The following is a 230,686-nucleotide window of genomic DNA, read 5'->3' as shown; positions in this document are numbered from 1 at the left end:
TTGGTTTGAGCGATATGTCACGGCGCTCATGACGCATACGGTTACCACGAATCAGTAACATTAGATCTGGCTCTTCATCTAAAAATGGCTGCTCTAATGCCAACGCTTCCGATTGGGTTGGTAACGCATTATCACCCGCTAGTGCTGCTGTAATGGCTACTTCACCCTGTTCGAGTTTTGACTGCATCTCAGATAAATTACTCGCATCAATAGGCAACGTGCCTGTCGACGTTTGCGCGATATCACCATCCAAAAACTTGTCAAATACGTGCAACTCTAAACGTGCCGAAACGATACGGTTAAAAATCCATGAGCGAGCCGCAGACAAATACATGCTACGTTTATTCTGGTTACGAGTTCTGACGTTTTCTCTTCCCCAGCGACGCGCTTCCTCAAGATTGTTACCATCGTTACCAAACCGCTGGCTACCAAAGTAGTTTGGTACACCGAATTGTTTCACTTTCTCAAGACGTTGCTCAACATCTTCGATATCGGTCACTTCAGACAAAGTGATAACGAACTCATTTCCTATTAAGTCACCAGGGCGCAGCTTTTTGTGGTGGCGAGTGGTTGTTAAGATTTCAATACTCGGATATTTCGCTAAAAATGCAGAGAAATCTGGCGTTTCACCTTTCGGTAAATGCACGCTCAGCCATTGCTCAGTGACTGCGTGACGGTCTTTGAGACCAGCCCAACTGACGTCTTTGGATTTCACTCCGCAAGCTTTAGCAAGCTCATTAGCTACAAAGCTGGTGTTCTCTCCAGTTTTACGAATGCGCACCATTAAGTGCTCGCCTTCCCCGCTAAAGGCAAAACCTAAATCTTCGCGAACCTGAAAGTGTTTAGGCTGCGCTTTAATTTTGGCAGAAGCAACTGGCTTACCAGTAAGATAAGCCAGTGAAGATAAAATATCTGACATGATGTTTTTCCACTGTTACACAGCATTAAGGAGCAAGTTATTTGATTATTGCTTAAAGAGAAGCACCACCGCTTCTGTTGCAATACCTTCTTTGCGTCCAGTAAAACCAAGACGCTCTGTTGTCGTTGCTTTGACGTTGATGTTGCCGATATCGGTTTCTAGATCTTGCGCAATCGCCGCGCACATGGCATTAATGTGGGGCGCCATCTTAGGTGCTTGCGCCATGATGGTGACATCCGCATTACCAAGGCGGTAACCTTGCGCTTTAACTCGACGATAAACGTCTTTTAATAATTCACGGCTATTCGCGCCTTTCCATTTATCATCAGTATCGGGAAAGTGACGACCAATATCCCCAGCTGCAATAGCTCCTAAAAGTGCATCAGTTAGCGCATGCAATGCAACGTCGCCATCCGAATGCGCAACCAAACCTTGTTCGTAAGGGATAGCAACACCACCGATTATAACCGGGCCTTCACCACCAAATTTATGTACGTCAAAACCGTGACCAATTCGAATCATTTTTTATCCTTTGTTTTTTCGCCGCGCTCACGGCTTAGATAAAACTCGGCTAGCGCAAGATCTTCTGCTTGAGTGATTTTTATATTGTTCGCATGCCCCTGAACTAAGGCTGGAGTTTCTCCTAACCACTCTAAAGCCGATGCTTCATCGGTGATGGCAATCCCCTGCTCTAACGCCTCAGTCAATGCTTGAGTTAGTTGCTGCGTTTTGAACATTTGTGGCGTCAGTGCATGCCACAACGCTTCTCGTTCTACCGTGTGGTCGATATCTTGCGACGAGTTCGCACGCTTCATCGTATCTCTTACTGGCGAAGCGAGAATACCACCTACAGGATGTATTAGGCAGACCTCCATCAAACGATCAATATCAGTTAAAGCGATGCAAGGCCTTGCAGCATCGTGAACCAGCACCCACTTGCTCTTAAGGCATGTGCTTACATAGTTTAGCCCCGAAAGCACGGAATCGGCTCTTTCTTTACCGCCAGAAACTCGGATCACGTCAGGGTGACTTGCAATCGCTAACTCTGGAAAATAGGGGTCACCTTCGGTAATTGACACCACAATTTTTGCAATTCTAGGATGTGCGAGTAATTTTTCTACGGTATGTTCCAACACCGCTTTTCCATCAATTAACAAGTATTGCTTAGGACGATCGGCCTTCATACGGCTGCCGACACCTGCGGCAGGCACAATCACGACATGAGATGAGTTCATATCCAACATTTTAATGGTTTTCCTCACCTATAATGCGGTAAAAAGTCTCGCCATCTTTAATTAGCCCAAGTTCGTGACGCGCACGTTCTTCAATTGCATCAAGACCTTGTCTTAAGTCATCAATCTCAGCGAACATTTCTTTATTGCGCGCTTGTAGCTTGCTGTTCACTTGCTGCTGAACTTCAATTTCATCTTTTACTGTGTAGTAGTCAGACACTCCGTTCTTACCAAACCATAGAGTGTATTGAAGCAAGCCAAACAGTAGCGTAAGGGCTATAACAAAAATTCGCATATCGCTGCTAACATTCTGTACCGGAAGGAGTTAGATAAGGTGACATATATAGCATAAATGCGTGATTGCCTCTAGGGGAGAAGGGGAGACTCACGCACTCCTCACAGGAAATAAGCATGAAAATAAAGAAAGGCACCAAGCTATAGGTCTCCCATAAACAAAAACGCCCCGCGAATGCGAGGCGTTTTATCAAGCTATAAATCTAAGCAGTTAATTCAGTTAAGAATTAAGCTTGACCTTTTACTTCTTTAAGACCGTTGAAAGGAGCGCGCTCACCTAGAGCTTCCTCGATACGGATAAGTTGGTTGTACTTAGCAACACGGTCAGAACGGCTCATAGAACCCGTTTTGATTTGGCCTGCTGCAGTACCTACCGCTAGATCAGCGATCGTTGCATCTTCAGTTTCGCCACTGCGGTGTGAGATTACTGCTGTGTAACCTGCATCTTTAGCCATCTTGATTGCTGCTAGAGTCTCAGTTAGAGAACCGATTTGGTTGAACTTGATAAGGATAGAGTTAGCTACGCCTTTTTCAATACCTTCAGCAAGGATCTTAGTGTTTGTAACGAATAGGTCGTCACCAACTAGTTGAAGCTTATCGCCTAGAAGTTCAGTTTGGTGTTTGAAACCATCCCAATCTGACTCATCAAGACCATCTTCGATAGATACGATCGGGTATTGGTTCGCAAGATCTTGTAGGTAGAAGTTGAACTCTTCAGAAGTGAAGACTTTACCTTCGCCTTTCATGTTGTAGTTGCCAGCTTCTTTGTCGTAGAACTCAGATGCCGCACAGTCCATCGCTAGCGTTACGTCTTTACCTAATACGTAACCAGCCGCTTCTACTGCTTCTTGGATTGCAGCTAGGGCCGCAGCGTTAGACTCAAGGTTAGGAGCGAAACCACCTTCATCACCAACTGCCGTGCTTAGGCCTTTTGCTTTAAGAACTTTAGCTAGGTTGTGGAATACTTCAGCACCGATACGTAGACCTTCTTTAAGCGTCTTAGCACCAACTGGTTGGATCATGAACTCTTGGATGTCAACGTTGTTGTCTGCGTGCTCACCACCGTTGATGATATTCATCATTGGTAGAGGCATAGAGAACTGGCCTGGAGTGCCGTTAAGTTCAGCAACGTGCTCGTATAGAGGCATGCCTTTCGCAGCCGCAGCCGCTTTAGCGTTTGCTAGAGAAACCGCTAGGATAGCGTTAGCACCGAATTTAGATTTGTTTTCAGTACCGTCGAGTTCAATCATTACTGCGTCGATGGCAGCTTGGTCTTTCGCGTCTTTACCAACTAGAGCTTCAGCGATTGGGCCATTTACAGCTTCAACAGCTTTAAGAACACCTTTACCTAGGAAACGTGTTTTGTCACCGTCACGCAGCTCAAGAGCTTCGCGAGAACCTGTAGATGCGCCAGATGGTGCTGCCGCCATACCTACGAAACCGCCTTCTAGGTGTACTTCAGCTTCTACAGTAGGGTTACCACGTGAGTCGATGATTTCACGACCTAGAACTTTAACGATCTTAGACATTAATGTTTCCTCTCGTTTCAAATATAAATGTCAATTTTAAAGGGCAGCAGCACAACCTTCGCCGCCACCCGTATCCTTTTACTTCTCGAATTCGCCGCGTGCGTTTTGGCCCGCAGCTTTAACGAAACCGGCAAACAATGGGTGACCATCACGAGGCGTCGATGTGAATTCGGGATGGAACTGAGCCGCTACAAACCATGGGTGGTCTGGGTTCTCAATCATTTCCACTAATTTCTTGTCCGCAGACAGGCCAGACACTTTCAGACCTGCTTTCTCGATTTTCGGACGAAGAACGTTGTTCACTTCGTAACGATGACGGTGACGTTCGTGGATCGTCGCACTACCATATAGTTCACGAGCTTTCGTGCCCTTTTCTAGGTGACACAGCTGTGACCCAAGACGCATCGTCCCTCCAAGGTCGGACTTTTCAGTGCGCTCTTCTACGCTACCCGTCTCGTCTACCCACTCTGTGATCAAACCTACCACAGGGTACTTGGTTTCTTTGTTAAATTCGGTTGAATGTGCACCTTCCATACCCGCGACGTTGCGCGCGTATTCAATCAGGGCTACTTGCATACCCAAACAAATTCCTAGATAAGGCACTTTGTTTTCACGTGCGTATTGTGCTGCACGGATTTTACCTTCGATACCGCGATCGCCAAAGCCACCTGGAACTAGAATTGCGTCTAAGCCATCTAGAAGCTCAACGCCTTTTGTTTCAATATCTTGTGAATCTACATACTTAATTGTGACGCTCAGACGGTTTTTCAAGCCAGCGTGTTTAAGCGCTTCATTTACAGACTTATATGCATCTGGTAACTCAGTGTACTTACCCACCATCCCAATGGTGACTTCACCTATTGGGTTCGCTTCTTCGTAGATGACCTGTTCCCATTCAGCAAGGTTGGCTTCTGGTGCCGTAATACCAAAGCGTGTGCAAACGAGATCATCAAGCCCCTGAGACTTAATTAATTGCGGGATCTTGTAGATTGAATCCACGTCCTTCATTGAGATAACCGCTTTTTCTGAAACGTTACAGAATAGTGCGATTTTTTTACGTTCGTTGGCAGGGATAACACGATCGCTTCGGCAAACTAGGATATCTGGTTGAATACCAATAGATAGCAATTCTTTTACCGAGTGTTGCGTCGGTTTTGTTTTCACTTCGCCCGCAGCGGCTAGGTAAGGAACGAGAGTTAGGTGCATGAACATGGCACGCTCACGGCCAAGCTCTACGGCTAGCTGGCGAATCGCTTCCATGAACGGCAGTGATTCGATATCACCAACGGTGCCACCGACTTCGACGATGGCCACATCATGGCCTTCAGAGCCAGCAATGACACGGTCTTTGATCGCGTTAGTAATATGAGGAATAACCTGAATCGTTGCACCTAGGTAGTCACCGCGACGTTCTTTACGAAGAACATCGGCATAAACACGACCTGCTGTGAAGTTGTTACGCTTGGTCATTTTGGTGCGAATGAAACGTTCATAGTGACCAAGGTCAAGGTCTGTCTCTGCACCATCTTCCGTTACAAACACTTCACCGTGCTGAGTCGGGCTCATTGTGCCTGGATCAACGTTGATGTAAGGGTCAAGCTTCATCATCGTCACTTTAAGACCACGAGCTTCAAGAATAGCTGCAAGAGATGCTGCCGCAATACCTTTACCTAGAGAGGATACAACCCCGCCAGTAACAAAAATGTAATTTGTCGTCATGTTTAACCTGAAATTGGTTGAATGAGGGAAATGGAGTGCTTCTGGACGGGAGATAAATATACCAGAAGCTCCTTACCGCCACAACGTGAAATCTATCACACTGTGATTTTTTATTTTTTGCTTCAAATCAAAGTGAACAAAGAGAAACCAAAGTGCGCTTAAGTGTTCTAGTCAAACTTGTCTAATAATAACCGCCCCTAGGTGTTTTATTTCTCCCCTACTCTTCCTGCTTTACTTCGTCCCAAAAATGGTCAAGTTCAGATAACGAACAATCTGGAAGCGTTCTATTAGACTGTGCAACCTTGGCTTCAACCTGCTTGAAACGCCTAACAAATTTTAGGTTTGCTTTCCCCAATGCGACTTCTGGATCTTTATCAAGGTGGCGGGCTAAATTTACTGTCGCAAATAATAAATCGCCCAACTCTAACTCAACCTTTTCTTCATCAGGTTGAACTTGAAGCGCTTCTTCCATGACTTCTTCTATTTCCTCTTGAACCTTTGCCACCACAGGCCCAAGAGAATCCCAATCAAAGCCCACTTTCGCACATTTTTTCTGTATTTTTGTAGCACGAGAAAGTGCCGGCAAAGAGTTTGGTATTGAGTCTAGGATACTTTCTTCCGCTTTGCCTACCTGCGCTTTTTCTTTTGCTTTTTCGGCTTCCCAGTTGGCGTTAATTTCCTCGTCCGATTCAAACTCAACACCTGAAAAAACATGCGGATGGCGACGAGTCAACTTTTCGTTCACGGTTTCAACCACATCAGTGAGTTCAAACAGTTCCTGCTCTTTCGCCATCTGGCTGTAAAAAATCACCTGAAACAATAAGTCGCCAAGCTCTTCTTTGAGGTTTGCCCAGTCTCGGTTTTGGATCGCATCCACCACTTCGTAAGTTTCTTCGATGGTGTGCGGAACGATGGTGTCAAAGGTTTGGTTTAAGTCCCAAGGGCAACCGCTTTCTGGGTCACGCAACTTCGCCATAATTTGTTCTAATTGTTCAATTGGATGACTCATTTTCTGTTCCTTTAAACCTTTCTATCTAAAGAAAAAGGTGAGTAGTCAAAACCACTCACCTTCTACATTATATTTTCTCAGCAGCTTTCACTAAGGAATTGTTACTTTGACAGGCAACAAGTTTTCGCGACTCCTGAGCATAGCTCTCCTGCTTGAGCAAGCATTCCGGAAACAAGTGAAACCAGAGCAGTTAGAAAGCCTAATGCGATGTATGCGTAACTCTCTAAATAGTTGAAGCTGTAGCTAGGCGACAAACAAACGAGACTCCTGAGCATGGTTTACCATGTGATGGAGCGAGTGCGTGCAGTCAACAACGCTACAACGATAACTATGACGAGAGTTTTAGCCGAGGCGTTTCACAGTCACCACATCCTTGATCTGCTCAACACGCTTCGATACCCGAGACAGCACCTCAATATTGGTCATCTCTAGGTCAAAATCCATGACGGCAAGCTGACGACGATAATCGACACGATTTTTCATACTGGTGACTTTTATTTTTTCGTTGGCAAATAGTGTGGTGATGTCTTTCAGTAGACCGCTACGCTCCATCGCTTCGACCCGTACGGTGAGGATGTATGAACCGACGAAGCCACTCCCCCAGACGGTATCGATAATACGCTCTGGCGCGTGGTGACGAAGTTCTTCTAACTGCTCACAATCACTGCGGTGAACGGAGATACCGCGACCTTGGGTGATGTAACCACAGATGTTGTCACCTGGGATGGGCTGACAACAGCGCGCGAGGTGGGTCATCAGGTTATCGACCCCTTCAACGACGACGGCATCTTTCTTCGGGCGGCTTTGTGCTGGCGCTCTGTGTCCGGCTTCTTGCAGTTTCTCTAGCGCTTGTTGGTCTTCTTCTTCTGCGGTCGGTTTATTAACCAAAGCATTGATATGGTTAATGATCTGGTTGATGCGTAAATCACCACTTCCCACTCCGACATAGAGCTCATCGGGTGTTTTAATGTTAAAACGCTTAAGTGCGTAATGCTCAGCATCTTTTAGCTTTGCGCCAATTTTCGCCAGTTCTTGCTCAAGAATCTCACGGCCAGCCTCAAGGTTTTTTTCACGGCTTTGCTTGCGGAACCAAGCATTAATTTTCGCGCGTGCACGCCCTGAATGAACGAAGCCCAAGGATGGATTTAACCAGTCACGTGAAGGGTTGGGTTCTTTTGAGGTTATGATCTCAACTTGATCGCCCATGTGAAGCTTATGAGTGAACGGGACAATTCGCCCACCCACTTTGGCGCCAATACAACGATGCCCCACTTCGGAGTGAATATGGTACGCAAAATCGAGTGGCGTTGCGCCCATTGGTAAGTCAACCACGTCACCGCGCGGCGTAAACGCGTAAACGCGGTCATCAAACACTTGACTGCGTAGCTCATCCAGCATTTCGCCGGAGTCGGACATTTCTTCTTGCCAATCAAGCAGTTTACGCAGCCAGGTGATTTTTTCATCGTAACCACTACGGCTGCTTGCCCCCTCTTTATATTTCCAGTGCGCGGCTACACCGAGCTCGGACTCTTCATGCATTTGCTTAGTACGAATCTGGATCTCAATGGTTTTACCTTCAGGCCCTAGAATGACGGTGTGGATCGATTGGTACCCGTTTGGCTTGGGGTTGGCGACATAATCGTCGAACTCACTCGGTAAATGCTTGTATTTGGTATGAACCACCCCTAACGCGGCGTAACAGTCTTGCAGTTTATCAGCGATGATACGGACCGCTCGTACATCAAACAGCTCGTCGAACGCCAAGCTTTTCTTCTGCATTTTGCGCCAAATGCTGTAGATGTGTTTAGGACGGCCGCTGACTTCTGCATTGATGCCTGAGGTTTCCATCTCGTGAGTCAGATCTTCAATAAAGTCTTTGATGTACTGTTCACGAACAATACGACGCTCTGACAGCTGTTTGGCAATTTTTTTGTAGGTCTCTGGTTGCTGATAACGGAAAGCGTAATCTTCAATTTCCCACTTCAGCTGACCAATACCAAGACGGTTGGCCAGAGGCGCGTAAATGTTGGCACACTCTTTTGCGGCAGCACGTCGAACCTCGTCCGGTGCCTTTTTAACTTCAATCAGGTTGCAAATTCGTTCCGCTAGCTTGATAACCACGCAGCGGAAGTCATCAACCATCGCAAGCAACATGCGACGCACGTTGTCGACTTGAGACGATGCTGCGCTGCCTTCCATGTTGACGTTAAGCTGGCCAATCGCAGCCATTTCTTCAACGCCATCGATTAATTTCATGGTTTCTTTGCTGTATTTTTCTTCCAGAATTTCTCTGTTAAAAGCACGACTTGAAACCAAAGGAAACAGCTGCGCAGCCACTAAAGTCGCTTTATCCATGGACAAGGTGACCAGTATTTCGATCATTTCTCGCCCACGCCACAACAACAACTCCGCTTGATCGTGATCAGCCAACATCGTTTGGCAATCTCGATACACTTCGATTAAGCGTGAAGCTGTGTTCTTCTCTTGCCCTAGGCTAGCCACCCAACGTTCGAGTTCAAACTGTTCATTTTGGTTTAAATGCGCGCTTCTTACCGCAACCATCTCATCATCCTAATTATTATATTCGTGTGGTTTGACTAACACCGTCCAGGTTAGTTCTTTGCCTGCGTTTTAAACACTGGCTTTATGACCACCCACCACAAATAAGGGGCCAACGTCCTAGGAATTAGGACTTTTCAAACAGTGCCATCGATTCTAGATGGCTGGTATGAGGGAACATGTCCAACATGCCTAGTTTGGTTAATTTGTAGCCTTGCGCTATCAGGCTCTGGCTGTCCCTAGCAAGGGTAGCAGGATTACAAGAAACATAAACTACACGCCGCGCGCCAAGCTCCGAAACTTGATCGATGATCCCACTCGCACCCGCACGTGCTGGGTCTAACAGAACTTTATCAAACTGCTCCATCGCCCACGTTTGACCTTCAAAACCTTGCTCAAGGTTAGCGTGATAAAACTGCGCGTTATTGATGTGGTTCAAGGATGCATTGTTTACGGCTTTTTCGACCATCTCTGCTACCCCTTCAACACCGACAACATGCTTAACTAATTTTGCCATTGGTAAACTGAAGTTACCTAACCCGCAAAATAAATCTAACACCCGATCGTTTTGTTTCGGGTCTAACCACTCAACCGCTTGTTTGACCATTTGTTGGTTCACCGCTTGATTAACTTGAATGAAGTTATTCGGTGAAAACGGGATCTTTACCCCCGTTTCTTGATAAAAAGGCGCCTCACCTTCAACGAGGTCGAGTTGATCTGTTGCTGGCATCAAGTACAGCGACGCGTGATGACGTTCGGCTAACTCGATTAAGGCACCAGTTTCATCTTTCGTTAGTTTGCCCAAATGGCGTAGCGTGATACAGGGACCATTATCACCAAGCACTAACTCTATATGACCAAGTTGCTCTGGTTTGTTGAATGCTTTCAGCACCAAGTAAAGCTCAGGCAATAGCACATTTAACTCAGGCGCCAATACCGGACAATCGGTCACTTGCGCGATTTGTTTACTTTGCTTTTGACGAAAGCCAAAGTGCAACTGTCGTGTTTTCTTGTCGACAAATAAACTCACTCGTGCACGTCGACGATAAGCATACGAGTCACCTAATATCGGCGTATCTAATTCAATCTCACGGCCAGCGAATTTTCGCATTAGCTGACGCAACGTTTGTTGTTTGTGCGTCAATTGTTGATCATAATCTAGGTGCTGCAAGTCACATCCCCCACACTTATGATAATGCGGACAGAAAGGTTCGACGCGTACGTCACTAGGCTTAAGGATTTTGATCAGTTGACCACGAGCAAATTTACTTTTTTCTTCCACTAATTGCGTGACGACTTCTTCACCCGGCAAGGCGCCATCAATAAATAGCGGCTTATTCTTCAGATAAGCAATACCTGACCCGTGGTGATCTAAACGTTCCACTTGTACCGCTTGATGACGAGTATTGAGTTGGGTTTTCTTTTTAGGTTGGAAGATACGTGCCATGCTCTGTGCCTGATTTATGTCTAATTGCCCTACGGCTTCACTATTCTTGATTGCAGCCGTTGTGTGATTCGAGTGACTTGATTATGCTTACCGTTTATTCGGTGACGTCACTTCTTTGCTCAAGGCTTTATCGTGCACTTGAGAAATAATGCGTTATTTTCCCATATCCCGACTCCGATGTAATTAGATAACATGACCAGATATGGCTTACGAGCACGTGTAATTACGCTGACTCTCGCTCCCACTCTCATCATTGGCTTATTACTGAGCGGTTTTTTCTCGTTTAACCGCTACCAAGACCTTGAGAAACAAGTTATCACCACAGGTAATAGCATCATTGAACCGCTTGCGATTGCCAGTGAAACTCATCTGCTTTCAGAAAGCCGTGAAACCGTGCGTCGCTTGATCAGCTACGCACATCGTAAAAACTCCAAACTGGTACGCAGTATTGCAGTGTTTGACGAATATCATGAACTCTTTGTTACTTCTAATTTCCATCCTAATTTTGAAACCTTAATGTTTCCTAAAGGGAAACCGATCCCACAATTGGGCAATTCGGAAATCTATGACAACTCACTGATATTACGCGTACCTATCTTATCCGAAGGCCACTATTTATCTGAGCTATCAAGTAAGAGTCAAGGCACAAAAGCGATTGGTTATATCGCAGTTGAGTTAGATCTCTCGTCCTTGAGACTGCAACAATACCAAGAGATCTTCTCGGCATTTTTAGTTCTGATACTCGGTCTTGGCCTTGCGAGTGTGTTTGCTTCACGTTTAATGCACGATGTAACCCAGCCGATCACCCATATGAAGAATGTGGTTGACCGCATTCGTCGTGGTCACTTGGACGTGCGTATCGAAGGCAAGATGCATGGTGAATTAGACCAATTGAAAAACGGCATTAACGCGATGGCTGTTTCGCTATCGGAGTACCACGTAGAGATGCAGCACAGTATAGACCAAGCGACTTCGGACTTGCGTGAAACACTTGAACAACTTGAAATCCAGAACGTGGAGCTGGACATTGCCAAGAAGCGAGCCCAAGAAGCCGCCCGTGTGAAATCCGAGTTCTTGGCGAACATGTCTCACGAGCTGCGCACTCCGCTCAACGGCGTGATTGGTTTTACCCGCCAAATGCTCAAAACTCAGCTCTCGAATAGCCAAACTGATTATCTTCAGACGATTGAGAAGTCGGCGAATAACCTGCTTAACATCATCAATGACATTCTCGATTTCTCGAAATTGGAGGCCGGTAAACTCGCTCTAGAAAACATTCCGTTTGATTTCCGTGAAAGTTTGGAAGAAGTCATCAACCTGCAAGCCACCAGTGCTCATGAGAAAGGGCTGGAAATCACCCTAAAAGTGGATCCAAAGATCCCGCCGGGTCTTGTGGGCGATCCACTACGTATCCAACAGGTGCTGACGAATTTAATCGGTAACTCGATTAAATTTACTGAGCGAGGCAACATTGATATGAGTGTTGAAATGCGTTCTCAGTCTGGTGATTCCGTTGAGCTACAATTTATGGTTCGCGATACCGGCATCGGCATTTCAGAACGTCAGCAAGCACAGTTATTCCAAGCATTTAGCCAAGCGGATGCCAGCATTTCTCGTCGCTATGGCGGCACAGGCTTAGGCCTGGTAATTACCCAAAAATTAGTCAGCCAAATGGGGGGGGAGATCAGCCTAACCAGCCGTCTGCACCAAGGTTCAACTTTCTGGTTTACCCTGCGACTCAACTCAACAGAAATGCCGATGAGTGATCTGATTGAAGCCGACTTACTCATGGGTAAACAGCTGCTACTGATTGAACCGAATATGCAAGCAGCGACAGTCACTCAAAAAATTCTCAGTCAAGAAGGTATTTTAGTCACCTACCGCTCTTCGCTACCTGAAAATGATGAGCAATACGATTACATCTTGCTGAATTTAGCGGCCAACCAAACTTATGATGAACAAGTTGTGACCCCTTGGATAGAGCAAGCTAAGCGTATGGCTCCAAGTATCATTATGGGCATACCGAGCACTGAGCTAGCACTCGCCGATCAAATCATGACCGCTCATCAGGTTCAGTGTCTGACCAAACCATTGTCTCGACGTAAGTTACTTCAAAGCTTAATCAGTGAGCATGTCGAATCACCTCCAAAATTGCTTGCTCCAATCAGCCCCACAGAAAGTGAGCGTTTACCTCTTTCTGTGTTAGCGGTCGATGATAACCCAGCAAACTTGAAGCTTATCTCGGCCCTGCTTCGTGAACGAGTAGACACCGTAACGGCATGCAGCAATGGCCAGCAAGCCGTTAATCTCGCCACAGAGAAGAAGTACGATTTAATCTTCATGGATATTCAAATGCCCCAGATGGATGGTGTGACCGCTTGTAAGCACATTAAGCTACTGGAACTGAATAAAGATACGCCAGTTATCGCGGTAACCGCCCACGCCATGGCAGGAGAAAGAGGTCGCCTCCTCTCTGCTGGAATGGATGACTATCTCACCAAACCAATTGAAGAACATGTGCTGCAACAGGTTTTGGTTCACTGGAACCCAAATGCTTGTACAGAAAGCGTGGATAAAGTAGCTCCGTCTTATGTCGATGAGCAAGAAAACCAGTCTTCTCAGGTTCAACAGGATATGATCATCGATTGGCCAGCCGCTTTAAAGCAAAGTGCCAATAAAGAAGACTTAGCCAAAGACATGTTAAAAATGTTGATCGATTTTATTCCCGAGGTAGAGGAAATCGTCGATCAAACACTAGAACAAGAAGACATCTCTCGTGACGACCTGATCCATGTCATTCATAAACTACATGGCAGCAGCTCCTATTGCGGCGTGCCAAGGCTCAAGTCACTCTGCGCGACTCTTGAACAGGCCCTACGCTCAGGAGTCAGTATTGAAGAGGTCGAGCCGGAAATGTTCGAACTACAAGATGAAATGATTAAAGTCACGACCACTGCAAAGTTATACCTCGAGCAATAATTCGATTTCGATACAAAAAAAGCCAGTGCATTTGCTCTGGCTTTTTCGTATTTGATTTGAGTGTATTATCACTAGGATTCTAAAATCACGGTTGCTACTGCATAGTGGCGTTCATCGGAAATGGATAGATGAATATGATTTACCCCCAGCGAATCCGCCATCTGCTTTGCGACTCCAGACAACGAGAGTACAGGTTTACCAAAGTCATCATTAGAGATTGTAAAATCGTGGAACGTAATACCTTTAGCTATCCCCGTCCCTAATGCTTTGGAGGCTGCCTCTTTCACCGCAAAACGCTTGGCTAGATAGCGTCCTTTTTGCTTTTGTTGGGCAAATTTGTTGAGCTCCCCTTCTGACAGAATACGTAAAGCAAATGATTCACCACTGCGATTCAGTGCCTTTTCGATACGCTCAATTTCCGCAATGTCGGTACCTAAGCCTATAATCGCCATTACATTCGCCCAGTTATTAACGCACCGCGATCATTAGCGCTTTCATGTCAGCAACGGCCTTTTCCAAGCCATCAAACACAGCACGACCAATAATTGAATGACCAATGTTCAACTCGTAAATCTCTGGCAGCGCAGCGATTGGCGCCACGTTGTGGTAAGTCAGGCCATGCCCAGCATTCACAATAATTCCAAGGTCATGGGCATAGCTTGCACCAGCTGAGATTTTCTTTAACTCTGCTTGCTGTTCATCTTCGGTGCTTGCATCCGCGTATTGGCCTGTGTGAAGTTCAATAAATGGCGCGCCACATCTTTTCGCCGCTTCAATCTGCTGACGGTCAGCATCAATAAACAACGACACTTTGATGCCCGCGTCTGTTAGCTGTTGGGTTGCGGCTTTGATTTTTTCTAGTTGACCAACGACATCGAGTCCGCCTTCTGTGGTCAATTCTTCACGTTTCTCCGGTACTAAACAAACGAACTCAGGCTTAATCTGTAGTGCAATTTCAACCATTTCATCCGTGACGGCCATCTCTAAATTCATGCGCGTTTGAATGGTTTCACGCAGAATACGTACATCACGATCCAAAATATGACGACGGTCTTCTCGCAAGTGAATCGTGATACCGTCCGCACCTGCTCGCTCGGCAATGTCTGCAGCATGGACAGGGTCTGGGTATTTTGTACCACGTGCATTACGTAGAGTGGCAATATGATCGATATTGACGCCTAAATAAATTGAGCTCATTTTCCGTTACTCCGTGCTCTGGGGGTCTGAATGAACAATTCACGACTTTTTAAAGGTTTACCGCCAAGATACGGCTTTAAGGCTATACGTGTAAAGCGTTTTGCGGCTTTTAGCTGCTCTTTAGTGACAAACCGACGCTCACTGATAGCAATCAGTTCATTGCCTGCAAATGTCAGGTTATCGCGCCTCACAGAGGCAATGAACCCTTTTTGTTCCCGGTAGCGATAAGTCATTGCTGGATCGACAGGTTCTCCGGTCCCTGCACAATGCAAAAAATCGACGCCATACCCCATCGAAGACAATAAGGCTAATTCAAACCGACGCAGAGCAGGCTCTGGATTCTCGTTGTGGGCCAATTCCGTCAATACATGCAAATAATCATGAAACATCGCAGGCATTGGTACCTCAGCCATTAAAACACGACCGATCAACTCATTAACGTACATCGCAGAGTAAAGGTTTATTCCTATGAGTGGTAACCCCAGGCTAATGGGCTCTGCTTGTCGTAAGGTTTTCATCGAACCTTTACCTGACCATTTGAGCAGCAAAGGCGTAAAGGGCTGCAATGCGCCTTTTAAATTTGAACGCTTACTGCGTGCGCCTTTAGCCATCAACGTAATACGTCCATATTCCTCACTGAATACATCAAGAATTAAACTCGATTCGCTATAAGAACGCCGATGCAATACAAAACAACGCTGTAACCCTTCTGCAGATAAATTGCTCATCTAAGTCAATGTGCCTAAAAAGTGTTAAATAAAAAATAAGGAGCCAAGCGGCTCCTTATTTTAATCGATATTAATTTTTTATCGATATTGAAACGAAGTCTCTTCGCCGCAAGTTTATAGATCGTCGATGTAACCCAGTGAGCGCAGTGCACGTTCGTCATCAGCCCAACCAGATTTCACTTTGACCCACGTTTCTAGATAAACCTTCCGCCCAAACAGCTCTTCCATGTCTAAGCGGGCTTCGCGACCAATGGTTTTAATCTTCTCACCACCTTTACCAATCACCATTTTCTTCTGACCATTACGTTCAACAAGAATCAAGGCATTGATATGGAAACCGTCCGTTTCCGGGTTATAGTCAAAACGCTCAATTTCAACGGTCACGGAATATGGCAACTCCTCACCGGTGAAACGCATTAGCTTTTCACGAACAATTTCCGATGCCATAAAACGCTGTGAACGATCCGTCACATACTCTTCAGGAAAATGGTGCGTGGCTTTCGGCAAGTGAGCGCGTACATGTTTACGCAGAACATCGATGTTCTTACCTTGTGTTGCCGAGATTGGCACCACATCAACGAAGTCCATCCTCTTTGACAGCTCCATCATGTGTAGCATCACGTCATTACGATCTTTTACGTTATCAACCTTATTCACGCAAAGTACCACTGGGAAATTCGACTTTTGAAGTTTGGTCAAGACCATCTCATCGTCGTTGGTCCAGTGCGTCCCATCTACCAAGAAGAGCACTAAGTTGACATCGCTCAACGAGGAGTTCGCCGCACGATTCATCAACCGGTTGATCGCTCGTTTTTCTTCAATATGAAGACCCGGCGTATCCACGTAGATCGCTTGGTAATCACCATCCGTGTCCACACCCATGATGCGGTGACGTGTCGTTTGTGGCTTACGTGAAGTAATCGAGATTTTCTGACCTAAGATTTTGTTCAGAAGCGTTGATTTACCCACGTTAGGACGACCAACAATGGCGATGAAGCCACAATGTTGGTTCTCTGGAGTGCTTTGCTCACCGTGTGATGCAAAAAATGTATCAATATCGAATTCGTTATCAGCCATTAGTTAATTGCTCAAGTGCTGTTTCTGCCGCCGCCTGCTCTGCCTTGCGACGACTAGTGCCTTTACCGATTACAGGTTTATCCACACCTGCAATTTCACACTCAACCGTGAACTCTTGGTTGTGCGCTTCACCTTTAATATTAGTCACTGTGTAAACAGGCAACGGTTTTCTTGTGCCTTGCAGGAACTCTTGTAGGCGAGTTTTGGGGTCTTTTTGTGATACGCCAGGTTGAATGGCTTCAAGACGCGAATTGTACCAACTCAGTACAATATCACGTACTTTTTCAAGATCACTATCAAGGTAAATCGCACCAATAATGGCTTCTACCGCATCGGCTAGAATAGAGTCTCGGCGGAAACCGCCACTCTTCAATTCACCTGGACCTAATTTTAAATAATCTCCTAGATCGAATTCACGACCCAGTTCCGCCAATGTATGTCCGCGAACCAAAGTAGCACGCATACGGCTCATATCGCCTTCGTTCACTTTTGGAAAACGATGGTATAGTTCATCAGCGATGACAAAACTTAAAATTGAATCGCCCAGAAACTCAAGACGTTCATTATGCTTACTATTGGCGCTGCGGTGAGTCAGCGCCAAATTGATAAGCTCGGCATCTCTAAATGGGTAGCCGAGCTGTCGCTCTAGTTTATCAATTGGAGAATTCATACTCTCTCGATATAGATATAAATGGTTAGTGAATGCCACCGATGCGGTTAAAACGCACACCAGTTGGGATCCATGAAGGTAAAACGCTATCTGCGCCACGCTCAAACTCGAAGCTGATCCAAATGGCCACAGCTTTGCCGACTAGATTTGCTTCAGGAACAAAGCCCCAATATCGGCTATCAGCACTGTTATCACGGTTATCACCCATCACAAAGTACTGACCTTGTGGTACAACCCATTCTGTAGTACCGCGACGTGGAAAGTATTGTTCCACCCGGTTGCGAATAAGAGGGTTGACCAAAATATTATGTTCAACGTTACCCAACTTTTCATCCAGTTGGATCATTGGGATCCCGTTTGAAATAAACTGACTCTCTTCAACATTACTCAATTTCACTGGCTTACAAGTAGACTCACCCTTGCTTTGAATACACACCTGCTTATCACTTGAGTAACGTACGATATCACCAGGTAGACCAACGACCCGCTTGATATAGTCAATACTTGGTTGTGGCGGGTATTTAAATACCACGATATCGCCACGTTCTGGCTTACCAGTTTCGACCAATTGCGTGCGCCATACTGGATCTTTTAAACCGTATGCGTATTTCTCAACCAAAATGAAATCACCAACTAATAAGGTTGGCATCATTGAGCCTGACGGAATTTGAAAAGGTTCGTAGATAAAGGAGCGTAATACCAAAACAAAGGCAATTACCGGAAAAATAGACACGCTATTTTCAACCCACCAAGGCTGGCGCTCTACTTGTTGTAACGTCACCGCATCTAAGCCGTTTGTCGTCTGTGCTTGGATCTCAGCCAGTTTTGCTTGACGCTTCTTGGCAAACAACAGTTTTTCCAACAGCCAAACAACCCCGGTTACCAAGGTTACGATAACTAGAATCAGTGAGAATGTATTCGCCATTAAATTCCCTTATCTAAAAATACGAAAGTGAAAGAGCCTAAACCCTTTCACTTATTTTAATATCTAACGTCTTAAGACCAACAAGTGTGAGACAAAGTTCAACTCTAGTCTTTTCCTACGTGAAGGATGGCTAGGAACGCTTCTTGCGGTAACTCAACGTTACCGATTTGTTTCATGCGCTTCTTACCTTCTTTCTGTTTCTTCAGAAGTTTTTTCTTACGGCTTACGTCACCACCATAACATTTCGCGATTACGTTTTTACGTAGCTGTTTCACAGTAGAACGCGCAATGATGTGGTTACCAATAGCAGCCTGAATTGCGATATCAAACATCTGACGAGGAATAAATTCTTTCATCTTCTCCACCAGCTGTCGACCACGAGTCTGCGCCTGATCTTTATGAGTGATCATGGCAAGTGCATCGACTTTGTCACCATTTAGCAATACGTCGACACGTACCATATCCGACATATCAAAGCGCTGGAAGTTGTAATCCAGAGATGCATAACCACGCGAAGTAGACTTTAGACGGTCGAAGAAATCGAGTACAACTTCTGCCATTGGAATATCATAAGTGACTGCAACTTGGTTACCGTGGTAAACCATATCAACCTGAGAACCGCGCTTCTCAACACACAGTGTAATTACGTTACCTAGGTAGTCTGATGGCACAAGAATATTACAACGTGCGATAGGTTCACGGATCTCTTCGATGTCATTGATTGCAGGTAATTTTGCTGGGCTATCAACGTACAGCATTTCACCGTCAGTCTTTTTAACTTCGTATACTACCGTTGGCGCCGTTGTAATTAGGTCGAGGTCGTATTCACGCTCTAAACGCTCTTGGATGATTTCCATGTGCAACATACCAAGGAAACCACAACGAAAACCAAAACCGAGCGCGGCAGAGTTTTCTGGCTCGTAGAACAATGATGCATCGTTCAGGCTTAGCTTACCTAACGCATCACGGAAGTTTTCATAGTCATCAGATGATACAGGGAATAGACCGGCGTATACCTGTGGTTTTACTTTCTTAAAGCCAGGTAAAGGAGTCTCGCACCCATTTTTAGCCAGAGTCAGGGTATCACCTACTGGTGCGCCAAGGATGTCTTTAATACCACAAACCACCCAACCTACTTCGCCAGTACGAAGAATTTCGGTGTCCACCCGTTTTGGTGTAAAAATACCTAAACGGTCGACCCCCCAAACTTGGCCAGTGCTCATGACCTTGATCTTGTCGTTCTTCTTCAACTGGCCATTTTTAATCCGAACCAAAGAGACAACACCAAGATAGTTATCGAACCATGAGTCAATGATCAACGCTTGTAACGGCGCATCAGGATCACCTTCTGGCGCTGGAATCGCTGATACGATATTTTCTAACACGTCGTCGACACCCAAACCGGTTTTTGCAGAACATCGGGTGGCGTCCATCGCATCGATACCAACGATTTCTTCAATTTCTTCTGCTACGCGATCAGGGTCTGCGGCAGGCAAGTCGATTTTGTTCAGGATTGGAATAACTTCCAAATCCATTTCGATCGCGGTGTAACAGTTAGCCAGTGTCTGTGCTTCTACACCTTGACCTGCATCCACTACTAGTAATGCGCCTTCACAAGCAGCGAGAGAACGTGATACTTCATACGCAAAGTCAACGTGTCCCGGAGTATCGATGAAGTTCAGCTGATACGTTTCACCATCTTTAGCGGTGTAGTTTAGCGTCACACTCTGAGATTTGATGGTGATACCACGCTCACGTTCAAGATCCATTGAATCCAGAACCTGTGCGGCCATTTCACGTTCGGTTAATCCGCCACAAACTTGGATTAGACGGTCTGATAGGGTCGACTTACCATGGTCGATGTGGGCGATAATCGAAAAGTTACGAATGTGCTTCATAGATTTAGGGTGACTAACTCTTTACAAATGGGAACAGTAAGAAATGCCATCATCTGACGGCATTTCAATCAAGTTGGCAGATTCTACCGAATTTCGTTAACGGGCGCACGTCATTTAAGGAACATCCCCAAATAACCTTGAGATACGAGGGCAAAGCGCTTACTGGATTGGCTCCCCAAGCACCCGAACGAGTGTGACTTGGCGCTTTGATTCGTCTTCTAGTGGAGCAGAAACGCGTTTTGCGATCCACATTCCACCAACGGCGAATAATATCGAGGTTACGATGATGATACCTTCACCACCAGTAGTCAGTGGCTCAAATAGAAAGTGACCAAACATGGCTCCAACAATTAACCCCAACAGTGGCAATAAATAAACCGCCATTGCTGACTTAATCAGGCTTGCTTCAGGAAAGCCAATTTCTACCACTTGACCAATTTTCACCGATTTTTCAGTACGTAATTGCCAAGACAGGCTTTTATTGCCAATGGCTTTAGTAACCAAACCAGTTCCACAGTTTTTCTGTGAAGAACAGCTGCTACAGCTGGTTTGCTGTTCGCAGCTTAAATCAATTTCGTATTGTTTACCATGACGATGAACGTCTGTCACGGTAGCCAACGCGGTCATCATTGTCGTTTACTCTTTGTTACATTAAATGTGACTGACTGAGCAATACGCTGCGCAGTGGTCGGTGGAATATCGCCTACCACGGAAATCTCGTATTGACCGCTGACAAAACTGTGCAGTGTTCTTCTTCCTTGACGCACCAATTGACCTTTTAATGAGTGCTCGTCTTTGTTTGCTACATAAACAGAGAAACTGAACAAGCCATCGGAATACAGTTGACTCTCAACCATTTGATTGGTGACTGCCATGCGGTAACGGTTAAGTTCATTTGGCTCAAACCCTTCAGGGATCCAACCCACTTGCCAGTTACTGGTCCCAATATCGCCTTTTGGCATGGTGAGTACAGCCGGCAATTGAACATCTTGTAAACCACTCATCAGCTGTGCAATTTTGGGATTTACAGTGTAGGAAATGGCGCGGTATTGCTCCAACATTTCACCATCACGGTCAACAAGATCAGCACGTAATGGTAGCTTACTTTTCTCATCAATCCATAATATGTAGGAATAACGTAAGCCATCTTTCGGCACGATACGCAACACTTGTGTTGCCACACCAACTTCACGAGCTCGACCGACTTTTACGTAATCATAATACAGGTTTAGCTCGTCGATATTGGCATTGAGCATTGGTATGGTCGGAGCGACCATTTTACCTGACTCGATAGTAAATGGTTCTAACCCTGTTTCAATATAGCTCACTTCTGTGCCGCGACGAATCACTTCGCGCACAGGGCCACTTAAATAAACAAGATGAGCATATTGATCGTCACCATGCATCGCATGACGATACAGCAACGGCTCAATGCTATTCTTTTTGATAAGGATATAAGAGAGTTCGTAACTTAAATTCTTACTCGCCTCGCTCATTTGATGCAATAAAGCCTCCGCTGGCTTATCATCAGCAAAGGCTTGAAAAGGCATCATACTGAACAGAGCGCAAGCGCTGATCAGAAATTTTTTCATTCAATATCCGGACTCAGACTTGCATCTTGTTGAGATGCATCGCTGTTAATTCTTAATTGCAATTCGTAGTCTCTCAGCATAGCATGAACACGTTTACGTTGCTCTTGCATATTTGCTTCCCCTACAGAACGCTCTACAGACTCACGAGTTAAACTTACCGGCTCTGCGCTGCCAGCAAACGGAACGGTCTGCAACACTGGCAATTGGTCGGTTTGAGGCGACATCGAATCGCTACCACCATACTGCTGTACACCTAAAATAACGACGAGTGATACACATGCAGCAACCGCGACTTGTCCAAACTGTGACAACCAATCTGGCAACTGACGCTTTGCTTTTTTCGGTTCTGGTTGAGACTCTTCTAGCGTGTTTACGATTGAGGTTACGTTTGCACGGTGCGAATCAAGCGCACAGTGTGCAGGTTCATCTTCTAACGCTAACGCCACGCTTTCAGCAATATTCCAATCAGGTTTTGCTGGCGCTTCGCCTCGCATCACATCACCAATTAGGTGATAATTCTGCCAAGCATTACGGCTCTCTTGGTCTTGCTCTAACTCTTGAATTAAAGCCTTATCGACCAATTCTCCATCCATGAGAGCTGAAAGTTTTTCTTTGTCAGCCATTGTTTTCACCATAGTTATTACTGGTACTAGCGCTACAAAAGAGGTTTAATTTTCTTTTCTACCGCTTCACGAGCACGGAAGATACGCGATCGTACCGTTCCTACTGGGCAATCCATTACTTCAGCAATTTCTTCATAACTCAAGCCATCAAACTCTCGTAATGTCATTGCAGTTTTTAAATCTTCAGGTAAGGCTTCGATTGCACTGAACACTACCCGTTGCAATTCTTTGGACAACGTTAAGTTCTCAGGGTTCGATATTTCTTTAAGTGCACCACCTGTTTCATAAAATTCAGCTTCTTCAGCATCAATATCAGTCGCTGGAGGTCTTCTCCCCTGAGCTACGATATGATTTTTCGCAGTATTCACTGCGATGCGATACAGCCACGTATAAAACGCACTTTCCCCACGAAAAGTAGGAATAGCTCGGTAAGCTTTGATAAACGCTTCTTGTGCTACATCTGGTACATCGCCAGGATTACTAACGTATCTGGAAATAAGATTACATACCTTGTTCTGGTACTTCGTTACCAGCAGGTTAAATGCTTGCTTATCGCCATTCTGAACTCGCTCAATCAATACTTGGTCGGTCAGCTGCTCGTTCATTCGAGCGGATACTCCTATTTGTTATGCCCCTAATCTTCTCAGACATGGGTACTAATTATGCAATAACGTAGTATTGACACCACTGCTTACTTGAGCACTCTTTGTGACTCCGCCGTGAATAAGAAAGTTCCGTGGGTTCTCTCGTTTTTTGTCATTGTTATTTCACAGTGTGATGTCTATAACCAAATGACCAAGATTATCTGACTTCAGGTCTAAGCTTGACAAGCGAGCATCTTGGAAGGAAATGGGTATAATGTACAATCTCTGTCCCAGATTGTGCTGGGTCGAGCATGGAAAAGCAACGAGATTTGTTCAAATAACCTAATCAGAAAGAGTGACTTGACTTGTACCTTGCAGTCATAGGGGTACAGAAACGATTACTTTTCACTTGCATGACTAAGGGCTACCTAAACATCGCGTTGCAAACAACTCTCGGGATGCATATGCATGTCCTCATGTATAACAATAAGAGTGGCTGGAGCCTCCAAAATAATGTTGATGCAAATACGTCTCCCAACTGATAGCACGTAGCGATGGATATCGCGTTAATGGAATGCACATGGTGTGCAAATAATACACAAGGTGATCTGGTTACCTTAGCTTGGGATTATAAAAGTTATATGAACACAAATCGTGAACATGAATGTGATGTGTTAATCGTAGGAAGTGGCGCTGCAGGCCTGTCGTTGGCTTTGCGTGTTGCTAACCATTGTAAGGTAATGGTTCTCAGCAAAGGACCACGCAGCGAAGGAGCCACGTATTACGCTCAAGGCGGTATCGCTGCAGTATTTGATGAATCCGATACCATTGATTCACACGTTGAAGATACACAAATCGCGGGGGATGGTATCTGTGATGAAGATACCGTGAGGTTCATTGCCGAGCATTCGAAAGAGTGTGTGCAATGGCTCATTGATGGTGGTGTGCCATTTGACCGTGAAGAGGATGACTCTGACGAAGAGCCGCGCTATCACTTAACTCGTGAAGGTGGGCACAGTCGTCGACGTATTCTTCATGCGGCAGACGCCACTGGAATGGCAATGCAAACCTCTTTGCAAGACAACGCTCATAACCATCCAAACATTCATGTTCTTGAGCGTCATAACGCACTAGACCTTATCACCGGAGATAAAATTGGTGGTGATAAAAATAAAGTGATAGGTGCCTACATTTGGAACCGTAATGAGGAACACGTAGAAGCTGTACGCGCTAAATTCGTGGTTCTTGCAACCGGTGGGTCATCTAAGGTTTATCAATATACCTCCAACCCCGACGTCTCTTCGGGTGACGGCATTGCAATCGCATGGCGTGCTGGCTGTCGCGTGGCGAATATGGAATTCAACCAATTCCATCCTACGTGTTTATATCACCCTGAAGCGCGTAACTTCCTCCTGACCGAAGCCTTACGTGGCGAAGGCGCTTACTTACGTCGCCCTGATGGTTCTCGCTTTATGCCCGATTTCGACGCGCGCAAAGAACTGGCCCCCCGTGACGTTGTGGCTCGCGCCATCGACTATGAAATGAAGCGTTTAGGTGCTGACTGTATGTACCTCGATATCAGCCACAAGCCTGCGGACTTTATCACCAAGCACTTCCCAACCATTTACTCTCGCTTGATGGACTTGGGCATTGATATGACCAAAGAACCGATTCCAATCGTTCCAGCCGCGCACTATACCTGTGGCGGTGTAATGGTAGACAGAAATGGCAGTACTGACCTAAAAAACCTGTATGCCATTGGTGAAGTTAGCTACACCGGTTTACATGGTGCAAACCGTATGGCTTCTAACTCACTGCTCGAATGTGTGGTTTATGCTTGGTCTGCGGCGGAAGATATTCTGAAACACCATACCAATGTTGACCTCCCTCCACGCGTACCTTGCTGGGATGAAAGCCAAGTCAGCAATAGTGATGAAGAAGTGATTATTCAGCATAACTGGCACGAGCTACGCTTATTCATGTGGGACTACATGGGTATTGTGCGCACCGATAAACGGTTGGAGCGAGCATTACGTCGCATCCAGCTGCTGCAACAAGAAACGCATGAGTACTACAGCAACTTCCGCGTATCGAACAACCTGCTAGAGCTGCGTAACCTCTTACAAGTGGCAGAACTGATGGTTCGCTGTGCGATGCAGCGCAAAGAGAGTCGTGGTTTGCACTATACACTCGATTATCCAAATCAACTGGAAAACAGCGGGCCAACCATCTTGGTTCCAGCTAAACAGCTTTAATTCTACAAAGTAAACTATTACATCAACAGGGAGCATTGGCTCCCTGTTTCATTTCCCACTGGCGTAAGACCAAATATAGCTGGCGATAGTGTTGGTCTGCACAGCAGTCACGCCAAATCGTGACGCTACGGCCAGACTGCAATCGAAATGTTATCTTGAATGGCAATGTCGATGTATCGATTCGTAGTAACTGATCCTTTTCAGACTCAAGAGCCGCCGAGCATTCACTATACTCAAGGGCGTCAAACCTAACCGAGCCATCACAATGCACATACCAATCCCCCTGGCTTGTAGGTTTAACAAAGCCTTGGTTCAATAGTGCCTTAACAATCAGTAATAACAAATAAGTCGATAATACGAGCGGGATGCTAGAGAAGGTAACGGCCCCAGTCATTATAAACAGAAGAAGCAAATTAATGACTCGGGCAGTAAAAGAGGGGTAAGCGGTAAAATTAACGAACTTTACTGAGATTGTGGGCGACAATTTTATCAACCATAGCCGCATGACCTAAGTTTTCGCTACGACCATGTCCCATCACCCAAGTAAACAGATCAGGATCATCGCATTCAAGCAAAGAAACAAAGTCACGCTGTTCTTGCTCACTCAGAGCATCAAAGCACTCTTCAAAAAACGGCATAATTACTACGTCAAGCTCAAGCATGCCTCGACGACACGCCCATTTAATACGCGCCTTTTCTTCCGGAGTGTACATTCACTATTCCTTCATAGATGTCTTATTGTTAAAGCGGAGTGTAACAAGGGATGTGCTACGTCACTAGTGTGCGGGTCACAATACGGTGGTGAAAGCCGACAAATGTTGATTCGTAAATCGCCCCCCTAGTATCTCAAGGTTATTTGGGTATAACATAGCGGAAAAATATCTTCAAAAGGCATTGTAATTATGGAATGGCAAACTCGTTTTTCAGCATTACCTCTCTCAACTCAAGATGCAGTTCCAGAGCTGTCCATCTCACTACTGGATAATTTAGGTATGATCACCATCACTGGTGATGATAAAAATTCCTACTTACAAGGTCAGGTTACCTGCGATGTCGCCAGTCTTGAAAAAGACCAGTCCACACTCGGTGCGCACTGTGATGCAAAAGGTAAGGTATGGAGTGTGTTCCGACTTTTCCATCATCACGATGGTTACAGCATGGTCCAGCCAAAATCGGCGATTGATGTAGAACTTAGCGAAATAAAAAAATACGCCATTTTTTCTAAAGTGACGATCGCAGCTTCTGATGACGTTATCTTAGGTGTAGCTGGCGTCAAAGCCGACGAGCTTATCTCGACCATGAGCAATACGACTGGCAGCGTTCGCCCTGTTGAAGGCGGCACCGCGGTACAAGTCTCACAAAACCGCTGGTTACTGATATTAAGTGCGCCAGCTGCGCAACCAGTCGTTGAAAATACAGACGCTGTCCTGACGACAAATGAGCTTTGGAATCGTTTCGACATTGAGGCCGGGCTACCATTTGTGTCTGCGTCTGCACAGAACACTCATATTCCACAAGCGCTCAACATGCAAGCTTTAGGAGGCATTAGCTTCACAAAGGGCTGCTACACAGGACAAGAAACGGTAGCACGCGCAAAATATCGCGGTACAAATAAACGCGCGATGTACATCGTAAAAGGTACAACTTCAGCTCCGTTCATGGATGAGCCAATTGAACTCGAACGCAGCGTTGGTGAAAACTGGCGTTCAGTGGGAACTTTACTAAACCACTACCAATTCAGTGACAATCACGCGATTGGTCTGATCGTACTGCCCAATAATCTCGATGAAGACACTCGTCTTCGTTTGGTTGCTCAACCAGAGTGTGAGTGGACAATCGAATCACTGCCTTACAGCCTTGATGATGAGTAATACAATCAATACTCCTTTGATGCAATTTCTTACGGACCAACACATTCCGTTTCGTCTGTTATCGCATCAAAGGCCTGCAACAACTATTGAAGATGCCGCGCAACAACGCGACATTCGCCCTTCTCAAATGGTGAAAGCGATCTTGCTACGAGACATGGGTAATCAATATGCACTCGCCTGTGCGCCTGGTGATCGTAGCGTCGATCCCAAAAAAGTGCGCTCGTTACTGCAATGTCGCCGGATGACTTGCGTTGATCAAGCCGACGTTGAGGCCATCACGGGTTACAAAGTTGGCACTGTCACCCCGTTATTGCTTAAACGCCACATGCCGATCGTGTTCGATCCTAGCTTACTAGAAGAACAGAACGTTACGATCAGCAGTGGCGATCGAATGGCTGGACTGGCGCTTTCTATCCAAGATCTTATCCAATTGTGTCAGCCGACCGTCGCTGAGATCTGTCGTTAATCGTCTAAAAATAATGTAATGCTACGCAGTGTTTCCATCACTGCGTGATCCTTCTCATATCAACGGCAATGGATCTTGGGTATTTTTAATCATTTTTTAAACATAAATAGTCACAAGAATAAAAACCTTATATGCTGATCTCGTTGGTTGAGTTTTAAACAAGCACTTGGCCAATATAAAGTGAATCCGCTGGCTGAATAGCAGCCGTCATAGAGTCAGTTGTTCACTTTTGTGTAATGCATCTGTGACTATTTGCCCGCTGAAGCGGGCTTTTTTTTTACGCGGAACTTTTTCTTCTCACTTTTCTCTAAAGTTAGGACAAGTTGAGATTATATAGAACAGAGATTAAAGGAGTCCCCAACGCTAACAGTCACCATTAGCAAACCTCATTTTCGTTCTATTCTTAACTCTGTAACAAAACTATTGTTTAATGTTTCATATCAAAAAGGAGTGCAACGTTATTTAAATTCCTTTATAGGTGACTTTTGGGGTAATCCTCACGCTATTTAAGAGACGACACTGTCAAACTGTCTAAGACAACACAAATCTCTAAAGCAACCCCTTACACCTGCATTTAATACTATTGCTGTCACAATAATTTTTACGTCAAAAACGTAAAATACCTAAGCTAGGTTAGAGAAAAGGAAAGTAAATATGAGACTGTTTAAGCGCTATACACCAAGTATGATAGCTAAACATATAAGCCGTCTTTTTAAAGGAAGAATTTATATTTACGGGGTCGGTAGATTCGAGTTTGATAACGGTAAGCTGATACTGCCAGAGAAAGCAGAGCAACGCCATTTCCGAGCGGTGAAAGAGATCAACCAAGAAATAATGAAACTCCGATGCGCATATGCTTAGCAACACACCGACGATAAAAGAAAGGCTGGATTAACCAGCCTTTTGTGTTTCTGAAGCTCGCCTTTAAGCTCACTGACGCGCAAGTTCTGGTAGATGCCCTTTTAAACCAAGCGCGCGCTTCATGATCTCATCTTTTGCTCCCGGCAGTTGACCCGCTAAACTCAAGCCAATGCCACGAACCAGCTTCTTAGCTGGGTTCTCGCCAGAGAATAGGTCTCGGAATCCTTGCATTGCAGCAATCATCTTTGCTGCTTCCGCTTTGCGCCAACGCTCATAACCTCTTAGGTTGCGTTTGCTGCCAATATCTTGGCCTTGCTTCCATAATGCTAGCACCTCTTGAGCGAGGCTGGCCGCATCTAATAAACCTAAATTCACCCCCTGACCCGCTAGCGGATGAATGGTATGGGCCGCATCACCAACCAATGCGACTCGCTCCACAACAAAATCTCGCGCATAACGCATTTTTAGAGGAAACGCGGCGCGCTCACTCGCCACTTCACATAGACCAAGTCGTGCATCAAATTCACTCGTCAATGCTTTGTTGAAATCATGTTCACTCATTGCCAATAGCTGCTCTGCACGATTTGGATCAGTGGACCAAACAATAGAGCACATATCCGGTTGCGACATTGGCAAAAATGCCAATGGCCCTTGAGGCGTAAAAATCTGTCGTGCAATGCTGTTGTGTGGCGCCGTAGTTGTAACATTCGCGACCAGAGCATGATGCCCATAATCCCAATGCGTTAACGGAATATCCATTTGATGACGAAGCCACGAGTTTGCTCCATCGGCTCCGACCACTAACTTAGCTGTCATGGCTTGACCATTGTCGAGCGTCAGCCAACTTTCTTGTTCACCCACCGCTAATGTCGCGCAACGTGCTGGCATAAACATAGTGACATTATCGAGTTTTTGGACTTGTTCGAGTAGCGCGAGTTGAATCACTCGATTCTCAACAATATGTCCTAAATCAGGTTGTGCCATGCTTTGTGCATCAAACTCAATACTAGCGAAGCTATCTTGCTCCCACACTTCCATACCGTAGTAAGGCGAAGCGCGGCGTTGCTCTATGCCCTGCCAAACGCCAAGCTTACGTAAGATCGTCTCGCTAGAACGGCTCAACGCAGACACACGCACATCAGGTAACTCTTTCAACGACTCATCTGGCACCTTGCCTTCAATTACGGCGATACGCAGATCACTGTCCTTGAATGCGGCAGCAAGTGCCAACCCAACCATCCCTCCGCCGATGATGGCGATATCTACACTTTGCATCATTGCTTTTTATTACCTAATTCAGTGCGGCCGTTCATCGTTTTACCAAACCAAGCGTATGGCGTAGTAGCGGCTGCTTAAAAATAGAAAGGTTATCCATCGCTGCTAAGGCCGTATTTCGCCCAATTCGCATCGCAGGTAAATCATTTGAAAAAATATGCACTAAGGCACTGGTTAGCCAAATCGTTTCGCTTCGATCTGCCTCTCTACGCTGACTAAAGCGCATCAAGCCTTGATAAAGACCAACGTCATCACTTTGCTGCACAATTTCTTCTGCTAGCGAGACAACGTCGCGAATACCAAGGTTAAAACCTTGCCCAGCTATCGGGTGCAGCGTTTGCGCCGCGTTCCCAACAATCGCAAAACGATGAGAAATATTTTGCTTTCGGTGGCGAAGAAGCAATGGGTAACTCGCACGGCGTCCCACTTTTTTCATCGCGCCCAAACGCCACCCAAAATCTTGTTGTAAACGTTGGAGAAATGCTTGGTCAGATAACTCGAGTACCGCTTGTGCCTCATCAGGGTGCAGACACCAAACTAAGGACATTCGGTTATTACTCATTGGTAATAAAGCCACAGGACCATTTTCAGTAAAGCGTTCAAAAGCACGACCTTGATGAGGTTCTTGAGCCACAATATTGGCAATCACTGCCACTTGTTCAAAATCTTGCTCAGAGAGTTCTAAACCAATTTTCTGACAGCAGGTTGAAACAGCACCATCGGCTGCCACCAGCAGTTTTGCTTCAAGCTGCCCACCGCTTTTCAACGTAATATGGGTACAGTCTTGCTCGCGCTCGATATCAGTAACAGAGTCAGGACAAAACAGTTTGATTGATTCGCTGCCGTCTAATATTTCTTGATATACGCGCCCAACATCGGCTAATTCTACAACATATCCTAGCGCTTCAACCCCAACCTCTTGCTTGGTAATCTCCGCCATCCCAGCATGAGAACGGTCAGAAACGTGGATATGCTCAATGGGTGTGACAAACGGCTCTATTGAGGTCCAGAGCTGTAGTTGACGCAACAGATTGACGGTACCGAAAGACAATGCGATTGAACGAGAGTCAAAACCAGGGTGCATATCTGACTGAGCTTTAAAAGGCTCAACGACGGCAATGCGGAGCTTTCCCTGAGACAAATGGTCAATCGCCAATGCCAACGTTGCCCCTGCCATAGCGCCACCAGCAATGACTACATCATATTGCTTCATGCTAACCTCTGAACCATCAATGATTAGTGAATAATAGGTTTGCTTTCGCTACTTTCAGGACGAACACCAAACTCAGCATGAACCGTTAATACACAAGCTTTGATATGCTCGAGCACTTGCTCTAGCAATTGTGCTTGTTCACCAAGGTCATCATTTTCATCGATGCCTAATTTTGAAATTTCCTCTAGGTCTGACAATGCTTCTTTCACATCATCCGATGCTTTGTTGAGCGCCACACCAGCTAAACCCAAACCAGAGATAAAATGATTGACAAAATCAGACACACTATCAGCCAATGTAAACAAACCTTCTTCGCCCGGCTCATCTGGTAATAGTAAAGACAGCTCCATCGATGAACCAGTCAGTTCATTGACCGTTACTTTAAACACGCTCTGAGCAAAGGCAAGCGATGTAGAAGGCCAGCCCATGCCATCATTGGTATAGTCAAATAAAATAGGTTGCCAGGTTTGATCATTGATCGCCAGTCCACCACTTAGCATCCCGACAAGTAAACCATGCAACTCAGCAGGCGTTACCGCCAAACTTGCAGATCGTAGTTCGGCAGCAATCGATTGATATTCAGGAAGGGTGATCTCACTCATAACTTGGCTCATTTTTGCGTAATAATGTATCGATATATCCTACCATCAAGACTTGTCGTCTGAAACGGCTATCAAATTCAATTTTGGACAGCATTTGTTCAAATTGTCCAATTCCTGTGTGATCACTTCATCATTTTTCTTTCTGTGATGGGAAATGCTTGAATCTTAATAGCGGTTTTCCTATAGTTTCCCCCTCGGTAGTTGTACGAAGCAACACCTTAGATAGCGCGAATATAGAGTTTATTCATCATGAGCAATCAAGCGATCGACGTTGAAATACTAGGCAAAGTTACACGAGTGAATTGCCCTACTGGGCAAGAAGATTCTCTTGTTGCATCAGCAAAAGATCTTGATCGCCGATTGAAAGAGTTGAGCGAACGTACTAAGGTAACCAATGAAGTCCAGCTGTTAACGTTTGCTGCATTGAATATTTGTTATGAGTTGAACAACAAATCATACGAATCGAAAGGTCAACAGCAAGAAGTAACTGAGCGAATGGAAAAGCTCACTGCATCTTTAGAAGATGCACTAAGCAAAGTTACGCAAGGACAGCAGTAAATACAAAATTTACCCTGGGGTGTGCGTCAGCAGGATTTAAGTCCCTGAGCCGATAAGCAATACCTAAGGGTTAGTATTTGATAACTATTGAGCAAGCTCGGCATGCACCGAGAAGCCTGCGGTTGTCTTTGCTGATCCGCCTTGAACCAGCTGGTTCAAGGGCCACAATCCTCAACGGCACCCTGGGGTATTCTCTTTATGTCAACACTCTCTCGTCAAGACTTCCGCAAACTGATTCGTGAAAAACGCAACGCATTGTGTAGTGATACGCAGTTTCAAGCGGGGCTTGACCTTTTCACCCAATTCTCCCAACTTCCTGAAATCCAGCATGCACAGCATATTGCCATTTATCTTTCTGCCGATGGTGAACTCGATACCAAGCCGCTCATTGAGTGGTTATGGCAACAGGAAAAATCGGTTTATCTCCCTGTCATCCATCCGTTTTCAAAAGGTCAGTTGCTGTTTCTTCAATACGTAGATGATGACCAACTGGTCTACAACAAATACGGTCTCTTAGAACCCCAGCTGGATATCCGCCATCTCAAACCCGTTCGTCAACTTGATTTAATCTGCACACCTTTGGTCGGATTCGACAGCATCGGACACCGCTTAGGTATGGGTGGCGGCTATTACGACCGCACCCTTTCTCGCTGGTTTAACACTGGTAAAGGTGCAAAACCGATTGGAATTGCACATGACTGCCAACATGTTGAGCGCTTACCGATTGAAAGCTGGGACATCCCACTGCCTAAGATCGTGACTCCAAGCCGAATCTGGCAATGGGAAAACCAATAGTTACCCGCTATAATCACGCCGCAAACGTTAACGAACATCTATTCAGGAGATTGGCATGACTCAAGATGAAATGAAAAAGGCAGCTGGTTGGGCAGCACTTAAATATGTTGAGAAAGACAGCATTGTCGGTGTTGGTACTGGTTCTACCGTGAATCACTTCATCGATGCACTCGGCACTATCAAAGACGATATTAAAGGTGCAGTGTCTAGCTCTGTGGCTTCAACTGAGCGTCTCAAAGAGCTAGGGATTGAAGTATACGAGTGTAACGACGTAATAAAGCTGGATGTATATGTTGATGGCGCGGACGAAATCAACTCAGCACGAGAAATGATCAAAGGTGGTGGCGCAGCGCTGACTCGTGAAAAAATTGTCGCAGCAATCTCTGACAAATTCATATGTATTATTGACGGTACCAAAGCTGTTGATGTATTGGGTCAGTTCCCATTGCCAGTAGAAGTAATTCCAATGGCACGCTCCTACGTTGCGCGCGAGCTGGTCAAGCTTGGTGGTGATCCGGCTTACCGTGAAGGCGTTGTTACTGACAACGGCAACATCATTTTAGATGTGCACAATATGCAGATTACCAACCCGAAGCAAATGGAAGACAAGATCAACGGCATCGCTGGCGTAGTCACGGTTGGCCTATTTGCTCACCGCGGCGCTGATGTGGTGATCACTGGTACACCAGAAGGTGCAAAAATTGAAGAATAAATAACGACCGAGAATCGACCTACCTGATTCACTTTTCTGTTATTTCATTACATTCGGTGCTGCAAGGCACCGTTTTTAATTCCTTTCTCTAAGAAATTATCTCTTATTCCGTAATTTTCTTACCCAAAACAATTTTTTTTTGTTACTTTATTGAACAGAAGACGCACAAGGAAACGTTTGTCCTCCTACAAAACGATGAATTATCCCCTTTTTAATGGTTTTGACCAATGTGCGCCACATTAGCCCACCTTTCCATTTTAAGGACGAGAAAAATGGCCAAAGTTTCACTGGAAAAAGAAAAGATTAAGATCCTCTTATTAGAGGGACTCCACCCTTCTTCAGTTGAAGTTCTTCAAGCAGCTGGTTATACCAACATTGAATACCATAAAGGTTCCCTTCCGGAAGAAGAATTGATTGAAGCGGTAAAAGACGTACACTTCATCGGCATTCGCTCCCGCACGAACCTTTCCGAAGAGGTGATCAATGCGGCAAACAAACTGGTTGCGATTGGCTGTTTTTGTATCGGCACCAACCAAGTAAATCTAGATGCGGCGGCAAACCGTGGTATTCCGGTGTTTAACGCACCATTTTCAAACACACGAAGCGTTGCTGAACTGGTACTTGGTCAGATCCTTCTACTACTTCGCGGTATTCCAGAGAAGAATGCATTAGCACACCGTGGGATCTGGAAAAAGAGCGCCAACAACTCTTACGAAGCGCGTGGTAAGCGCCTTGGTATTATCGGCTACGGCCACATTGGTACGCAGTTAGGTATTATTGCCGAAAACTTAGGTATGCGCGTTTACTACTACGACATCGAGAACAAGCTGTCACTTGGTAACGCGACGCAAGTGCATACCATGAGTGAGCTACTGAACAAATGTGATGTTGTTTCCCTGCACGTCCCTGAAACGCCAGAAACGAAAAACATGATGAGTGAAGAAGAGTTTGCTCGCATGAAGCCAGGTTCAATCTTTATTAATGCAGCACGCGGCACTGTCGTGGATATTCCAGCGCTTTGTCATAGCTTAGAAGCAGGTCATATTGCGGGCGCTGCGATTGATGTATTTCCTACCGAGCCAAAGACCAACGCAGACCCATTCGAATCACCACTGCAGAAGTTTGATAACGTTATTTTAACCCCACACGTGGGTGGCTCTACGCAAGAAGCACAAGAAAACATTGGGATTGAAGTTGCAGGAAAACTGGCGAAGTACTCTGACAACGGCTCAACCCTTTCAAGCGTAAACTTCCCAGAGGTGTCACTGCCAGAGCACGGTGGTGAATGCTCTCGCTTGCTTCACATCCATAAAAACCGTCCTGGTATTCTTACTCAGATCAACACCATCTTCGCAGAAGACGGCATTAACATTGCCGCGCAGTACCTTCAAACGGCCGCTGAAATCGGCTACGTGGTGATCGATGTTGAAACAGAGCGCTCAGAAGAAGCGCTAGCGAAACTGAAAAGTATTGAAGGCACTATCCGTGCTCGTATCCTTCACTAATTTGTGAAGCAGAAATGACAAAGGCAGGGAATTCCCTGCCTTTTCTTTTGAATTAAGACCTTATTTCAATTTATAAATCACATCCACTCGGTCACGAATCACCATAGTTGAGTCTTGGTAACTATTCGCACCTTGCTCGCTATCCATGGCCATTGAGCGCATTAAAACTGGCTTTACCTGCATCTGTGTGTAGTTGATTTGCCATACTCCATCGAGCTTTCTCTCAAACCCTGAAGCTAATGACGCCGCTTTTTCTTTCGCGTCATTAATTGCCGCCATGCGTGCTTTCTTTTGATACTCAGATTGATTACTTACCTTCAACTGAATATTATCAACCTGATTAATCCCCGACTCGAGAGCCATATCTAGGTATTGATTCAAATCCGCTAACTCCGTTACGGTCACATTGATGCTTCGTGATGCACGATAGCCAACCAATTCAGCTTTGCCTGATTTAGGGTAGTGATATTGAGGCGCAAGGTACAAATTAGAGCTGGTAACGTTATCTTTCGATAACCCTACATCTGATAAATATGTCAGAAACACTTCAACGGTTTTATCAACAGATTGCTTCGCCTGTTCAGCGGTCATAGTCGTATCCACAACCTTTACAGAGAAAGTAGCCATATCAGGCGTCGCGATAACCTCGCCATAACCTGTTGTCGTCACATGAGCAAACTCAGACACATTGGCCAAGACTGAAGCACTGGTAAAGCTGAGTGCAGAGGCCAACAAAATTGAATACAGTTTCATTTGGTAAATCCATCCATACAAAAATAGAGTAATCCCCCCTCTAGCACTACCAATATTACCCATGCTGAGTGGCATATGATTTTATCATAGAACTTTGAGGCGATTATCCAAGCACTTAGGGTCACTCCTAACACAACTTTGACTCTGTAACTCTGATGTAATTTCTATACAAAAAACGAGGTACAGCTACCTCGTTTTCTATTCTCTATTAACCTGATTAAGCTTCGGTTTTGTTCAGATGTACATCCATTTGTGGGAATGGAATTTCGATGCCGTTCTCATCCAATGCTTCTTTAATACCTTGCATTGCATCAAAGTACACTCCCCAGTAATCCGCCGTTTTAACCCAAGGGCGCACTACGAAATTTACTGAAGAATCAGCTAGTGTTAGAACACCTATCGTCATATCAGGATCTTTCAAGATACGTGGATCTTTTTCTAATGTTTCTCGAAGAACTTTTTTGGTTAGCTTAAGATCGGCTTTGTACGACACACCAATCACTAAATCTACACGTCGTGTTGCATGACGAGAATAGTTTGTAATCGCACCACCAATGACGGACGAGTTAGGTATTATAACCATCTTGTTGTCTGGTGTTTTTAGAACGGTTTGGAAGATTTGAATCGCTTCGACACTACCCGCTACGCCGCCGACTTCAACGTAGTCACCCGACTTGAAGGGACGAAAAGCCACAATCAGGACGCCAGCAGCAAAGTTCGATAATGAACCTTGCAGAGCAAGACCAACCGCAAGACCAGCCGCACCAATAACAGCAACCACAGAAGCAGTTTGAACCCCTAGGCGGCCAAGAGCTGCAATAAGTACAATCACAAATAGTAAATAACGAACAAGACCGTGAATAAATTCAACGACTGCCTTATCCATGCTTTTCTTTTCTAATACTTTGGTAACACTGCCCGCCACTGCTTTCACGATAATATTACCGATAAATAGAATGAGCAGCGCAGAAATAATATTCACACCGTACTGAACAAGTAGATCTGAATTGTTGTTAAGCCAAGTCTCAGCTTGAGTTAGCCCGTTAGTTAAAGTGGTATCGATACCCATCGATTCACCTGCCATAATTCTTATCCTCAAAAATAAAAATATATACCCAATTGCCGTTAAATTATTCCCGATGACTTCAAGATGCAAAGTTCAGAGCAGCTAAAACCACGCCTATCGATTAAACCAACATCACTGAGCCAAGTTTCCTGAGATTATCGAGAAATATAAGCCATGTGTTTTATAGACTTTTATCCACAACAATGTCCCTATTGCTCTACTGAGTGTCAGACTTTCCACGGTATCTCAACGCTGAAGCTTTCAAAATCATCACTTCACAAATGATATTCAAAAACAAAGCGTTAACAGAATTTTCTGACAACAGCTTGTTACAGGTTACGCAATACGCTCTCATTTCGCCACTTCTATTGTTGAGATTGATAAATGTGAACGTAAAAACATTAGGGATGGTATAAATCATTAACACGTACACTTTAATGCATACTTATCTTCACTACTATGAGGAAAATATAAATCATAGACATAAAAAAACCCGCTTCAGTGAGCGGGTTTCAAATAACTTAATCAGTATCGATTATAGTACGTCAACGGCGTTAAGGTCAGCAAAGGCTTGCTCTAAACGAGCAACCATTGAAGTTTGACCAGCACGTAACCATGCACGTGGATCGTAGTACTTCTTGTTTGGTGCGTCTACACCATTTGGGTTACCGATTTGACCTTGTAGGTAATCGTGGTTTTCAGCTTCAAATTTACGGATGCCGTCCCAAGTTGCCCACTGTGTATCAGTATCGATGTTCATTTTGATAACACCGTAACCGATAGATTCACGGATTTCTTCTAAAGAAGAACCAGAACCACCGTGGAATACGAAGTTTAGAGAGTTCGCTGGCAGGCCAAATTTCTCAGAAACGTGCACTTGAGAATCACGTAGAATCGTTGGTGTTAGTACTACGTTACCTGGCTTGTAAACACCGTGTACGTTACCGAAAGATGCTGCGATAGTGAAACGCGGGCTGATTGCGATTAGTTTTTCATATGCGTAAGCAACGTCTTCAGGAGAAGTGTATAGATCAGATGCATCCATATCAGTGTTATCAACACCATCTTCTTCACCACCAGTACAACCAAGTTCAATCTCTAGAGTCATGTTCATTTTAGCCATGCGCTCTAGGTACTTAGCAGAAATTTCGATGTTCTCTTCTAGAGATTCTTCGGAAAGGTCGATCATGTGAGAAGAGAATAGAGGTTTACCAGTTTGTGCAAAGTACTCTTCACCGGCGTCTAGTAGACCATCGATCCAAGGAAGCAGTTTCTTAGCAGCGTGGTCAGTGTGTAGGATTACTGGTACACCGTAAGCTTCAGCTACAGCATGAACATATTTAGCACCGGCAACCGCACCAAGAACCTGCGCTTCTTGACCTTCAAGTTTTAGGCCTTTGCCAGCAAAGAAAGCCGCACCACCGTTAGAGAACTGAACGATAACTGGCGCTTTAACATTTGCAGCTGCTTCAAGTACTGCATTTACGGAGTCAGTACCAATACAGTTTACTGCTGGAAGTGCAAAGCTGTTTTCTTTTGCAACTTCAAATACTTTCTGAACGTCATCGCCAGAGATAACACCTGGTTTTACGAAGTCGAAGATCTTAGACATGGATGTAATCCTATTTATCTGTCGTTTTTAAACAAAACTTGTTAAGTTGAAAATCTTGCAAACGTTTGCTCACAACTAAGGCTATTCTATCAGAGTTCCTCACACGTTGCAGCAAACGAGAAAGCGGGAGAACCACTCCCCCGCTTTGCTTTAATTATTTACCGCGTGCTTCTAACATTTCTACTGCAGGAAGCGCTTTGCCTTCTACAAACTCAAGGAAAGCACCACCGCCAGTTGAGATGTAAGATACATCAGCTTTGATACCGAACTTGTCGATAGCCGCCAGCGTGTCACCACCACCAGCGACAGAGAAGCCTTCAGAAGCTGCGATAGCTTCTGAGATACCTTTAGTGCCAGCTTCGAAGTTCTTAAACTCGAATACGCCAACTGGGCCGTTCCATAAAATAGTCTTCGCGTTTTTCAGGATTTCAGCTAACTCAGCTGTCGAATTTGGGCCAAGGTCGAAGATCATATCGTCATCTTGTACTTCAGAAACGTGCTTGATTTCAGCTTCTGCGTTCTCATCAAATGCTTTTGCACAGGCAACGTCAGTGGCTACAGGAATAGCACACTCATCCATTAGCTTTTTAGCTGTCTCTACCAGATCCGCTTCGTATAAAGACTTACCTACGTTGTGGCCAGCAGCAGCGATGAATGTGTTCGCAATACCACCACCAACAACAAGTTGGTCAGCAATTTTAGATAACGACTCAAGAACCGTTAGCTTAGTAGAAACTTTTGAACCACCTACGATAGCAACCATTGGACGAGCTGGCTTATCCATTGCTTTCCCTAGTGCTTCTAATTCATTCGCCAGTAGAGGGCCAGCACAAGCGATAGGTGCGTGCATACCAACACCATGAGTAGATGCTTGAGCACGGTGAGCCGTACCGAATGCGTCCATAACGAATACATCACATAGTGCAGCGTATTTCTTAGATAGTTCTTCGTCGTTTTTCTTCTCGCCTTTGTTGAAGCGAACGTTTTCTAGAACAACAAGTTCACCAGCGTTTAGCTCTAGGCCATCTAGGTAGTCTTTTGCTAGCTTAACGTCACAATCTAGTGCGTCATTTAGGTAGTTAACCACTGGTTGTAGAGAGAACTCTTCAGCGTATTCACCTTCAGTTGGGCGACCTAGGTGAGAGGTAACCATCACTTTGGCACCAGCTTCTAGGCAATGCTTAATGGTAGGAAGAGATGCGATGATACGTGCATCGGAAGTTACTTTACCGTCTTTTACTGGCACGTTTAGGTCAGCACGGATAAATACACGTTTACCTGCAAGATCCAGGTCAGTCATCTTGATTACAGACATGATGTGTCCTCTCAAATATTTAATAATTAAAGTTTTTGAAAACTCGGCAACCCTGCCAAGCCTGTTAATTCTTCAAACTGGTTATTGATATGGAGATACGACAGATTTATTTCAAGACTTAAAATAAAAATCCCCATCACTTCTTCATCCTTAACATTCCGTTTGCGAAGAAGCTTGCATTGCTAAAGCGGTATCCAGCATCCGGTTAGCAAAGCCCCATTCGTTATCGCACCAAACCAGCATTTTTACTAATTGGCCATTACTCACTCTAGTCTGAGTTCCATCCACAATTGCACTATGGGGGTCGTGGTTAAAGTCAATGGAAACGAGTGGCGATTCAGTATAGTCAACTATATTACGTAATGTACACTGAGATGCATTAACAATGGTTTGATTTACGTCATTAACTTTCACATTTGTACTAATTGTGACGCTTAAATCCATTGCAGTGACATTAACTGTCGGTACTCGAACGGAAATTGCTTCAAATTTGTTGGAAAATTTCGGGAATATTCTTTCAATCCCTTTATGCAACTTAGTATCAACAGGAATAATAGATTGGCTTGCGGCGCGAGTTCGACGTAAATCGTTGTGGTACGCATCAATGACTTGCTGGTCATTCATGGATGAATGGATTGTCGTAATGGTACCAGATTCAATGCCGAAAGCGTCATCCAGAACTTTGATGATAGGTACAATACAGTTAGTCGTACAAGAGCCATTAGAAACTATACGGTGCTCATCTTTGAGGGTTTCATGATTGACACCATAGATGATGGTGTTATCGACATCATTGCCTCCAGGGTGTGAAAAGAGGACTTTCTTCGCTCCGGCATCGATATGCGCCAAACCGTCTGCTTTAGAACCATATACACCTGTACAATCTAAGACGATATCAACGTCCAAATCGCGCCATGGAAGCAGTTCTATCTCGGCAAGATGAAGAATACGGATGGCGTCATATTCGCCGCGGTCATGATGAACATGCAAGTGTTCTTGGTCGTGGGAGATTTTCTTGCCAAAGCGACCATGACTGGTGTCATATTGCAGTAGGTGCGCCATCGCTTCTGGTTGCGCTAACTCGTTAACCGCCACAACTTTTATCTGCTGTTGCTTTCCACTTTCATACACGGCTCGCAGAACATTACGACCTATACGCCCAAATCCATTGATCGCAACCTTTAGCATCTATCCTTCGCCCTACCAAAAATTTCGTGTCACAAATACTACCTGAACAGGCAGAGAAACGCACCTGCTGAATCACAGTCAAGCAGGATTAAAAAAGGCCATCGCAATGATGGCCTTTCTAACTTTAGCATCTAACAGTCGCCCTTTACGTTCGACTGTTGAGACAATCTAGCAGTTACGCTAGCAATTCTTTTGCTGTGTTCACTACGTTTTCAGTCGTGAAGCCAAACATCTCGAATAGCTGACCAGCAGGTGCAGATTCACCGAATGTCGTCATGCCGATGATGCGGCCGTCGAAACCAACGTACTTGTACCAGAAGTCTGCGATGCCCGCTTCGATAGCGATACGAGCTGTTACGTCTGATGGCAGTACGGCTTCACGGTAAGCAGCGTCTTGCTTGTCGAATGCATCTGTTGATGGCATTGAAACCACGCGTGTTTTCTTACCTTCAGCAGTGAGCTGTGCTGCTGCTTCTACTGCTAGTTCAACTTCAGAGCCTGTTGCGATAAGGATAAGCTCTGGCTTGCCTTCACAATCTTTTAGGATGTAAGCACCTTTCGCGATGTTCGCTACTTGTTCTGCTGTACGCTCTTGTTGCGCTAGGTTCTGACGCGAGAAGATAAGTGCAGTTGGTGCATTTTTACGTTCAATCGCTAGTTTCCAAGCGACTGCTGATTCAACTTGGTCACATGGACGCCATGTGCTCATGTTTGGCGTTAGACGTAGCGATGCCATTTGCTCAACGGGTTGGTGAGTTGGGCCATCTTCGCCAAGACCGATAGAGTCATGCGTGTAAACTTGGATGTTCTGAATCTTCATCAACGCAGCCATACGCATGGCGTTACGTGCGTACTCCATGAACATTAGGAATGTCGCGCCGTAAGGAACGAAACCACCGTGTAGCGCAATACCATTAATGACCGCGGTCATACCGAATTCACGTACACCGTAGTGGATGTAGTTACCCGAAAAATCATCCGCTTCTAGAGACTTAGAACCAGACCAAATTGTCAGGTTAGACGGCGCTAGGTCAGCAGAGCCGCCCATGAATTCAGGAAGCATTTGACCAAACGCTTCTAGTGCATTTTGCGATGCTTTACGTGATGCAATGTTCGCTGGGTTTGCTTGAAGATCAGCAATGATTTGGTTGGCTTTTTCTTCCCATTCCGCTGGAAGTTCGCCGTTTAGACGACGTTTAAGCTCTGCTGCTTCTGCAGGGTAAGCTGCTGCGTATGCTGCGAACTTTTCATTCCAAGCCGCTTCTTTCGCTGCACCTGCTTCTTTTGCATCCCACTCCGCGTAAACATCTGCAGGGATTTCAAATGGACCGTACTCCCAACCTAGGTATTCGCGAGCCGCTTGAATCTCATCGTGACCTAATGGTGCACCGTGACAGTCGTGTGAACCAGATTTGTTAGGAGAACCGAAACCGATAATTGTTTTAGTACAGATAAGCGTCGGACGAGGGTCCGCTTTCGCCGCTTCAATCGCTGCGTTGATGGCTTCACAGTCATGGCCATCTACGCCAGGAATAACGTGCCAGCCGTACGCTTCAAAACGCTTAGGTGTGTCGTCAGAGAACCAGCCTTCCACGTGACCGTCGATAGAAATGCCGTTGTCATCCCAAAACGCAATCAGTTTGCCTAGACCCAGTGTACCAGCAAGAGAGCATGCTTCGTGCGAGATGCCTTCCATCAGACAACCGTCACCCAAGAACACGTAAGTGAAGTGGTCAACGATGTCGTGACCTTCTTTGTTGAACTGTGCTGCAAGCGCTTTTTCAGCAATCGCCATACCGACTGCGTTTGTAACGCCTTGACCTAGAGGACCTGTTGTTGTCTCAATACCTGGTGCGTAGCCGTACTCTGGGTGACCTGGCGTTTTAGAGTGCAATTGACGGAAGTTTTTCAGATCGTCAATAGACAACTCGTAACCGCTTAAGTGCAGTAGAGAATAAATCAGCATTGAGCCATGACCGTTAGACAGTACGAAACGGTCGCGATCTGCCCACTCTGGGTTTGATGGGTTGTGGTTTAGGTGAGAGCGCCAAAGAACTTCAGCGATATCAGCCATACCCATTGGTGCGCCAGGATGGCCTGAGTTAGCTTGTTGAACACCATCCATGCTTAGAGCACGAATTGCATTGGCAAGATGTTTACGAGACGACATGTCTGCTCCTGAGTACATTAAGCGAAACGAAAAATAGAACATAATTCTCTCAAAGCCAGGTAGGGTGTGCAAACGTTTTCCACCCTAAAACCTCACAAATATTGCACCTTTCACTGCAAACCCATCGAAGTTCTTAAAATTATCAATAAATGACGCAAACGTTTGGTTATAACAAAAACCAAAAAAGAACTTGTAATTCGAGCAATCAAATTTAGAATAGACGTCTAGATGTAGATACACCTACAAAAAACAGTATTAATTTGCGCTGGAGAGTTTATCATTCCCCAGTTTTAAACCAGATATAGTGGAGCTAACATGGCTAAGCACCTGTTTACTTCTGAGTCAGTATCAGAAGGTCATCCAGATAAAATTGCAGACCAGATTTCTGATGCGGTTCTTGACGCAATTCTAAAGCAAGACCCGAAAGCTCGTGTTGCATGTGAGACTTACGTTAAAACCGGCATGGTCATGGTGGGCGGTGAAATCACGACTTCTGCATGGGTAGACATCGAAGAACTAACTCGTGAAACGGTCAGTGAAATTGGCTACGTACACTCAGACATGGGGTTTGATGCAAACTCTTGTGCGGTATTAAACACCATCGGTAAACAGTCGCCAGATATCAACCAAGGTGTTGATAAAGCAGACCCTAAAGAACAAGGTGCAGGCGACCAAGGCATCATGTTTGGTTACGCTTGTAACGAAACCGAAGTGCTCATGCCAGCGCCAATTACTTACTCTCACCGCCTTGTTCAAAAACAAGCTGAAGTTCGTAAAAATGGCACCCTTCCTTGGCTACGTCCAGATGCAAAATCTCAGGTTACGTTCCAATATGACCAAGGCAATATCGTTGGTATCGACGCGGTCGTTCTTTCGACTCAACACTGTGATTCAATCTCAACTTCAGACCTGCGTGAAGCAGTAATGGAAGAGATCATTAAGCCAGTGCTACCTTCAGAATGGATTAATAAAGAAACTAACTTCTTTATCAACCCTACAGGTCGATTCGTCATTGGTGGCCCAATGGGTGACTGTGGTCTAACTGGTCGTAAGATCATCGTAGATACCTACGGCGGCGCAGCTCGTCACGGTGGTGGTGCCTTCTCTGGTAAAGATCCATCAAAAGTTGACCGCTCTGCTGCATATGCAGCACGTTATGTAGCGAAAAACATCGTCGCCGCTGGCATGGCTGACCGTTGTGAAATTCAGCTGTCTTACGCCATCGGTGTTGCTGATCCAACCTCTATCATGGTGGAAACGTTCGGTACTGAGAAAGTATCACACGACATCATCATTGAAGCGGTTCGTCAGTTCTTCGACCTGCGTCCATACGGTTTGCAAGAAATGCTTAACCTTCTGCAACCAATCTACAAGAAGACAGCAGCGTACGGTCACTTCGGCCGTGAAGAGTTCCCGTGGGAAGCAACCGATAAAGCCGCTCTTCTACGCGATTTCGCTGGTATCAAGTAATCGAGCCAAGCTAAAATCAATCAAGCCCTCGCCTCTGGCGGGGGCTTTTTATTTTCAGCAACTTTTATCCAGCCATTTCGACTCATACCGCCCTGCCTCATGAAGTAGTCGTATTTCTCACTCACTTTTATACCGAATAAATTTTCAGCAATTATTTGTAAATTATCCCATCTCCACCAATAGTTAAAATATTGTTAATTCCAATTTAAATAGAGACGTCGGGTGCTGGCGACTGTGGCAGCAACACTTAAGAAAGACACGAGTCAGGCATCTTTATGGCCGATACCAAACTAAGCCAATGCTCAGATGTAAGCTTGAAAAAGTCGCTTCAAGTTTGACTGAACAAAAAAACCGCTGTCAGTTGGTATAAGCGGATAATGTGAGAATAAATCAAGGAGGAGTTATGCCTCGAACTGCTAATCAACCTGACTTCCGTAGCAAGCGAAAGGAAGTGCCAGACAACGAATACGCTAAGACAATCCCGTGTAATACGGTTAGCCTTTCCGCACCTTTCCATTGGCTTGCGTTAGGTTTGCATGATTTTGTCCGACTGCCTCTCATCAGTGCATTTTATGGCATCTGCTTTATGGCCGCCGCTATCGGTATTGTTTTGCTGGTGCAATGGCAAGGCACCCACCTTGTCGTCATGCCGAGTTTAATCGTCTACATGTTAATTGGCCCGTTTTTAGCGCTCGGTTTATATGATGCCAGTTGGGAAAGAGAGCGTGGGCATAAAGCCAGCTTGTTTCATTCGATGAAAGCCATAGGGCGTAACTCTTCCTCTCAGTGGGCATTCGCTGTGCTGCTGGCAGTATGTATGATTTTCTGGATGCGTATCGCCGCGCTCCTACATGCGCTTTACCCGTCCGTTCAAGGCGCGCCACTCACTGAGTTTCTGCCATTTTTAGTCATAGGTTCATTGGTCGGTTTCATATTAGCTTGCGTCGTTTTCAGCATCTCAGCGTTTTCGATTCCGCTCATGATGGAACGTCGCGTGGATGTGATGACAGCCGTATTCACCAGCTTTAACGCGGTAAAATCCAATATCCCTGCGATGATAGTGTGGGCGGCGGTCATTTGTGGCGGTATTTTAATCGGCTTTGCCACGTACGGAATTGGCATGCTGTTTACGATGCCTATTTTAGGCTACGGTACTTGGCACGCTTACCGTGCGATCATTAAGAAAAAACACACGCCTTAAAAAACAGATGCTATGATTCGGCCCTCGCTCTCGCGGGGGCTTTTTTATATCACTATAGATAAAGTGGAGGACGTGTGGTTTTTGAACTAAGCTACAAAGCAAAACAAGTGATGGCACACTGCATTGCTAAGGCAGAACAGGCTTTCCAGCGTTCATTTCCGCTTCCAACACTCACATTCAATGTTCGTGGTAAAGCCGCCGGAAAAGCGTACCTGCAACGGAACGAAATTCGCCTAAATCCCGTTTTATTTCGAGAAAATACGCAAGCGTTCTTGGATGAAGTTATCCCGCATGAAGTTGCCCACCTAATTACTTATCAGGTTTATGGCCGAGTTAGACCACATGGCAAAGAATGGCAAGGTGTGATGGAAGCCGTATTTAACGTTCCTGCCAAGACCACTCACCGCTTTGAAGTTACCTCGGTTCAAGGTAAAACCTTCGAATACCGCTGCGACTGCGCGGCTTACCCATTATCCATTCGCCGCCACAACAAAGTGCAGCGTAAGCAAGCAACCTACTCCTGCCAAAAATGCCGCCAATCTCTTAACTTTACTGGCGTACAACTCTCGTAACTATCCCTCCAAACTGCTATCTCGATGCCATTTCTGATGGCGCATCATCGTATTGTTAACATACTCATTATTAAAGCCAGTATCTGAGTGATAGAATAAATAAAGCCATACTTTTTAAAGACTTTAATCATGAAATATCTATTCTCTTTGTTACTCTTTGCGCTTTCTTGCTCGGCCATGGCTGCGCCCCCGAGTTCCTTCTACGCCGCCAAACGTGAGGCGGTAAAAATTTATCAAGATCATCCAACCAGCTTCTACTGCGGTTGCAACATCCAATGGCAAGGAAGAAAAGGTGCCCCTGACCTCGACTCTTGCGGTTACCAAGTCCGTAAACAAGAAAAACGCGCAGCGCGAATCGAGTGGGAGCACGTGGTGCCTGCGTGGCAATTCGGCCACCAGCGTCAATGCTGGCAGGAGGGCGGGCGCAGAAACTGCAAGAAAAAAGACAAAACCTTCCGCTTAATGGAGGCAGATCTACATAACCTGACGCCTACTATTGGTGAAGTAAACGGTGACCGCTCAAACTACAACTTCAGTCAATGGAATGGGGTGAATGGCGTGAGTTATGGCCGCTGTGAGATGCAAGTGAACTTCAAACAACGCAAAGTAATGCCACCAGATCGCGCTCGTGGCTCGATCGCTCGTACCTATCTTTATATGAGCAAAGAATACGGTTTTACGTTGTCTAAACAACAAACTCAGCTAATGAATGCTTGGAACAAAACATACCCTGCCGGTAAATGGGAATGTGAGCGTGATAAGCGCATCGCGAAAGTACAAGGCAATCACAACCCATTTGTTCAAGAAGCCTGTCGCGCACTGTAGTCCCCACTAGCTTGAAGCGTTTCAATAACTGATATTGAAACGCTTCTTGCCCCTTGTTTTTTCGATAGAAAGCATCCATGTTAGAATTTAAGTTTATTCTCTTGCTGGAAATCCCATGCGTATCCCTCGAATTTATCATCCAGAAACGATTCACCAACTTGGCTCACTGGCTTTAAGCGAAGACGCAGCATCCCATATCGGCCGCGTTTTACGGATGAAAGAAGGCCAAGAAATTCTACTCTTTGACGGTAGCGGCGCAGAGTTTTCAGCGATGATCAGTGAAATCAGTAAAAAGAATGTGTTAGTTAACGTGACTGAACGTATAGAGCACTGTATTGAATCCCCATTGGATCTGCACCTTGGCCAAGTGATTTCGCGTGGCGATAAGATGGAATTCACCATCCAAAAGTCGGTTGAACTCGGGGTAAATACCATCACCCCTCTGATTTCAGAACGCTGCGGTGTAAAACTCGATCAAAAACGTTTTGAAAAAAAACTGGCCCAATGGCAGAAAATCGCCATCAGTGCCTGCGAGCAATGTGGTCGTAACATCGTTCCTGACATTCGTCCTATTATGAACTTGGAACAATGGTGCCAAGAAGAGCACGATGGGCTAAAGCTCAATTTGCATCCTCGTGCAAAATACTCGATCAACACCTTGCCAACGCCCGTCGAAAAAGTGCGCCTGTTGATCGGCCCAGAAGGCGGCTTATCGTCAGAAGAGATCGACATGACTCGCGAACACCAATTTGAAGAGACGCTACTCGGCCCTCGCGTTCTGCGTACCGAAACCGCGGCTCTGACAGCAATTACAGCCTTACAAGTTCGTTTCGGCGATCTGGGTTAAACGGAGAAAATAATGATCAAACTCGGTATTGTAATGGACCCAATCTCGTCCATTAACATCAAGAAAGATTCTAGCTTTGCCATGATGCTTGAAGCGCAACGACGCGGCTACGAAATCCACTACATGGAAATGAACGATCTACACCTCGATCAAGGTGTCGCGATAGCGGATACCAAAGTGGTTGAACTAAAAGAAGATCCACAGGGCTGGTACCAATTCAAGTCAGAGCAAACAATCCAATTGTCCGAGCTCGATGTTGTTCTCATGCGTAAAGACCCTCCGTTCGATACCGAGTACATCTACGCAACGTACATTCTTGAACGTGCAGAAACGCAAGGCACGTTGATCGTCAATAAACCGCAAAGTCTGCGTGACTGTAACGAAAAGCTGTTCACCGCTTGGTTCCCTGAGCTTACGCCAACGACGATCGTGACACGTAAAGCGGAAAAGATGAAAGAGTTCCGTGAAAAGCACGGTGATGTGATCCTAAAACCACTTGATGGTATGGGCGGCGCTTCTATCTTCCGCGTCAAAGAGAATGATCCAAACGTATCGGTGATCATCGAGACACTAACAAACCACGGCCAAAACTACGCCATGGCGCAAACGTTCGTACCGGACATCAGCAACGGTGACAAACGTATCCTTGTGGTCGATGGTGAGCCAATGCCTTACTGTTTAGCGCGTATTCCTGCGAAAGGTGAAACACGTGGTAATCTTGCGGCAGGTGGCACAGGTGAAGCTCGACCTTTGAGCGAAACTGATATCAAAATTGCCCAAACCGTAGCACCCATACTAAAAGAAAAAGGCCTCATCTTTGTTGGTCTTGACGTCATTGGTGACAAACTCACTGAAATCAACGTGACCAGCCCAACCTGTATTCGTGAGATTGAATCGGCCTTTGATATCTCAATCACCGGGAAGCTCATGGACGCGATTGAGCGCCGAGTGAAAGGTGAATAATTCAAACTGCATTACAGTTAATAAAGAGCGTAGAACTTAAAAATAAGCAACCTAATGCATTTAAACGATAAGGTGAATTGTCCCTTTTGCTTAAGTGCATGTACGAGTGTTAAGGGGCAGTATGAGTATGAACCTCACAAATCATTTTTTAGTTGCCATGCCTGGAATGAAAGATCCGTACTTCCACAACAGCGTGATCTACGTTTGTGAACACAACGAAGAAGGCGCTATGGGACTGATGATCAATGCGCCCGTCGATATCACGGTTGGTAAAATGCTCCAGCAGGTGGAAATGCAGCTCGTTCATCCGCGTCTATTTGAAACAAGCCTTGATAGGCCTGTCTATAATGGTGGCCCTATCTCGGAAGACCGCGGCTTCATTCTCCACAAGCCAAAAGATGACTACGACTCCAGTATCCAAATGACGGATGAGCTCGCTGTGACCACTTCACGCGATATTCTCTCTGTTTTAGGAACCGAAGCGGAACCGAGTGACTACTTAGTCGCGCTTGGTTATTCTGGCTGGAGCGCTGGTCAATTAGAGAGTGAGTTAGTCGAAAACTCTTGGCTCACCATTGAAGCGACACCAGAAATTATCTTCGATACTCCTATCAATGAGCGTTGGAAAAAAGCGGTCGAAAAGCTGGGTATCGACTCTAGTCACCTTTCGGCTGATTCTGGGCACGCTTAACCAACATTCGTACAGTTACCTAAAATAGAGACACCTTATGTCACGCACAATTATGGCTTTTGATTTCGGAACCAAAAGCATTGGCAGCGCAATTGGCCAAGAAATTACTGGCACCGCGTCTCCACTGAAAGCCTTTAAGGCTAACGATGGTATTCCTAACTGGGACGACATCGAGAAACAAATTAAAGAGTGGCAGCCCGACTTACTGGTGGTCGGCTTACCAACGGATCTGAATGGTAAAGATCTTGAAACGATTACGCCTCGTGCAAGAAAGTTCGCGAAGCGCTTACAAGGCCGCTATGGTTTAGCGGTAGAACTTCATGATGAGCGTTTATCAACAACCGAAGCTCGTGCAGACTTGTTTGGGATGGGTGGGTACAAAGCGTTATCGAAAGGTAATATTGACTGTCAATCTGCCGTGGTTATTCTTGAAAGTTGGTTTGAAAACCTTTGGCGTGAATAAATCACACCAAACCGAATAAAAATAAAAAGGTTGGCATTGACCAACCTTTTCACTACCCAGCAAAAATACCAATCCTACGCTTTAATCCCGTTATAAGCGGCAAATAGTATCTCTACTCCATATCAATCTTAACGTTAGCCAGACTGCCCGTTGAAAACGACTCACCGCGCTGGGTTTTTAGCATCAAACGCAGATCATTGGCAGAATCCGCACTGTGCAACGCATCATCTTCACTGATCTTACCTTGCATTACTAACTTGTAGAGCGACTGATCAAACGTCAACATACCAAATTCGTTTGAACGCACCATGGTTGATTTCAGCTCATGCAACTCTCCTCGGCGGATCAAATCAGAAACTCGCGGACTGTTTAACAGGATCTCAAAGACTCCATGACGACCTTTTCCATTCTTATCTCGGATCAATTGCTGGCCAACCACACCTTTTAAGTTCATGGAAAGATCAAACAATAATTGCTCTTTTTGATCTTTCGGTACCAAATGAAGGATACGCTCTAACGCTTGGTTCGCGTTGTTCGCGTGCAGCGTTGCCATACATAAGTGGCCAGTTTCGGCAAACGTCATGGCGTATTCCATCGTCTCACGACTGCGGATCTCACCAATTAAAATCATGTCTGGTGCCTGACGCAGCGAGTTTTTAAGCGCGACTTCATAGCTTTGCGTATCTAGCCCGACTTCTCGCTGAGTCACGATACAGCGCTTATGCTCATGCACGAATTCGATTGGGTCTTCGACCGTCAAAATGTGCCCCGTCTTGTTGCTATTCCGATAACCCGTCATCGCCGCCATCGTGGTCGATTTACCAGAACCAGTCGCCCCCACCACCAGCACTAATCCTCGCTTTGCGATTGCGAGATCTTGCAGAACCAGTGGTAACTTTAATTGTTCAAAAGTCGGAATATTCGTTTCAATACGACGAATGACCGCGCCCGGCAATTCGCGCTGGAAAAAAGCACTCACTCGGAAACGGCCACAATCTCTCACGATGGCAAAGTTAGACTCGTGACTTTTACGAAACTCTTGACGTCGCTCGGGCTCCATTGCGCTATCGAGTAATTTCGCCACATCATTTTCGGTGAGCTTGTCACCTTGCGGACACAACTCACCATCCACGCGGAATAAGATTGGTGCCCCAACCGTGATATAAAGATCCGACGCTTTCAACGCCAACATGCCTTCCAGAAATTTATTTAGATCCATCTTTGATGCTCACCATACATATTACGAGAATTGCTGCACGTCTAACCCGATTTTGTTGTCGACTTCTTCGCGCTCCACCATACCTTGCGCCATCAACTGACGCGCGTTTTGTTCCATGGTTTGCATGCCGTGCGCCGCACCAGTTTGGATGATGGAATACATCTGCGCGACCTTATCTTCACGAATCAAGTTACGAATTGCCGGTGTTGCCATCATGATTTCATGACAGGCGATACGGCCACCGCCATTACGTTTGAGTAGCTTCTGGGCGATAACCGAACGCAAAGATTCAGAAAGCATCGAACGCACCATATCTTTGTCGCTTCCAGGGAAGACGTCGATGATACGGTCGATGGTTTTCGCCGCTGAACTGGTATGCAACGTACCAAATACCAGATGCCCTGTTTCTGCTGCAGTTAACGCCAAACTGATGGTTTCTTTATCACGTAGCTCACCGACCAAAATTACGTCTGGGTCTTCACGTAGTGCACTTCGCAGCGCGTTTTGGAAGCTATACGTGTCACGGTGTACTTCACGTTGGTTGATCAAACACTTGTTATTGCCATGCACAAATTCGATTGGATCTTCAATTGTGAGAATATGTTTATTGTGATTGCGGTTAATGTAGTCAACAATAGCAGCCAAAGTGGTCGATTTACCTGAACCTGTTGGGCCTGTAACAAGGACTAAGCCTTTTTCTGCGCTGGCAATTTTGCGAAAAATTTCTGGCGCTTCAAGCTCATCAAGTGTGGGAATGCGGCTTGGGATGGTACGAAATACCGCAGCGCAACCACGAGATTGGTTAAACGCGTTGACACGAAAACGGCCAACATTAGGCAACTCAAAAGAGAAGTCGACTTCGAGTTTTTCTTCGAACTCACTGCGCTGGGCATCGTTCATGATTTCAAAAACCAGACGATGCACTTCTTGGTGTGTAAACGCGGGAATGCCCAGTTTTCTCACATCACCATCAACACGAACCATTGGTGGTACACCTGCAGAAAGATGTAGATCCGAGGCATTATGTTTTACACTAAAATCCAGTAACTCAGTGATATCCATTTAAAATCCTTAAGTCTAAAGTACAGCGATGAGTAGTATTCAACAAAATATTGAACAGATCACCTCTCAAATCCGTCACGACGAACAAAAATGTGGTCGTTCTCCAGAATCAGTGCAACTTCTAGCGGTCAGCAAAACTAAACCGGTCGAGGCAATTCTCGAAGCCTACCAAGCTGGTCAAACCGCTTTTGGGGAAAACTACGTCCAAGAAGGCGTCAGTAAAGTTCAGCACTTTGCCGAGCATTATCCAGATAATCACATCGAATGGCACTTCATTGGCCCAATTCAATCCAATAAATCACGACTTGTTGCTGAACATTTCGATTGGGTTCACACCATTGATCGACCTAAAATCGCTCAACGTTTGAATGACCAACGCCCGAGCAAGCTAAACCCACTGCAAGTACTGATTCAAGTCAATACCAGCGGTGAAGCATCGAAGTCAGGTATCACCGAAGCAGAAGTATTCGAGTTGGCGGAGTTGATTTCTCGCCTGCCCAACCTCACGTTAAGAGGGTTGATGTCGATCCCTGCCAACCTGTCGGACTACGACTCACAACGTCAGGAGTTTCGTAAGTTGGCAACCTTGAAACACACACTCGAAGCACAATTCCCAGAAATCGATACATTATCAATGGGAATGAGTGGTGACATGACGGCTGCCATCGATGCAGGCAGTACGATGGTTCGCATCGGCACTGCTATTTTTGGCGCACGTGACTACAGCAAAAAATGACTCGTCATAAATACCCAAGAGCAAATCACTCGATCATCTTACCGCCTAAATAGGAGCAGTAAGGATAAAGCGGCGCCATTATACACCTGAGCGCACAATGAATTGTAATATATCATGATGGAAATCAGACAAATGGAACATAAAAAAATCGCCTTCATCGGTGCTGGTAACATGGTGAGAGCCATTGTTTCTGGCTTGGTTGCTAACGGATACCCAGCGAAAAACATTACCGCTACCGCGCCTTCAGAGGCTCGTCGTTTGCCGCTTGAACAAGATTTTGGCATCCGTACCACCAGCGATAATATCCACGCTGCGACCGAGGCGGATGTAGTGGTATTGTCGGTGAAACCACAAATGATGGCAGAGGTGTGTAAACCGTTACAATCCATCGATTTTACTAACAAACTGGTGATTTCTATCGCCGCGGGCATCAACAGTTCACGTCTCGATGACATGTTAGCAACTACGTTAAACTTGGTTCGCGTGATGCCAAACACACCATCACAACTTGGGCTAGGCATGAGTGGCTTATTTGCGCCACAGCATGTGACCGAGCAAGATAAAGCGTTTGCAGCAGAACTCATGCAAGCGGTTGGTAAAGTTTGCTGGGTCGAACACGAGTCTGGTATCAATAATGTGATTGCAGCAGCAGGTAGTGCTCCGGCATACTTCTTCTTGTTTATGGAAGCGATGCAAACTGAAGCGATTGCACAAGGATTTGACAAGGACACCGCTCGTCTATTGGTGCAGCAAGCGGCGTTAGGCGCAGCAAGTATGGTCGTAAACAACCCAGAGACCGAGCTTTCTACACTGCGTGAGAATGTGACGTCGAAAGGTGGAACAACGGCAGAAGCACTGCGTACGTTCAACCAACATCAACTTTCCGATACTGTCGCGAAAGCCATGCAAGCCGCAGTAACTCGAGCGGAAGAAATGGAAAAACAATTTTAATTACTTGGATGAACCCCATTTAAACATCATCCACTACTTGTAAGGGTACCTTATGAATTCAATGAGTTTTCTCATCTCAACCCTATTTGACCTGTATATCATGGTCGTCATTTTGCGTATTTGGTTGCAAGCTGCACGTGCAGATTTTTACAACCCGTTTTCGCAATTCATTGTCAAAGCGACACAACCTGTAGTTGGCCCGCTGCGTCGTTTCATCCCTTCCGTGGGGAACATCGATCTAGCGACGGTCTTATTTGCTTACTTGCTCTGCGTACTGAAGTTTGTCGCGCTTATCCTTATCGCCTCAAGTGGTTCTGTTTCTTTCAGTGCTGAGTTCTTACTCTTAGGGTTATTGTCACTCGTCAAAGCAGCTGGTGGCCTCTTATTCTGGGTACTACTGATTCGCGCTATTTTAAGCTGGGTTAGCCAAGGCCGTAGCCCGATTGAGTATGTCTTCCATCAATTAACAGAGCCAATGTGTGCACCGATTCGCCGTGTCATTCCTGCGCTTGGTGGTCTTGACCTTAGTGTTCTGGTTCTATTTATTGGCCTGCAGTTCGCTAACTTCTTGATGGGTGACCTTATTGGTCCGATTTGGTATCAACTGTAATGTCAACCGCAGCGTGGCAAGATGGCGAGGACATTGTCCTAAAGCTCTATATTCAACCAAAAGCAAGCCGTGATCAAATCGTCGGCTTGCACGGTGAAGAGCTCAAAATCGCCATTACCGCGCCCCCGACCGATGGCAAAGCCAACGCGCACTTAACCAAGTTCTTAGCAAAACAATTCAAGATGGCTAAAAGCTCGGTTCACATCGAAAAGGGGGAACTGGGACGGCACAAGCAAATTCGGATAGAATCCCCCTCCCAGATACCGACTGACATTAAAGCCATCTTATGATGGCTTTTTATTTACAATTTTGTACCACACTTAATACTAACAATCGTAACCGTTGAACTTTCCCACCGAAAAAACGGTCAATGATTTAGACCAATCACAGTTGAGATAAAACTATCGCTTTGAGGAAGTAACAATGAACAAATGGATTACCGCATTACTGATCAGTTTGCTGTCACTACCAAGCTTCGCCGACCAGTTTAAAAATATGAAAGACATCGAAGTTCACTACGTCGCGTTCAATTCAACATTTTTAACGCCTAAAGTGGCGCGCAGCTATGACATTAAACGTAACCACTACGTCGCGGTGGTAAACATTAGCGTATTAGACAGAGCCTCACTGGGCAAACCAGCATTAGAGGCGAAGATCGGCGGTCAAGCGAAAAACTTAATAGGCCAAACACAAAAGCTTACCTTCCGTGAAGTGAAAGAAGGCGACGCGATTTACTACCTCGCAGAGCTGCCCATTACTCATGAAGAAACGTTCACCTTCGATATTGATGTAAAATCGGGAGACAAAGGCTCTGGTAAACTTACATTCACTCAGAAATTTTATGTTGAAGAGTGATTGGGTTGTGATGTTCTAAATGCTTTCGGATACCAGCAGACCAAAAACCAATAAGTAAAAATCCAGAGGAGAACGGTCTGTTCCCCTCTATCACAATGGAAAGAGATCCCCCATGAAAAAAATTGTGCTAGCAACAGGCAACCAAGGCAAAGTACGTGAAATGGCAGGCTTACTGTCTGACTTCGGTTTTGAAGTATTAGCGCAAAGTGCATTCAACGTATCTGAAGCAGCAGAAACCGGTACTACGTTTATTGAAAACGCCATCATCAAAGCACGTCACGCCGCGCAAGAAACCGGTTTGCCAGCCATCGCGGATGATTCTGGTCTGGAAGTCGACTTCCTAAAAGGCGCGCCGGGTATTTATTCGGCCCGTTACGCGGGTGAGGATGCATCAGATCACGAGAATCTAGAAAAGCTATTAAAGGTGATGGAAGGGGTACCAGAGCTTGAGCGAACGGCGCGTTTTCATTGCGTGCTGGTATTGATGCGTCATGCCGATGACCCAACGCCTATCGTCTGCCATGGTAAATGGGAAGGTCGGATTTTGCCTGAAGCACAGGGTGATAATGGCTTTGGTTACGACCCAATTTTCTTTGTACCAGAAGAAAACTGTGCATCAGCAGAACTGGAACCCGCGCGCAAAAAGCAGCTATCACACCGTGGTAAAGCACTTAAGTCGCTCTTCGCACAACTATCTGAGCAAGCCGCTCAGTAATATAAAACGAGTCTAAACATGTTAACGCCCCCAGCACTGAGCTTGTATGTACATATCCCGTGGTGTGTACAAAAGTGCCCCTACTGTGACTTTAATTCACACGCGCTAAAAACAGACATTCCGGAAGCAGAATACATTAGTGCTCTGCTTGAAGATTTAGACAGTGATATTGCAAAGTACTGTTTAAGTGATACTCCGCGTCCGCTGCACTCGATTTTTATTGGTGGTGGTACGCCGAGTTTAATTTCAGCCCAAGGTATCGAGCGTCTGCTAAAAGGCATCGAAGCACGTATTCCGTTTAAGCCTGAAATCGAAATTACCATGGAAGCCAATCCAGGCACGATCGAAGCAGAGCGTTTTGTCGGTTATCGTAAAGCGGGCGTCACGAGAATTTCTATCGGCGTGCAAAGTTTTGAGCAGCAGAAACTGGAGCGCCTAGGGCGAATCCATGGCCAAGACGAAGCCGTTAATGCCGCTAAGTTGGCTCATCAAATTGGTTTGAACAGTTTCAACCTAGATTTAATGCATGGCCTACCCGATCAAAGTACTGAACAAGCTCTGGTTGATTTGGACAAAGCGATTGAGTTAGCACCGCCGCACCTTTCGTGGTACCAACTGACGATAGAGCCAAATACCATGTTCTACTACAAACCACCGACGCTACCAGACGACGATGATTTGTGGGATATATTTGAGCTTGGGCACCAAAAACTGACGGCGGCTGGTTATGTGCAATATGAGATTTCTGGCTACAGCAAACCGGGGTATCAATGTCAGCATAACCTTAATTACTGGCGTTTTGGGGATTACCTGGGGATCGGTTGTGGCTCGCACGGCAAGCTTAGTTTTGTTGACGGACGCATCATCCGCACAACGAAAGTGAAGCATCCTAGGGGGTATTTAGCGGCGTATCAAAACATGGTAAAGCCGTATTTACATACGGAGCACGTGGTGGCAGATGAAGACCGTCCGTTCGAGTTCTTTATGAACCGCTTCCGCTTAATGGAAGCATGCCCAAAACAAGATTACGTCAATACCACGGGCTTGCCTTTGAGCACCATTCAAGGAAACATTGATTGGGCGTTAGAAATGGACTATTTAAGTGAAACCGACACGCATTGGCAAATTACTGAGAAAGGTAAACTCTTCCTCAATGATTTACTCGAAGCCTTTATGGTCGAAGAAGACGAATAACACCACCAACAAATGCATAAAAGAATGCCTCTCAAGCAAGAGAGGCATTCTTTCGGCGACAATCAAACTCGCCCTCTAAAAAATCGAGCGTCCGATACGTTCCGAAAGCAGCTCTAACGCTTTCGTTCCAGCCAGCGAATTACCCGAAGCGTCTAACTCTGGCGACCATACAGCAATCGTCATCTCACCTGGAACCACGGTGATAATACCGCCCCCCACACCAGACTTACCAGGCATACCAACGCGATAAGCAAACTCTCCGGCCCCATCATACAGACCACAGGTTGCCAATAGTGCATTAAGTTGCTTTGCCTGAGTCGCAGAAACCACAGGTTTGCTGGTTTGTACCGAGGTGCCTTTGTTCGCCAAGTAACTGAACGTTTTGGCCAAGTCGACACAACTCATTTTCAGCGCACAAGCGTGGAAGTAGTTTTGCAGTACAGGAATGACGTCATTCTCAAAGTTACCAAATGATCGCATTAGGTAAGCAATCGCAGCATTACGGTCACCATGCATCATTTCTGACGCAGCAACCACCTTGTCATACACTATGTGTGTGTCACCGGAGAGTTGGCGTACAAACTCCAGCAAACGCTGACGAGGCGCAGAAAGACGACTTTGTAATAGATCCGCCACCACTATCGCCCCCGCATTAATGAACGGGTTGCGAGGAATCCCCTGCTCCATTTCCAACTGAATTAACGAGTTAAACGCCTGCCCTGATGGCTCTTTACCCACACGCGCCCAAATTTCTTCCTGCTTATACAAGCACATCGCAAGCGTTAGACTTAATGCTTTTGAAATAGACTGAATAGAGAAAGATTCATCGGCATCCCCCGCCTTAATCACCTCGCCTTCATTGGTGTATACCGCAATACCTAACTTGTTATTGGGTACTTTTGCCAGAGCCGGAATGTAATCGGCCACTTTGCCTTGGCCGATTAAAGGGCGTACTTCCGCCAAAATATCGACCAAAATTTCCGCTGTAGGTTTCATTCTCTGCCTTCTTTTTACAAGCGAGCGCTTTAAACTCAGAGGTAAAAAAAGCCAACATCTCGTTGGCTTTCCATAGGATTGATTAGATTGCAGTCAATGATGGTGTCACTAGCATAATAATATTGCGCTTGATAGATTGAACAACCCAGTGAAGATAAACGATGTCTGAAACGTAGGAAAACAACGCCCTTGCGCTTCAAACCTTACGGCAACGTCTTCTATCTCAGTCTGAACGCGTTGAAAGACACACAATTGAGCTTTACTTCTTCAAACCACTTTCCATGCAGGCAGTGCTTCTTGTAAAAGCTCTAACGAACTACGATTGAGTTAGCTATTTTTTGCTACCGAGTTACACGCCATAAGACCAACCAGACACCATCACACTCACGCCCTGTTAAGCAAAAGTCGCTTTTCACTCCGAGCAGACGATAATCATTGCGTTATCAAAGTCAATTCGGTTATCTCCCAGATTGGCTAATATCACATGTCATGGTACATCCTATGAGCTTCTCTACTTACGCAATACGCTTATATTTGATATCCCACACACCATGCCCAAGACGGTGACCACGAGCTTCAAATTTGGTTAATGGACGCTCGTCAGGACGAGGAACGAAATCACCATCTTTCGCAATGTTTTCAAAACCAGGCGCTTGGTTCATGACTTCAATCATGTGCTCTGCGTAGTTTTCCCAGTCGGTCGCCATGTGGAAAACACCTTCATTCAGTATCAACTTTTCACGGACCATTTCAGCAAAATCTAACTGAACGATACGACGCTTATGGTGACGTTTCTTATGCCATGGGTCAGGAAAAAATAGCTGTACGGTTGCTAGACTGTTATTGGGTACCATGTGTTCAAACACCTCCACGGCATCATGACACATGACGCGTAGATTCGTCACACCAGCTTCACGTGCGTCCGAAAGACATGCACCAACACCTGGGCTATGAACTTCAATACCGATAAAGTTCTTCTCTGGTGCGTTCTTTGCCATTTCAACCAAGGAAGCCCCCATACCAAAGCCAATTTCAAGTACGACAGGGTTGTCATTCCCAAACACCTCGTTCCAATTAAGAAATTCCGCTTTGTAATCGATACCCATGGTCGGCCAGCACTCATTCATCGCGCTCTCTTGACCTTTAGTTAGGCGGCCTTCGCGACGAACGAAACTGCGGATTTTACGGATCAGCTTGCCGTCTTCGTTGTATTCGTTAGTGGTTACTTCACTCATTGACTTTGCCTGCACATTGATTAATCAAAGCGGGGATTATCCAAAGAATTTACTTAGGTGCAAGTATTTGTTGAACTCTGGGGCGATGCCAGCGCAACAGCGACAACACATTCCTTTATATCCCCACACTTTATCCGTTGTACTTCTTGCCCATTATGTGGTGCAATTTTGCACCTAACCAATAATAGAATACAGAGCAAGTCGTGACACCTTTCGCCAATGCCATTTTAAAATGGTATGACGCATATGGGAGAAAAGAGCTTCCATGGCAACAAAACAAGACCGCTTACAGTGTCTGGCTGTCTGAAATCATGCTTCAGCAAACTCAAGTCACTACGGTTATTCCATATTATCAGCGTTTCTTGGAGCGTTTTCCAACCGTGGTCGATCTTGCCTGTGCAGAACAAGATGAAGTTCTGCACCTTTGGACTGGCTTAGGTTATTACGCCCGTGCTCGTAACCTTCATAAAGCCGCGAAACAGGTCGCCTTAAAATACAATGGTGAGTTTCCTCTTGATATAGAGCAGATGAACGACTTACCAGGGATCGGGCGCTCTACCGCTGCTGCCATTTTATCGTCTGTGCATAAACAGCCACATGCGATTCTCGATGGCAATGTAAAGCGCACCCTTTCTCGCTGCTTTGCCGTTGAAGGATGGCCAGGGCAGAAAAAGGTTGAAAATCAGCTATGGAAAATAGCGGAAACGCACACCCCCCAAGCGGACGTTGATAAGTATAACCAAGCAATGATGGATATGGGGGCGATGGTCTGCACTCGCAGCAAACCCAAATGTAGCCTGTGTCCCGTTGCTGACCTATGCGTGGCCAAAAAACAAGACAATGTGCTCGACTACCCGGGTAAAAAGCCGAAGAAAGACAAGCCTGTGAAGCAAACGCGTTTCGTGATGCTTCATCACCGTAATGAACATGGTCACGAAGTGTGGCTAGAACAAAGACCACAAACTGGCATTTGGGGTGGGTTATTTTGCTTCCCACAAACCGAACATGCGGATGTCGAAAGTGATATTGAGCTGCTATTGGAACAAAGAGACATCCAAACCAGCGACATCAAAAAACAACAAACACTGATTACATTTCGTCATACATTTAGCCATTATCACCTCGATATCACGCCGATTTTGATTGATTTATCAAACCAGCCCAGCATGATAATGGAAGGTAATAAAGGTCTTTGGTATAACTTATCTAAACCTGAAGAAATCGGTTTAGCAGCGCCAGTCAAGCAATTGCTGGAAGCGCTGCCTTACGAACTTCGTTAATTGAATACAAGGAGTCATTATGAGCCGCACTGTGTTTTGTGCTCGACTAAAGAAAGAAGCCGAAGGGCTAGACTTTCAACTTTACCCTGGTGAACTAGGTAAACGCATTTTCGACAATATTTCGAAAGAGGCGTGGGCTCAGTGGCAACACAAACAAACCATGTTGATCAATGAAAAGAAACTCAACATGATGGATCCTGAACACCGAAAACTGATCGAAACAGAAATGGTGAACTTCTTATTTGAAGGAAAAGACGTTCATATCGAAGGTTACACACCACCAAGCGAATAAATAGCTTGAGTTAAAGCAATGACACCATAACCCGCTTGTGGTGTCATTTTTCTATTAGCCTCAATTAGCCTGATACCTGATACTTATGAAAAAAATTGTCTTTATTGCTGCCGCACTTTTAATGGCAGGCTGTAGTCGTGAGTTCGTCGAAAAAATCTATCACATCGATTATGAGCCGACGAACCGTTTCGCCAACCACTTAGCGGAACTCCCAGGACAATTTGCAAAAGATACCGCAGCGTTGGATGCGTTGATCAGTAGCTTCTCTGGCAATATCAAAAAACGCTGGGGTAAAAAAGAAGTAAAGTACGCAGGCAAAAGCAATTACGTCAAATACATCGATAACTACCTAAGTCGTGCAGAGGTCGACTTTCGCAAAGGCGTGATCACCATCGAGACCGTCTCTCCAACCGAGCCTCAAAAACACCTCAAAGATGCAATCATCACCACTTTATTAACGCCTGACGACCCCGCCCACGTGGATCTCTTTTCATCTAAAGGGATAACATTAGAGGGCCAACCTTTTTTATATAACCAAGTTGTCGATCAAGACAACAAACCAATTCAGTGGTCTTGGCGTGCACGTCGATTCGCCGATTATCTCATCGCAAATAAAATTCAAACCAAAGACGTCGACTTTAAAAAAGCGCACTATGTCGAAATTCCTATGGTAGAAGACCACTTCTCGCAACGTAGCTATCAATATGCTGATATCGTACGCCGAGCCTCTAAGAAATATGACATTGCTGAAGACTTGATTTACGCCATCATCAAAACTGAGAGCAGTTTTAACCCATACGCGGTGAGCTGGGCCAATGCTTACGGTTTAATGCAAATCGTACCTAAAACTGCGGGTCGCGATGTCTTCAAGCTCGTTAAGAAGCGTTCAGGTCAACCAAGTCCAGAGTATCTATTTAACCCTGAGAATAATATTGATACTGGTACTGCGTATTTCTATATTTTAAAAAATCGTTATTTGAGAGATGTTCGTCATCCAACCTCGCTCGAGTATAGTATGATTTCTGCTTACAATGGTGGCACTGGTGGCGTACTAAATACCTTCCATCGCAGAGATCGCAAACGCGCGATGCAAGACTTAAATTCGTTGCAACCTAACCAAGTTTATTGGGCATTAACCAAAAAACATCCGAATAGTGAAGCGCGTCGCTACCTCGAAAAAGTGACAAATTTCAAAAAGGAATTTAGCTCAGCGCAAACTTTATAGTGAGAGTTGAATAAAAAGCGTTCGAACAGCCACTTTTTTGAAATTATTTAAAAAAAGTGGTTGACGCAAAGCGGTAAAATCCGTTTAATAGCGCTCCGTTGCCCGGATAGCTCAGTCGGTAGAGCAGAGGATTGAAAATCCTCGTGTCGGTGGTTCGATTCCGCCTCCGGGCACCACAAATTGATTTGTTGGTGTTTTAATAAAACCTTACAACACAGACAAAAGCATAAAGAATATAGTGTGCCGACTTAGCTCAGTAGGTAGAGCAACTGACTTGTAATCAGTAGGTCACCAGTTCGATTCCGGTAGTCGGCACCATTCTTTTGCCTCGATAGCTCAGTCGGTAGAGCAGAGGATTGAAAATCCTCGTGTCGGTGGTTCGATTCCGCCTCGAGGCACCATATTTGGTGCACTTGCTTAATTAGCAAGACACAAACAGAATAGTTCCTCCTTAGCTCAGTTGGTAGAGCGACGGACTGTTAATCCGCAGGTCACTGGTTCGAGCCCAGTAGGAGGAGCCAACTTTAGAATTTCATGTTTATGGGATTCAAATTAGCAGAGTTTACCTCTTCTAGAGAAAGAATAAAGCGTGCCGACTTAGCTCAGTAGGTAGAGCAACTGACTTGTAATCAGTAGGTCACCAGTTCGACTCCGGTAGTCGGCACCATTCTTTTGCCTCGATAGCTCAGTCGGTAGAGCAGAGGATTGAAAATCCTCGTGTCGGTGGTTCGATTCCGCCTCGAGGCACCATTATTTGGTGCATTTGCTTAATTTTAAATAATTGGTAAGACACAAACAGAATAATTCCTCCTTAGCTCAGTTGGTAGAGCGACGGACTGTTAATCCGCAGGTCACTGGTTCGAGTCCAGTAGGAGGAGCCAACTTTAAAAGCCGCATCAATAGATGCGGCTTTTTCATTTCTATCCTACTCTGTATATTCCCTCTCGCTAACTGAAAAAAGTGCTAAACCTTTTAGTAACCAAACGGAGAGACTGGGTTAATAAGCTCTCAATAAAGCATTAGTTTAAAGTCAATTCTCAATATAATGCACGTTTTCAAGCATGCTTTTTTTATTTTAAACTCATATTTCCCTTTTCAACTCGTCATTTTTCATCAAAGAAAGCTTGCTGGGCGGTGTCTTTGTGTCAAAAATGCATAAAAACAGCCCACTCCGAGTACATTTTCATCAAACGATATCTAATTTTAATTTTATGGTTGACCTAATAAGCAAAAAACCGTTTAATACACCTCGTTGCCCGGATAGCTCAGTCGGTAGAGCAGAGGATTGAAAATCCTCGTGTCGGTGGTTCGATTCCGCCTCCGGGCACCACTATTTAAATTGTTGGTGCTTCGCACGAACAATGTATAAAGAACATTAGTGTGCCGACTTAGCTCAGTAGGTAGAGCAACTGACTTGTAATCAGTAGGTCACCAGTTCGACTCCGGTAGTCGGCACCATTTATTCCTTTACTAGACAATTCCTCCTTAGCTCAGTTGGTAGAGCGACGGACTGTTAATCCGCAGGTCACTGGTTCGAGCCCAGTAGGAGGAGCCATTTTCAGTTAGTAAGTCGATTGCTTATTAACGAAAATGTGCCGACTTAGCTCAGTAGGTAGAGCAACTGACTTGTAATCAGTAGGTCACCAGTTCGATTCCGGTAGTCGGCACCACTTATTAAAAATTTGTTCCTCCTTAGCTCAGTTGGTAGAGCGACGGACTGTTAATCCGCAGGTCACTGGTTCGAGCCCAGTAGGAGGAGCCATATTAAAAAAGCCGCATTACTTGATGCGGCTTTTTTTTTATCTGAAAGAAACTCCATCTTTCATTCATACCTAAGAAAAAACTAGCTTTTGTAATCAATCTTAGTCGGGAGGGAGTCGAGATTACCTTAAGCCACCTAGACAGACGTACTTAGTCTCTAAATATTCATCAAGTCCTTGCTTGCCACCTTCCCGTCCAACACCAGACTCTTTAACACCACCGAACGGCGCGACTTCAGTCGAAATAATCCCTTCGTTAATTCCAACCATCCCATATTCCAGCCCTTCGCTGAAGCTAATAATGCGCTTCAAGTTATTCGTGTAGAAATAACAAGCCAAACCATATTCTGTTTCATTTGCCATTGTGAGAACTTGTTGATCATCTTCGAAGGTGATGATCGGCAATACAGGCCCGAATAACTCTTGTTGCACAATTGCCATTCTCTGCTCGACATTATCCAGAATTACAGGCTCCATAAAGCGGCCTGAACGCTTTTGTGGGTGGTTAACGACCTTAGCGCCTTCTTGTACCGACTCGTCGATCACGGCTTCTAGACGGTGCTTAGATGCCATAGTAATAATAGGTCCAAGTGTAGAGTTAGGCTTTAATCCATCACCAACGATCAAGTCAGGCAATTTCGCTAGGATTTTTTCAACAAATAGGTCTTTCACACTTTCATGGACATAAAGTCGATTCGTACAAACACATGTTTGTCCTGAGTTACGAAATTTAGAAGCAATAAGACCTTCCGCTGCAGCCTCCAAGTCAGCGTCATCAAACACAATAAAAGGCGCGTTACCACCCAGCTCCATAGAAACAGCTTTAACGGTGTCACTCGCCTGCTTCATCAAAATTTTTCCAACACGTGTCGACCCCGTAAAGGATATCTTTTTAATTCTAGGATCTGTACTTAATATTTGCCCAAACTCCGCTGCCTGTTCTGATAAAACGAGAGGAAGAAGTGATTTAGGAACCCCCGCCTGATAAGCCAACTCAACAACGGCAATGGCAGTTAAAGGGGTAAGTGCTGAAGGTTTGATCAACATGCCACAACCAGCCGCCAATGCCGGTGCCGCTTTTCTCGTAATCATAGCGATAGGAAAGTTCCACGGCGTAATCGCCGCACAAACCCCCACAGGCTGCTTAAGCGTAGATAGCCGCCTATCTATTGAGGGGGCTGGAATAACCTCTCCATAGGCTCTTTTAGCTTCTTCAGAGAACCACTCAACAAAAGAAGCCCCGTACATTACCTCACCTCGACTCTCGGTTAAGGTTTTGCCCTGCTCTAGGGTAATAATAGTCGCAATATCCTCTGCATTTTCAATCAGTAGCTGATACCATCTTTTCAAACGACAAGAACGTTCTTTCGCACTCAGCTTGGCCCAAACGACTTGCTCACTGACACACATGCTAATTAGGCCGTTCAACTCCTCAAGCGTGCTGGGCTTTAATCGAATTAACTCTTGTTCAGTTGCAGGGTTGATGACCACAATTCCCTCTTCCGAAGACCATTGCTTAAACACAGATGTTAAGGTTTCATTTTTTATTTGTTGTATCATCAAACTCACTCCTACGAGAACTCCCGTTAGGTTAATCTCTACAATCAAGATCAGCAAAGTAAAAACTTTTTAGTATCTCCTATTGTATCAAGTCACATTGACAGTGTAGTAAAACCAATCACAGTAAGTAAGTCAGAAAAAATAAAACAGGGCGAACACTGTTCACAATGCAAACTTATCGATAAGTCGTTGTTATAAATCAAAATTATAACGAGGCTATCGAGTGTTGTAACAAGCTAGAATGGTCAGTTAATTCATTAGGATTGGCATAAAGTCTTGGGTTTTAATAATAATCAAGCTGTAAAAATCACCTCTTACCGTGTATGAAAGAGAAAATTATTTGGACTAAAACCGAGGGACTTAAGTTAAAAAGTGGAGTAGTTGCTGGGCTGACATTCCAGAGAGACTCTTTGAACAACGATACCAGTCATTCAGCATATACGAAAAGACCTCAGCTTTTTTTACTGAGGTCTGGAGGACATGGTATGACACTTAGGTTAGCGCGGACTCATTCCCTAAAAAGAAAAGTAGAACCGTATAAACGACAAAAGCCTAGTCGATTGACTAGGCTTTCTAATAAGTATCTGGCGATGTCCTACTCTCACATGGGGAAGCCCCACACTACCATCGGCGCTATTTCGTTTCACTTCTGAGTTCGGCATGGAAGTCAGGTGGGTCCAAAATGCTATGGTCGCCAAATTAAATTTTATCTTTTGCTTTAAGCTCTTATGAAAGAGCATAAAAAGATTGTAAGTGGTGCTGATACCCAGAATCGAACTGGGGACCTCATCCTTACCAAGGATGCGCTCTACCGCCTGAGCTATATCAGCATCAAAATATCTGTTCGGACTAAAAGAGCCCGTTTTTAAACGGGCTCTTTTACCTGTTGTTTTCACCTATAAAGGTAAAAACTAAATTTAAAGCCTGGCGATGTCCTACTCTCACATGGGGAAACCCCACACTACCATCGGCGCTATTTCGTTTCACTTCTGAGTTCGGCATGGAAGTCAGGTGGGTCCAAAACGCTATGGTCGCCAAGCAAATTCTTTTTAACTACCGCCAACGCAGTAATTAATAATCTGGAAAGCTGTTTCAGTTCTTAACACAATCAAGTTTTCTTGTATTGAGTCCATCAAAACCCCTTGGGTGTTGTATGGTTAAGCCTCACGGGCAATTAGTACAGGTTAGCTCAATGCCTCGCAGCACTTACACACCCTGCCTATCAACGTCGTAGTCTACGACAACCCTTTAGGATACTTAAAGTATCAGGGAGAACTCATCTCAAGGCTCGCTTCCCGCTTAGATGCTTTCAGCGGTTATCGATCCCGAACTTAGCTACCGGGCAATGCGTCTGGCGACACAACCCGAACACCAGAGGTTCGTCCACTCCGGTCCTCTCGTACTAGGAGCAGCCCCTTTCAATTCTCCAACGCCCACGGCAGATAGGGACCGAACTGTCTCACGACGTTCTAAACCCAGCTCGCGTACCACTTTAAATGGCGAACAGCCATACCCTTGGGACCGACTTCAGCCCCAGGATGTGATGAGCCGACATCGAGGTGCCAAACACCGCCGTCGATATGAACTCTTGGGCGGTATCAGCCTGTTATCCCCGGAGTACCTTTTATCCGTTGAGCGATGGCCCTTCCATTCAGAACCACCGGATCACTATGACCTGCTTTCGCACCTGCTCGAATTGTCATTCTCGCAGTCAAGCGGGCTTATGCCATTGCACTAACCACACGATGTCCAACCGTGTTTAGCCCACCTTCGTGCTCCTCCGTTACGCTTTGGGAGGAGACCGCCCCAGTCAAACTACCCACCAGGCACTGTCCTCACCCCCGATGAGGGGGCTAAGTTAGAACATCAACACTACAAGGGTGGTATTTCAAGGTTGCCTCCACACATACTGGCGTACGTGCTTCAAAGGCTCCCACCTATCCTACACATGTAGGGTCAATGTTCAGTGCCAAGCTGTAGTAAAGGTTCACGGGGTCTTTCCGTCTAGCCGCGGGTACACTGCATCTTCACAGCGATTTCAATTTCACTGAGTCTCGGGTGGAGACAGCGTGGCCATCATTACGCCATTCGTGCAGGTCGGAACTTACCCGACAAGGAATTTCGCTACCTTAGGACCGTTATAGTTACGGCCGCCGTTTACCGGGGCTTCGATCAAGAGCGTCGACCGAAGTCTAACCCCATCAATTAACCTTCCGGCACCGGGCAGGCGTCACACCGTATACGTCATCTTACGATTTTGCACAGTGCTGTGTTTTTAATAAACAGTTGCAGCCACCTGGTATCTGCGACTCCTAGTAGCTCCATCCGCAAGGGACTTCACCGCCAAGAGCGTACCTTCTCCCGAAGTTACGGTACCATTTTGCCTAGTTCCTTCACCCGAGTTCTCTCAAGCGCCTTGGTATTCTCTACCCGACCACCTGTGTCGGTTTGGGGTACGATTCCATCAAATCTGAAGCTTAGAGGCTTTTCCTGGAAGCATGGCATCAATGACTTCACATCCGTAGATGCTCGACGTCGTGTCTCAGCCTTAAAAAGAGCCGGATTTACCTAACTCTTCAGCCTACGCACTTGAACCTGGACAACCGTCGCCAGGCCCACCTAGCCTTCTCCGTCCCCCCATCGCAATTTGATTGAGTACGGGAATATTAACCCGTTTCCCATCGACTACGCCTTTCGGCCTCGCCTTAGGGGTCGACTCACCCTGCCCCGATTAACGTTGGACAGGAACCCTTGGTCTTCCGGCGTGGAGGTTTTTCACCCCCATTATCGTTACTCATGTCAGCATTCGCACTTCTGATACGTCCAGCGTGCCTTACGACACACCTTCAACCGCTTACAGAACGCTCCCCTACCCAATACTCAAAGAGTATTGCCGCAGCTTCGGTTTACTACTTAGCCCCGTTACATCTTCCGCGCAGGCCGACTCGACCAGTGAGCTATTACGCTTTCTTTAAATGATGGCTGCTTCTAAGCCAACATCCTGGCTGTCTGAGCCTTCCCACATCGTTTCCCACTTAGTAGTAATTTGGGACCTTAGCTGGCGGTCTGGGTTGTTTCCCTCTCCACGACGGACGTTAGCACCCGCCGTGTGTCTCCCGGATAGTACTTACTGGTATTCGGAGTTTGCAAAGGGTTGGTAAGTCGGGATGACCCCCTAGCCTTAACAGTGCTCTACCCCCAGTAGTATTCGTCCGAGGCGCTACCTAAATAGCTTTCGGGGAGAACCAGCTATCTCCAGGTTTGATTGGCCTTTCACCCCTAGCCACAAGTCATCCGCTAATTTTTCAACATTAGTCGGTTCGGTCCTCCAATTGATGTTACTCAATCTTCAACCTGCCCATGGCTAGATCACCTGGTTTCGGGTCTATATCCAGAGACTAAGTCGCGCAGTTAACACTCGCTTTCGCTACGGCTCCCCTAGATGGTTAACCTTGCCACTGAATATAAGTCGCTGACCCATTATACAAAAGGTACGCAGTCACACCACGAAGGTGCTCCTACTGCTTGTACGTACACGGTTTCAGGTTCTATTTCACTCCCCTCACAGGGGTTCTTTTCGCCTTTCCCTCACGGTACTGGTTCACTATCGGTCAGTCAGTAGTATTTAGCCTTGGAGGATGGTCCCCCCATATTCAGACAGGATATCACGTGTCCCGCCCTACTCGATTTCACTGCATATGCGTCGTCAGTTACGGGGCTATCACCCTGTATCGCCAAGCTTTCCAGCTTGTTCACCTGACGCCTATAAAGCTTAAGGGCTAGTCCAATTTCGCTCGCCGCTACTTTCGGAATCTCGGTTGATTTCTTTTCCTCGGGGTACTTAGATGTTTCAGTTCCCCCGGTTCGCCTCGCTACGCTATGTATTCACGCAGCGATACTTACTTATGTAAGTGGGTTTCCCCATTCGGAAATCCCAGACTCAAGTGGCTTTTACTGCCTAATCTGGGCTTATCGCAAGTTAATACGTCCTTCATCGCCTCTGACTGCCAAGGCATCCACCGTGTACGCTTAGTCACTTAACCATACAACCCGAAGGAGTTTCGAGTTGATGTTCAAATCACCAAAGTTGTCTCTCATTATTTGAATGAGCGAGAGACATTTCGATTTTGCCGGACTCAATTTCGAATAATCACTGCAATAGTGATATTCCCAAGAACACTTGAATGTGTTGTTTTGGTGTTTATCTTTACGATAAACATTGAGAACTTTATTTGATAACAACGTTGTTGTTATCAGTCAGCTTTCCAAATTGTTAAAGAGCAATTATAGCTCGAAGCTTTCGCTTCTAAACCATCAATCTGTGTGAACACTCATCGCAATAATCTTTCGTATAAGGAGGTGATCCAGCGCCAGGTTCCCCTAGCGCTACCTTGTTACGACTTCACCCCAGTCATGAACCACAAAGTGGTAAGCGTCCCCCCGAAGGTTAAACTACCTACTTCTTTTGCAGCCCACTCCCATGGTGTGACGGGCGGTGTGTACAAGGCCCGGGAACGTATTCACCGTGGCATTCTGATCCACGATTACTAGCGATTCCGACTTCATGGAGTCGAGTTGCAGACTCCAATCCGGACTACGACGCACTTTTTGGGATTCGCTCACCATCGCTGGCTCGCCGCCCTCTGTATGCGCCATTGTAGCACGTGTGTAGCCCTACTCGTAAGGGCCATGATGACTTGACGTCGTCCCCACCTTCCTCCGGTTTATCACCGGCAGTCTCCCTGGAGTTCCCGACATTACTCGCTGGCAAACAAGGATAAGGGTTGCGCTCGTTGCGGGACTTAACCCAACATTTCACAACACGAGCTGACGACAGCCATGCAGCACCTGTCTCAGAGCTCCCGAAGGCACACCAGAATCTCTTCCGGCTTCTCTGGATGTCAAGAGTAGGTAAGGTTCTTCGCGTTGCATCGAATTAAACCACATGCTCCACCGCTTGTGCGGGCCCCCGTCAATTCATTTGAGTTTTAATCTTGCGACCGTACTCCCCAGGCGGTCTACTTAACGCGTTAGCTCCGAAAGCCACGGCTCAAGGCCACAACCTCCAAGTAGACATCGTTTACGGCGTGGACTACCAGGGTATCTAATCCTGTTTGCTCCCCACGCTTTCGCATCTGAGTGTCAGTATCTGTCCAGGGGGCCGCCTTCGCCACTGGTATTCCTTCAGATCTCTACGCATTTCACCGCTACACCTGAAATTCTACCCCCCTCTACAGTACTCTAGTCTGCCAGTTTCAAATGCTATTCCGAGGTTGAGCCCCGGGCTTTCACATCTGACTTAACAAACCACCTGCATGCGCTTTACGCCCAGTAATTCCGATTAACGCTCGCACCCTCCGTATTACCGCGGCTGCTGGCACGGAGTTAGCCGGTGCTTCTTCTGTCGCTAACGTCAAAGAATACCGCTATTTACGATATCCCCTTCCTCACGACTGAAAGTACTTTACAACCCGAAGGCCTTCTTCATACACGCGGCATGGCTGCATCAGGCTTGCGCCCATTGTGCAATATTCCCCACTGCTGCCTCCCGTAGGAGTCTGGACCGTGTCTCAGTTCCAGTGTGGCTGATCATCCTCTCAGACCAGCTAGGGATCGTCGCCTTGGTGAGCTCTTACCTCACCAACTAGCTAATCCCACCTAGGCATATCCCGACGCGAGAGGCCCGAAGGTCCCCCTCTTTGGCCCGTAGGCATTATGCGGTATTAGCCATCGTTTCCAATGGTTATCCCCCACATCAGGGCAATTTCCTAGGCATTACTCACCCGTCCGCCGCTCGACGCCCAACAAATCACCCGAAGGCTCAATGTTGTCGTTTCCGCTCGACTTGCATGTGTTAGGCCTGCCGCCAGCGTTCAATCTGAGCCATGATCAAACTCTTCAATTTAAGATTTTGTCGGCTCAACGAATACTGACTTCAAAACTACAAACGTAATTTTAAAGCTATTATCGTTCCAACAGAACGATAATGAATTGACTGTGCCAAGATTAAACAAGTTAATCTCGATTGGTCACTCAGTTCATTGAAACCGTATTTGAAGCCTAAGCTTCTAATTTGATTATCATCAACGAGTGCCCACACAGATTGATAGGTCTATATTGTTAAAGAGCTTGCTTTTCGAGAAGCGTTTCTCTCAAAGCGGAGGTGAATTCTAGCGATATAACTGAAAGTGTCAAACACTTTTTCAACTAATTTTTTCGTAGAAGGTTTCGACCTTTCCGACCCTGTTGAAGCCTTATCGCATCTGCCGTGTCGGTGGATGCGCATTATAGGGAGAAGTATTTCTTTAGCAAGACTAAAATGCATTTTTTCTAAAAAAACATGCTGACTGAGCACTTTCCACGCACCTTTAAAATTACCCAGAGTGAATGCTCAGGTTCTCTACAACTTATTCACAAAATACTGTGGATAACAACTTATAGCTATCGAAGTAATATGAAATGCGTGACCGAGAATTTAGGTACTCTTTAATTTTCTCAGATCGCCTCGACGGATAAATCGCATTGACTATTTTTATCTCCTTTAATGCAAGGTCAATAATTAGCGCCTGTGTCTTAGCACCGCAGGGTCATAAACCAACACGTATGGATATCATCACAGGGAAGCGTTCACTGAAATCACCAAGCCAGCCATATTATGGACAACTGCGCCACTGTTCCCAGTGGAAACACTTCCGTGAACTTAATCATGATATTAAGTTTTTCTTCCTTTATATAAGTGTTGGGCGTTTTTCTATAAAGCGATCAAACTCTTTTTCACACTGCCATCACGTTTCGGCGATACGCACTTGGTTCTATTCGTGTCAGCTTCTTTTCTTGCCATCGCTTTTGCGGCTCATGACCTAACAACGCTTCGCTCGGGAGGTTGCTGCCAATGGTTATCTGAAAATGGTCTATAACCTAAACATTGCAGACGGCTGTATTATCATGGCGCTGAACTCGACTTCAACTTATTGAGTTATTAGTGACGACTTCAGGTTTACGAGCTTTTTGGTTAGACCAGTACCCGGCGATAAGTGAGCCTGATATATTGTGCCAAACCGAGAATATTGTGCCAGCAATAGCCGAGGCAGGAGAAAAGAACTTCATCGCAAGTGCCGTTGCCAAACCTGAGTTTTGTAACCCCACTTCAAATGCAATTGTCCGACAAGTCGACTCATTAAAACCAAGTATACGGCAACAGTAATAGCCAGCGGTCAGCCCGAGACCATTATGTAATATCACCGCCAGCGCAACTAAAGGCCCTACGGTATTTAGGTTATCAGCGTTTAACGCCACGACAATAGCGATAATTAGCACAATGGCAACCATTGACACTAACGGCAAAATTGCATGAACTTTAGCTACGGCTTTAGGAATAAATGTATTGATGATGACACCAATCGAGACAGGAATTAATACAATCTTAACTAAACTCATCAACATGCCAGAGACAGGAACATCCACACTTTGACCAACAAGCCCCTCTACAAGTAATGGGGTTAGTAGTACTCCTAGCAAGGTAGATATCGCCGTCATCGAAATGGACAGTGCAACGTTACCTTTGGCAAGAAATACCATGACATTAGATGATGTCCCACCAGCCACACTGCCAACAAGAACCATTCCTACTGTAAGTTCCGTGCTAAACCCTAAAATGAAGCTAATGAATAAAGCTGCAAGAGGCATAATTAAAAACTGTAAGAATACCCCAACACCCACTGCTTTTTTATGCTTGAGGACATTAAGGAAGTCACTTGGTGATAAGCTGATCCCCATGGCAAGCATAATGACCGTAAGGAGCGGAACTATGTGAGGTTTTAACTCCACAAAGAAGCTTGGTAAAAAGTAAGCGGTTAACGCGAATACAACAGCCCACACTGGGAATAACTGAGTTAATCTCCCTATCATTTAGATGATCCTTATCTTGTCATTTAAAAATAGCGCCGGACGAGACTTTGTTTTTCAGTACAAAGCTATCGACGTAATAATTCGGGTAATGATTACAAATCATCTTTCCATATATCCCATTTATAAAAAAGACAACAACTCAAATACAGTGTAATACTTCACCTTTAAACTCAAATGCTTAACATTAAACTACAGCGAAAGCCGCTAACAGAAGAAATCATAAAGAACACCATCAAAACTAGTGCATAACACCATCAAACGTCGCTGATAAAAAGAAAGGTCGGCATAAGAAGCCGACCTCTGGATGTAATACTAATTAAAAAGGTTTGTAAGGCAAAAACTTACCATCTAGCGTGACAACTGCTCGCGCCCCACCATCTGGGTCTTCCACTTTTTTAATATCCATTTTGAAGTTTATTGCACTGATGATCCCGTCGCCAAACTGTTCATGTACCAATGCTTTGAGTGTTGTACCGTACACCTGCAACATCTCGTAAAAGCGATAGATAGTAGGGTCTGACGGCAGATTATTTTCAACACAGCCTCGCAAAGGGATCATTTGTAGTAACGCTATCGCTTTCTCATCGAGCCCAAGCTTAGCACCAACCTTTTCAGCACAATCTTTTGGTAATGGTTGCTGCCCGAGCAAAGCAGCAGTAACAAAGACATCGCTTAGACCTGTGCCTTCGGCGATCTGCTCAAAAGATAGGCCTTTCTTCGCTTTCGCTTCAATAATGGTTTCAGTCAACTCACGACGAGCTGTATTTTCAACTTGTGACTGGATCATTGTTGTTTTCCTCATGTTGGTTATTAAATGACATCGATACAAAAAACTAGGTTGGAAATGCACAAACTTCAGTGTTGTCTCGCAAGGGGATAAACGTGTCAGTGCTACCATTGAAAGTCTCTATTTCTCCAGACTCAATATCGTAAACCCAACCGTGCAGAGCTAAGCGCCTCTCTTTTAAAGCCAAGCGAACCGCAGGATGGGTTTTGATATTTTCAATCTGAGCGAGCACGTTTTCTCGGATCATTGCTTCCGTGCTAGCACGCTCGTTGTTGTATTTCGTTGCTTTATGAACAATACGAGCTGAATCAGCATTTCGCAGCCAGTCATTCACCGCTGGCATGTGCTCCATACATTGACAGGTTGCAATGGCTTTCATAGCGCCACAATCTGAATGACCACATATCACTATATCCGAGACCTGCAAAGCGGCTACTGCGTACTCTATTGATGCAGAAACACCACCGGGCTCTCGTCCGTATGACGGCACAATGTTCCCGGCGTTGCGGATAACAAACAATCCACCAGGCTCACTCTGAGTCACTAGCTCAGGCACAAACCGGCTGTCAGAGCATGAAATAAACAATGTGCTCGGATTTTGCTTCATAGCCAGATTTTTAAATAACTTTGTACGCTGGGGGTACGCTTCATTCTGGAATTTAATAAAGCCTTCAATAATATTTTTCAAAAACAACTACCTCTGTCGTTGTGTTGAAGAAAATCTTATTACCTTATTGTAATAAGGTAAAAGACCAGTTTATTATCAAAGCCATAACCAAAACTTATGGAAAGAATATGATCTTAAGACATATTAAATACTTCCTTGCAGTTGCAGAGCACGGCAGCTTTACACAGGCCTCAGCCTCGATGTACGTCTCACAACCAGCGTTATCGCAACAAATCAAGCAATTGGAAGAAAATTTAGGGGTCGTACTGTTTGATCGCTCAGGTCGAAAGATCAGATTGACGGATGCCGGCGAAGTGTACGCACGTTATGCTCGTCGTTCATTGCAGGATTTAGAGGAGGGGCTCAGGGCAATTCACGACGTCGCCGATCTAAGTCGAGGTAACCTACGTATAGCGATAACGCCCACTTTCTCAACTTACTTCATCGGACCTTTGATAAAAGCATTTCACAAACGGTACCCTCATATAACCCTGAGTGTGGATGAAGTTTCTCAGGAGAAAATGGAAGAAAAGTTACTTGAAGATGTGGGGATTGCATTTGAAACGGTACAATCTTCTGGTATCGATTCTCAGCCATTACTTGTCGAAACTCTGGCATTAGTGGCCGCTCTGGATAATCCGCTGGCCAAAAAAAACACCATTAACTTAAAGTCTCTCAATGATCAGTCGCTGGTACTTCTCAATCGTGACTTTGCTACTCGTGTGCATTTAGACCAATATTTCCGCGAACACCAATTACATCCTCAGGTACAGATGGAAGCTAACTCGCTAAGTGCCGTGATCGAGATAGTACGGCATACACAACTTTCAACTCTGCTCCCCGCTAGTATCGCGGAGAATTATCAAGAGTTAAAAGCGATCCCCATAGCGCCCTCATTTCTTCAACGAACGGTGGTATTGCTACAGCGAAAAGGGGTTTATCAAACAGCAGCCACCCAAGCGCTGATTCAATTAGCCCATCAACAAATAAAAATGGATGCTTCCCTCTCTAACTCGCTTTATCACACGTAGAAACATTCATTACCATCACTAACCGCTATCTCACGATAAGCTGCTGAGCCTGTCCTCTTGGCATACTGCTCTACAAATTTGCTAAAACCGGAGGTTGTTGGCTTTACTAGGATTCCGTTGCGCACAGAATCGTCATGCGATGAAGCATATATGAACCATAGGAGAAATTTGAAGGCGGATAAAGGGAGGCAATTTTGGGAAGAAAAAAGGCGATAGCAGGAAAGCAACTTTGAGGTAAGCACCTGAAAAGTCGAATATTTTCAAAAGCCTAAAACGACGAAAGGCCGCTATAAAAGCGACCTTTCTATGTATGGTACCGGTGGGCGGACTTGAACCGCCACGCCCGAAGGCAACGGATTTTGAATTCCTCTTAAGCTCTTGTAATTAATTGCATTTAAGAGGATTTCTTTGGATATCAAGGACCATGAAATAGGATTTCATTAGATCTTTTTAGCATATATTGAGCACAGAAGAAGCTCAAAGTACTAAACCTACAAAAAAGCCCCCCGACCCTCTCTTGTTAATTCATCGCTCAACAATGCTCTGAGTAACAGTATCAAAGCGATAATTGACAATATCTCCTGTAATCAGCATTTGGATAGCTTGTTTGATACAAGGTAATGGAGCAATAAACCATTCTCTTGGAGTATGAGCAATTCCTTTATGATCAGCCACTTTCACATCTAGACACGAATTGCCAAAGAAGGTATGTAGCAACCCTTCAAACTTATTTGCTTTCATGTTGTAACATTCAAACCCCGATACAAGTTGAACTGGAGCCATAAGATATGTTGGCTCGTTCTCAGCGTTAGCTATACGTTGCTTTACTGGAGTCGTTGAATAGCCAATCTTGAAGAGGTTATTTACGTCCCTAATTTCTGGTTCTGAGCTTAGAGATTTCAAGATATAGATATAACCTGATTTTTGGTCATCTCGGGTGATATTCAACAACTCATCTAGGGCTTTATCTGACTTGTCTAGGATGCGGCGACCAGTCTCATCTTTGTACAGTTCTGTCGCTAGCGAGCGAAGAAGCATGTCAGATTCAGTACCATTCTCAAAGATCAGGTGCAAACGTGCATTGACCTTACCGTTGGTCTTCTTCCTCTCCTCCATGTCAGATACGTAACAAGTCACACCATGAAGGATGAAGAACATGCCTTGCTGGATTTGTTGCTCACCAGTAAATTGAACCGCTTCCTTTTCTCCTGCTTTAAGATCACGGTGACACTGATGAAATAGGGGTTCATATCTTTCAAAATCTTCACATTTCTTACGTTTCGCTACACGGCTAGGCATATCTAGCGTTTTCTTAACGTGTTTGAGATTGAAAATACTGTCTTCGGGCTGCTCTAAAATGCCGAGAATGTCATCCGCAAGAACGTCGTCGAGCGACTCTATTTTAGGTTCTTCAAAGCGTGGTAGTAAGTTATGAATATCATGAGCTTCTAGTGCTCGACAGTGCTGTTCATTGGAGCGGATGGACTCAAGGCTCTTACTACGCATAAGCTCAATTGGATTACCTCGATTAGCTTTTGGCTCTCTGCCATGCTTATCAAAAAAGTCATTGATTTGCTTAAACTTAGTCAATAGGTGGTCATCTGCTGTAGGAGCAGATGACTTGGGCTTTGTCTTTAAAATACCCATATTATCACTAGAGATGATGTCTTTTAGCCAATCTTCCATCTACGAAGCTCCTTGTGCTGCAGATTGTTCTTGAGCAAGTCGGCGAAGGTATATAATACACTGCGCTAGTTCACGCTCTCGCCCGTTCCTAGAGTTAATATCTGGGTGGCGACCACCGTTGGCTTTTACAAACTCTTGAACTTTAGGCCAAAGCGCAATAGCTTCTTCTTTGGTCATTTGCATTCGTGTTGATTCAATTGACTCTTGAATGAGCTTTAGAGTGTCAGTGTTAACTGATTTAGATAGTATCTCAAATGCTTTCTGGAACGGGTTAACCTGATCGATAAGGTCAATGTGTAATTCTTCGATATTGATGAACTTATCTGCCATTCTTACGAATTTTTTGCCACCTTCTTCTTTGATGTCAGAGGTAGAAATAGCTGAATCAACAACGACTCGCTGACGTATTTCCTCTACTTCTTCATTGGTCAAATCGGGATACTTCTTCTCAATTAATTTCGGAATCAGTACCGTATTGATAACCTCAGGATCATGACCAGCGGCAGATGCTTTGACGATGTTATCATCTTGAAGAATTGATGCTTTTATATCATCCAAGTCTGTTTCAACGATTTGCTTAGTACGCTTTGTGCTTGGCTCTTTCAAACCGCCAATGCTTATCACACCCGGCGGCGTAGGTTCTGTATCACCGGGGTTCTTAGCTTTGAATTTAAAGTTTGGATGTTAATTTGCACTTAAATCTGATCCACCATTTGCACTGAAAAGTGATCCACCTAAGTAAGTCTATTCTAGACTACATTTTTACGTTAGTTTCTATTTGGTTTTCTCCTTCGACTTCTTTTTTGATTCCTTAAAACGATAGCTGTCGTTACCCGTTTCAATGATGTGACAATGATGAGTCAGCCTATCCAGCAATGCCGTTGTCATCTTTGCATCACCAAACACTTTCGACCATTCTGTGAAGTTGAGATTGGTGGTAATGACGATACTCGTACGCTCGTAGAGTTTACTGAGTAAATGGAACAGCAATGTCCCACCCGCTTGGCTAAAAGGGACATACCCAAGTTCATCTAGTATGACTAAGTCGCAGCTCACTAATCGATTAGCGAGGCGGCCCACATGACCCGCTTGCTTCTCCTGCTCTAGCGTATTGACGAGTTCTATGGTCGATAGGAACCTGACCCGCATTTGATGGTGTTGTATGGCTTGTACGCCCAACGCCGTCGCTAAGTGCGTTTTCCCTGTGCCTGGACCACCAACAAGCACGATGTTTTGGCTGTCTTTGATAAACTCACAGCGATGCAGACCTCGTATTAGATACTCATCGACTGTACTCTCGCTAAAGTCAAAACCGTATAGGTCTCGATAGACTGGGAACTTTGCCGCTTTCATTTGGTAAGCGATACTGCGCACTTCACGGTCTGCTATCTCTGCTTTTAACAAGGTTTCAAGGATGGGTTGAGCTTGTTGATAAGCAGGAGAGTTTTGAGAGGCAAGTTCAACAATACTGCTAACCATGCCGTGAAGCTTGAGTGCCTTTAATGTGCTTAATAACGCTTCATTGTGCATGACGTTTTCCTCTTAATTCGTCATATCGCGACGTATCACTGGTTGGCTCGGTAACCAGTCGCAACCCTTGAGAGACGGGGACGGGTACAACTGGAGAAGGATTGAGTAAGCGGCTTAAACAGTTTATGACGTGTTGTTTTGATGGTGTGCCTGCTTCCAGTGCCATATTAATGGCTTGCTCTACCAGCTTTTCATCGTGATGAATAACCAATGACAAGATTTCGACCATTTCCTTATCGCCGCCAAGACGCTGTAATAATATTGATTGCAGGTGCTTAAAGCTCTCAGGGAGCAAGTGAAACGGTGCGCCATTACGCAGAGAGCCTGGTTTACGTTGCGCAACCAACAGGTAATGTCGCCAGTTATAAACAATGTGTGGCGGCTCATGTTTAGGATTAAAGACTCTTTGGTGCTCTGCTATGGGCTGACCTTCTGCCACCAAAACAATACTATCGGGGTAGGCGTGCAGACTCACTCGTCGGTTTGCGTAACTTGCAGGCACGGAGTATTTATTTCTGTCGAAGTTCACCAAACAGGTAGAGGAGACTCGCTTGCTTTGCTCGATAAAACCATCAAACGGCGCTGTGACTTTCATTAATTGGGAGCGCTCACTTAGCCACGTTTGCTCTATGGTCATATCACGATATTGAGGGTGTCTACGTGACTGCCAGTCCCGTAAACATTGGGCTTCAAGCCATTGATTAAGCTCTTCTAAGGTTTTCACCTTAGGAGCGCGCTGCCAGATGATAGAACGCACATCCCGCACGTTCTTCTCGATCTGCCCCTTTTCCCAACCTGCGGCTGGGTTGCAGAAGTCGGCTTCAAACAAGTAGTGACTAACCATTGTTAAAAAGCGACGATTCACTACTCGATCTTTGCCATTTTTGACCGCATCAACCGCAGTTTTCATATTATCGTAGATCCCCCGTTCTGGAACGCCTTGGAACACGCGAAAGGCATGGTTATGGGCATCAAATAACATTTCATGACTTTGAGAATAATAGGCTCGAAGGAGGAATGCGCGGCTATGACTGAGTTTGAAGTGAGCGACCTGTAGCTTGGTTTTATGGCCATTGATATAGGCCCAATTTTCGCCCCAATCAAACTGAAAGGCTTCACCAGGGGCAAACTCTAGCGGCATATACGTTCGTTTAGACGCATCGAGTTTTTGTTCTTCGCGCCATTTACGTGCAAATGAAGCGACTCTGTCATACGAGCCGCTATAGCCTAGCGGAACGAGGTCTTGAAAAAGGTTTTTGACCGTTTTGCGCTGCTTTCTCGGTCGCTTCATTTCTCGTTTTAGCCAAGAAGTCAGTAATTCTTTAAACTCGTCTAGTTTACTCAATAAATGCCGCTTTGGATAAACAGGTTCGATAGTTTGATCTTTCAAATAACGTTTAACGGTATTTCGGGATAGTCCAGTACGTCTGGCTATTTCTCTTTGCGACATTCCTTCGCGGAAATGCCAACGACGAATAACACTTAATAATGACACGTCAATCACTCCATATTCTCCTGCTAAGACTCAGCAGGATTTAGGTTAGATGATGTGGATCAGTTTTCGGTGCAAATCAGGGGGTGAAGTGGATCAGTTCTGGATGCAATTTAACACTCAGGCGTTCCCTTTACAGAATATGAGAAGTTTTGGGGCAAAGGCGTGTTTGCCCAGTTCCAAATTTGCCGAGATCAGCTTCAGCACGTCCTAGGACAAAAGCTACGTCGAGGTTCAGTTCTTCTATTTGTCTTCGGATAATTTCTGGCAAAACAACAGGCGAGAGGTCGTCATCGCTCAAATCTAACTAAGTGACTAAACTCAGCGTATCACTACACTTCAAATCAATGCAGAAGTTGAAGAATTGAAGAATTATCACTATCATCTTTGCCATTCTTCATAATATTTTCAATTAGTTAGAAGGCGATTAGAGGATGAGAAACGTTGTTAGTGACGATAAAATCAGTGATTTTCGAGACTTAGTTAACTCAAACTCTAGCTTTGTATATCAAATATACAAAGATAAAGGTGGTAAGAATCTTTTTAACCTCGTTTGCTCTGCTATGGATTGGATCTCTGTCTCTGTTCGGCACTTAGAAAATGCGCCTGAGTTTGACAAGAACATAGATAGTAGATGTATGCAGGTCTACTCTCTGATCTCTTCAATAGACCTCATTTTCGAGTCAATAAAACAACTACATCGAGTGTTTATGACTGGTAAGAAAGATCCGTTTTATGGTGAAAAGAAATGCTTCAAAGATCGCCTCTTCGCTAATGAAGATGATAATAATTACTTTAAAACTATCAGGGCGTGTTTCGGTGCTCACCCCGTAAACCTGAATCAAGAAAATTCAAAGCGTTTCGCAAGTTGGCCATTTCCAAGTCATTTCAAAACAGGCGATTTGAGTGTTCACTTGTACAGTCGAGATGTGGGTAAAGAAGACTTAACGTTAAACCTCAATATTAATGAGCTGTTGGAATTCCTCAGAATTCGATATGAGTATCTTGATGTTATTGCTGATAGGATTGAAACGCTGTTTGTTGAGTATCAAAACAAACTTTCAAAAGAAAAGATTGAGACTAAATCAGATCCTTTAGAACAACTCTATGTTCTTCGTACTGAGTCAGAAAAACGATTAGATAACGATTACTATAACAGTGAGATTGACGACCTGATTATGATTTTTGAAGCGGAAGTAACTGACGCTGACCTTGTGCTATTGGCTGATAAGTATAAAGAATCCCTCCTACCTTTGATTGAAGAGATTAAGACGAATCTTCAAGAAATGAACATCGTTGACCTAGCAAACGATAGTGAACTGAGAATAAGATCTGACCTTGATAAAGAGTTACGTTATGAACTTGGTAAGTTCTACACTTGGGTTCACGGTGGCAGATCCGATCCGCTACTCGAATACTATTTTGAAAGGTTTAACGCTTCTACTGACGGTAAGTTCAAGTTCACCAAAACTGATGACATCAAACTTACGTTTCTTAAAGCAAAGCTCATGCTAACCGAATAGTGTGAACAAATAGAGTCAACTCTTATCTTTTGCTGTTCATTACTTTTTGTATATCAAAGTTACCTGAACATCATTGTTTGAACTTTGGGTTGTAACTCATAAAGGGGCATTTCCAAGCCAGATCACTTTGTCATTAACCCCGCAAGTGACAACCATTTATCATATCCCCAACGCACTTACCACACACACCGCAAAACCGCCTAACTCAAACTGGCTTTTCGACTATCCATCGAAACGATCAGTTGTTCCATAAGGGCAAAACCAAAACCGCATAGCACCGTAAAGTCACCATGGTCGTACCATGGTTCTTCTCGCTCGAAGCCATTCGTAATACTGGCTTGTGCGACGGCTGCTTTTTGCATTTGTTGGATTTACTAGGATTCCCTTGCGCACAGAATCGTCATGCGATGAACCATATATGAACCATGGGAGAAATTTTAAGGCGGATAAAGAGAGCCTATTGGAGCGAAAAAAGAGGCAATAGCAGGAAAGAAGTTTTGAGATAAGCACTTGAAAAATCGAACATTTTCAAACACCTAAAACGACGAAAGGCCGCTATAAAAGCGACCTTTCTATGTATGGTACCGGTGGGCGGACTTGAACCGCCACGCCCGAAGGCAACGGATTTTGAATCCGTCGTGTATACCAATTTCACCACACCGGCATCTTGGGGCTTTGCCCTTCGATGATTGGCATTATACGGAAGCATTTTACCTGCGCAAGCAGAAAAGTCTTAAATAACTATCGTTTGCTGATAATTTAGCCATAAAACGTGACCAGTAGCATTAGTCGAGAGCATCGCATCATTACTCCAAAAGTACAGAACCAGAATTTCGCTTCCTAGCCAAGCTTACAACCTATTTACTGTAATATCAGAAATATAACCATTGCCAATACTCGACAAGGCATTGTGGATCATCTCTGCGGCATCTTTGGCTTGCATAAAACCGGAGGTATCCAAAGTCTTACCGCTGGTTTTCCAGAACTCTGTCGCCATTCCACCCGGATAAACTGCGATAATTTTCATCGGTTTCCCCTTCAGCTCCAAACGAACCGACTCAACCAAGCCTTTAATCGCCCACTTCACTGCACAATAAGTAGACTCTTGCGCTTTTGGTTGTTGAGCGGCAGTCGACATGATCATAACGACATTAACTGGGTGATCTTTATAGCGCTTTACTAACTCTCTCAATACATAAATCGCAGAATTCAGGTTATTATCAAGCAGCTTTTGAATCTCTTCAGGCTCCTGCTCTTCCAACAGCCCAAAATAGCCACTTCCGGCGCTATGAATCACCATTTTAGGGGGATGTGTTACACCATCAAATAAGAGTTCCACCTCTTTATGCGATGCAAGGTCACAGGATTGATACCCCATATTATTAGGCAGTGCATTGGCAAGCGCAGAAAGTTTATCTGTATCTCTCCCTGTAATATACGTTGGCTTACCTTCAGTATCATAACGTTTTGCAAGTTCAGCTCCTAAGCCGCGGCTTGCGCCTGTAATTACGATCATTTTTACCTCTCTTTTTCTTCACCTTCATTAACGCATACAAGCTTTGATGTTGAGTAGCGTAACACTTATGAGCTCACACTCTACTATCGTAATTCTTTAAGTATAAAGCGCATTTAGATGCGCATCTGCGGCAAATTATCATCCGGATTTCAACAGAAATAAGCACTCTGTGCGTTAGGTCTCTTCCCACATAGTGAGGTAGTCTATATTCTGACGCACAATTTTTAAGGTAAGTGATGGAATCATGACAACATCTACAACTCTTCAAACTGCGGGTCTCTTTCGTCGACTTGCAGCTTTGGTCTATGACACATTGATTATTATCGCGATTGAAATGATGGCTGCTGGCATTGTCATGGCTGTTGTATTTGCACTGAATGCGGCTGGGTTATTGAGTTATGGCCAATATGTGGATGCCGCAGATATGCTAGGAAAGCACCCCGTATTGAGCCCTCTATTTACGCTTTACCTCGCGGCTGTGTGGATTTTCTTCTTTGTGTTTTTCTGGACACGCGCAGGACAGACCCTCGGTATGCGCGCTTGGAAGCTTCAAGTTCGTAATGCAAAAGATGACGCACCAATTACGGTCACACAGGCCTTAATCCGTATTGCAACTTCTGGCTTTGGCTTGGCGAACCTCACTGTGCCCATTGATCCACAGAAGCGCGGCTTCCATGATATTTGGGCTAAAACAAAAGTGGTGGTATTAACTAAAGCGCAATAGCCGCCCATGAATACCAAAAGGAAGGCATTGCGCCTTCCTTGTTTGGTTTATAGCTTTCTTCTCAGCAGTGCTACCGCGATGGCTAAGAATACGAGACTCGGCGCCAAAGCTCCAAATACAGGGGATATTCCATACACCAAACTTAACGGGCCAAAGAACTCACTGGATATATAAAAAGTAAACCCTGCAACCACGCCCGACAATACCCTCGCCCCCATGGTGACACTCCGTAGCGGACCAAACACAAACGATAGTGCCATCAACATCATCACAGCAATAGAAAGTGGCTGAGTAAGCTTACGCCAAAATGCCAGCTCATAGCGTGAAGCATCTTGCTCAGATTCCTTGAGGTACGTTACGTAATCATACAGTCCACTGAGCGAGAGCTCTTCTGGCTTCACCGTGACTACGGCAAGTTTGTCCGGTGCCAGTGACGTATGCCATTCCATTTGTTCGAGGTCTTGTTTGGAAATCACGTTTTCATTTTGCATATTCGTGACTTGTACATTGCGCATCAGCCAGTTGTTGCCTTGCTGGTAGTCTACCTCTTCCGAAAAAATCACTTTTTGTAGATTTTTATCGTCATCGAAACGCCACATGTTTAGGGCGTACAGCTTGTCATCTTCGACTTTACCGATGAAGATAAAATCGTTCGCATCCCTCGCCCAAACGCCTGATCGCACTGACACAATGCTCCCACCAGAGATCGCAAAAGAACGTAAATCACGAGCCATTTTTTGTGCTTCTGGTGCCCCCCACTGACCGAGCGTCATCACGATCAGCATCAGCGGTACTGCCGTTTTTAGTACGGATAGGCCAATATCTAGTTTCGAGAAGCCTGCCGCCTGCATGACCACCAGCTCTGAGCTTGATGCCAACATGCCTAAACCAATCAGGGCGCCCAGTAAGGCTGCCATTGGAAAGAACATTTCGATATCACGTGGGACACTCAACAACACAAAATATAATGCGTGAGTCAGGTCGTAAACGCCCCGCCCAACTTTGCGCAGCTGCTCAACATATTTGATGATGCCCGACAAGCCAACAAATGTCGCCAAAACCAATGCGGTGGTAGAAATGATGGTTCTACCGATGTAAAGATCTAAGATTTTGAACACAGCTTACGCTAGCCTCTTCTTACGGAATTTGTCTTTTAATCGTCGTGCAAAAACACTGTCCATCATATTCGCCATGATAGCGACCACCAGTAATATGGCATTGATAGGCCACATACCAATTTCCGCGGGGAGATCACCATCTTCCAACGCGGATTTCGTCGCACTAATGGCTAAGAAATATGCCAAATAGATCAGAATCGCAGGGCCAATTTTGGCAAATCGTCCTTGACGCGGGTTCACCGCTGACAATGGAATCACCAACATAGTCAAGAGGGGAATGCACACAAACAGCGAGATCCGCCATTGCAATTCTGCTTGTGCTTCTGGGCCTGGGTGACCAATCAAATCGGCGGTAGGATACGCTTCCCAGTCACGGCCTTTCTGCTTAACCTCACGCTGACCAATCACGCCTTTATACTCATCAAATTGAGTGATCATATATTCAACGCGAGTTGGCACGCCTTCATAGCGCGTCCCCTCTTTCATCGTGATGATCTGGCGTCCGTCAGACAACTCTTTTACTTCACCAGAAGATGAGAACATCACGCTCGGAAGCACCGAGTCACGTGGACGCATTTGAGCAACGAACACATTACTTAACGTATTGTCTTTAATGTCATCAATGAACACAACCGATGAGCCATCAGGCGTACCTTGGAATTGACCTTTTTTCAACAAGTCAACGCTGTTTTCAGCCGCCACTTGTTCGTAAAGATGCTCAACACGATCTTGTGACCAAGGCGATAGCCATAATGCATTAAATGCCGCCACAACAGAGGTAATCAGCGCTAAATACAAGGCAGCTTGTACCAAGAACTTGTTACCAATCCCTGTCGCGTTCATTACAACGATTTCACTCTCTGCATACAGGCGACCAAACGTGATCAATATGCCGATATACAGACTCAAAGGTAGCATCAATAATCCCATTGCCGGCATATTCAAACCAACAATCGAGAAAATCAATCCAGCAGGAATATCCCCGTCAGAAGCATCAGCAAGAACACTGATGAATTTCTGGCTTACAAACACCAAAAAAAGTACGAAAAATATCGCAAATTGGCTCTTGAGTGTTTCGCGGATCAAATATCTAACAATAATCACGCTGAAATTACCTATACAAAACTTGTTTTTTTAGTCGAATCACTATAGTTTCCCGTTGAACCATTTATTTTTAAAAAAATTATAAACTAGATGTTAGTCGCTTAATCAGCTCTGCATGTAAGCTTGGAGCTAAACTTCAACAAGTAAGCGATCATTATCTAACATTTAGAGCAATTTGTCTTCAGGATGTAGGAGTACGCATGGAGTTCAGTGTAAAAAGTGGCAGTCCAGAGAAACAACGTAGCGCATGTATCGTTGTTGGTGTGTTTGAACCACGTCGCCTTTCTCCAGTAGCCGAGCAACTTGATAAAATCAGTGACGGCTACATCAGTTCACTACTTCGCCGTGGTGATCTAGAGGGTAAACCGGGTCAGATGCTGCTACTGCATCAAGTGCCAGGTGTTTTGTCAGAGCGTGTTTTACTTGTCGGCTGCGGCAAAGAACGTGAGCTTGGCGAACGCCAGTACAAGGAAATCATTCAAAAGACGATCAGCACACTTAACGAGACAGGCTCGATGGAAGCGGTATGTTTCTTGACAGAGCTTCACGTTAAGGGCCGTGATACTTACTGGAAAGTGCGTCAGGCAGTAGAAGCGACCAAAGATGGTCTATACACATTTAATCAATTTAAGAGCATTAAGCCGGAGACTCGCCGCCCACTGCGCAAACTTGTTTTCAATGTGCCGACGCGTCGTGAACTCAACTTGGGTGAGAAAGCCATCACCCACGGTCTCGCGATTTCTTCTGGTGTGAACGCATCTAAAGACCTTGGCAACATGCCACCCAACGTCGCCAACCCAGCATACCTAGCCTCTCAAGCTCGTCGTCTTGCCGACGATTACGAAACCGTAACCACCAAGATCATTGGTGAGCAAGAGATGGAAAAACTGGGCATGACGTCTTACCTCGCGGTAGGTCGTGGTTCAAAGAACGAATCAATGATGTCTATCATCGAATACAAAGGCAACCCTGACTCAGGGGCAAAACCTATCGTGCTAGTGGGTAAAGGTCTAACGTTCGATTCTGGCGGTATCTCTCTAAAACCGGGTGAAGGTATGGATGAGATGAAGTACGACATGTGTGGTGCAGCGTCTGTATTCGGTGCAATGAAAGCACTGGCGAAGCTAAACTTGCCGATCAACGTGGTTGGTATTCTCGCAGGTTGTGAAAACATGCCTGGCAGCAATGCTTACCGTCCGGGTGATATCCTAACGACAATGTCAGGTCAAACAGTAGAAGTCCTAAACACGGATGCAGAAGGCCGTTTGGTTCTGTGTGACGCACTGACTTACGTTGAGCGTTTCGAACCAGACTGCGTGGTAGACGTTGCAACGCTAACTGGTGCCTGTGTGATTGCGCTAGGCCACCACATTAGTGGCGTGATCTCTAACCACAACCCTCTGTCTCACGAACTAGTAAACGCTTCTGAGCAAGCAAGTGACCGTGCATGGCGTCTACCAATGGCAGACGAGTACCACGAGCAGTTGAAGAGCCCATTTGCGGATATGGCAAACATTGGTGGCCGTCCTGCTGGTACTATCACTGCGGGTTGCTTCCTGTCTAAGTTTGCTAAAAAATACAACTGGGCTCACATCGATATCGCCGGAACGGCGTGGAAGTCAGGCGCAGCGAAAGGCTCAACGGGCCGTCCTGTCTCAATGCTTGTCCAATTCCTTTTAAACCGTAGTGGGCAAGAGACAGAAGAATAATTTCTGAACAACATCTAAAAGGGCCGCAAGGCCCTTTTTTATTGTCCCGATATTCTTGAGCAAGAATGAGGGGTAAAATGGTCTTAGGACGAGACCGAGGCAAATGAGAAAATGATGCAAACAGCGACCTTCTACATCATCAAAGAAGACAGTCCGCAAGCCCAAACCGCAGGCTTTGAAAAGTACATCGTGTTTTTAGCTCAGCACTTTGCCCGTCAAGGCGCTAAAGTCTATCTGAACTGTCACGACAAAACCCATGCAGAGCAACTGGCGGAAGCCTTCTGGCAAATTGATGCAGATAAGTTCATGGCACATAACCTCGTAGGCGAAGGACCGAAATACGCCACTAACATAGAAATCGGCCATAACGGTGTAAAGCCAACTTGGAATCGTCAATTGGTAATTAATTTGGCGGAAAATGAGACAACCTTTGCGAACAAGTTTACAGAGGTGGTAGACTTCGTGCCCTGCGAAGAAAAAGCTAAACAACTCGCAAGAGAAAGATATAAAATTTACCGTCAAGCTGGTTATCAGCTGCAAACGATCGAAATTCATTCTCCTTAATGGTCAATCCTTATAGTTAAGGCGATCTTATTAAGATCCCTCACTTATAAAGATTGACTAAGATTCAACCATCAACGTATCCATTAAAAGAGCGCTATGGAAAAGACATACAACCCAACTTCAATCGAACAAGCTCTGTATCAGACTTGGGAAGAGAAAGGCTACTTTAAGCCACACGGTGACACTACTAAAGAATCATACAGCATCATGATCCCGCCACCGAACGTCACTGGTAGCCTACACATGGGCCACGCGTTCCAAGATACGATCATGGATACGCTTATCCGTTGTGAACGTATGAAGGGTAAAAATACTCTTTGGCAAGTAGGTACTGACCACGCTGGTATCGCCACTCAGATGGTTGTAGAACGCAAAATCGCGGCAGACGAAGGCAAAACTAAGCACGATTACGGTCGTGATGCTTTCATCGACAAAATCTGGGAATGGAAAGGCGAGTCTGGCGGCACCATCACTAAGCAGCTACGTCGTCTTGGCGCATCGGTAGACTGGGATCGTGAACGCTTTACCATGGACGATGGTCTCTCTAACGCCGTTCAAGAAGTCTTCGTACGTCTATACGAAGACGACCTAATCTACCGCGGTAAGCGTCTGGTTAACTGGGATCCAAAGCTGCACACGGCGATTTCAGATCTAGAAGTAGAAAACAAAGACACTAAAGGCCACATGTGGCACTTCCGCTACCCGCTAGCAGACGGCGCAACGACGGCTGATGGTAAAGGCTACATCGTTGTTGCAACGACTCGTCCAGAAACCATGCTCGGCGATACGGGTGTTGCGGTTAACCCAGAAGATCCACGTTACAAAGATCTTATCGGTAAAGAAATCCTCCTTCCTATTGTTGATCGTCGCATCCCAATCGTGGGCGATGAGCACGCCGATATGGAAAAAGGGACTGGCTGTGTGAAAATCACACCTGCGCACGACTTCAACGACTACGAAGTCGGTAAGCGCCACCAGCTACCAATGATCAACATTCTGACTTTCGACGCGAACATCCGCGACGCAGCAGAAGTGTTCAATACCAACGGCGAAGCAAGCGATGTTTACTCAACAGAGCTTCCATCTAAATACCACGGCATGGAGCGTTTCGCAGCACGTAAAGCGATCGTTGCTGAATTCGACGAGCTAGGTCTGCTTGAAGAAGTAAAAGATCACGATCTACAAGTGCCTTACGGCGACCGTGGTGGTGTGGCTATCGAACCCATGCTGACTGACCAGTGGTACGTACGTACTGCGCCTCTAGCGAAAACCGCAGTTGAAGCAGTGGAAAGCGGCGACATCCAATTCGTGCCTAAGCAATACGAAAACATGTACTTCTCTTGGATGCGTGACGTTCAGGACTGGTGTATCTCTCGTCAGCTATGGTGGGGGCACCGCATCCCAGCTTGGTATGACAATCAAGGCAATGTTTACGTAGGTCGCACTGAAGAAGAGGTTCGTAACAACAACAACCTAGAATCAGTGATTGAACTGCACCAAGACGAAGACGTACTGGATACCTGGTTCTCTTCTGCGTTATGGACGTTCGGTACTCAAGGTTGGCCAGAGCAAACTGACGATCTGAAAGTCTTCCACCCTTCAGACGTACTGGTTACTGGTTTCGACATCATCTTCTTCTGGGTTGCGCGCATGATCATGATGACCATGCACTTCGTGAAAGACGAAAACGGCAAACCACAAGTACCATTTAAGACCGTTTACGTTACTGGTCTAATCCGTGACGAAAACGGCGACAAGATGTCGAAGTCGAAAGGTAACGTGCTTGACCCAATCGACATGATCGATGGTATCGACCTAGAGTCTCTAGTAGAGAAGCGTTGTGGCAACATGATGCAGCCTCAGCTAGCGAAGAAGATCGAGAAGAACACGCGTAAGACGTTTGAAAACGGTATCGAAGCATACGGTACAGACGCACTGCGTTTCACCCTTGCAGCAATGGCATCAACAGGTCGCGATATCAACTGGGATATGAAGCGTCTTGAAGGTTACCGTAACTTCTGTAACAAACTATGGAACGCAAGCCGTTACGTAATGATGAACACAGAAGAGCAAGATTGTGGTTTTAGTGAAGGTGAGATCGAGTACTCACTAGCAGACAAGTGGATCGAGTCTCAGTTTGAACTCGCAGCGAAAGCGTTCAACAACCATATCGACAACTTCCGTCTAGATATGGCTGCAAACACACTTTACGAATTCATCTGGAACCAATTCTGTGACTGGTACCTAGAGCTAACTAAACCCGTTCTATGGAAAGGTACTGAAGCGCAACAACGTGGTACTCGCCGTACCCTAATCACGGTACTTGAGAAGACGCTACGTCTGGCTCACCCAGTGATTCCTTACATCACAGAAACTATCTGGCAAAGCATCAAGCCACTAGTTGACGGTGTTGAGGGCGAGACAATCATGCTACAAACTCTGCCTCAGTTTGACGAAGCGAACTTCCACCAAGAAGCGCTAGACGACATCGAGTGGGTGAAAGCGTTCATCACTAGCATCCGCAACCTACGTGCTGAGTACGACATCAACCCAGGCAAGCCTCTAGACGTTATGCTGAAAGCAGCGAATGAGAAAGACGCCTCTCGTCTAGAAGCAAGCAAACAAGTATTGATGTCTCTAGCGAAGCTAGAAACAGTACGCGTGCTTGAAGCTGGCGAAGAAACCCCAGCGTGTGCAACGGCACTGGTTGGCAAGTCTGAGCTGATGATCCCAATGGCGGGTTTGATCGACAAAGATGCAGAGCTTGCTCGTCTAGATGGCGAAATCAAGAAGACGCACGGCGAAATCAAGCGTATCGAAGGCAAACTGGGCAACGAAGGCTTTGTAGCGAAAGCACCTGAAGCGGTTGTTGCTAAAGAGCGTGAGAAGCTTGAAGGCTACAAAGAGACACTAGCTAAGCTAGAAGAGCAGAAGACAACGATCGCTGCACTTTAAACCTCAGTGAAAGAGAAGAACTAACACTTCTCACTTTGAATCCAAAGGTTGGCCATCATGGTCAACCTTTTTTGTATATCTTTCACCAAAAACCATCATCAATAGCTTTCCCCTATCGCAACAATACTCATCATCCATTAGTATTAATGAGAATTATTATCGATAATAAACTAATCGAAACAAACACGATTGAGTAATTATCATGAAAAAGACACTAACTTTCGCAGCACTGCATTTTACTATCGCATTTAGTGTCGCTTACGTACTCACAGGCGACATTTTAATTGGTAGTTTAATTGCTATGATTGAGCCTTCAGTGAACACCGTAGCCTTCTACTTTCATGAAAAGGCATGGGCAAAAGTCCCAGCACTTAAAGCTCGTCAGTGGATGACCAAATTAAAAACCGCAAGCTTTGCGACCGTGCACTTCAGCGTCGCTTTTACCGTGGTTTACTTACTAACAGGTGATGCATTTGTCGGCGGCGTAATGGCGATGCTAGAGCCGAGTTTGAATACGGTGGCTTACTACTTCCACGAGAAAGTATGGATGCGTAAATCATCAGCAAAAACTCCAGCACCGCAGTTTTGTTTGCATCGACACACTTAAACGCAATATATTGAGCCTAAGAGCTCAATTTATTAGGTACGGCATGGAACAAATTGCGGATTTTCTACTTCGTCCACTCACACCTCAAGATAACTCTGGCATTGCTAATGTGATTCGCCAAGTTTCGGCTGAGTATGGACTCACCGCCGACAAAGGCTATGGTGTGGCAGATCCCACTCTCGATGACATGTGCTCCGTTTACGCGCAAAAAAAGGCCGCTTACTGGGTCATTGAACAGCAAGGTGAGATCGTCGGTGGTGGTGGTTTTGCCCCACTAGCAGGTGAACCGAATGTGTGTGAACTACAAAAAATGTACTTCTTGCCGCAAACTCGTGGACACGGCTTAGCCAAACGCATTGTCGCGTTAAGTTTGCAATTGGCGAAACAACTCGGTTACCAGCAGTGCTACTTAGAAACGACCGAATGTTTGAAAGAGGCCGTCAGATTATATGAAAATCTTGGCTTCGCTCACTTGGACGCCCCGCTTGGACAAACAGGGCATGATGCATGTGAAGTGGTCATGCTAAAAGCACTGTAACAGAAGCAACCATTAGATCACCACATGAGTCGCGCACAGCTGTTGGCTTAGCGCGACCGAAAAGTCTTGGCGTTGACCGTCCAACTCGACAGACAACGAATACAGATCGTTAGGATCAGGATTGTTTACATCGGCGTATTTGGGAGCCTCGAGCTGAAACAGTGCACTGACATGATCGGTACGAACATCAATCGGAATACTATAAGTCATTCCATTAAATTTTACTGACGCAGACACCAGCCCCGGTACGAGGGTTTGATAATAGAGATCCACTTTAAACTCGCAACCACCACCATGATGCCAAATCTGCTCGGTAGCAACACGCTCTAAACGCACATTGCGAATAAACTGCAGGCAAGGCTCTTGCCATATTCCCAACCGTTCATCGCTTTTCTGGTAACCTTGGCCAGCTAACAAACAAAGCTCGGGTTGATCTTCTTCGAACAACAAGGCTTCTTCTTCTTCAAGAAATAAAATTTCAAAACGGTTACGGCCTAGTTGTAGATATGGGCGGATCTCTTTTTTATATACGTTCTGATCACCATCACAATCAAACACTGCAACGCCATTCAAACGGACTTCAACATGATAGTCGATACCACCTAACACCATTTCAACCGCAGGAAATGCCATCATGGACTCATCCACATCAATGTCATGCATCAAATGCCATTCTTGCTGACGAATCGCCTCCTCCGTTAAATATTCAGGTAATGCCTGACTCAAAGGAGCAGGGAAAGAGATATCATCCTGTGGAATAGAGAGGTCCGTCAGTGGAGAAACTTGCCATAAACCGGCGAGTGAAAGTTGCATATGCACCTTGAGCTAGATCAATTTTCCCGCATTATAGGGAGAAATCCTCTATAAACTCAATGTGAATTATGTAACGACGTTGTTTCAAGAAACAAAAAAACCAGCGTTGAACGCTGGCTTTTTAGTAAGAAATAACAATCAATTATTCAACGTCTTCATCTGCGTCAGGGTAAAGTGCATCTTCGCCTTCGTAATAAGTTCCCCAACCATCGTAGATGATGTCGTATTTTTCAGCTAAGTGAATGAGCTTTTCAACTTGAGCGTCAATAGCTTCTGCATCCAATGTTGATTCCATTGTCGCATCACAACAAAGCAGCTTCTTACCGTCTTCATCTTCTGTTTCTTCTGCTTCAAGTACTTCAAAGCCCATCTTGAACGCTTCCACGACCGCTTTCTCTAGCGTGTCAAAGTCTTCTGCGAACAGATGGTGCTCGATTTCATAAAGTGAATCTGGGTCGCTGCCATCTTCTAGCAATGCTGCAATGATATCGCGAGTCTCTTCCTTTTGAATCTCAATTAATTCTTCTACTGATAGATATTCATCTTCGTGAGACATGTTTTGGCTCCAGATTAGTTACTTGGTATTCAGATCCGATGAAATATGGCATGGATCGCGATGAAAAGCCACAAACAAACACTACCCCACGACGATTCTTATCCGTTATTCAAAGGTAAATATTCCCCTCCTCATCCAAAAAAACAAACAATTAACAAAAAGTGTTTTTTTTTAATATTCAGAACATTCTAATCAGCGCATTTTATCGCTACCTTATCTTTCTATGCGTGTTTATGAACCATTCTTGAATACAGTTACACACTCTTAATTTAGTGATGACGAATAAAGCCAGCCTAATATATACACAAAAACGAATACATATGCACATTTAATTCATTAAGCATGGGAACGCCTTTTATCAAAGTAAAAAGCATAAAAACGCATCTTTTCCAAAATAGACATCAAAATACTTAATGCCAAACAAGGCCTTAAAAAATAAATAATTTAAAACTTAAATCCAAAAATAAACTAAATTAAAGAATATAAGAAAACTTAAGTAACTTGCACCTTTTCGATAAGCTTGTCATAAATGATGGTTGGAATATTTGTAAGGATACAAAATGAGCAAGCTGTACGTCGGATCAGAAGTCGGCCAACTTCGACGAGTTCTACTCAATCGCCCAGAGCGAGCCCTCACCCATTTAACCCCATCAAACTGTCATGAATTACTGTTTGATGACGTACTGGCGGTAGAGGCTGCAGGAGAAGAGCATGACGCGTTTGCTCGCACTCTGCACGATCAGGGTGTCGAAGTGCTTTTACTCCACGACTTACTGGTCGAAACTCTTGCCGTTCCAGAGGCAAAGCAGTGGTTATTGAACACTCAAATTTCTGATTTTCGTTATGGCCCGACATTTGCGCGCGACTTACGTCAGTATTTCTCTGAAATGGATGACGAGCACCTCGCAACCATCTTTCTCGGCGGTTTGGCCTACTCCGAGCTCCCTATTCAATCCTCTTCAATGCTGCCTAAGATGAAACGCCCGTTGGACTTTGTGATCGAGCCACTGCCTAATCACCTTTTCACCCGCGACACCTCGTGCTGGGTATACGGCGGCGTATCACTCAACCCGATGATGATGCCAGCACGTCAGCGTGAAACCAATCACTTGCGGGCGATTTACCGTTGGCACCCGATTTTCGCTGGCCAAGACTTTATTAAGTATTTTGGCGATGATGACCTGCATTACGATAACGCGAACGTCGAAGGTGGTGATGTTCTGGTTATCGGTAAAGGTGCCGTGCTCATCGGCATGTCAGAACGCACAACTGCACAAGGCGTTGAAAATCTAGCAGCAAGCCTTTTTAAAGCCGGTCAAGCCACCGAAGTGATCGCTATTGATTTGCCGAAACATCGTTCATGCATGCACTTAGATACGGTGATGACACATATGGATATCGACACTTTCTCAGTATACCCAGAAATCATGCGCAAAGATCTCGACACATGGCGTCTCACACCAAAAAACAAGGGTGAAATGCATGTAGAAGCATCCCATAATTATCTGCATGCAATAGAAACCGCCCTTGGTTTAGATCAACTAACAATTATCACCACCGGTGGTGACACCTATGAGGCAGAGCGTGAGCAATGGAATGATGCCAACAACGTTCTCACAGTAAAACCGGGCGTGGTTATTGGTTACGAACGCAATGTTTACACCAATGAGAAGTACGATAAAGCAGGCATTCAAGTACTCACCGTACCGGGTAATGAACTAGGCCGAGGTCGAGGAGGCGCTCGCTGTATGAGCTGTCCAATAGAGCGAGATGATATCTAACTTTCTCTCCCTTTCTGGTGAGTTAAGCTAAGGTTGATGTGCAAACATCAACCTTTTCTATTGGTCCCCAAGCAGCATCAAGCGAACAACGATTAAAATAAATATTCACATTAAAAGCATTTATATGTTTTAATGTGATCATTCAATCACACGTACAAAGGGACGAGCTATGGCTTTCAATTTACGTAACCGCAACTTTTTGAAGCTATTGGACTTCTCAACCAAAGAGATCCAATTCTTGCTCGAATTGTCCGCAGAGCTAAAAAAAGCAAAATATACCGGAACAGAGCAGCAGAAACTTCAAGGCAAAAACATTGCACTCATCTTTGAGAAGTCGTCTACTCGCACCCGATGTGCGTTTGAAGTGGCTGCCTTTGATCAAGGAGCACAAGTGTCTTATATTGGCCCTTCTGGTTCGCAGATTGGGCACAAAGAATCCATGAAAGATACCGCTCGCGTGCTTGGTCGCATGTATGACGGCATCGAATACCGTGGTTTCGGTCAGTCCATCGTGGAAGAGCTTGGCACTTACGCGGGTATTCCAGTCTGGAACGGGTTAACCGATGAGTTTCATCCAACCCAAATCCTTGCCGACTTCCTAACCATGCAAGAGCATGGCCGTGGTAAACAGCTGCATGAAATGACCTTCGCTTACCTAGGCGACGCTCGAAACAACATGGGTAATTCACTCATGGTTGGCGCAGCCAAAATGGGGATGGACATTCGCCTTGTCGCACCAAAGGCGTTCTGGCCAGAAGAGGGATTAGTTACGACTTGCCAAGCAATAGCTCAACAGACTGGCGCGAAGATAACCGTAACTGAAAGCGTTGAAGAAGGCGTCAAAGGTTGTGATTTCCTGTATACCGACGTGTGGGTCTCCATGGGTGAGTCAGCAGAAACCTGGGATGAGCGTGTAGCTCTAATGACTCCATATCAAATTAATATGGACGTTATTAAACAAACGGGCAATCCCCACGTGAAGTTTATGCACTGCTTACCCGCTTTCCATAACGATGAAACTGCCGTCGGCAAAGAAGTGGCAGAGAAATACGCAATGAAAGGCCTTGAAGTTACAGAAGCGGTATTTGAGTCTGACTACTCCATCGTCTTTGATGAAGCCGAAAACCGCATGCATACTATCAAAGCCGTGATGGTCGCCACCCTAGGCAATTAACCTGCGTGCAAAAGAGGTGGCTAAAAGCATGATGTAATCGCTTGCGCTCACGAAACTTAAGCGTATAATGCTCGGCAATTTGTCTGAGGATTACGAAATGACCAAACTGATTGTCGACGTAAAATCGCGATTTTCTTTCGCTAAGCGACTGCGCTTATGCCATGTTATTTTCGTTAATTCTATCGAATTTTAAAACCTCCCCATTTGGGGAGGTTTTTTTATGTCCAAACCTCTTGCTAGGAGTTTTTGGAAAGAGTCATCACAATTATAGGGAAGAAGATCATGGCGAATTCGCTTTACCAAAAGCACATCATCTCTATTCCAGAGCTTTCACGTGAAGAGCTGGAACTTATCGTAGACACAGCAGGTAGCCTTAAAAAAACACCGCGACCAGAACTGATTAAAAACAAAGTTGTCGCAAGCTGTTTCTTTGAACCATCGACTCGTACTCGTTTGTCTTTCGAAACCGCGATCCAACGTGTTGGTGGTGATGTTATCGGTTTTGATAATGGTAGTAATACTTCTCTGGCGAAAAAGGGCGAGACACTGGCTGACTCAGTACAAGTTATTTCTTCTTACGTGGATGCTTTTGTGATGCGCCACCCACAAGAAGGCGCGGCTCGTTTAGCGTCTGAATTCTCAAACGGTGTACCTGTGATTAATGCAGGTGACGGTGCAAACCAGCATCCAACTCAAACCTTACTTGATCTCTACACCATTGCGGAAACCCAAGGTCGCTTGGATGATCTAAACGTCGCATTCGTCGGCGATCTAAAATACGGCCGTACGGTTCATTCATTGACCCAAGCTTTAGCGAAATTCAATAACATCCGTTTTTTCTTTATTGCGCCTGAAGTACTGGCAATGCCAGATTACATCTGTGAAGAACTGGACGAGGCCGGTATTCAATACAGCCTACATACCGATATGGAAGCCGTGATTCCAGAACTTGACATCCTTTATATGACTCGTGTTCAAAAAGAGCGTTTTGACGAGTCGGAATACGCTCACATCAAGTCGGCTTATATTCTGACCGCCGCTTTACTTGAAGGTGCGCGTAAAAACCTAAAAGTGCTTCACCCTCTTCCTCGCATCGATGAAATCACCACCGATGTAGATAAAACCCCGCACGCTTACTTCTTTCAACAGGCTCAAAACGGTGTGTATGCTCGCCAAGCCTTGTTAGCACTAGTTCTAAACGAAACACTGTAATCGAGGAGAAAAAGACATGACTAAAGAAACTCAATTACAGGTAGAAGCAATCAAAAATGGCACGGTCATCGACCATATTCCCGCGCAAATCGGCATCAAAGTATTAAGACTGTTCGATATGCACAACTCCTCGCAGCGTGTCACGATTGGCCTAAACTTACCGTCATCAGCACTAGGGCAAAAAGATCTACTGAAAGTCGAGAACGTGTTTATCAATGAAGATCAAGCGAGCAAACTCGCGCTCTACGCTCCACATGCGACGGTCAATCAAATCGAGAACTACGAAGTGGTGAGGAAACTTGCGCTAGAGCTCCCCGAGAAAATTAACGATATATTCGAATGCCCTAACTCAAACTGTATTTCTCACAATGAGCCAGTAGAGAGCAGTTTTAGCGTATTTGAAAAGAAACAAGAAATCCGCTTAAAATGTAAATACTGCGAAAAAGTCTTCTCTCGCGAGATCGTAACCGAAAGATAGCCCCCACGCACTAGGCTGTAATGCGTTTAAAATACCCTGTTAAATCGGGGTATTTTGCTCTTTACCTCCCCCTACTTTAAAGGCAAACTGCTTACACTCAAGTAGCCTCAAGATGCTTGGTTACACTCTTTATTCCCCTACAACCGGATGGAAAAATCAAATGACGAAAGTACTTCACACTGAGTCTGCACCAGCAGCAATCGGCCCTTACGTTCAAGGCGTAGACCTAGGTAATATGGTTCTGACTTCTGGCCAAATTCCTGTCAACCCAGCGACTGGTGAAGTGTCAGAAAACATCGCAGAGCAAGCACGTCAATCTCTAGAAAACGTCAAAGCCGTGGTTGAGTCTTCTGGTCTAAACGTAACTGATATCGTAAAACTAACGGTTTTCGTGAAGGACTTAAACGATTTTGGTACCGTAAACGAAGTATACGGCAAGTTCTTTGACGAGCACCAAGTTGCCAACTACCCTGCACGCTCTTGCGTTGAAGTGGCTCGTCTACCGAAAGATGTAGGCATCGAAATTGAAGCCATCGCCGTTCGCAAATAATTGCCGATATTGGATTGATGAGAAACAAAAATGGGTAGCCTAGGCTACCCATTTTGCTATGCGTTATTGATACGTTTACGCGGCGTTGCGCTGCTTCACTTCTTCGTCCAGCGCTGCTAATTTCTCTTTCATTTGCGCATGACAGATATTTGCAAGCTCACGAATGCCTTCTTTGCCATAGTTCTCGGTACTAATTGGTGGCAGCATCTCAACAATTACATGACCGTTGTTCCAGCGGTTTAGTTTAATTTTATTGGTAGAGCTGCAAACGATAGGAATAATCGGTACTTTAGCACCGATAGCGGCATGAAATGCTCCCGTTTTAAAGGGCAATAAGCCTCGCCCACGTGAGCGCGTACCTTCTGGGAACATCCAAACCGACACATCGCTCTCTTTCATGCTATTCACCACTTGATCTATGGTGCCTTTTGCTTTGGAACGGTTCGCACGGTCAATCAAAATATTTCCCGTTAACCAGTAGATCTGACCAAACAATGGCATCCATGCGAGACTCTTTTTGCCAACCGTTACGACTTTTGGCGTGACCGCTGAAGATACCGTAAAAAGATCCCAGTTGTTTTGGTGATTGGCGATATAAACATGCTGACCGCGAGAGTACGCATTTTCAGGAATTCTCAGCTCCAGCTTGATCCCAAATACGCGAGACATCTTGCCGAACAATCGACCAAAGGTGAATACGTGCTTAGGGTTTCGAGGGCTTAGTAGGCAGTAACTACAACCACCAATAAACATCACAATCGCAAAAATCGCGACAGCAAATACACGTAACAGTGCAATCATTTTTGTTCTCCAGGAACCGGCTTTTTGCCAGATACAGCTATTAGTTTCTCTCTTTCCATAACGGGTAATGATAGTCATGAGAGTGATATAAAAAAGCCGAAACCTGAGTTTCGGCTCTCTCGATATCCAAGTTATCTGCGGTGCAGTTTAACTTGCCTCGCTCACTCGCTCAATATTTGCGCCAAGTGCAGCCAGTTTATTTTCAATCTTGTCGTAACCACGATCAATGTGATAAATGCGGTCAACGATGGTCTCACCTTGCGCGATACAGCCCGCAATCACCAAACTTGCCGAAGCTCGTAGGTCGGTTGCCATCACCTGTGCGCCACTAAGCGAGTCAACATCACCACAGATAACCGTGTTACCTTCGATCTCCGCTTTCGCCCCCATTCGCATCAATTCGGGTACGTGCATGAAACGATTCTCAAAGATAGTTTCTGTGATAACACCCCCACCTTTGGCCATCATGTTCAGTAGTGTGAATTGTGCTTGCATATCCGTAGGAAAGCCTGGGTGCGGCGCAGTGCGTACGCTCACCGCTTTCAGCTCTCGGTCGGTCATATCAACAGAGATCCAATCTTTGCCCGTTTCAACCAATGCGCCCGCTTCTTCAAGCTTCGCTAATACCGCCTCGAGTAAGTGCCCGTTAGTATTACGGCATAACACTTTACCACCAGAGACGGCTGCAGCGACGAGGAATGTACCAGTTTCGATGCGATCCGCTACAACGCTGTGCTTACCACCACCAAGGCGTTCAACCCCCTCGACCGTAATCGTATCCGTGCCTGCTCCCGAAATCTTTGCACCTAACTTATTTAAAAAGTCAGCTGTGTCTACAATTTCAGGCTCACGCGCCGCGTTGTCTAGTGTTGTGGTGCCTTCTGCTAATGCTGCTGCACACATGATGGTAATGGTCGCGCCTACGCTCACTTTATCCATCACAATGTGCGCACCTTTCAGGCGACCATCGACTTCGGCTTTTACGTAACCATCTTCTAGCGTAATGGTGGCACCTAGTTGTTCTAGACCAGAAATGTGCAAATCAACCGGACGAGCACCAATAGCACAACCGCCAGGTAAAGAGACTTGCCCTTGACCAAAGCGTGCCACTAGTGGGCCCAATGCCCAGATCGATGCTCGCATGGTTTTTACTAAATCATAAGGTGCACAGTATTCAGTTATGCTGCTTGGATCAACGTGAACGGAACCGTTGCGGCTGACTTTGGCGCCTAGACGCTTTAGCAGTTCCATCGTTGTGTCGATATCGCGAAGATGTGGCACGTTCGCCACTTCTACTGGCTCTTCAGCTAAAATAGACGCAAATAAAATCGGCAGTGCTGCGTTTTTTGCACCGGAAATGGTCACGTCACCCAAGAGTGGCTTGTCTGACCCAATAACTCGAAACTTTTCCATCAATAGACCTTAAAGTGACATCAGTTTCTTATCACGAGCCCACTCTTCTGGTGTGAACGCTTTGATCGATAATGCGTGAATGTCGTTACGCTGGATGTATTCTACAAGAGGACCATAAATTAACTGCTGCTTCTTAACGCGGCTCATTCCATCGAAACAAGCATCAACAGCAACCACTTCATAATGGCTACCTTCACCTTTTACATGCACTTCTTGAAGGTTTAGTGCTTCTTCCAATAACTGTTGTACTTTTGCGCTATCCACAATTTACCCCTGATCATTCTGTATGTGTTTGGCCACTAAAGATTCAACGTTGCTAAGTTGAAACAAAGTGCGCAGTTGCGTCGGCACGAAACTGAGCATTATATGACAGTTTTGCTTTTTTGCATGCTCTAATAAGTGGATTAACATCACCATTCCTGCAGAGTCAACGCGCTTTATCTGCTCAAGCGAGCATTCCAGCTCAGTTTGAGACGGTTGCCATTGCTGTGCATACGCCCACAGTGAAGGCACTGTATCTCTATCTAGCGCCCCTGTCAGCTTAAGAATATTTTGGTTTAGATGCCACTGAGCGGGAGACTGATCCATTAATTTTTCGCCTCAAAGCGAATAGGCTCCGCCGCTAATTTTTTCAAATCTTTCGCTACGGCTAAAATACCGTCTTGACGAATTTTGCTATTCCACTCTGACTGTTTACTTGATAGCAGACTAATGCCTTCCGCAATCATGTCGAATGCTTCCCAATCACCGGATTTGTTATCTTTCCGCAGTTTAAACTCAAGTTTGATATTTGGACGTGGCGCATCAATGATCTCAACCTTGATGCTCGTGATCCGCTTAGAGTCGCTGATTTGAGTCTCTGGCTCAAAGGTAATTTGTTGATCGCTGTATTGCGTCAATACTTGTGCGTATGACGCGATCAAGTAAACCCGAAATGCATCAATAAACTCTAACACATCTTCTCGCTTAGCCCCTTTTAAGTTAGGACCAAGCAGTTTTAATCCGGCGTAACGGTAGTTGACGTAAGGCATTAACTCTTCTTCAACAATGTCCTTGAGTAGTTCGGGGTTTTGTTTGATTTTTGGCTGTTCCGTTTTCAATCGTTCGAACGTCATCTCAGCCACTTGCTTCATCATTTGATACGGCTGAGTTTGGTCCACTTCCACTGCACTTGTACCCAATGTGGTCAAAGCAGCACAAACACAAAGTAGTAATCTTACTAACATAGTTATTCCTTACCTGACTCGTCTGAACCACCTACGCTGTAAAGCACCTGACCAATTAAATCTTCGAGTACTAACGCAGATTTGGTGTCTTCAATGGTATCGCCATCGACCAGCATGACTTCATCATCAAAGACGAAACCTGGCACTAAACCAATGTATTGTTCACCAATCAAGCCCGACGTCAAAATTTGTACACTAGACGTTTCTGGGAACTGATTGTAACGGCTGTTGATCGACAGGCTAACAACCGGCACCAAGTTATCAGGGTTAAGGCTGATATTACTGACTCGCCCAATGACAACTCCGCCCACTTTCACTGGTGAACGCACTTTTAAACTACCTATATTATCGAACTCGGCTTTGAGTGTGTAAGTATCGCCAGAGCCAAGGCTTTTAACGTCAGCAACTTGAAAAATCATCACAAGAATCGCGCAAATTCCTGCTAATACAAAGCTGCCAACCCATAATTCAGTTTTACGTGTTTGTTGCATGATTAATTCCCAAACATCAATGCGGTCAGTACAAAGTCTAATCCCAGTACTGCTAAAGAAGAATGCACAACTGTGCGCGTAGTGGCTCGGCTAATACCTTCCGAGGTCGGAATAGCATCATAACCGTTAAATAGAGCGACCCAAGTAACCGTAATCGCAAACGCAAAGCATTTGATCATACTGTTACCAATATCTTGCCCTAGCTCAACAGAGGACTGCATCGCTGACCAAAAGCTACCGTGGTCAACGCCTTTCCAGTCCACACCAACCAGCTGAGCGCCCCAAATGCCGACCGCCATGAAAATCATGGCAAGCAGTGGCATCGAGATCACTCCGGCCCAAAAGCGTGGTGCGATCACTCTTTTCAAAGGATCCACCGCCATCATTTCAAGACTGGAAAGCTGCTCTGTCGCTTTCATCAATCCTATTTCAGCAGTCAATGCGGATCCCGCTCGACCTGCGAAAAGAAGCGCAGTCACGACTGGCCCAAGTTCACGCAATAAAGAGAGCGCCACCATTTGACCAAGACTCCCTTCAGCGCCATAGTCCACCAGTACAACGTAACCTTGCAAGCTCAAAACCATACCGATAAATAAGCCCGATACGACGATGATCGCCAAAGATTGCACACCAACAGAATATAGCTGCTTAATGAGTAGCGGAAAGCTTTTGACAGGTTGAGGCTTAGTGAATAGCGCGCCCACCAACATTAACGTTGCACGACCAAAAGCTTCACTGATGGACAATGTGCGCCGTCCTACTGAGGCGACAAATTGAATCACGTTATCGACCATCAAATAAATCCTCTTCGATACTTTGGGCAGGAAAACGAAATGGCACAGGACCATCTGCGTCGCCTTGTAAAAACTGTTGCACGCGAGGATCTGGGTTCTGGTTAAGCTCTTGCGGTGTACCAAAGGCGATGATTTTGCCATCCGCCATCAGGTAAACCCAGTCAGCAATGCTCATGACTTCAGTCACATCATGAGAAACCACAATAGAAGTTAAGTCGAGCGCCTGATTCAAATTACTGATGAGCTCGACCAGTACCCCCATGGTTATAGGGTCTTGCCCAGCAAATGGTTCATCGTACATGATCAGATCCGGATCTAATGCAATCGCTCGCGCTAGGGCTGCGCGCCGCGCCATCCCCCCCGATAACTCACTAGGCATCAGTTGAGCGGCACCACGCAAACCCACCGCTTCGAGTTTTAATAGCACCATGCTCCGAATCACATCTTCCGGAAGGTTGGTATGCTCCCTTAAAGGGAATGCGACGTTATCAAACACATTCAAATCCGTGAACAGCGCCCCAGATTGGAACAACATGCTCATTTTCTTACGTGCATGATAAAGTTTTTTACGAGAGAGTGAGGGGATATTATCGCCATCGAACCAAATCTCGCCTTGGTCAGGATACAACTGACCACCAATCAACCTCAATAATGTGGTTTTACCAATCCCCGATGGTCCCATGATCGCCGTCACTTTGCCTTCAGGGACATGCAGTTCAATACCATCAAAGATCTTGCGCTCTCCCCGTGAAAAAGTGAGGTTGTTCACGGTGACTAAATCGTTGTTCGACATATCATCTCTTTTACTGTCGTGTCGGAGCGTTAGGACTCACAGAGTCGCCAAGCCAACTCACACCAAGTGTGTTTATTAACTTCACGTTGAATAAAGTAACTTCGATACACTTATCAGGCTGCAATCATAAGCACATTGGCTCTGAATTTAAAGCACCGTTCAATTAAATAAAGCGAACCTGATTCAAGCAATTCTTCGTTAATTATGATCCAATCAACATAAAGTGTTTAAATTCTAGACTGGTATCGTCGATTTAAATCAGCGATATTTACCTACATTTTCGTTACTAAGCTTTAATTTATTTGTTGTTTACCTTTCATTTTCGGCTGCAAAAGGTCAAAATTAGCGGTTATTCATTTCACTTATTTAATACTTAGGAATTCTCATGCTCGAAGCCGTAGCGTTGCTTATTGTCGGTCTTGTTTTACTCGTTTGGAGTGCAGATAAACTTGTTTTTGGTTCTGCAGCGATAGCCCGCAACGTCGGTATTTCACCTCTTGTTATCGGCATGACAATCCTTGCCATGGGCTCTTCTGCGCCTGAAATGATGGTGTCTGCCACCGCCGCTTGGGACGGAAAAACCGATACCGCGGTTGGTAATGTACTCGGCTCTAACATTGCGAACATCGCCTTAATCTTAGGCATCACTGCACTGATAAAGCCTTTGTCGATCAACTCGGCAGTGATTCGCCGAGAATTACCTTTGATGATAGCTGTCACTTTGCTTGCTGGCGCTCTACTTTGGAATAGTCACCTCGGCTTTTATGAAGGTGTCTTATTGTTTGTTCTTTTTGGGGCCTTTTTATTTGCTATGTTGCAGATCAGCCGTAAAGAACAAAAGGCTGGCGATGCCTTTCTAGATAATCAAGCGTCTGAAATTCCTCAAGGCGTGAGTAACCCAAAAGCCATCATGTGGGTGGTTATTGGATTGATACTGCTTCCTTTGGCAGCCAACATTTTGGTTGATAACGCGGTCATCATTGCTAAATTCTTTGGCATGAGCGATCTCGTGATCGGGTTGACCATTATTGCTATCGGTACCAGCCTCCCAGAACTGGCCGCCTCCCTCGCTGGCGTCCTAAAAGGCGAAGACGATATGGCGGTAGGTAACATTATCGGCTCGAACGTTTTCAATATTCTGGCAGTAATGGGCATTCCTGGCGTCATCAATCCTTCAGTACTAAGTGAGTACGCGATGGGGCGTGACTTCTGGGTCATGTTAGGTGTTTCATTATTGCTTGTGGCAATGTGTTTAGGTAAATCACGTTGCATTAACCGTATTGAAGGGGCCATCTTGTTTGTGTGCTTCTTGGGTTACCAAGTGTACTTATTCGCCAACATGGCCGCTTAATAATCACAATAAATTAGTAGAGAACTGATATGTCCACTCAATTTGATTTTCGCGCTGCTGCGAAACAAGTTCTTGATATCGAAGTCGCCGCTCTGCAAAAGCTGGACACTTACTTTGATGAACAATTTGAGAAAGCTTGCGCACAGATCCTTTCCAACCACGGCAAAGTTGTCGTCATGGGTATGGGCAAATCAGGCCATATTGGCAATAAGATTGCTGCAACCCTTGCGAGTACCGGGACCTCTGCGTTTTTCGTTCACCCCGGTGAAGCAGCACATGGCGACTTGGGCATGATCAGCGCTGGTGACATCGTGCTGGCGATTTCTAACTCAGGTGAATCGAATGAGATTTTGTCTCTATTCCCCGTGTTGAAACGTCTCAACATCAAAATAATCAGCATGACCGGTAAACCAGAGTCCAATATGGCGAAACTATCGGATTTTCATTTGCAAATTACCGTCCCTCAAGAGGCCTGCCCGTTAGGCTTGGCTCCAACCAGCAGCACCACCGCAACGTTGGTGATGGGAGACGCACTGGCCGTCGCGTTACTTCAAGCTCGTGGTTTCTCAGCAGAAGACTTTGCACTTTCCCATCCGGGAGGTGCACTGGGGAGAAAATTGCTACTTAAGCTGTCTGATATTATGCACTTTGGTAGCGCACTGCCTAAAGTCTCTCCAGACGCACTGATCCGCGATGCTCTGCTAGAAATTTCAGAAAAAGGCTTGGGTATGACGGCTATTGTCGATGAACACGGTGTTATGCTTGGTATATTCACTGATGGCGATTTACGTCGAACATTGGATAAACGCATCGATATCCATACCACCGCGATTGGTGAAGTCATGACAAAAAACCCAACCACCGCCAACCCAGACATGCTCGCGGTTGAAGGTTTAAACTTAATGCAAAACAAAAACATCAACGCGCTAATTTTATGTAAGAACGATAAAATTGTCGGTGCACTGAATATGCACGATTTACTAAAAGCTGGCGTGATGTAATATCAGCATAATGATTTAAAATTTATTACACAAATAAAGGCAATAGTCAGGGAAGTACTGAGCTAAACAATAGGCCTTCATTATATGAGTTTTACTCGCCTTATATATTTGCTCTTGACCTTTGTCGTTGCATGGTGTGGTTATTATCTGCTCACACCAAAAAGCAACGATACAATTCAAGTAGCCCCAGATTCTGAGCTGCCCATGTTCAGTGGCACTGGACTGGAAAACATCACCTACGGTGAAGATGGTGTTCGTAGCTACATCATCCGTTCCACTAACTTAGATCATTATGCTAAGAGTGGAGACACAATTTTTAACAACCCGACCTTAATGATTTACCGTGAAGGTAGCGTTATTGAGTGGAAGGTGACAGCCGCAAGCGCTGTGTTAGATGAAGACCAGATTTTAACGTTATATGACCAGGTCTTAATGCAAAACCTGTTGCCTGGTGCGAGCTTTGATACTATGACGACAGACAAGCTGATCATTAATCTAACCAATCGTGATTTTAAAGCCAATCAACAGGTCATGTTGGTTGGGCCACAATTTGAAACTACTGGAGGCGCAATGCAAGGAAACTTGAAACAGCATACTGCGACTCTGACAAATGAAGTTCAAGGTCGATATGAAACCGTTACACCTTAGCCTACTGGCACTGGTACTGGCAGCGCCTCAAGCGCTGGCCCTTAAGTCGGATACTCAACAGCCGGTTTACATCAACTCTGACACCCAGCAGGTGGACATGAAGAGTAATCAGGTTATTTTTAAAGGCGATGTCTCCCTTAAGCAAGGTAGCATCAATATCGATGCAGACAGGATCGTGGTTACCCGCGATCCTAAAACCGAAGCAATTAAACAGATTCAAGCCTTTGGTCAACCCGCCAAGTTCTCACAACTGATGGACGACGGTAAAACATTAAGTGGTCAGGCTGTGGAACTGGATTACCGCCTTGCTAAAGACGAACTGACCATGAAAGGTCAAGCGCAACTGGCACAAGACAACAACACCATCAAAGGCTCTTCGATTCGTTACCAAATTGGTAAACAAAAGCTAGTCGCAGATAGCTCTAAAGAAGAACGCGTGACAACCATTTTGCAACCCAATCAGATAGAGAAATAACATGGCGGTACTGAGTGCAAAAAACTTGGCGAAAAGCTACAAAAAACGCAAGGTCGTCACGGATGTGAGCTTAGAAGTTGAGTCTGGCCAAATTGTGGGGCTATTGGGTCCAAACGGTGCAGGTAAAACCACCTCGTTTTATATGATTGTAGGGTTAGTGCCGCGAGATGAAGGCACCATCACCATTGATGATAAAGACATCAGTATTCTGCCAATGCACAGTCGCTCACGTCTCGGAATTGGCTACCTTCCACAAGAAGCATCGATTTTCCGTAAGCTCTCTGTGGAAGATAACATCATGGCGGTTCTCGAAACTCGTCAAGAAATCACGCGCGAAGAACGCCAAGACAAACTGGAAGATTTGTTGGAAGAATTCCACATCCAGCACATCAGAACCAGTGCTGGTATGGCACTATCGGGTGGTGAACGACGTAGGGTTGAAATCGCTCGCGCCTTAGCAGCAAACCCACAATTCATTTTATTGGATGAACCTTTCGCCGGTGTTGACCCTATTTCGGTCAACGACATCAAAAAGATCATAGAACACCTACGTGATCGTGGCCTTGGCGTGTTAATCACTGACCATAACGTACGTGAAACACTGGACGTATGTGAAAAAGCCTATATCGTGAGTCAGGGGAACCTCATTGCATCGGGAACTCCAGAAGACGTTCTCAATAATGAACAGGTGAAACAAGTTTATCTCGGTGAACAATTCCGTCTATGATTATATTAGGAACAGTAAGATTCTGAGCATTACAAGGTAAGTAACACTGAATGAAACCTTCATTACAACTCAAGCTAGGTCAACAATTAGCCATGACGCCACAGCTGCAACAAGCAATTCGCTTGCTGCAACTGTCGACACTCGATCTTCAACAAGAAATCCAAGAAGCATTGGATTCAAACCCACTATTGGAAGTTGAAGAAGGCCAAGACGAGCCTCTAGCTAACGGTGAAGATAAATCAGCCGCCGAAGCGTCTGATAACAACAGTGCCAACGAGCCAACAGAAATCGACGTCCCTGATAGCTCGGACGTGATTGAAAAATCAGAAATAAGCTCAGAACTTGAAATCGACACCACCTGGGATGACGTATATAGCGCCAACAGTGGCAGTACTGGTATAGCGCTGGATGACGACATGCCGGTCTATCAAGGCGAAACCACAGAATCACTACAAGATTACCTGATGTGGCAGTTAGGCTTAACGCCGTTCAGTGAAACTGACCGTACTATCGCTCTTGCTATTATTGATGCCATCGACGACTACGGTTACTTAACGCTTACCCCTGAAGATATCCACGAGAGCTTCGACAGCGAAGACATCGAACTAGACGAAGTAGAAGCGGTTCGTAAACGAATTCAGCAATTCGACCCGCTTGGCGTTGCCTCACGCAACTTACAAGAATGTTTACTGCTACAACTTGCCACGTTCCCTGAGGATACGCCTTGGCTTTCGGAAGCTAAAATGATTCTTGCTGATCACATCGATCACCTCGGCAATCGTGACTACAAGTTGGTGATTAAAGAGACCAAGCTAAAAGAAGGCGATTTACGTGAGGTCCTCAAACTGATCCAGCAACTGGATCCACGTCCGGGCAGCCGTATTACTCCAGATGATACTGAATATGTCGTCCCAGACGTTTCGGTATTCAAAGATCAGGGAAAATGGATCGTTTCCATCAATCCTGATAGCATCCCAAAACTAAAAGTAAACCAACAATATGCTCAGTTAGGTAAAGGCAACAGTGCCGACAGCCAGTATATTCGTAGCAATTTGCAAGAGGCAAAATGGCTAATTAAGAGCTTAGAGAGTCGAAACGAGACACTACTCAAAGTTGCAAGGTGCATTGTTGAACATCAACAAGATTTCTTCGAGTATGGTGAAGAAGCCATGAAGCCTATGGTACTAAACGATGTCGCCTTGGCGGTGGATATGCATGAATCGACGATTTCTCGTGTAACAACACAAAAATTTATGCACACACCTCGTGGTATTTTTGAATTGAAGTACTTCTTCTCTAGCCATGTGAGTACTGACAACGGCGGAGAATGTTCGTCAACAGCAATTCGCGCACTCATTAAGAAACTGGTCGCGACAGAGAACACAGCAAAACCATTGAGTGACAGCAAGATTGCTGCTCTTCTGGCTGACCAAGGGATTCAGGTAGCAAGACGTACGATAGCAAAATATCGCGAATCCTTGGGTATTGCCCCTTCAAGTCAGCGTAAACGCCTGTTATAAGGCACCAACTGAAAAGGAAAGTCTATGCAAATCAATATTCAAGGCCATCACGTCGATCTTACCGATTCAATGCAAGACTATGTTCAATCTAAGTTTCAGAAGCTCGAAAGGTTCTTCGAGCATATCAATCAAGTACATGTTGTACTAAAAGTTGAAAAAACCACCCAAATCGCGGAAGCGACGCTCCACATCAATCAAGGCGAAATCCATGCGTCAGCCGATGACGAAAATATGTATGCGGCGATTGATTCGCTGGTAGATAAATTGGTTCGTCAACTTAATAAGCACAAAGAAAAAATGAACAGTCATTAATCATGCAATTGAGCGAAATACTGTCATTGGACTGCACCAAAAGTGCCGTCCAATGTACGAGTAAAAAACGCGCCCTTGAAATGATCAGCCGCATCGTGGCTGATCAGACGGGCCAAGATTCTACCAAACTATTCGAGTCCATGCTCAACCGAGAGAAGATGGGCAGCACTGGTATTGGGAACGGTATTGCTATCCCGCACGCTAGAATGCAATCGAGCGATAAGGCGATTGCTGTCCTGCTGCAATGTGATGAAGCGATTGAATTTGATGCGATTGATAATCGACCTGTCGACCTGCTTTTTGCGCTCTTAGTACCAGAAGAACAGTGCAAAGAACACCTCAAGACTCTATCCTCTATGGCAGAACGTCTGAGCGATAAGCAAGTATTGAAGCTACTGCGCAATGCTCAGAGTGATGAAGAACTCTACGACATCATGACTCACCAATAAGCAGGACTATCACTATGCGCTTAATCGTTGTTAGCGGGCACTCCGGTGCCGGAAAGAGTATTGCATTGCGGGTACTGGAAGATTTAGGTTACTACTGTGTCGACAACTTACCAGTAAACTTACTTGATGCCTTTGTTCACTCTATTGCTGATAGCAAACAAAATGTTGCGGTGAGCATTGATATCCGTAACATTCCGAAAAAGCTAAAAGAACTCACGGGAACACTGGAAAAGCTCAAAACAGAGCTGGATATGACGGTGCTTTTCTTAGATGCGAATAATGAAACACTACTCAAACGTTATAGCGAAACACGCCGAATCCACCCCTTATCGTTAGGCGGTCAATCCCTTTCTCTTGACCAAGCCATTGAGCTTGAAAAGGAAATTTTAACGCCGCTTAAAGCTCATGCTGACCTAGTACTTAATAGTAGTGGGCAATCTTTGCATGAGCTAAGTGAAACCATACGTATGCGCGTTGAGGGACGTGATCGCAAAGGACTCGTGATGGTCTTTGAGTCTTTCGGCTTTAAGTATGGGCTTCCTTCCGATGCCGACTACGTGTTTGATGTGCGATTCTTACCGAATCCACACTGGGAACCTGCTTTGCGTCCGCTTACTGGCTTAGATGCCCCAATAGGTGCCTTCTTAGAGCAGCACCAGTCAGTATTAGAACTTAAGTATCAAATAGAGAATTTTATTGAAAATTGGCTTCCACTGCTCGAGAAGAACAATCGCAGTTATCTTACCGTTGCAATAGGCTGTACTGGCGGGAAGCATCGCTCGGTATACCTAACCCAGCAAATCGGTGAGTACTTCGCCAATAAAGGACACCAAGTGCAAATTCGCCATACCTCGTTAGAAAAGATCCCCAAGGAGTAATGGTGGAGTTAAGGCGCAAAGTATTAATCCAAAATCGTCTCGGTTTGCATGCACGTGCAGCCGTTAAACTGGTAGAGCTCGCTCAAAGCTTTGAAGCGATTATTACCATTGATAACGAAGAAGATAAAACAGCGACAGCGGACAGCGTAATGGGGTTACTGATGCTCGAATCTGCTCAAGGTCAATACGTAACAATTCATGCAGCTGGCGGTCAAGCCGAAGAGGCCCTTGAAGCCGTTTGTGACCTAATAGAAGATAAGTTTGATGAAGGCGAGTAATGTACTCGTTTTTATTCTCTCAGCCCAAACAATCGCAAGGTGCAAAATTTACCACCGCTCGTGACTACGCCTACGAGCTAAATCACTCCCGCACTGCCATAATTTTAATCAAATTTGGGGATAAATCGCCTTCCAACCTCTTTGCCCAGTAAATAAATTTGCCAAGTATTATAAGTTGTTATTAAAAGGCGCCTAGAATTAAGTTATTATTCAGCGCATTGTAAACATCAGGAATTAGGAGGAACGAATGGCAGAGCAAATTGAATTCGACCAAGCTCACCAAGCCCTCCAAGAAGTCACAGAAGCGCTTGAAAATGGCCGCTTCGTCCATGTCCGACGTCAGTTACAAGACATGGAGCCTGAGGATATAGCTCATCTTTTAGAAGCATCCCCGCGTAAAAGCCGTGAAGTTCTTTGGCAACTCACCGACCCAGAAGACTACGGTGAAATCCTTGACGAGCTAAATGAAGACGTCAAAGACAGCCTAGTCTCCAAAATGGCTCCAGCAGCGCTCGCTGAAGCCACGGAAGGGATGGATACCGACGACGTAGCTTACGTCTTACGTAGCTTGCCAAACAAGTTATCCCGCGAAGTGCTATCACAAATGGACTCAGCAGAGCGCCTGCGTGTCGAAACCGCTCTATCGTACTCAGAAGACACCGCTGGTGGACTGATGAACACCGACGTTATCACGATTCGTGGGGACGTGGATGTAGATGTGGTTTTACGCTATCTGCGCATGAAAGGCGAACTGCCAGAAGCAACAGATGCGCTATACGTTATTGATGAAGAGAACAAACTAATTGGTGAACTACCAATTACTCTGCTGATCACCACCCAGCCTGATGTCAAAATTATCGACATCATGGAAGACGCTGACGAAGCGATCACTGTCGACACCAGTGCTTCAGATGTCGCGAGCCTGTTCGAGCGTCGTAACTGGGTGTCTGCTCCGGTTGTCGATGAAAACCTTCATCTGGTTGGCCGTATCACCATTGATGACGTGGTGGATGTCATCCGTGAAGATGCCGAACACTCGATGATGAGTATGGCCGGTATGGATGACGATGAAGATACCTTCGCACCTGTCGTAAAATCCGCACGCAAACGCAGTATCTGGCTTGGTGCTAATGTACTTGCGGCGCTTGCTGCCGCTTCTGTTTCCAACATGTTTGAAGCCACGCTAGACCAGATGGCGGCCATTGCCGTATTGATGACCATCGTTCCCTCCATGGGCGGCGTTGCAGGTAACCAGACCGTTGCTCTGGTCATTCGTGGACTAGCACTTGGTCATATCGGTGACTCGAACAAACGAGAACTGTTAATGAAAGAAGCCTCGATCGGTTTACTCAACGGTATCATGTGGGCGCTGATTATTGGCGGTATTGTTGTCGCTTGGAAAGGTAACTGGATGCTAGGCGGAATCATTTCCGCCGCGATGCTGACTAACTTATTGGTCGCAGGGGTTGCCGGAGTAACGATTCCAATCCTCTTAAAGAAAATGAACATCGACCCAGCTTTAGCTGGTGGTATGGCGTTAACGACCGTAACGGATGTAATTGGTTTATCTGTATTCTTGGGGCTCGCCACAATACTGATTACCTAACAGTCAAAACTAAAAAGCCTGATGAACACATCAGGCTTTTTTTGTTTCTGAGAGCGGTGAGTACTATTCGCCCGCCACTTTCATCGTATCAAGTAAGATAGAACCGGTTTGAATAGGCGAGCGCGTTTCTACATCACTACCTACGGCCACAATCTTAGTAAACATCTCTTTCAAGTTACCTGCGATGGTAATTTCCGAGACAGGGAATTGAATTATACCATTCTCGACCCAAAAACCAGCCGCACCGCGAGAGTAATCCCCCGTCACGACATTCACACCTTGTCCCATTACTTCCGTAACCAGCAAGCCTGTACCTAGCTCTTTCAGCATTTGTTCGAAATTCTGCCCAGTCGACTTCACGTACCAGTTATGGATACCACCCGCATGACCCGTTGGTGCCATTTTCATCTTACGCGCCGCATAACTGGTTAATAGATAAGTCGCAAGCACACCATCCGTAATGATCTCACGATCTTGGGTATATACGCCTTCACTATCGAATGGGCTGGAAGCCAAACCACGTAATACATGTGGACGCTCCGAGATATTGAACCATTCAGGAAGCACTTGCTTACCAAGGTGATCAAGTAAGAAAGAGGATTTACGGTATAGGTTTCCACCGCTGATCGCCATAACCAAATGACCAATCAAACCTGTCGCTACATCGGCCGCAAACATAATTGGGTACTGACCTGTTTTTAGTCGCTGTGCGTCCAAACGATTGATGGTGTTTTCTGCCGCTTTACGGCCTACCATTTCTGGAGCCCAAAGATCATCCCGGTGACGCGCAACGCTATAGCTGTAGTCACGCTCCATTTCACCGTTTTTCCCCACACCAATCACACAACAACTGGTACTATGGCGACTAGACGCATAACTCGCCAGTAATCCATGGCTATTACCATACACTTTGACGCCATAGTGGCTGTCGTAACTTGCGCCATCACTTTGCTTAATCGCACCGTCATAACTTAACGCTTCTTTTTCCGCGGCAATGGCCACTTTTGCTGCGTAATCAGGATCTGGCGTGTCGGGATGGAACAGGTCTAGATCGGGAACCTCTGTCACCATGTATTCTTTTGCCGCTGGTCCTGCAAAGGGATCTTCGGAGGTGTAATGCGCAATATCCAGTGCCGCAATAACGGTTTGTTCAATTGCGGCTTCACTCAAATCGGACGTGGAAGCACTGCCTTTACGTTGACCACGGAAAACGGTAATGCCAAGCGCACCATCGCTGTTGAACTCGACATTTTCTACCTCGCCCATGCGGGTAGAGACACTTAACCCAGTGCTTTTGGTAATTGCGACTTCGGCGGCGTCAGATTTCGCCGATGCGAGCTCTAATGCTCTTGCTACGGCTTGCTCTAGCTCGGTACGTTGCTCAGCAACCTGCTGTTTAATATCCATTGTCTTTCACATCTTGTCTTTGATGCACAATAGAATAACAAGAATTTCGCTTTCTCCCCAAGATTCTTGTTAAAATAGTCATAATATTAATCAAAACACAGGCAACTGAAATGGCACGTAAGAATCAAAAAGCGCCATGGGAACCAGAAGAAGAGATCATCTGGGTAAGTAAATCCGAGATGAAGCGAGACATGGAAGAGCTACAGAAACTTGGCGAAGAGCTTGTCGGCCTCAAACCCGCTGTTCTAGAAAAGTTTCCAATGAGCGAAGACTTGCGAGAAGCAATTGCTGATGCACAGCGCTTTAAAAACGAAGCGCGTCGTCGTCAACTGCAACGTATCGGTAAGTTAATGCGCTATGAAGACCCAGAGCCAATCCAAGCGGCACTGGATAAAATTCGTAACAAGCACTCTCAATTAACGGCGGTCTTCCACAAGCTTGAAGCACTGCGTGATCGTGTAGTTGAAGAAGGCGATAAAGCGATTGATGATGTAGTGGACCTCTACCCAGCGGCAGATCGCCAACGTCTACGTCAACTTGCTCGCCAAGCGACGAAAGAGAAAAAGGCAGGCAAACCAGCAAAAGCCTACCGTGAAATCTTCCAGCTCCTTAAAGAACTGAACGAAGAAGAAAATTAAGTCACGGTGACTTAACGCAAAAAGCAGACGATTACGTCTGCTTTTTTAATATCTATCCGGCCTCAAGCTAAGCGATTGAGACTTTCCCCGCGCTCAAACGCATTGATATTCTCAATTAAAATATCCGCTAAGCGCTGAATCGAAGAGTCACTTCCCCAGGCCACATGCGGCGTTAACAGCAAGTTGGGTAACTGCTGCATATTGGCGATAAGAGGATTGCTTTCATCGGCCGGCTCTTGAGTAAACACATCAAAGCCAGCACCAGAGATCTCACCCGCTTTAAGGGCATTCACCAAAGCAAGCTCATCAACGAGCCCTCCTCGCCCAGTATTAATCAGGATTGCGCTCGACTTCATGTGCTTTAATTCCGCTTCGGCAATGAGGTGGTGTGTATATTCGTTCAACGGACAATGTAGAGTAAACGCATCGGCCTGATGGAGTACCATTTCAAATGGTATATACCCCTCTCGGCATTCACTGGCCCCTTTACGCTCTGCAAAGAGAACCTTCATACCCAGCGCTTTCGCCAGTTGCGCGGTTGCTTGTCCTAATGCACCACTGCCTATCACCCCTAATGTGCTGCCCGCAATATCACCAATAGGATGGGTAAAGAAACAAAACTGTTTGTTGCGCTGCCACTCTCCCTCTGCAATGTCTTGATGGTAGCCAAATAAATTTCGGCGCAAAGCAAACAGCATTGCAATCACATGTTCTGGTACCGAGCGAGTAGCATAGCCACGCACGTTAGCAACGGCAATATCATACTTTGCACAGTAATCCACATCGACGTTATTAAAGCCCGTCGCAGCAATGGCAATCATGCGCAACTTGGGCAGTTGTTCCAGCACATGTTGGTCAAGCAAGACTTTATTACTGATGACGATATCGGCATCCGTCAATCGTTCTATCACCTGTTCCGGAGCCGTCAAGTCGTACTCACACCAATGATGCTCAAAACTCGGTCGAGGTACCTTAATGTGCGCTGGGATGGTAGCTCGGTCTAAAAAGACCACGTTTGGCAAAGACATAACACCTCCTTGTTCACTTTGTTCACTGCCCGAGAAAAATACGTTATGGACGTGGCAGGGTTTTATAATCAGGTAATGTACGCTCTGGCATAAAATAGTTAAAGACCGTCGTTTTCGCTTCAGGATAAAAGTCACAAGGCACAAAAATACTGTCCAATTGCGCAGTGATCGGATGATAAAAGCTTAATTCAGCAGCGTGCAGCTCTAAACGGTCCGAAAACTGGAAAGCGGTTTCATTGGCATAAAACTCATCACCAACAATGGCATGGCCAATCGCCATTAAATGCACACGTAACTGATGCGAACGACCAGTAATCGGCAGCAAGCGTACAATCGTAGTTTGGGTACCGTCGGTATGTACTTCACGTTTGACAACCTGAAACAGCGTCTTGGAAGGCTTGCCATCATCAAAACAGACTTTTTGTCGCGGACGGTTTGGCCAGTCACCAATCAGTGGCAGGTCAATCTCTCCCTCTTGCGGCTCGAGATACCCCCAAACGCGTGCGTAATACACTTTATGGGTGAGGCGATATTGAAACTGCTTTTTCAGGGCACTCTCTGCGGGTTTATTTTTCGCAAACAGCATCAAACCCGACGTCGACATATCCAAACGATGCACAACTTGAATGGCCGGATACAACGCCTTTAGGCGACTCCACATACTATCGTAATGCTCTGCAAGACGCCCAGGCACCGACAATAAGCCTGATGGTTTATTGACTGCCAGAATATGCTCATCCTCAAAAACGATGTTAAGCCAAGGATCTGTTGGAGGGGTATATTCAAGCATGGCCATGGGAAAGCTCTCTACAAAATAAAAAACGCCGCGATTATATACCCAAATGACATCAAGAGGCAGGATTCCGAGCGCAGTCATTGGTTCGACGACAAACAAGACCCCCCAAATACAGCAAACTAACCAAAGTCAATTGCAAGCCAAAAAAAACAAATCCACACATTGTAAAATCAGATTGACAACACTACTCATCACTTAATAGAGTGGTAGATGCATACCACACCCTATGCCAGCAACAGACCGAAAAAATAAATAACTCAACAAAAACATCATTTAAATGACATCACCGTCGCGCGGCACACGATGAGCTTCCCAGTTCAGAAATAAAGCTGCGACATGATTCCAGCATAAGAAATACATCAAATAAAAAGGACAATAAGCAATGGACTCCGCTGTTATCGATAAACCCACATCCAAACTCTCCTTATTCTTTCGTTCGCTTGGGCCTGGTATCTTAATGGCGTCAGCGGCGGTCGGTGGATCTCACCTCGTCGCATCGACGAAAGCGGGGGCGATTTATGGCTGGCAGCTTGCTGCACTGATTCTTCTGGTCAACTTTTTTAAATACCCCTTCTTTCGAGCAGGCGTGCAATACACCATGGGAACTGGACTCACCTTGGTAGAGGGGTACGCGAAATTAGGTCGTCCTTATCTTTGGCTGTTTCTATTTTTAAGCATGGTGTCTGCGGTGATCAATACCTCTGCATTGTTGATGTTCAGCGCCAGCTTGCTGGGGTATTTCATACCGTTCTCGCTATCAATGGCGTCATTAAGCATCATCGTGATAGTCACGTGTCTGATTATCTTATTTGCGGGTCATTACAAGGCGCTCGATACGTTATCTAAAGTTATCATGTCTGTTTTAACCATCGCGACATTACTTTCCGTTGCAATCGCCTTTGGTAATCCCGTTGAGCAAGTAGCCAACTTCGAGCCACCGTCACCTTGGTCTATTGCTGCAATTGGCTTTATTGTGGTGACCATGGGCTGGATGCCGGCACCGATAGAGATCTCCTGTTTAACCTCGGCATGGCTAAAACGCCAATCAAGCCAGCAAGAAGTCACTTACCGCTCTGCTCTATTTGACTTTAATGTCGGTTATATTGGCACGGCTTTTCTTGCGATTATCTTTGTATCGTTAGGCTCTTTGATGCTTTATGGCTCTGGCGTTGCGCTTGAAAGCTCAGGCGTTGGCTTCTCCCATCAATTGGTTGGCTTGTATGCGTCGACGATTGGCGAATGGTCTCGTTACTTGATCGCAGTAATTGCATTCTTCTGTATTTTTGGCAGCACGATTACGGTGATTGACGGTTACTCTCGCGTCATTTCAGATTCTCAACGCCTGCTGCGATCGCAACCCGATACGGATCCGAAAGCGACATCAGCCATCATGCTCGTGGTCGCCTTACTTGCATTAGGTATTGTGATTTTCTGGGCTTCTGCATTATTGCCTATGCTGAACTTTGCGATGATATTGGCGTTTATGACCACGCCATTCTTTGCGCTATTGAACTACACCCTCGTGAGTAAAACGGATTTACCCGAGCCGTTAGCTGTCGGTCGTAAGTTGAAGTGGTTGTCGATTGTCGGCCTAATTTATCTGTTTGGCTTCTTGGCACTATTTATTTGGTGGAAATGGCTGATGTAAGCGGCTACCCACAATTAAAAAATAAAAAGGCCTTCAAATTGAAGGCCTTTTTATTGGTTTAAATGTTGGTGTTTCTAGTTGTGGCTGACAACAATCAGACGCAGTGAATCCAGCTGAACTTGAGCTTGGTTAATGTAACCCGTGAGCTCTTTGATCTGCTCTTCAATCACTTCAATTTCTTCATCACGAATGTTGGGATTCACGGCTTTCAACGCTTGCAAGCGTTCAAGATCCGCGTTCAAGCTTTGTTGCATATCTCGATGCGCTTGCTTCCGTACTTCTTCTACCTTCTGCTCAACAAACGCATCGCCCGCTTCAATTAAACGGTGGACGTCTTTTTGTACCGAGGTCACTAGCTTGTTACCTAAGTGACGGTTTACAGGGCTGAGCTGGCGGTTAAAGCTTTCAAATTCCACTTGAGCAGACAAATCATTACCACGCGAGTCCATCATCAAACGGATTGGCGTTTTCGGTAAGAAGCGCGCAATACCACTGCGCTTTGGTGCTTGCGCATCAACCGCATAAATCAGCTCAAGCAGAATCGTCCCCACTGGTAAGGCTTTGTTTTTCAGTAGCGATACCGCAGAAACGCCCACGCCTTCACTCATCAGAAGATCAATACCACCTTGGATCATCGGGTGTTCCCAACTGATAAAGTGCATGTCTTCACGTGACAACGCCGTTTCACGATCAAACGTAATTGTCGCCCCTTCGTATGGCAAACCTGGGTAGCTTGGTACCATCATGTGCTCAGATGGCGTCACAACCAGCGCGTTTTCACCTTTGTCGTCTTGGTTCAAACCAATGGTGTCGAACAGAGAAAGTGCGAAGGTAACCAGATTAGTGTCACCGTCGGTTGATTCAATTTTTTCCACGATTTTCTGCGCTTTTTCGCCGCCATTTGAATGCATTTCTAACAGACGATCGCGACCATGTTCCAATTGAGATTTCAGCTCTTTGTTCATTTTGGCTGACGCTTCGATGATCTCATCCAAAGTGCTGGTGTCGCCAGAAGCAAGGATCTCAATTAAGTCGTCTGAGTACTTATCGTATACCGCTCGACCTGTTGGGCACGTTTCCGCAAATGCGTTCAGACCTTCATCAAACCAGCGAGCTAGGATCGCCTGAGACGTGCCTTTCAAATACGGAATATGAATATCGATGTCGCGCCTCTGACCGATTCGATCCAAGCGACCAATACGCTGCTCAAGCAAGTCTGGATTGAACGGTAAGTCGAACATCACCAATTGGTTGGCAAACTGGAAGTTACGGCCTTCAGAACCGATCTCACTACAAATCAAGACCTGTGCGCCGCCTTCTTCTTGCGCAAAGTAAGCGGCTGCTTTGTCACGTTCAAGAATCGACATACCTTCATGGAACACAGTAGCACGAATGCCTTCACGCTCACGCAGTGCTTGCTCCAGTTGTAGTGCGGTACTCGCACGAGAGGCAATCACCAGAATTTTCTCGCTGCGCTTCTCTTTGACTTTTTCAAGCAACCAGTTGACGCGCGAATCAAACTGCCACCAGCTGGCATCATCGCCTTCAAACTCTTGGAAAATCTCTTCTGGGTAAAGGTTCTTCATTGCACGCGCTTCCGAGCTCATTTTACCGCCGATCATCCCTGCTACGCGCATTGAGGTGGTGTATTGCGGTGGAATGTCCATTGGCATCAGATGCACATTACGCGCCGGAAAGCCTTTGATAGCAGCACGTGTGTTACGGAATAAAACACGACCGGTACCGTGACGGTCCATCAAGTTATCAATTAATTCTTGGCGTGCAGACGCTTTGGCTTCTTCGTCGCTTTCACTTTCGATAATCCGAAATAGTGGTTCAACATCTTGCTCTGACAACAGCTCGGTAATTTTATTTTTTGCTTCATTCGGCAGTTTTTCGCCGGAAAATAGAGACGTAATCGCGTCCGCCACTGGGGCGTATTGCGCTTCTTCTGCCACAAACGTTTCATAGTCATAGAAACGATCTGGATCTAACAGGCGTAAACGTGCGAAGTGACTTTCACGACCTAATTGCTCAGGGGTGGCAGTTAATAGTAAGACGCCCGGAGTGCGTTCAGCCAAACCTTCTACCACTTGGTATTCGCGGCTTGGCTTGTCTTGGCTCCATTCTAGATGGTGCGCTTCATCGACCACCAATAGATCCCACTCGCCCTCTAATGCCTGTTCAAAACGCTTGCGGCTCTTGCGTAGGAAGTCCAAAGAACACAGCACGTATTGCTGGGTATCAAATGGGTTTTCTGCATCCGCGAATGCTTCGATACAACGCTCTTCGTCAAAGATAGAGAAATGCAGGTTGAAACGACGCATCATTTCAACCAACCACTGGTGTTGCAGTGTTTCTGGTACCACAATCAAAATACGTTCTGCACGGCCCGACAGCACTTGCTGGTGGATGATCATGCCCGCTTCGATGGTTTTACCCAAACCGACTTCATCCGCGAGCAATACGCGTGGCGCATGACGACGGCCAACTTCGTGCGCAATGTAAAGCTGGTGAGGAATTAAGCCTGCACGCATGCCACATAGGCCGCGCATTGGGCTCTTATGCTGCTCAAACTGGTTGGTTAGCGCACGGTAACGCAGAACAAAGTTGTCCATACGGTCGATTTGACCGGCGTACAACTTATCTTGAGGTTTATTAAAACGAATTTGGTTGCTCAGAAAAATCTCACGCAGAACCACTGCGGTTTCTTGCGTGTCTTCACGAGTACCGAAATAGGTGTATAGACCTTCATCTTCCAGTACTTCTTCCACTTTTAGAGACCAACCTTCTTGGCAGTCGATGACATCACCAACGTTAAACGTAACTCGGGTAACAGGTGCATCGTTACGTGCGTAAACTCGGTTTTCCTCTGACGCTGCAAACATCAATGTCACAGTACGAGCGTCCATTGCTACTACGGTACCTAAACCTAAATCGCTTTCCGTATCGCTAATCCAGCGCTGCCCCAAAGCAAATGTCATGAATTGACTACCTCGTTATTAGTTCTTGATTCGTGTTTCTTGTTGGTCTACTCATGCCCGTAGGCATGGATAATAGTTTAGATCTGATTCTGGCTTCTGCTATGCCGATAGCGTTCGTCATTCCAGTATGAACTGAGTATTTTTAAGCCAGCTCAACATGATAAATCGGACGTAGCCTATACGCAGAAAAAGGTCGCTAATCTTACTTGAAGCTGTGATTTAGGTCACGCCGAAACCGCATCAAGCGGAAACTTTTTTTCCCAAACTATAAATGCAATCAAATTGTAAAATACTCATGCCAATGATTAAGTTGTAGAACGTAAATATTACGTATACTTCTAATGAGGGGCGTTTAAAACCATTGCATATAATTTAAGCGCGTTAGTACACGATTAGGATCAACACGGGTTTGCAGTAAGTTGTCTTGCTACTCGGTTGCACACTAGCCGACATCAGCCCGACAGCCTCTATTGCAAGCAACCAGAATTAGGCCGCTTCACACCTATTTGGAAACGACCTAACCACTCGCATGCAGAGTCGTATGACGGCAAGGAGACGCTATGGGCGATACCGATCGGAAACTGTTTGTACTTGATACCAACATTCTTCTTCAAGGAGAAAATGATGCCGTGGTTAACCGCCGTGACCGATACTTTGGAAGCGCTACATAAACACGATCACTGCACTGAAGGCTCATTGAAGTACATCTGCGATAAAGCCAACATTCAATTTAAATCGATCAACTTTATGCGTGGCCGTTCGATTCAAAATGCGTTTGTGCTGCTTGATGAGTGTCAAAACCTCACCGCATCACAAATCAAAACCATCATCACCCGCTGCGGCGAAGGAACGAAAATCGTCTGCTCAGGTAACTTGGCGCAGATTGACTCCCATTACCTCACCCCAGTGACATCAGGGTTGACCTACATGGTCGAACGCTTCAAGAACTTTGAAGGCAGCGCGAATATTCACCTTAACGGCGTGGTTCGTAGCCGCTTGGCGGAATTTGCTGAAGAAAACCTGTAATCAACACCGACTCACAAAACAAAAGAGCGCTCCAACGAGCGCTCTTTTTATAACGATTCGATTGAGTTACTCAGTACCACCCACTGTTAGTGAATCCAGCTTTAATGTTGGCTGACCAACGCCCACCGGAATGCTTTGCCCTGCTTTACCACATACGCCAACGCCCTTGTCGATACTTAAGTCATTACCAACCATCGACACTTGTTGCATGGCTTCAATACCAGATCCAATCAACGTGGCCCCTTTAACAGGGCGCGTAATTTTGCCGTTTTCAATCAAGTACGCTTCAGATGCCGAGAACACAAACTTACCCGACGTAATGTCCACCTGACCGCCACCAAAGTTTGGCGCATACAACCCTTTCTCTACCGTTGAAATGATTTCTTCTGGCGTATGTTCACCTGGAAGCATGTAGGTGTTGGTCATGCGCGGCATCGGCAAATGTGCGTAAGATTCACGACGACCATTACCGGTTGGGTTCACGCCCATGAGACGCGCGTTGAGCTTGTCTTGCATGTAGCCTTTTAGCACGCCATTTTCGATGAGGGTGTTGTATTGGCCATTGACGCCTTCGTCGTCGACGTTGAGCGAACCACGCAGATCTTTCAATGTACCGTCATCGACGATAGTACACAGTGGTGATGTCACTTGTTGACCGATTTTACCAGCAAAGACTGAAGATTCTTTGCGATTAAAGTCACCTTCCAAACCATGACCGACCGCTTCGTGCAGCAACACGCCCGGCCAACCTGAACCCAACACCACTGGCATCATGCCTGCTGGCGCGGCTTCTGCGGCTAAGTTCACTAACGCCATGCGAATCGCTTCATCGGCATAATGAAATGCCTCTTTCACGCCATCGGTTTCAGAAAGGAAGAAGTCATAGCCAAAACGACCGCCGCCACCAGCACTACCCCGCTCACGTCGTTCGCCTTTTTGCGCCAATACACTAATAGACAAACGCACCAAAGGACGAACGTCACCGGCATAAGTGCCGTCAGTTGCCGCTACCAGCATTTGCTCGTGCACGCCGCTGATACTGATCGAAACTTCTTTGACCAACGGCTCTTTGGTACGGATATAGGCATCAAGTGACTTGAGCAGTTCTGTTTTTTGCTGCTTTTCCCATTCAGCTAATGGATTCACAGCGGCGTAATACGCTTGGTTGTCTGTTCGCTTAAACGCTTGAACTTTGCCATTCTGCCCTTGTTGAGCAATACCGCGCGCTGCCATCGCACTCTGTTTTAAACCTTCTGGCTGAATTTGGTCGGAATAAGCAAAGCCAGTTTTTTCACCACTCACCGCTCGAACACCCACACCACAGTCAATGTTAAAAGAACCATCTTTGATGATGCTGTCTTCTAGAACCAGAGACTCGTGCCAGCTGGACTGAAAGTAAATGTCCGCATAATCGATCTGGCGTGTGGCAATGCTGGCAAGTGTGTCAGCAATATCTTGCTCTGTCAGACCATTGGGGGCAAGGAGTGCCTGTTCTATTTGGTTTGTGCTCATAGTTAGCTCTTTTATTTCCGTCTCAATTCATTTTGAAAGCGACTGTGTTGAGTCAGCGGCATATTCTGCCTTACTTGTTGGCTTTGTGACAAATCTATCTCTGTCACTAATAAGCCTACTTCATCCTGAAGCTGTTTATGGATACGTCCCCAAGGGTCAACGACCATGGAGTGTCCCCATGTGTTTCGTCCACAAGGATGCGTTCCAGTTTGACCACTCGCGAGTATCCAACATTGAGTTTCAATCGCTCGCGCACGTAACAAAACTTCCCAATGCGCCTTACCGGTCACGGCGGTAAACGCGGCGGGCACCACAATGATATCCGCACCTTCTTGGCGTAATACTTTATAAAGCTCGGGAAAACGTACGTCGTAACAAATGCTCAATCCTACGCTGCCGATATCCGTTTCTGCGACTACGATTTGATTACCCGCCATAAATGTATCCGACTCGCGATAGCTGCCATGTCCATCAGCCACATCAACGTCAAACATGTGCAGTTTGTCATAATGAGCGATACATTTACCATGTGGCGGCAATACAAGCGTTGTGGTTGTAACACCTTTTGCAGTTTGAATGGGCATGCTTCCAACAATCAGCGTTAACTGGTTCTTTCTTGCGATTTCAGAGAGTCGTTGTTGAATCACGCCACTACCAAGTGGCTCTGCATGTTGATGGTACGCTTCGCGATTGGCAAACAGCACTGTATTTTCAGGGGTAAGAACAAGTTTGGCACCTTGCTTGGCAGCCAAAGCACACTGTTTTTCAATGACGTCCAGATTCGCGGTGATATCTGGACCCGATGTCATTTGAATAATACCAACACGTTCCATGCGTTTCCTTCCTTATTCCATTTTAATCGGTAAGTTATTTGGCCTGTTCACGCAGCTTTTCTGGCAGCTTGTATTCGCCTTTACTTCGCGAAATTTCTTTCACTGTTGGGGAATCTAATGGCCCTTTTACTTCATAGTTGACTTGAGTAAAGACTTCCACCACCGGAGAAATCACCGTTGAGATCGCCAATACGTACAGCGCGGTTTGAGGGGCGACCGCAAAGGCCGTTAACATCGGTAAGCCCGATGTAACGTCTGGGGTAAACTTGACTTCCGCATCGACCATTCGGTTAGTCATATTGGCGATACCACGGATCTGCATTTCACCCGCCAAAGCATCCATCATAATATCATTGGTAATGAAAACCCCATCTTGAATCTTGCCCGTGCCCGTGATCGAGTTGAAGGCCATACCTTTATCGAACACGTCAGTAAAATCGAGCTGCATCTTACGAATAATAGAATCAAGACTAAATAAGCCTAGCAAACGCGCCGCACCACTGACTTCACTGATCACACCTTTCCCGAACTCCGTCGACACGTCTCCTTGCAAGGTTGGGATTTTCATTGACCATGGCGCGCCATCCCACTCCATATTGGCGTTGATCTCAAATGGGGCTTGCTGGATACCCGAAGTAATACCAAAACGTTCCATAAGATCGGTGTTGTTATCGCCTTTCATCTTCACCTTCAGATTGGAGTGGCTACGATCTTTGGTCAACGCCCACCAACCGCTCATATCAATGCGGTTTTTACCGCTGCTAAAGGTGACGTTTCTCCATTCCAAACGATCTTCATGGCGCTGCAAATCAATATTCACCTTCCCCACTTTGTAACCTTGCAACCAAAAGTCGTCGATACTCAAAGCTAAGTTTGGAACCTCAGCGTGAAACTTACGATCAAAACTCGTGATCAACGGCGCACTTTGATCTTCGCTAGCAAAGATAGAACTGCGTTGCTTCGTCATCTCTTCAAACCCGGGAATATACAGATGTAAATGCTCTAAGGAGACGGATAAGTCATACGCTTTAAGATAGTTCGCTTTGCCTTTGACTTCTTGACTGTTGACATCCAACTGCCAATTCAAATTCTTCTTACTGGCCGAAAAATCCACATCATGAAATTCAATCCCGCCAAACTGTAAGTTTGGCGTTTCTATATCAATCCGTGTTGGTAATGGAAGCGTTGGCGTCTGCATATTCTCGAGCACAGACGACGCTTTATTGGTTGGCCGCTGAGCAAACGCCAACCATTGGTCTAAGTTAAGCTCATCGACGCGCACTGAGGCATCATGTCCGACAATTGGGCTGATCTTAAAGCCCCCAGTGCCGATCATTAAATTAGTGGCGGTCAGAACAGGCACCTCTCCGGAGATATCTATCTCGGTTTGGTACTTAGCATTTGGTATTTGTAGTCGTGCAGAAATGCTTTCTTGGTTGCCGGATGCCTGCAGTTTTGCTTGCCCGAACTCGCCAACTTGTTTGGCTAACGGATAAGGATATTGGCTAGCCAAACGGTTTAACTGCGCCAAGACATCGAGCTGATAGGTGAACCCCACATCGTTGAGTTGCAAATCAATATCCATTTGCCACGGCGCATGCCCAGAAACAAGGTTTAACCAACGCTCACCGATATAGGGTTTAAGAGGCTCGACGTCCCAATCGCCTAATGTATTAATCGTCACATTGTATCCCGGTTCCGCGCTCTCACCACGAAAATCAAGGGAAATAGGCTGGGTAAGCAACTCTGCCGACAAACCTGATGTGGTGACCACATCATTATCGAAGTGGATACGGCCTGTGGCTTTCTCAAGCGTCATTGGCGGCGCTTCAATATCGACACGGTTTGCTGTTAAATCGGCATACCCCCATGCGCGAGACTCCTTTTCAAAGTCAAACGGGATATTAAGTTGAAATTCAGAGTCAACCGGACCACTCACTTGAAGCGCCGTCAATGCTGCCCCGACCGAGTCCACCAATGGCGTCGCCATCATGTAGTCACGCACTTCGTTGCCCGGAGCGCTCGCTTTGGCTTCAATCTCAATGTGTCCACCTTCCGCCAACTCAGGAATTCGTCCGGTAATACGCTTGGCATGGACACCATTTAAAGTGGCGGACTTAGAATCCAAATACATGGCATCATTTTCAAACAGCAAGTCCAGCTGCAGATCCGTTATGGTTGGCCATGCGGTATCAAAGCTAAACTTTGCGTCTTTTAATCCGACCCACGCTTGGAACATCCCGTTGTGATCTTTGTACGGAAAATCCCCTAACTCGCCATACCACAGCAGCTTAGCCGTGTTCACTTTACCGCCTTGAATCGCGGTCGAGAGGTAATCCGTTAAGTCTTGTCCGAGCGCCAGAGTCGGCAGATAACGCCATGTTTCACCCGCGTTGTAGAGATCCGCTTCGGCATAAAACGATAAAAATGGGCTTTGTTCTTTCGGAAAATCAAGTCGAAAGGCCCCCAGCACTTGAAGATCAGGCGTCGCTGCTGTCACTTTATCAGACCATAAACGCCAGCCGCTCTCATCTTGCTGCCAGATAATATCGACTTCACCTTGTTTGATATTCAGCGGAGCTTGAAATACATCACCGTACGGAAATACATCATCAATAACGGTTACTTTCGCCTTTGCCTGATTTAAATCACCAGAAACGCTGCCTTGTACGTGATGAAACCCGGGTAACAGTTCCCATTGGGTCATCGCAAGTTCATCCAGTTCGGCGGAGTAGCGCAAAGTGTCTAAACCGCCGTTCATGGACAAGCGAACATCTTCAACTCGGCCTTTCGGTGCCAGTTTGTTGATGACATCACTGGTTAACTCCGATTCGGGAGCAAGCTTTATCAGCGGGATGAGTGCTTCAATATCTAGCTGCGAAAGGTTAAGCGTCCAACCATCCGGTTGCCAGTCAAACGCGGCGTCCAGTTCCGGCCATGGCGTATCATCGGTTCGGATCTGAAGTGAGTGACCATTTACTTTCCAGCCTTGCTTGTCTGGTCGAAGATTAAAAATACCAGATTCAATAAATAGATCATGCTGACCATTTTCACTCCACACCAGCTCAGATGGTAATAACTCGACATAAGCATCATTAGGCTGGCTGTGTTTGAGTGTCAGCCAAGTATTTAAGCTGACTTTACCTGACTCAGCGCCGGATTCTTCTTGCATGTAAGCAGTAAGCCAAGGCGTAACAGACACATCTTGAGCACTCACGTAAAACTCACCAGACACATCTCGTAATGAGCCATGATCTTTAAAGTTAGCACTTACTAACAGCGAGTTAATTTTGGCATCCGCAATGCTCACCGTCCCTTCGGCTAAGTGGCGCTGACCTTGGTTACTCCAGCGGAGTCGCTCGATGTCCAAACGACGCGTCTCACCAGACACTGACTGGTACCAAATACGTGAGTCCGTCACGATAAAATCTTCAAATTGACGTAAAAGCAACGAGTCGAGTTGGTCAATCAACTTAACTTCGCTTTTATCCACTTTAGGCTCTTTATCTTGGCGACTCGAGCTCGGAAGAAGGTCTACCGTGTGGATATCCAAGGCTAAATTATGGATAGTGAGATCGGCAACAACAGGCTTAAATTGAACCAGAGATTGAATCAGATCGAATTCAATGTGAATTTCTTCGACGGCAAAACGCGCTTCTTGATTATTCGGCAGATTGGCTTCTAAGCCAAGTAACGCAATAGAGGGGTGGTTGTTTCGCCAAGCACCGGCGACATTGTCGATAGCAAAATCGAAACCTGTGCTTTTCTTTACCCAAGTTTTGATCTCACCTTGGAAGTGGTTGAGTTGTGGCAATGTGATACGCAGGGTTGTCACTGATATGGCTAATAAAACCAATACAGTGACTACGCTCCACGCACAAAAACGCCCAAAATGGTTAACACCAGAATTCACAAATTTTCCAATTACATCATTACGACGTCAAACTGTTCCTGAATGTACAGGGGCTCAACCTGAATTCGAACTTGCTTACCAATAAATACTTCGAGCTCAGCCAACGCATGAGACTCATCACCCAACAAGGCTTCAGCGACGAACGGCGAGGCGTAGACGACAAAGTTGTCAGCATCGTAAGCACGATTCACACGGGTGATCTCACGCAAAATCTCAAAGCACACTGTTTCGACCGTTTTCACGCTACCACGGCCCTCACAAGTAGGACAACCAGAACAAAGAACATGTTCAATACTTTCTCGCGTGCGCTTGCGGGTCATTTCCACTAAGCCTAGCTGAGTGAAACCGTTAATATTGGTTTTTACGCGGTCTTTAGCCAGTGCGGTTTCTAATGAGGTAAGCACGCGCTGGCGATGCTCTTCGGACGCCATATCGATAAAGTCGATAATGATGATGCCGCCCAGATTACGCAGACGTAACTGACGAGCGATGGCCTGAGTCGCCTCTATATTAGTATTGAAAATGGTCTCTTCGAGATTACGACGGCCAACGAATGCACCAGTGTTAATGTCGATAGTGGTCATGGCTTCGGTTTGGTCGATGATCAGATAACCACCTGATTTGAGCTCGACTTTACGCTCTAACGAGCGTTGAATTTCGTTCTCTGTGTCGTACATGTCAAAGATTGGCTTGTCGCCTTCGTAAAGCTCAAGCTTGTCTGTTAACTCAGGGACGAATTCAGAGGTGAACTCTTTCAGGTTTTCGTATTCGAGGCGAGAGTCAACCATGATTTTATCAAGCTCTGTGCCAACAAAATCGCGCAGAATACGCTGAGCCAAACCCAGCTCACCATACAGTGTTGAACGCGTTTTGTATTTCGAGCGACGCTCCATGACTTTTAACCACAAACGTTTGAGAAACGCCGCATCTTGAGAAAGTTCTTTTTCATCGGCGCCTTCTGCAGCAGTGCGGATGATAAAGCCACCATGTTCATCACAATAATTGCTGACCACCTTCTTTAAGCGCTCTCGTTCTTTCTCACTTTCAATGCGCTGTGATACGCCAACGTGGCTGGCGCCGGGCATAAAAACGAGGTAGCGTGAGGGCAATGTAATATCAGTGGTTAAACGCGCGCCTTTGGTACCAAGGGGATCTTTCACCACTTGCACAACAATATCTTGGCCTTGGCGAACCAACTCAGAAATATCACGAACTTGAAACTGCTGTTTTTCGTTTTCTGCCACACATTCGGTATGAGGAACGATATCAGACGCATGTAAAAACGCGGCTTTATCTAAGCCAATATCGACAAAAGCCGCTTGCATGCCGGGTAATACTCGGCTTACTTTGCCTTTATAGATATTACCAACAATACCGCGACGCGATTCGCGTTCAATATGAATTTCTTGTAGTACTCCACCTTCAATCATGGCCACACGAGTTTCACTCGGGGTCACGTTAAGCAGCAATTCTGCACTCATGTGCACACCTCAAAACAATTATAAAAATTTTTGAATTAGCTGATCGGTTTCGAACAAAGGTAAGCCTACTACAGCGTGATAACTGCCTTCGATTCGGGTGACAAATCGCCCTCCGAGTCCCTGAATACCATAACTTCCAGCTTTATCGCATGGCTCTCCTGACTGCCAATATTGTTTGATTTCTTCGTGGGTCAGTTGCTTGAACCATACGTCAGTGATGACGACCATTGAGTGTTGATGTTCCGACGATACGATGCTCACCGCGGTCATCACTTGGTGGCGACGACCAGATAAATCAGTAAGCATACGCTTTGAATCTTCAAAACTTTTTGGTTTTTCTAGCACTTGGTCATCGCATACCACGACTGTATCAGAGCCCAAAACAATGGAATCAGGTTTAGCCAAACCTAAGCCAGCTTGAGCTTTTTCCAAAGAAAGACGCAGCACATAGTCTTGTGCTTGCTCATGATCCTGTTTGGTTTCCTCGATGTCAGGTAATACAATATCAAAATCGTAACCTAGTTGAGCAAGCAGCTCTTTTCTTCTCGGAGAACCCGAAGCGAGAACGAGAGATAAGCCTTTTTTCACTGCTTTACCTTACGTGCCATGCACGACGAATACGTCGCATTAATAAAAACATCCATGGCCAAAGTATACAGTTTATTGCCGCTGTCCACAGAGATAATGGATTAAATACTACGTCTTGGTTCAAATATTCCCCACAGAATATCAAAACTTTCAGTAACACTGTCAAAACGGCAATTAATATCGATTGTTGCCACAATGCCATGTTACGCACCAGCAAGAAATTCAGTGCGACTAGATAGACGGTAATCGACATCATCATCCCGCGAATCCCTAGCGTCGAACCCAGCAAAATATCCCATAGTAACCCCAGCACCAAAGCAGTACCCACGTTAACTCGATGCGGCAGTGCCAGCACCCAATAACACGTGACCAAAAACAACCATGATGGACGCAGTAAATCGAGGGAGCCTGGCCATGGGATCGTTTGTAAGACCAGCGCAACAAAGAAACTGGTGCCAATCACCATTCTGCTACGTAATACATTATTGGCCATCTTTTACCTCTTGTCCTTGCCCTAACCGCTCATCCGCGTTAGATCGCAGCACTTGGTGTTGGCGATCTTCGTTAGGCCAGAGCAACAATAGGTAACGTAAACGATCAAACTCAACCACAGGCTCGGCCTTGATTGGTGCAAATTCTTGGCGTGTATCGTGTCCTACATCGGTAACCGTCGCCACCGGGTAGCCTTCTGGATAAATACCGCCGAGGCCTGATGTCACCAGTAGATCACCAACCTGAATATCAGTACTGGTTGGAATATGCTCCAAATGGATTTCATCCATTTGACCATTACCTGATGCGATCACTCGAATATCGTTACGGATCACCTGCACTGGAATCGCGTTTTTGGCATCTATCAGTAGTAATACGCGCGCATTATGTGCAGCAACAAAAGTGACCTGACCAACAATGCCTTTTTCGTTGATCACGGGTTGCCCTACATAAACCCCATCAATCTGACCTTTATCAATCACGACCTGATGACGATAAGGTGACGTATCGACCGCCATCACTTCGGTGACGACTTTCTTTTCATCACGGACAAAGGATGAGCCCAGCAGTTTACGTAAGCGTTGGTTTTCTTCTTTATATTGTTCGAGCAAGATAAGTTCGCTTTTTAGACGTAGTACTTCCCGCTTTAAGTTGCGATTACCTTCAACTAATGTCTGACGAGTATTAAAACGCTCGAATACGCCGTCGAACATACTTCGTGGTAAATCTGCTGCATACTGAATTGGCGCAACCATACTGTTCAATAAGTATCGGACGCTGGAAAACGTATCTAGACGACTATCAGCCAGCATTAAACTCGCCGATACGATGACAGCAAAAAACAGACGTAATTGCAGAGATGGGCCCCTGCCAAAGATCGGTTTCATCTTGTTTTTGACCTGATTGCTTCCATGATTACTGAGCCTTACTTGGCAACCTGAAAACACTAAAGAGAAGACTTTCAGGTATGGAGCATGTTTGAATTACAGAGAGAGCAGAAATGAAGGTGAAGCCAGCTTGAGCTTCACCTAAACCTTTATTCTTCAGAGAAGAGATCGCCACCGTGCATGTCGATCATTTCTAGTGCTTTACCACCACCATGTGCGACACACGTTAGTGGGTCTTCAGCGATAACCACTGGAATACCCGTTTCTTCCATTAGTAGGCGATCAAGATCTTTCAGTAGTGCACCACCACCGGTTAGAACCATGCCGTTTTCAGAAATGTCTGAAGCAAGCTCTGGTGGACACTGCTCTAGTGCAACCATCACGGCTGATACGATACCTGATAGCGGCTCTTGTAGGGCTTCTAGGATTTCATTTGAATTCAGGCTAAAGCTACGTGGCACACCTTCTGCTAGGTTACGACCACGAACTTCGATTTCTCGCACTTCATCACCAGGGTACGCGGAGCCAATTTCATGCTTGATCTTCTCTGCTGTTGCCTCACCGATCAAACTGCCATAGTTACGACGAACATAGTTGATAACGGCTTCATCAAAACGGTCACCACCGATACGCACAGACGACGAGTAAACCACACCATTTAGCGAGATAACCGCCACTTCAGTGGTACCACCACCGATATCAACCACCATTGAACCTGTTGGCTCTGATACGCGCAGGCCTGCGCCAATTGCCGCCGCCATTGGCTCGTCGATTAAGTAAACTTCACGGGCGCCCGCCCCTAGTGCTGATTCACGAATCGCGCGACGTTCAACTTGTGTAGAGCCACAAGGCACACATACCAACACACGCGGGCTTGGTTTTAAAATGCTGTTGTCGTGCACTTGCTTAATAAAGTGCTGTAGCATTTTTTCAGTAACATAAAAATCAGCGATCACGCCATCTTTCATCGGACGAATAGCGGAAATGTTACCCGGTGTACGACCAAGCATCTGTTTTGCGGCGTGACCAACAGCGGCAACGCTTTTTGCAGAACCTACACGATCTTGACGAATAGCAACTACAGAAGGTTCATCAAGGACAATTCCTTGCCCTTTTACGTAAATTAGAGTGTTGGCAGTGCCCAAATCGATCGATAAATCGTTAGAAAACATACCACGAAGTTTCTTAAACATACTCTTCGCTCATCCTGCAAAAATATAGAAGACAAAAATTGTCCTAAATGTACCAATGCCTCGCTGCCACAGCAAGGTATTGATACCCAAACATGGGTAGAAAGCCTCAATTTCTTGCAGTTTCCTAACTTAAGGTCAAAACGAATGGAGTTATGGCGCGGTTAATCCTGGCTCACCGCGATAAATCACGCGGTCATTACCACGGTGGATACCGAAGGTGACCACTGATGATGGGTTTTCTTCAGAACCATCATTGTCCCAGTCGTATTTGAGCCAAGGGAGATTGTTACCACTAGGAGTTAGGTCTAACCACACTTTAGATTGCTGTCTAACGTCGTTATTACACCCCTGTTTCGCAATCAAACGCTCTCTCGCAGTGTTTGGAAGTATGCCTTGCTCAACTTGAGCGTTTGAAATTTCATTATCTGAAGCATCAAAAACTTTCAAAACAATATCACATGCCGTTGTTCCATCCGGACTACTCCAAATTAACTCATCACTTCCCGCTTCAAACGGAGATACAATAGCTCGGTTATCATGCTCACTAACAGTAAATCGATTATTGTTCCAATACTCAACTCTTAAAGGCACACTGAGCGTTTCTCCTTGCCTTCCACCTACATCATCTAAAACCATTCGTCCGTATCGAACGTCAGGCTGCGACAGTAACCGCTGATCTACAGTTCGTGATTTACTCTCATCGTCGCCTTCGGTTAAAAAGAGAGTAGGGTCAATATGTGCTGTTTTCGTACTAGCTGTTTTGTTCAGCGACAATGCAATTGATGACTCTGTAGAACTATCTGTTGAGACTTTAGAGTTAAATGGGCCATCCGGATTAACCGCTTTGCTCCAATTAACAGAGTTCACCCAAGTTTTACTCCATATGGCACCAGACCAGTTCTCACTCGTTAGATCTGAACCCGAAATACTTAACCGATCAGAATAACCACCAGCTAAATGTAGATCAGCTTTCAAAGAATCGGCAAAACCACCGTAGTTCTGTGTAGCATACCCACTAGCGTTATATGCGGTGACTTCAAACTTAACTGACGCAAAACCTTGGCCCATGTAAACAGAGTCATGCTGATTATCGGGATAAGTCCACTCGGTTCCTGTCACTTTAAAATAATCAGGATAGAAGCGACCAATTGTTGACTGGCCATCTGCAATTTTAAAAGCCTTACTGCCAAGGTACAGAGATGTCCCAATATCATCGCCATTTTCATCTTTAGCGACTGGCGCCTCAGCAATGATCTCAAAAGCGCCAACTTCTGAAATAGATTGAATAAACGTCACACTACCACTAGACCATTGACTTGATTCTGGTAACTTTTCATTCAGAAGTTTGGCTAGCGCCCCATTGGACGGATACTTCACTTTATTGCTAACAGTAATAGTTTTCTCTTGGTAGTTCTCAGCAACCGTGTCGTCATCCTGCAATGCAGAGATGGTTAACTCAAAAGCTTCACCTGCTGCAACAAACCCAGCAGAGCAGCCATCTTCACTGTTGGTACACTCTCCACTTTTATTACCACTCTTTGCAGCCACTTTCAGTTTTGAAGGAAAACTTACAAAACTATCGAACCCTTCTGAGTCATCAACCCCTTCAACGCTGGCTTTAAGTTTCACCTTTCCAGCTTCAGCATATTTCAACTTAAAGAATGCTTTGCCTTCACTATCAAAATAAACATTAGGCAGGTATTTATTAGCTCTGGTTAATTCAACATCTGAACTCCATTCCACAGCCTGATCTTTCACTTTTTGCTTGTAAGAAATCACAACCGGTTGAGAACTATCAACTGGTGCCACTTCATAATCAACGGACATGTTAACACCACGAGATTCACCATTTTCTTCTGTGCGAGTTGAGCAAAACGATAGGTAATCCTCACCCGTAGTTTCGCGACTAGCAACGACATCATTAACATTCACCGCAAGCACATTTTGAGCGAAGGTGACATTGCAATTGTCGGCGGATAGTGCTCCGCCATTAATGCGACATCGCGCCCCTTCAAAGCCAAACTGTGGTACGGAACTTTGGTCGATACCTAAAGTAACATCGCCAGCTCTTGAACCTTGCAGTTCAAGCTGAGTTTCATTCTCAAACTGTACATTTGTACCACCAACCCAGTTGGCAACATTATTGCCAGCAGATGGAAGTAAAGTGACAGAGAGAGGCGTTAAGCTGCCATCATCGTATGCACCTCTAGGATATTGCTCAGAACAACTTTCATTCATACAAGCTCTAAGTGTCACATCAGAAGCCTGACACGTACTGCCCGAGCCAGAGTAATCAAACTCAAAATGATGGATACCTTCTGTTAATCGCGAGTACTTGTCCGCACAGACTTGGAAGTTATCAACTTCATGAAAGTTTGTTGCGGCACCTGTTGACGCCGTTACTGACAAACGGAAGTTTGTTGGAGCTTGGCTAAAGTGCCCTTCTGTACGCACATCAAAATCTGAAATAACGGTATTCCATTCCCCACCATTAACACTTCTTTCAACTTTCAACATCATATGCTGACCATCTCTTGAATTCAGAGTGATCTTATAGCGATGTAAATCGTTATGGTTGTCGATGGAACTCGAAAACTGCGTACCATCAACATATGCGTATCCTTTTAGCCATTTTCCTTGGTTATCTTGAGCACCCGACCCACGAATACCTACACTATCTCGTCTACCGTTTCGATTTGGGATAGTTTCTCCACCTTCTCGATAGAAATTTCCGTACTCATCAATGCCTATACCCAACCAGCCACCAGCAAACCCTTCAACATCGCTGCTGACCTCGCTACTATGGTTTTTCTTTAGCTTCATCCCGTAACCAAGAGGGCCTCCAAAAGCACCGGTTTTGGGTGGTAAGTTCGCATCAGAGATTACTAGGGCAATACCATCACCTCCGCCACGATTACTACCGTATGCATAATGATCAAACTCGATTTCAAGGTAGTTCTGGTTCGAAGGGAAAATGTAGTTGTAAGCAGATGCAGTAGCTTGGCGTTGTCTATTTGCATTCAGACGGAATCTATTGTCGTGAATTGCAGGATCAACGCTGTCACCAAACCCCATGACAGACCAGTTGGTTAGTACACTACCATTGTCAAACGTCTCTTTGGGTAGATAAGTACACTGTTGAGGCTCTGGTGGAATCCAGCATGACTCTGGGTATTTTGGTTTTTCAATCTTTGTTGAACCACGCATATCAAGTCTGAGACTCGTAATTGCCCCATAAATATGCTCGCTCATATCAAGCATAATGCTTTTAGCCAGAATAAACCCTTTAAACACCTGACCAGAGTCGGTTTTGAAATGTACGCTGGCTTCTGGACCATAAATAACTGGCAAAACAAGATCATCTTTAAAAGTACGATAATCAAAGTGGGCATCTTCTAATTTAAAGTCTGCAGATGTCACAGGACCAACAGGCTGATTCGTTCCCACAACATTGAAGATTACGTCACTACCGAAAATCAATTTAGGATCAGAGCCAGTATTTCTAAATGTCTTCACCGTCAGCTTGGCGTCATCACTAAAATACAGGGAGAGGTTATTACCAGCATCATAGGCAAAGCTTTTAATTTCCCTAGTACCATCAATTTGAAGCTCAACACTTTTTTCTGAACCATATCCGTTAATATTGAGAGAGTTCAAATCGCTTTTCAGTCGAATAACGACTTTGTCGTTCAGGTTGCTGTACTCACATAGAGTCGAAGTAGAAGCACAAACCTTACCGTAATAGTTTGAATCCGTATCTTGTGTACGAATAATTAGGTCTTGAGATGAGTCAAACGAAGCGTTAACTGGAGCCGGAGTTTGGGCTTTACGCTTTTCAATTAAGCCGTCATTTCCATCAGGCTGGGCATCACCAGGATAACATCCCATCCGATCATCACAGATAGTTGAGCGTGAGTTTTCATATAGCTGCCATGCCCCCTCCCCCTCATCGAAGCCTACTCGTAGCGTGTCCCAAGATTGACCATTAGAATTAGAGTACTCGTAGATATTCTGTCTATCAGCAACATACTCTGGAGACCACCCCAAAGTACCTACAGTTGAGTTAGTAACAATTAACTGGCTGACTTCATTTTTCCAGCCTTGAATAGGCTCAGGGAAGGCTTCACAAACTTGATCAGGAACTTGTATTTCTGGTTCAGGTGTTGGCGTTGGCCACTCAAGTTCACCGCATCGTAGAGTATTTAGCTCTTCATCTTTCTCAATCAAAACATCTGCACTGTTCGACATCTTAGAGAAAACATTATCAAATACAGTTTCATGACGTATCAATGAGCCATCAGAAGAGCGTAAGTAATAGTTTAAATCACCTGTATAACTGTTCCCATGCTTTCTTACATTACTGTACTCCAAGCGAATAGAATAGGCGACGCCATCCTGAAGCGAAGGTTCGTTAAATATTCCGACAACATCATCATCGGCGGACCACAATGGGTATAAGGAAACACTGCCTCGTCCTTGTTTTTTGAGATAAATCACTTCATCTTCAATGTCATTACCTCGAAAAAACCGGCCACGCAAGTCACTTAAATCATCATCGTCATAGTAATTAGCTGCAACAAAAAATGGGGCGTCCATTTTGATAGGGCAGGTCTCTGTATCCTCCCATTCATCCGCATAAGACAAATTACTTAAAGACAACAAAGCTAAGGCAAATAGTATTTTTCTCATTATTTTAATCCTTAATCCAAATCTCTTGCTGACGCTGAACTTGAGACTGCCCAGAACCACAAACAGCCACACTTTTAACCACATAGAGTTCAACTTCTTCACCAGTAATCTCTCCAGGTAGTTTGCCAGCCTTCTGACATTCAGTAGCTTTAATTTTGCATGCTTTATCGAACAAGCGACTATCAGGCTTAACGCTTTCTGCCTCGATATCATCGCAACGAGTTGCAACAGCAACGGACTTACCTAAAGGAAAAAACTGCGTTAACACCCAGTCATTACTGGACTGAGCCGTAAACCATGCTTTTGTACCCAAAAACTCACGCGTTAAACCACTTTGGTTAGACCACGTCACTTTCATTAGTGATGCCGCCAAATACCCCATTACGATAATGACAAAGAGCGTCACAATTAACACATTGCCTTTTTGTTGATTATGGAACATTCAGCACCTGCACATCTTGTTGGTACACACTACTTTCACCGGACTGTTCAAACACGAACCTAAGATGCACAAGCCCGCCTCGATGAAGCGATGTATCGTCATATTTGAAATAGCTCTGAGATTGATTACCAGCATAAACAAGGTTGTCGGCAATTGTCTCGCTGTTGCGTTGTATCTGTGTGCCTACAAAGCAATATTTCACTGACTTAGATGGATCATAGAGATAGTGTCGATTAGAAACGGAGCGACTGGTTACTAAACTAGCGCCATCAACAATCTTATATGCGTTATCCGAATCTGGAGAAAGCGCTCCAACATCAACATTATGAGTGGATGAGTTTAGATCACTGAGTCGTGTTGGGTTAATCACCATTTTCAAGCCACTATCAAGCTCGGGAGCATTGTCACCAAAAAAACCAACCACAAACTGTATATCATTACCAGAAATTGCATAAAAACCAGAATGTTCTATAGGCATGAACATTAAACAGTTTTTCTCATTCTCATCGATAAAAAAACTATTCGGCACCGCATGGCGAATTTCACGGGACATTTTCTCAATCACAAACTGCGCTTGAGTTTGTAGCCGTTGTCTATCGATGGTGTCTGTATAACCCTTTGCTCCCAACTGTAAATAGCCGGCAATTCCTAACATGATAAAACTGCCAATCACAATCGTGATGACCATTTCCACTAAGGTGAAACCACGCGCTTTCATCAGTAGTTCCCCTTTATCGCTGACAGTGTTAAAGGTTGTGTTTGTCCGGCATAAATGGTCATCGTGATACGTTTGTAAGCTTCAATATCGTTTGAGGCTAGGCCACTTTCGGTCACATACTGGACACCGACTTCCACTCTGAAATTGTTGTAATCGTTTTCCATCGACGTTCCAAGAACGTTACTCAACTGGTACTTAGGGGCGGCGTTGCAGCTGGCTTTTGTATTTTGCGTATACCAACAACCAATATAATCGTCCACATCATTGAAGCTGGAGATGTCGCTTTCTTCTGCTCCTAAATTGTCACTATCTGTACATGTTGCTTGTGGACTCGCTGGCTTCCCCTCACCACAGCGTACTAGACCACCATCAAAGTCACTGTTTTGATCAAAACCTCGCGCCAATACTTGCGACATAAAGCCTTGGCTTAGTGCAGCGGCACGAGTCTGGTAATGAGGTATGGCTGAATCTCGAATTTGGGGGACAAGAAAAGAGGTAAATGCCACCATCGCAATGCCCATTAGAACTATCGCGATGATCATTTCGATCAAAGTCATGCCACTAAATTTCTTCATGAGCATGTACCTTTAGAAACATAACCTTGGGTATTAATTTCAACTTGGCAGCGGCTTTGACCCTGTTTATCTTCAATTAAGATGTTTACAGCACCACTTACAGGATTGCCGAGAAGGTTAAAATTAATTGTACTTCCGGCACCGCTGATAAAAGAAAACTTTGCGGACTTATCGATAACCACGTCACTACGAGTACCTTGTGCGGTGCCCGTCAGTGCACAGGCCGCAACAGAGCCGATGCATGAATCAGAGACCTTTAAACGAAAATTATCGTCAGGAGTTGCAACATTCGATTGCATACGATTCACCTGTACTTGGCGAATCACAGAAATCACGCGTTCTTGTAATGCATACGCAGAGAAACTGCCGGAACCCATAAAACGGCTGGCAGCAAAAAGTGAAAGGATAGAGAGGAGAACCATCACTAGGATCAACTCCATTAAAGTAAACCCTAATGCAGAGCTGCGAATTTTCATAACCCTACCTTAGGCTTGGAAAAAGCGAGATAAGTATACGATGCAATTATGAGAGTAATGAGTGGTTTATCACTTTTAGACTCGAACTGTGAACGGGCAAGCAGATAATGATCATTTAGTGGCTTTGCTTTTTGAGCGCTCAAGCTCGTCTTCAATTCGATCGTAAGTTTGTTTGTTACTCAAAGATTCAGAAACGTGCTCTACGGTTTGCTTGGTTTGTTCCCACTTCGCTTCGTACGTTTCTGGTTCAAAGCTGATAAATCTTGGTAATATCACATAACCGATCACACCTAAAACGGTTAGCACAACCACAAATTCTATTGAGCTAAGGCCTGATGATTGACGCATATGAACTATTCCGAGATTAATCACTACAAAGAGATAAAGGCCAGACTAGCTGGCCTTTGAAAGTGATTAACAATCGTCAGCATCTGCAGATGTAATCACTGGAGCCGCACCTGAAGTTGCAGCTTGATACGTTACGGCACAATTCCAGTTAGCGTTACCATCAGCAAAAGTGTATTGAATGATAGCACCTTCAGTGCTAGCACCACCTGATACTTGCCAATCGCCAGTATCTTGAAGAGCAGCATCAATACCTTCTTCTGTAGCTGTAGGGTAACCAAATATTGTTTCAATATTACCTTCTGCTGAGCTTACAATAGTCGCACTATTTGAGCGCTCTAGGCCTTGGATCGCAGCCTTACCAAATACAATACCAGAAGCCCCTTGCATCGCACCTTTCAGACCGTCAAGAGAAGACGCACGAGCATCCGATTGTAGGTTTAAGAAACGTGGTGCTGCCGTGACCGCTAGAATACCTAGGATTACAATAACCACGACGAGTTCGATAAGGGTAAAACCACCTTGTCTTTTCATTATTTACTCTCTCTATATGTAAGCATGCAGTGTGACTGCAAGGTTTCGTTTAGGTCACGCGACCATTTTGGATGTTGTCAAAACGGTTTGAGTCAGCAACGTTCACTAAAACTAACCGTGAAGTGAATACTGTATCGACCGCATGAACAGAATGACGATTCGCCATTATTCAGTTAACGCTGTAATGAGCCAAGCAGGTTATGATTTACTGTCTATTACAAGCTCTCACCTATGGTAATGATTGCATTATACCGAGTTTGATTACCATTTATAGTGATTGAGTGTCAAAAAAATCACTCCGCCGACATTTCGACATCTATTTTCAATTGATTAGCTGTTGAGACAATGACAATCGACTGGCCATTTTCGTAAGCATAATGGCATACATAATGGTTCGTTTCGATTACCCCATTAACGTCTAGTAATTCACTCGCCATAATCTTACGTTGTGGGTAATGGACCGCTAACCAATAGACGCAATCTAATACGCCTTGTTGAATAAAGGGAGACACTAATCCCCCCTCGGTCATGGTGAGTTCAAAGCCATCCATTCGCATATGCTCGGGCTCACCTTGTACTAACCATGCTTGACGATAACGTTGTACGCTGTCTTGCATCGAAACTTTAGCCAGTTGCGCCCCGGTCACTTGTGCCTGTTCGGTCACAGGGCGTAATTTAGCGGCTAAGCCTACGACAATAATAACCGCGATGATCCCAAACAAAATGAGCATTGCTCGGGTTTGATTTTCAACCACGTATTAGCCACCTTTGATGATGTCCAGCATCCCCCACATTGGCAGGAAGATCCCCAATGCCAGCACCATCACCATGCCTGCCACAATCACCAAAAGTAGTGGCTCTATTCTTGCTGTGAGTGTTTTTAGATCATAATCGACTTCTCGATCGTAAAAATCTGACACTTCGAGCAGCAGCTCATCAATACGACCCGTCTCTTCCCCCACCGCTATCATCTGAATCACCAGTGGCGTAAAAATTTTACTGTTGATGGCGGTCACCGAGATGGTACTGCCCGCTTCGATAGCCGATTTCATCTCAAGGATTCGGTTTTCTAAAAAGCGATTCCCCAAGGCTTCCCCGGCCAGAGATAGCGACTGGTTAAGTGGTACTCCAGACTTCAACATCAAAGAAAACGTTCGTGCAAAACGTGAGAGCTGCGCTCGATTAACGATATCACCCACAATCGGTAATCTCAGGCGGAATTTATCGAATTTTTCTCGTCCGTCAGCGGTGACAACCCACGCTTTGAAAACCGCAGAAGCGCCAATCATCACAATAACGAGCAACACCCAATAATTAACCATGAAATTAGAGGTCGCGATCAAAATGCGCGTTGGAATGGGTAAATCAACCCCAAAGCGAGTGAACATAGAGGCAAACTCTGGGATAACGAGGATATTCAAAATAAACATCGCGATGGTGATAAAGATGATCACAAATGTTGGGTACCGCATCGCCGCTTTAATTCGTTTACGGGTTTCTAATTCCTGTTCGTAATAATTCGCCAGTTGCAGCAAAGCCTGATCAAGTCGACCCGTGTTCTCACCAACGTTGATCATTGAGACAAATAACGGACTGAATACTTTGCTGTGCTGCTGCATTGCCGATGACAGGCTACGACCATTACTCAACTCAGACACCACGTCTTCTAAAGCTTCTTTTAACTGTTTATTTTCGCAGTTTTGCAATAAACCACGCATGGAGCGCAATAGTGGCACACCAGCCTTGGTCAAACTGAACAATTGACGAGAGAAAAGGATGACCACTTCTAATGGAATCGCAGGAACAAATAGCTTAGACAAGCTGACTTGGCTTTTCACTGACTCTTTCTGTAAACGCACATTCAGCGGGATGACCCCTTTATTCATCAAGGCTTCCGCCGCAGCTTCTGAGTTCACTGCATCGATTTTTCCGTGTGTTGATGAGCCGTCTAGCGTGCGGCCTTGATAACGAAAAGTTGGCATTTATTTACCTACATAAAAATGGGATCAATCTTACCAGCCGCATCACCCTCACCGAGGGTCATGACTTCATCTAAACTCACAGAGCCTTGCAATGCTAGCTCCATGGCAGAGGCAAGCAGCGGCTTATAGCTCTCTGAACGACGCGCTGCTTGTGCAAAACCGACAGTATCATTGGCGCGCAGCTTATCCATCATCTCGCTTTCCAACTCCAGCATTTCGAATACACCAATTCGCCCGCGGTAGCCGGTCAGGTTACAGTTTTGACACCCCGTACCTTGATAAAAAGTCACGCCAACTTGGTTGGGGAAACGCCCAGCTAACCACTGTTGACGCGATTCATCCAAGTGGTCTTGTGTTTTACAATCAGGGCACACTCGGCGCACAAGGCGCTGTGCCACCACAGCTCTTACCGCACTCGCAACCAGGTAGCCAGGTGCGCCCATATCAACCATACGTAGCGCACTGTCGACCGCATCGTTGGTGTGCAAGGTACTCAATACTAGGTGACCGGTGAGAGCCGCTCGCAGGCCGATTTCTACCGTCTCTTGATCACGCATCTCCCCAACGAGGATGATGTCTGGATCTTGACGTAAGAAGGTACGAAGAACACGCGAGAAGGTAAGCTCTATCTTGCGATTGACCTGAACTTGCGTGATACGTGGTAAACGGTATTCCACAGGGTCTTCAACTGTAATGATCTTTTTACCGGGTTGGTTTAGCTCACTTAGCGCGCCATAAAGCGTGGTGGTTTTACCTGAGCCCGTTGGACCGGTAACTAAGATCATTCCATGTGGACGAGATAACTGGCGGCGTAAACGTGCCAACAGTTCTGGTGGTAACCCCGACTCCTCTAACGGACGCAAGCCTGTCGACTGGTTAAGCAAACGCATCACCACCGACTCACCGTATTGCGTAGGCAACGTCGACATACGGATATCAACCGATTGACCACGCACTTTTATATTAAAGCGGCCATCTTGCGGTAAACGTTTTTCAGAAATATCTAACTCTGCCATCAACTTCAATCGTAGAACCAAGGCAGAAGCGATGTTTACTTCATGTAAGATGGTTTCATGCAACACACCATCAATCCGCTGGCGTAAACGTAATATTTGATCATCCGGCTCAATGTGAATATCCGATGCGCCCACTTGTACCGCATCTTCAAACATGGAGTTAATCAGTTTTACAACCGTGACTTCTTCACTGTCGCTTTCATCAATACCGTAATCAAAGCCTTGTTCATCTTTGTGCTCTTCATGCAACTGTTCAGCAAATGAGGCGATATCTTTGGTACGACGGTAGTAACGATCAAAACTTTTGATCAATTGACGTTCAGACGTAATGATAAACTCAAGGTTGTACTGACCCAGTAAATTCATCAGTGATTCTTGGATAAACAAATCGGCCGGGTCACTCATAGCAACACGCAAAGCGTCCCCGTTACGACCTACCACGATCGCACGTAAACGACGCGCATGAACTTCTGGCAAAATTTGTACGGCATCGGCATCCACTGGCGCACGGTCAAGATCAATCAAGGGTAAGGCAAGCTGCTGAGAGAGAAAGTCCAGCATTTGCTTTTCAGTAATAAAACCGAGATCAATCAACGCTGCACCCAGTTTTTGTCCGGTATTGCGTTGGGCTACTAATGCTTGCTGAATTTGTTGTTCAGAAACGATACCTTCTTCAACCAGAAGATCGCCTAATCGTTTTCTCAACTGAATTTTCATTGCGCCTTCTCCAGTTGTTTCAAAATAGTCAAACGGTCACGGATAAACGCTTGCGATTGATTTGAGATCCCGACTTTATTTGATGCTTGATGGTAAGAGTGTATCGCGGCAGTAAAAGTGAGTGCTCGCTCTTGTTGAATGGCTAGCCCTAACCACCATCGCGCATTTTCTGGCTCATGTTTAGTCAGCAGTTGATAGCTCTCTAAAGCGATCTCATTCTGCTTTTGTTTTTGTGCTAACGCCGCGCGCATTGCCAAGTAGTCTCGAGTCGGCATTGGTGGCAAGTGCACAAGAGGACTCAGCGCTGCGTTAGGTTGCTTCGCTTTGACCAGTAGCTTAGACAGCGCCAGACGAAGCACTTGGTTGTTCGTGTCAAGGTTGATGCCCTCTTGCATGATTTCGTACGCTTTGCGCGTATTACCTTTACCAAAATATAATGCGGCTAACTTTTGGCGAGATCCTGCATTCATGGGATCATAACGTAATGCTTCTTCGTAGGCGGAGAGTGCCGTTTGCATATCGTTGGCATCGAGCGCTTTTTCTGCTCGACTCACCGCTTTTAGTGAAAGCTGACGATGCGTTAACTCCACTTGCTCAATACGCATTGAGCTGCCTTCCACCGTCTCGGCCACCACTTGACGTGATCCGCCGTCACTGGATGCGTTGGCGGTTTGCTCGACCAATATTGGTTCATCCGATACCGTATTCACCTCTGCTCTTGGTGTGAACACATCAGCTTCGGCCGTGGCTGGTTTGGTAACAGATTGCGTTTTAATCGGCTTGCGATAAACCATACCATTGGTTTCGGGCGTGACTTTGCTGGTCGGTGAGTGAGACCGTTCATCTGAATCCGCCTGAGAAAACTGAACATCACTCGCTTGAAAATGTGAGCTGCCATCAGACGGAACAGGCCCGCGAGATACCGCCCAACCACCAACGGCAAGACTCAACGAAAAGCCTGCGACGAGCCAAAGCCATGGTTTGCTGCGCGAAACGCTGGGAATGTCCGCCCGAGTAAGCTCTGACGGCGATGTTTTTTCAACGAGTTGTGATAATGCTTTATTGATGGCACTCAAGGTTGACTCCATCCCCAAAATACGGGTGTTTTAAACTTAGGTTTACGGGCATCAAACGTATCGTGCATAGCTGCGTAAACGTGATGATTTTTTAATAGTGTGCAACGATCATTAAATGCAGCAAGCAACGACTTGTGGCTAATTTGGTTTATTAAGCGCGGAATTCCCATGGATGAACGCCAAATCGTTTTTTTCTGTTCAATGGAAAAAACATGCGTTCCGCTGCCCGCTTTCTCTAAACGGTTATCAATGTAAGCCACGCCTTCATCGACAGAAAGTGGGCGTAACTGACAACTAAACGTAATACGTTGACGAAACTGCCTTAACTCGTGGCTTGCCAACCTTTCATCCAACTCGGGTTGACCAAATAGCACCAGCTGAATGAGCTTGTCTTGTTGGGTTTCTAAGTTACCGAACAAGCGTAATGTTTCCAGAGCTTGTGGCGAAAGGGCTTGCGCCTCATCGACGATCAGCACGATTTTCTTACCCAAAGAGTGCACATTAATGAGATGGTCTTGAATGAGAGAAACAACACGCAGAGGGTCGTTGTTCTCGATCCCCAACTCCCGAGCGACCGCAAACTGCAGTTGCTCGCCATTCAGGACTGGATTGGGTAAGTACACTAGCTCGACTTGTGACTCTATCTGCTCTATCAACTTACGGCACACCATGGTTTTTCCGGTACCGACTTCCCCCGTCACCTTGATCACCCCTTCCCCCATTTGCACTGCGGCCAAAATGGTTTGGATCGCCTCATAGTGAGGGGCTAACCCCAAGAACATATTTGTGTTTGGGGTTAACGAGAAAGGCAGAACTTGGAATCCAAAATGTGATAAGTACATACTCGAATCACGAACTCATAGAGAAACAAGACATCACCCAGCACTTATTGCGCATCTGGGAACCACTCTTGCAGCAGCTCCCGAGAGCGCTCCAACTCTTTCTGCCAAGAGTTGACACCTACCACCGTCGGCTTCAGCAAAATGACCAGTTCCGTTTTTTCTGTCACGTTATTCACGTTACGGAATAAATGGCCAAGTGCAGGTATATCACCAAGAAATGGCACTTTAGAAACGAGCTCGCGGTTTTGTTGTTTCATCAAACCACCAATCACGACAACGTCACCATCTTGTGCACGAATCACAGAGTCAGACTCTCGGATTGAGCTTTTCGCTAATGGCAGTTGAACATTTTGGAAGTCACCACCTAGGTTCAGTTGCTTCAGTTCTTCTGACACCTCAATAACAGCGGGGTGCACATGCAAAAACACGCTGCCTTGGTTATCGATTTGCGGTGTAACGTCAAGAGAAATCCCTGAGAAGAACGGCGTTAACTCCACTTCTGGTACGGCGTTGGAGTTTTCACCATTCCCCGAATTGCTCGACAATTCGGTCACGAAATACTCATCGGTACCTACTTTGATCACGGACTTCTGATTATTTGCCGCCGTAATACGAGGACTAGACAGCACATTTAAGTCACCTTGCGTTGACATAAAACTTAATACGGCATCGAAATTGCCGTCAGAAATGGTGACGTTCGTTTGCCCGCCTAACAGCGTACCTATCGCATCCAGCGGAGGCAGCGCGGAGGCGGGACGATTGACGATGATACTGCCCGAGTCACTAATCGAGGCGGATAAATTGGACCAATTGATGCCTTGTTGATAACCATCACTCAACGTGACTTCTAGAATTTTTGCCTCCAGAATCACCTGACGTTGCATACGCTCTTGCGACACCCCCAAGAATTCACGCACTTCTCGAATATCATCAGGGAAAGCACGCAGCGTTATCACACCCGCTTGTGGCGTTACAACGACACTTTGCCCTTTCCCCGAGCCAATTAAGCTCGCAACCGCCTGTTGCAACATTGGCCAAAAATCACTTTCTGTGACGGTTTCTATGCGAGTACCGCCGGTTGAGGTTGTCGAGCTACCATTATCATTACTGTTAGAGCTGGAAAAGTCTGAATCACCGGAGCTGCCGCCTGAATTAGAGGTACCAGCCGACGTGACTGAACCTGTCACAATACTTGTCAGAGAGCGACCCGAACGCTTGAATTGCAAATAGTCAACAGGAATCGTCACAGTGCGCATACCGGCTGGATACACTTGGATAACTTTACCGGATGTCATCACATCGTAGCCGTACATATTCTGCACCACATTAAGAACCTCATCCAAGGTTACGTCCGACAAGCTCACGGTGATGTTACCTTGCACCGCGGGGTGAATCGCGACGCTGTACTCTGTGCCCTTCACTAGCGAAGCGAAAAAGCTTCTGGCTTCCACCTCATTCGCTTGAATGCGAAAACGCTTTGATGTGCCTTGATCTGAAGAAGTATTCAAGTCTAAGTTTGGCATCAGATCGGCTTCGACAGAAGAAGGGATTTCTTTTAGCGCACGGCTGTTCGCTTGATTGATAGATTCATTAAGTGCTTGCTTTACTTCAATGGGATCACGGTGACCCATTGAACATCCCATTAAAGAAGCAATCGCTATTCCTACAACTAATTTGCGCATATCTTATCAGGCTCAGGTTATTATTTTTTTACGTTTAAACTAAAAAGCTCGAGGTCCCACTGACGATTACCACGCTTTAAAGTTACAAATTTACTATTGATGCTTGCGATACGATAACCTTTGAGTCGCTCGCCCTTTTCGACCAGCTTGTTATCCATAATCGCGACACACTCAGTCGTCGGCTTACATACAATGCTGTTGAGTGTGGGGAGTCGATACTGTTTTACTGTTGGTTTCGCTGACGCTTCAGTGATTGGCTTTTGCCAACCTAGTGGCGCCGTGGGGTCTTGATTTGCCCAAGTGTCGCCCGCAGCAGCCATGACAATCATTGAGATAATGAGTTTTTTAACCACCGATAAACTCCTCTCGAGTCCCTAATGTGTACACTTCTAATACCAGCTTCGCTTTCGGGTACTCTTCCACTTTGTAACTAAAACTGCGCCAGTAATAATTGGCGGGTAGACTTTCTAATTTGCTGAGGTAATTAACGATAGAAAAGTAATCCCCTATCAGCTCCATTCGCACTGGGTGTAAGTAGTAACCCGAGTATTGCGACGCCTCTTTATCTTTAGTAATGGGTTCAGAAGGCAGAGTTTGCATCGATAAGAGATGAATCCCCTTTTGCTGCTCCAACACACTTTCCAACAGATCCGCCATTTGGGAAGGTGTGATTAAATGCTCGATGATCTCCGATAACTGCATAGAAAGGTGCTGACTTTCAGCTAAAAGGTTAGAGATAGTTCGATCTATCTCAGCATTTGGATCTTTGCTCAGCTTCGCCTGAATACGTAAAGTATCAATCTCGATCTTTTGGTTAGCTTGTTTTAAGTTGCTCAACTGTTTTTCATGATTGATGATGTCGTTGAGCTTTGGCTCCAATACGAGGGTGAACAGCAACATGACCACCACCACTAGGCCACATAGCGCAACCAGCACTTTTTCACGCGCGCTCATCTCTCCAAAGCGCTCTTCTAATGAGAGCCAGAATTCATTCATTTCTCTTTATCCTCGCGCGTTTTGAGTTCAAACGTCACAACATCCTTATCGTTTCGGCTAATTTTGACATTATCAAACGTTCGGCCAACTAAGCTGATTTCATGCTTAAATTGACCTACCCAATTCGGCACTGAGCTTGGTGTTTTCGCCAAGCCTTTTAAATCTAACGTATGGCGATTAATTCGAATTTCGGATAAAGAGATCTCTTTACTGCCCAGCTTAGCTAAGGATTGCATCACGCCAGAGTAGCCTGCGCGCTGTGTGTCATCGTATTTCCCCACGGCTTGTAGTGAATCACGTTTGGCTTTCACTTCACGCTCTAAACGTGCTTTGGCAGCTAACTTATTCGTATCAGGCTGATGCTTACGCAGCTTAACTTGGTAGCGTTCAAGCTCTGATTGCAGAATATCGCCTTTGCTTTTTGCAATGGTGATTTCGTCCTCGAGGCCGCTACTTTGCCAAGTGACATAACCGTAAGAGAACAAAATAGCGACTGCCGCCACTCCCCAAGATATCGCGATATTTTTTAACGTCAGAAGGTTTTTTTGTGGCTTTAAGTAGTCAGGATACAGATTGACTCGCCGTGTCGCCGAAGCAGCAGCGGTATCTGCCAAAACATGCCCCGATAACTCATGCTCAGCCGGTAATAACAGGGAAACTTTTGTACTTAAACGATAATTAAGTGACTGAACCAACTCGTTTTCATCTTCTTCGTCACAACACACTTTCAATTGGTGTAATTGAACATGACGAAGCTGTGAAGAAAGGTAATCAATCGAACGTTGCAGCTCTAAGGATAAGCTATCCATCTGCATTTCACTCGATGGCACGCCAGTTAACGGCGGCGTCACGCTACGTATAGAACGATGAAATGCTATGGTATTTTCGACAAAAGCACTAATACGGAAATGGCCACGCGCGCTGCGCTGCAATAGTAAGAAATTACCCAGCTCACCCGCCGTCTCACCCCATACATCATCTTCAGGGATGATCGCATCCAGTGGCAGCTGAGCGCGACTGGCAAGCAGAACTATCTTATCCAGCATTTTTCTTGATAAGACATAGGTTTGTACTTTCGTCGAGTAGGGCAACTCTACCGCATCAGCAATAACATCAATGGCGCGTTCAGAAATCAGTTCTTTCAACAAAAACGGCAACGCGGCAGGCCACTCCTGACGAGGCATCGCTGGTTTGTCGATTTGATACATCTGATAGTAATTATGTGAAAGCACGACCGTCAGCGAGTCGTACGCACTGGCCGCTACACTTAATGCCTGTTCAACCGCCCGCTCCCAGTTTGACTCAGAAATTTCGAATTGAGATGGGCGTCCACTTTTGACTGATGATAATAAATAAACTGCATCTGGCTGAATAACCAAAAAACAAGAGCGACCACCACCAGATGATTGCATGAGCTTGTCGAATACTGCTTTAAAATCCATGATCTTTATCTTTATTTTTTCCGCCAGCGATTTCGTCTTCCCAATTTAACTTGGGATTCTGATTGAGAACGCGGCATCGCTTGAGAACGAGGAAGATATTGCTGCTCCGCAGACAAATAGCGCCCTTGTCCACCGTAAACACCTAACTCAAGTAGTGTGTTTAGCTCTTGCTGATTCTCAATCCCCACTGCAATGATTTTAGTTTTACTGTTTGCCGCCGCACCTAGCATACTGCGAACAAAGAGCTGGTTCTCATGTCGTTGGTCGATTTTTGCTACTAAGCTGCGATGAAGCTTGAGGTAACGAATATCGACTTCTTTTAGGTAGTGGGTGCTGACGATAGTACGTCCAGCTTGCCCGACCATTAAATGACAGCCTAAACCAGCCAGCATTTTAGCGAGTGGTCGCATAAAATCTAAATGTCTTACAAATTGTGCTTCTACAAACTCAAAACTGAGAGACTTTCTTTGTTCACGTGACAATTGTAAGAGCTCATAACGAAACCACTTGAAGTATTCTCGATTAGAAAAAGGGGTCACATTTAAATTAAGTGCATAAGATTTAGAGTGATCGAAATTAGCCTTAAAATCCCTTAAGAATTTATGAATAACCGCCCTATCCATTTGGGCTTCGTAACCCACCAGTCTTATCGCAGAAATAAACCGAGATGCTTTCACAATGCCGTTTTCAGGATCGCGGATCCGACATGTTAACTCTTCATATAATGGTTTCTTATACGTCTTATCACTTATTGAGTAGACAGATTGTGCGTAGAGTATCACATTTCTAGGTGTCAGCGCTGTGTCAAATAACGTTCGCCACCTCACACTTCCTCGATCTTCTTCATCGTGGTTCCATTTTTTGAAGCGGCTCCAGTTATTGTTATTTTGCAACTGTGCACTACGTAATGCGGTTTCTGCTTCATCGATGATTTGACTATGTCGCTCACCCTCTTTGTACGTGGTGATACCAATATGACACCAGTTGTTAGGATCAAGTGGTTCAGGTGGTGTTAATTTTTCTAACTGGCGAATACACTGCGATGCTAAATTAGCTACATCTTTAGCACTTTGATGGGGTAAAAAGAACGCAAAGTCAGCATCATAGTAACGTGAGAATACAACATCTGGATATCGCTGAACCAAATTGGAAAGTAAGCTTCCAACTTCAACAATAAACTCATCTGTGACCTGCTTATCTAGCTCTTCTTCAACTGACTTCCAATCCTGAATGCGCACCAATAGCACAGCACCACGCGCCCCATTCTCTAACAACGCAGATTCCAATTTACTATCAAATAATACTCGATTGGCGGTCCCGGTGAGTTTATCAAGGAAAGTTTGAGTACGGATGAAGGTATCAAACCGACTGCGCTCTTGACGCGCATCTTGCAGTTCTTCAATCAACAAATCGAGCGCTTCACTCGCCGTGTAAGGCCACTCTCTTTGATCTCCTTTCGCATACTGCTCTACGCGACCAGCGAGGATCATCCTGCCACGCTCTTCGAGCATTTCAGATCCTAATAACTGTTCTTTCAACCAAGTTACACCGCGCATCAGACAGAAAATAATCAGGATGACAGCGAGCGTTATCGACCAAAGCGCCTGCATTGAGTAGCTATAGCCCAAATAGGGGGGAACCGCTTTGAAATGAATAACATAGTCTGGGTTGTGAGTGAGTTGGTACTCTGTCTCAAACAAGGCCGATACATCTATCCGGTGGGAGGTGTCTTTGAAGCGATAAACGACGGCATTATTCGTCGATAATGTCATTTCAACGATATTAGATGCCTGCAACATTTTCGGCATCCAACGCTGCATAGAATAAGCGGCGTCAGGATCTTCCATCTCCTTGTCGACCACCTCCACAATCCCTTCTAGATAATGGGTAAGATATTCCTGCCCAAGTCGCTTAAAAGAAAGGGCGCCACCGACAAACAAGATAAACATGGCGCATATGACGATCATGGTGACAAAGGCCACCAGCCGTGTGCTTAACTTAAGAGTTGGGGTATACCTCATGAATACCAAATTCCTTTTTATTCATCATATACCTTATTGATATGTTTATACTTGATAAGAACTCACCAAACAATCAGATTAGTCTGATTGTGAGAGGCTGAAACATAAACAACATTGCATTCATTGATAAGCGTTATTGTTATCCCAATCGTAGTAAAATACTGATTACCCTAAGTGGTTAAAGCTCACCTTATTTGATTGGCACGAGGGTATCGCCCTCAGTCATAGAGGTTTGAAACATTCACTAAGCGGTAGGAATAAAAAAGGCCACGTTCTCGCGGCCTTTAGTTTAGGTTCAAACATCCATTTTCGTCTTTGTCTAAAACGGAATATCGTCGTCAAAATCCATTGGCGGCTCATTGTATTGCTGCTGCGGTTTCTGCGGAGCCTGCTGTGGTTGCTGTTGCTGTTGCTGCGGAGGAGCATTGTATTGCTGCTGAGCTGGTTGCTGAGGCTGCCCCCACCCACCTTGTTGCTGTTGTTGGCCACCCATAGGTGCGCCGCCACCTTGACCACGGCCGCCTAGCATTTGCATCACACCGTTAAAGCCTTGCACAACAACTTCGGTTGAGTAACGGTCTTGTCCATTTTGATCTTGCCATTTACGAGTTTGCAGTTGGCCTTCAATGTAAACTTGAGAGCCTTTACGCAAGTATTCACCTGCGACTTCAGCAAGTTTGCCGAACAACGCGACACGGTGCCATTCCGTTTTTTCGCGCTGTTCACCAGTCGCTTTATCACGCCATGAATCAGAGGTCGCAATAGTTATATTTGCTACTGCGCCGCCATTCGGCATGTAACGAATTTCAGGGTCGGTACCTAGATTCCCCACCAAAATAACTTTGTTAATTCCACGGCTGGCCATGATGTGCTCCGTTTGACTCTGGATATATAAAATTTTAGCGCATTAGAATAGCACGCTTTAATGTTTTGATTAAAGTCTAATACCACGGGTTCGATTGAGTTCACCTCTAGAACCCCAATCGCTATTCAACTTTCACATGTAGCATTTTTGACTCGCTTTACAGGCATCGCTTCCTGAAGCTTTGAATTGGAACGCATTTATTCATCAAAACTATGGTTATAACCCGCCTTTAATGCCAATTTATGGTTTTTATTGACTATTGGGAGACTGAAACACGTGAGAAAGTCGGCTTACGCAAGAAAGCTATTTCTGATCAGTATGGAAGATAACGCGGACAAAAAAGTCGCGATATTCGAGAAGTACATTGACATGAGTATTCCGGTGATCTCGGCAGACGCATTAATGGAAGCCAAACCACTGCACCGCAACAAAATCCTTCTTATTGACTTCAGTGAACATAAATCCCTCGTTCAATCGATAAAAAACCTGCCGCTGGTGTGGAAAAATTTTGAAACGGTTATTTTTAATGTCCCAAAGCGTCTAACCACTGACGAGTTACTGGCGTTTGGACAACTCAAAGGACTCTTCTATACTGAGGACTCTCTAGAGCAAGTTGGTGAAGGTTTAAAAGGGATTGTTAACGGTCAAAACTGGTTACCACGCAATGTGACTAGCCAGCTTTTACATTATTATCGTAATGTCATTAACACGCATACTGCGCCTGCGACGGTGGACCTTACCATTAGAGAATTACAAGTGTTACGTTGCTTACAAGCCGGCGCTTCGAATAGCCGAATGGCGGAAGAGTTGTTTGTCAGTGAGTTTACGATCAAATCTCACTTGTATCAGATATTCAAAAAACTGTCGGTTAAGAATCGCGTACAAGCCATTGCTTGGGCAGATCAAAATTTGATGTCTTAACGCTATGCCGGCGACTCTGGTCGCTAATTTGGCGAGTCGTTTATACTTGTTTCCGCACTCAGCCTCACACTTTTGCCTACTTTATTCATGATTCATTGGTGCCTCTCGTGGTAAAGTTGCCCGCAGATTCTTGATAATAACGAGACAGGATATTCCCCCAATGATTAAAAAATGTCTGTTCCCTGCTGCAGGCTATGGCACACGCTTTCTACCGGCCACTAAATCAATGCCAAAAGAGATGATGCCAGTAGTGAACAAGCCGTTAATTGAGTACGGTGTTGAAGAAGCAATCCAAGCTGGTATGAACGGCATGTGTATTGTTACAGGTCGTGGCAAGCACTCGATCATGGACCACTTTGATAAGAACTACGAGCTGGAACATCAGATTAGCGGCACCAACAAAGAAGAGTTGTTGGTAGACATTCGTGACATCATTGAATCCGCACACTTCACTTATATTCGTCAGCGTGAAATGAAAGGCTTAGGTCACGCTATCCTGACTGGGCGTGAGTTGGTCGGCGACGAACCCTTTGCCGTAGTCCTTGCTGATGACCTTTGTGTCAACGAAAAGGAAGGCGTTCTGGCTCAAATGGTTGCATTGTTTAAGCAATTCCGCTGTTCAATCGTTGCGGTTCAAGAAGTCCCAGAAGAAGAAACACATAGATACGGTGTGATTTCAGGTGAAATGATCAAAGACGATATCTACCGCGTAGATGACATGGTAGAGAAACCAGAAAAAGGCACCGCGCCAAGCAACTTAGCCATTATCGGCCGTTACATTCTGACTCCAGATATCTTCGAGTTAATCGAAAATACAGAGCCAGGTAAAGGTGGTGAGATTCAAATCACCGACGCGCTACTCAAACAAGCAAAAGCAGGTTGCGTATTGGCTTATAAATTCAAAGGTCAACGCTTTGACTGCGGTAGTGTCGAAGGCTATATCGAAGCAACAAACTACTGCTTTGAAAATCTGTACCTAAAAGATGAGAAAACATCTGAGCTCGGTAAGCACGCAACGCAAAAAGCGGTATAAATTCTTCGTCCTATTTCGCGATAACGATTCACAAAGCTCGGCACCATGCCGAGCTTTTATTTCACTGTTTTTTTGTCCAGTGTTTTTCTTTGCACATTTCTCACACTATGTAATACTTGTCCCACTTGGTTATACATAGAGCAAAAACGATGGATAAAATAGAAGTTCGCGGTGCCCGAACCCATAACCTCAAAGACATTAATCTTACAATTCCTCGCGACAAACTGATTGTTATTACTGGATTAAGCGGTTCCGGTAAGTCCTCTCTCGCTTTCGACACCTTGTATGCTGAAGGGCAAAGACGTTATGTGGAGTCTCTATCGGCTTACGCTCGCCAGTTTTTGTCTCTGATGGAAAAGCCCGATGTCGATTCTATCGAAGGCTTATCACCTGCAATTTCTATCGAACAGAAGTCGACGTCTCATAACCCTCGTTCAACCGTGGGTACCATTACCGAAGTCTACGATTACTTACGCCTGCTTTATGCCCGTGTCGGTGAGCCTCGATGCCCGACCCATCATGCCCCTCTTGCCGCTCAAACCATTAGTCAAATGGTAGACAAGGTGCTTGAGATGCCTGAAGGCAGCAAAATGATGTTACTAGCCCCCATCGTCAAAGAGCGTAAAGGGGAACATGTCAAAACACTTGAAAATCTTGCTGCTCAAGGTTTTATCCGCGCTCGCATTGATGGTGAAACGTGTGATCTTTCCGATCCGCCAACTCTAGAATTACACAAAAAACACACCATTGAAGTGGTCGTGGATCGCTTTAAAGTACGTCCAGATTTACATCAGCGTTTAGCCGAGTCTTTTGAAACAACACTTGAGCTTTCAGGGGGGATCGCCGTGGTTGCGCCCATGGAGGGAGACGGCGAAAAAATTATTTTCTCGGCTAATTTCGCTTGTCCTCAGTGTGGTTACAGCATGCAAGAATTGGAGCCGCGACTTTTCTCGTTCAACAACCCTGCCGGCGCTTGTGCCACTTGTGATGGTTTAGGTGTACAGCAGTATTTTGACCCGAGCCGAGTGATTCAAGATGATTCGCTGAGCTTGGCACAAGGCGCTATTCGCGGCTGGGATCAAAAGAACTATTACTACTTCCAAATGCTGACATCATTGGCGGATCATTATGGGTTGGATCTACATGCCCCATTCAATTCGCTGCCCAAGAAAACCCAAGATGTGATTTTAAAAGGATCGGGGCGTACCGAAATTGAGTTTAAATACATCAATGACCGTGGTGATATTCGCGTCAAACGGCATCCATTCGAAGGCATTCTGAATACCCTAGAGCGTCGTTATCGTGATACCGAATCTAATTCCGTACGTGAAGAGTTAGCCAAGTATATCTCAACCAAATCTTGTTCTAGCTGTGGCGGAACCCGTTTACGCTTGGAAGCACGTAACGTTTTTATTGCCGATACCACCCTTCCAGAGATTGTCGAGCTTAGCATTGCGGATACACTTGAGTTCTTTCGTTCTTTAAAACTCGAAGGACAACGCGCTCAAATCGCTGAAAAAATAATGAAAGAGATCAACGATCGTCTGCAATTTCTCGTCAACGTTGGTTTGAACTATCTGAACTTATCTCGCAGTGCGGAAACCTTATCAGGTGGTGAAGCACAACGTATCCGTCTGGCAAGTCAAATCGGCGCAGGCCTCGTAGGTGTGATGTACGTGTTGGATGAGCCATCAATTGGTCTCCACCAGCGTGACAATGAGCGTCTGCTAAAAACGCTGACTCACCTACGCGATCTTGGTAATACTGTACTTGTCGTCGAGCACGATGAGGATGCCATTCGCAGTGCCGATCACGTGATTGATATCGGCCCTGGTGCGGGGGTTCATGGTGGCTACGTTGTCGCAGAAGGGACATTCGAAGAAGTTATCGCCAACCCGAACTCTGTCACTGGTCAGTACTTAAGTGGGGTTAAAAAAATTGCGATCCCCAAAGAGCGCACCCCCCGAGATCCGAAAAAAACAGTCAAACTGCTAGGGGCCACCGGTAACAACCTTAAGAATGTGGATCTGTCGATTCCTGTCGGGTTATTTAGCTGTATTACTGGCGTATCTGGCTCAGGTAAATCAACGTTGATTAATGATACCTTTTTCAAAATAGCTCACACCCAATTAAACGGCGCGACTACCGCCCAGCCTTCACCGTACACATCCATTAAAGGGCTTGAGCATTTTGATAAGGTGATCGATATCGATCAAAGCCCTATTGGTCGCACACCTCGTTCGAACCCAGCCACCTACACAGGCATCTTTACCCCCATCCGTGAACTGTTTGCCGGTACACAAGAATCACGCTCACGGGGCTACAAACCTGGACGCTTTAGTTTTAATGTGCGTGGTGGCCGTTGTGAGGCGTGTCAGGGGGACGGTGTCATTAAAGTAGAAATGCACTTCTTACCGGATGTCTACGTTCCGTGTGATGGATGTAAAGGAAAGCGTTATAACCGCGAAACCTTGGAAGTACGCTACAAAGGCAAAACCATTGATGAAGTCCTGGAGATGACCGTCGAAGACGCGCGAACTTTCTTCGAGCCAGTTCCAGCTATTGCGCGTAAATTGCAGACTTTAATGGACGTTGGCCTGTCATACATACGTCTTGGCCAAGCAGCAACCACGCTATCTGGTGGTGAGGCACAACGTGTCAAACTAGCACGAGAGTTATCGAAACGCGATACAGGAAAAACGCTCTATATTTTAGATGAGCCAACAACTGGCCTTCACTTCCATGACATCCAACAGTTACTCACGGTCCTACATCGTTTGCGTGATCACGGGAATACAGTGGTCGTGATTGAGCACAACTTAGATGTTATCAAGACTGCTGACTGGCTTATCGATTTAGGGCCAGAAGGCGGTCAGGGTGGTGGAGAGATAATTGCTCAAGGAACACCGGAAGATGTGTCGCAAATCGAGGGCTCACACACAGCTCACTTCCTTAAACCTATGTTGAAGTAGAAAAAACAGGTAAAGTACGAAGACCAGCAAGTGCTGGTCTTTTTTCATTCAAAACAACGCAATAACTATGGCTACTATACATGTAAGTGGAACGAAGCTTTCTCCTGAAAAAGTACAAATTCCTCTCAATCGCAAGTTTCTCTTTGCTTTGGCAACACTGTTTTTGTTGGCAATGCACTTTTTTATGCCTAATCCTGGCGGTTCAGGCTTGGCTCTTTCATTCAATGCGACAACTTGGATTGCTTTTAGTTTTGCGCTAGGTATTGGATGTTATCAACTCGCCAGCAACCGAGTTTTACGTTACTCCAAACTGACCATTGGGCTGTGTATTAGCGTCATGATCATGACTGTGCCCGTCTTTTATCCGAATGCGAATAGTAGTTTGGCGGCCAATAAACTCATTGGCCTTTGGAGTGGTTTGCTGTTTTTTATTGTGTTGCAACAGTTCCATTTCAGTAATAAGCACCGTCAGCGCTTGTTGTGGTTCATCGTCTTGGCCGTTGTCATCGAAGCCATTTTCGGTTTGACGCAATACCTCTACCTCAAGCCGGGTAATCCATTTGGTTACAATACAATGGTTAACCGTCCCTATGGTATTTTCCAGCAGCCTAATGTAATGGCTAGCTTTCTCGCAACTGGATTGGTGATTGCGAGTTACTTGCTTGCGCGCCAGCCCTATAAGTACGACCGAAAATTGAGTGATGTTTACCTGCTCTATGCAGTGCCCGTGTTAACTTTGCCATTGATTGTGGCATTGGCTTCACGTACTGGCTGGTTAGCATCGATTATCGCCGTATTATTGCTCATTCCGTATATGTACCGCTTCGCGACAAAAGGACGCTTTGTCCGCTGGGTTTCGTCTCTCGCGACAGGGCTAGCACTATCGGTTGTTGTGATGCACATTGCCTTTCCTGACGGCGGCGGCTTAGCGACAGAGAAAGTGAACATGGAGTCACCTCGTGCTTACACTTTCCCTCAAACTTTAGATATGGTGATTGAAAAGCCTTTCACCGGCTATGGCTATGGCCGATTTGAGTCGGAGTATATGCTGTATACTGCTCGCCAACATGCACTAAACGAGCATTATCCCGCGGGTTTACCTGCAATGGATCATCCTCATAACGAACTACTTTACTGGGGCGTTGAAGGTGGATTATTGCCAATATTAGGCATTTTCTTAGCCATGATGCTCGTACTGTATCGCATCTATCAAGCCAAGCGAGGGACTCGTCTTGCCCTACTTGCACTGTTTATTCCGATGGTCTTGCACTCGCAGCTGGAATACCCTTTCTATCATTCTTTAGTGCATTGGTTGATCTTCATTCTGCTTATTTACTGGGTAGATCAGCGCGTCTCTCGTTATCGACAAGTGGGATTCAGTCACATCACAAAAAGCTTGCTACGAGTCTTGAGTTTAATACTTCCCACCGTATTTACGTTCTACATGGTGAGCGCTCTACATACCAACTATATACTGACGAAGTTCGAAACCACACGACCGACCAATCCAGATATTCTCAATCAAGTCAGCAATCCGGTTGTTTGGAAAGATAGATTCGACTGGGATGTCTACAGCACGTTCTTGAACATCGGCTTATACCAGCAAGACCCAACATTGATTCAGCCATACATCGACTGGTCACTCACGATCATTAAAGATAAACCACGTCCTGCTTTCTATAATAATTTGATTCTCGCCTATCAAGGTCTAAACGACAGTAGCAAAGCTGAGCAAGTACGGACTGAAGCGCAATTCCTATTTCCGAACGTAGACTTTAGCCAAGTCAATTACCAACCACCTTCACATGCGCAATCGGCGACACCGAACATATCTCGGCCTGAATCGGTCATGGCGAATTAAGTCATATAAAAAAAGCGAAGGAGAACCTTCGCTTTTTTTATTTATATTTTGATTAACACTACTCGGTGAGCGATTCTTCTAAGGCTTTTAAGCACAGTGCGACATTTTCAGGTCGAGCAGCATAGCCCATCAAACCGATCCGCCACGCTTTTCCAGCCAATGCTCCTAATCCCGCGCCAATCTCCAAGTTGTACGTCTCTAACAAATGCGTACGAACTTTTGCTTCATCGACCCCTTCTGGCACATAAATCGCATTCAACTGAGGTAAGCGATGAGCCTCTTCCACTACAAATTCAAAGCCAAGCTTTTGTAAGCCATCCTTCAATTTTTCATGCATTAATTGGTGGCGAGCCCAGGCACTCTCCAAACCTTCGTTCTTTAAAATCAGTAAAGCTTCGTGCAGCGCATACAAACTATTGACTGGTGCAGTATGGTGGTAGCTACGTTTGCCTTCGCCACTCCAGTAACCTAGCACTAAACTTTGGTCTAAGAACCAACTCTGTACTGGTGAGGTTCTTGACTGAATCTTTTCGATTGCGGCAGGAGAAAGCGTCACTGGCGATAAACCAGGTACACATGACAAACATTTTTGACTTCCCGAATACACCGCATCCAGTTGCCACTCATCGACTTTTAGCGGCACACCGCCCAATGACGTGACCGCATCAACAATCGATAATGTGTTGTACTGCTTCGCTAGTTTCCCTAGAGTTTGAGCATCACTCACTGCGCCGGTTGAGGTTTCTGCATGTACAAAAGCGAGGATTTTTGTCTCAGGATGCTGCTGTAGTGCTTGCTCCACTTTATCAACAGAAACTGGCGTACCCCATTCATCATCAACGACAACAACTTCTCCCCCTGCACGAACCACGTTTTCACGCATGCGCTCACCAAACACACCATTGCGGCACACAATGACTTTGTCACCTTTTTCAATTAAGTTAACAAAACAGGTTTCCATCCCCGCACTGCCTGGCGCCGAGACCGCAATAGTGAATTCATTTTCCGTCTGGAAAGCGTATTTCAATAGCTGTTTCAACTCATCCATCATCGCGATGAAAAGAGGGTCTAAATGGCCAACCGTTGGACGACTCAATGCTTGAAGCACTTGAGGATAAATATCAGAAGGACCAGGTCCCATGAGAATACGATGAGGGGGAATAAAGCTCTGGATCGGCATGTCAGCTCCTTGATTGCTATCATTTATCCTGAGCATGATAAAAGTTCTATTCAACAAGGTGGCTCAGGCATCAAGCTTTTACCCTAATCGATTTTCCTTCACTCAGCAATTAGCCGTAAGTATAGAGGTCAAACCACTGTCACAAATTCGTTAATAAAAAACATCATCATGGTTGAAATATTGATTGACATTACTTCGGCAAAACCGTTCAATGTTTGAGCTTTATGTAGAAGAGGAGCACTACCCAGGTAGATGATTGGTGGAACCGCAATTCCAAGCCCAATTATTCAGGGGGAGTAGTGCCGAGGTAAGTCAAAGTTGCAGGATTTGACTTGTCGGTTGACTGGGTTGAGTCCCATCAACTGTCATCAGCGCCGCCTGATGAAGAGCTTCTGAGGGTGAGTTTTTCAAATGACATTCTAAATACCTCTCTTTTTGCTCTGTTCCTTTCCTCACTAAACATTGGATGTACATATTATTTTTTAGGAAGTCGTGGGAGAACGCAGTGAGTGCATTTAACGTAGCTAAATTCGGTGGGACTAGTGTGGCCAACTTTGAGGCAATGAGTCGTTGCGCCAGCATTATTGAAAATAACCCAAATACTCGCTTAGTGGTGAGCAGTGCTTGCTCAGGTGTAACCAATTTACTGGTTGCGTTGGCAAGTGGCGTGCAAGACCAAACACACCGCTCCGAGGTACTTCAAAAGCTGACCAATATACATGATTCCGTTTTAGCTCAGCTCAAAGATGGCTCTGAAGCCTCCACTGAGGTATATGCCATTCTCGATACCGTAACCAGTCTGGCCGAAGCCGCATCCATTCAAACCAGCGCCAAGCTGACCGACCAATTGGTCGCATGTGGTGAACTGATGTCGACCCATATTCTCGCTCAATTGATGCGTGAACGTGACATTCAAGCCGTTCGCTTCGATATCCGTGACGTTTTAAGAACAGATGACAGCTTTGGCCGCGCAGAACCAAACATTGAAATGATTTCAGAGCTCGCACAAGAAAAATTGGTTCCACTGTGTCACAAGTCTGTCGTCATCACTCAAGGCTTTATCGGGTCTGACGGACAAGGCAATACAACCACATTGGGACGAGGCGGCAGCGACTACAGTGCCGCATTAATCGCAGAGAGTGTCAAAGCGGCGGGTTTAGAAATTTGGACCGATGTGCCAGGCATCTACACCACTGATCCCCGTATTGCGCCAAAGGCCTCACCCATCCCCGAGATCAGCTTTAGCGAAGCATCAGAAATGGCCAATTTTGGTGCAAAGATCCTCCACCCTTCAACACTTATTCCTGCACTTCGCCATGACATTCCTGTGTTTGTTGGTTCATCGAAGACACCAGAGAAAGGCGGCACTTGGATTCGTCATCAAGTCGAAAGCTCACCACTTTTCCGCGCGCTGGCCCTACGCTGCAACCAAACGATGGTGACACTCCGCAGTGCCAACATGTTCCACGCGTATGGCTTCTTGGCAAAAGTCTTTGAGATCTTAGCCAAACACAAAATCTCAGTCGATTTGATCACAACATCAGAAATCAGTGTCTCGTTAACTTTGGATCAAACGGATACGTCAGGCGGGGCCCCTCAACTACCACAAGCCGTACGTGAAGAACTGGAAGCGCTGTGTAAAGTAGAAGTCGAACACGATTTATGCCTCGTTGCTCTGATTGGTAATAACATGAGCGAGAGCAAAGGTTATGCGAAACAAGTCTTCGGTACGCTAGCAGACTTTAACCTACGTATGATTTGTTACGGTGCCAGCCCTCATAACTTGTGCTTCCTTGTTCATGAGTCAGTGTCGAAACAAGTCATCCAAAAACTGCATACTGAACTGTTTGAGTCATAATACTTTATATCAAATAGGAAAAAGGGCTGCGATTGTGCAGCCCTCTTTGTTTTCACAGAAACAGATTAAGCGTTGATGTTTGGACCTAGCCACTTTTCAGCTTCGATCCGATCCCACCTTTTACGATCGGCATAACTTTCTAACTGATCGTCTTGAATCTGTGCGATCGCGAAATAGCGAGAGTCGGGGTGCGAGAAGTACCAACCCGATACCGATGCTCCGGGGTACATCGCATAGCTTGAAGTCAATGACATACCAATATTCTCTTCTACATTAAGTAGCTCCCATAATGGACCTTTTTCAGTATGCTCAGGGCATGCAGGATAACCAGGTGCAGGGCGAATACCTTGATATTTTTCACGGATAAGACCATCGTTAGATAAGTTTTCATCCGCTGCATAACCCCAAATTTCTTTGCGTACGCGCTCATGCAAATATTCAGCAAACGCTTCGGCAAGACGATCCGCTACCGCTTGAATCATGATGGCGTTGTAATCATCACCTTGGGCTTTATATTGGTCAGCCAGTTCACGTTCACCTATGCCACCGGTTACCGCAAACGCTCCAATCCAATCTGGCTTACCCGACTCTTTTGGCGCGATGTAGTCCGAAAGACAGTAATTGAATCCTTTTGGTTTTTCAGTTTGTTGACGTAGATTACGCAGCACTTTCGCCACTTCGTTACGTGATTCATCGGTGTACACTTCAATATCATCGCCTACGCTCGCCGCTGGAAATAAACCACACATGCCGCGAGCTTTAAGTAAACCTTCCCGCTCAACACGGTCAAGCAACTCATTGGCATCATCGAACAGACGCTGTGCCTCTTCACCGACTTCTTCATGCTTGAAAATGGTTGGGTACTTGCCAACTAATGACCAAGTCATAAAGAAAGGGGTCCAATCGATGTATGGACGTAACGCCGCGATATCAACGTCATCAAAGATATGAATTCCCGGTTTAACCGGCGCAGGCGGTGTGTAAACTTCCCAATTGATAGCCACTTTATTTGCCCGCGCCTCTTCAAGCGTCACGGGTTTAGTTCTCGGCTTCTTACGCTTATGCTGATCTCGCACACGTTCATAATCAGCATCTAACTTTTCAACAAACACCGGTCGACGTTCGTCTGATAATAAAGATGAACATACCCCCACAGCTCGAGAGGCATTATTTACGTACACCACAGGATGTTGGTAGTTTTGCTCAATCTTAACCGCCGTGTGCGCTTTTGATGTGGTTGCTCCGCCAATCAACAGTGGTAGTTTAAAATCAAGACGTTGCATTTCTTTCGCGACATGGACCATTTCATCTAAGGAGGGGGTGATCAAGCCTGATAGACCGATGATGTCGACATTCTCTTCTTGTGCCACTTTTAAGATTTTGTCGCATGGCACCATAACGCCAAGATCGATAATTTCATAGTTATTACATTGAAGCACTACGCCAACGATATTTTTTCCAATATCGTGCACATCCCCTTTGACTGTGGCGAGTAGGATCTTACCATTAGTTTGGCCAACCTGTTTTTCAGCATCAATGTAGGGCTCTAAATGCCCAACCGCCTGTTTCATCACTCGGGCTGACTTCACTACCTGAGGCAGAAACATCTTACCTTCCCCAAATAAGTCCCCGACCACGTTCATACCATCCATTAACGGGCCTTCAATCACCTTCAAAGGTTTAGTGGCATTCACGCGAGCTTCTTCCGTGTCCTCGATAATAAACTCGGTAATCCCTTTTACTAAGGCATGCTCCAAACGCTTTTCAACAGGCCATGTTCGCCACTCTAATACTGAGGCATCTTCTTCCTTGCCAACCCCCTTGCCTGCGTACACGGTAGCAATATCTAATAGCCTTTCTGTTGAGTCATCACGACGGTTCAAAACCACATCTTCTACCGCTTCACGCAATGTTTCAGGGACGTTATCGTAAATTTCTAACTGGCCAGCATTTACGATGCCCATGTCCATACCGTTTTTAAAACAGTGGTAAAGGAACACGGCGTGAATCGCTTCACGCACGTAATTATTGCCACGAAAAGAGAAAGAAACATTAGAGACACCACCTGAAATCATCGCATGTGGTAGGTCACGTTTGATCTCCCCGATAGCTTCGATAAAATCAACCGCGTAGTTGTTGTGTTCATCAATCCCCGTCGCAACAGCAAAGATATTTGGATCAAAAATGATATCTTCAGGTGGGAAACCAACCTCATCGACCAAAACTCGGTAAGCGTTAGTACAAATTTCGACTTTACGCTCACGGGTATCCGCCTGACCGACTTCATCAAAGGCCATGACGATGACCGCCGCACCGTAACGACGAATCAACTTCGCTTGCTCGACAAACTTTTCTTTGCCTTCTTTTAGCGAGATCGAGTTTACAATCCCTTTACCTTGGATACACTTTAAGCCAGCTTCGATCACTTCCCACTTAGAAGAATCGACCATGATTGGCACTTTCGAAATTTCTGGCTCAGACGCACAAAGGTTCAAGAACCGAACCATACAGGCCTGAGCGTCCAACATGCCTTCATCCATGTTAATGTCGATGATTTGCGCACCATTTTCAACTTGCTGACGTGCAACATCTAGAGCCTCATCATAGCGTTCTTCTCGAATCAGGCGTTTGAAACGAGCAGAGCCAGTTACGTTAGTACGCTCACCTACATTTATAAATAACGACTCTTTTTTTATCGTCAGTGGTTCAAGCCCAGACAAGCGACAAGCAACTGGTAAATCAGGAAAATGACGAGGCACTACGCCTTCAACCGCTTCTGTCATTTGACGAATATGTTCTGGGGTCGTCCCACAACAACCACCGATTAAATTCAAAAAGCCACTTTGTGCCCACTCTTTAACATGAGTTGCCATCTCTTCTGGGGAAAGATCGTACTCACCGAACGCATTAGGTAGCCCAGCATTAGGATGCGCGGAAATGAATGACTCAGAAATACGAGAGAGCTCCTCAATATAAGGGCGAAGCTCATCGGGACCAAGAGCACAGTTAAGACCAAAAGATAGCGGCCTTACATGACGTAGAGAGTTATAAAAAGCTTCGGTCGTTTGTCCTGATAGCGTGCGACCCGACGCATCGGTAATCGTACCTGAAATCATGACAGGCAGAGTGATACCAAGTTCTTCGAATACCGTATCGACCGCAAAAGCACACGCCTTAGCATTCAATGTGTCAAAGATCGTTTCGATCAGGATCAGGTCCGCCCCACCTGTTATCAGCGCACGCGTGGATTCCGAATACGCTTCAACTAATTGGTCAAAAGAGACATTTCGGTAACTGGGGTCGTTAACATCAGGTGAGATTGAACAAGTACGATTAGTCGGTCCAAGCACTCCGGCAACATAACGCGGCTTATCAGGGGTCTTTAACGTCCATTCATCTGCAACTTCACGGGCGAGTTTAGCGGCAGCGAGGTTAATTTCTTCACTGAAGCTTTCCATTTCATAATCGGCCATCGCAATCGTCGTGGCGTTGAATGTGTTGGTTTCGAGAATATCGGCGCCTGCTTCAAGATAAGCCGCGTGTATTTCCTTGATCAGTTGAGGCTGACTAAGTACCAACAAATCGTTGTTACCTTTTAAATCGCAATGCCAGTCAGCAAAGCGTTCTCCCCGATAGTCTTGCTCTTCAAGTTTGTATCCCTGAATCATGGTTCCCATACCACCATCAATCAGAAGAATACGTTGTTTCAATTGAGCTTCAATCTGTTGTCTTACATTACATCCCACAGTACAGCCTCATTCCTTAAGTTATAATTCCATCCTATCACACAAACTTCAGGAGTCTAGACGTCTAAATGGGAATTAATGATTATTTTATCTCCTTCTTAAGTTGCAAAATAATCGCGAAAAAATGTTTGCTATTTAACCAGCATCAACCGAAAATCCCATTCACAAAATGTTACAAATAGAGAGCTCTATGTCGGTCTACCATACCTTATGTTTTCTATCTGCCGCTGCGATGTTAATTGCCTTTATAAACAGCAAGATAGGAAAAATGCAAACCACCATCGCGATTACCGCAGGCTCCATGGTACTTTCGCTTCTCATCTTGACGGCAGGTCAAAATAATTGGTTCCACCTCACCGAAGTGGCAACAGAAACAGTCACGAAAATCAACTTTGAAGACTTCTTACTTAATGGCATTCTTGGTTTCTTACTGTTTGCAGGCGGACTGGGCATCAAGCTCCCTAACCTTAAAGATCAAAAGTGGGAGATAACGACTTTAGCTCTTGGTGCCACGCTATTTTCGACCTTCTTCATTGGTTTTGTCCTTTATGGCGCTTGTCACTTGCTTGGGATTCAGTTTGATTTAGTTTACTGCTTGTTGTTCGGTGCACTAATTTCACCAACCGATCCAATTGCGGTTTTGGCCATTGTTAAAAAGCTTGATGCTCCAAAACGTATCTCAACCCAAATAGAAGGCGAATCTCTCTTCAACGACGGGTTTGGTTTGGTCATTTTTGTAACCTTGTTCACAATCGCATTTGGCACGGAAGCACCAACCGTCGGAAGTGTCACATTATTATTTATCCAAGAAGCCATCGGGGGCATCGTATACGGCCTACTCCTCGGCTTACTATTTCACTACTTGATCAGTGCGACCGATGACCACTCCATGGAGTTATTATTAACCATTGGCATTCCAACTGCTGGCTATGCGCTCGCAGAATACATCCATGTTTCTGGCCCATTAGCGATGGTGGTATCGGGCATAATGATCGGTAACTGGACGCGCTTTATTGGTTTCTCAAAAGAAAGTGAAGATCACCTTGACCACTTCTGGGAATTAGTGGATGAATTTCTAAATGGTGTTCTGTTCTTATTAATCGGTATGTCGATGCTGTTATTTGAATTTCATGAAGAAGACTGGATCATGATGGCAATTTCAATTCCTCTTGTTCTAGCGGCTCGTTATTTCAGTGTGTTTATCTCTTATATTGGCTTTAAACGCTATCGAAAGTATAACCCTTGGTCAGTGAGAATTTTAACGTGGGGAGGCTTACGCGGTGGTCTTGCTCTTGCTATGGCGCTTTCAATTCCATCAGGCATTTGGGTAATTCAAGATAAATTAATTGATGTAAAAGAAATCATTCTTGTAATGACTTACTCCGTCGTTGTTTTCTCTATTTTGATCCAAGGTTCAACCATCACACCAATGATTGAAAAAGCCAAAGCTGAAGAGAAGAAAAGAGAAAAGAGAAAAGCAACAAGGAGCCTTCGTTCCTGAACAGAAAAAGCAAATAGACTCTTAAGAAAATAAATAAAAGTAATATGACCTAAGAAGCAGCTCGTGGCTGCTTTTTTATCTCCAGTAATACTAATCGTCGGAATAAGTGCTAACGAACGTAACGGAATATCTATCAAGTTGATCGCGGCTCGAATTGGACTGACATTGGCGTCTTCGGCAATATGAATGATTGCTAAGCGAACTAAATTATAAGCAGCCCCTAAGTTCTTGACTAACTCCTGCTGCAAAACGACTTCGCAATGTCACTTCACTTTGCAGGAGTGTTGGTGGATTAGGGTTCTTTCGCTGCAATCCAGCCGGACCGCTTGTGAGCGGGTAGCTGCCATCTCTACTACTTGTTTTTAATGTGTCATGGAAAGCTTAAGTCGAATGGCATTAACGACAGACTCGTAGTTTTACCATCCTCCATAGTTTCATTAGCTAGAACTAACTCTTAGCCAACATAGAAAAATCCCCACTAACTAAGTTCGTGGGGATTATCATGGCAATCTAAGGGGCATTTAAGTCTCTAAACTGATCAACATTAAGTCTTTTTCTAATACGTGGTAGATCAGCTCGGAGTATATACTGTCAGACATCAAGCACTCAGTGCCTGGAGCCTTTAAATAAATATTAAAATGAAAAAAGCCTCGCTATTACTAGCGAGGCTTTTGAATAAATGGCGGAGTGGACGGGACTCGAACCCGCGACCCCCGGCGTGACAGGCCGGTATTCTAACCAACTGAACTACCACTCCGCAGTGGAATACTCGTTATTTATAACAAGTGTTCATAATTTAAAGCCTGGCGATGTCCTACTCTCACATGGGGAAACCCCACACTACCATCGGCGCTATTTCGTTTCACTTCTGAGTTCGGCATGGAAGTCAGGTGGGTCCAAAACGCTATGGTCGCCAAGCAAATTCTTTTTAACTACCGCCAACGCAGTAATTAATAATCTGGAAAGCTGTTTCAGTTCTTAACACAATCAAGTTTTCTTGTATTGAGTCCATCAAAACCCCTTGGGTGTTGTATGGTTAAGCCTCACGGGCAATTAGTACAGGTTAGCTCAATGCCTCGCAGCACTTACACACCCTGCCTATCAACGTCGTAGTCTACGACAACCCTTTAGGATACTTAAAGTATCAGGGAGAACTCATCTCAAGGCTCGCTTCCCGCTTAGATGCTTTCAGCGGTTATCGATCCCGAACTTAGCTACCGGGCAATGCGTCTGGCGACACAACCCGAACACCAGAGGTTCGTCCACTCCGGTCCTCTCGTACTAGGAGCAGCCCCTTTCAATTCTCCAACGCCCACGGCAGATAGGGACCGAACTGTCTCACGACGTTCTAAACCCAGCTCGCGTACCACTTTAAATGGCGAACAGCCATACCCTTGGGACCGACTTCAGCCCCAGGATGTGATGAGCCGACATCGAGGTGCCAAACACCGCCGTCGATATGAACTCTTGGGCGGTATCAGCCTGTTATCCCCGGAGTACCTTTTATCCGTTGAGCGATGGCCCTTCCATTCAGAACCACCGGATCACTATGACCTGCTTTCGCACCTGCTCGAATTGTCATTCTCGCAGTCAAGCGGGCTTATGCCATTGCACTAACCACACGATGTCCAACCGTGTTTAGCCCACCTTCGTGCTCCTCCGTTACGCTTTGGGAGGAGACCGCCCCAGTCAAACTACCCACCAGGCACTGTCCTCACCCCCGATGAGGGGGCTAAGTTAGAACATCAACACTACAAGGGTGGTATTTCAAGGTTGACTCCACCGATACTGGCGTACCGGCTTCAAAGTCTCCCACCTATCCTACACATGTAGGGTCAATGTTCAGTGCCAAGCTGTAGTAAAGGTTCACGGGGTCTTTCCGTCTAGCCGCGGGTACACTGCATCTTCACAGCGATTTCAATTTCACTGAGTCTCGGGTGGAGACAGCGTGGCCATCATTACGCCATTCGTGCAGGTCGGAACTTACCCGACAAGGAATTTCGCTACCTTAGGACCGTTATAGTTACGGCCGCCGTTTACCGGGGCTTCGATCAAGAGCGTCGACCGAAGTCTAACCCCATCAATTAACCTTCCGGCACCGGGCAGGCGTCACACCGTATACGTCATCTTACGATTTTGCACAGTGCTGTGTTTTTAATAAACAGTTGCAGCCACCTGGTATCTGCGACTCCTAGTAGCTCCATCCGCAAGGGACTTCACCGCCAAGAGCGTACCTTCTCCCGAAGTTACGGTACCATTTTGCCTAGTTCCTTCACCCGAGTTCTCTCAAGCGCCTTGGTATTCTCTACCCGACCACCTGTGTCGGTTTGGGGTACGATTCCATCAAATCTGAAGCTTAGAGGCTTTTCCTGGAAGCATGGCATCAATGACTTCACATCCGTAGATGCTCGACGTCGTGTCTCAGCCTTAAAAAGAGCCGGATTTACCTAACTCTTCAGCCTACGCACTTGAACCTGGACAACCGTCGCCAGGCCCACCTAGCCTTCTCCGTCCCCCCATCGCAATTTGATTGAGTACGGGAATATTAACCCGTTTCCCATCGACTACGCCTTTCGGCCTCGCCTTAGGGGTCGACTCACCCTGCCCCGATTAACGTTGGACAGGAACCCTTGGTCTTCCGGCGTGGAGGTTTTTCACCCCCATTATCGTTACTCATGTCAGCATTCGCACTTCTGATACGTCCAGCGTGCCTTACGACACACCTTCAACCGCTTACAGAACGCTCCCCTACCCAATACTCAAAGAGTATTGCCGCAGCTTCGGTTTACTACTTAGCCCCGTTACATCTTCCGCGCAGGCCGACTCGACCAGTGAGCTATTACGCTTTCTTTAAATGATGGCTGCTTCTAAGCCAACATCCTGGCTGTCTGAGCCTTCCCACATCGTTTCCCACTTAGTAGTAATTTGGGACCTTAGCTGGCGGTCTGGGTTGTTTCCCTCTCCACGACGGACGTTAGCACCCGCCGTGTGTCTCCCGGATAGTACTTACTGGTATTCGGAGTTTGCAAAGGGTTGGTAAGTCGGGATGACCCCCTAGCCTTAACAGTGCTCTACCCCCAGTAGTATTCGTCCGAGGCGCTACCTAAATAGCTTTCGGGGAGAACCAGCTATCTCCAGGTTTGATTGGCCTTTCACCCCTAGCCACAAGTCATCCGCTAATTTTTCAACATTAGTCGGTTCGGTCCTCCAATTGATGTTACTCAATCTTCAACCTGCCCATGGCTAGATCACCTGGTTTCGGGTCTATATCCAGAGACTAAGTCGCGCAGTTAACACTCGCTTTCGCTACGGCTCCCCTAGATGGTTAACCTTGCCACTGAATATAAGTCGCTGACCCATTATACAAAAGGTACGCAGTCACACCACGAAGGTGCTCCTACTGCTTGTACGTACACGGTTTCAGGTTCTATTTCACTCCCCTCACAGGGGTTCTTTTCGCCTTTCCCTCACGGTACTGGTTCACTATCGGTCAGTCAGTAGTATTTAGCCTTGGAGGATGGTCCCCCCATATTCAGACAGGATATCACGTGTCCCGCCCTACTCGATTTCACTGCATATGCGTCGTCAGTTACGGGGCTATCACCCTGTATCGCCAAGCTTTCCAGCTTGTTCACCTGACGCCTATAAAGCTTAAGGGCTAGTCCAATTTCGCTCGCCGCTACTTTCGGAATCTCGGTTGATTTCTTTTCCTCGGGGTACTTAGATGTTTCAGTTCCCCCGGTTCGCCTCGCTACGCTATGTATTCACGCAGCGATACTTACTTATGTAAGTGGGTTTCCCCATTCGGAAATCCCAGACTCAAGTGGCTTTTACTGCCTAATCTGGGCTTATCGCAAGTTAATACGTCCTTCATCGCCTCTGACTGCCAAGGCATCCACCGTGTACGCTTAGTCACTTAACCATACAACCCGAAGGAGTTTCGAGTTGATGTTCAAATCACCAAAGTTGTCTCTCATTATTTGAATGAGCGAGAGACATTTCGATTTTGCCGGACTCAATTTCGAATAATCACTGCAATAGTGATATTCCCAAGAACACTTGAATGTGTTGTTTTGGTGTTTATCTTTACGATAAACATTGAGAACTTTATTTGATAACAACGTTGTTGTTATCAGTCAGCTTTCCAAATTGTTAAAGAGCAATTATAGCTCGAAGCTTTCGCTTCTAAACCATCAATCTGTGTGAACACTCATCGCAATAATCTTTCGTATAAGGAGGTGATCCAGCGCCAGGTTCCCCTAGCGCTACCTTGTTACGACTTCACCCCAGTCATGAACCACAAAGTGGTAAGCGTCCCCCCGAAGGTTAAACTACCTACTTCTTTTGCAGCCCACTCCCATGGTGTGACGGGCGGTGTGTACAAGGCCCGGGAACGTATTCACCGTGGCATTCTGATCCACGATTACTAGCGATTCCGACTTCATGGAGTCGAGTTGCAGACTCCAATCCGGACTACGACGCACTTTTTGGGATTCGCTCACCATCGCTGGCTCGCCGCCCTCTGTATGCGCCATTGTAGCACGTGTGTAGCCCTACTCGTAAGGGCCATGATGACTTGACGTCGTCCCCACCTTCCTCCGGTTTATCACCGGCAGTCTCCCTGGAGTTCCCGACATTACTCGCTGGCAAACAAGGATAAGGGTTGCGCTCGTTGCGGGACTTAACCCAACATTTCACAACACGAGCTGACGACAGCCATGCAGCACCTGTCTCAGAGCTCCCGAAGGCACACCAGAATCTCTTCCGGCTTCTCTGGATGTCAAGAGTAGGTAAGGTTCTTCGCGTTGCATCGAATTAAACCACATGCTCCACCGCTTGTGCGGGCCCCCGTCAATTCATTTGAGTTTTAATCTTGCGACCGTACTCCCCAGGCGGTCTACTTAACGCGTTAGCTCCGAAAGCCACGGCTCAAGGCCACAACCTCCAAGTAGACATCGTTTACGGCGTGGACTACCAGGGTATCTAATCCTGTTTGCTCCCCACGCTTTCGCATCTGAGTGTCAGTATCTGTCCAGGGGGCCGCCTTCGCCACTGGTATTCCTTCAGATCTCTACGCATGTCACCGCTACACCTGAAATTCTACCCCCCTCTACAGTACTCTAGTCTGCCAGTTTCAAATGCTATTCCGAGGTTGAGCCCCGGGCTTTCACATCTGACTTAACAAACCACCTGCATGCGCTTTACGCCCAGTAATTCCGATTAACGCTCGCACCCTCCGTATTACCGCGGCTGCTGGCACGGAGTTAGCCGGTGCTTCTTCTGTCGCTAACGTCAAAGAATACCGCTATTAACGATATCCCCTTCCTCACGACTGAAAGTACTTTACAACCCGAAGGCCTTCTTCATACACGCGGCATGGCTGCATCAGGCTTGCGCCCATTGTGCAATATTCCCCACTGCTGCCTCCCGTAGGAGTCTGGACCGTGTCTCAGTTCCAGTGTGGCTGATCATCCTCTCAGACCAGCTAGGGATTGTCGCCTTGGTGAGCTCTTACCTCACCAACTAGCTAATCCCACCTAGGCATATCCCGACGCGAGAGGCCCGAAGGTCCCCCTCTTTGGCCCGTAGGCATTATGCGGTATTAGCCATCGTTTCCAATGGTTATCCCCCACATCAGGGCAATTTCCTAGGCATTACTCACCCGTCCGCCGCTCGACGCCCAACAAATCACCCGAAGGCTCAATGTTGTCGTTTCCGCTCGACTTGCATGTGTTAGGCCTGCCGCCAGCGTTCAATCTGAGCCATGATCAAACTCTTCAATTTAAGATTTTGTCGGCTCAACGAATACTGACTTCAAAACTACAAACGTAATTTTAAAGCTATTACCGTTCCAACAGAACGATAATGAATTGACTGTGCCAAGATTAAACAAGTTAATCTCGATTGGTCACTCAGTTCATTGAAACCGTATTTGAAGCCCCTCTTTATTCAAGAGAAGTTTCTAATTTGATTATCATCAACGAGTGCCCACACAGATTGATAGGTCTACATTGTTAAAGAGCAACTCTTCTTTGTAATTAACATCACTTCGGAAGAGGCGGCCATTCTAGCGATATAATCTTTAGTGTCAAACACTTTTTCAAAATTATTTCGTTTTTCTTTCTGACCTTGCCAACCTTGCTTAAACCCTTGCGAGCCCTTGCCCTGTCGACGAGGAGGCATTATAGAGATCGCGCTCACATTGGCAAGCGTTATTTTTCAAAAATTGCAAAAATAATGGTTAAGCGATGCGTTTTCGACCAAAGCTTTATTTATTCAACTTTACCCCAAGAACTCGCACAACTTATCCACAGAGTTATTCTATAAAGCGTGTTTTTCAAGTGCTATAAATAAAGAAATCTGCTTTATTGCAGCTTTCTTTATTTACTCTAAACTCGATTTAAAGGTCATTATGGCTATATGCCGGACCCATCTTGTTCTGAACCATCATCTTCATGTAAACCACACTCTCGTTTTAAACCAAAGAATCGAGTTTCTTCCTCTGACATTCCCGGCTCCCATTTACGAGTGGTATGTGTATCACCAACTGAAAGGTAACCTTCATCCCACAATGGGTGGTATTTAAGGCCGTGTTGTTCTAAGTAGTAATGGACGTCTTTATTAGTCCAGTCAATTACTGGCAAAAACTTAAACACACCGTTCTGAATTGATAGTATCGGTAAACCTGCTCGTGATTTACTTTGCTCACGACGTAATCCAGAAAACCACACTCCAACATTAAGCTCTTTTAGTGCTCGACGCATCGGCTCCACTTTATTGAGCTTGTTGTATTTTTCAATTCCCTCTACACCCTGCTCCCATAACTTTCCATATCGAGCCTCTTGCCAATTCGCACTTTCTTTCGCTCGATAAACTTTTAAGTTTAGGTTGAGAGCATTTGTCAGCTCATCAATGAATTGATAGGTTTCAGCAAACAGGTATCCGGTATCGGTTAGAATGACGGGGATATCCGCTTTGACTTGAGTAACTAAATGAAGCATAACCGCGGCTTGAATACCAAAACTAGAAGAAACCGCAAACTCGCTCTCTAGATTCTCTAAAGCCCACTTTACTCTCTCTTGTGCCGAAAGCTTTTCGAGCTCGACATTAATTTGAGCAAGACGGAGGATTTGCTCCGTCTTTGTTAATGTCAATAACTCTGTAAGCTCAAGCCTGGATGCTACAGAATCAAGCATGAAAGTCCCTCTTTGATACGAGCACTTCTTGGATAATACCAGCACGAATTGTGAAATCGCCGAAGGCTTCGCCTTCTTCACGCTCTTTCGACCATCGAGCCACCAGCAGATCAATCTCTTCTAAGATTTGCTTATCCGTGATGTTCTCTTTATACATTTTTGGTACTCGAGTACCGGCACGGTTACCACCTAAATGTAGGTTGTAACGACCTGGCGCTTTACCAACTAAACCAATTTCAGCCAACATGGCGCGACCACAACCGTTTGGACACCCAGTTACACGCAAAATGATGTTGTCATTTTCTGGTAGGTTGTGCTTTTCCAAAATCCCCTCCACATCAGTAACAAACTGAGGAAGGAAACGCTCTGCCTCTGCCATCGCTAGCGGACAAGTTGGAAAGGCAACACACGCCATTGAGTTTTTGCGCTGCTCACTGATGTTGTCATCCATCAAGCCATGTTCACGAGCGATCTTTTCGATCTTCGCTTTTTCGCTTTTAGGTACACCCGCCACAATTAAGTTTTGGTTGGCAGTCATACGGAAATCGCCTTTATGGATTTTGGCAATTTCAGCAACCCCCGTTTTAAGTGGTTTACCTGGGAAGTCCAGCAGGCGACCATTTTCGATGAAAAGTGCTAAGTGATGTTTACCATCAATTCCTTCTACCCAACCAATACGGTCACCACGTTCCGTAAACTCGTACGGGCGGCTTGCTGCAAACTGAATGCCTGCTCGCTTTTCGACTTCGGCTTTAAAGACATCCGTACCTACACGATCAAGTGTGTATTTGGTTTTAGCATTCTTACGGTTTGAGCGATTGCCCCAATCACGCTGAGTGGTAACCACCGCCGCTGCAACATCAAGCGTTTTCTCTAATGGGATGAAACCTAAGTCATCAGCTCGGCGCGGATAAGTGGAGGTATCACCATGTGTCATCGCTAGGCCGCCACCAACAAGGACGTTAAAGCCTACCAACTTGCCGTTATCCGCAATTGCTACGAAGTTAAGATCATTGGCATGCACGTCTACGTCATTTTGCGGTGGGATCACCACTGTGGTTTTAAACTTACGCGGTAAATAGTTTTTACCCAGAATAGGTTCATCTTCTTCAGTGCTTTCTACTTTCTCACCGTCCAGCCAAATCTCAGCGTAAGCACGTGTTTTTGGAAGCAGGTGTTCACTGATCTTCTTCGCCCACTCGTAAGCTTCTTGATGAAGTTCTGATTCGACCGGGTTAGTGGTACACAACACGTTTCGGTTTACATCACCCGCGGTAGCAATCGAATCAATGCCAATACTGTTGAGCGTTTGATGCATCAACTTAATATTCGGTTTCAATACCCCATGAAACTGGAACGTTTGGCGAGTTGTCAGACGAATACTTCCATATAAAGAGTGCTCCGTTGCGAACTTGTCGATCGCTAACCATTGCGTTGGCGTGATGATGCCTCCAGGCATGCGAGCACGAAGCATCACGTTATGCAATGGCTCTAGCTTTTGCTTTGTGCGTTCATTACGGATATCACGATCGTCTTGCTGATACATACCGTGGAAACGAATTAACTGGAAGTTGTCAGCAGTAAAGCCACCAGTAATACAGTCCTGTAAATCTTGCTCAATGGTGCCACGTAGTAAATTACTTTCTCGCTTCAGGCGCTCGTTATCAGATAGCGGCCCTAGCTCTTCGCCTAATACAATCTGCTTGTTATGTTCAGTAGAAAAAGTCATTAGTACACATCCCTCTGATAACGTTTCGCTTTACGTAGGTCATTAATAAATTGTTCTGCATCGTCACGCGGCATCTTGCCTTCTTGTTCAGCAACGATAACCAGTGTGTCGTGCACATCTTTTGCCATATGAGTGGCATCACCGCAGACATAGATATAAGCGCCTTCTTGGATCCACTGCCACACTTGAGCTGCGTTTTCTAAGATGCGGTGCTGTACGTAAACTTTTTCTACTTGGTCACGACTAAATGCAACATCCAATCGGCTTAGTACTCCTGACTTGAGGTACTTTTGCCATTCAACTTGGTATAAGAAGTCTTGAGTGAAAGTACGATCACCAAAGAACAACCAGTTTTTGCCTTCAGCATCGCGGTTTTCACGCTCTTGAATAAAGCTACGGAATGGTGCGATCCCAGTGCCCGGCCCCACCATGATAATTGGGGTGCTATCATCTTCCGGCAGTTTGAAGTTGTTGTTATGCTCAACAAATACCTTAACTTCATCTCCCTCTTCGAGACGCTGTGCTAAGAAGCCCGACGCACCACCATATCGTTTTTCGTCGTGTTGTTCATATTCAACCAAAGCAACCGTTAGGTGTACTTCTTCATCGACCTCTTCTTGGCTTGATGCAATGGAGTAAAGACGAGGAGTAAGACGACGAAGCAAACCAATCAACTCATCCGCAGTTAACTTGGTTTTCTTCTCTGCCAATACATCAACAATTTGGGTATTGGCAGAGTACTCGCGAAGTTTATCTTTATCTTCAACCAGCTTTTGTAGCTTCTTGCTACCGGATAACTCGGCAAACTTTGTAATGAGCTGTGGGTTAGATGTTGTGATTTCATATTTACTCACGAGAGCACTATGGATTGACAAGCTTTCGCCATCGACGTCAACGGTCTCAACCCCAGACAAACCGACCTTACCAAGAATGGCATTTGCGAGTTCTGAGCTATTTTCAAACCACACTCCCAGCGCATCACCGGGCTGATATGTTAACCCCGATCCTTCTAAGTCGACTTCTATATGACGAACATCTTTTCCAGAGTCACGACCCGTAATTTTTTGACTGGCTAGTAACGTCGCGGTGTACGGTTTTTGTTTATTGTAAGGAGAGTGCGCAGTCGCCGCCTGACCCACTGGGAGTTGAACCACATCCGCTTCAGTGCCAGAAGAAAGCGTATCTTTTACCTTACCTAACGCATTCTTACGCCATTCAGTTGCCGATGCTTCATAATCCACATCACAATCAAGACGCTCGATAAATGGGGTCGCGCCTAACTTTGATAAGTAAGCGTCGAAGTCTTTACCGGTTTGACAGAAGAATTCGTAGCTCGAGTCGCCCAAAGCAATAACGCCATATTGAAGGTTTGACAGCTTAGGAGCTTTCTTAGACTGCAAAAACTCATGTAGCTCTATGGCGTTATCTGGTGCCTCGCCTTCGCCGTTCGTCGATGCCACAATAATGACATGCGTTTCTTTGGTTAAGTTTTTACCTTTGTAATCACTTGCATCAAAAAGTTCGACAGCAATTCCTTCTGCTTTTGCTTGCTGTTCCAGAGCTTCAGCAACGCCTTTAGCATTGCCCGTTTGGGAAGCAAAAATAATACTTAGCTTACCTGCTGGTTTTACTGACGCGGCTGCCGTTGCTTGCGCAATGGGTGTTACCGCTGTGTTTGGTTGGTTTTGAGCTAATCCCCAAAAATACCCACTGACCCAAGCGAGTTGCTGTGCAGACAACTCAGAAACAGTTTGTTGGAGTGAGCTAATTTGTTGGTCATTCAGAGGGCTTGCGATTGGAGGGGTTCCTCCTCGCCCATTATTATCTTCAGACACATTCTTGTGAGAATACTCATTCTTTTGAAAAGACATTATCACGACATCCCTATTCATTGCGTGACAATAGAGTACCGACTCTCCTTAATAACAAGAAAGAATAGAAGTGAATGCTTTATAACTTTTTGGAAGTAAGAGCGACTTACTTTTGCTTATCTATCTTCAATGCGAACTTGCTGAAAGCCTACTGCCATTGCCGATTTTGACGCGGTATCCAAATCTTCATAAAAACATTCTTCACCATGACTGTCCGTTAAAAACACGAAACCGCCTCGCGCATGCCGAAACTCTACGACCCAACCACCCTCTTGAATCGCAGGCTCTATAATCGCTTCTACAAGCTGGTTTTCACGAAATAGATGTCTTAATTCATTTATTGTCATCGCTATCCCTGCTTTAATTTTTTCACATTGTTCCAAAGTAAGCATGGTCTAACTGAGCCAAATAGGGAGAATATTTCGAATGAATATAATGAAGTGATATAAAAAAACGCCGCTTATAAGGCGACGTTTTAAAAAATAAAAATGTACAACTTTAGAAAACGTACTCGGTGCTCACAAAAAAGCCATTGGCAAAGATAAACTCTTTCCCTAAATTAGACAGGAATAACTCCGATTCTAAGTCAATTACGCGGTAACCACTGCGGAAAGCCAACTGAGAATCTTTGAAAGACACGTGATATTGAATTCCTGCCATTAAATCTGTGCTTTTGATCCCTTTGTTATCGCCAAAGTTCATCTCACCAATCACATCAAAGTGAGTGTTTGGAACCTGAATTTCCGCATAACCATGCCAAGCCCAAACTAGTTCATCAAATTCTTCTACACGTTTTGGCGAGCCGGCATCGATGTATTTAGTGTCGCTTAAATTACTGAACGTAATCCCCGCATCAAAATGCAATAATTCATGCTCTAATACTTGGTAATACAACGTTAAATCGAGCTTATCAAAGCCCATATAATCAGCATCTACACTCGAGTAACGTAGGCGTGCATTAGGTACATACTTTACGTCATGCTCGATTGCCGCATAAAAAATCCCTGTGGTATGACGGTCTCGTCTTACTTCATTAACCTTTGTATCCGCCCCCCATACCTCTGCGCCAACCTTTGTGGACACAGAGTACTCTGCGAAAGCAGGGAAAGATGCTGCCAACGACACAGCCGTTAAAGCAAAGGCCGCTTTGTTTATCATGTGATTATTTACTCCGAGGTAGCTGACATTTAACGTTAAAGGCGTGAGAGAAAATATACCATATTCTCACGCCTCCCTATCAACTAAATCTCCGCAGCCTTTACTTATAACGCGGCTGGATTACGTAGTTTTTGAAAAACCAAACACCCAAAGCAATAACAATTAACCACGGTAATAGTTTAAGGACCACACCCACCATACCCAATACAAACATCACAACTAACGCAATGCCCGTAGCTGCGAATACCGTCATCATCGTGATACCCGTTACTAATAACGTCGCCGCAAATACTAAAATAAAGATTAGCTCTAACATGATCACGTCTCCATTTGTTTTTAGTCATTACAGCAGTTTCCATACCAATTAATCAAAATCGATTAATACCCTGATTTATATATAAAAATAAAGCCAGCAGTGTTTCTACACTCTGGCTTTTCATTGTTTAGATGGTTAATTTCACCAATCAATGGCAATTTTTACACGTTCAATTCTTTGGGGATCTTCGCCAGTGCCTCTTGCAGAACTTCAAGACCAGCTCCCGGCTTGTGCGCATTTTCACTGATGTAACGACGCCATTGACGCGCACCCGGCATGCTTTGGAATAAACCCAGCATATGCCGAGTGATATGACCAAGATACGCGCCTTTGGCTAGTTGTGCTTCAATGTATGGATACATTTCTTCAACAATCTCACTGCGTTTTTTTACTGGCGCATTAGAGCCAAACAACTCTTGGTCTACCGACGCGAGCGTGTATGGGCTTTGGTACGCTTCACGGCCGATCATCACACCATCAAGATACTGTAAATGCACTTTCGCTTCTTCTAGCGATTTCACACCACCATTAACTGCGATGGTTAAGTGCGGAAAGTCTTTTTTCAACTGGTAAGCTCGAGGGTAATCCAATGGTGGAATCTCGCGATTTTCTTTCGGACTGAGACCGTTTAACCAAGCTTTACGTGCGTGAATAGTAAACTGCTCACAACCGCCTTTCTCAGACACAATAGAGACAAAGTCGGTTAAGAATTCGTAAGAATCTAGATCATCAATACCAATACGCGTTTTTACGGTGACGGGTACATCAACCACAGCTTTCATCGCGGCGACACAGTCGGCGACGAGCTGGGGTTCTGCCATTAGACAGGCACCAAAACGACCATTTTGCACGCGATCAGATGGACAGCCTACGTTGAGGTTGATCTCATTATAACCACGTTCTTGAGCTAACTTGGCACAGGTGGCTAAATCTGCTGGGTTTGAACCGCCTAATTGAAGAGCTAACGGATGTTCTTGTTCGTTATAAGCGAGGAAGTCTCCTTTTCCATGAATGATCGCCCCAGTGGTCACCATTTCGGTGTACAGCAGGGTTTCTTTGGTCATTAAGCGATGGAAATAGCGACAATGACGATCGGTCCAATCGAGCATGGGAGCGACAGAGAGTCTAGATGATGGGTACATTTTACAATACTCCTTTAGTATCAGCATCTTAAGGCAAATACCACAAAGGGGCATTGCAACATTATCTGTCTCATTTGAGCTTATTTTAGCACCGAGGGACAGATAGGGGACAAAATAGGGGACATGCACTGTCCCCTAAAAATACCATTAAAGGCGGCGGATTATAGCTATCTACGGACATAGCTTCAATGCTGCTGAGCAAAAGTAAATCACCTCTAAAGCAATCTATCCAACGCTAGAGGTAAACATGGCTACAATCAACATCGAAAAGGTCGCACGTAAATCAGGGGTCAAATATAAAGCCAGAGTAAGAGCTTCACGGCATAACAAGCGAGTATTCGAGAAATCTAAAACATTCGACAAAAAATCTCTCGCACAAGTGTGGGCTGACGATGTCGTAAAAGGACTAGAGGACAATGGCATACCATCTATAGACATGCCTAAACAGAGTATCCTCATTGGAGATCTAATTACCTTGTATCTTAACGATCAGATAACCTCAAAAGATCTTGGTCGCTCAAAAGAAGCCGTATTACGCAGACTTCGTAGCTACGATATCGCTTTGGTACAAGCAGATCAGTTGACAGCAACACATCTGGTAAGACATTGCAGAGAAAGACTTAATGAACCTAGTGCACCTTTGCCCCAAACTGTATATCAAGATATCACTTACCTACGAAGCGTCATCAATGTTGCTGGCCCTATCTTTGGATACAAGGCGAATATTCATGCCCACAATGAGGCTATTCCAACTCTCGTTAAATATAGGCTCATTGGTCGAAGCAATAAACGTGACCGCAGACCTAGCAAAGAAGAACTAGCTCTTGCAGAAGAAGGGTTACTCAAAAGACAAAACCATCGTGCATCCCACATACCACTAGTAGATATCTTCCACATATCGATACTTACATGCATGCGTCTAGGTGAAATCACACGTGTAACTTGGGAGGATCTTTCGTTAGGCGACAACACAATCACCATCAGAGATCGCAAAGACCCACGCAAAAAAGCGGGAAATCATTGCACTATCCCACTTTTTCCCGAAGCGCTGAAGATTATTGAGCGTCAGCCCAAACTCGAAGAGCGAATATTCCCATACCACCCAACTTCAATTGGAGCTGCATGGCAACGTATGTGTAAATCCCAAGGCATTGAAGACCTGCACTACCACGACCTAAGGGCTGAAGGAGCATGCCAGCTTTTTGAAAGAGGGCTAAACATCGTTGAGATATCTAAGATCACAGTGTTAATTTGCACTTAAATCTGATCCACCATTTGCACTGAAAAGTGATCCACCTAAGTAAGTCTATTCTAGACTACATTTTTACGTTAGTTTCTATTTGGTTTTCTCCTTCGACTTCTTTTTTGATTCCTTAAAACATAGCTGTCGTTACCCGTTTCAATGATGTGACAATGATGAGTCAGCCTATCCAGCAATGCCGTTGTCATCTTTGCATCACCAAACACTTTCGACCATTCCGTGAAGTTGAGATTGGTGGTAATGACGATACTCGTACGCTCGTAGAGTTTACTGAGTAAATGGAACAGCAATGTCCCACCCGCTTGGCTAAAAGGGACATACCCAAGTTCATCTAGTATGACTAAGTCGCAGCTCACTAATCGATTAGCGAGGCGGCCCACATGACCCGCTTGCTTCTCCTGCTCTAGCGTATTGACGAGTTCTATGGTCGATAGGAACCTGACCCGCATTTGATGGTGTTGTATGGCTTGTACGCCCAACGCCGTCGCTAAGTGCGTTTTCCCTGTGCCTGGACCACCAACAAGCACGATGTTTTGGCTGTCTTTGATAAACTCACAGCGATGCAGACCTCGTATTAGATACTCATCGACTGTACTCTCGCTAAAGTCAAAACCGTATAGGTCTCGATAGACTGGGAACTTTGCCGCTTTCATTTGGTAAGCGATACTGCGCACTTCACGGTCTGCTATCTCTGCTTTTAACAAGGTTTCAAGGATGGGTTGAGCTTGTTGATAAGCAGGAGAGTTTTGAGAGGCAAGTTCAACAATACTGCTAACCATGCCGTGAAGCTTGAGTGCCTTTAATGTGCTTAATAACGCTTCATTGTGCATGACGTTTTCCTCTTAATTCGTCATATCGCGACGTATCACTGGTTGGCTCGGTAACCAGTCGCAACCCTTGAGAGACGGGGACGGGTACAACTGGAGAAGGATTGAGTAAGCGGCTTAAACAGTTTATGACGTGTTGTTTTGATGGTGTGCCTGCTTCCAGTGCCATATTAATGGCTTGCTCTACCAGCTTTTCATCGTGATGAATAACCAATGACAAGATTTCGACCATTTCCTTATCGCCGCCAAGACGCTGTAATAATATTGATTGCAGGTGCTTAAAGCTCTCAGGGAGCAAGTGAAACGGTGCGCCATTACGCAGAGAGCCTGGTTTACGTTGCGCAACCAACAGGTAATGTCGCCAGTTATAAACAATGTGTGGCGGCTCATGTTTAGGATTAAAGACTCTTTGGTGCTCTGCTATGGGCTGACCTTCTGCCACCAAAACAATACTATCGGGGTAGGCGTGCAGACTCACTCGTCGGTTTGCGTAACTTGCAGGCACGGAGTATTTATTTCTGTCGAAGTTCACCAAACAGGTAGAGGAGACTCGCTTGCTTTGCTCGATAAAACCATCAAACGGCGCTGTGACTTTCATTAATTGGGAGCGCTCACTTAGCCACGTTTGCTCTATGGTCATATCACGATATTGAGGGTGTCTACGTGACTGCCAGTCCCGTAAACATTGGGCTTCAAGCCATTGATTAAGCTCTTCTAAGGTTTTCACCTTAGGAGCGCGCTGCCAGATGATAGAACGCACATCCCGCACGTTCTTCTCGATCTGCCCCTTTTCCCAACCTGCGGCTGGGTTGCAGAAGTCGGCTTCAAACAAGTAGTGACTAACCATTGTTAAAAAGCGACGATTCACTACTCGATCTTTGCCATTTTTGACCGCATCAACCGCAGTTTTCATATTATCGTAGATCCCCCGTTCTGGAACGCCTTGGAACACGCGAAAGGCATGGTTATGGGCATCAAATAACATTTCATGACTTTGAGAATAATAGGCTCGAAGGAGGAATGCGCGGCTATGACTGAGTTTGAAGTGAGCGACCTGTAGCTTGGTTTTATGGCCATTGATATAGGCCCAATTTTCGCCCCAATCAAACTGAAAGGCTTCACCAGGGGCAAACTCTAGCGGCATATACGTTCGTTTAGACGCATCGAGTTTTTGTTCTTCGCGCCATTTACGTGCAAATGAAGCGACTCTGTCATACGAGCCGCTATAGCCTAGCGGAACGAGGTCTTGAAAAAGGTTTTTGACCGTTTTGCGCTGCTTTCTCGGTCGCTTCATTTCTCGTTTTAGCCAAGAAGTCAGTAATTCTTTAAACTCGTCTAGTTTACTCAATGAATGCCGCTTTGGATAAACAGGTTCGATAGTTTGATCTTTCAAATAACGTTTAACGGTATTTCGGGATAGTCCAGTACGTCTGGCTATTTCTCTTTGCGACATTCCTTCGCGGAAATGCCAACGACGAATAACACTTAATAATGACACGTCAATCACTCCATATTCTCCTGCTAAGACTCAGCAGGATTTAGGTTAGATGATGTGGATCAGTTTTCGGTGCAAATCAGGGGGTGAAGTGGATCAGTTCTGGATGCAATTTAACATAGGGGACGTAAGATAGGAGCGAGAGTGATTTACTGCTTGTGTTTATGGTAACTGTCCCTCATCCATCCCTCACGATTTCAGCAATAGACGTAACGCCTTGTTTTAGCTGAATCGACCTCTCTAATCACTTCCAATCGAGCATTGGCGCTACAGATAGCCTGCAAGAATGAGTCATGATTTAAACACCCGTTTTTATGTTGCCAAGGTCGAGCGCAGCAGTACGCTCAAAAAATAAGTCGGGTATTGTATACCCAAGTCACCTCAAGGTGCTAGCTTCAGCAAGAATGATTTGCTTTGCTGACCCGACGACGATTTGAAGATCTCGTCACTCTCACTCAAAAGTCGTCAATAAAGTCTCTAGGATCTTTTGGCAACATGTTAGCAATTAAGGAAAGATGCGAATATCACAAGTTCGCTCACTCTGTAACAATTATTCCGACTTCACCCCGACATCGACTTGCTTTAATCCATGATTTTCGTTCTGATAGCAGGTAAAATGCAGAGTTTCTAAACGAACTTCGTATAGAAATGATTTATCATAGAGCACGCCCGATAGTTATGGTGAAAGGTTTGAACCCAACAATCATTGAACAAATTGGAAGTATCTGCGCAGAGCGTGGAGTACGATTGACTCCGCAACGTCGACGCGTTTTTGAACTTATTTGTTCTAATCGTCGTGCCTCAAGTGCGTATGAGTTATTGGAACAACTGAAAGAGAGTGAACCTCAGGCCAAGCCCCCAACGGTTTATCGAGCGTTAGATTTTCTCCTCGAGCAAGGTTTTATCCATCGAGTAGAATCAACAAATAGCTTTATTACTTGTTGCTCTTTCAATACTCAACAGCACTTTTTCCAACTGCTAATTTGCGATAAATGTGGTGATGTCGTTGAACTTGAAGATGAGACGCTGATATCCTTATTAACTGAAAACGCCGAGAAGCATGGATTCAAACTGACCAACCAAGTGATTGAAACTCATGGTGAATGCCAGGCCTGTTCCTCCGAGACAAAAGAAAAAGTATAGAAGAACGTTATGCGCGCTGAATTTGTAAACCCGTTTTTAGCTTCTTTAATGAACGTACTAAAAACCATGGCTTCTCTTGAACTGAAGCCACAAAAACCGCGAATCAAAAAGGATGAGATCGCACGAGGTGACGTTTCTGGTCTAATTGGCATGGTCGGCCCACAAACTCGTGGTTCAATGTCAATTACCTTTGATGAAGCGTTAGCACTGGAAATCATGCAGAACATGCTTGGTGAACGTCCTACCGGACTTAACGAAGAAGTCACCGATATGGTGGGCGAGATCACCAATATGGTGACTGGTGGTGCGAAACGCATTCTGGCTGAAAGTGGTTTTGATTTTGATATGGCAACACCGGTAGTGGTTTCTGGCCGAGGCCATACGATTCGCCACAAGTGTGAAGGCTCAATCATCATCATGCCTTTCTCTTCACAGTGGGGAAATGCCTTTATCGAAATTTGCTTCGAATAAAAGAGAAAAAATAGGTTGGCACTGGCCAGCCTATTTTGTTTTTGCCTCAGGCAATAAAAAGGTCAGCATTTGCTGACCTTTTCTTTTATAACCGAATATTACGCTTTATAAGCTTTAAATGCGTTGATTAGACCGTTTGTTGAGCTGTCATGCGAGCTGATTTGAGACTCATCGGCAAGCTCAGGTAGGATTTGGTTAGCCAGTTGTTTACCTAGCTCCACGCCCCATTGGTCAAAGCTGAAGATGTTCCAGATAACACCTTGTACGAAGATTTTGTGTTCGTACATTGCGATCAAGTTGCCTAACGTACGAGGCGTGATTTGCTTCACGAGGATAGAGTTTGTTGGACGGTTACCTTCAAACACTTTGAATGGCGCAATCGCTGCCACTTCTTCAGCGTTCTTACCTGCTTTCACCAACTCTTCTTTCACTGTTTCTTCGCTCTTACCAAACGCTAATGCTTCAGTTTGTGCAAAGAAGTTGGACATCAGTTTTTGGTGGTGATCGCTAGCTGGGTTGTGACTGATTGCAGGTGCAATGAAGTCACATGGGATCAGCTTAGTACCTTGGTGAATTAGCTGGTAGAACGCGTGCTGACCGTTAGTACCTGGTTCACCCCAGATGATAGGGCCCGTTTGGTAAGTCACAGCATTGCCTTCACGGTCAACGTATTTACCGTTTGATTCCATGTTACCTTGCTGGAAGTACGCCGCGAAACGGTGCATGTACTGATCGTAAGGTAAGATAGCTTCTGATTCCGCACCGTGGAAGTTGTTATACCAAATACCGATAAGTGCAAGGATCACAGGGATGTTGCTTTCTAGGTCTGTTGATACGAAGTGCTTGTCCATCTCGTGAGCACCTTCAAGCAGCTCAACGAAGTTGTCAAAACCAACGGCTAATGCAATGGAAAGACCAATTGCCGACCATAGTGAGTAACGACCGCCAACCCAGTCCCAAAACTCGAACATGTTGTCAGTATCGATACCGAACTCAGACACGGCTGTCGCGTTCGTTGAAAGCGCCGCGAAATGCTTCGCCACGTGCGCTTGATCGCCTGCCTCTGCAAGGAACCAATCACGAGCGCTGTGTGCGTTTGTCATGGTTTCTTGAGTCGTAAAGGTTTTAGATGCCACTAGGAATAGTGTCGTTTCTGGATTTACTTTCTTCAACGTTTCAACGATGTGAGTACCATCCACGTTAGACACGAAGTGAAGGTTTAGATGATTTTTGTATGGCGCTAGAGCTTCCGTCACCATATAAGGGCCAAGGTCAGAACCACCGATACCGATGTTCACGATATCGGTAATTGCCTTGCCTGTGTAACCTTTCCATTCACCACCGATTACGCGCTCAGTGAATGATTTCATTTTTTCTAGCACCGCGTTGACCGCTGGCATTACGTCTTCGCCATCAACCATGACTGGCGTGTTAGCACGGTTACGCAGTGCAGTATGAAGAACGGCGCGGCCTTCTGTTTGGTTAATAGCCTCACCACTAAACATCGCTTCAATTGCAGACTTCAGCTCAGTCTCTTTAGCAAGGGCGAACAGATGCTTCAGCGTTTCCTCATTGATGAGGTTCTTTGAGTAATCGACTAGGATGTCTGAGCCGAAACGTGCAGAGTATTTGTCAAAACGCGCCGCATCTTGAGCAAATAATTCTTTAAGATCCATATCTTGTGCAGATTCGAAATGCGCTGTTAACGCTTTCCAAGCTTGTGTTTGCGTTGGATTGATATTGTTCAACATGGTCTTTATCCCAATGTTACAGTAGGTTCCATTCCTTACAGTCTAGCGAAACTGTGGAATCCCCGATTTAGCAAATAGCATATAATAAAATGTTTGGGCGATTTGCCACAAAACAAGTCTTGTAATTTTTTTTCAGGCGCTAATTATGACCGAGTGCTTTTACACTCACATTGAGTTAGGTCACGTTCCCCGTCCTGAATTTGAGCCATTCATTTCATGATGAGAAGAATCCTATCATTTACTTATGACAGGCTCTAATTGGAACAGGATAGTCGCCAATTTAGAAATTTCCAAAGGAACACGTATGTGGACACAAAAAACACTGCAATTAAAAGCAAAACCTCGTGGGTTTCACTTAATTACTGATGAAATTGAACAACAATTACCACAACTAAACGAACTTTCAGTAGGTTTATTACACCTATTTATTCAGCATACGTCCGCCAGCTTGACGTTAAATGAGAATGCCGACCCGACGGTTCGCATGGATATGGAGTCCCATTTTAATCAATATGTTCCAGAAGGTGCCCCCTATTATCAACACACCTATGAGGGGGATGACGATATGCCTGCGCATATTAAAGCATCACTTATGGGCAGCAGTGTGACGCTACCGATTCAAAACGGTCGATTAGGGTTAGGAACATGGCAGGGTATTTACTTGGGCGAACATCGTGATTTTGGCGGAAGCCGCCGTATCATCGCAACCATTCAGGGCGAATAAATATAATAAAGGCTAACCTGAAGGCTAGCCTTTATTGTTTATTGTGAGTACTCCATCTCAACACGAGAAGTCAACTTAGTGACCAATTCGTAAGCGATGGTGCCGATGTGCCCAGCAACCTCCTCGACGGGAAGTTCTTTCCCCCAAAGAATCGCTTCATCACTGACTTTATCGGTCGCATCAGGGCCTAAGTCGACCGTTAACATATCCATAGAAACTCGCCCAGCAATAGGAACTTTACGTCCGTTAACCCAAACTGGCGTACCATTTGGCGCGCATCTTGGGTAACCGTCACCATAACCCACAGCAATCACGCCCACTTTTGTGTCTCGCTCACTGACCCACATACCACCATAGCCAACGCTTTCTCCCTGTTTCACTTCACGTACTGCAATGAGATGTGATTTCAGCGTCATCACTGGTTGATAGCCAAGATCTTGTGCAGTGTTGTCATCGAATGGCGAAACACCATACATGATGATCCCAGGACGAACCCAGTCCAATTGACTTTGAGGCCACGCCAGCAAACCCGCAGACGCAGCAAGTGAACGCTCCCCCTGACAACCTAAAGTCAACGACTTAAACAGCTCAATCTGCTGTGGGGTAATAGGGCTATCAAGCTCATCCGCACAGCCAAAGTGGCTCATGTAACGTAGCGGCTTAGCTACATTCGGGCACTCTTTTAATCGCGCAACAAATTCAGCGTATTGCTCAGGACGAACGCCTAAACGATGCATGCCACTGTCAATTTTCAGCCATACGACAACCGGGGTTTCTAGCTCCGTTTGTTCCAGCGCCACCAACTGTTCTTCACAGTGCACCACAGTTTGAATGTTGTTCGTCACCAAAACGGGCAAATCACCCGACGAGTAAAAACCTTCTAGCAATAAGATCGGTTTCACTACACCACAGGCTCTGAGTTGCAACGCTTCTTCAATGCGCGCGATACCAAATGCATCAGCATGATTGGCATGTTTGGCAACATGGCGTAACCCGTGGCCATAACCATTGGCTTTCACGACAGCCATCACTTTACTGTGTGGCGCTTGAGCCTTAACACGCTGCAAATTGTGCTGCAGCGCAGACAAGTTAATGCATGCTTTGGCGGCTTTCATATAGCTCATGCGATTACTCATCATCAATATCAAATGCAGGACCCGCGTAATTATCAAAGCGCGAATGTTGTCCTTGGAAGGTGAGACGCACAGAGCCGATTGGACCGTTACGTTGCTTACCGATGATGATCTCTGCCGTACCTTTGTATGAGCTATCTGGGTGGTAAACCTCGTCACGGTAGATGAACATGATCAAGTCGGCATCCTGCTCAATAGAACCTGATTCACGCAAGTCCGAGTTTACCGGACGTTTATCCGACCGTTGCTCTAGGGAACGGTTAAGCTGCGACAATGCCACAACCGGGACATTCAATTCTTTTGCCAGCGCTTTCAACGAGCGTGAAATCTCGGCGATTTCTAACGTACGGTTATCCGAAAGAGCCGGCACACGCATTAGCTGAAGGTAGTCGACCATGATCATAGACAGGCCGCCATGCTCACGCGCGACACGACGAGCTCGCGAGCGAACTTCGGTTGGAGTTAAGCCGGAACTGTCATCAATGTACATATTTTTCTTCTGCATCAGGAGACCCATGGTAGAAGAAATGCGTGCCCAATCTTCGTCATCTAATTGACCAGTTCGGATTTTGGTCTGGTCAACGCGAGAAAGAGAAGCCAACATACGCATCATCAACTGTTCTGCTGGCATCTCTAGAGAAAAAATTAAAACGGGTTTATCTTGTTGCATCGCCGCATTCTCACACAAGTTCATCGCAAAGGTTGTCTTACCCATTGATGGGCGTGCTGCGACGATCACCAAGTCAGAACCTTGTAGACCTGCGGTTTTCTTGTTGAGATCAGTGAAACCAGAGTCGACCCCGGTTACTCCATCTTGTGGCGATTTATATAACAGCTCGATACGCTCTAGCGTTTTCTCGAGGATGTTATCAACGTTCTGTGGGCCTTCATTTTCACTGGTACGCGATTCGGCAATAGCGAAAACTTTACTCTCCGCCATATCAATAAGATCTTCCGAGCTTCTCCCTTGTGGATCATAACCCGCATCAGCAATCTCGTTTGCTACCCCAATCAGGCCACGCACAATCGCACGCTCTGCAACGATGTCAGCATACGCATTGATGTTCGCGGCACTTGGCGTGTTTTTAGCCAAGTCAGCTAAGTAAGCAAATCCCCCCACATCTTCTAAATGCTCGTGGCGCTCGAGATACTCTGACAGCGTGATAAGATCGAGAGGCTTACCCGCTTCAAGAATGGCTTTAACACCTTCGAAAATCAGACGATGTGGACGGCTATAGAAATCACTGCTAACAACACGTTCGGCGACGGTGTCCCAACGTTCATTGTCCAGTAGAAGACCACCAATGACTGATTGCTCGGCTTCTAGTGAGTGAGGTGGCACTTTGATTGCGTCGACCTGACTGTCTGAAGGTTTTCGATTTCTATTTCCCGCCATGACTTTACTCGATAACTACTAATGACCCACGATTATAACCTTAACCTAACTGAGATGCTTCCCCGAAGCGACAATTACTTGTTAAGAAATCAACATGTGTATAGCAGAAAGTAATAGGCCGGGAATTCTGCCTCGTTCTAATAAAATTTAACCTGCCATTGACCCAACAAAATATCTGTACCACTATCATGCTCCTCTTTTTTAATTGCCTTCGAGGTTGATGTGTTCCGATACTGGTTACTTAGCTTTAGTCTACTTTGCGCAGGCGCATCGTACGCTGATGAATCAGTACAGCCAGAGCAAAGTATTGATGTATCAGAACCACTTAAAACAGAAGTCGAGTTCGGTTATCAAGCTCACACAGGTAACACGGACTCTCGTTCCCTGAATGCTCGTTTGAGTGCGGAATATACCTCGGGTCGGCATCGTTCTAATGGTGAGTGGAAGTATTACAATCTTTATAAAGATGGTGAAGAAGACAAGCGCACATCGACTTATGAAGTGCAAAGCGACTATAAATTAGGACCTAAAACCTACCTGTACGCCAGCTTTAAAGGGGTGGACTCTCGCTACAGTGCCTACTTTAAAGATTACACCTTATCGGGCGGTTTAGGTTACCAATTCTCTTACACTGAAAACTTCATTTTAGAAGTCGAGGTTGGCCCTGGTTTTCGTTATCAAGAACCAAACCGAGATGAGATTGATGACGACGATATTGTGTTTCCAAATATTGTTCGAGAAGGGATTTTTCGAAGTAATATCAATACCACTTGGCATGCACTCGACAATTTAAGTTTGGCTGCAGATATTACACTGGTTACTGGGGAAAGTAACACGCGTACGGACAGTGAGCTCAGCGCAACGAATAATATTACGGAAGCCATCGCTTTAAAACTGGCACACTCACGTCAATACCACGATAAAGTACCGGAAGGCTTAAACAAAGCAGACAGTGTCTTTTCAGTAAACCTACTTTTCGCTTTTTAATTTACGGCTCTCGCTTCGCTCTCATTTCAGGCATAAAAAAAGCACCTCCGAAAAGGTGCTTTTTACTATTTCGTCTTGATACTGAACTTACTCAGCAGCAACAACTTGTAGTTTCACAGTTGCGAAAACTTCAGAGTGAAGTTGAACGCTGATCTCGAACTCACCAGTTGTACGTAGAGCACCTTCAGGAAGGCGAACTTCGCTCTTAACAACTTCAACGCCAGCTGCAGTGATTGCATCTGCGATATCACGAGTACCGATAGAACCGAATAGTTTACCTTCGTCACCAGCTTTAGAAGCAATTACCACTGCTTCTAGAGCGTTAACTTTTTCTGCACGAGCTTCTGCAGCAGATAATTGCTCAGCAACTTTAGCTTCTAGTTCAGCACGACGAGCTTCAAACACTTCAATATTAGCTTTGGTTGCCATAACAGCTTTACCCTGTGGGATAAGGAAGTTACGAGCGTAGCCAGATTTAACGTTTGCAGTATCGCCAAGGCCACCTAGGTTACCAATTTTATCAAGTAGAATAACTTGCATTGCTTAATCCTCTTTCTTAATAAAATGAACCGATTACTGATGCTTGTCAGTGTACGGTAGTAGAGCTAGGTAGCGTGAACGCTTGATAGCACGTGCTAGTTGACGCTGGTATTTAGCGCTTGTACCAGTGATACGGCTAGGTACGATTTTACCAGCTTCTGTGATGTAGTTTTTAAGAGTTGCTACGTCTTTGTAATCAATCTCTTGTACGCCTTCTGCAGTGAAACGGCAGAATTTACGACGACGGAAGAAACGAGCCATGGGCTATCTCCTGATCTTAAATTTGAGTAATATTGTCGGCATGTAACACTAATTTCCCAACACCATTTCGGCCGGTTTGATAAGTCACAAAGCCACTTACCTTAATGTTACTACCTTGTACTAAATTCTGAGTTAGTGCTGGTGACCCAAGCCCACTGACAACTACCGGCATTCGACAATAAACTTGTCGAGGTAAATCAGCTTCGATAACAGTAGAGCGATGCTCTAACCAAAATCGACAGTGTTCAATTCCACCAGGGCTTTTACTACGAATGGGCGGTTTAGCAATTGCGCCGCTCAGCTCCATTCGATTGGTCATAACAAAACTTACTCAGCAGCTTCTGACTTAGCTTCAGGCTTAGCTTCAGGCTTAGCTTCTGACTTAGCTTCAAAGCGCTCTTCACGACGTGGAGCACGCTCTTCTTTTTGCTTAAGCATGATAGATTGCTCAGTGATCGCTGCTTTAGTACGCATGATCATGTTACGTAGAACTGCATCGTTGAAACGGAAAGCAGTTTCTAGTTCATCGATAACAGCTTGGTCAGCTTCAACGTTCATTAGAACATAGTGAGCTTTGTGAAGCTTGTTGATTGGGTAAGCCAGTTGACGACGACCCCAGTCTTCTAGACGGTGGATAGTACCGCCAGCTTCAGTGATAGAACCAGTGTAACGCTCGATCATGCCAGCAACTTGCTCGCTTTGATCTGGGTGCACCATGAATACAATTTCGTAATGACGCATGGGTTGCTCCTTACGGGTTATTCAGCTTCCACAATTGGCTCAGTCGTCCAGAGGAAGCAAGGAACTAAAGATAATTGACTGAGTTTTAAGGAGCACGAATAGTACAGAAAGGAGGCAAAATAGGCAAGTGATTATTTGCTTAGCGCGGCGGATATTTTATTTCGTCGAGGTTAGAATCCACAAAGGCTATCATGGGGATGACAGCCTTTTAAATCAGAACGTTAAAGCGCTTATTTTACGTGTGCGAGCTCTTCACGCATTTTATCGATGACCGCTTTGTAGTCTGGCTGACTAAAGATTGCGGAGCCAGCAACAAACATGTCTGCACCCGCTTCAGCAATTTGACGGATGTTATCTAACTTCACGCCGCCATCGATTTCTAAACGAATATCGCGACCAGACTCATCAATCATTTTACGTACCGCACGAAGTTTATCGAGCGTATGAGGAATGAAAGATTGACCACCAAAACCTGGGTTTACCGACATAAGTAAGATCATGTCCACTTTGTCCATGATGAACTCAAGCAGTGTAAGTGGTGTGGCAGGATTGAGTACCACACCTGCTTTACAACCGTGCTCTTTGATCAACTGCAAGGTGCGATCAACGTGGTCAGACGCTTCAACATGAAATGTGATCATCGATGCACCAGCTTTGGCAAAATCAGGAATAATACGATCTACAGGTTTGACCATTAAATGCACGTCGATTGGGGCAGTAATACCATAGTCGCGTAACGCTTTACACACTGGAGCACCAAAAGTCAGGTTTGGTACATAATGATTATCCATAACATCGAAATGCACCACATCCGCCCCTGCCGCGAGTACTTTTTCAACGTCTTCACCTAGGCGAGCAAAATCAGCCGATAAAATGGATGGAGCAATAAGAAAATCTTTCATACCTGACCTCAGTAGTAACGAGCAAACAGCAAACGTAATTGCGCAATTCTACCGAAGCCAGTGGGGAGATCCACTATTTAGATGAAATAGTGTGAGAATTATAAAGTCGAGCAGTCTAAGTCCGGCGCTTTGAAAAGAGCCAGCAATTCATCAACTTTATTGCGTCCATTGCCGTTGCGGCTAATGGTACGCTTTACCTTGACCACGCTCAAATCTGCTCCATGATACAAACGGCGCGTTAAGGTCGTATCGTGGTTTGAGATCAATACCGGAATGCCGCGCTCTGTTGCCGTTCTTTCCGCAATATCAGCCAATGCTGCTTGGTCATCCAACGTAAAACCATTGACCGCATAAGAGGTGAAATTTGCAGTATTCGACAAGGGTGCATAAGGAGGATCGCAATACACCACACAGCCCTTCCGTGCTCGACGAAATGTTTCTGTATAGCCTTCACACACGAAAGTCGCTTTCTTGGCTTTTTCAGCAAAAAACTCTAGTTCTGCTTCTGGGAAGTAAGGTTTTTTGTATGAACCAAATGGTACATTGAAGCCGCCTTTTTTGTTGTAACGACACAGGCCATTAAAACCAAAACGGTTCATATACAAAAACGCCAAAGAACGATACATCACATCGTCAGTTTTATTAAACTCAGCACGAACATGTAAATAAGCTTCTTTACGGTTATTTTCAGCAATAAACCATCGCTTCGCTTCTGAAATGTACACTTCAGGGCGTTCTTTGAGCAAGTTGTAGAGGTTAATCAGGTCAGGGTTGATATCCGCTAATAGATAATGGTCATAATCAGTATTCAAGAATATGGAGCCTGCACCAACAAAAGGTTCAACTAGCTTTCGAGCCGGTGGTAAATGACGTTGGATGTCTTCAACCAGTCCGTATTTTCCTCCTGCCCACTTTAGAAAGGCCCGTTGCTTTTTCATCTACTGCTCTATCTATCGACCCAAAATTAAGGCTGCGGAATGTAACATATTTTTCAGCGAAGCTCAGGTTTATTTCACCCGATCGATTTCGCGATGAACTTGTCTGAGCGATTTTGCCCACGGACTCACCGACTTAACCGAACCGGGCAACTTGTTAACCGCGTCGCGAGCCAACTGTATGGTCGGATAATCTTGGTAAGTGATGATATACCACTCAATGCCACTCCGAACCGTTGGATAAATACGCACCTGATTATTCAGTTGATGCTGGTCGAGAAAGGCTTGTACTTCTTCCATTGATGTCATTGCGGCAAGCTGCAAGGTATACGCGCGTGGAGACAGTTTTTTCAACTCTTCACGAGCAAACGAAAACTTAACCACAGGCTTGCTCGCCTCCGCTTCAGGTTGTGCCGAGCTGTGAGCCGCACCGTCATTTGGCTTCACCACTTGGATGAATGGAGAGCTTGGTTCACTTGAAACCTGTGATTCTTCTTTTGTGCCGACAACGTCATCAATCGCTTGTGTATCAGCAGACTTCGCATTTCCTTCGAGCAACGCATCGACCACATTCGATTCAATCACTACTCTCTGCTGTTGATCATCACTACCAACACTGGCAACTTCATCAGTCACCGCTGGCGGCAAAGAACCTGAGTCATCAATGGCATCAGAATCATCAACACGACTCCCTAGACCATCGTCCACAGACTGTAATGTCGATTCTACGGTACTGTTTTCCGACTCTGCGAGGGTTGGGATTGCGGTTTGCTCTAAGCTGCCTGTAATGAGCTGGGCTTTATCATTAGGGCTTGGTTGATTGAACATCCACCAATAGCCGCCAGCCGCAAGTAATAATAACGCTAACACCACCAGCGCAATATTCAGCGGAGATCCGACAATCGAGCGGATAATAATCCTTTTTTCCATTTTTATCCCTCCTAACGCTATGATCTCTCCTGGAACTGGATCGACTTTTTTAAATGCTTCTCGAACCCGCTTCTCGGAATCATCATCTACGTATCGTGCAACCAAGGATTCGAAGAAACGACGAGTTTCAACTTCAGATAGCACATCTATATCGAGCTCGACAGGCTTGATTTCTTGCCCATAACTGAGGCGTGACAATAACCCTTCCAAACATCCAGATTGCGTAAACAGTAATACGTTAATAGTCCAGCTTGGCTTTTGGTGCGCCTCCAAAACTAGCATCCATAGTTCAGACACCAACGTTTCACTCAACAAATGAGCATCATCAACCACAATCACAATATCGCACGGCTCTCCCCCCAATAGCCGTGCAAGGCTATCAAGCAAAGGCTCTTGTTGATTAAACAACGCGTTTGAAACTAACTGGCTCAAAATAAGGATACGACGCTGCACATCATCTTGATTTGCATGACAAAGTAACAAGCACTGGTTCTTATTACTTGCACCCACTTCGAGGTATCGCTGTGCTAACCAAGACTTCCCATAGCCATCATGACCATTAATCGCGATCAAGTTAGAACCAAAGTTTGTCAGTAATCCCAGTCGTTCGAGTAACTCGGTTTGAGAATCTAATTCCAGAGCGTGAGCAAAACTCATCCAGTAACCTTAATGCACATCAAGAATGGCGCCTAGGGCGCCATTTCAAGGTTAAATATCGCGACCGAAGTCAATGGCTTGTTTGAGCACGTCGTGTGTCGTGTCAGCCACCACCCTAGCACTGCCAATACCTGTTGGTAAAACCAACCTTAATTGACCAGAGAGCACTTTCTTGTCTCGCATCATATGCTTGATAAAATCATCAAAGTTCATGCTGTCCGGTGTATATACTGGCAAGTTAGCGCGGCGTAAAATCGCGACGATCCGCTCAAACTGCTCTTCCGAGATGAGACCACGCAAATGTGATACTTTGGCGGCCATCACGGTACCAGCTGACACGGCTTCACCATGCAACCAATTACCGTAGCCAAGCCCGGCTTCAATCGCATGCCCAAAGGTATGTCCCAAGTTTAACAACGCGCGAATGCCCGACTCTTTCTCGTCCTGAGCAACCACTTCAGCTTTGATCGCACAACAACGAGCAATTGCATGTATAAGCGCCGCTTCGTCTAACGCATACAAGCGATCCAAGTTTTCTTCCAACCAGTCAAAGAAAGCAGCATCATAGATAATACCGTATTTGATCACTTCCGCGATACCAGCGGCAAACTCGCGTTCAGGCAAAGTCGTCAAGCAATTGGTATCAATAATGACCGCTTTAGGTTGATAGAATGCCCCTATCATGTTTTTCCCCAGCGGATGATTGACAGCCGTTTTACCACCAACCGAAGAGTCAACTTGTGATAATAAGGTTGTGGGGAGCTGAATAAAATCGACACCGCGCTGGTAACATGCCGAAGCAAAACCGACTAAATCGCCAATGACCCCGCCGCCTAATGCAATAATCACCACATCTCGAGCATAATTTCCCTCTAGCAAGAATTTCATCACTTGGTTAAATACATCCAAGTTTTTATATTGCTCGCCATCAGGCAACTCTAACAATGATACGCTACAACCGAGAGACTCGAGTTGCTTAAGAAGTTTGTCTGCATACAAAGGGGCCACTGTGACATTACTGATCACAACGACTTTTTGTTTTGCATTTTTATTTGAGAGAACTTGAGAGAGGTACGCCGGGTCCTCAAACAACCCGGCGCCAATAGAGATTGGGTAGCTACGCTCAGCTAGATTGACCGTAATCCGTTCCATCGGTTTGCTCCAATTTAAAAAAGATACAACTTATCTCTCTTCTAGCATTTTTACGATCTGATTGGCTACCACTTTTGCACTCTGATCATCAGTGCGGACAGTGTAATCCGCTACTTCTTCGTATAGCGGGTTACGTTCGAGAGCTAATTGCTCCAATACTTCTCGTGGATTGTCCGTTTGAAGTAGAGGACGCTTCTTGTCACGGTTAGTTCGCGCAAGTTGCTTTTCAATCGTCGTTTCTAAGTAAACAACAACACCACGTGCCGAAAGACGATTGCGGTTTTCTTTACTCATTACTGAGCCGCCGCCAGTCGCAAGCACGATGCCTTGCTCTTGTGTTAGGTCTTCAAGTACCGCTTCTTCACGCTTGCGGAAGCCTTCTTCACCTTCTACATCAAAAACCCAAGATATGTCTGCACCAGTGCGTTCTTCGATCACTGTATCGGAGTCAACAAACTCCATATGCAGTTGCTGTGCTAGATGTCTACCAATTGTACTTTTGCCGGCGCCCATTGGCCCAACAAGGAAAATATTACGTTTCTCAGCCATGTTTAGCAGTAATTTACAACATTGATTCAATAAGATCGCCACAAGAAAAACACAGCAAAGCCGCTGTTCTACAAGGCTTGTGACACCAGTTCCTCACAGATAATTCGTGATAAGACCCGAAATTATCCAAGCATGGTGCCACTATTGCAACTTTATTTTTGATTTAATCACTTTTTCCCGAGGCAGTACTACTGAATAACCACCTTAGGAGTGACGAAAATCAGCAACTCACTTTTGCCTACATTCTCGTAACTTCGGCGAAAAAGAGCGCCTAATAACGGTAGATCGCCCAATAACGGCACTTTATCGACAGAGTTAGTGATGCTGTGTTGGAAAATACCGCCAAGCACCACCGTTTCACCGTTATTGACTAAAACTTGTGTCCCGATACGCTGTGTATCAATCGCAACGGCTTCACCAGTACCAGTTTTAACCACTTGTCCAAGCCTATCTTGCGTGACGCTTAAGTCCAACACTAGCCGATTATCAGGGGTGATTTGTGGTGTAACCTTCAAACTTAATACTGCTTTTTTGAACGCCACCGAGGTCGCGCCACTGGAAGATGATTCCAGATAAGGGATCTCTGTACCTTGCTCAATATACGCTGGTTTTTTATTGGTGGTGATCAGACGCGGGCTCGAAATAATCTCTGCTTTAGACTCTTGTTGAAGAGCCGAAAGCTCTAAATCTAACAGAGTATCGGAACCTAGCTTTGCCACTTGGAAAGCAATACTGCTCGCATTCGGGCTGGTCGCGGCTAAGTTTACGTTTAGGAAGTCATCAATACCGACGCCGCTGCCGCCATCTTCTCCTTCCCCACCACCGTCATAGAGCCCAATTGTTGCGAGGTTGTTTTCAATAGAGCCACCAACGGTATTATCACCATTAATGGATGTAAAGCCCCAGCGAATACCTAGCTCGTCCATGTTGCCTTCATTGATAGTCACAATGCGAGCTTCAATTTGAACCTGTTTTACCGGAATGTCTAATGACTCAATAATTTCACGGATCACTCTAATGTTTTCTGGTAGTTCACGAATCAATAACGAGTTAGTGCGCTCATCTATCGTCATACTGCCTCGCTCTGACAACATACTGATGTTCGCTTCTCCATTGATCATCTCTGCAATATCTGAGGCTTTAGCGAAGTTTACTTTGATAATTTCAGACGAAAGCTCGCCCATTTCCTCTTCCAGTTTTTGCTTTTCTAATTGTTGCTTTTCACGCAAATCAAGTTCATCAGTAGGCGCCACCAGAATCACGTTGTTATCAACACGCTTATCCAAACCTTTTACTTGCAATATGATATCGAGCACTTGCTGCCATGGTACCCCATCAAGGCGAAGCGTTAGGTTGCCTTCAACCGAATCAGATACCACCAAGTTAAATTGATTATAATCGGCGATCAACTGCAAGACGTTACGCACAGGAATGTCTTGGAAGTTAATCGAAATCAACTTACCTTCCTTTTCTAAGATACTTTGATCTGGCGCTTTTTCATCTGGCTTAAGCTTGGCGACTTTGATTTCCAGAAAACGGCCAGTTAGGCGATAATTATGAGTATAATCATCATCGATATAAGCAACTAAGCGTGTTGTGGAAGTCTCACGAAATACTTCCACACTTTCAACGACGGTAGAGAAATCCTCCACGTCAAGGAGGTAAAGTTGCTCGTCTTTCACTGAAGTATTAAGTAAGTCGATACTCAACCCCTCTTGTACACGCTTTATATCGACGATTGCCGTAGGTGAAGCGAGCTCGACTACGATAACCGCATCTTTGTCTTTATTGGTGCGAAAGTCGATACTCTTTAAAGCATTAGACGGTATATCTTCTGCTATAGCGACAGGGGCTAGAAGTAAAAATAACCATAAGGAGAATAGCCCGGTTAGTATCCTTGGTGTACGTGTTAATCCTTGTCTCATTTTCATTACTCAATATCAAAAATAAATGGGGCTATCTCAAAGCCAACTTAACTTTACGTTTTTGCCAACAACCTAAGCCATCGGGCAGCGTTTCATTAATCAATAAATAGGAATGGCTAACATGGGTAACCTTGCCATTGTTGCGTCCGAGATATTGGCCCGGCTTGACTTTATACACCGTGCCATTCGGAGCTTGAACCAGCCCAGAAACCGTATTGCCCATTCCCATGACGCCTTTCAAACGTAATTGACTTAAAGGGAATTTTTCTAATTTACCGCTGCGTCGTCTGGATGGTGGCTGCCAGCAATCTTTTCTTACCACGGGTTGAGTGGCAATTGTTGCTTCCTTTGGTAACTCAAATGGCGCACGTTGGACTTTGGGAGCGTACGCGACTGCAATGTATTTATCCGCCGGCTTGAGCTTTTCCACATCTCGTCGAGCTTGTGCTTCTATCCCTCGAATAAAATCGGTTAGTGACTCATCATTCGCCTGACAACCCATCAATAGCGCGCCCACCAGTACCACCAGCAAAGATCTACTTATCATCTTTCTTTTCCTCTGGCTTAAACTGATAGGTATTCGCTCGTACACGGAAGTGCAGCGTTTCGCTTTCTTGACTGACTCGCTGCCAAGTCACATCTTTAAAAGTGATAATACGTGGTAGCGTTGCTATGGCCTGAGAGAACCGCCCGATATCATGAAAACCGCCCGTCAATTCAATATTTAGCGGAAGCCGGTAAAGGAAATGCTCCGATTGTTTCTCGCCCCAATCAATACGAGTAAAGGTTAATTTATTATCGATACCCAGTTCGTTAACGGAAGCCAGCATCGTCGCTAACTCTTTTTGCGCTGGCAGTTGTCGCAAGAGTAATTCGTAACGCGTCGTCAATTCATCTAATTGAGACTGCAATTGAGGCAACGCCGCAACTTTGTTCGCTTTGATCCTCAACGTTACTTTGAGTGTTTGCTCTTGCTGGATCAAACCGTTCAGCTGCTCCTCTTCTGGTTTGAGGTAAAACCAATAACCAAAACCTTGGATAAGAAGGATCAACAACGTGATGATCAACAACTGAGGTAATAACGGCCACTCAGCAATCTCATCCATCTCGAGATCTTGCCAATCAACCATGTTGAGCCTCCTCTTTCTTTTCTGCTCCTTTGAACATGAAAGATACTTTGAACGTCTGGAACTCTTTACCAAAACGCGCTTTACCATGAACAATAGAGTGCATTTCGACATCAATCAGCTTAGCGGAACGCTCCATGTTATCGAGCATGGTGGCAAGGCGAGAGGTGCTATCAGAAATCCCAGAGATCTCAATTTCTAGATCGTTCATTTTGATCTTATCTACATACACACCTTGTGGAATCGCTGAAGGCATCAAGTTCATTAACTCGGTGGTTTTATTCCGACCACCTTGTAGCCCTTCAACGACTTTTAGTCGCTCTAATATTTTGCCGTGTTCTTGTTCTGCGATTTTCATCGCTTCAATACGCTGATCGAGCTCGGTAATATAGTGAGTAAGATAATCGAGCCGTTCTTGCTGCTGGTTCTGTTGGTATGCAAAGTACTTCCCGATGCCCCATTGAATGCCAACGGCGACAAATAGGCCTAAGACGATCAATCCCATGAAACGGCGTCGGTGCTCTTCTCTTTGGTTTTCCCGCCATGGAAGTAAGTTAATTCGATAGAGCACGATCGCCTCCTAGCCAGTGAATCCCGCGGATTGCGAGCCCTGCCGCTGTAGAAAAGTGTTGCCAATCTGCTGCTCGGCGCTTGCGTTTGGAGACCTTCATCTCAAACAGCCCTAATGGATTGAGCAATTCACAATCTAACGCCAGTTGCTGAGATAACTCTTCCGCCAACATAGGCGTCGAAGCCCCTTCTCCCGATAACCAGATTCCCTTGATGTTTTGCGAACCATTGATTGAAGTATAAAGTTGTATCTGACGCTTCACTCGATCCACGACTTGACGATTAAACTGCTCCGTTTTCGCCTGTGCGTCATCCGAGAGCAAATCGTCTTGAGAAGGACCAATGGCAATATGAGTCCCACAAGCAAACTCTTTATGAAACAGCTCACCTTGCTCGGTAAACATGGTAAAAGAACTCGCTAAGCTGCCAATGTCTAATAAGCCGTACTGGCTCTTATCCGGAAAACGCTCCGCTGTCAGCTTACAAATATGACCAAGACTGTGTGAGTGAACATCAACCAAAACTGGCTTTAACCCTGATTTCTGCAATGCATCGACTCGGCTTTCCACTACGTTTTTCTTGGTTGCAAACACTTGATAACTGTCTGTGCCACGTAAGCCACCTTCAGAATCCAAACGCACAAAGTCCAAGCTCAGCTCTTCGACAGGAAAAGGAGATTGATGAGAAAAAGCTTGTACCACAGCAAACTCGATTTCATTTTCAGCAAGATTTGGCTCTATTTGCAGCTTTTTGCTGATCACTGCATTGTCAGGAACGGAAATTGCGACTCTTGTCGCCCCAAAAGGTAACTCTTTTTTCACCTGTTTGAGGGTCTTGACAATTTCTTGATGATTTATGGTGTTATTTTCAGCGACAATACCTTCCTTAAGTAATATTTCTTTGTAACCCAACAGCGCATAATTGTTGCCTGTGGGTTTAAGTACTACGGCTTTGAGGCTGTTACGGCCTATATCGATGCCGGTAACGATTAGCTTATCCATCTCTACTCTCGCTCCGAAATTTCTTCGTGCAAAGGTTGTTATTAGTTCCCAAATGAGGGTTAATATCTATGTGCTAAATTTTTGATATAAGAGTACAAGGATTTGCCGTTACACAGCCTCAACCAATCAGGGATTCTCCGGTGAAGTTCATAAAGCGTTTACTATTTTTAACATTGATTTGCATAATTCTTGGAGTCACCACAATTTTTGGCTTCTATCAGTATGTGAAGCCTGAATTGCCCGATGTTGCAACTCTAAAAGACGTTGAATTACAAACACCTATGCAAGTGTTTAGTCAGGACGGGAAGCTGATCGCACAGTTTGGTGAAAAGCGTCGTATTCCTGTGACTTATGATGAAATTCCTCAAGACTTAATCCACGCGCTGATCGCTACCGAAGATAGCCGTTTCTACGAGCACCCTGGTATCGACCCAATCGGTATCACTCGTGCTGCCGTTGTTGTGGCACTTTCAGGTTCTGCCAAACAAGGGGCGAGTACGATCACGCAGCAGCTAGCGCGTAACTTCTTCTTATCTAACGAGAAGAAGATCATGCGTAAGATTAAAGAAATTTTCATTGCTCTCCACATCGAGCAGCTTTTAAGTAAGCAAGAAATCATGGAACTTTATGTGAATAAAATCTTCCTTGGTTACCGCTCATATGGCTTTGGTGCAGCCGCTCAAGTTTACTTTGGCAAAAGCCTTGGTGAGCTCACACTAAGCGAGCTTGCAACGCTTGCAGGTATGCCAAAAGCGCCTTCTACTATGAACCCGATTTACTCTCTCGAACGCGCGACAAAACGTCGTAATGTGGTTCTAATGCGTATGCTTGATGAGAAGTACATCACCCAAAAGCAATATGAAGAAACGCGCAACGAACCTATTGTCGCGAGTTATCACCGTGCCGAAATCGAATTATCAGCCCCTTACGTGGCGGAACTGGCTCGTTCATGGGCCGTAAAAGAGTACGGTGAGGAAAAAGCCTACACGTCTGGGTTGAGTATCTACATGACGGTTGATGCAAAACTGCAAGATGCCGCCAATACTGCCGTGGTAAATAATCTCTTGGCATACGATGAGCGTCATGGCTATCGCGGAGCAGAAAAAGTATTGTGGAAAGAAGAGGGGCCTGCTTGGAACTTCGAGGAAATTGAGAATCATTTGAAGCGACAACCCACCTATGGCGATCTTTATCCTGCTGTTGTGACCAAGGTTGAAGGCAAGACGGCAAAAGTTTGGGTGAAGAATAATGAAGAGCAAACCATTGCTTGGACAGGGATGAATTGGGCACGTAAGTACCTGACGGAAAACCGCCAAGGCTCAATACCAACCTCTGCGCAGGAAATTTTAGCTTCAGGCCAACAAATCTGGGTTCGTCAACTCAACGATACCGATGAAGACGGCAATACCCTCGATCGTTGGAAACTGAGCCAAGTGCCAACAGCCAACACAGCATTCGTCGCAATGAACCCAGAAAATGGTGCGATATTATCGTTAGTGGGTGGTTTTAACTTTGTTCACAGTAAGTTTAACCGTGCAACCATGTCGGTTCGTCAGGTCGGTTCTAGTATCAAGCCTTTCATTTATTCAGCAGCCATTGATAAAGGCCTCACACTAGCCACACTTATCAACGATGCTCCGATTAACAAATGGGATTCTGGCTCCGGTTCTGCATGGCGACCTAAAAACTCACCACCAACCTATGGCGGCCCTACTCGTCTCCGCCTAGGTTTAGCTCAATCGAAAAACGTCATGGCAGTACGTACGCTACGCGAAGTTGGCCTTGATGAAACACGTCAATATCTCACCCGTTTCGGTTTTGATATCAACCAAGTACCACGCTCAGAGACCATCGCTCTTGGCGCTGGCAGCCTAACACCAATGAAAGTGGCACAAGGCTACTCGGTATTTGCCAATGGCGGTTATTATGTGGAGCCGTTCTACATTAAACGCATTGAAGATGCCTTTGGTAAGTTACTGTTTAAAGCGAACCCAAAAAGTGTTTGCGATAAAAATTGCCCACAAATCAACGAACAACCAGAAGATCGTTTTGTTGATGAGTTTGGTGAGCAGGATGTCATGATCGATAGTCTTGTGACGGATAACGCCTTGGAAAACGATACACCTCAATACGCCCCGCAAGTTATCTCGGAACAAAATGCATTCTTACTGCGTGAGATGATGAACAGCAATATCTGGGGGGGAGGTGACTGGCGTGAAGGCACCGGTTGGAACGGCACCGGTTGGCGAGCACAAAAACTGGGACGTCGTGATATTGGCGGTAAAACCGGCACCACCAATGACTCAAAAGATGCTTGGTACAACGGTTACGGCCCGGGTGTGGTAGCCATTTCTTGGGTAGGCTTTGATGATCACTCACGCGCTCTTGGCCGCACAACCGTCAACCCAAACTTAGGTAAGGGTCAAATTTCTGGTGCTGAATCGGGTGCGAAAACCGCTGAACCCGCTTGGATTGACTTTATGCGTGTCGCACTGGATGACATACCTGAACAAGGAAAAAATATTCCAGATAACATCATACGTGTTCGAATTGATCGAAGCAGCGGTATGCTAACTCGTAAAGTGGATGGTACATCGATGTTCGAATACTTCGTGAAAGGCACAGAGCCAACGGAATATGTGAGTGACCGACTGGAAGAGAGTATCTACTCAACGGGTTCTGGTGGCACTGAAGAACTGTTCTAAATCTCAAGCAAGGTTGATAAAAGAGAAAAAGGGAGAGCAATGTGGCGCTTCCCTTTTTTGTCTTATGCTGCTGTCTGTGATGGATAAGAAGCCAAAATCTCTTTAATCTTCGTTGCTAATGCTTCAAACCGAGCACGCAACGGCGAACCAGGCCGATATACGAGTACGATGTTACGAGATGGTGTTGGGTTAGTCGCAGGAATATAACAAACACCATCTTTTTGCCTCTCATGCGGGACAGATAACTGAGGCAATAACGTAATTCCGGCACCAGCCGCGACCATATTACGCAATGTTTCGAGACTGGTCGCCTTAAAACGCTCATCGTCTTTTGCCCCAGCAGCAAAACAGAATCCCAGAGCTTGATCACGTAAACAATGTCCATCTCCCAGCGCTAAAACGGTTTTACCATTCAGCTCCAACATATCAATATGGTCGAGAGAGGCCCACTCATGATCACATGGCACCGCCACACTTAACGGCTCGTTATACACTTCGATTTCTTTAAAAGGTGCCGTTTCATCAACCGAAGCCAAGACCAAGCAGTCCAATTTACCTTCTTCTAATTGACGCACCAACTGATGTGTTTGAGCTTCGTGCAGGAACAGCTCCAGTTCAGGAAATGCTTCTTTTATCTGCGGCAGAATTTTGGGTAGTAGATACGGACCTACCGTCGGGATGAAACCGATATGCATCGGCCCAGTCATTGCTCCGCTCTGACCACTCGCCATATCTTTAAAAGTTTTCACTTCACTTAAGATACGCTTAGCTTGCTCCACCAACTGCAACCCTGAATCGGTAAACAAAACGCGACGGCTGCTTCGCTCTAAAAGCGTGGTACCGAGTTCATCCTCTAGCTTACGAATTTGTCCACTCAATGTTGGTTGGCTAACAAAACATGCTTCTGCCGCTTTGCGAAAGTGCTTATGTTCCGCAAGTGCAACTAAGTACTCAAAATCTCGAATATTCATAACTCACAATTCGCTTCTTTTAACAATAGCTAATACCTATCAAAACCATAACACCAAACGATTAGAGCTATCAAAGGATTTTTACAATAATGGGCTCAACAGAACGAAACAGAGCAAAGAAAAACGCTAAGCTCTATACGCATAATTTAAAATAGTTAAAGGAAATCATTATGTTTGTATCTAAAGAAGGTCAACAAGTCCCTCAAGTTACTTTTCCAGTTCGTCAAGGTGACTCTTGGATGAATGTAACGACTGATGAGCTATTTAAAGGTAAGACCGTTATCGTATTTAGCTTACCGGGTGCATTTACTCCAACCTGTTCATCAAGCCATCTACCTCGTTACAACGAATTGTTCCCTGTATTTAAAGAGCACGGAGTGGATGAGATTATTTGTGTCTCAGTCAATGATACGTTCGTGATGAATGCATGGAAACAAGACCAAGAAGCAGAAAACATTACCTTCATTCCTGACGGTAATGGTGAATTCACCGATGGCATGGGTATGTTAGTGGATAAAAACGACATCGGCTTTGGCAAACGTTCATGGCGTTACAGCATGCTAGTAAAAGATGGCGTAGTGGAAAAAATGTTCATTGAGCCAAACGAACCAGGCGACCCATTCAAAGTGTCAGACGCAGACACCATGCTGAACTACATTGCGCCAGACTACAAAACGCAAGAGTCCATCACGGTATTCACTAAGCCAGGCTGCCCTTTCTGTATGAAAGCGAAACAAAACCTGATTGACCACGGTCTTCAATATGAAGAAGTGATTCTGGGTAAAGACGCAACGACAGTTAGTCTACGAGCTATATCTGGTCGCACGACTGTTCCACAAGTCTTTATCGGTGGCAAGCACATCGGCGGTAGCGAAGAGCTAGAAGCGTATCTAGGCTAAGCTGTCCATAGCCTACACCCTCGGTCTCCGGTGCCTTTGGCTCGGAGGCCAGCCCTAACTCACTTCTTCTACTAGTCTAGATAAGTAGTCGTCTACCGATAAGGTGACTCCTTATACAGATTCAACGACCCAATTCACTCTCCAAGCTCAATGTAGCTAGCTTGGCTTAAAAACAAAAAGCGAGAGTTCACGATGAAACAAGTTAATGTCGACGTAGCGATTATTGGTGGTGGTACTGCTGGTCTTGGCGCTTATCGAGCAGCAAAAGCTCATACTAACAGCATAGTAATGATTGAAGGCGGTCCTTACGGAACAACCTGTGCTCGCGTCGGTTGCATGCCCTCTAAGCTGTTGATTGCGGCCGCAGAAAGTGCCCACCAAATCGAAAAAGCGCCTGGATTTGGGATCCATCCGCAAGGTGAAATACGCATTAACGGACAAGAAGTCATGGATCGTGTAAAACGCGAACGTGATCGTTTTGTTGGCTTTGTGCTTGAAAGCGTCGATGATATTCCCGCAGAAGACAAGTTATCAGGTTACGCGAAGTTTGCCGATGATCATACACTTATCATAGATGACCATACTCAGGTCACCGCAAAACGGATTGTGATCGCGACGGGCTCTCGTCCTGCCTATCCAGCAGCTTGGAATGAGTTGGGTGACCGTCTCGTAATTAATGATGATGTCTTTGATTGGGATGATTTGCCTGAGTCCGTTGCGGTATTTGGCCCCGGAGTGATCGGACTTGAACTCGGTCAAGCATTGCACCGCCTAGGGGTGAAAGTGAAGCTCTTTGGTCTTGGTGGTCAAGTTGGTCCACTGACAGATCCAGAGGTGATGGCTTACGCAGATAAAACTTTTAAAGAAGAGTTCTATCTTGATGCCGATGTAAAAGTAGAAAGCATGAAGCGCATACCATCATCGAATGCAGCAGGCGCAGACAACGTTGAGATCCAATTTATTAACCACGACGGTGAATTAGAAACCTTTATTGTTGATTACGTTTTAGCAGCCACTGGACGACGTCCTAACGTAGATAAGCTAGCGATCGAGAACACCAATATTGCCCTCGATGAACGCGGTGTACCAACCGCAGATCACTACACATTGCAAACCTCCGTAGAGAGTATTTTTATTGCGGGTGATGCAAGTAACCAAGTTCCATTGCTGCACGAGGCCGCTGATCAAGGTCGCATTGCTGGTGATAATGCAGGTCGCTTCCCGGATATTCGTGCAGGTCTGCGTCGTTCGCCAATTTCAGCTGTATTCTCCGATCCGCAAATAGCTATGGTCGGTGAAACTTTCAAACAACTGGAAACTCGCTTAGGAAGCTGTGGTTGTTTTGTTACTGGTGAAGTCTCTTTTGAGAATCAAGGACGTTCGCGTGTCATGCTACGAAACAAAGGGATGTTACATGTCTATGGCGAGCAAGGAACTGGACGCTTTTTAGGTGCAGAGATGATGGGGCCGAACGCAGAACACCTCGCGCATCTTTTGGCTTGGGCACACCAAAATAGAATGACGGTTTCTGAGATGCTAGATATGCCCTTCTATCATCCAGTGATCGAAGAGGGTGTCCGCACCGCTCTACGTGATTTGAATGCAAAACTACACTTAGGGCCAGAAATGGTGAAACATTGCCTTGACTGTGGGCCTGGTTGCTAACGCTTTCATGCTCAATCGAGCCAGTCTTTACATACCAAACAAAACAGAAAGCCTCGTGATTAACGAGGCTTTCTGTTGACTACTTTGAGGCGATTACATAAGTACTACACTGCCATCATTGCGTAACGACTTACCATGATGATCGCGACTACACCGATCGTAAAAAAACCACCAGCGATACTCAGTGCAAATTTCAATTCTGTCGACATGATTATTTTTCCTATTAAAGACTGACAGCGCACCATACATCAATCACGTGCCACATAAGCTCTACAAAGCTAACTTTCCATTTTTGGTTGTGTTCCTGCGCTCTAAGCCGCGACAAAAAACGCTTTCTCTCTTTGTGTTGGGTATATAATCTGAAGCAACACTGATGCCTTGGAAAACACTATGACTTGTCGCCGTTGCGAGGAACATTGGTTTTGGAAAAAGCTTGGGCGTTGCCAACGATGCTTGGATCAGTTAACGGTGCTTTCGGTACTGTGCTGGATTGTGTGGTGGTTTGCGTTCAAAGATGATCCACAAAGCATCGAGTCGATCGCTTTGATCTTTGCTGGTTTCGCTTTCAATATTTTATTGTTTTTGCACTTATGGATGCGTTTTGTCATCTTGCCGTGGCAACGTCGGCGAGGACGAAAAGAGACGGATAAAAAAGAGTAAAGTGGCAGATAGAAAAAAGCCCCAAAACCAATATCAGTTCTGGGGCTCTCTTAGATTCTTCTAAGAAAAAGCAGTGGTACTTTAATAGACCGAGCTTCCTCTCAAAGGTTCCAAATTTTTTCGATTTTTTAGCGAATACTTATGTACGCTTATCGAAAAATCACTATGCCTTTGAATGTTAATAACATCATTTTTCTATTTCAACACTATGCCACATGCGATTTTTGGATCACTTGCTCCATTAAATTGATCTCTAGCGCCACTTCATCACACGCGTGCTGACGTGGACACTGATCGCAATCTTTCAAGACTTTTTCTGGCAACAGCGACTTCGATGTTGGTAAAAAGCTCTGCTTCATAAAGAACTCTGGCGTTCGAGTGAGGACAAAGACCTTCTTGATCGCCATTTGACGTGCTTTCTCAACCAAGTGATTTACGATTGCACTGCCCTGCCCTTGGCCTTGCCAGCCCGCTTCGATACCAAGAGAGCGTATTTCAGCCAACCCTGAGTCATACACATATAGAGAAGCGCAACCTGTCACTTCACCATGATGCTCAGCCACCGCGAAGGAGCCAATATCTCTCACGAGCTCATTACGAGAGCGGGGTAGATTCTCACCGAGGTTCGCCCAATAAGCCACCATGCCCTCTAGTGTTTCAATGTCCGTCAAACGTGCAGGACGCACTTTCACTGCCGAGCTGTCACGCTGGCTCAGACGTTTATCCGCTTGCTCTACCGCATAAGCGACTTGGTGAGGCGAAACGCCACCCAGCGCACAACGTTTTTCCAAACAAGACTCTATTGTCAGAATGTCATACACATCATCTTCAATCACCTCAGAGAAGGCTTTTAGCTCTTGCAGAGACAATTCTTCCAGCGCACAGCCTTTATCAATTGCCCCTACCACCGCTACGCCCACAATATGGTGCGCCTCACGGAATGGGATGCCTTTCGCCACTAAGTAATCAGCTAACTCAGTCGCGTTCGCATACCCTTGCTTCGCAGCTTCAAGCGTACGCTCACCATTCACTTTAATGCCATCAAAACACAGCGCTGCCATTTCCATGCAATCATTCCATGTGTCTAACGCATCAAACAACCCTTCTTTATCTTCTTGCATGTCTTTGTTGTACGCCAATGGTAGGGCTTTCACTGTCATCATCATGCTCGATAATGCGCCATAGACACGCCCTGTCTTACCACGGATCAACTCAAGTGCATCCGGATTTTTCTTCTGTGGCATCAATGACGAACCAGACGTCACCGTATCCGCTAACTCAATAAAGTTAGACTCCCCTGAGTTGTAGAAGATCATATCTTCTGCAAGACGAGAAAGGTGCAACATAGAAATCGAGGCCACCGACATCAGTTCCATCACATGATCACGATCCGAAACCGAATCGAGTGAATTACGCGTAGCGCGGTGGAAACCAAGGTTATGAGCTAACTGTTCACGATCAATCGGATAAGCCGTGCCAGCTAAAGCACCCGAGCCAAGTGGACAAGTGTCGAGGCGCTGTAAGGCACCATTCAGACGAGAGTAGTCACGCTCGAACATTTCAACATAAGCCAAACACCAGTGAGCAAAGGTGACAGGTTGAGCGCGCTGAAGATGAGTATAGCCAGGCAATACAGTGCCTTGGTGCTGCTTAGCAACATGAACCATTTGCGATTGCAGACGATCTAAAGCAATCAACAGTTGCTGGCCTTGCTGACGACACCAAAGTTTTAGGTCTGTCGCTACTTGGTCATTACGAGAACGCCCAGTGTGGAGTTTTTTACCTAAATCTCCCACTTTACTAATCAGCTGCTGTTCAACCCACGAGTGGATATCTTCTGCATCTGAGCGAAGAATTTGATGAGGATCTTCCATCACTTCTAACTTCAGCTCGTTTAAAGCAAGTTCCAGCTTTTGCTGTTCTTCTGCCGATAGAACATCTACAGAAAGCAGAGCTTTAGACCATGCGATTGAACCTACGATGTCTTGCTCAGCCAATCGGTAGTCAAAACGCAACGAATCGTTAAACTCTTTAAATCTAGTGTCTGCCGCTTGGGTAAATCTTCCGCCCCATAATGCCATTGCGTTTCTCCTGATGACTATTACTTACTCTAACGTTCTCGAATGAGTAGTAACCAATTTGATGGTCATTTGCTCACTTTTTCTTATGGGTCAACGTTACGGCAATTTCGACAAAAAATAAAGTATAAATTCAATATTTTTACATATATATTCAAATGAAGTGCATTTGCATCTTTGTGCTCATAGACATAAGCCAACAAAAAAGACCTGCTATCCAATAGCAGGTCTTTACTCAATCCGAGATGTGAAGAGATTATTTCTTCTGGCTGTTCAATGCACGAATACGGCTTGATAGCGAGTAAAGACGGATGAAACCACCCGCATGGCTTTGGTCGTAAACCTCATCTTCACCAAAAGTCGCGAACTCTTCTGAATACAAGCTGTTGTCAGAACGTTTTTGCGTCACTGTCGCTTGACCTTTATAGAGTTTCACAACCACTTCGCCATTCACGTCTTGCGCTAACTCTTCTGAAGCGGCAAGGATCGACTTACATAGTGGCGTAAACCAACGGCCATCGTACACAAGGTGAGACGCTTTTAGACCCAGCTCTTCACGGAATTCGAATGATGATTTGTCTAGCACGAGCTGTTCAACGGCACGCAGCGCTTCCATCATGATGGTGCCTCCCGGTGTTTCGTAGCAGCCACGAGATTTCATTCCGACTAGACGGTTTTCAACGACATCGATACGACCAACACCGTGCTTCGCACCTTTTTCGTTTAGATAAACCAACGCATTGTATGGTGTCATCGCTTCGCCATCAACTTCGACCACCTCACCTTTTTCTACTTTCAGCGTGACATATTCCGCTTCGTTTGGTGCTTGCTCTGGGTCTACAGTCCATACCCAGCAATCTTCGTTTGGTGCGTTCCACGTATCTTCTAGGACGCCACCTTCAGTAGAAATGTGCCATGCGTTTGCATCACGTGAGTAGATCTTAGTAAGAGACGCTGAACAAGGAATGTTACGCTCAGCTAGGTAATCCAAACATTCTTCACGGCTCACTAGGTCCCATTCACGCCAAGGTGCAATCACTTGTAGATCTGGTGCTAGTGCTGCGAATGCGCCTTCGAAACGAACTTGGTCATTACCTTTACCTGTACAGCCGTGACACAATGCGTCCGCGCCCACTTTACGTGCGACTTCAACCTGTGCTTTAGCAATAATTGGACGCGCCATTGATGTACCCAGCAGGTACTTACCTTCGTAGTACGCGCCGGTTTTTAGCGTTGGGTAAATGTAGTCTGCGACCATTTCTTCTTTCAAGTCAGCGATGTAACACTCAGAAGCACCTGAAGCTTTTGCTTTCGCTTCAATACCTTCTAGCTCTTCTGCGCCTTGACCAACATCGGCAACGAAAGCAACGACTTCACAATCGTAGTTCTCTTTTAGCCACGGGATAATTACTGAGGTATCTAGACCGCCTGAGTATGCGACTACCACTTTATTTACGTTCACTTTGCTCATCTTTCTTCTCCAAACTTAACTGGCGCTGCGCTCGGCGGTCAGTGCCAACTACGACTTCCTAATATTGAATTCTTTTGCTGATGCTTATTGAGGCAAAAATTGCGTGCCAATACTTTCACCAGCGAATAGCTGTACTAATTTTTCTGGGTAACGCCAGGTCGCGACTTCGATAGGACGACCAAGATCATTGGCCGCCTCCAAAGCAGCTTTAACTTTGACGATCATGCCGTCTGTGATCACCTGCCCTTTGATCAATGTATCGGCTTCTTGCTCAGATAGCGTTTTGATCAAATGCCCTTTGCCATCGAGTACGCCACTCACATCTGACAACAGCACCAATTCAGCATCGAGAGCACCTGCCACCGCGACTGCGGCTTGGTCTGCATTCACATTCATCATCTGGCCATCAGTGGTTAAACCAATAGAGCTGATAATTGGCAGTGCGCCTGTATTTAGTACCGCTTGTAATAGCGTTGAATCACCCGGTGATGCTTTACCTACCGCGCCGAGTTCTGGGTCAAGTTCTTCAACAAGACACAAACCACCATCCGCAAGACTAAGACCCACAGCATTGAGTCCATCTGCGATGGCTTGGCCTTGCAGTAACTTGTTTGCGGTACCTGCAAGCGCGCCTGCAATCACCGGAATTTGCTCATAAGGCGTCATGCGAAGACCGTTTTTCTTTACGGTTTCAAGCTGAAGCTTTGCCATCAACTCATCAACTAGGTAGCCACCGCCATGAACGATGGCGATTTGTCGCTGTGCCGATTTTTGGTAAGCCGCAATGGCACCAAACAGTTGGCTTAAGGTTTGAGTGCAAGATAGAGCTGCACCGCCTAGCTTAATGACTAAAGGAGCTTGATTGGTTTGCGTCATCGCATTTCCCTCTTTCAACGACTACAGCAACGCTGTCAGTTCTGGGTAACCATAATGAATATTGAGACATTGCATCGCTTGACTTGATGCACCTTTGAGTAGATTGTCGATGACTGAAATCACAATGATGTGTTCGCCTTGTACCTTCCAGCCGATATCGCAGAAAGGGGTATTTTCGACATCCTGAATACGTGGAATTCCATCGCCTTTTAAACGCACGGCAGGCTTTCCTAGATAAGCTTGTTCAAATGCTTGAGCGACTTGTTGCTCTGTAACGCCTGATGCTAACTTCATGGTGATCGTGGCAAGAATGCCGCGTTTAAAGTTGCCTAGGTGCGGAGTAAAAATTACATCGCAACCTAGGTGCTGAGCAATTTCTGGTTGGTGACGATGAGTAAATACACCATAAGGTTGCAAGCTCACTTCACAGAAACTGTTCACCATAGAGGCTTTACGCCCAGCTCCTGACGCGCCGCTGGTCGCATTAATCACGGGCCATTGATGGGTATCCACTAATGCATTTTCGAGTAGAGGTTTGATGGCTAACTGCGAAGCAGTCGGGTAGCAACCTGCTACAGCAACTAAGGGAGCCGTTTTAATTGATTCTTGGTTCCACTCTGCTAAGCCGTATGCAGCTTTATCTAACCAGTTATTATGTTGATGCTCGAAGCCATAAAAGGTGTGGTAAAAACCTTCACTTTGAACGCGGAATGCCCCCGATAAATCGAATACCTGACAGCCTGCCTCCAAGAAAGTTGGGGCGAGATCGTGGCTAACCTCGTGAGCCGTTGCTAAAAACACCACATCCGATTCTTGAGCGATTTGCAGTGGATCCGTCAGTGGCGAGACTGGCATATCAATGATGCCCGCTAACTTGCCGTGCAGCTGCGCAATATTCTTTCCGGCATCAACACTGTTGGCGGAAACGTATAAACCTGATAGCGTGAGTTGTGGGTGTTTATTAACCATTAACGCTAACTCTGCGCCGGTGTAACCGCTGGCTCCAATAATCGTGGTTTTTAGCATTGTGTGACATCCATATACTTAAAGGCTCAAATGACTATCCATATTTAATTTTCGCTTTATTTTGATTTTTTATTCATTAAATATGATTTAATATGTGTTTTACATTTTTGTGGTCTGTCTGTCAACAGGAGATTTGAACAATCCATGCAATTACCAACTTTTCTAGAGGTCTATGAAGGACTCATCAGCACCTCTTCTATCAGCTCCACGGATCCGAGCTGGGATCAGGGCAATGCAAAAGTCATCGAAAAACTCGCATCTTGGTTTAAAGATCTGGGTTTTAGCGTTGAAGTGGTCGAAGTCGAGCCAGGCAAGCACAATATGATCGCACGTATGGGAGAGGGTGAAGGCGGCCTTTTACTTGCTGGCCATAGTGATACCGTGCCATTCGATCAAGGACAGTGGAATTTTGATCCGCATAAACTGACGGAAAAAGACAACCGCTTTTACGGTTTAGGCACGGCAGACATGAAAGGCTTTTTTGCCTTTATTTATGAAGCCGTCAAAAAAGTCGACTGGAGCAAGCAGACCAAGCCGCTATATGTATTAGCCACTTGTGACGAAGAAACCACCATGTTGGGCGCACGACATTTCACCGTAAACGCCCCCTTTAAACCGGATTACTGCATTATTGGTGAGCCTACCAGCCTTGTACCAATTCGAGGTCATAAAGGGCATGTAGCAAATGCAATTCGGGTCACCGGTAAGTCAGGCCATTCATCCGATCCTGCACTTGGCGTGAACGCGATTGAGATCATGCATGAAGTGATGTTTGCCATGATGCAACTGCGCGATAAATTGGTGAAAGAATACCACCATCCGGGTTTTGCCATTCCAAGCCCTACCTTAAACCTTGGCCATATTCATGGTGGTGACAGCGCTAACCGTATTTGTGGTTGCTGTGAACTGCATTACGACGTGCGTCCACTACCTGGAATTAGCCTTGATGGACTAGAAAACATGTTGCGCGGCGCATTAAAAGAAGTCGAAGCCAAATGGCGAGGGCGTATCGAAGTTGTGCCGTTACATGAACCAATTCCGGGTTACGAATGCCAACATGACCACCCATTTATCGGTGGTGTTGAAGAGATCTGCCAAACCAGTTCAGAAACCGTGAATTACTGTACCGAGGCGCCCTTCTTACAACAGCTCTGTCCAACCTTAGTTCTCGGCCCGGGTTCAATTGACCAAGCCCACCAACCGAATGAGTTTCTCTCATTTGACTTTATCGACCCGACGATTGATGTGCTTTCAAAGGCGATGGTCAAGTATTGTTGTTAATGCGTGATTCAACCTAAAACTCTGTGCAGCTCGATTGAGCTGCATCTTTTTATCTTCACTATTTAGCGTTAGCCTTAACACTTGTTTAACTTGTTATTTTGTAATTAATTTTCACTTCTAGTTCTACCTTTGCCGTAAATTTGCTCTAAATCAGGAGACAGCGGAATAATTGCAAACTTAGTCTGCTTTATTTGACTATAACTGGTGCTTTTCGCTAGATTGGAGTCTTAACAAGGACAATGGATGTAGTTTTTTTACGAGGCAGGACGACAATGAACGAGAAATACGCCGCACTCAAAAGTAATGTGCGCATGTTAGGCCACTTATTGGGTAACACCATTCGCGATGCCCATGGCGAAGAAATCTTCGAGAAAGTGGAAACCATTCGTAAATTATCCAAATCAGCTCAAGCAGGAAATCAAGCAGACAGGGACAGCTTGATCGAAGAAATCAAACATTTACCTGATGAGCAGCTAACGCCCGTTACCCGTGCGTTTAACCAATTTCTAAATCTCACCAATATTGCTGAGCAATACCACACGATTTCACGCCATTGTGAAGAACACATTTGTGAACCAGACGCGATTAACTCGCTGTTTTCGAAACTGGTACAAAACGATGTGAGCAAGCTGGACACTGCGCAAGCCGTTCGTGATCTGAATATTGAATTGGTATTGACGGCTCACCCAACGGAAATCACGCGTCGCACGATGATCAACAAACTGGTCAAGATAAACGAGTGCTTATCAAAGTTGGAACTGAGTGATCTTTCTTCTAAAGAACGCAAGAAAACCGAGCGCCGTCTAGAGCAACTGATCGCGCAAAGTTGGCATTCAGACGTAATTCGACAACAACGACCTACTCCGCTGGATGAAGCAAAATGGGGGTTTGCGGTCGTTGAAAACTCACTATGGGAAGCGGTACCAGACTTCTTGCGTGAAATGCACGATCGCTTGAAACCATACTTGGGTGAAGGTTTACCAATTGATGCTCGCCCAGTGCATTTCTCTTCTTGGATGGGGGGTGATCGTGACGGCAACCCGTTCGTCACTCATAGCGTGACGCGTGAAGTATTGCTTCTGTCTCGTTGGAAAGCCGCGGATCTTTATCTCAATGACATCAACGAGTTGATCAGTGAACTGTCAATGACGGTTTCAAACGATCAAGTTCGTGAACTTGCTGGCGAAGATCAACACGAACCATACCGCGCTATCTTAAAACAGCTTCGTGCCCTATTGAATGAAACCAAAGATATTCTCGATGCTAAGATCCATGGTCAAAAACTGGCCATCAAAGCACCACTGCAAAAAGTCGAACAACTTTGGGAGCCTCTGTATGCCTGTTACCAGTCACTAAATGAATGTGGCATGGGCGTGATTGCCAACGGCTCACTACTGGATACATTACGCCGCGTAAAGGCGTTTGGTATTCATCTTGTTCGCCTTGATATCCGCCAAGAGAGCACGCGTCATTCAGACGTATTGTCTGAACTGACCCGCTACTTAGGCATTGGTGATTACGAGCAATGGAGCGAGCAAGATAAGATTGCTTTTCTAACCAATGAGCTCGCGTCTAAACGTCCGCTTCTGCCTCGTGATTGGGAACCGTCTGAACCAGTCAAAGAGGTCTTGGACACCTGCAAGATTATTGCAGCACAACCGCGTGAAGCGTTCGGTGCCTACGTTATTTCTATGGCACGCACTGCATCAGATGTGCTAGCGGTCCACCTACTTCTGCAAGAAGCAGGTTGCCCATATCGTATGGATGTTTGCCCGTTATTCGAGACGCTAGACGACTTGAACAATGCGGAATCGGTCATCAAACAGCTAATGAGTATCGACCTATACCGTGGCTTTATCCAAAACCACCAAATGGTCATGATTGGTTACTCTGACTCAGCGAAAGATGCGGGTGTCATGTCAGCTGGTTGGGCTCAGTACCATGCGATGGAATCGTTAGTTAAAGTGGCGGAAGAAGAAGGCGTAGAACTGACTTTATTCCACGGTCGTGGCGGTACGGTAGGTCGTGGTGGCGCGCCAGCGCATGCTGCGCTTCTGTCTCAACCACCAAAAAGCTTGAAAGGCGGCTTGCGTGTCACAGAGCAAGGCGAGATGATCCGCTTTAAACTGGGCCTCCCAGACGTCGCCGTAAACAGCTTTAACCTTTACGCGAGCGCGATTCTGGAAGCCAACCTATTGCCACCACCCGAGCCAAAACAAGAATGGCGCGATTTAATGGAAGTGCTATCAGAAGTGAGCTGCGAGTCTTACCGCAACGTGGTTCGTGGTGAGCCAGATTTTGTGCCTTACTTCCGTCAAGCGACACCAGAGCTCGAGCTCGGTAAGTTGCCACTTGGATCTCGTCCTGCAAAGCGTAATCCTAAGGGCGGGGTAGAAAGCTTACGTGCAATCCCGTGGATCTTCTCGTGGAGCCAAAACCGCTTGGTACTTCCTGCATGGCTAGGAGCGGGGGAAGCGATTCAATACTCGATCGATCAAGGCCACCAAGCGCTGCTCGAAGAAATGTGTCGCGAATGGCCGTTCTTCTCGACTCGCCTTGGCATGCTAGAAATGGTGTACTCGAAGTGCAATATCGATATCGCTCGCTATTATGATGAACGCTTGGTGGATGAATCACTAAGACCTCTGGGTGAAAAACTACGAGATCAACTACAAGAAGACATTAAAGCGGTGTTGAACGTAGAGAACAACGACAACCTGATGCAACATGACCCTTGGGGACTCGAATCCATTCGCCTGCGCAATATTTACGTTGAGCCATTGAACATGCTACAAGCCGAACTGCTCTATCGTACGCGTCAAACAGAAGAGGCTTCCGCCAACCTTGAAGAAGCCTTAATGGTGACGATTGCCGGTATCGCTGCCGGTATGCGTAACACTGGTTGATCACTTCATCTGTCATAAAAAGCTGAGCAGTCGCTCAGCTTTTTTTATATCTATAGATATTGATCCATAACTAGTCAATCTTATATTCTACAAAGGAACCATAAAATACCAACAAATAAGTATAAAACACCACAAATCCACATTATTGATTATTATATTAGTTTTTAAGGGTAATTTTGTCCTACTATTCCACTTCATGCTTATTATTTATATACTACCTGCCTGCTGAGAGCGCATAAATCCAATCATACCAGCTCCAGCCTTGATGGGACTCCCCATCTCTCTAGGTGATAAACGGCTTTAAGGTGACAGGACCAACATTGTTGGTGCTACTTATTAGATTAAAAAATCAAGTGCCATTAAGAGCGCAACTGAAAGTATAAGTAGCTTGTTTACAAGTTTATTGACCATTTGGATTGAAGACATGTCATTACCACACGTAATCTTAACTGTTCTTAGCACTCGCGATGCAACCGGTTATGATATCACTAAAGAGTTCTCTGCTAGCATCGGTTACTTCTGGAAAGCAAGCCACCAACAAGTATACCGTGAGCTTAATAAAATGGCCGAGAACGCGCTGGTTACTTGCGTACTAGAACCCCAAGAAGGCAAACCAGACCGCAAGGTTTACTCCATTACAGATGCTGGCCGTAGCGCTCTGGGAGAATGGTTTGACCAACCCACAGCACATCCAACCGTCCGTGACGAATTTTCAGCTAAGCTGATCGCTTGTGCCGTGCAACCTGCCGCGCCTTTCCGTGATCAGCTTGCCGAACTCGTTGAAGAATCACGTAAGCTGGTTTCTCACTACAAAGAGATTGAAGCCGCTTACTACGCAACACCTTCAACACTTGATAAACAGGCACGTCTAGAGCGTCTAACGCTGCGTCGTAACTTATTGCTACGTGAAGCGTGGATTACTTGGGCGGAAGAAGTGCTGACAGAACTTGAAGTGATCGGTTAATTCCTGTCACTAACAGTTAAATAAAAAGGCTTGCCAATCGGCAAGCCTTTTTATTTCTCGCTTTAGATGACGCACTAACCGCGACTTACGGGCGTACACCTAACGTGTGACACAATGCGTAAGTCATCTCAGCGCGGTTTAGCGTATAAAAGTGGAAGTCTTTCACGCCTTCACGACTTAACACACGCACCATATCAATCGCCTGGCTGGCACCAACCAGTTGTCGAGTCACTGGGTCATCATCTAAACCTTCAAATTGTTTACTCATCCAACCTGGCACTTTGACGTTATTCTGAGCCGCAAAACGAGAGGCTTGTTTAAAGTTGGAAACTGGCAGAATGCCGGGCACAATCTCCACATCAATACCAGCGGCCACACAGCGATCGCGGAAGCGAAGATAAGATTCTACGTCGAAAAAGAATTGAGTAATGGCACGGTTAGCACCCGCATCAACCTTACGTTTTAGATTCAATAAATCAGACTGAGCACTTTTGGCTTCAGGGTGCACTTCAGGAAAAGCCGCAACTGAAATATCAAAATCATGCCGCGACTTCAACAATGCCACGAGGTCTGAGGCATACATCTCAGGCGCACCGCCGCCAAGAGGAATATCACCACGCAATGCGACGATATTTTCAATGCCGTTATTCCAGTAATCATCGGCAATATCAATCAGCTCGTCACGTGTTGCATCAATACATGTTAAGTGTGGGGCCGCCACAAGGCCTGTGGTTGCTTTGATTTCTTTAATGATGGAATGTGTTCTATCACGCTCACCGGAGTTCGCCCCGTACGTAACAGAAACAAATTTAGGTTGAAGTGTTTGGAGACGAAGCACTGAGTTCCATAGCGTCTCTTCCATCTTGGCACTGCTTGGTGGAAAAAACTCAAAGGATACATTGATGTTATCTGATAACTCAGCGATATTTTGATTCAAGGCATCGATATGGCCTGCGTGCGTGTATCCCATCTTATTCTCTCTCCCTGTGGCGCTCCGCCACGAAAACAATTCCTTAAATCGACGTTTAGACGTCCATATGTCTACAGAGTGTCTTGAATACGATTTAATGTCAACCTTGTGAATATGAATTTTTCTCACGTTAATAATGAGGATAGTTCAAGTGGATACTGAATCATTCTTTCTCCATCGATTCCCAATAGCTTCATGATGTGATAACCATTAACCATGGCTGTTTTATGGCCACCTTGAAGTATTTGAGAGTCCGTTTTAATCGAATCTCTTTTAGATAATAAAAAACCCCGGAATCGAACCGAGGTTTTCAAATGAGAATTTCACAGAAGTTTAGAGTAAGCCAGCCAATCGATTAAGGTCTGACTGAATGGCCCCCGCCGTCACTGCTCGTCCAGCCCCTGGGCCACGAATAACCAGAGGGTTGTCTTTGTACCACTTACTCTCGATAGCGAAAATGTTATCGCAAGGCAGTAAGTTCGCGAGAGCGTGCTCGCGAGGAAGTGCTTCCACTCCCACCGTTGCTTTACCATTCTTTTCTAAGCGTGCCACATAACGCAAAACCTGATCATTTTTCTGAGCCTTGACCAGACGTTCTTGGAGTATTTCACTCAATAAGACGCCACTATCAAAGAACTCATCTAAGCTAAGCGGTCGTAACGCTTCTGGTACCAAAGATTCCACTTTCACACTGTCTGGCTCAATCGTCAGGCCTGATTCTCGTGCTAAAATCACGAGCTTGCGCATCACATCGGAACCATCTAAATCAGAACGGGGATCCGGCTCAGTTAGTCCCTGCTGCCAGGCAAGATCCACCAGCTCATGAAACGGCACAGAGCCGTCAAACTGTTGAAATAGCCACGATAAGGTTCCAGAAAAAATCCCCGATAGCGCCACGATTTCATCTCCGCTTTCACGCAGGTCACGAACGGTATGATTAATTGGTAACCCAGCGCCAACGGTAGCATTGTAAAGCCAGTAGCGTCCTATCTTAGCGAATGCATCTTGAACCTGATGGTAATAATGGCTATCAGCTGAGCCGGCCACCTTGTTAGCCGATATTAAATGAACGCCTTGCTGCGCAATTTCAACGTAACGTAGAGCCAACTCTTGACTTGCGGTCACATCCAGCACAACGGCTTCATCGTAGTTTTGTAGCGCGCCAAGGCGAGTCAACCAGGAACCATCATTGGCGATACTCTCATCTTTAAATCGTGCAGAGACATTCCTTGCGTCAATCCCCTGCTCATCAAACCAATACATTTGGCTATCGACAACTGCAACCAAATCAAAACTCATACCGTGACGTTTAGTCAGCTCATTTTTTTGACTCGCAAATAAGTTCAGCCAGCTCGAACCAATATTGCCTTTACCACACAAGGCAACAGCTACACGCTTATGCGCTTGAAATAGTTGACTGTGAATGGTTTGAACCAGAGCCTCAGTATCAGTGCGGCGCAATACCGCGACTAAACTCAAACCCGATTCAGACTCAGAGATAAATTCTATTGGCGCGTGTTTTAGCTTCTGATAAAAACCAAAACAGTGGTTAGCATTTTTCGTCACACCTGCGCCTACGGCAGCTAACAATGAGTAGCCTTCTTTCAGTTTAATTTCCGCTTCCACGGCAAGCTCTTGAAGGTACTTCAGCACCCCCCCGGCAATTTCAGAAGTGTACGCCAAGCGCAAGGTATGCTGATCGGCCTGAACTTCAAAAGCCAATGGCTCTAATTGAGCACGCTGCAATACTTGCCGTACATCGCTTTGCGTTTTTTCAAAATCGTGACCATGAAAGAAAGACAGCTGTATCAATAAAACGTCATCAAGCGACGTAATGATTTTGGCACCACGCCCAGAGGCTAATACGCGCTCAATACGCGTGGAGCCAGCCTCTGATTGATAACTACATTTTAGATTAAGATCCATCGTGCTTTGCGCTACAGGTTGAAGCGTACGGCTGTGTAATACAGGGGCGGCTAGACGAGCAAGCTCGCTGGCCTCATCCAATCTTAGCCAAGGCAATAAGCAAGCATCAGCAACCAGTCGAGGGTCTGCGCTGTACACGCCAGCAACGTCACTCCAAATAGTCACAGTGCTGACATCAGCAAGCGCACCAATAACCGTCGCAGAATAGTCTGATCCATTACGACCCAGCAGAACGGTTTCTCCAGCGTCATTCTGCGCCATAAAACCCGTGATCACGACGCGTTTATGATTGTGTTGTGCTAACGCTTGCTTGATCAAGGGGGATGAACGAACACGATCGACTTCTGGCTGAGTCGCCGCTTCGGCACGCAAAAACGTTCTCGCGTCTTGCACAACGGCTGGCAACGAATGCTGCGACAATAGTACGGCTAAAAGACGCGCGGACCATACCTCTCCATGTCCTAATACCGCTGCTTTTTGTGCTTCAGTCAAAGGCGCGACTAACTCAGACAAAGTACTGAATTCATCTTGTAAAGAAGCCAGTAACTGCTCTTTTGCTTCACCTTCTAACAAGGCGGCTATCAGTCCTGTTTGGAATTCCCTTAAACTTTGAAGTGCCTCATGAGCAAGTCGACCATCTCTGTCCAAGCCTTCGAGAAACTCAATCAGCCGATTGGTGGTTTGCCCAGCAGCAGACACCACCACGAGATCATTTTCTATCGAATGCTCTTTAAGAATATCCACGACACGTAAGTAACATTGAGGGTTGGCTAAGCTGCTGCCACCAAATTTATGTAGCTGACGCTGTACAGTCATGATTATTGTCTCCTATTGCTGGGCAGCTTTAGTGAAGGCCTGTTCTAAATCGTCGATCAAGTCTTGCACATCTTCTAAGCCAACAGATAGGCGCAACAACTGGTGTGAAATCCCCGCTTCGGCCAGAGCTTTCTCTCCCATGGCCCGATGAGTCATCGAGGCAGGATGGCAAATTAAACTTTCGACTCCACCTAATGATTCTGCAAGTGAAAATAATTGCAGCTCTTTCACAAAGACTTTCAATTGTTCAAACGATCCTGAAAATTCAAAGCTCAGCATAGAACCAAAACCAGACTGCTGCTTTTTAGCGATAGCATGACCCGCGTGATCTGGGAGACTTGGGTGATAAATGGCTTTGACCAATCTCTGCGACTGCAGATAAGTAAGTACCTGTTGTGAGCTCTCTTCATGCACTCGCATACGAGCACCAAGCGTACGAATGCCTCGCAGCGTCATATAACTATCAAAAGGCGTTCCCGTTGCACCAATGCAATTGCCCCACCATGCAAGCTCTTCCGCATGTGCTTCTGTTTTGGTAATGATCACGCCACCAATCACATCCGAATGACCATTGATGTATTTTGTGGTTGAGTGAATCACGAAGTCTGCCCCCAGCTCCAACGGTTTTTGATATATCGGAGTCAAGAAAGTGTTGTCGACAGCGACAAGTGCGCCAACTTGCTTGGCTTTTTCACATACTTCAGCAATATCGACCACGCGAACAAGCGGATTTGATGGCGTTTCTAATAGGATCAGCTTTGGTTTGAGCTGCAACGCGGCATCCAGTGCCTGTTTATCGGATTGGTCAATAAACTGCACTTTAAAATCACCTTTTTTTGCTCGGGTATTGAATAGACGATAAGACCCACCGTAGCAATCATGCGGAGCAATGAGCAGATCATCGGGCCCAAGAAAGGCAGAAACCCATAAATTTAACGCAGAGGTACCACAGTTCGTCACGACCGCACCTTGGCCAGACTCTAATTCAGATAGCGCACTTTCTAATAACCCACGATTAGGGTTACCAGATCGGGTGTAATCATATTTAGGGACCTCACCAAAAGCGGGAAAACCGTAATTAGTGGAAAGATAAATAGGTGGAACGACAGCGTGATATTGGCTGTCTGATTCAATACCAGTGCGGACTGCAATGGTCGCAGGTTTGCGAGTGCTCATGGGTGTATCCTTTCACGGGTGATGACTTCTAAACAGGAATGCGCTATATCTGACTCGTGGATTCCAAATGATTCACACGCTTCCTCTACTGTTCTATTCACTTTACTCGTCAAAAAATAAGACGTCAACACTTCTAGACGTCCATATGTCTTTGCTTATGGCGGTAAATGCAGCTAAAATCAGCACCTAGATTATTTTAACCGATTACATAGATGAAGGTGCGCAATGGCTGACTGGAATGGCGAATACATTAGCCCATATGCCGAGCACGGTAAAAAAAGTGAACAAGTAAAAAAAATTACCGTCTCTATCCCGTTAAAAGTTTTAAAAGTACTAACTGATGAGCGTACTCGCCGTCAAATCAACAACTTACGCCATGCAACCAATAGCGAATTACTATGCGAAGCATTTTTACACGCGTACACTGGCCAGCCACTTCCAACAGATGAGGATCTTCGTAAAGATCGCCCTGATGATATTCCGGCTGAAGTAAAAGCGCTGATGACGGAGATGGGTATCGAGTTTGAGTCGTTTACCGAAGAGTAATCGTAAGTGGATTGATGTTGTCTTTAAGAGAACTCTTTCTCTGAGTATAGAAAAATGGGACGCTACGCGTCCCATTTTTTATGTATTAACCCGCGAAGGTTATTCCGCCATGTAATTTTCTGGCATATCAATACGAGCAACGCCAGATTCTACCGCTGCTTGAGCTACCGCTTTTGCTACTCGTGGGAGCAAGCGAGAGTCCATAGGCTTAGGAATGATGTAGTCTGAGCCAAACTCAAGCTTTTCAACCCCTGCCGCTTTAAGTACTGTTTCTGGTACCGGTTCTTTCGCCAGATGACGAATCGCTTCAATAGCGGCCAGTTTCATTTCATCATTAATTTCGCTTGCTCGAACATCAAGAGCACCACGGAATATGAATGGGAAACACAGCACGTTATTTACTTGGTTCGGATAATCACTACGTCCAGTTCCCATAATTAAATCATCACGAACGTCATGCGCAAGCTCAGGCTTAATTTCAGGCTCAGGGTTAGAACATGCAAATACAATCGGCTTGTCAGCCATTAATTTCAATGCTTCAGGTGAAAGTAGGTTCGGACCGGATACCCCAAGGAAAAGATCAGCCCCTTCAATGACATCTTCCAACGTACGCTTATCAGTGTTATTCGCGAACAACTGCTTGTATTCGTTTATGTCATCACGACGAGTATGAATCACGCCTTTACGATCTAGCATATAAATCTTTTCACGCATTGCACCACATTTGATCAGCAGTTCCATACATGCAACGGCCGCAGCCCCAGCGCCAAGACAAACGATCGTAGCGTCTTCTAGCTTCTTGCCTTGAAGCTCAATAGCATTCAGCATACCTGCCGCGGTTACAATTGCAGTACCGTGTTGGTCATCATGGAATACTGGTACATCACAACGCTCAATCAGGCGCTTTTCAATTTCAAAACAGTCTGGAGCCTTAATGTCCTCAAGATTGATACCACCAAATGTGTCTGCAATGTTTGCAACGGTATCCACGAATTCGTCAATGGTACGGTGCTTCACTTCAATATCAATCGAATCAAGGCCAGCAAATCGCTTAAATAATAGCGCTTTACCTTCCATCACGGGCTTAGATGCCAGTGGGCCAAGGTTACCTAAACCAAGGATAGCGGTGCCGTTAGAAATAACCGCAACCATATTGCCTTTGCCAGTGTATTTGTACGCATTGTCAGGATTTTGCGCAATTTCACGCACTGGTTCAGCAACACCAGGACTGTAAGCAA

At 45.6% G+C, this 230,686-nt stretch carries 195 protein-coding genes, 15 tRNA genes, 7 rRNA genes, 1 other RNA gene, 4 pseudogenes and 1 riboswitch (2 of these 223 only partly in view); of the genes and pseudogenes, 86 read left to right on the top strand and 136 right to left on the bottom strand.

Translation table 11 applies throughout. The features are described 5' to 3' along the window. From truD to rlmD, 9 genes are all read right to left on the bottom strand, one after another. Positions 1-919, bottom strand: partial view of a tRNA pseudouridine(13) synthase TruD gene (truD, locus tag ATG66_RS08020; RefSeq protein WP_098414810.1) — the 5' portion only. 125 nt of this gene lie to the left of the window's left edge; only the first 919 of its 1,044 coding nucleotides appear in the window; the start codon lies at positions 917-919; the stop codon falls past the left edge of the window. A 45-nt stretch (positions 920-964) separates the two neighbouring features. Then, positions 965-1,441: a 2-C-methyl-D-erythritol 2,4-cyclodiphosphate synthase gene (gene ispF / locus ATG66_RS08015; RefSeq protein WP_098414809.1), complete on the bottom strand. Its 477-nt coding sequence runs from the start codon at positions 1,439-1,441 to the stop codon at positions 965-967. Further along, positions 1,438-2,163 carry a 2-C-methyl-D-erythritol 4-phosphate cytidylyltransferase gene (gene ispD / locus ATG66_RS08010; protein ID WP_098414808.1) on the bottom strand — a complete coding sequence of 242 codons (726 nt, stop codon included), beginning with the start codon at positions 2,161-2,163 and terminating at the stop codon, positions 1,438-1,440. The genes ispF and ispD overlap by 4 nt, the downstream gene beginning before the upstream one ends. Before the next feature lies 1 nt (position 2,164). After that, positions 2,165-2,446, bottom strand: coding sequence for a cell division protein FtsB (ftsB, locus tag ATG66_RS08005; protein WP_098414807.1), 282 nt, complete (start codon positions 2,444-2,446; stop codon positions 2,165-2,167). Between the two features lie 226 nt (positions 2,447-2,672). Continuing rightward, positions 2,673-3,974: a phosphopyruvate hydratase gene (gene eno / locus ATG66_RS08000; protein ID WP_098414806.1), complete on the bottom strand. Its 1,302-nt coding sequence runs from the start codon at positions 3,972-3,974 to the stop codon at positions 2,673-2,675. A gap of 78 nt (positions 3,975-4,052) precedes the next feature. Then, positions 4,053-5,693, bottom strand: coding sequence for a CTP synthase (locus ATG66_RS07995; RefSeq protein ID WP_098414805.1), 1,641 nt, complete (start codon positions 5,691-5,693; stop codon positions 4,053-4,055). 217 nt (positions 5,694-5,910) lie between these two features. Beyond that, positions 5,911-6,702: a nucleoside triphosphate pyrophosphohydrolase gene (gene mazG / locus ATG66_RS07990; RefSeq protein ID WP_098414804.1), complete on the bottom strand. Its 792-nt coding sequence runs from the start codon at positions 6,700-6,702 to the stop codon at positions 5,911-5,913. 342 nt (positions 6,703-7,044) lie between these two features. Beyond that, on the bottom strand, positions 7,045-9,264 hold the full coding sequence (gene relA, locus ATG66_RS07985) for a GTP diphosphokinase (RefSeq protein WP_098414803.1): 2,220 nt from the start codon (positions 9,262-9,264) through the stop codon (positions 7,045-7,047). Positions 9,265-9,388: 124 nt separating this feature from the next. Beyond that, the gene (gene rlmD, locus ATG66_RS07980; RefSeq protein ID WP_098414802.1) at positions 9,389-10,708 is read right to left on the bottom strand and encodes a 23S rRNA (uracil(1939)-C(5))-methyltransferase RlmD; all 1,320 of its coding nucleotides are present in this window, start codon (positions 10,706-10,708) and stop codon (positions 9,389-9,391) included. Positions 10,709-10,900: 192 nt separating this feature from the next. Here rlmD and barA point away from each other — a divergent pair, with 192 nt between their 5' ends. After that, positions 10,901-13,687, top strand: coding sequence for a two-component sensor histidine kinase BarA (gene barA, locus ATG66_RS07975; RefSeq protein ID WP_098414801.1), 2,787 nt, complete (start codon positions 10,901-10,903; stop codon positions 13,685-13,687). Between the two features lie 71 nt (positions 13,688-13,758). Here barA and acpS read toward each other — a convergent pair whose 3' ends face one another. The 11 genes from acpS to rpoE all read right to left on the bottom strand — a co-directional run bounded on the left by acpS (position 13,759) and on the right by rpoE (position 23,002). Beyond that, positions 13,759-14,139, bottom strand: coding sequence for a holo-ACP synthase (gene acpS / locus ATG66_RS07970; protein WP_098414800.1), 381 nt, complete (start codon positions 14,137-14,139; stop codon positions 13,759-13,761). A 16-nt stretch (positions 14,140-14,155) separates the two neighbouring features. Next, positions 14,156-14,884, bottom strand: a complete 729-nt coding sequence (gene pdxJ, locus ATG66_RS07965) for a pyridoxine 5'-phosphate synthase (RefSeq protein WP_098414799.1) — start codon at positions 14,882-14,884, stop codon at positions 14,156-14,158. Further along, a complete protein-coding gene (gene recO, locus ATG66_RS07960; protein ID WP_098414798.1) occupies positions 14,881-15,612 on the bottom strand; it encodes a DNA repair protein RecO in 732 nt (243 codons plus the stop codon). The genes pdxJ and recO overlap by 4 nt, the downstream gene beginning before the upstream one ends. 114 nt (positions 15,613-15,726) lie before the next feature. Beyond that, positions 15,727-16,689: a GTPase Era gene (era, locus tag ATG66_RS07955; protein WP_098414797.1), complete on the bottom strand. Its 963-nt coding sequence runs from the start codon at positions 16,687-16,689 to the stop codon at positions 15,727-15,729. Beyond that, positions 16,682-17,359 (bottom strand): ribonuclease III, encoded by a 678-nt coding sequence (gene rnc / locus ATG66_RS07950; protein ID WP_098414796.1) that lies wholly within the window; start codon positions 17,357-17,359, stop codon positions 16,682-16,684. Before rnc ends, era begins: the two co-directional genes overlap by 8 nt. Positions 17,360-17,384: 25 nt before the next feature. Then, positions 17,385-18,284: a signal peptidase I gene (gene lepB, locus ATG66_RS07945; RefSeq protein WP_098414795.1), complete on the bottom strand. Its 900-nt coding sequence runs from the start codon at positions 18,282-18,284 to the stop codon at positions 17,385-17,387. Positions 18,285-18,388: 104 nt separating this feature from the next. Then, positions 18,389-20,182, bottom strand: a complete 1,794-nt coding sequence (gene lepA / locus ATG66_RS07940) for a translation elongation factor 4 (protein WP_098414794.1) — start codon at positions 20,180-20,182, stop codon at positions 18,389-18,391. Between the two features lie 159 nt (positions 20,183-20,341). Continuing rightward, the gene (locus ATG66_RS07935; protein WP_098414793.1) at positions 20,342-20,812 is read right to left on the bottom strand and encodes a SoxR reducing system RseC family protein; all 471 of its coding nucleotides are present in this window, start codon (positions 20,810-20,812) and stop codon (positions 20,342-20,344) included. Next, on the bottom strand, positions 20,809-21,774 hold the full coding sequence (gene rseB / locus ATG66_RS07930; RefSeq protein WP_098414792.1) for a sigma-E factor regulatory protein RseB: 966 nt from the start codon (positions 21,772-21,774) through the stop codon (positions 20,809-20,811). Before rseB ends, ATG66_RS07935 begins: the two co-directional genes overlap by 4 nt. Continuing rightward, a complete protein-coding gene (locus ATG66_RS07925; protein ID WP_179885623.1) occupies positions 21,771-22,397 on the bottom strand; it encodes a sigma-E factor negative regulatory protein in 627 nt (208 codons plus the stop codon). The genes rseB and ATG66_RS07925 overlap by 4 nt, the downstream gene beginning before the upstream one ends. A gap of 32 nt (positions 22,398-22,429) precedes the next feature. After that, the gene (gene rpoE / locus ATG66_RS07920; RefSeq protein WP_098414790.1) at positions 22,430-23,002 is read right to left on the bottom strand and encodes an RNA polymerase sigma factor RpoE; all 573 of its coding nucleotides are present in this window, start codon (positions 23,000-23,002) and stop codon (positions 22,430-22,432) included. Between the two features lie 620 nt (positions 23,003-23,622). Here rpoE and nadB point away from each other — a divergent pair. After that, positions 23,623-25,236: an L-aspartate oxidase gene (gene nadB, locus ATG66_RS07915; protein WP_098415871.1), complete on the top strand. Its 1,614-nt coding sequence runs from the start codon at positions 23,623-23,625 to the stop codon at positions 25,234-25,236. 22 nt (positions 25,237-25,258) lie between these two features. Here nadB and ATG66_RS21185 read toward each other — a convergent pair whose 3' ends face one another. After that, positions 25,259-25,741 carry a protein YgfX gene (locus ATG66_RS21185; RefSeq protein WP_373560826.1) on the bottom strand — a complete coding sequence of 161 codons (483 nt, stop codon included), beginning with the start codon at positions 25,739-25,741 and terminating at the stop codon, positions 25,259-25,261. Next, complete coding sequence (locus ATG66_RS07905) at positions 25,689-25,949, bottom strand: FAD assembly factor SdhE (RefSeq protein WP_098414789.1); 261 nt, start codon at positions 25,947-25,949, stop codon at positions 25,689-25,691. Before ATG66_RS07905 ends, ATG66_RS21185 begins: the two co-directional genes overlap by 53 nt. A gap of 189 nt (positions 25,950-26,138) precedes the next feature. Between ATG66_RS07905 and ygfZ the strand changes: the two genes are divergently transcribed. The 3 genes from ygfZ (at position 26,139) to ATG66_RS07890 (ending at position 28,434) form a co-directional block, all read left to right on the top strand. Continuing rightward, positions 26,139-27,107 carry a tRNA-modifying protein YgfZ gene (gene ygfZ / locus ATG66_RS07900; RefSeq protein ID WP_098414788.1) on the top strand — a complete coding sequence of 323 codons (969 nt, stop codon included), beginning with the start codon at positions 26,139-26,141 and terminating at the stop codon, positions 27,105-27,107. Further along, positions 27,100-27,573 carry an aminoacyl-tRNA deacylase gene (locus ATG66_RS07895; protein ID WP_179885672.1) on the top strand — a complete coding sequence of 158 codons (474 nt, stop codon included), beginning with the start codon at positions 27,100-27,102 and terminating at the stop codon, positions 27,571-27,573. The genes ygfZ and ATG66_RS07895 overlap by 8 nt, the downstream gene beginning before the upstream one ends. 654 nt (positions 27,574-28,227) lie before the next feature. Next, positions 28,228-28,434 (top strand): DUF1107 domain-containing protein, encoded by a 207-nt coding sequence (locus ATG66_RS07890; RefSeq protein WP_005380970.1) that lies wholly within the window; start codon positions 28,228-28,230, stop codon positions 28,432-28,434. 69 nt (positions 28,435-28,503) lie between these two features. Here ATG66_RS07890 and ATG66_RS07885 read toward each other — a convergent pair whose 3' ends face one another. From ATG66_RS07885 to ATG66_RS07875, 3 genes are read right to left on the bottom strand one after another with little or no spacing between them, the layout of a single operon-like run. Further along, the gene (locus tag ATG66_RS07885; RefSeq protein WP_098414786.1) at positions 28,504-29,712 is read right to left on the bottom strand and encodes an FAD-dependent 2-octaprenylphenol hydroxylase; all 1,209 of its coding nucleotides are present in this window, start codon (positions 29,710-29,712) and stop codon (positions 28,504-28,506) included. Between the two features lie 31 nt (positions 29,713-29,743). Then, entirely contained in the window at positions 29,744-30,922 is a 1,179-nt protein-coding gene (ubiH, locus tag ATG66_RS07880; RefSeq protein ID WP_098414785.1) for a 2-octaprenyl-6-methoxyphenyl hydroxylase, read from the bottom strand. A gap of 23 nt (positions 30,923-30,945) precedes the next feature. After that, positions 30,946-31,524 (bottom strand): YecA/YgfB family protein, encoded by a 579-nt coding sequence (locus tag ATG66_RS07875; protein WP_098414784.1) that lies wholly within the window; start codon positions 31,522-31,524, stop codon positions 30,946-30,948. Positions 31,525-31,773: 249 nt separating this feature from the next. Between ATG66_RS07875 and ATG66_RS07870 the strand changes: the two genes are divergently transcribed. From ATG66_RS07870 to serA, 5 genes are all read left to right on the top strand, one after another. Continuing rightward, positions 31,774-32,082: a cell division protein ZapA gene (locus ATG66_RS07870; RefSeq protein WP_098414783.1), complete on the top strand. Its 309-nt coding sequence runs from the start codon at positions 31,774-31,776 to the stop codon at positions 32,080-32,082. A gap of 8 nt (positions 32,083-32,090) precedes the next feature. Beyond that, a non-coding RNA gene (gene ssrS, locus ATG66_RS07865) (6S RNA) lies at positions 32,091-32,275 on the top strand. Positions 32,276-32,280: 5 nt separating this feature from the next. Beyond that, positions 32,281-32,877, top strand: coding sequence for a 5-formyltetrahydrofolate cyclo-ligase (locus tag ATG66_RS07860; protein WP_098414782.1), 597 nt, complete (start codon positions 32,281-32,283; stop codon positions 32,875-32,877). Between the two features lie 55 nt (positions 32,878-32,932). Further along, positions 32,933-33,589 carry a ribose-5-phosphate isomerase RpiA gene (gene rpiA, locus ATG66_RS07855; protein WP_098414781.1) on the top strand — a complete coding sequence of 219 codons (657 nt, stop codon included), beginning with the start codon at positions 32,933-32,935 and terminating at the stop codon, positions 33,587-33,589. A 272-nt stretch (positions 33,590-33,861) separates the two neighbouring features. Next, complete coding sequence (gene serA / locus ATG66_RS07850) at positions 33,862-35,094, top strand: phosphoglycerate dehydrogenase (RefSeq protein ID WP_098414780.1); 1,233 nt, start codon at positions 33,862-33,864, stop codon at positions 35,092-35,094. A 60-nt stretch (positions 35,095-35,154) separates the two neighbouring features. Here the strand turns inward: serA and ATG66_RS07845 are convergent, their stop codons facing one another. The 6 genes from ATG66_RS07845 to tkt form a co-directional block, all read right to left on the bottom strand. Beyond that, entirely contained in the window at positions 35,155-35,847 is a 693-nt protein-coding gene (locus ATG66_RS07845) for an oxidative stress defense protein (RefSeq protein ID WP_098414779.1), read from the bottom strand. A gap of 217 nt (positions 35,848-36,064) precedes the next feature. Continuing rightward, entirely contained in the window at positions 36,065-36,931 is an 867-nt protein-coding gene (mscS, locus tag ATG66_RS07840) for a small-conductance mechanosensitive channel MscS (protein WP_098414778.1), read from the bottom strand. Between the two features lie 517 nt (positions 36,932-37,448). After that, positions 37,449-38,525 (bottom strand): class II fructose-bisphosphate aldolase, encoded by a 1,077-nt coding sequence (gene fbaA, locus ATG66_RS07835; RefSeq protein ID WP_098414777.1) that lies wholly within the window; start codon positions 38,523-38,525, stop codon positions 37,449-37,451. Positions 38,526-38,679: 154 nt separating this feature from the next. Next, positions 38,680-39,840: a phosphoglycerate kinase gene (locus tag ATG66_RS07830; RefSeq protein ID WP_098414776.1), complete on the bottom strand. Its 1,161-nt coding sequence runs from the start codon at positions 39,838-39,840 to the stop codon at positions 38,680-38,682. A 150-nt stretch (positions 39,841-39,990) separates the two neighbouring features. Beyond that, complete coding sequence (gene epd / locus ATG66_RS07825; protein ID WP_098414775.1) at positions 39,991-41,028, bottom strand: erythrose-4-phosphate dehydrogenase; 1,038 nt, start codon at positions 41,026-41,028, stop codon at positions 39,991-39,993. Positions 41,029-41,203: 175 nt separating this feature from the next. Then, positions 41,204-43,198, bottom strand: a complete 1,995-nt coding sequence (tkt, locus tag ATG66_RS07820; RefSeq protein WP_098414774.1) for a transketolase — start codon at positions 43,196-43,198, stop codon at positions 41,204-41,206. 315 nt (positions 43,199-43,513) lie between these two features. Between tkt and metK the strand changes: the two genes are divergently transcribed. The 8 genes from metK (at position 43,514) to ruvX (ending at position 50,230) form a co-directional block, all read left to right on the top strand. After that, positions 43,514-44,668: a methionine adenosyltransferase gene (gene metK / locus ATG66_RS07810; protein WP_098414773.1), complete on the top strand. Its 1,155-nt coding sequence runs from the start codon at positions 43,514-43,516 to the stop codon at positions 44,666-44,668. Between the two features lie 403 nt (positions 44,669-45,071). Continuing rightward, entirely contained in the window at positions 45,072-45,869 is a 798-nt protein-coding gene (locus ATG66_RS07805) for a DUF2189 domain-containing protein (protein ID WP_098414772.1), read from the top strand. Between the two features lie 74 nt (positions 45,870-45,943). Further along, a complete protein-coding gene (locus ATG66_RS07800) occupies positions 45,944-46,441 on the top strand; it encodes a SprT family zinc-dependent metalloprotease (protein ID WP_098414771.1) in 498 nt (165 codons plus the stop codon). A 129-nt stretch (positions 46,442-46,570) separates the two neighbouring features. Next, positions 46,571-47,266: an endonuclease gene (locus ATG66_RS07795; RefSeq protein WP_098414770.1), complete on the top strand. Its 696-nt coding sequence runs from the start codon at positions 46,571-46,573 to the stop codon at positions 47,264-47,266. 115 nt (positions 47,267-47,381) lie between these two features. Beyond that, positions 47,382-48,113, top strand: coding sequence for a 16S rRNA (uracil(1498)-N(3))-methyltransferase (gene rsmE, locus ATG66_RS07790; protein ID WP_098414769.1), 732 nt, complete (start codon positions 47,382-47,384; stop codon positions 48,111-48,113). 12 nt (positions 48,114-48,125) lie between these two features. After that, positions 48,126-49,076: a glutathione synthase gene (gene gshB, locus ATG66_RS07785; protein ID WP_098414768.1), complete on the top strand. Its 951-nt coding sequence runs from the start codon at positions 48,126-48,128 to the stop codon at positions 49,074-49,076. A 127-nt stretch (positions 49,077-49,203) separates the two neighbouring features. Further along, entirely contained in the window at positions 49,204-49,767 is a 564-nt protein-coding gene (locus ATG66_RS07780) for a YqgE/AlgH family protein (protein ID WP_098415869.1), read from the top strand. Between the two features lie 37 nt (positions 49,768-49,804). Then, a complete protein-coding gene (gene ruvX, locus ATG66_RS07775) occupies positions 49,805-50,230 on the top strand; it encodes a Holliday junction resolvase RuvX (RefSeq protein WP_098414767.1) in 426 nt (141 codons plus the stop codon). A 112-nt stretch (positions 50,231-50,342) separates the two neighbouring features. On the opposite strand, the gene ATG66_RS07770 is transcribed toward ruvX, so the two are convergent. Beyond that, entirely contained in the window at positions 50,343-51,449 is a 1,107-nt protein-coding gene (locus tag ATG66_RS07770) for a PilT/PilU family type 4a pilus ATPase (protein ID WP_098414766.1), read from the bottom strand. Between the two features lie 21 nt (positions 51,450-51,470). Continuing rightward, entirely contained in the window at positions 51,471-52,511 is a 1,041-nt protein-coding gene (locus ATG66_RS07765; RefSeq protein ID WP_098414765.1) for a type IV pilus twitching motility protein PilT, read from the bottom strand. Positions 52,512-52,539: 28 nt separating this feature from the next. Between ATG66_RS07765 and ATG66_RS07760 the strand changes: the two genes are divergently transcribed. The 7 genes from ATG66_RS07760 to hemW all read left to right on the top strand — a co-directional run bounded on the left by ATG66_RS07760 (position 52,540) and on the right by hemW (position 57,572). After that, entirely contained in the window at positions 52,540-53,247 is a 708-nt protein-coding gene (locus ATG66_RS07760) for a YggS family pyridoxal phosphate-dependent enzyme (RefSeq protein ID WP_098414764.1), read from the top strand. 132 nt (positions 53,248-53,379) lie between these two features. Beyond that, entirely contained in the window at positions 53,380-54,198 is an 819-nt protein-coding gene (gene proC, locus ATG66_RS07755; RefSeq protein WP_098414763.1) for a pyrroline-5-carboxylate reductase, read from the top strand. Between the two features lie 52 nt (positions 54,199-54,250). Beyond that, on the top strand, positions 54,251-54,808 hold the full coding sequence (locus ATG66_RS07750) for a YggT family protein (protein ID WP_098414762.1): 558 nt from the start codon (positions 54,251-54,253) through the stop codon (positions 54,806-54,808). Continuing rightward, on the top strand, positions 54,808-55,098 hold the full coding sequence (gene yggU, locus ATG66_RS07745) for a DUF167 family protein YggU (RefSeq protein ID WP_098414761.1): 291 nt from the start codon (positions 54,808-54,810) through the stop codon (positions 55,096-55,098). The genes ATG66_RS07750 and yggU overlap by 1 nt, the downstream gene beginning before the upstream one ends. Positions 55,099-55,231: 133 nt before the next feature. Next, complete coding sequence (locus ATG66_RS07740) at positions 55,232-55,663, top strand: DUF4426 domain-containing protein (protein ID WP_098414760.1); 432 nt, start codon at positions 55,232-55,234, stop codon at positions 55,661-55,663. Positions 55,664-55,775: 112 nt separating this feature from the next. Next, complete coding sequence (locus ATG66_RS07735; RefSeq protein WP_098414759.1) at positions 55,776-56,378, top strand: XTP/dITP diphosphatase; 603 nt, start codon at positions 55,776-55,778, stop codon at positions 56,376-56,378. Positions 56,379-56,396: 18 nt separating this feature from the next. Then, positions 56,397-57,572, top strand: coding sequence for a radical SAM family heme chaperone HemW (gene hemW / locus ATG66_RS07730; protein ID WP_098414758.1), 1,176 nt, complete (start codon positions 56,397-56,399; stop codon positions 57,570-57,572). Between the two features lie 75 nt (positions 57,573-57,647). On the opposite strand, the gene glsB is transcribed toward hemW, so the two are convergent. Together glsB and trmB are read right to left on the bottom strand one after the other, a co-directional pair. Beyond that, positions 57,648-58,568, bottom strand: a complete 921-nt coding sequence (gene glsB / locus ATG66_RS07725; protein WP_098414757.1) for a glutaminase B — start codon at positions 58,566-58,568, stop codon at positions 57,648-57,650. Positions 58,569-59,083: 515 nt separating this feature from the next. Further along, entirely contained in the window at positions 59,084-59,803 is a 720-nt protein-coding gene (gene trmB, locus ATG66_RS07720) for a tRNA (guanosine(46)-N7)-methyltransferase TrmB (protein ID WP_098414756.1), read from the bottom strand. A 203-nt stretch (positions 59,804-60,006) separates the two neighbouring features. Between trmB and mutY the strand changes: the two genes are divergently transcribed. The 15 genes from mutY (at position 60,007) to ATG66_RS07645 (ending at position 64,362) form a co-directional block, all read left to right on the top strand. Then, positions 60,007-61,083 (top strand): A/G-specific adenine glycosylase, encoded by a 1,077-nt coding sequence (gene mutY, locus ATG66_RS07715; protein WP_098414755.1) that lies wholly within the window; start codon positions 60,007-60,009, stop codon positions 61,081-61,083. 19 nt (positions 61,084-61,102) lie between these two features. Beyond that, positions 61,103-61,375 (top strand): oxidative damage protection protein, encoded by a 273-nt coding sequence (locus tag ATG66_RS07710; RefSeq protein ID WP_098414754.1) that lies wholly within the window; start codon positions 61,103-61,105, stop codon positions 61,373-61,375. An 85-nt stretch (positions 61,376-61,460) separates the two neighbouring features. Next, on the top strand, positions 61,461-62,600 hold the full coding sequence (mltC, locus tag ATG66_RS07705; protein ID WP_098414753.1) for a membrane-bound lytic murein transglycosylase MltC: 1,140 nt from the start codon (positions 61,461-61,463) through the stop codon (positions 62,598-62,600). Positions 62,601-62,700: 100 nt separating this feature from the next. Then, positions 62,701-62,776 (top strand) — tRNA-Phe (locus ATG66_RS07700). Between the two features lie 66 nt (positions 62,777-62,842). Next, positions 62,843-62,918, top strand: a tRNA-Thr gene (locus ATG66_RS07695). Between the two features lie 7 nt (positions 62,919-62,925). Continuing rightward, a tRNA-Phe gene (locus tag ATG66_RS07690) sits at positions 62,926-63,001 on the top strand. Positions 63,002-63,045: 44 nt separating this feature from the next. Further along, a tRNA-Asn gene (locus ATG66_RS07685) sits at positions 63,046-63,121 on the top strand. Positions 63,122-63,191: 70 nt separating this feature from the next. Next, positions 63,192-63,267 (top strand) — tRNA-Thr (locus ATG66_RS07680). A gap of 7 nt (positions 63,268-63,274) precedes the next feature. Continuing rightward, positions 63,275-63,350, top strand: a tRNA-Phe gene (locus ATG66_RS07675). 55 nt (positions 63,351-63,405) lie between these two features. Further along, a tRNA-Asn gene (locus ATG66_RS07670) sits at positions 63,406-63,481 on the top strand. A 373-nt stretch (positions 63,482-63,854) separates the two neighbouring features. Continuing rightward, positions 63,855-63,930: transfer RNA gene (locus tag ATG66_RS07665), tRNA-Phe, on the top strand. A gap of 52 nt (positions 63,931-63,982) precedes the next feature. Next, a tRNA-Thr gene (locus tag ATG66_RS07660) sits at positions 63,983-64,058 on the top strand. Between the two features lie 21 nt (positions 64,059-64,079). Then, positions 64,080-64,155: transfer RNA gene (locus ATG66_RS07655), tRNA-Asn, on the top strand. A 39-nt stretch (positions 64,156-64,194) separates the two neighbouring features. After that, positions 64,195-64,270: transfer RNA gene (locus ATG66_RS07650), tRNA-Thr, on the top strand. Between the two features lie 16 nt (positions 64,271-64,286). Beyond that, positions 64,287-64,362, top strand: a tRNA-Asn gene (locus ATG66_RS07645). Positions 64,363-64,483: 121 nt separating this feature from the next. Here the strand turns inward: ATG66_RS07645 and ATG66_RS07640 are convergent. The 10 genes and pseudogenes from ATG66_RS07640 to ATG66_RS07585 all read right to left on the bottom strand — a co-directional run bounded on the left by ATG66_RS07640 (position 64,484) and on the right by ATG66_RS07585 (position 75,303). Then, entirely contained in the window at positions 64,484-65,920 is a 1,437-nt protein-coding gene (locus ATG66_RS07640) for an NAD-dependent succinate-semialdehyde dehydrogenase (protein WP_179885622.1), read from the bottom strand. A 582-nt stretch (positions 65,921-66,502) separates the two neighbouring features. After that, a 5S ribosomal RNA gene (gene rrf / locus ATG66_RS07635) occupies positions 66,503-66,619 on the bottom strand. A 55-nt stretch (positions 66,620-66,674) separates the two neighbouring features. Next, positions 66,675-66,750 (bottom strand) — tRNA-Thr (locus tag ATG66_RS07630). A 92-nt stretch (positions 66,751-66,842) separates the two neighbouring features. Beyond that, positions 66,843-66,959: ribosomal RNA gene (gene rrf / locus ATG66_RS07625) — 5S ribosomal RNA — on the bottom strand. Positions 66,960-67,073: 114 nt separating this feature from the next. After that, positions 67,074-69,963 (bottom strand): 23S ribosomal RNA (locus ATG66_RS07620). Between the two features lie 309 nt (positions 69,964-70,272). Continuing rightward, positions 70,273-71,825: ribosomal RNA gene (locus tag ATG66_RS07615) — 16S ribosomal RNA — on the bottom strand. Together the 16S, 23S and 5S rRNA genes with 1 tRNA gene alongside form the textbook arrangement of a ribosomal RNA operon. Positions 71,826-72,327: 502 nt before the next feature. Then, positions 72,328-72,671, bottom strand: a pseudogene (locus ATG66_RS21025) (HD family phosphohydrolase); the annotation flags it as partial. Between the two features lie 212 nt (positions 72,672-72,883). Continuing rightward, positions 72,884-73,828, bottom strand: a complete 945-nt coding sequence (locus ATG66_RS07595; protein WP_098414752.1) for a bile acid:sodium symporter family protein — start codon at positions 73,826-73,828, stop codon at positions 72,884-72,886. A gap of 316 nt (positions 73,829-74,144) precedes the next feature. Continuing rightward, a complete protein-coding gene (cynS, locus tag ATG66_RS07590) occupies positions 74,145-74,615 on the bottom strand; it encodes a cyanase (protein ID WP_098414751.1) in 471 nt (156 codons plus the stop codon). 46 nt (positions 74,616-74,661) lie between these two features. Continuing rightward, positions 74,662-75,303 (bottom strand): carbonic anhydrase, encoded by a 642-nt coding sequence (locus ATG66_RS07585; RefSeq protein ID WP_098415867.1) that lies wholly within the window; start codon positions 75,301-75,303, stop codon positions 74,662-74,664. Positions 75,304-75,410: 107 nt separating this feature from the next. On the opposite strand from ATG66_RS07585, the gene cynR reads away from it, so the two are divergent. Then, positions 75,411-76,313 (top strand): transcriptional regulator CynR, encoded by a 903-nt coding sequence (gene cynR, locus ATG66_RS07580; RefSeq protein WP_098414750.1) that lies wholly within the window; start codon positions 75,411-75,413, stop codon positions 76,311-76,313. Between the two features lie 525 nt (positions 76,314-76,838). Here the strand turns inward: cynR and ATG66_RS07575 are convergent. The 4 genes from ATG66_RS07575 to istA (ATG66_RS07560) form a co-directional block, all read right to left on the bottom strand. Continuing rightward, entirely contained in the window at positions 76,839-77,999 is a 1,161-nt protein-coding gene (locus ATG66_RS07575) for a GIY-YIG nuclease family protein (protein WP_098414749.1), read from the bottom strand. Beyond that, positions 78,000-78,605, bottom strand: coding sequence for a hypothetical protein (locus ATG66_RS07570; protein WP_179885621.1), 606 nt, complete (start codon positions 78,603-78,605; stop codon positions 78,000-78,002). Between the two features lie 168 nt (positions 78,606-78,773). After that, positions 78,774-79,529: an IS21-like element helper ATPase IstB gene (istB, locus tag ATG66_RS07565; RefSeq protein ID WP_098413846.1), complete on the bottom strand. Its 756-nt coding sequence runs from the start codon at positions 79,527-79,529 to the stop codon at positions 78,774-78,776. After that, positions 79,519-81,033 (bottom strand): IS21 family transposase, encoded by a 1,515-nt coding sequence (istA, locus tag ATG66_RS07560; protein WP_143699677.1) that lies wholly within the window; start codon positions 81,031-81,033, stop codon positions 79,519-79,521. The genes istB (ATG66_RS07565) and istA (ATG66_RS07560) overlap by 11 nt, the downstream gene beginning before the upstream one ends. A gap of 422 nt (positions 81,034-81,455) precedes the next feature. Here istA (ATG66_RS07560) and ATG66_RS07555 point away from each other — a divergent pair, with 422 nt between their 5' ends. Next, positions 81,456-82,544 (top strand): hypothetical protein, encoded by a 1,089-nt coding sequence (locus tag ATG66_RS07555; RefSeq protein ID WP_098414748.1) that lies wholly within the window; start codon positions 81,456-81,458, stop codon positions 82,542-82,544. Between the two features lie 200 nt (positions 82,545-82,744). On the opposite strand, the gene ATG66_RS20820 is transcribed toward ATG66_RS07555, so the two are convergent. The 3 genes from ATG66_RS20820 to ATG66_RS07545 form a co-directional block, all read right to left on the bottom strand. Further along, on the bottom strand, positions 82,745-82,906 hold the full coding sequence (locus ATG66_RS20820; RefSeq protein WP_179885613.1) for a hypothetical protein: 162 nt from the start codon (positions 82,904-82,906) through the stop codon (positions 82,745-82,747). A gap of 217 nt (positions 82,907-83,123) precedes the next feature. Beyond that, positions 83,124-83,208: transfer RNA gene (locus ATG66_RS07550), tRNA-Leu, on the bottom strand. A gap of 186 nt (positions 83,209-83,394) precedes the next feature. Next, entirely contained in the window at positions 83,395-84,060 is a 666-nt protein-coding gene (locus tag ATG66_RS07545) for an SDR family NAD(P)-dependent oxidoreductase (RefSeq protein ID WP_098414747.1), read from the bottom strand. A gap of 244 nt (positions 84,061-84,304) precedes the next feature. On the opposite strand from ATG66_RS07545, the gene ATG66_RS07540 reads away from it, so the two are divergent. Next, on the top strand, positions 84,305-84,784 hold the full coding sequence (locus ATG66_RS07540) for an RDD family protein (protein ID WP_098414746.1): 480 nt from the start codon (positions 84,305-84,307) through the stop codon (positions 84,782-84,784). 47 nt (positions 84,785-84,831) lie between these two features. Here ATG66_RS07540 and lptG read toward each other — a convergent pair whose 3' ends face one another. Beyond that, positions 84,832-85,902, bottom strand: a complete 1,071-nt coding sequence (lptG, locus tag ATG66_RS07535; protein ID WP_098414745.1) for an LPS export ABC transporter permease LptG — start codon at positions 85,900-85,902, stop codon at positions 84,832-84,834. Positions 85,903-85,905: 3 nt separating this feature from the next. Continuing rightward, on the bottom strand, positions 85,906-87,006 hold the full coding sequence (gene lptF, locus ATG66_RS07530) for an LPS export ABC transporter permease LptF (protein WP_098414744.1): 1,101 nt from the start codon (positions 87,004-87,006) through the stop codon (positions 85,906-85,908). Positions 87,007-87,206: 200 nt separating this feature from the next. On the opposite strand from lptF, the gene pepA reads away from it, so the two are divergent. The 5 genes and pseudogenes from pepA to ATG66_RS07505 form a co-directional block, all read left to right on the top strand. Then, on the top strand, positions 87,207-88,715 hold the full coding sequence (gene pepA / locus ATG66_RS07525) for a leucyl aminopeptidase (protein WP_098414743.1): 1,509 nt from the start codon (positions 87,207-87,209) through the stop codon (positions 88,713-88,715). A 114-nt stretch (positions 88,716-88,829) separates the two neighbouring features. Then, entirely contained in the window at positions 88,830-89,279 is a 450-nt protein-coding gene (locus ATG66_RS07520; RefSeq protein WP_098414742.1) for a DNA polymerase III subunit chi, read from the top strand. A gap of 96 nt (positions 89,280-89,375) precedes the next feature. After that, complete coding sequence (locus tag ATG66_RS07515) at positions 89,376-92,234, top strand: valine--tRNA ligase (RefSeq protein WP_098414741.1); 2,859 nt, start codon at positions 89,376-89,378, stop codon at positions 92,232-92,234. Positions 92,235-92,436: 202 nt separating this feature from the next. Continuing rightward, on the top strand, positions 92,437-92,841 hold the full coding sequence (locus tag ATG66_RS07510; RefSeq protein WP_098414740.1) for a DUF2061 domain-containing protein: 405 nt from the start codon (positions 92,437-92,439) through the stop codon (positions 92,839-92,841). Positions 92,842-92,905: 64 nt separating this feature from the next. Beyond that, positions 92,906-93,379: pseudogene (locus ATG66_RS07505) on the top strand (GNAT family N-acetyltransferase); the annotation flags it as partial. A gap of 12 nt (positions 93,380-93,391) precedes the next feature. Here ATG66_RS07505 and ATG66_RS07500 read toward each other — a convergent pair. Together ATG66_RS07500 and rraB are read right to left on the bottom strand one after the other, a co-directional pair. Next, positions 93,392-94,192 (bottom strand): glycosyl hydrolase 2 galactose-binding domain-containing protein, encoded by an 801-nt coding sequence (locus ATG66_RS07500; RefSeq protein WP_098414738.1) that lies wholly within the window; start codon positions 94,190-94,192, stop codon positions 93,392-93,394. 142 nt (positions 94,193-94,334) lie between these two features. Next, positions 94,335-94,748: a ribonuclease E inhibitor RraB gene (rraB, locus tag ATG66_RS07495; protein WP_098414737.1), complete on the bottom strand. Its 414-nt coding sequence runs from the start codon at positions 94,746-94,748 to the stop codon at positions 94,335-94,337. Between the two features lie 560 nt (positions 94,749-95,308). On the opposite strand from rraB, the gene arcA reads away from it, so the two are divergent. The 5 genes from arcA (at position 95,309) to ATG66_RS07465 (ending at position 99,943) form a co-directional block, all read left to right on the top strand. Further along, positions 95,309-96,529, top strand: a complete 1,221-nt coding sequence (gene arcA, locus ATG66_RS07490) for an arginine deiminase (protein WP_098414736.1) — start codon at positions 95,309-95,311, stop codon at positions 96,527-96,529. Positions 96,530-96,698: 169 nt separating this feature from the next. Then, positions 96,699-97,703 (top strand): ornithine carbamoyltransferase, encoded by a 1,005-nt coding sequence (locus ATG66_RS07485; protein ID WP_098414735.1) that lies wholly within the window; start codon positions 96,699-96,701, stop codon positions 97,701-97,703. A gap of 282 nt (positions 97,704-97,985) precedes the next feature. After that, positions 97,986-98,915 (top strand): aspartate carbamoyltransferase, encoded by a 930-nt coding sequence (gene pyrB, locus ATG66_RS07475; protein ID WP_098414733.1) that lies wholly within the window; start codon positions 97,986-97,988, stop codon positions 98,913-98,915. Between the two features lie 16 nt (positions 98,916-98,931). Further along, entirely contained in the window at positions 98,932-99,393 is a 462-nt protein-coding gene (pyrI, locus tag ATG66_RS07470; protein ID WP_098414732.1) for an aspartate carbamoyltransferase regulatory subunit, read from the top strand. Between the two features lie 160 nt (positions 99,394-99,553). After that, on the top strand, positions 99,554-99,943 hold the full coding sequence (locus ATG66_RS07465) for a RidA family protein (RefSeq protein WP_098414731.1): 390 nt from the start codon (positions 99,554-99,556) through the stop codon (positions 99,941-99,943). 75 nt (positions 99,944-100,018) lie between these two features. Here ATG66_RS07465 and ATG66_RS07460 read toward each other — a convergent pair whose 3' ends face one another. The 8 genes from ATG66_RS07460 to mlaF all read right to left on the bottom strand — a co-directional run bounded on the left by ATG66_RS07460 (position 100,019) and on the right by mlaF (position 105,461). Continuing rightward, a complete protein-coding gene (locus ATG66_RS07460; protein WP_098414730.1) occupies positions 100,019-100,744 on the bottom strand; it encodes a 1-acylglycerol-3-phosphate O-acyltransferase in 726 nt (241 codons plus the stop codon). A 147-nt stretch (positions 100,745-100,891) separates the two neighbouring features. After that, on the bottom strand, positions 100,892-102,157 hold the full coding sequence (gene murA / locus ATG66_RS07455) for a UDP-N-acetylglucosamine 1-carboxyvinyltransferase (protein WP_098414729.1): 1,266 nt from the start codon (positions 102,155-102,157) through the stop codon (positions 100,892-100,894). A 9-nt stretch (positions 102,158-102,166) separates the two neighbouring features. Continuing rightward, a complete protein-coding gene (gene ibaG / locus ATG66_RS07450; RefSeq protein ID WP_098414728.1) occupies positions 102,167-102,421 on the bottom strand; it encodes a BolA family iron metabolism protein IbaG in 255 nt (84 codons plus the stop codon). 3 nt (positions 102,422-102,424) lie between these two features. Further along, entirely contained in the window at positions 102,425-102,745 is a 321-nt protein-coding gene (locus ATG66_RS07445) for an STAS domain-containing protein (RefSeq protein ID WP_098414727.1), read from the bottom strand. Then, complete coding sequence (mlaC, locus tag ATG66_RS07440; RefSeq protein WP_098414726.1) at positions 102,745-103,383, bottom strand: phospholipid-binding protein MlaC; 639 nt, start codon at positions 103,381-103,383, stop codon at positions 102,745-102,747. The genes ATG66_RS07445 and mlaC overlap by 1 nt, the downstream gene beginning before the upstream one ends. Before the next feature lie 2 nt (positions 103,384-103,385). Continuing rightward, positions 103,386-103,874: an outer membrane lipid asymmetry maintenance protein MlaD gene (gene mlaD / locus ATG66_RS07435; RefSeq protein ID WP_098414725.1), complete on the bottom strand. Its 489-nt coding sequence runs from the start codon at positions 103,872-103,874 to the stop codon at positions 103,386-103,388. 2 nt (positions 103,875-103,876) lie between these two features. Further along, positions 103,877-104,668 (bottom strand): lipid asymmetry maintenance ABC transporter permease subunit MlaE, encoded by a 792-nt coding sequence (mlaE, locus tag ATG66_RS07430; RefSeq protein WP_098414724.1) that lies wholly within the window; start codon positions 104,666-104,668, stop codon positions 103,877-103,879. Then, entirely contained in the window at positions 104,658-105,461 is an 804-nt protein-coding gene (mlaF, locus tag ATG66_RS07425) for a phospholipid ABC transporter ATP-binding protein MlaF (protein WP_098414723.1), read from the bottom strand. The genes mlaE and mlaF overlap by 11 nt, the downstream gene beginning before the upstream one ends. Positions 105,462-105,846: 385 nt before the next feature. Here mlaF and ATG66_RS07420 point away from each other — a divergent pair, with 385 nt between their 5' ends. From ATG66_RS07420 to mgtE, 11 genes are all read left to right on the top strand, one after another. Continuing rightward, entirely contained in the window at positions 105,847-106,812 is a 966-nt protein-coding gene (locus ATG66_RS07420; protein ID WP_098414722.1) for a calcium/sodium antiporter, read from the top strand. A gap of 29 nt (positions 106,813-106,841) precedes the next feature. Further along, positions 106,842-107,813, top strand: coding sequence for an arabinose-5-phosphate isomerase KdsD (gene kdsD / locus ATG66_RS07415; protein WP_098414721.1), 972 nt, complete (start codon positions 106,842-106,844; stop codon positions 107,811-107,813). A gap of 84 nt (positions 107,814-107,897) precedes the next feature. Next, positions 107,898-108,461, top strand: a complete 564-nt coding sequence (lptC, locus tag ATG66_RS07410; RefSeq protein WP_098414720.1) for an LPS export ABC transporter periplasmic protein LptC — start codon at positions 107,898-107,900, stop codon at positions 108,459-108,461. After that, positions 108,442-108,936: a lipopolysaccharide transport periplasmic protein LptA gene (gene lptA, locus ATG66_RS07405; protein ID WP_098415865.1), complete on the top strand. Its 495-nt coding sequence runs from the start codon at positions 108,442-108,444 to the stop codon at positions 108,934-108,936. The genes lptC and lptA overlap by 20 nt, the downstream gene beginning before the upstream one ends. Position 108,937: 1 nt before the next feature. Further along, positions 108,938-109,663, top strand: coding sequence for an LPS export ABC transporter ATP-binding protein (lptB, locus tag ATG66_RS07400; RefSeq protein ID WP_098414719.1), 726 nt, complete (start codon positions 108,938-108,940; stop codon positions 109,661-109,663). A gap of 50 nt (positions 109,664-109,713) precedes the next feature. Then, on the top strand, positions 109,714-111,183 hold the full coding sequence (locus ATG66_RS07395; protein ID WP_098414718.1) for an RNA polymerase factor sigma-54: 1,470 nt from the start codon (positions 109,714-109,716) through the stop codon (positions 111,181-111,183). 24 nt (positions 111,184-111,207) lie between these two features. After that, positions 111,208-111,495 carry a ribosome hibernation promoting factor gene (gene hpf / locus ATG66_RS07390; RefSeq protein ID WP_098414717.1) on the top strand — a complete coding sequence of 96 codons (288 nt, stop codon included), beginning with the start codon at positions 111,208-111,210 and terminating at the stop codon, positions 111,493-111,495. A 2-nt stretch (positions 111,496-111,497) separates the two neighbouring features. Continuing rightward, the gene (ptsN, locus tag ATG66_RS07385; RefSeq protein WP_098414716.1) at positions 111,498-111,944 is read left to right on the top strand and encodes a PTS IIA-like nitrogen regulatory protein PtsN; all 447 of its coding nucleotides are present in this window, start codon (positions 111,498-111,500) and stop codon (positions 111,942-111,944) included. A gap of 14 nt (positions 111,945-111,958) precedes the next feature. Beyond that, entirely contained in the window at positions 111,959-112,822 is an 864-nt protein-coding gene (rapZ, locus tag ATG66_RS07380; protein WP_098414715.1) for an RNase adapter RapZ, read from the top strand. A gap of 2 nt (positions 112,823-112,824) precedes the next feature. After that, the gene (locus ATG66_RS07375; RefSeq protein WP_098415864.1) at positions 112,825-113,100 is read left to right on the top strand and encodes an HPr family phosphocarrier protein; all 276 of its coding nucleotides are present in this window, start codon (positions 112,825-112,827) and stop codon (positions 113,098-113,100) included. 247 nt (positions 113,101-113,347) lie between these two features. Continuing rightward, entirely contained in the window at positions 113,348-114,706 is a 1,359-nt protein-coding gene (mgtE, locus tag ATG66_RS07370) for a magnesium transporter (RefSeq protein WP_098414714.1), read from the top strand. Positions 114,707-114,769: 63 nt separating this feature from the next. On the opposite strand, the gene pmbA is transcribed toward mgtE, so the two are convergent. Then, positions 114,770-116,113 carry a metalloprotease PmbA gene (gene pmbA / locus ATG66_RS07365; protein WP_098414713.1) on the bottom strand — a complete coding sequence of 448 codons (1,344 nt, stop codon included), beginning with the start codon at positions 116,111-116,113 and terminating at the stop codon, positions 114,770-114,772. A 110-nt stretch (positions 116,114-116,223) separates the two neighbouring features. On the opposite strand from pmbA, the gene yjgA reads away from it, so the two are divergent. Then, entirely contained in the window at positions 116,224-116,751 is a 528-nt protein-coding gene (gene yjgA / locus ATG66_RS07360; protein ID WP_098414712.1) for a ribosome biogenesis factor YjgA, read from the top strand. Between the two features lie 62 nt (positions 116,752-116,813). On the opposite strand, the gene ATG66_RS07355 is transcribed toward yjgA, so the two are convergent. Continuing rightward, the gene (locus ATG66_RS07355) at positions 116,814-117,779 is read right to left on the bottom strand and encodes a D-2-hydroxyacid dehydrogenase (RefSeq protein WP_098414711.1); all 966 of its coding nucleotides are present in this window, start codon (positions 117,777-117,779) and stop codon (positions 116,814-116,816) included. Between the two features lie 43 nt (positions 117,780-117,822). Continuing rightward, a complete protein-coding gene (locus ATG66_RS07350; protein WP_098414710.1) occupies positions 117,823-118,575 on the bottom strand; it encodes a pseudouridine synthase in 753 nt (250 codons plus the stop codon). A gap of 382 nt (positions 118,576-118,957) precedes the next feature. Between ATG66_RS07350 and ATG66_RS07345 the strand changes: the two genes are divergently transcribed. Next, entirely contained in the window at positions 118,958-120,223 is a 1,266-nt protein-coding gene (locus ATG66_RS07345) for an NRAMP family divalent metal transporter (protein WP_098414709.1), read from the top strand. Between the two features lie 74 nt (positions 120,224-120,297). Here ATG66_RS07345 and rapA read toward each other — a convergent pair whose 3' ends face one another. After that, positions 120,298-123,207, bottom strand: a complete 2,910-nt coding sequence (gene rapA / locus ATG66_RS07340) for an RNA polymerase-associated protein RapA (protein WP_098414708.1) — start codon at positions 123,205-123,207, stop codon at positions 120,298-120,300. 612 nt (positions 123,208-123,819) lie between these two features. Here rapA and ATG66_RS07335 point away from each other — a divergent pair. Beyond that, a pseudogene (locus ATG66_RS07335) lies at positions 123,820-124,233 on the top strand (PhoH family protein); the annotation flags it as partial. 66 nt (positions 124,234-124,299) lie between these two features. On the opposite strand, the gene tldD reads toward ATG66_RS07335, so the two are convergent. The 26 genes from tldD to ATG66_RS07205 all read right to left on the bottom strand — a co-directional run bounded on the left by tldD (position 124,300) and on the right by ATG66_RS07205 (position 155,550). Further along, a complete protein-coding gene (gene tldD, locus ATG66_RS07330) occupies positions 124,300-125,745 on the bottom strand; it encodes a metalloprotease TldD (protein WP_098414707.1) in 1,446 nt (481 codons plus the stop codon). A gap of 11 nt (positions 125,746-125,756) precedes the next feature. Continuing rightward, positions 125,757-126,578, bottom strand: a complete 822-nt coding sequence (locus ATG66_RS07325) for a carbon-nitrogen hydrolase family protein (RefSeq protein ID WP_098414706.1) — start codon at positions 126,576-126,578, stop codon at positions 125,757-125,759. A gap of 34 nt (positions 126,579-126,612) precedes the next feature. Then, positions 126,613-130,491, bottom strand: a complete 3,879-nt coding sequence (locus ATG66_RS07320; protein WP_098414705.1) for a YhdP family protein — start codon at positions 130,489-130,491, stop codon at positions 126,613-126,615. A gap of 11 nt (positions 130,492-130,502) precedes the next feature. Further along, positions 130,503-131,972, bottom strand: coding sequence for a ribonuclease G (gene rng / locus ATG66_RS07315; protein WP_098414704.1), 1,470 nt, complete (start codon positions 131,970-131,972; stop codon positions 130,503-130,505). A gap of 18 nt (positions 131,973-131,990) precedes the next feature. Beyond that, positions 131,991-132,560 carry a Maf family protein gene (locus ATG66_RS07310; protein ID WP_098414703.1) on the bottom strand — a complete coding sequence of 190 codons (570 nt, stop codon included), beginning with the start codon at positions 132,558-132,560 and terminating at the stop codon, positions 131,991-131,993. 4 nt (positions 132,561-132,564) lie between these two features. Next, positions 132,565-133,053, bottom strand: a complete 489-nt coding sequence (gene mreD, locus ATG66_RS07305; protein ID WP_098414702.1) for a rod shape-determining protein MreD — start codon at positions 133,051-133,053, stop codon at positions 132,565-132,567. Then, the gene (mreC, locus tag ATG66_RS07300; RefSeq protein WP_098414701.1) at positions 133,043-133,939 is read right to left on the bottom strand and encodes a rod shape-determining protein MreC; all 897 of its coding nucleotides are present in this window, start codon (positions 133,937-133,939) and stop codon (positions 133,043-133,045) included. The genes mreD and mreC overlap by 11 nt, the downstream gene beginning before the upstream one ends. Positions 133,940-134,088: 149 nt before the next feature. Beyond that, on the bottom strand, positions 134,089-135,132 hold the full coding sequence (locus tag ATG66_RS07295) for a rod shape-determining protein (RefSeq protein ID WP_098414700.1): 1,044 nt from the start codon (positions 135,130-135,132) through the stop codon (positions 134,089-134,091). Between the two features lie 150 nt (positions 135,133-135,282). Further along, the gene (locus ATG66_RS07290; RefSeq protein ID WP_098414699.1) at positions 135,283-139,821 is read right to left on the bottom strand and encodes a DUF6701 domain-containing protein; all 4,539 of its coding nucleotides are present in this window, start codon (positions 139,819-139,821) and stop codon (positions 135,283-135,285) included. A 4-nt stretch (positions 139,822-139,825) separates the two neighbouring features. After that, positions 139,826-140,263, bottom strand: coding sequence for an MSHA biogenesis protein MshP (locus ATG66_RS07285; protein ID WP_098414698.1), 438 nt, complete (start codon positions 140,261-140,263; stop codon positions 139,826-139,828). Beyond that, positions 140,253-140,981: a PilW family protein gene (locus tag ATG66_RS07280; protein WP_098414697.1), complete on the bottom strand. Its 729-nt coding sequence runs from the start codon at positions 140,979-140,981 to the stop codon at positions 140,253-140,255. The genes ATG66_RS07285 and ATG66_RS07280 overlap by 11 nt, the downstream gene beginning before the upstream one ends. Then, positions 140,981-141,556 carry a type IV pilus modification PilV family protein gene (locus tag ATG66_RS07275; RefSeq protein WP_098414696.1) on the bottom strand — a complete coding sequence of 192 codons (576 nt, stop codon included), beginning with the start codon at positions 141,554-141,556 and terminating at the stop codon, positions 140,981-140,983. The genes ATG66_RS07280 and ATG66_RS07275 overlap by 1 nt, the downstream gene beginning before the upstream one ends. Continuing rightward, complete coding sequence (locus ATG66_RS07270; RefSeq protein ID WP_098414695.1) at positions 141,553-142,032, bottom strand: type II secretion system protein; 480 nt, start codon at positions 142,030-142,032, stop codon at positions 141,553-141,555. The genes ATG66_RS07275 and ATG66_RS07270 overlap by 4 nt, the downstream gene beginning before the upstream one ends. 111 nt (positions 142,033-142,143) lie before the next feature. Then, a complete protein-coding gene (locus ATG66_RS07265) occupies positions 142,144-142,380 on the bottom strand; it encodes an MSHA biogenesis protein MshA (protein WP_179885620.1) in 237 nt (78 codons plus the stop codon). A 66-nt stretch (positions 142,381-142,446) separates the two neighbouring features. Further along, positions 142,447-142,911 (bottom strand): type II secretion system protein, encoded by a 465-nt coding sequence (locus ATG66_RS07260; protein WP_098414694.1) that lies wholly within the window; start codon positions 142,909-142,911, stop codon positions 142,447-142,449. A gap of 293 nt (positions 142,912-143,204) precedes the next feature. Next, positions 143,205-143,666: an MSHA biogenesis protein MshF gene (locus ATG66_RS07255; RefSeq protein WP_098414693.1), complete on the bottom strand. Its 462-nt coding sequence runs from the start codon at positions 143,664-143,666 to the stop codon at positions 143,205-143,207. A 3-nt stretch (positions 143,667-143,669) separates the two neighbouring features. Continuing rightward, on the bottom strand, positions 143,670-144,893 hold the full coding sequence (locus ATG66_RS07250; RefSeq protein WP_098414692.1) for a type II secretion system F family protein: 1,224 nt from the start codon (positions 144,891-144,893) through the stop codon (positions 143,670-143,672). A gap of 8 nt (positions 144,894-144,901) precedes the next feature. Further along, positions 144,902-146,626, bottom strand: a complete 1,725-nt coding sequence (locus tag ATG66_RS07245) for a GspE/PulE family protein (RefSeq protein WP_098414691.1) — start codon at positions 146,624-146,626, stop codon at positions 144,902-144,904. Next, positions 146,623-147,702, bottom strand: coding sequence for a tetratricopeptide repeat protein (locus tag ATG66_RS07240; RefSeq protein WP_257145726.1), 1,080 nt, complete (start codon positions 147,700-147,702; stop codon positions 146,623-146,625). Before ATG66_RS07240 ends, ATG66_RS07245 begins: the two co-directional genes overlap by 4 nt. Beyond that, complete coding sequence (locus tag ATG66_RS07235) at positions 147,699-148,544, bottom strand: ExeA family protein (protein WP_098414689.1); 846 nt, start codon at positions 148,542-148,544, stop codon at positions 147,699-147,701. Before ATG66_RS07235 ends, ATG66_RS07240 begins: the two co-directional genes overlap by 4 nt. Positions 148,545-148,588: 44 nt before the next feature. After that, positions 148,589-150,226 (bottom strand): pilus (MSHA type) biogenesis protein MshL, encoded by a 1,638-nt coding sequence (gene mshL, locus ATG66_RS07230; protein ID WP_098414688.1) that lies wholly within the window; start codon positions 150,224-150,226, stop codon positions 148,589-148,591. A 20-nt stretch (positions 150,227-150,246) separates the two neighbouring features. Next, positions 150,247-150,579 carry an MSHA biogenesis protein MshK gene (locus ATG66_RS07225; RefSeq protein ID WP_098414687.1) on the bottom strand — a complete coding sequence of 111 codons (333 nt, stop codon included), beginning with the start codon at positions 150,577-150,579 and terminating at the stop codon, positions 150,247-150,249. Continuing rightward, complete coding sequence (gene gspM, locus ATG66_RS07220) at positions 150,572-151,222, bottom strand: type II secretion system protein GspM (RefSeq protein WP_098414686.1); 651 nt, start codon at positions 151,220-151,222, stop codon at positions 150,572-150,574. Before gspM ends, ATG66_RS07225 begins: the two co-directional genes overlap by 8 nt. Continuing rightward, a complete protein-coding gene (locus ATG66_RS07215) occupies positions 151,219-152,664 on the bottom strand; it encodes an MSHA biogenesis protein MshI (protein WP_098414685.1) in 1,446 nt (481 codons plus the stop codon). Before ATG66_RS07215 ends, gspM begins: the two co-directional genes overlap by 4 nt. Before the next feature lie 11 nt (positions 152,665-152,675). Beyond that, positions 152,676-154,685 carry an RNase E specificity factor CsrD gene (gene csrD / locus ATG66_RS07210; protein WP_098414684.1) on the bottom strand — a complete coding sequence of 670 codons (2,010 nt, stop codon included), beginning with the start codon at positions 154,683-154,685 and terminating at the stop codon, positions 152,676-152,678. Between the two features lie 319 nt (positions 154,686-155,004). Continuing rightward, positions 155,005-155,550, bottom strand: a complete 546-nt coding sequence (locus tag ATG66_RS07205; RefSeq protein WP_098414683.1) for a single-stranded DNA-binding protein — start codon at positions 155,548-155,550, stop codon at positions 155,005-155,007. 276 nt (positions 155,551-155,826) lie between these two features. On the opposite strand from ATG66_RS07205, the gene ATG66_RS07200 reads away from it, so the two are divergent. The 4 genes from ATG66_RS07200 (at position 155,827) to ATG66_RS07185 (ending at position 162,337) form a co-directional block, all read left to right on the top strand. Beyond that, on the top strand, positions 155,827-156,471 hold the full coding sequence (locus ATG66_RS07200) for a LuxR C-terminal-related transcriptional regulator (RefSeq protein ID WP_098414682.1): 645 nt from the start codon (positions 155,827-155,829) through the stop codon (positions 156,469-156,471). 160 nt (positions 156,472-156,631) lie between these two features. Beyond that, positions 156,632-157,504, top strand: a complete 873-nt coding sequence (gene galU, locus ATG66_RS07195) for a UTP--glucose-1-phosphate uridylyltransferase GalU (protein ID WP_098414681.1) — start codon at positions 156,632-156,634, stop codon at positions 157,502-157,504. Between the two features lie 149 nt (positions 157,505-157,653). Further along, on the top strand, positions 157,654-160,476 hold the full coding sequence (gene uvrA / locus ATG66_RS07190) for an excinuclease ABC subunit UvrA (RefSeq protein WP_098414680.1): 2,823 nt from the start codon (positions 157,654-157,656) through the stop codon (positions 160,474-160,476). Positions 160,477-160,543: 67 nt separating this feature from the next. Next, the gene (locus ATG66_RS07185) at positions 160,544-162,337 is read left to right on the top strand and encodes a PglL family O-oligosaccharyltransferase (protein WP_098414679.1); all 1,794 of its coding nucleotides are present in this window, start codon (positions 160,544-160,546) and stop codon (positions 162,335-162,337) included. A gap of 58 nt (positions 162,338-162,395) precedes the next feature. Here the strand turns inward: ATG66_RS07185 and ATG66_RS07180 are convergent, their stop codons facing one another. Continuing rightward, complete coding sequence (locus tag ATG66_RS07180) at positions 162,396-163,517, bottom strand: pyridoxal-phosphate-dependent aminotransferase family protein (protein ID WP_098414678.1); 1,122 nt, start codon at positions 163,515-163,517, stop codon at positions 162,396-162,398. A 222-nt stretch (positions 163,518-163,739) separates the two neighbouring features. Continuing rightward, positions 163,740-163,917, top strand: a riboswitch (Lysine riboswitch). 105 nt (positions 163,918-164,022) lie between these two features. Between ATG66_RS07180 and lysC the strand changes: the two genes are divergently transcribed. Next, on the top strand, positions 164,023-165,375 hold the full coding sequence (gene lysC, locus ATG66_RS07170) for a lysine-sensitive aspartokinase 3 (protein WP_098414676.1): 1,353 nt from the start codon (positions 164,023-164,025) through the stop codon (positions 165,373-165,375). Between the two features lie 65 nt (positions 165,376-165,440). Here the strand turns inward: lysC and metH are convergent, their stop codons facing one another. Continuing rightward, positions 165,441-169,121 carry a methionine synthase gene (gene metH, locus ATG66_RS07165; protein ID WP_098414675.1) on the bottom strand — a complete coding sequence of 1,227 codons (3,681 nt, stop codon included), beginning with the start codon at positions 169,119-169,121 and terminating at the stop codon, positions 165,441-165,443. A 190-nt stretch (positions 169,122-169,311) separates the two neighbouring features. On the opposite strand from metH, the gene ATG66_RS07160 reads away from it, so the two are divergent. Continuing rightward, complete coding sequence (locus ATG66_RS07160) at positions 169,312-170,622, top strand: cation:proton antiporter (RefSeq protein ID WP_098414674.1); 1,311 nt, start codon at positions 169,312-169,314, stop codon at positions 170,620-170,622. Between the two features lie 98 nt (positions 170,623-170,720). Here the strand turns inward: ATG66_RS07160 and ATG66_RS07155 are convergent. The 12 genes and pseudogenes from ATG66_RS07155 to dusA form a co-directional block, all read right to left on the bottom strand. Further along, positions 170,721-170,907 (bottom strand): annotated as a pseudogene (locus tag ATG66_RS07155) (IS4 family transposase); the annotation flags it as partial. Between the two features lie 395 nt (positions 170,908-171,302). Further along, positions 171,303-171,379 (bottom strand) — tRNA-Asp (locus tag ATG66_RS07150). A 44-nt stretch (positions 171,380-171,423) separates the two neighbouring features. Beyond that, positions 171,424-171,540: ribosomal RNA gene (gene rrf, locus ATG66_RS07145) — 5S ribosomal RNA — on the bottom strand. Between the two features lie 114 nt (positions 171,541-171,654). After that, positions 171,655-174,544: ribosomal RNA gene (locus ATG66_RS07140) — 23S ribosomal RNA — on the bottom strand. A gap of 309 nt (positions 174,545-174,853) precedes the next feature. Then, positions 174,854-176,406: ribosomal RNA gene (locus ATG66_RS07135) — 16S ribosomal RNA — on the bottom strand. Between the two features lie 632 nt (positions 176,407-177,038). After that, positions 177,039-177,818: a phosphoadenylyl-sulfate reductase gene (locus ATG66_RS07125; protein ID WP_098414673.1), complete on the bottom strand. Its 780-nt coding sequence runs from the start codon at positions 177,816-177,818 to the stop codon at positions 177,039-177,041. Beyond that, entirely contained in the window at positions 177,811-179,547 is a 1,737-nt protein-coding gene (gene cysI / locus ATG66_RS07120; RefSeq protein WP_098414672.1) for an assimilatory sulfite reductase (NADPH) hemoprotein subunit, read from the bottom strand. Before cysI ends, ATG66_RS07125 begins: the two co-directional genes overlap by 8 nt. Next, positions 179,547-181,418 carry an assimilatory sulfite reductase (NADPH) flavoprotein subunit gene (locus tag ATG66_RS07115; RefSeq protein WP_098414671.1) on the bottom strand — a complete coding sequence of 624 codons (1,872 nt, stop codon included), beginning with the start codon at positions 181,416-181,418 and terminating at the stop codon, positions 179,547-179,549. The genes cysI and ATG66_RS07115 overlap by 1 nt, the downstream gene beginning before the upstream one ends. A gap of 116 nt (positions 181,419-181,534) precedes the next feature. Then, positions 181,535-181,765, bottom strand: a complete 231-nt coding sequence (locus ATG66_RS07110) for a hypothetical protein (protein ID WP_098415862.1) — start codon at positions 181,763-181,765, stop codon at positions 181,535-181,537. A 151-nt stretch (positions 181,766-181,916) separates the two neighbouring features. Further along, positions 181,917-182,576 carry a TIGR04219 family outer membrane beta-barrel protein gene (locus tag ATG66_RS07105; protein ID WP_098414670.1) on the bottom strand — a complete coding sequence of 220 codons (660 nt, stop codon included), beginning with the start codon at positions 182,574-182,576 and terminating at the stop codon, positions 181,917-181,919. A gap of 100 nt (positions 182,577-182,676) precedes the next feature. After that, complete coding sequence (pspG, locus tag ATG66_RS07100) at positions 182,677-182,892, bottom strand: envelope stress response protein PspG (RefSeq protein ID WP_098414669.1); 216 nt, start codon at positions 182,890-182,892, stop codon at positions 182,677-182,679. A 161-nt stretch (positions 182,893-183,053) separates the two neighbouring features. Beyond that, a complete protein-coding gene (gene dusA, locus ATG66_RS07095) occupies positions 183,054-184,034 on the bottom strand; it encodes a tRNA dihydrouridine(20/20a) synthase DusA (protein ID WP_098414668.1) in 981 nt (326 codons plus the stop codon). A gap of 247 nt (positions 184,035-184,281) precedes the next feature. On the opposite strand from dusA, the gene ATG66_RS07090 reads away from it, so the two are divergent. Then, the gene (locus ATG66_RS07090; RefSeq protein ID WP_098414667.1) at positions 184,282-185,295 is read left to right on the top strand and encodes a site-specific integrase; all 1,014 of its coding nucleotides are present in this window, start codon (positions 184,282-184,284) and stop codon (positions 185,293-185,295) included. 68 nt (positions 185,296-185,363) lie between these two features. Here ATG66_RS07090 and istB (ATG66_RS07085) read toward each other — a convergent pair whose 3' ends face one another. Both istB (ATG66_RS07085) and istA (ATG66_RS07080) read right to left on the bottom strand, forming a co-directional pair. Next, positions 185,364-186,125: an IS21-like element helper ATPase IstB gene (istB, locus tag ATG66_RS07085; protein ID WP_098414133.1), complete on the bottom strand. Its 762-nt coding sequence runs from the start codon at positions 186,123-186,125 to the stop codon at positions 185,364-185,366. After that, a complete protein-coding gene (istA, locus tag ATG66_RS07080) occupies positions 186,115-187,629 on the bottom strand; it encodes an IS21 family transposase (protein WP_143699666.1) in 1,515 nt (504 codons plus the stop codon). The genes istB (ATG66_RS07085) and istA (ATG66_RS07080) overlap by 11 nt, the downstream gene beginning before the upstream one ends. 666 nt (positions 187,630-188,295) lie before the next feature. Between istA (ATG66_RS07080) and zur the strand changes: the two genes are divergently transcribed. Then, entirely contained in the window at positions 188,296-188,760 is a 465-nt protein-coding gene (zur, locus tag ATG66_RS07075) for a zinc uptake transcriptional repressor Zur (RefSeq protein WP_098414666.1), read from the top strand. A 9-nt stretch (positions 188,761-188,769) separates the two neighbouring features. After that, positions 188,770-189,231: a chemotaxis protein CheX gene (locus tag ATG66_RS07070; protein ID WP_098414665.1), complete on the top strand. Its 462-nt coding sequence runs from the start codon at positions 188,770-188,772 to the stop codon at positions 189,229-189,231. A gap of 98 nt (positions 189,232-189,329) precedes the next feature. Here the strand turns inward: ATG66_RS07070 and pgi are convergent, their stop codons facing one another. Then, positions 189,330-190,982 carry a glucose-6-phosphate isomerase gene (gene pgi, locus ATG66_RS07065; RefSeq protein ID WP_098414664.1) on the bottom strand — a complete coding sequence of 551 codons (1,653 nt, stop codon included), beginning with the start codon at positions 190,980-190,982 and terminating at the stop codon, positions 189,330-189,332. A gap of 304 nt (positions 190,983-191,286) precedes the next feature. On the opposite strand from pgi, the gene ATG66_RS07060 reads away from it, so the two are divergent. Continuing rightward, positions 191,287-191,706 (top strand): secondary thiamine-phosphate synthase enzyme YjbQ, encoded by a 420-nt coding sequence (locus tag ATG66_RS07060; RefSeq protein WP_098414663.1) that lies wholly within the window; start codon positions 191,287-191,289, stop codon positions 191,704-191,706. A 38-nt stretch (positions 191,707-191,744) separates the two neighbouring features. On the opposite strand, the gene alr is transcribed toward ATG66_RS07060, so the two are convergent. Both alr and ATG66_RS07050 read right to left on the bottom strand, forming a co-directional pair. Then, the gene (alr, locus tag ATG66_RS07055) at positions 191,745-192,830 is read right to left on the bottom strand and encodes an alanine racemase (protein ID WP_179885619.1); all 1,086 of its coding nucleotides are present in this window, start codon (positions 192,828-192,830) and stop codon (positions 191,745-191,747) included. Positions 192,831-192,834: 4 nt separating this feature from the next. Then, positions 192,835-194,235, bottom strand: a complete 1,401-nt coding sequence (locus ATG66_RS07050; protein WP_098414662.1) for a replicative DNA helicase — start codon at positions 194,233-194,235, stop codon at positions 192,835-192,837. A gap of 222 nt (positions 194,236-194,457) precedes the next feature. On the opposite strand from ATG66_RS07050, the gene ATG66_RS07045 reads away from it, so the two are divergent. Further along, positions 194,458-195,222, top strand: coding sequence for a DUF481 domain-containing protein (locus tag ATG66_RS07045; protein ID WP_098414661.1), 765 nt, complete (start codon positions 194,458-194,460; stop codon positions 195,220-195,222). Between the two features lie 87 nt (positions 195,223-195,309). Here ATG66_RS07045 and rplI read toward each other — a convergent pair whose 3' ends face one another. From rplI to pilM, 14 genes are all read right to left on the bottom strand, one after another. Beyond that, positions 195,310-195,762: a 50S ribosomal protein L9 gene (gene rplI, locus ATG66_RS07040; RefSeq protein ID WP_098414660.1), complete on the bottom strand. Its 453-nt coding sequence runs from the start codon at positions 195,760-195,762 to the stop codon at positions 195,310-195,312. A 33-nt stretch (positions 195,763-195,795) separates the two neighbouring features. Further along, positions 195,796-196,023, bottom strand: a complete 228-nt coding sequence (gene rpsR / locus ATG66_RS07035; protein ID WP_000090472.1) for a 30S ribosomal protein S18 — start codon at positions 196,021-196,023, stop codon at positions 195,796-195,798. 16 nt (positions 196,024-196,039) lie between these two features. Beyond that, entirely contained in the window at positions 196,040-196,342 is a 303-nt protein-coding gene (gene priB, locus ATG66_RS07030) for a primosomal replication protein N (protein WP_098414659.1), read from the bottom strand. Between the two features lie 8 nt (positions 196,343-196,350). Next, a complete protein-coding gene (gene rpsF, locus ATG66_RS07025; protein ID WP_098414658.1) occupies positions 196,351-196,764 on the bottom strand; it encodes a 30S ribosomal protein S6 in 414 nt (137 codons plus the stop codon). 230 nt (positions 196,765-196,994) lie between these two features. Then, positions 196,995-197,666, bottom strand: coding sequence for a ribulose-phosphate 3-epimerase (rpe, locus tag ATG66_RS07020; RefSeq protein WP_098414657.1), 672 nt, complete (start codon positions 197,664-197,666; stop codon positions 196,995-196,997). A gap of 98 nt (positions 197,667-197,764) precedes the next feature. Beyond that, the gene (locus ATG66_RS07015; protein WP_098414656.1) at positions 197,765-198,604 is read right to left on the bottom strand and encodes a Dam family site-specific DNA-(adenine-N6)-methyltransferase; all 840 of its coding nucleotides are present in this window, start codon (positions 198,602-198,604) and stop codon (positions 197,765-197,767) included. Between the two features lie 69 nt (positions 198,605-198,673). Then, positions 198,674-200,188: an AAA family ATPase gene (locus tag ATG66_RS07010; protein ID WP_098414655.1), complete on the bottom strand. Its 1,515-nt coding sequence runs from the start codon at positions 200,186-200,188 to the stop codon at positions 198,674-198,676. 51 nt (positions 200,189-200,239) lie between these two features. Beyond that, positions 200,240-201,340: a 3-dehydroquinate synthase gene (aroB, locus tag ATG66_RS07005; protein ID WP_098414654.1), complete on the bottom strand. Its 1,101-nt coding sequence runs from the start codon at positions 201,338-201,340 to the stop codon at positions 200,240-200,242. A gap of 30 nt (positions 201,341-201,370) precedes the next feature. Beyond that, positions 201,371-201,889: a shikimate kinase AroK gene (aroK, locus tag ATG66_RS07000; RefSeq protein WP_098414653.1), complete on the bottom strand. Its 519-nt coding sequence runs from the start codon at positions 201,887-201,889 to the stop codon at positions 201,371-201,373. Positions 201,890-202,077: 188 nt separating this feature from the next. After that, entirely contained in the window at positions 202,078-203,820 is a 1,743-nt protein-coding gene (locus ATG66_RS06995; RefSeq protein ID WP_179885618.1) for a type IV pilus secretin PilQ, read from the bottom strand. 25 nt (positions 203,821-203,845) lie between these two features. Then, entirely contained in the window at positions 203,846-204,361 is a 516-nt protein-coding gene (locus ATG66_RS06990) for a pilus assembly protein PilP (protein WP_098414651.1), read from the bottom strand. Then, a complete protein-coding gene (locus tag ATG66_RS06985; protein WP_098414650.1) occupies positions 204,351-204,944 on the bottom strand; it encodes a type 4a pilus biogenesis protein PilO in 594 nt (197 codons plus the stop codon). The genes ATG66_RS06990 and ATG66_RS06985 overlap by 11 nt, the downstream gene beginning before the upstream one ends. Then, a complete protein-coding gene (locus tag ATG66_RS06980; RefSeq protein ID WP_098414649.1) occupies positions 204,937-205,512 on the bottom strand; it encodes a PilN domain-containing protein in 576 nt (191 codons plus the stop codon). Before ATG66_RS06980 ends, ATG66_RS06985 begins: the two co-directional genes overlap by 8 nt. Beyond that, positions 205,496-206,512 carry a type IV pilus biogenesis protein PilM gene (gene pilM / locus ATG66_RS06975; RefSeq protein WP_098414648.1) on the bottom strand — a complete coding sequence of 339 codons (1,017 nt, stop codon included), beginning with the start codon at positions 206,510-206,512 and terminating at the stop codon, positions 205,496-205,498. The genes ATG66_RS06980 and pilM overlap by 17 nt, the downstream gene beginning before the upstream one ends. 140 nt (positions 206,513-206,652) lie before the next feature. Here pilM and ATG66_RS06970 point away from each other — a divergent pair, with 140 nt between their 5' ends. Next, positions 206,653-209,217, top strand: a complete 2,565-nt coding sequence (locus tag ATG66_RS06970; RefSeq protein ID WP_098414647.1) for a penicillin-binding protein 1A — start codon at positions 206,653-206,655, stop codon at positions 209,215-209,217. 62 nt (positions 209,218-209,279) lie between these two features. Here the strand turns inward: ATG66_RS06970 and oxyR are convergent, their stop codons facing one another. Continuing rightward, positions 209,280-210,188: a DNA-binding transcriptional regulator OxyR gene (oxyR, locus tag ATG66_RS06965; protein ID WP_098414646.1), complete on the bottom strand. Its 909-nt coding sequence runs from the start codon at positions 210,186-210,188 to the stop codon at positions 209,280-209,282. 170 nt (positions 210,189-210,358) lie between these two features. On the opposite strand from oxyR, the gene ATG66_RS06955 reads away from it, so the two are divergent. From ATG66_RS06955 to ATG66_RS06940, 3 genes are all read left to right on the top strand, one after another. Further along, positions 210,359-211,087, top strand: coding sequence for a redoxin family protein (locus ATG66_RS06955; RefSeq protein ID WP_005395721.1), 729 nt, complete (start codon positions 210,359-210,361; stop codon positions 211,085-211,087). Positions 211,088-211,279: 192 nt separating this feature from the next. Then, positions 211,280-212,752, top strand: a complete 1,473-nt coding sequence (locus tag ATG66_RS06950; RefSeq protein WP_098414645.1) for a dihydrolipoyl dehydrogenase — start codon at positions 211,280-211,282, stop codon at positions 212,750-212,752. A gap of 390 nt (positions 212,753-213,142) precedes the next feature. Next, a complete protein-coding gene (locus ATG66_RS06940) occupies positions 213,143-213,412 on the top strand; it encodes a DUF3624 domain-containing protein (RefSeq protein ID WP_012841349.1) in 270 nt (89 codons plus the stop codon). Positions 213,413-213,618: 206 nt separating this feature from the next. On the opposite strand, the gene argH is transcribed toward ATG66_RS06940, so the two are convergent. The 4 genes from argH to argC form a co-directional block, all read right to left on the bottom strand. After that, on the bottom strand, positions 213,619-215,493 hold the full coding sequence (argH, locus tag ATG66_RS06935; RefSeq protein ID WP_098414644.1) for an argininosuccinate lyase: 1,875 nt from the start codon (positions 215,491-215,493) through the stop codon (positions 213,619-213,621). 253 nt (positions 215,494-215,746) lie between these two features. Further along, positions 215,747-216,961: an argininosuccinate synthase gene (locus ATG66_RS06930; RefSeq protein WP_098414643.1), complete on the bottom strand. Its 1,215-nt coding sequence runs from the start codon at positions 216,959-216,961 to the stop codon at positions 215,747-215,749. Positions 216,962-217,045: 84 nt separating this feature from the next. Beyond that, positions 217,046-217,837 (bottom strand): acetylglutamate kinase, encoded by a 792-nt coding sequence (gene argB / locus ATG66_RS06925; protein WP_098414642.1) that lies wholly within the window; start codon positions 217,835-217,837, stop codon positions 217,046-217,048. A gap of 21 nt (positions 217,838-217,858) precedes the next feature. Then, positions 217,859-218,863: an N-acetyl-gamma-glutamyl-phosphate reductase gene (argC, locus tag ATG66_RS06920; protein WP_098414641.1), complete on the bottom strand. Its 1,005-nt coding sequence runs from the start codon at positions 218,861-218,863 to the stop codon at positions 217,859-217,861. A 144-nt stretch (positions 218,864-219,007) separates the two neighbouring features. On the opposite strand from argC, the gene argE reads away from it, so the two are divergent. The 3 genes from argE to ATG66_RS06905 all read left to right on the top strand — a co-directional run bounded on the left by argE (position 219,008) and on the right by ATG66_RS06905 (position 224,014). Continuing rightward, positions 219,008-220,144 (top strand): acetylornithine deacetylase, encoded by a 1,137-nt coding sequence (argE, locus tag ATG66_RS06915; RefSeq protein ID WP_098414640.1) that lies wholly within the window; start codon positions 219,008-219,010, stop codon positions 220,142-220,144. Positions 220,145-220,416: 272 nt separating this feature from the next. Next, positions 220,417-223,050, top strand: coding sequence for a phosphoenolpyruvate carboxylase (gene ppc / locus ATG66_RS06910; protein WP_098414639.1), 2,634 nt, complete (start codon positions 220,417-220,419; stop codon positions 223,048-223,050). 424 nt (positions 223,051-223,474) lie between these two features. Next, entirely contained in the window at positions 223,475-224,014 is a 540-nt protein-coding gene (locus tag ATG66_RS06905) for a PadR family transcriptional regulator (protein ID WP_098414638.1), read from the top strand. A gap of 85 nt (positions 224,015-224,099) precedes the next feature. On the opposite strand, the gene metF is transcribed toward ATG66_RS06905, so the two are convergent. From metF to ATG66_RS06890, 3 genes are all read right to left on the bottom strand, one after another. Beyond that, positions 224,100-224,984, bottom strand: a complete 885-nt coding sequence (gene metF / locus ATG66_RS06900; protein WP_098414637.1) for a methylenetetrahydrofolate reductase — start codon at positions 224,982-224,984, stop codon at positions 224,100-224,102. Positions 224,985-225,317: 333 nt separating this feature from the next. Then, positions 225,318-227,726, bottom strand: coding sequence for a bifunctional aspartate kinase/homoserine dehydrogenase II (locus ATG66_RS06895; protein ID WP_098414636.1), 2,409 nt, complete (start codon positions 227,724-227,726; stop codon positions 225,318-225,320). A gap of 12 nt (positions 227,727-227,738) precedes the next feature. Next, a complete protein-coding gene (locus tag ATG66_RS06890; protein ID WP_098414635.1) occupies positions 227,739-228,902 on the bottom strand; it encodes an O-succinylhomoserine (thiol)-lyase in 1,164 nt (387 codons plus the stop codon). Between the two features lie 225 nt (positions 228,903-229,127). Here ATG66_RS06890 and metJ point away from each other — a divergent pair, with 225 nt between their 5' ends. Next, a complete protein-coding gene (gene metJ / locus ATG66_RS06885) occupies positions 229,128-229,448 on the top strand; it encodes a met regulon transcriptional regulator MetJ (protein ID WP_098414634.1) in 321 nt (106 codons plus the stop codon). 99 nt (positions 229,449-229,547) lie between these two features. On the opposite strand, the gene ATG66_RS06880 is transcribed toward metJ, so the two are convergent. Further along, positions 229,548-230,686: the 3' portion of a malic enzyme-like NAD(P)-binding protein gene (locus tag ATG66_RS06880; RefSeq protein ID WP_098414633.1), read on the bottom strand. 139 nt of this gene lie beyond the right edge of the window; 1,139 of the gene's 1,278 nt are visible here — the last part of the coding sequence; its start codon lies off the right edge, out of view — the gene reads right to left on this strand; its stop codon occupies positions 229,548-229,550.

The organism is Vibrio sp. ES.051, assembly GCF_002563795.1.
Taxonomy (GTDB): Bacteria; Pseudomonadota; Gammaproteobacteria; order Enterobacterales; family Vibrionaceae; genus Vibrio.
The sequence above is the reverse complement of the archived record's forward strand: the minus strand, read 5'-3'. Positions and strand labels throughout refer to the sequence as shown.

Excerpts from the sequence above, each read along its gene's own strand:
- ATG66_RS07805 (WP_098414772.1), top strand. The coding sequence starts at position 45,072 with ATGCCTCGAACTGCTAATCAACCTGACTTCCGTAGCAAGCGAAAGGAA.
- ATG66_RS07115 (WP_098414671.1), bottom strand. The coding sequence starts at position 181,418 with ATGTCTTTTCAAAAGAATGAGTATTCTCACAAGAATGTGTCTGAAGAT.
- ATG66_RS07345 (WP_098414709.1), top strand. The coding sequence starts at position 118,958 with ATGGACTCCGCTGTTATCGATAAACCCACATCCAAACTCTCCTTATTC.
- pmbA (WP_098414713.1), bottom strand. The coding sequence starts at position 116,113 with ATGGATATTAAACAGCAGGTTGCTGAGCAACGTACCGAGCTAGAGCAA.
- ATG66_RS07510 (WP_098414740.1), top strand. The coding sequence starts at position 92,437 with ATGAAAAAGACACTAACTTTCGCAGCACTGCATTTTACTATCGCATTT.
- ATG66_RS07185 (WP_098414679.1), top strand. The coding sequence starts at position 160,544 with ATGGCTACTATACATGTAAGTGGAACGAAGCTTTCTCCTGAAAAAGTA.
- pepA (WP_098414743.1), top strand. The coding sequence starts at position 87,207 with ATGGAGTTCAGTGTAAAAAGTGGCAGTCCAGAGAAACAACGTAGCGCA.
- argH (WP_098414644.1), bottom strand. The coding sequence starts at position 215,493 with ATGGCATTATGGGGCGGAAGATTTACCCAAGCGGCAGACACTAGATTT.
- ATG66_RS07280 (WP_098414697.1), bottom strand. The coding sequence starts at position 140,981 with ATGAAAGCGCGTGGTTTCACCTTAGTGGAAATGGTCATCACGATTGTG.
- tldD (WP_098414707.1), bottom strand. The coding sequence starts at position 125,745 with ATGAGCACAAACCAAATAGAACAGGCACTCCTTGCCCCCAATGGTCTG.
- trmB (WP_098414756.1), bottom strand. The coding sequence starts at position 59,803 with ATGAGTGAAGTAACCACTAACGAATACAACGAAGACGGCAAGCTGATC.
- ubiH (WP_098414785.1), bottom strand. The coding sequence starts at position 30,922 with ATGAAGCAATATGATGTAGTCATTGCTGGTGGCGCTATGGCAGGGGCA.
- lptB (WP_098414719.1), top strand. The coding sequence starts at position 108,938 with ATGGCGGTACTGAGTGCAAAAAACTTGGCGAAAAGCTACAAAAAACGC.
- ATG66_RS07465 (WP_098414731.1), top strand. The coding sequence starts at position 99,554 with ATGACGAAAGTACTTCACACTGAGTCTGCACCAGCAGCAATCGGCCCT.
- ATG66_RS07545 (WP_098414747.1), bottom strand. The coding sequence starts at position 84,060 with ATGATCGTAATTACAGGCGCAAGCCGCGGCTTAGGAGCTGAACTTGCA.
- ATG66_RS06955 (WP_005395721.1), top strand. The coding sequence starts at position 210,359 with ATGTTTGTATCTAAAGAAGGTCAACAAGTCCCTCAAGTTACTTTTCCA.
- ATG66_RS07595 (WP_098414752.1), bottom strand. The coding sequence starts at position 73,828 with ATGATAGGGAGATTAACTCAGTTATTCCCAGTGTGGGCTGTTGTATTC.
- galU (WP_098414681.1), top strand. The coding sequence starts at position 156,632 with ATGATTAAAAAATGTCTGTTCCCTGCTGCAGGCTATGGCACACGCTTT.
- mshL (WP_098414688.1), bottom strand. The coding sequence starts at position 150,226 with ATGCGCAAATTAGTTGTAGGAATAGCGATTGCTTCTTTAATGGGATGT.
- lepA (WP_098414794.1), bottom strand. The coding sequence starts at position 20,182 with ATGAAGCACATTCGTAACTTTTCGATTATCGCCCACATCGACCATGGT.
- ATG66_RS07010 (WP_098414655.1), bottom strand. The coding sequence starts at position 200,188 with ATGAGTTTTGCTCACGCTCTGGAATTAGATTCTCAAACCGAGTTACTC.
- istB (WP_098414133.1), bottom strand. The coding sequence starts at position 186,125 with ATGCACAATGAAGCGTTATTAAGCACATTAAAGGCACTCAAGCTTCAC.
- ATG66_RS07710 (WP_098414754.1), top strand. The coding sequence starts at position 61,103 with ATGAGCCGCACTGTGTTTTGTGCTCGACTAAAGAAAGAAGCCGAAGGG.
- ATG66_RS07575 (WP_098414749.1), bottom strand. The coding sequence starts at position 77,999 with ATGGAAGATTGGCTAAAAGACATCATCTCTAGTGATAATATGGGTATT.
- nadB (WP_098415871.1), top strand. The coding sequence starts at position 23,623 with ATGAACACAAATCGTGAACATGAATGTGATGTGTTAATCGTAGGAAGT.
- ATG66_RS07795 (WP_098414770.1), top strand. The coding sequence starts at position 46,571 with ATGAAATATCTATTCTCTTTGTTACTCTTTGCGCTTTCTTGCTCGGCC.
- argE (WP_098414640.1), top strand. The coding sequence starts at position 219,008 with ATGCAATTACCAACTTTTCTAGAGGTCTATGAAGGACTCATCAGCACC.
- ATG66_RS07260 (WP_098414694.1), bottom strand. The coding sequence starts at position 142,911 with ATGAAAAGACAAGGTGGTTTTACCCTTATCGAACTCGTCGTGGTTATT.
- mgtE (WP_098414714.1), top strand. The coding sequence starts at position 113,348 with ATGGCAGAGCAAATTGAATTCGACCAAGCTCACCAAGCCCTCCAAGAA.
- ATG66_RS07250 (WP_098414692.1), bottom strand. The coding sequence starts at position 144,893 with ATGCCAACTTTTCGTTATCAAGGCCGCACGCTAGACGGCTCATCAACA.
- priB (WP_098414659.1), bottom strand. The coding sequence starts at position 196,342 with ATGACCAATCGAATGGAGCTGAGCGGCGCAATTGCTAAACCGCCCATT.
- ATG66_RS07875 (WP_098414784.1), bottom strand. The coding sequence starts at position 31,524 with ATGAGTGAGATCACCCTTCCTGAATATCAATCGATTGCTGCCGAACTA.
- ppc (WP_098414639.1), top strand. The coding sequence starts at position 220,417 with ATGAACGAGAAATACGCCGCACTCAAAAGTAATGTGCGCATGTTAGGC.
- ftsB (WP_098414807.1), bottom strand. The coding sequence starts at position 2,446 with ATGCGAATTTTTGTTATAGCCCTTACGCTACTGTTTGGCTTGCTTCAA.
- gspM (WP_098414686.1), bottom strand. The coding sequence starts at position 151,222 with ATGAATGAATTCTGGCTCTCATTAGAAGAGCGCTTTGGAGAGATGAGC.
- era (WP_098414797.1), bottom strand. The coding sequence starts at position 16,689 with ATGGCTGATAACGAATTCGATATTGATACATTTTTTGCATCACACGGT.
- rng (WP_098414704.1), bottom strand. The coding sequence starts at position 131,972 with ATGAGTGCAGAATTGCTGCTTAACGTGACCCCGAGTGAAACTCGTGTG.
- ATG66_RS07395 (WP_098414718.1), top strand. The coding sequence starts at position 109,714 with ATGAAACCTTCATTACAACTCAAGCTAGGTCAACAATTAGCCATGACG.
- ATG66_RS07740 (WP_098414760.1), top strand. The coding sequence starts at position 55,232 with ATGAACAAATGGATTACCGCATTACTGATCAGTTTGCTGTCACTACCA.
- ATG66_RS07770 (WP_098414766.1), bottom strand. The coding sequence starts at position 51,449 with ATGGATCTAAATAAATTTCTGGAAGGCATGTTGGCGTTGAAAGCGTCG.
- yggU (WP_098414761.1), top strand. The coding sequence starts at position 54,808 with ATGTCAACCGCAGCGTGGCAAGATGGCGAGGACATTGTCCTAAAGCTC.
- rsmE (WP_098414769.1), top strand. The coding sequence starts at position 47,382 with ATGCGTATCCCTCGAATTTATCATCCAGAAACGATTCACCAACTTGGC.
- argB (WP_098414642.1), bottom strand. The coding sequence starts at position 217,837 with ATGACGCAAACCAATCAAGCTCCTTTAGTCATTAAGCTAGGCGGTGCA.
- ATG66_RS07060 (WP_098414663.1), top strand. The coding sequence starts at position 191,287 with ATGTGGACACAAAAAACACTGCAATTAAAAGCAAAACCTCGTGGGTTT.
- serA (WP_098414780.1), top strand. The coding sequence starts at position 33,862 with ATGGCCAAAGTTTCACTGGAAAAAGAAAAGATTAAGATCCTCTTATTA.
- fbaA (WP_098414777.1), bottom strand. The coding sequence starts at position 38,525 with ATGTCTAAGATCTTCGACTTCGTAAAACCAGGTGTTATCTCTGGCGAT.
- ATG66_RS07485 (WP_098414735.1), top strand. The coding sequence starts at position 96,699 with ATGGCTTTCAATTTACGTAACCGCAACTTTTTGAAGCTATTGGACTTC.
- ATG66_RS07860 (WP_098414782.1), top strand. The coding sequence starts at position 32,281 with ATGTCAACACTCTCTCGTCAAGACTTCCGCAAACTGATTCGTGAAAAA.
- ATG66_RS07270 (WP_098414695.1), bottom strand. The coding sequence starts at position 142,032 with ATGAAAATTCGCAGCTCTGCATTAGGGTTTACTTTAATGGAGTTGATC.
- cynS (WP_098414751.1), bottom strand. The coding sequence starts at position 74,615 with ATGATCCAGTCACAAGTTGAAAATACAGCTCGTCGTGAGTTGACTGAA.
- ATG66_RS07265 (WP_179885620.1), bottom strand. The coding sequence starts at position 142,380 with ATGCGTCAATCATCAGGCCTTAGCTCAATAGAATTTGTGGTTGTGCTA.
- ispF (WP_098414809.1), bottom strand. The coding sequence starts at position 1,441 with ATGATTCGAATTGGTCACGGTTTTGACGTACATAAATTTGGTGGTGAA.
- ATG66_RS20820 (WP_179885613.1), bottom strand. The coding sequence starts at position 82,906 with ATGCAAAAAGCAGCCGTCGCACAAGCCAGTATTACGAATGGCTTCGAG.
- aroB (WP_098414654.1), bottom strand. The coding sequence starts at position 201,340 with ATGGAACGGATTACGGTCAATCTAGCTGAGCGTAGCTACCCAATCTCT.
- ATG66_RS07890 (WP_005380970.1), top strand. The coding sequence starts at position 28,228 with ATGAGACTGTTTAAGCGCTATACACCAAGTATGATAGCTAAACATATA.
- ATG66_RS07205 (WP_098414683.1), bottom strand. The coding sequence starts at position 155,550 with ATGGCCAGCCGTGGAATTAACAAAGTTATTTTGGTGGGGAATCTAGGT.
- lepB (WP_098414795.1), bottom strand. The coding sequence starts at position 18,284 with ATGGCGAATACATTCTCACTGATTCTAGTTATCGTAACCTTGGTAACC.
- rraB (WP_098414737.1), bottom strand. The coding sequence starts at position 94,748 with ATGTCTCACGAAGATGAATATCTATCAGTAGAAGAATTAATTGAGATT.
- pilM (WP_098414648.1), bottom strand. The coding sequence starts at position 206,512 with ATGGATAAGCTAATCGTTACCGGCATCGATATAGGCCGTAACAGCCTC.
- ATG66_RS07515 (WP_098414741.1), top strand. The coding sequence starts at position 89,376 with ATGGAAAAGACATACAACCCAACTTCAATCGAACAAGCTCTGTATCAG.
- mlaD (WP_098414725.1), bottom strand. The coding sequence starts at position 103,874 with ATGCAACAAACACGTAAAACTGAATTATGGGTTGGCAGCTTTGTATTA.
- argC (WP_098414641.1), bottom strand. The coding sequence starts at position 218,863 with ATGCTAAAAACCACGATTATTGGAGCCAGCGGTTACACCGGCGCAGAG.
- barA (WP_098414801.1), top strand. The coding sequence starts at position 10,901 with ATGACCAGATATGGCTTACGAGCACGTGTAATTACGCTGACTCTCGCT.
- mlaE (WP_098414724.1), bottom strand. The coding sequence starts at position 104,668 with ATGGTCGATAACGTGATTCAATTTGTCGCCTCAGTAGGACGGCGCACA.
- rapZ (WP_098414715.1), top strand. The coding sequence starts at position 111,959 with ATGCGCTTAATCGTTGTTAGCGGGCACTCCGGTGCCGGAAAGAGTATT.
- ATG66_RS07500 (WP_098414738.1), bottom strand. The coding sequence starts at position 94,192 with ATGCAACTTTCACTCGCCGGTTTATGGCAAGTTTCTCCACTGACGGAC.
- ATG66_RS06905 (WP_098414638.1), top strand. The coding sequence starts at position 223,475 with ATGTCATTACCACACGTAATCTTAACTGTTCTTAGCACTCGCGATGCA.
- rpoE (WP_098414790.1), bottom strand. The coding sequence starts at position 23,002 with ATGAACGAGCAGCTGACCGACCAAGTATTGATTGAGCGAGTTCAGAAT.
- zur (WP_098414666.1), top strand. The coding sequence starts at position 188,296 with ATGGTGAAAGGTTTGAACCCAACAATCATTGAACAAATTGGAAGTATC.
- ATG66_RS07160 (WP_098414674.1), top strand. The coding sequence starts at position 169,312 with ATGTCGGTCTACCATACCTTATGTTTTCTATCTGCCGCTGCGATGTTA.
- ATG66_RS07110 (WP_098415862.1), bottom strand. The coding sequence starts at position 181,765 with ATGACAATAAATGAATTAAGACATCTATTTCGTGAAAACCAGCTTGTA.
- ATG66_RS07895 (WP_179885672.1), top strand. The coding sequence starts at position 27,100 with ATGAGTAATACAATCAATACTCCTTTGATGCAATTTCTTACGGACCAA.
- glsB (WP_098414757.1), bottom strand. The coding sequence starts at position 58,568 with ATGAAACCTACAGCGGAAATTTTGGTCGATATTTTGGCGGAAGTACGC.
- rpiA (WP_098414781.1), top strand. The coding sequence starts at position 32,933 with ATGACTCAAGATGAAATGAAAAAGGCAGCTGGTTGGGCAGCACTTAAA.
- rpsF (WP_098414658.1), bottom strand. The coding sequence starts at position 196,764 with ATGCGTCATTACGAAATTGTATTCATGGTGCACCCAGATCAAAGCGAG.
- ATG66_RS07520 (WP_098414742.1), top strand. The coding sequence starts at position 88,830 with ATGCAAACAGCGACCTTCTACATCATCAAAGAAGACAGTCCGCAAGCC.
- ygfZ (WP_098414788.1), top strand. The coding sequence starts at position 26,139 with ATGGAATGGCAAACTCGTTTTTCAGCATTACCTCTCTCAACTCAAGAT.
- ATG66_RS07275 (WP_098414696.1), bottom strand. The coding sequence starts at position 141,556 with ATGAAGAAATTTAGTGGCATGACTTTGATCGAAATGATCATCGCGATA.
- metK (WP_098414773.1), top strand. The coding sequence starts at position 43,514 with ATGGCTAAGCACCTGTTTACTTCTGAGTCAGTATCAGAAGGTCATCCA.
- lptC (WP_098414720.1), top strand. The coding sequence starts at position 107,898 with ATGAGTTTTACTCGCCTTATATATTTGCTCTTGACCTTTGTCGTTGCA.
- recO (WP_098414798.1), bottom strand. The coding sequence starts at position 15,612 with ATGAGCAATTTATCTGCAGAAGGGTTACAGCGTTGTTTTGTATTGCAT.
- ATG66_RS07050 (WP_098414662.1), bottom strand. The coding sequence starts at position 194,235 with ATGGCGGGAAATAGAAATCGAAAACCTTCAGACAGTCAGGTCGACGCA.
- ATG66_RS06995 (WP_179885618.1), bottom strand. The coding sequence starts at position 203,820 with ATGAAAATGAGACAAGGATTAACACGTACACCAAGGATACTAACCGGG.
- ATG66_RS21185 (WP_373560826.1), bottom strand. The coding sequence starts at position 25,741 with ATGCGGCTATGGTTGATAAAATTGTCGCCCACAATCTCAGTAAAGTTC.
- ATG66_RS07420 (WP_098414722.1), top strand. The coding sequence starts at position 105,847 with ATGCTCGAAGCCGTAGCGTTGCTTATTGTCGGTCTTGTTTTACTCGTT.
- ATG66_RS07925 (WP_179885623.1), bottom strand. The coding sequence starts at position 22,397 with ATGGCTGACAAAGAAAAACTTTCAGCTCTCATGGATGGAGAATTGGTC.
- ATG66_RS07325 (WP_098414706.1), bottom strand. The coding sequence starts at position 126,578 with ATGGAACGTGTTGGTATTATTCAAATGACATCGGGTCCAGATATCACC.
- ispD (WP_098414808.1), bottom strand. The coding sequence starts at position 2,163 with ATGTTGGATATGAACTCATCTCATGTCGTGATTGTGCCTGCCGCAGGT.
- ATG66_RS07845 (WP_098414779.1), bottom strand. The coding sequence starts at position 35,847 with ATGAAACTGTATTCAATTTTGTTGGCCTCTGCACTCAGCTTTACCAGT.
- cynR (WP_098414750.1), top strand. The coding sequence starts at position 75,411 with ATGATCTTAAGACATATTAAATACTTCCTTGCAGTTGCAGAGCACGGC.
- tkt (WP_098414774.1), bottom strand. The coding sequence starts at position 43,198 with ATGTCGTCTCGTAAACATCTTGCCAATGCAATTCGTGCTCTAAGCATG.
- ATG66_RS07125 (WP_098414673.1), bottom strand. The coding sequence starts at position 177,818 with ATGCTTGATTCTGTAGCATCCAGGCTTGAGCTTACAGAGTTATTGACA.
- ATG66_RS06930 (WP_098414643.1), bottom strand. The coding sequence starts at position 216,961 with ATGAGCAAAGTGAACGTAAATAAAGTGGTAGTCGCATACTCAGGCGGT.
- ATG66_RS07180 (WP_098414678.1), bottom strand. The coding sequence starts at position 163,517 with ATGCCGATCCAGAGCTTTATTCCCCCTCATCGTATTCTCATGGGACCT.
- relA (WP_098414803.1), bottom strand. The coding sequence starts at position 9,264 with ATGGTTGCGGTAAGAAGCGCGCATTTAAACCAAAATGAACAGTTTGAA.
- pdxJ (WP_098414799.1), bottom strand. The coding sequence starts at position 14,884 with ATGAGCTCAATTTATTTAGGCGTCAATATCGATCATATTGCCACTCTA.
- dusA (WP_098414668.1), bottom strand. The coding sequence starts at position 184,034 with ATGTACCCATCATCTAGACTCTCTGTCGCTCCCATGCTCGATTGGACC.
- lptA (WP_098415865.1), top strand. The coding sequence starts at position 108,442 with ATGAAACCGTTACACCTTAGCCTACTGGCACTGGTACTGGCAGCGCCT.
- ATG66_RS07905 (WP_098414789.1), bottom strand. The coding sequence starts at position 25,949 with ATGTACACTCCGGAAGAAAAGGCGCGTATTAAATGGGCGTGTCGTCGA.
- mreD (WP_098414702.1), bottom strand. The coding sequence starts at position 133,053 with ATGGCCAATAATGTATTACGTAGCAGAATGGTGATTGGCACCAGTTTC.
- ATG66_RS07285 (WP_098414698.1), bottom strand. The coding sequence starts at position 140,263 with ATGTTCCATAATCAACAAAAAGGCAATGTGTTAATTGTGACGCTCTTT.
- ATG66_RS07235 (WP_098414689.1), bottom strand. The coding sequence starts at position 148,544 with ATGTACTTATCACATTTTGGATTCCAAGTTCTGCCTTTCTCGTTAACC.
- rplI (WP_098414660.1), bottom strand. The coding sequence starts at position 195,762 with ATGCAAGTTATTCTACTTGATAAAATTGGTAACCTAGGTGGCCTTGGC.
- yjgA (WP_098414712.1), top strand. The coding sequence starts at position 116,224 with ATGGCACGTAAGAATCAAAAAGCGCCATGGGAACCAGAAGAAGAGATC.
- ATG66_RS07070 (WP_098414665.1), top strand. The coding sequence starts at position 188,770 with ATGCGCGCTGAATTTGTAAACCCGTTTTTAGCTTCTTTAATGAACGTA.
- murA (WP_098414729.1), bottom strand. The coding sequence starts at position 102,157 with ATGGAAAAGTTTCGAGTTATTGGGTCAGACAAGCCACTCTTGGGTGAC.
- ATG66_RS06950 (WP_098414645.1), top strand. The coding sequence starts at position 211,280 with ATGAAACAAGTTAATGTCGACGTAGCGATTATTGGTGGTGGTACTGCT.
- metF (WP_098414637.1), bottom strand. The coding sequence starts at position 224,984 with ATGGGATACACGCACGCAGGCCATATCGATGCCTTGAATCAAAATATC.
- mscS (WP_098414778.1), bottom strand. The coding sequence starts at position 36,931 with ATGGCAGGTGAATCGATGGGTATCGATACCACTTTAACTAACGGGCTA.
- alr (WP_179885619.1), bottom strand. The coding sequence starts at position 192,830 with ATGAGCTATATGAAAGCCGCCAAAGCATGCATTAACTTGTCTGCGCTG.
- rlmD (WP_098414802.1), bottom strand. The coding sequence starts at position 10,708 with ATGGCACGTATCTTCCAACCTAAAAAGAAAACCCAACTCAATACTCGT.
- metJ (WP_098414634.1), top strand. The coding sequence starts at position 229,128 with ATGGCTGACTGGAATGGCGAATACATTAGCCCATATGCCGAGCACGGT.
- ATG66_RS07935 (WP_098414793.1), bottom strand. The coding sequence starts at position 20,812 with ATGATGACCGCGTTGGCTACCGTGACAGACGTTCATCGTCATGGTAAA.
- ATG66_RS07460 (WP_098414730.1), bottom strand. The coding sequence starts at position 100,744 with ATGATTGCACTGTTACGTGTATTTGCTGTCGCGATTTTTGCGATTGTG.
- csrD (WP_098414684.1), bottom strand. The coding sequence starts at position 154,685 with ATGAGGTATACCCCAACTCTTAAGTTAAGCACACGGCTGGTGGCCTTT.
- hemW (WP_098414758.1), top strand. The coding sequence starts at position 56,397 with ATGTTAACGCCCCCAGCACTGAGCTTGTATGTACATATCCCGTGGTGT.
- gshB (WP_098414768.1), top strand. The coding sequence starts at position 48,126 with ATGATCAAACTCGGTATTGTAATGGACCCAATCTCGTCCATTAACATC.
- proC (WP_098414763.1), top strand. The coding sequence starts at position 53,380 with ATGGAACATAAAAAAATCGCCTTCATCGGTGCTGGTAACATGGTGAGA.
- ATG66_RS07090 (WP_098414667.1), top strand. The coding sequence starts at position 184,282 with ATGGCTACAATCAACATCGAAAAGGTCGCACGTAAATCAGGGGTCAAA.
- ATG66_RS06990 (WP_098414651.1), bottom strand. The coding sequence starts at position 204,361 with ATGATAAGTAGATCTTTGCTGGTGGTACTGGTGGGCGCGCTATTGATG.
- oxyR (WP_098414646.1), bottom strand. The coding sequence starts at position 210,188 with ATGAATATTCGAGATTTTGAGTACTTAGTTGCACTTGCGGAACATAAG.
- ATG66_RS07640 (WP_179885622.1), bottom strand. The coding sequence starts at position 65,920 with ATGATACAACAAATAAAAAATGAAACCTTAACATCTGTGTTTAAGCAA.
- ATG66_RS07555 (WP_098414748.1), top strand. The coding sequence starts at position 81,456 with ATGAGAAACGTTGTTAGTGACGATAAAATCAGTGATTTTCGAGACTTA.
- mreC (WP_098414701.1), bottom strand. The coding sequence starts at position 133,939 with ATGAAACCGATCTTTGGCAGGGGCCCATCTCTGCAATTACGTCTGTTT.
- ATG66_RS07295 (WP_098414700.1), bottom strand. The coding sequence starts at position 135,132 with ATGTTTAAGAAACTTCGTGGTATGTTTTCTAACGATTTATCGATCGAT.
- ATG66_RS07750 (WP_098414762.1), top strand. The coding sequence starts at position 54,251 with ATGAATTCAATGAGTTTTCTCATCTCAACCCTATTTGACCTGTATATC.
- ATG66_RS06985 (WP_098414650.1), bottom strand. The coding sequence starts at position 204,944 with ATGGTTGATTGGCAAGATCTCGAGATGGATGAGATTGCTGAGTGGCCG.
- pyrI (WP_098414732.1), top strand. The coding sequence starts at position 98,932 with ATGACTAAAGAAACTCAATTACAGGTAGAAGCAATCAAAAATGGCACG.
- ATG66_RS07830 (WP_098414776.1), bottom strand. The coding sequence starts at position 39,840 with ATGTCTGTAATCAAGATGACTGACCTGGATCTTGCAGGTAAACGTGTA.
- ATG66_RS07870 (WP_098414783.1), top strand. The coding sequence starts at position 31,774 with ATGAGCAATCAAGCGATCGACGTTGAAATACTAGGCAAAGTTACACGA.
- epd (WP_098414775.1), bottom strand. The coding sequence starts at position 41,028 with ATGCTAAAGGTTGCGATCAATGGATTTGGGCGTATAGGTCGTAATGTT.
- mazG (WP_098414804.1), bottom strand. The coding sequence starts at position 6,702 with ATGAGTCATCCAATTGAACAATTAGAACAAATTATGGCGAAGTTGCGT.
- ATG66_RS07780 (WP_098415869.1), top strand. The coding sequence starts at position 49,204 with ATGAACCTCACAAATCATTTTTTAGTTGCCATGCCTGGAATGAAAGAT.
- kdsD (WP_098414721.1), top strand. The coding sequence starts at position 106,842 with ATGTCCACTCAATTTGATTTTCGCGCTGCTGCGAAACAAGTTCTTGAT.
- ATG66_RS07735 (WP_098414759.1), top strand. The coding sequence starts at position 55,776 with ATGAAAAAAATTGTGCTAGCAACAGGCAACCAAGGCAAAGTACGTGAA.
- uvrA (WP_098414680.1), top strand. The coding sequence starts at position 157,654 with ATGGATAAAATAGAAGTTCGCGGTGCCCGAACCCATAACCTCAAAGAC.
- istB (WP_098413846.1), bottom strand. The coding sequence starts at position 79,529 with ATGCACAATGAAGCGTTATTAAGCACATTAAAGGCACTCAAGCTTCAC.
- ATG66_RS07355 (WP_098414711.1), bottom strand. The coding sequence starts at position 117,779 with ATGTCTTTGCCAAACGTGGTCTTTTTAGACCGAGCTACCATCCCAGCG.
- mltC (WP_098414753.1), top strand. The coding sequence starts at position 61,461 with ATGAAAAAAATTGTCTTTATTGCTGCCGCACTTTTAATGGCAGGCTGT.
- ATG66_RS07290 (WP_098414699.1), bottom strand. The coding sequence starts at position 139,821 with ATGAGAAAAATACTATTTGCCTTAGCTTTGTTGTCTTTAAGTAATTTG.
- cysI (WP_098414672.1), bottom strand. The coding sequence starts at position 179,547 with ATGACTTTTTCTACTGAACATAACAAGCAGATTGTATTAGGCGAAGAG.
- mlaC (WP_098414726.1), bottom strand. The coding sequence starts at position 103,383 with ATGTTAGTAAGATTACTACTTTGTGTTTGTGCTGCTTTGACCACATTG.
- acpS (WP_098414800.1), bottom strand. The coding sequence starts at position 14,139 with ATGGCGATTATAGGCTTAGGTACCGACATTGCGGAAATTGAGCGTATC.
- ATG66_RS07995 (WP_098414805.1), bottom strand. The coding sequence starts at position 5,693 with ATGACGACAAATTACATTTTTGTTACTGGCGGGGTTGTATCCTCTCTA.
- pspG (WP_098414669.1), bottom strand. The coding sequence starts at position 182,892 with ATGTTAGAGCTAATCTTTATTTTAGTATTTGCGGCGACGTTATTAGTA.
- eno (WP_098414806.1), bottom strand. The coding sequence starts at position 3,974 with ATGTCTAAGATCGTTAAAGTTCTAGGTCGTGAAATCATCGACTCACGT.
- pyrB (WP_098414733.1), top strand. The coding sequence starts at position 97,986 with ATGGCGAATTCGCTTTACCAAAAGCACATCATCTCTATTCCAGAGCTT.
- ATG66_RS06940 (WP_012841349.1), top strand. The coding sequence starts at position 213,143 with ATGACTTGTCGCCGTTGCGAGGAACATTGGTTTTGGAAAAAGCTTGGG.
- pgi (WP_098414664.1), bottom strand. The coding sequence starts at position 190,982 with ATGTTGAACAATATCAATCCAACGCAAACACAAGCTTGGAAAGCGTTA.
- ATG66_RS06890 (WP_098414635.1), bottom strand. The coding sequence starts at position 228,902 with ATGAGCACTCGCAAACCTGCGACCATTGCAGTCCGCACTGGTATTGAA.
- ATG66_RS07540 (WP_098414746.1), top strand. The coding sequence starts at position 84,305 with ATGACAACATCTACAACTCTTCAAACTGCGGGTCTCTTTCGTCGACTT.
- ATG66_RS07245 (WP_098414691.1), bottom strand. The coding sequence starts at position 146,626 with ATGAAAATTCAGTTGAGAAAACGATTAGGCGATCTTCTGGTTGAAGAA.
- rnc (WP_098414796.1), bottom strand. The coding sequence starts at position 17,359 with ATGAATTCTCCAATTGATAAACTAGAGCGACAGCTCGGCTACCCATTT.
- rpe (WP_098414657.1), bottom strand. The coding sequence starts at position 197,666 with ATGAAAGATTTTCTTATTGCTCCATCCATTTTATCGGCTGATTTTGCT.
- rapA (WP_098414708.1), bottom strand. The coding sequence starts at position 123,207 with ATGACATTTGCTTTGGGGCAGCGCTGGATTAGCGATACGGAAAGCGAT.
- ATG66_RS07445 (WP_098414727.1), bottom strand. The coding sequence starts at position 102,745 with ATGGATCAGTCTCCCGCTCAGTGGCATCTAAACCAAAATATTCTTAAG.
- mlaF (WP_098414723.1), bottom strand. The coding sequence starts at position 105,461 with ATGTCGAACAACGATTTAGTCACCGTGAACAACCTCACTTTTTCACGG.
- ptsN (WP_098414716.1), top strand. The coding sequence starts at position 111,498 with ATGCAATTGAGCGAAATACTGTCATTGGACTGCACCAAAAGTGCCGTC.
- ATG66_RS07105 (WP_098414670.1), bottom strand. The coding sequence starts at position 182,576 with ATGATAAACAAAGCGGCCTTTGCTTTAACGGCTGTGTCGTTGGCAGCA.
- rseB (WP_098414792.1), bottom strand. The coding sequence starts at position 21,774 with ATGAAAAAATTTCTGATCAGCGCTTGCGCTCTGTTCAGTATGATGCCT.
- arcA (WP_098414736.1), top strand. The coding sequence starts at position 95,309 with ATGAGCAAGCTGTACGTCGGATCAGAAGTCGGCCAACTTCGACGAGTT.
- hpf (WP_098414717.1), top strand. The coding sequence starts at position 111,208 with ATGCAAATCAATATTCAAGGCCATCACGTCGATCTTACCGATTCAATG.
- ATG66_RS06895 (WP_098414636.1), bottom strand. The coding sequence starts at position 227,726 with ATGACTGTACAGCGTCAGCTACATAAATTTGGTGGCAGCAGCTTAGCC.
- ATG66_RS07015 (WP_098414656.1), bottom strand. The coding sequence starts at position 198,604 with ATGAAAAAGCAACGGGCCTTTCTAAAGTGGGCAGGAGGAAAATACGGA.
- ATG66_RS07885 (WP_098414786.1), bottom strand. The coding sequence starts at position 29,712 with ATGATGCAAAGTGTAGATATCGCCATCATCGGCGGAGGGATGGTTGGG.
- ATG66_RS07765 (WP_098414765.1), bottom strand. The coding sequence starts at position 52,511 with ATGGATATCACTGAGTTACTGGATTTTAGTGTAAAACATAATGCCTCG.
- rpsR (WP_000090472.1), bottom strand. The coding sequence starts at position 196,023 with ATGGCTCGTTTCTTCCGTCGTCGTAAATTCTGCCGTTTCACTGCAGAA.
- ATG66_RS07350 (WP_098414710.1), bottom strand. The coding sequence starts at position 118,575 with ATGGCCATGCTTGAATATACCCCTCCAACAGATCCTTGGCTTAACATC.
- ruvX (WP_098414767.1), top strand. The coding sequence starts at position 49,805 with ATGTCACGCACAATTATGGCTTTTGATTTCGGAACCAAAAGCATTGGC.
- aroK (WP_098414653.1), bottom strand. The coding sequence starts at position 201,889 with ATGGCTGAGAAACGTAATATTTTCCTTGTTGGGCCAATGGGCGCCGGC.
- ATG66_RS07760 (WP_098414764.1), top strand. The coding sequence starts at position 52,540 with ATGAGTAGTATTCAACAAAATATTGAACAGATCACCTCTCAAATCCGT.
- ATG66_RS07215 (WP_098414685.1), bottom strand. The coding sequence starts at position 152,664 with ATGGATTTTAAAGCAGTATTCGACAAGCTCATGCAATCATCTGGTGGT.